Source organism: Comamonas sp. GB3 AK4-5, assembly GCF_041320665.1.
In the GTDB taxonomy this organism is placed as follows: Bacteria; Pseudomonadota; Gammaproteobacteria; order Burkholderiales; family Burkholderiaceae_C; genus Comamonas.
Window position 1 is genome coordinate 4288635 of the sequence record NZ_CP166730.1, and the last position, 230686, is coordinate 4519320.

Here is a 230686-nt window from a genome sequence, read left to right on the forward strand (position 1 = left end):
CAAACCGTTACCGTCAACGAAGGTGCCAAACTGCAGGAGGCGCCCCCCGTCACCCTGCTGCTGCACAAGCCTGCCGGCTACACCGTGCGCAACCCCCAGGGCGCGCGCGGCCACACCCGGGGCAAGGTGGGCAATGCCTACGACCTGCTGGTGCCCGCCAATCTGGCCGACATGGACACCCCCGCCCCCTTGCTGGTGCTGGACAAGCATTTCCGCAACCTGGAATGCCTGCTGCCCGTGCCCGTGCCCGCCAGCGGCCTGATGGTCTTCACCCAGGACCACCGCGTGGCCCGCAAGCTGCAGGAAGATGCGCTGCACCTGGAGCAGGAATGCATTGTCGAAGTGCGCGGCACCATCGACGAGGACGGCCTGGAGCGCCTGTGCGACGGCACGGCCATTGACGGCAAGCGCCTGCCCAGGATCAAGGTCAGCTGGCAGAACGAAACCCATCTGCGCTTTGCCCTCAAAGGCATCTTCCCCGAAGAGATTGCCGAGATGTGCGAATGCGTGGGCCTGGAAGTGACGGGCATGAAGCGCCAGCGCATAGGCCGCATCTCGCTGGCCAAGCTGCCCGAGGGGCAATGGCGGTATGCGATGCCTTGGGAGAGGTTTTAACCCCCTGAGTCGCCTGCGGCGCCTTCCCCCCTGGGGGACGACACCAGCGCGGCGGGGCGGCCCTTGCGCGGTGTCTCTGAGATGGGACCGTGCCGGTTTTATGCGCCGGAGCCTGATTGGGGTCTGGGTGAGATGCAAACCATACCCCATTGGTATCTTGTGCTGTTTTCCCCGCTCTTCGCTCGCTGCACTCGCGGGTAGGGAGACAACACCGGTGGTGCGGCCGGCGTAGGCCCTTGAAATGCGCTTGCATGGGGAATGCAAATGCACAAATGAGAATCATTTCATAGAATGCGGGTTGACTGTGCTGTTCTCCCCCTGCCCGCATGCCTTCGCCCGCCCCCTCTTCGCCCCTGCTGACCGCCTTCCACGACAGCTACCATGAGCTGGTGCGCTTTGTGGCGCGCCGCACCGGTCCGCAGTCTGCGCGTGACCTGGTACATGACGCCTGGATACGCCTGGCCGAGCGCCAGCGCAGCGAGGGCCGGCGTCCTGAGGCGCCCTCTGACGAGCGCAGCACGCCAAGCCCCCAGAACATTGCGCCGCGCGCCTATCTCTACACGGTGGCAGACCATATCGCCATCGACCATTTGCGGCGCGGCCAGCGCACGGCGCAGCGCTTTGACAGCAGTGGCAAAGAGGATGGCCCCGCCTTCGCCGCCAGCCCGGATGTGGCCGACACCCATACCTACCGCCAGGCACTGGCCGAAGTCGAAAACGCCCTGCAGCAGCTGCCCGCGCGCTGCCGCGACATTTTTCTGGCCGACCGCATCGACGGGGCCTCGCACGCCGAGCTGGCCCTGCGCCATGGCGTCTCGGTCAAGACCGTGGAGCGCGAGGTCATGCGCGCCATGGACGGGGTCGAAGCCGCGCTGCACCGCTGGCGTGGCGAAACGGCCGCACCACGCACCGGCCGCCGCCGTGCGCTGTCCAGCCTGCTGGGCCTGGCAGGCCTGGGCGTCAGCAGCTCGGCCCTCTGGCTGGGCTGGCGCCAATGGGTGCCCCAGTACCAGCTGCAGCTGGCCACGGCCAAGCGCCGCCTGCTACGCCAGCCCCTGCCCGACGGCAGCACCCTCACCCTGGATGCGGACAGCCGCGCCGAGCTGCGCTATTACGCGGCCCGGCGCCAGGTGCAGCTGCTGGCTGGCAGTGCATTCTTTGCGGTCGCCCGTGACACGGAGCGGCCCTTCACGGTCGAGGCCAGCGATGTGCAAGTCACCGTGCTGGGCACGCGTTTTGAAGTGGCGCTGGAGGGCGATGCCGTGCTGGTGGCCGTGGATACGGGCCGGGTGCGCGTGCGGGACGGCAGCGGTGGCGTGCAAACGCTCCTCGCCGGCCAGATGCTGCGCCTGCCTGCCGGGCAAAGCGCCCAGCCCCAGGCCATCACCGCCGTAGCGCCCTGGCGCGATGGCTGGCTGGACTTTCAGAACACGCCGCTGGCCGAGGTGGTGGAGCGGCTTGCGCGCTACAGCCCGCACCCGCTGCGCGTGGAGGCCGATGCCGCCACCCTGCCCGTGCTGGGCCGCGTGCACACCACCGCCGTGTCTGGCTGGCTGCAGCTGCTGGCGCGCACCCTGCCCGTCAGCGTGCAGCCGGAGGAGGCGGAGGGTGGGATCTCCACCCTGGTGATACGCCGGCGCAGCTGATCTGCATTTTTCGCGGCGTTCCGGTGAGGGAATGTCCGCCCTCGTGCGTAAAGACATGAGAACCCCGCCAACCCGGGATTGTCTCGGCCCAGGCCGAAGCCACCGCACAGGAGCCTCCATGTCTTCACCCTTTCCCCAGTCCAGCCTGCTTGCACGCCACCATGTGGCCGCAGCCGCCATTGCTCTGCTGGCCTTGCATGCCCCCTTGCCCGCGCTGGCACAAGGCGCTGCCGCCACGGACATGGCCGCCACGGCCGACTTTCACATTGCCGCCCAGCCCCTGGGCCAGGCACTGACCCAGCTGGCACGCCAGGCCGGCCTGCAGCTGCTGGTGGCCCCCGAGCTGGTACAGGAGCGCCGGGCGCCGGCCGTGGAAGGCCGCTTCACCACGGCGGTGGCCGTGGACCGACTGCTGCGTGGCAGCGGGCTGGAAGGCCATGTGAGCCAGGGCACGCTGGTGGTCGACAAGCCCGCCGGCACCAGCACCCTGCCCGAGGTCACGGTCTCCGCCGTGGGCGAAACCACGACCACCGAGGGCTCGGGCTCCTACACCACGGGGCTGATGAGCACCTCCACCAAGCTGCCGCTGTCGATACGTGAAACGCCCCAGTCGCTCACCGTGGTCACGCGCCAGAAGATGGACGACCAGGGCATGCTATCCATCGACGATGTGGCCAACAGCACCACCGGCGTCACCCTCAACCGCATCAGCGATGACCGCTCCAGCTATTACGCGCGCGGCTTTGCCATCGGCTCCTTCCTGCAGGATGGCGTGCCCATCTCCTATGAAGCCGATACCTCCACCTACGACACCATGGCCATGTACGACCATGTGGAGGTGGTGCGCGGCCCCACGGGGCTGATGACGGGCGTGGGCGATCCATCCGGCACCATCAACTTTGTGCGCAAGCGGGCACCGCGCGAGACCCAGCGCTCCCTCACCCTGCGCGGCGGCAGCTGGAACCAGGCCGTGGGCGAGCTCGACCTGGGCGGCGCCCTCAACGAAGACGGCTCGGCACGCGGGCGCGTGGTGGCCTCGCTGCAGTCGCGTGACCACTTCACCGATGGCTACAGCAGCAAGCGCCAGCTGCTCTACGGTACTGCCGAGCTGGACCTGGGCCGCGACACCACGCTGAGCGTGGGCGGCTCCTATGTCAACGAAGACAACCCCGGCTCCCAATGGATGGGCGTGCCCAGGGCCTTCGACGGCGCCCCCTTGCCCATCTCCCGGTCGCAGCGCTTTTCGCCCTCGTGGAGCAAATGGGACAAAAAAGAGGTCAGCCTCTTCGCCGACCTGGAACACCGCTTCGACAGCGGCTGGAAGGCCAGACTGGCCGCGCGGGCCCTTCAGGCCAAGTCAGCACTGGACGGCGCCTACCTAGTCTACGGGGGCATCGACCACCAGGGTCGCACACTCTACGACGTGGCAGGCGGCCCGTACGACTATGACAAAAAACAGCTCAGTCTCGACGCCTCGGCCCAGGGGCCTGTGCGCCTGTTCGGGCGCGAGCATGACCTGGCCTTTGGCATCAGCCGCCGCACCATACGCTGGAACGACCTGGGCTATAGCTACCTGTCTCCCAATGGCGACTGGCTGATCGCCGAGGGCGTGGACCCGCTGACCTGGAACCCCGATTCCCTGGACCGCTCCAGCCTGCTGGCCGAAGACCTGTGGTCACGCAAGCAGAAGACCACGCTGACCTCGGCCTACGCCACCGGCCGCTTTCTGCTGGCCGCACCCCTGAGCCTGATTGCCGGCGCCCGTCTGGACTGGTATGACTTCAGCAACTCCCAGCGCCAGGGCAGCTGGAGCAAGGACCGCGCGTTCAAGGAAAGCGCCCATGTCACGCCCTATGCGGCGCTGACCTATGACCTCAATGACACCTACTCGGTCTATGCCAGCTACACCAGCATCTTCCGCCCGCAGGATTACCTGGATGTCTCGGGCAGCATGCTGCCCCCGGTGGAAGGCCGCAACTTCGAGCTGGGCCTCAAGGGCAGCTATCTGCATGACCGCGTCAACCTGGCCATGGCCGTCTTCAACACCACGCAGGACAACCTGCCCCAGGCGATTGCCAACATTGCGTCATGCACGGTGCCGACCAATTGCTACCGCTCCGTGGGCAAGGTCAAAAGCCGGGGCGTGGATGTGGACATCAACGGCGAGATCTTGCCGCGCCTGAACGCCGGCCTGGGCTACACCTACACCCAGGCCAAGATCGCCGGCGAGAGCACGGATGGCAGCCATGGCGCGCCCTATGCCAGCCATACGCCCCGCCACCAGCTCAAGCTGTCGGCCATGTACCACCTGAGTGGAGATCTGGATGCCTGGCGTGTGGGCGGTGGCCTGCGCTACCAGAGCCGGACCACCTCGGAATCGACCACCCGTGCCGAGGGCTATGTCATGCGCCAGTCGGCCTATGCCGTGGCCGACCTGGTGGTGGGCTATCGCGTGAGCCGGCAACTGGACCTGCAGCTCAACATCAGCAACCTGTTCGACAAGCACTACTACCAGACCCTGGGCACCAACAACGGCGCCAACTACTTCGGCACGCCACGCAGGCTGCTGCTGAGCGCCAAGTACCAGTTCTGAGCGCGTGTTCAAAGTACGGTCGCAAACCGCTGTCCCCACAGGCTGGGGACAGTGGAGGCTGTCACAGCGGTAACCTGCCAAGTTGCAAAGTTCTTTTCAGTCGCGCAGCAAGCAGGCGCTTGCAAAAGCATAGCTGCCATCGCATACCCTGCATCCTCTCTCGAAGAAAAGGGCTTGCAGCTGAAGCCTGCATGCGCACAGGCAGCTATGGAAGTTGAAAAGTTCTTTTCAACCTCCACAAACACGCCCGCCAAGACCATCGTCCTCCTGGACGAAGACACGCAGCGGCTCAGGGCGCTGCGCTGGAAACAAAAACCGCGCTTTCAGTGACCGAAAGCGCGGTTTTGTGAGGCATTCAAAGTGTGAAGTCTGCCTATAAGCCGGATTCTGTGTACAGCGGTTTCCCGCTGCATGACCGCCATTACTCTGGGCCGGGTGTCGCCACCACGGCTCGATGCTACCTACCCGCACACTCCGGGGGCCCCGTCAACGTGTGCCTACTTGGTATTGCTGCGCGTAGAGATTGCCCGTTTCACCCAGGGCGCTACGTGCCCCGGGTGGCTATGTGCTTGCACAGCTTGCGCTGTGCGGCCCATAGAACACCCCAAACACACAGTTTGGTCGCCCTGACTCGTCTCTGTTGCTCTGATCCTCACCTCACGGTGGACAGCCGTTAGCTGCTACGCCGCCCTATGCAGTCCGGACGTTCCTCCAGTACGGTGTTTCCACCCGATGCAAGCATCGGCCTTTCGGCTAGTACCAGCGGCAGTCCAGCAAACTTCACGGCGCGCATTATCCCGCGTTCACAAAGCACTTGCACAGAACTCGCGCCGAAATTGTTCGGGCGACATATGGGCCTCGCGCTGGAACATGGCGATAAAGGCCGAGGGTGTGCCATAGCCCAGGTCGAAAGCGATCTGCTGCACGCTGTGCCCGGCCTGCAGGCCGTCAATGGCCTGCAGATAGCGCATGCGCTGGCGCCATTCACCCAGGCTCATGCCCAGCTCGCGCTGGCAGTGGCGGGCCAGGGTGCGCTCCGTCATGTGCACGCTGCTCGCCCATTCGGCCAGGCTGCGGTGGTCGTCGGGGGCCGCATACATGGCGTCCAGCACCTGGGCCAGGGCCGGGAGCTGGGCCGCAGGCAGATAGCCGCGTTCCACGGGCGTGGCCTGCAACTGGTCATAGAGCACGCGCGCCAGACGCAGGTCGGCCTCGCTGCGCGGAATGTGCAGATTGCGCGCGGCAAAGTCCGCCAAGATGGCCTTGACGATGGGGCTCATGCGCAACGAACAGGCCTTTGCGGGCATGGTCTGACTCAGCGCCGGCGTCAGATAGACCGCGCGGTAGACCACGGCCTGGCGCACATAGCAGCTGTGCACCATATTTGGTGGAATCCAGATGCCGTACTGCGGCGGCGACACCCAGCGCAGGTGCTCGGTGTCCATGCGCATGCTGCCGTGCAAGGCGTAGTTCAGATGCCCCCAGCTGTGGCTGTGCGGCGGCGCCTCGGTATGGGCGCCGAACTCGTCGTATCGAAAGAAATAATCGCCCTGCACATCCTCCACATCCTGGACGGGCATGAGCTGGTTGCGACGCTGCATATGAATGACTCCCCCAACAAAGGTCTGACTTGCGCTACGACTTGTCCGAAACAAGCTATGCAGTTCAAGTAAGACAGGTCCATCATAGCCAGCCTTAGAACGTGTGCAAGGTCTCTACGCAGTCGCGTTGGAGCGCAATCGGGATGAGTTCGAGTCGATGGGGCGCAGCTTGCACTCGTGTGCAGGCAAGCCACAGCGCGAAGAAATCGCCCGATTGCGCTCCAACCCTTCGGGCCAGTGGCTTTGCGGGCGGTCTACGGCGTTGCGAATCCTCGCAATAGCACAGCTATTGCTGCGGTATCGCGCCTTGTACCCCATCCCGCAAAGACACTGGCGCGCCGCGAGGAGACTTTGAACACGTTCTTACAGGAGTTGTTTCATGGGGTCTTATTTATTCCCGCTGCTGGCGGTGCTGATCTGGTCGGTCAACACCGTGGTCAGCAAGCTGGCGGCCGACAGCATTGGCGCGGCCGAGATCGGTTTTTTCCGCTGGGTCGTGGCGGCCGTGTTGTTCACGCCTTTCTTGCTGCGCTCGGTATGGCGTGAGCGCAGCTACATCCGCCCTCTGCTGCCCAAACTCATCGTGCTGGGCACCCTGGGCATGGTGATCTACCAAAGCCTGGCCTACTACGCGGCTCATATGACATCGGCCACGCACATGGGGCTGATCGGCTCACTCACGCCCATGATGGTGCTGGGTCTGTCCACCGTCATGCTGGGTCAGCGCCTGAGCTGGGGTGCCGTGGTGGGCTGCCTGCTGGCCGTTTTCGGCGTGGCCACCGTGGTGTCTTCGGGCGATCCGGCCAGCCTGCTGACCCAGGGCATCAACGGCGGTGATGTGCTGATGTTCATCGCCATGCTGGCCTATGCGGTCTACAACATTCTGCTCAAGCGCTGGCCCATGCCGCGCCTGGCCACGGTGCAGCTGCTGTATCTGCAAATCCTGGTGGCCGTGGCGGCCCAGCTGCCGCTGTATGTGCTCTCGCCCAAGATTGGACTGAATGCGGCCAATCTGCCACTGGTGGGCTTTGCCGGCATCATGGCCTCGATTGCCGCGCCCCTGCTGTGGATGATTTCGGTGGCCCGCATAGGCCCGGGGCGCTCCAGCATGTTCTTCAACCTGGTGCCCATCTTCACGGCCATGATTGCCTATGTGGCCCTCAGCGAGCCCCTGGCCGCCTACCACGCCGTGGGTGGTGTGCTGACCATTGCCGGCCTGCTGCTGGCCGAACTGTGGAAGCAGCCGCTGCGTGCGCCCCGCCCAGCCCCTCACACGGCAGAGCCCTGCGCCCCTTGCAAGTGAGGCGGCGCAGCAGCCTGGGGGCTTGCACGGCCCCGCGCGGGGAAAGAAAACGGGGAGTGCCGCATGGAATCAAAGGCGCTTGTATGCAGGCAGGAACGGGGCTACACAGCTCCGCCCAGAAAACGGCCTTCCCTGCCGCAGTGAACTCAGTCCAGCAGGCTGATGATGGTGCCACTCATCAGCGCCAGCAGCGCCACCACGGCCACCAGCATGGCCCAGGGGCCCCAGCGCCGGTCACGATAGGAAAAACCCACGAGCAGCAGCAGGCAGCTGGGCGCCAGGGCCCACAGAACGGGGTGGTAGTTCAGAAACATGGCCGCTTCTCCTTGCAGACTTTGCTGCAATGCATTGTCGGCGGCAAAGCGTAGAACTCTGCTCAGGCAAGCCCTATGTCTTGATGAAGATCAAGTACAGCCTGCGCAATCCCGCCGCCACGCAACAACATGGGCCCTGCATATCCATATAGCTGGCAGGCGGAACAAGTGCGCCACAATGGTTCACGGTCATTCCCCATCACCTTGCAGGAGCCACCATGAAATTCGACAACGTGCTGCAAACCATTGGCAACACGCCCAGCATCCACATCAACCGCCTGTTTGGTGCCGGCGCCAATGTCTGGATCAAGTCCGAGCGCAGCAACCCGGGCGGCTCCATCAAGGACCGCATTGCCCTGGCCATGGTGGAAGATGCCGAAAAATCCGGCGCCCTCCAGCCTGGTGGCGTGATCATCGAGCCCACCAGCGGCAACACCGGCGTGGGCCTGGCCCTGGTGGCTGCGGTCAAGGGCTACAAGCTGATTTTGGTGATGCCCGAGAGCATGAGCATAGAGCGCCGCCGTCTGATGCTGGCCTATGGCGCCAGCTTTGACCTGACGCCCAAGGAAAAAGGCATGAAGGGCGCCATCGCCCGCGCCCAGGAACTGGCCGAGCAGACCCCGGGCGCCTGGGTTCCCCAGCAGTTCGAGAACCCCGCCAATGTGGCCGCGCATGAAGCCACCACGGCCCAGGAAATCCTGGCCGACTTCCCCGAAGGCCTGGACGCCATCATCACCGGCGTGGGCACAGGCGGCCACCTGAGCGGCGTCGCCAAGGTGCTCAAGGCCAAGTTCCCGAATCTGAAGGTTTTTGCCGTGGAGCCCAGCGCTTCGCCTGTGATTTCTGGTGGACAACCTGCCCCCCACCCCATCCAGGGCATTGGCGCCGGCTTTGTGCCCAAGAACCTGGACACCAGCTTGCTCAATGGCGTGATCCAGGTGGAAGCCGAACCCGCCCGCGAGTACGCCCGCCGCATGGCACGCGAAGAAGGTCTGCTGGTGGGCATATCCTCCGGCGCCACCCTGGCCGCCATCGCCCAGAAACTGCCCGAGCTTCCCCCAGGCGCCAAGGTGCTGGGCTTTGCCTACGACACGGGCGAGCGCTATCTGTCGGTGGAAGGCTTTTTGCCTACGGCCTGAGTGCCCTGGGCACGGCCCCACACCGCTACACACCCTCTGCCAAGGCCTGCATCTGCAGGCCTTTTTTCATATGGATTACGCAGATGCCGGCCAGAGCGAAAGCCCGCCCTCTGCCTGAAATCCTCTTGGCCGGCCTGGATTTCCCCTTTACTTGACGACATCTGCGAATGGCTCACACAATTAAGGAACGATCATTCCAATTCACACTATTTATTTATGCGCGCCAAAGAATTCGAGCCCGACGAGATTGCCGATGCCGCCATGCAGGTGTTCTGGCAGCGCGGCTATGCCGCAACCTCGGTGCAGGATTTGGTGCAAGGCACAGGCTTGTCGCGCAGCAGCCTCTACAGCACTTTTGAGAGCAAACAAGGGCTTTACCAAAAGGCTTTGCAGCGCTATGCCGCCGTCACCACCAGCAATGTGGAGTTGCTGTCTGGCCCAGGTCTGCCGCAGGCATTGATCCGGCAATTGCTGGAGCAGGTGGCCCAAAGCGAATGCAGCGACCCACAACGGCGAGGCTGCCTGGTTGCCAATGCCTCATTGGAGCTCGGCGCCCATGACCCCGCCGTAGCCACCCTGGTGTCACAGAACTTTCAACGCCTGCAAAAAGCGCTGGAAAAGCTGATCCAGCGCGGACAGCAGGCCGGCGACATCCGCAGCACCCAGAGCCCGCGTGCACTGGCCCGTTTTTTGGTCAACACCATGCAAGGCATGCGGGTACTGGGAAAAGGCAGCCCCGCTTCACAGCGTCGTCAATGCCTGCAGGAGGTGGTGGATGTGGCACTGAGCACCTTGTAATCCTCGTACCGAAACATGGCGTATACGCAGGTTTCGGTTTTTCTTCACCCATTTCTGGAACGATCATTCCACAAAAACCAGGAGCTCCTATGCAGCAAGACCAGCAACCCACCATCGCCGTGCTCGGCACGGGTCTTATCGGCGCCCCCATGGCCCGCAATCTGCGCAAGCGCGGCTTTGCTGTACATGCCTGGAATCGCACACCTTCCAAAGCACAGGCGCTGGCCATAGACGGTGTTCAGGCATTCCACCACCCGCAAGATGCCGTGCGCAATGCAGACATCATCATGACCGTGCTCAACGATGGCGCCAGCGTCCACAGCGCCATGCAGGCTGCCGCACCCGCCGTGCGCCAAGGCGCCATCTGGCTGCAGGCCAGTACCGTTGGCATGGAGGCCATCGCCATGCTGGCCGAACAGGCCAGGCAACAAGGCCTGGTGTTTTACGACGCACCGGTACAGGGAACGCGCCAGCCTGCAGAACTGGCGCAGCTGATCATCCTGGCATCCGGCCCCCTGACACAGCGCAGCGCCGTGCAGCCAGTCTTCGATGCCATTGGCAAGCGCACCCTGTGGGTGGCGGAGCAAGCAGGAGCCAGCAGCCGCCTGAAGCTGGCGCTCAACAGCTGGGCCTTTGCCTTGACCCACGGGCTGGCGGAAAGCCTGGCCTTGGCAAAGGCCTTGGGAGTGGACCCGGCCCTGGTGGTGGATGTGGTCGCCAGCGGCCCCATGGACAGCGGTTATTTCCAGGCCAAGGCTGCTGCCATGCTGGCCGAGAACTACAGCACCAGTTTTTCCATTGCCAATGCGGCCAAGGACGCGCGCCTGGTCATGGAGGCTGCGGAACAAGCCGGGGTGCAATTGGATACGGCACAAGCAGGGCTGCGGCGCTTTGAGCGCGCCCTGACAGCAGGGCATGGCAGCAAGGACATGGCAGCAACCTACCTCGCATGACGGCCCAAGAGCGCATGCACATGTCCTCTACACTGACCAGCCGCTGATTCAGCGGCTTTTTTTGCGCCGTCCCTTAAAACGTGTTCACGATCTTATGGAATGCCGGCGCCGCGAGACAAACCCATGGCACAAAAAATCGTCTTCATCGTCCACGCCGCGCCCTATGGCAGCGAGCGTTGTCTGTCCGCCCTGCGCGTGGCCAACACCCTGTCCGGGCGCGACGACGCGCCCGAAGTCAAGCTGTTCCTGATGTCGGATGCCACCGTCGTTGGCCTGCCCCACCAACACGATGGTGCCGGCAGCGGCCTGCAGGCCCAGGTGGAACAGCTGATCGCGGCCGGCACCCACATTCGCCTGTGCCGCACCTGCGCACTGGCGCGTGGCCTGGCCGAGCTGACGCTGATTGAGGGCGTATCGATAGGCACGCTGCCCGAGCTGGGTGACTGGATCATGGCCGCCGACAAGGTCATCACGTTTTAAACGCTTCAAAAAACTGGCGCAGCCCAAGCCAGGCACCCGCACGCTGCGGCTGTTGTCCACTTGAGAGTCAGCATGCATCTCCCGCGGGGAGTTCTGTGATATTGCGAGGGCTGATGCTGGCCCTAGCCACACAAAACTGGCGCTACCCAGGCCAGCAGACAGCGAGCAAGGGCCGCCCCGCAGCGAGGCTGTCGTCCCCCTGGGGGGAAGCCGCAAAGCGGCTCAGGGGGGATTACATCCCCCCAAATAACGGTAGTCCTGCACCAGCAGCATGCGGGGGCCAGTGGCCCCCATCTGCAGCTGAGACTCTGCATGCAGGCGCTCCTTGGCGGGCCTGGTGAAGGTCATCACCGCCGGCAGAGAATCTTTCCCATCCCGATGGCAGCGCAGCTCCAGCTTCCCTTCGGTGGCCGTGTTCACAGGTAGCTGTACGCTGCAGATCTGCCCGGACTGGACCGTCTCCACCAGCTCCTGCAGATCACGGGTAATGGCCTGCGGGGTGATGCAGCCCTGCTCCGGCGCCTCATCAGACGAAGCCGGTTCGGTGCGGCTGCGCAGCTCCCACAGGCCCGATGGAATGTCCTGCAACACCTGAATCTGGGTCACAGCCCCGGCTTCAGCGGGTTGGGCCTGGGCCGAAAGCGCCAGCGCGCCACAGCCCAACCAGATGCTCCAACCCAGCCACTGTGATGGCTTGCTCTGCCCGTTTTTTCGCACGCACTACCTGCTTTCTTGTTCCAAGGTTTTTCCAGCGCCACCTGTTTGCGGCGCCGCGCGGCGCAGTATAGACAGCGGGAAACAGCGGTGTGCGTCTGGGCATGGACCGCAGCAGTGCGGAAGATGGCGGGCGGAATCCCCTGCCGCTGCCCGGGCATCTTGAGGCCGGCGCCTGCGCCGAGGCGCTCCATCTACCATAGACAGGCCAAGGAGTCCTGCATCGTGTTTGGTTTATTCGAAAAACAAATTTCCCCCTATCCGGCCACAGAGCCCCCCGTGCCACCCCAGGGCTTTTTTGCCTTTATCTGGGTTTGCACCCGGGGCATGCGCGGCTGGATTGCGCTGCTCACGCTGACCTCGGCCCTGCTGTCCGTGTACGAGGCTTTGCTGTTTGCCATCATGGGCCGCGTGGTGGATTGGCTGGGTACGGTCTCGCCCAGCAATTTCTGGGCCGAGCAACAGGGCACGGTGCTGGGCATTGCCGGTATCTTGCTGGGCAGCGGCCTGCTGCTGGCCTTGCACACCATCGTCATGCACCAGGTGCTGGCCATCAACTTTCCCATGCGGCTGCGCTGGGTGTTTCACAAGCTGATGCTGGGCCAGAGCATGTCGTTCTATGCCGACGAGTTTGCCGGCCGCATCACCACCAAGATCATGCAGACCGCGCTGTCGGTGCGTGAAGTGCTGTTCATGGTGGTGGACGTGCTGGTGGGCGTGGGCGTCTACATGATCGGCATTCTGATTCTGGCCGCCAGCTTCGAGTGGCGCATGATGATTCCGTTTGCGCTGTGGTTTGCCGCGTACACGGCGGCCTGTTGCTACTTTGTGCCGCGCCTGGGCAAGATAGGCAAGGACCAGGCCGATGCGCGCTCCATGATGACGGGCCGCGTGACCGATGCCTACACCAATATCGCCACCGTCAAGCTCTTCGCCCATACGCGCCGCGAGGCCGAATACGCCCGCAACGCCATGGAGGCCTTCAAGACCACGGGCTATGCGCAGATGCGCCTGGTCAGCCAGTTCGAGATCGCCAACCACCTGATGATTGCCCTGCTGCTGCTGGGCAGCGGCGGCACGGCGCTGTATCTGTGGACCCAGGGCCAGGCCTCTGCCGGCGTGGTGGCGGCCGTGATTGCCATGGCGCTGCGCCTGATGGGCTATTCCCACTGGGTGATGTGGCAAATGACGGGCCTGTTCGAGAACGTGGGCACCATCCAGGACGGCATCACCACGCTGACCAAGCCCCGCACCATCGTCGATGCACCCAACGCCCAGCCGCTGCAGGTCACCCAGGGCGCCATCGCCTTTGAAGACCTGCGCTTTGGCTACAAGGACGGTGGCAAGCAGGTGATCGATCAGCTGAACCTGCACATCCGCCCCGGCGAGCGCATCGGCCTGATCGGCCGCTCGGGTGCGGGCAAGTCCACCCTGGTCAATCTGCTGCTGCGCTTTCACGAGGCGCAGGGCGGGCGCATCACCATCGATGGCCAGGACATCCGCGCCGTGACACAGGACAGCCTGCGCAGCGCCATCGGCATGGTCACGCAAGACACCTCGCTCTTGCACCGCTCCATGCGCGACAACATCCTCTACGGCAGGCCCGATGCCAGCGAAGAAGAAATGCGCGCCGCCGCCCACAAGGCCGAGGCCTCGGACTTCATTGACACGCTGACCGACCTCAAGGGCCGCAGCGGCTATGACGCCCAGGTGGGCGAGCGCGGCGTCAAGCTCTCGGGCGGCCAGCGCCAGCGCGTGGCCATTGCCCGCGTGATGCTGAAAGACGCGCCCATCCTGCTGCTGGACGAAGCCACCAGCGCCCTGGACAGCGAGGTGGAAGCCGCCATCCAGCAAAGCCTGGACGGCCTCATGCACGGCAAGACGGTGATCGCCATTGCCCACCGCCTCTCCACCATTGCGGCCATGGACAGGCTCATCGTCATGGACCAGGGCCATATCGTCGAAGAAGGCACCCACCAGCAACTGCTGGCCAAGGGCGGCATCTACGCCAAGCTCTGGGCCCACCAAAGCGGTGGTTTCCTGGCCGAGGCGGATGACGCCACGGCCTGAAGCGGCTCTTTATCCACAGATATTGCCTGCCAACGCAGGCAATATCTGCATTGACAGCTTCGCTTTTCATAGCACCCGCATCTTCTTCCCGCCTGCATGGCGGGATTTTTTTGGCCTGCTGCAGGCGCTGGCCCGGCATCGATTCACGCCCGGCGGCCATGCACCAGCACCTCAGAACGTGTTCACGATCTCAATACCGCTGCCCTGGCGGTGGCCGACGGTCCCCGTCATAGTGGCCGTGATCATGCCCATGGGGCGGTGCAATGATGCAACCGGTCAACATCCAGCAGACGGCCAGGGCACCGGCCCATGCCAGCAGTCGTTGCTTACGCATAACGCTATCCTTTGATGAGCGGGGCAGCGAGCCCCGATGGCCTTCACCATGCCAGCAAGCCCTGTTCATAAACAGCCCATGGCGTAAGCGAAGTAACCGCATGTGCGCCTCTGGCTGCGGTGCAGAGCGGCCCGCACGCCCGTAGAGACCGCTACCATGGCGGTCACACCCGCCCGGGTGCAGCAGCCCTCTTTTTTCCGCTTCCCGCATGCGCATTCTTCACACCTCCGACTGGCATCTGGGCCAGCATTTCATGGGCCACAGCCGCCAGAGCGAACATGCAGCGCTGATAGCCTGGCTGCTGGAGCAGGTGCACGCCCAGGCCGTGGATGCCGTGCTGATTGCCGGCGACATCTTCGACACCGGCGCTCCTCCCAGCTATGCACGCGAGCTCTACCACCAGCTCATTGCCCGCCTGCACGGCGCCGGCGTGGCCTTGCTGCTGCTGGGGGGCAACCATGATTCCGTCAGCGTGCTGGGCGAAAGCCTGCCGCTGCTGCAGCATCTGCACACCACGGTGATCGCCAGCACCGGCGCGGCCGTGCAGCATGTGGTGGTGCTGCCGCAGCGCCGCCATGCAGACGGTGCCGACGGCGCGCCGGGCTGCATCGTCTGCGCCCTGCCCTTTATTCGCCCCCGCGATGTGCTGCTCAGCCAGGCCGGCCAGAGTGCACAAGACAAGCAGCTGGCCCTGCAAACTGCCATTCAGGAGACCTATGCCCAGGTCTATGCCGCCGCCCAGGCACGCCAGGCCGCGCTGGAGCAGTCCACGGGCCAGCGCCTGCCCATCATTGCCACCGGCCACCTGACCACGGTGGGTGCCAGCAGCAATGAGTCGGTGCGCGAAATCTATGTGGGCGCGCTGGAGGCCTTTCCCACCAAGGCCTTCCCTGCTGCCGACTACATCGCCCTGGGCCATATCCACCAGCCGCAAAAAGTGGGGGGGCTGGAACATATACGCTACTGCGGCTCGCCCATTGCCCTGGGCTTTGATGAGGCGCGCCAAACCAAGCAGGTGCTGCTGGTGGATGTGAACGCGCAGGGGCTGCAGGCCGTCACCTCACTGCCCGTGCCAGTGTTCCAGTCGCTGTTCAGCCTGCGCGGCACGCTGGAGAGCCTGCCCGCCGCCTTGCAAGAGGCCGCCAGCCAGGCCAGTGCGACCTGCCCGGCCTGGCTGGAAATCACCGTCGTCCAGGACGACTACCTGCCCGACCTGGCCGCCCGCCTGGACGCCATGACCCAGGGCCTGCCGCTGGAGGTGCTGCGCATCAAGCGCCAGCGCGGCAGCGCCGCCCCCCAGTTGGAGGCCGATGCCGGCGTCTCTTTGCAGGAGCTGGGCCCCCACGATGTGTTTGCCCGCCGCCTGGCCCAGGAGCAGCTGGATGACGCCCAGCAGCAAGCCTTGAGCGAACGCTACCGCGCCGTGCTGCACAGCCTGCAGGGCCAGGAGGATGCGGTATGAAGATACTGCGCCTGCGTCTGAAGAATCTGAACTCGCTGGCCGGGGAATGGAGCGTGGATTTCAGCTCCGGCCCGCTGGCCGACAACGGCCTGTTTGCCATCACCGGCCCCACGGGCGCCGGCAAGTCCACGCTGCTGGACGCCATCTGCCTGGCGCTGTACCACCAGACGCCACGGCTGTCCGCCATCAGCGCCAGCCAGAACGATTTGATGACCCGCCATACGGCCGACTGCCTGGCCGAGGTGGAGTTTGAATCCCAGGGCCGCAGCTACCGCGCCTTCTGGAGCCAGCGCCGTGCCCACGCCAGGCCCGACGGGGCACTGCAGCCCCCCAAGGTGGAGCTGGCCGAAATCACCGGCCCTGATGGCCAGGCCACCATTTTGGCCACCCACAGCCGGGACAAGCTGGAACGCATTGCCGCCCTCACCGGCCTGGACTTTGCGCGCTTCACCAAGTCCATGCTGCTGGCCCAGGGCGGCTTTGCCGCGTTTTTGAACGCCGGCGCCAATGACCGCGCCGAGCTGCTGGAAGAGCTCACCGGCACCGAGATTTACGGCCAGATTTCACAGGCCGTGTTCGAACGCGCCCGCGATGCCCGCCAGGCGCTGGAGCGCGCCCAGGCCCAGGCCGACGGCGTGCAACTGCTGGCCCCCGAAGACCGCGCGGCCCTGGAGGCCGGCAGCCAGCAGTTGCAGCAGGAGCTCACCACCACCCAGGACGCCTGCCGCCAAACCCAGACCCAGCTGCAATGGCTGCAGCAATGCGCACAGGCCACCCAGGCCGTGGCGCAAGCCACCCTGTCCGAGCAGCAGGCCCGCCAGGCCCAGGATGATGCCCAAGCCGCACTGCAACGCCTGGCGCTGGATGCACCCGCCCAAAGCCTGCAGCCGCTGCACAACAGCTGGCAGCAACGCCAGGCCGCGCATGCCCAGCAGCTGGATGCACTACAAAATCTGCAGCACAAGCAGCGCTCCACACAAGCGCTACAGGCTGGTTTACACCACCATGCCGCGCAGCTGACCGAGGCCGAGGCCGCTGCGGCCCAGCAGCGGCTGGCAGCCCTGCAAGCCAACATCAGCAAACACCAGACCTACCAGCAGCAGCATGCTGACCATGGCCAGCTGGGCGAGCAGCTGGGCAGCTGGCGCGCACAGCTGCAGCAGCGCCAGCAACTGCAGCAAGGCCAGGCCGAGCAGCAGACTGCAGCCCGGCAACTGGCAGCTGATGCCACAAGACTGCAAGCAGACCTTGACGCCCAACAGCAACAGCTGCAAGCCGCCACCCAGGCCCAGCAAACGGCCGACCAGACACTGCAAGACGCCCGAAGCGCACAGCAAACCCTGCTGGCACGGCACAGCGGCGAAGCATCGCTGGCCGCCTTGCGCCAGCGCTGGCAAAACGCGCAAGCCGATGTGGCGCGCCGCCAGCAGCTGTGCGAGCTGGCTGCCACCCGGCGTGAGCAGGCCCAGCAACTGAGGCAGCAGGCCTTGGCCCTGGAAGCCGGCGCAGCGGCCATCGCCCAGCAACATGACGCGCTGGGCGCGCTGCGCCAGCGCTACAGCGCACAGCGCTCCGTGGTGGCCGACAAGCGCCAGCTGCTCCAGCAGGAGCAGCGCATCCAAAGCCTGGAGGCCCACCGCCACGCCCTGCAGCCCGGCGAGGCCTGCCCGCTGTGCGGCGCACTGGAACACCCTGCCATTGCGGCCTACCAGGCCCTGGATGTCTCGGCCACGGAAACCGCACTGCAGGCCGCCGAGACCGAACTGGAGCAACTGAAGGAGCAAGGGGAAAACGGCAAGGCCGCCCTGGCTACAGCGCAAGAGCGGCACAGCACGCAGCAGGAGCAGCACCAGCAACTGCAGGCCGCCAGCGAACACAGCGCCCTGCAATGGCAAGCGCTGCAGCCAGAAGATGCAAGCGCATCGGACTGGCAGCAGCCCGCCCCCCTGGCCTCTGCGCTGCAGCAGGCCAAGGCCGAACAAGCCGCGCTGCAGACCGCGCTGCAACAGGCCGAGGATGGTGAGCGTGCCGTGCAAAACACCACGGCGGCCCACTACCAGGCCACCCAGGCGCAGCAAAGCGCGGCCCACCAGCACAGCAGCCTGCAACAAAGCCTGGGCGAGCTGCAAGCACACGCCCGGCAACAGCAACAAGCGCTGCAGCAGCACAGCGACGCGCTCGCTGCGCTGCACACGCAGTTGGAAACCAGCCTGGCCGACAGCGGCCATCTCCCGCCCGCGCCGGCCGACAGCGCAAGCTGGCTGGAGGCGCGCCAGCAGGAATGGCAGCGCTGGCAAACCAGCGTGCAAGCGCTGCAGCAACTGGCCCCCCAGCTGGCGCTGCAGCAGCAGGCCTGCGAGCAGGCCTTGCGCGAGGCCGCACAGTGGCAGCAGCGCAGCAGCGCCTTCCCGGCCAGTACGGCCTCCACGGGCGCGCTGCCTGCCACGCTGGCCGACTGCATCCAGGCGATGACCGAGCAGGCCCAGCAACTGGCCCAGCTGCAAGGCCAGATCAGCCAGGCCCAGGCCACGGCAAACACCGAGCAAGCCGCCGCCGCACAGGCCCAGGCCGCATGGCAGCAGGCCCTGGACGCCAGCCCCTTTGCTGACGCAGAGGCCTTTTTGCACGCCTGTCTGCCCGAGGCCGAGCGCACCCGCTTGCAGCAGCTGCAGCAGCAACTGGCTGCCAGCCTGCAGCGCGCCACGGCCTTGCTGGAGCAAGCCCACGCACAGCAGGCCCAGTTGCAAGCCCAGGCGCTGACCGATGCCCCCCAGGACGCCATGCAAACCCGGCTACAGGAGTTGGAAGCCCAGCGTGCCGCCCAGACCGAGCAACTGGGCGCAGCCCGCGCCCGCCTGCAGGACGATGACCGCTACCGCCAAGGCCAGCAGGCCTTGCTGGCACAGATCGCCGCACAGCAACAGGACAGCGAGCTGTGGCAACGGCTGAATGCGCTGATCGGTTCGGCCCAGGGCGACAAGTTCCGCAAGTTCGCCCAGGGGCTGACGCTGGACCATTTGCTGCACCTGGCCAACCAGCATCTGGCACGCCTGCATGGCCGCTATCTGCTGCGCCGCAAGCCCACGGGCGAGCTGGAGCTGGACATCGTGGACCGCTGGCAGGGCGATGTGGCACGCGACACGCGCACGCTCTCGGGCGGAGAGGCCTTTCTGGTCAGCCTGGCCCTGGCGCTGGCCCTGTCCGACCTGGTGAGCCACAAGACCTCGATCGACTCGTTGTTCCTGGACGAAGGCTTTGGCACCCTGGATGGCGACACCCTGGAAGTGGCCCTGGCCGCACTGGATGCGCTGAATGCCAGCGGCAAGATGATTGGCATCATCAGCCATGTGGAAGCGCTCAAGGAACGCATCCCTGCCCAGATCCGCGTGGAAAAAGGCGGCGGCATAGGCCATTCGCGGCTGGTGATCTAAGCGCCGCGGCGCTGGCTGCGCCACCATTCCAGCAGCCCCACCGTGACCCCGCTGGCGCAGATCACGCCAATGCCCAGCCAGGTCAGCGCATCGGGGAAATGCCCCCAGAACAACCAGCCCACCGTGGTGGCGCTGATGATCTGCAAATACACAAATGGCGCCAGCGTGGACGCCCCCGCGCTGCGGTAGGCCGCAATCTGCAGCAAATGGCCCAGGGCTCCGGTCAGCCCCATGGACAGCAGCAGGGCCCATTCCAGCGGCGACAGACCGCGCAGCACGGGCAGCGCTTCAGACCAGGCAAAAGGCAGGGTCAGCGTCAAGCCCAGCGTGCCCACAGCGCCACTCCAGATCAGCGAGGTGAAAGCGTCATCCGCTGCCACCCGCCGTGTGGTGATGAACTGGGCTGCAATGCAACAGGCCGTCAGCAGACCGAACACCACACCCAGCGGATGCAAGCCGCCACCGGGGCGGATGATGAGCAGCACTCCCGCAAACGCCACGGCGCAGGCCAGCCAGCGCGACAGGCGCGGCGGCTCCTTGAGCAACCAGGGGGCCAGCGCCAGCACCAGCAGCGGCGCCAGAAAATTGATGGCCGTGGCCTCGGCCTGGTGCAGATAGCTCAGCGTGGTGAAAAACATCAGCGTGGCCAGCAGCATGGACAGGCCGCGCGCCACCTGTTCGCGCGGGCGCCTGCTGCGCAGCACCGCCAGGCCGCGTTGCGGCAGCACCAGGGCCAACACCAGCACCAGGTGCACGGCGTAGCGAAACCACGACAGCACCAGCAGCGGCACGCCCACCCCCATCATCCATTTGCCACTGGCGTCCAGACAGGACAGCACCCACATCGACAGCACCAGCAGACCAATACCCAGCAGGGGGTGCTGGACCAATGCCTGTGTCGCGGTGCGCGCCGCACCGGTGGAGGAAGAAGAGCGAAATGGCACGATGGCTGCAATCTGAAAAAAAATGGGGGCCAGTTGGCCGCCGCAGATGATACGCAGGCAAGGTGTCGTAGGCTGTCTCCAACAAACGTGCACGCCGACAAATTTTCACGACACTGAGGCACAGACGCTGTGCATACCCCAAATGCTCCGCAGACATGCAGTTCCCAGCCCTCCATTCATGACTTGCGCATTGCTGAACCAAAATCAGAAACTTATGGACCTCAGCCTTCAAACTGGGCGTAAGAACACGCTCTAAGGGTTCTCCGTGGTGCACTTATGCGTACGGATTGATAAAAACGCACCCTTATCAGAGCAGCAAGCCTCGCCGTGTGGCGGGGCTTTGCGCCCCATCAAGTCCAAACACCCTTCTCTCCACAGCAGTGACCGCCAGAATGCTGTGAGCCGCCGAATCGATTTCAAAACTCCCGGAGACTTCTCCCATGTCTAGCAACCCCAGCCAAGCGCCGCAGCGCACTGGCGCCCAACGCATTGGCGTCCCCAGAGAAACCTTTGCGCTGGAAAAACGCGTGGCCACCGTCCCCGATGTGGTCGAAAAGCTCATCAAACTGGGCTTTGAGGTGTGCATCGAATCCGGCGCAGGCGCCGCCGCCAACTTCAGCGACGACACCTACCGCGCCGCCGGCGCCCAGGTGCTGCCCGATGCGGCCGCCGTCTGGGCCGCAGCCGACATCGTCTTCAAGGTGCGCTCGCCCTCCAGCGAAGAAGTCGCGTGGATGCGTGAGGGCCAGATCCTGATCGACTTCATCTGGCCCGCACAAAACCCCGAGCTGATGCAGCAACTGGCGGCCAAGAAGGTGACCGTGCTGGCCATCGACGCGCTGCCACGCACGCTCTCACGCGCCCAGAAAATGGATGCGCTGACCTCCATGGCGGGCGTCTCCGGCTACCGCGCCGTGATCGAGGCCGCCAATGCCTTTGGCCGCTATTTCAACGGCCAGATCACGGCTGCAGGCAAGGTGCCGCCGGCCAAGGTCTTCATCGCCGGTGCCGGTGTGGCCGGCCTGTCGGCCATCGGCACGGCAGCCAGCCTGGGCGCCATCGTGCGCGCCAATGACACCCGCGCCGAAGTGGCCGACCAGGTGGTCTCGCTGGGCGGCGAATTCGTCAAGGTCGACTACGAGGAAGAAGGCTCGGGCGGTGGCGGCTACGCCAAGGTCATGAGCGAAGGCTTTCAGGCCGCGCAGCGCCAGATGTATGCCCAGCAGGCCCGGGAGGTGGACATCATCATCACCACCGCCCTGATCCCCGGCAAGCCCGCGCCCAAGCTGATCACGGCCGAGATGGTGCAGAGCATGAAGCCCGGCAGCGTGATCGTGGACATGGCCGCCGAACAAGGCGGCAACTGCGAGCTGACCGTGCCCGGCGAGGCCGTGGAGCGCCATGGCGTGACGATCATCGGCTACACCGACCTGGCCTCGCGCCTGGCCAAGCAGTCGTCCACGCTGTACGCCACCAACCTGCTGCGCCTGACGGAGGAGCTGTGCAAGGCCAAGGATGGCCTGGCCTTGGTCAATATGGAAGACGATGCCATCCGCGGCCTGACGGTGGTCAAGGACGGTGCCATCACCTGGCCCGCACCGCCTATTGCGCAAGCGCCCAAGCCCGCCCCCAAGCCTGCGGCCGCGCCCATGGAGCAGAAAAAAGGCGGACATGGCCATGGCGCTACAGGACCGCTGCCCGCCAAGACCTTGACCATCATTTTTGCCGTGGCGGCCTTGGCCTTCTGGTTCATAGGCGCCTATGCACCTGCCGCCTTCCTGGGCCACTTCACGGTCTTTGTGCTGGCCTGCTTCATCGGCTACATGGTGGTGTGGAATGTGACACCGGCCCTGCACACACCGCTGATGAGCGTGACCAATGCCATCTCCAGCATCATCGCCATCGGCGCACTGGTGCAGATTGCCCCGCCGGAGACGGGCCTGGATGGCCGCCCTGACACGCTGATCCGCTGGTTGGCCTTTGCCGCACTGGTGCTCACCGCCGTCAATATGTTCGGCGGCTTTGCCGTCACACGCCGCATGCTGGCCATGTTCCGCAAATAAGAAGAACGCGTAAGAGAGAGCACCATGTCCCAAAGTCTCGCAACGGTGGCCTATCTGGGCGCCGCTATTTTGTTCATCCTCAGCCTGGGTGGACTGTCCAATCCCGAAACCTCGCGCCGCGGCAATCTGTTCGGCATGGTTGGCATGGCCCTGGCCGTGCTGGCCACGGTATTCGGCCCCCATGTCGGCCCCAGTGGCGTCGCCTGGATCGTCACGGCCCTGGTTCTCGGTGGTGGCATAGGCCTGTATGCCGCCAAGGTCGTGAAGATGACCCAGATGCCCGAACTGGTGGCCTTGATGCACAGCCTGGTCGGTCTGGCCGCCTGCCTGGTGGGTTTTGCCAGCTACGCCGACACCTCGCACCAGCTGCAAGGCGTGGAAAAAACCATCCATGAGGTGGAGATCTATATCGGCATCCTGATTGGTGCCGTGACCTTCTCCGGCTCCCTGATTGCCTTTGGCAAGCTCAACGGCAAGATCGGGGGCAAGCCCCTGCTGCTGCCTGCGCGCCACTGGCTGAATCTGCTGGCACTGCTGGTGGTGATCTGGTTCGGCCGCGCATTTTTGCAGGCCGAAACCGTGGAGCAAGGCATGCTGCCACTGGCGGTGATGACCACCATCGCCCTGCTGTTTGGCGTGCACATGGTCATGGCCATCGGCGGCGCCGATATGCCCGTCGTGGTCTCCATGCTCAACAGCTACTCCGGCTGGGCTGCTGCCGCCACGGGCTTTATGCTGAGCAACGACCTGTTGATCGTCACCGGCGCTCTGGTGGGTTCCTCGGGCGCCATCCTCTCCTACATCATGTGCCAGGCCATGAACCGCAACTTCATCAGCGTGATCGCGGGCGGCTTTGGCTCCGGCACCACGGCCAAGAAGAAGAGCGGCGACGCTGCCGCCAGCGAGCCCCAGGGCGAAGTCACGCCCATCAGCGCGGCAGAAACCGCCGAGCTGCTGCGCGACGCCAAGAGCGTCATCATCGTGCCCGGCTACGGCATGGCGGTGGCCCAGGCACAGCACACGGTCAACGACATCACCCGCACCCTGCGCGACAAGGGCGTGAACGTGCGCTTTGCCATCCACCCCGTGGCGGGCCGCATGCCGGGTCATATGAATGTGCTGCTGGCCGAGGCCAAGGTGCCCTATGACATCGTGATGGAGATGGACGAGATCAACGAAGACTTCCCCCAGGCCGACGTAGCCATGGTCATCGGCGCCAACGACATCGTCAACCCTGCGGCCCAGGATGACCCCAGCAGCCCCATCGCCGGCATGCCCGTGCTGGAAGTGTGGAAGGCCAAGCAGTCCATCGTGATGAAGCGCTCCATGGCCTCGGGCTATGCCGGCGTCGACAACCCGCTGTTCTACAAGGACAACAACCGCATGCTGTTTGGCGACGCCAAAAAAATGCTCGACGAGGTGCTGCTGGCGCTCAAGCGCTGATGCCCAGGGCCTGGACCGGGCGGAGTCCAGGCCTTTGTGGGGTGGGCCATGCACAAGGTGGCCCACCAGTCCAGAGGCCCCGCCACCCTCGCTCTCCACGGTATGGCCACCCCGGGTACCCGATGACGCCATATGGATGCCAGGGCCACGCCCGCTGCAATCGCTTCCGGCACGCTACCATGCCTGCCCTTGCTTGATAGGTACAAGCCATGATCCGGATTGCAGAACTCAAACTCCCTCTCTCGCAGGTGGGCTACCACCCCGAAAACCACAGCGAATACATCCCCACGGCCAAGCTCACGCAGCTGGCGGCCGAGCGCCTGGAAATCGCCCCCGCCGACATCGCCCAGCTGCAGGTGCACAAGCGCAGCTTTGACGCCCGCAAGAGCGCGCTGCTGGCGGTCTATATCGTCGACATCACACTGACCGACCCTGGGCAGGAAACCGCGCTGCTGGAGCGCTTTGCCGATCAGGCCCATGTGGGCCCCACGCCCGACATGGCCTGGAAGCCCGTGGGGCTGGCGCCTGCCCTGGCCGAGGGCGAACGCCCGGTGGTGGTGGGCTTTGGCCCCTGCGGCATTTTTGCGGCCCTGGTGCTGGCGCAAATGGGCTTCAAGCCCATCGTGCTGGAGCGCGGCAAACAGGTGCGCGAACGCACCAAAGACACCTGGCGCCTGTGGCGCCAGCGCGAGCTGACGCCCGAATCGAATGTGCAGTTTGGCGAAGGCGGGGCTGGCACCTTCTCGGACGGCAAGCTCTACAGCCAGATCAAGGACCCGCGCCACCTGAGCCGCAAGGTGATGACGGAGTTTGTGCAGCACGGCGCACCCGAAGAAATCCTCTACGCGGCCCACCCCCATATCGGCACCTTCAAGCTGGTGAAGGTGGTGGAGGGCATGCGCGAGGAAATCATCCGCCTGGGCGGCGAGATCCGCTTTTCCCAGCGCGTGACCGATGTGCAGATCGAAGGCACTGGCGAAGCGCGCCAGCTGGTCGGTCTGCAGGTGCAGGACCAGGCCACGGGCGCGCACTACCAGCTGCCCACCCGCCATGCCGTGATGGCCCTGGGCCACAGCGCGCGCGACAGCTTTGCCATGTTCTACGAGCGCGGCGTGGCCATGGAGGCCAAGCCCTTCTCGGTGGGTTTTCGCATCGAGCACCCGCAAAGCGTGATCGACCAGGCCCGCTGGGGCCGGCATGCCGGCCACCCCCTGCTGGGCGCCGCCGATTACAAGCTGGTCCACCACGCGGCCAATGGCCGCGCCGTCTACAGCTTTTGCATGTGCCCGGGCGGCACCGTGGTGGCTGCCACCAGCGAGCCCGAGCGCGTGGTCACCAATGGCATGAGCCAGTATTCGCGCGCCGAGCGCAATGCCAATGCCGGCATGGTCTGCGCCATTAGCCCAGAGGACTACCCCCGTGATGCCAAGAGCTTTGCCTGGGCGTTTGACGGCAAGACCTATGGGGTGGAAGACCTGCAGGATGGTGAATTCCATCCGCTGTCGGGCATCGTCTTTCAGCGCCAGCTGGAGTCCAAGGCCTTTTTGCTGGGCGGGCGCGACTACAGCGCACCGGGACAGTTGGTGGGTGACTTTGTCGCAGGCAAGGCCTCCACGGCCTTTGGCAAGGTGGAGCCCTCATACAAGCCCGGCATCCACCTGACCAATCTGCACCATGCTCTGCCGGCCTATGCCATCGAAGCCATGCGCGAAGCCCTGCCCGCCTTTGGCAAGAAGATGCATGACTACGACATGCATGACGCCGTGCTGACCGGCGTGGAAACGCGCACCTCTTCGCCGGTGAAGATCGGCCGTGGCGCCGACTTCCAGAGCGAAAACACGCGTGGCCTCTACCCTGCCGGTGAAGGCGCCAGCTATGCCGGCGGCATTTTGTCGGCCGGCGTGGATGGCATCAAGGTGGGTGAGGCCGTGGCCTGCGCCATGCTGGAGCTGCCCCTGCCCTCATCGGGGGTACGCGGCTCCGGCGGCGCGGCCTGATAGGGTCTAGTCTTCGACAGCGCCACACGATGTGGCACTGCCGAAGACCAGCGCTTAAAAGTCCACCGATGCCGACAGCGCCAATGTGCGCGGTGCGCCCAGCGCCAGGCTGGACAGCAGGGGCTGGCCCCAATAGGCCTTGTTGGTGACGTTCAGCAGCGTGGCCCGCAGCAGCACGGGCTTGCCGGCAACGCGGGTGGCATAGCGCGCGCCCAGGTCATAGGTGGTGCGTCCCGAGGCCCACAGGCCGTTGTCTGCGCTGATGTACTGCTTGGAGACTGCCGTGGCATTGGCGTTCAGCGTCAACCCCGGCACGGCCGGCATGTCCCACTCCGCGCCCAGCTTTCCCTGTAGTTTGGGCACACCCGTGGCCATCTTGCCCTGGGCCCCTGCCACCGTGGTCTTGGTGACCTTGGGCTGCACATAGGCCACGCCCCCCATCAGCCGCACGCCGCGCAGGGGCGAGCCAAAAAAGCCCCATTCCACCCCGCGGTTGCGCTGCTCGCCACCAAAAGAAAAGAGATTGCTCACCGGGTCGGTATAGCTGCTGGGGCGTGTGATCTCGTACAAGCTGAAGGTGTGGGCAAACTCCCCCAGGTCCAGCTTCATGCCCAGTTCTTTTTGCTTGGTCTTGTAGGGGGGAAAGACATCGTTGGCATTGGCTGCCGTCAACGGTGCCCTGGCACCCTGGCTCAGGCCTTCGATGTAATTGGCATACAGCGACATTTTCTCTGTGGCCTTGACCAGCAGTGCCACGGCTGGCGTGGTGGCGCTCTCGTTGTAGCGGGGAGCGCGCACGCCGTTCATGGCGTTGAGCGAATCGCTGACCACCTGCTGGTAGCGCACCCCCAGCGTCAGCTGCACCCTGTCTTGCGCAAACGACAGCGTGTCTGCCAGGCCATAGCTGGTCAGACGCACCTCGGTTTCGGAGATATGCGGACCCACGAATGCCGGTGCGGGTCCCCACTGGGGATGGTAGATGTTGGTGGTCCAGTCCGCACCGGGCACGGTGCGGCGGCCGTAGTCGTTTTGCTTGTGCGCGTAATGCGTGGCGTTCAGCGCCCACTGGTGCTTGACGCTGCCGGTGTAGAGCCTGCCCTTGAGACCCACCTCACCGGATTGTTTTTTGACGTTGAAGGCCAACTGCCCCATCTTGGTCTCGAAGTCACCTGCGGCATTGAGCACCTGCGACGACATGGCGCCGTTGTACTGGTAGTCCGACTCGCTGAAGCCGAAAGCCGCATAGGCGCTCACGCTGTCGCTGATATCGAACTCGCCGCGCAGCACGGCGGCCTTGTCCTTGGTCTCGGCATAGGACCAGTCGGGGTTGAGCAAGGTATCGGGCCTGGGTGGCTTGGGCACGCCCACACCGGGCGCCAGGCCTATGCCCCGGGTCACACCGTTGACACGGTCGTCGCTGCTGTAAAGGTCAGCCGAGATGCGCACGCGATCACCACGCCAGTCCAGGCCCAGCGCTGCCAGCTGTGCCTTTTTCTGCTGCGCACCCACGGCGCCATCACCATCGCGGTACACACCGTTGAAGCGTATGCCGAACTGCCGCGCCTCACCAAAACGCCGGCCCAGGTCCAGATGGGTGCCGAACTGGGCATCCGACATATAGGTGGCCGTGATGCGGGTCAGCGGATCCTTTCCGGCGCGCTTGGGCACCAGGTTCACCGTGCCGCCTACCGAGCCTCCGGGCGGCATGCCATTGAGCAGGGCCGACGGGCCTTTGAGCACCTCGATGCGCTCGAACATCTCGGGCGTGGTCCGGTAATACGGCGCCATGCCAAACAGGCCACCGAAAGTCATATCGCTGGCACCGGAGGCAAAGCCCCGAATCGCATAGTTCTCGCTCCAGGCACCGGAGGCGCCGTTGCTGAACACCGTGGGGTCGGTAGCGGCAATCACATCGGTGATGCTCTGGGCCTGGCGGTCTTCAATGAATTGCTCCGTATAGCCCACGGTGTTGAACGGGGTCTCCATGAAGTCCTTGTCCCCCAGCAGACCGACGCGGCCACCCGAGGTGACCTGGCCGCCTGCATAGGCCGAGGTTGGCCCTGCGGCCTGCTCTTTCACCGTGACCTGGGGCAGGGCAGCGGCGCTGCCTTCTTCGGCCCAGGCCTGCGGCTGCGTGGCCAGGCCCAGCAGCAAGGCCATGGGAATGAACGCGCTGCGCTTGCGTGCAAACGGTGGATGCAGCGGTGCGAAGCGGGCGCTGCGAGAGGATGAATAACGGTGGGCCATGCCAGGTTCCTTTGGAGTCAGGGGCGAATAACGCGGGGTCGCGGCCGCAGCACGGCATGCCTTGGGGCATGCGCGCAGCGCTCCACGAACACCCCGTCGAATAAAAGCTTTTGGCTAGGCTGTAGACCTGGCTACCAAGCGAGAAATACCGGGTGTTGTGGTTGAGGGATCAGAAAGGAGATCGGCGAAAAGTTCAGGGCCGTCAGCCCTGGTAGCCCTTGATGACGTCGTCTATCAACAGCCTGAGTGCGGTGGGACTGGCACCGGTGGTGTACCAGGCGTCCGCATCGACGAAGACCACGCGGCCGTTCTTCCAGGCATTGGTCTGGCGCAGCAACGGGTTGGCCAGGCTGTCGGCATTCATCACGGGGCGGCGCTCCATGACGGCGGTGCGGTCCACCACATACAGAATATCGGGATTGGCCTGCTGTATGAATTCGCTGGAGATGGGCTGACCATGCAAGCTGGCTTCCACTGCGGAGCTGGCCGGCTGCACGCCCAGATCGCTGAAGACAAAGCCGTAGCGGGACTGCACACCGAAGGCGCTGAAGGCGCCGTTGTTGTGCAGCACGATCAAGGCCTTTTCCGGGCGCCCCGCGGTCACGCTTTTCGCCTGCTGTATCTGGGCCTCCAGCGCTGCCACCTTCTCACGGGCCAGCGCATCCTTGTCGAAGATGCGGCCCAGGGTCAGCAAATGCGCCTTGACCACATCGATGTGGCGACGCTGGCTGTTTTTGAAGTCCACATCAAAGTGCAGCGTGGGCGCGATCTCTGTCAACTCCTGGTAGTGATTGGCCTGCAGCGGCGTGATCAGAATCAGGTCGGGGCGCAGGGCATGCACGCGCTCCAGATTGGGTTGGACGATGGCCCCCAGGTCCTGCACGGCAGCGTCGCTGCGGTACTTCGACAAGAAATGGGGCACATAGTCCTTGACCATGCCCGCCACCGGAATGCCGAGCTGGTCCAGAAAGTCCACCTCATTCATCTCCAGCGCCGCCACCCGCTGCGGGCACTGGGCGATCACCGTGGTGCCCAGCTGGTGCTGCACGGTAATGGGTGCCGCGGCCGGCGCGGCCTCGGCCTGGCTGCCACGGTCTGCCGACTGCGGGCCGCAGGCCGCCAAGGTGGCTGCTGCAGCCACGCCCACGGCGGCCCGCAGCCATGCTCTACGCTGTAGTGTCATATGCGCTTTCTGGAGGAATGAAATAGTTGCAGAAACAGCCACGGGCGTGGCGCGTGATCTCGAAGTCCACCCCGTACAGCGCACGCATGTGCGCCTCGGTCACCACCTCCCGGGCCGGGCCGCTGAAGCACAGAGCTCCACCCTTCAAGGCCACGATGTGGTCGGCGTAATTGGCGGCAAAGTTGATGTCGTGAATCACCAGAATCACGGTGCGTCCCTGCTCGTCACACAGACGGCGCAGGGCCTGCATGATTTGCGCGGCGTGTTTGATGTCGAGGTTGTTCAGGGGCTCGTCCAGCAGCAGCACATCGGTCTGCTGGGCCATGGTCATGGCCAGAAACGCCATCTGGCGCTGGCCCCCGCTGATCTCGTCGATAGAGGCTTGGCGCAGCGGCGCAAGCGATAGAAAGGCAATGGCCTCGTCCACCGCACGCTGGTCCTGCGCCGTCATGGCGCCACGGCTGTGCGGAAAGCGGCCGAAAGCCACCAGTTCTTCCACCGTCAGCCGCATATTCAAACCAGGCGACTGGCGCAAGGTGGCCACATGGCGGGCGTATTCGGCCGGCCGCATGCCTGCCACGCTGCGCCCCTCCAGCAAGACCTCGCCGGCATCGGGCGTCTGCAGCCTTGCCATCAGCATCAGCAAGGTGGACTTTCCAGCCCCATTGGGGCCTATCAGGGCACTCACCTTCCGGGCGGGAAAAGCAGTGCTGATACCGGCCAGCACGGTTTTCTTGCCGTAGTTTTTCTGAAGTTTTCTCACAGAAATCATGTCAGTTCCCCAAGGATCTGGCGCAGCCCACAGCGCATAAAACTGGCGCAGACCAGGCCGGGGCACCACGCAAGGGCCGCCCCGAAGCAACGGTGCCGTTCCCCTCTGGCGAAGCCAGAGAGGGGGAAGATGCGAAGCGGCTCAGGGGGCGCTTCATTGCAGCCCTCTACGACGCACCATCAGCGCCAGAAAGTACACGCCGCACACCAGATTGACGATGATGCTGACGCTGGTCTTGTAGTTGAAAACATGTTCCACCAGCAGCTGGGCCGCGAGGAAGATGGCAATGGCCAGACCACAGCCCAGAGGCAAGGTGGTGCGGTGCCGCGCGCTGGGGGACAGCGCATAGGCGATGTTGGCCACGAAGATGCTCATAAAGGCCGTCGGCCCGATCAGGCTGGTGGACACGGCCACCAGCAGCGCAATACCGGCCAGGCAACGCCGCAGATACCAGGCATGGTCCACGCCCAGCGAGATGGACTGCTCCCGCCCCAATGCCAGCACATCCAGCACCGGCAAGCTCTTGCGCGCCAGCAGGCCCACGCACAGCAAGGCCGCAACGGCATACAGCAGCGTCTCGGGCCGGGCGCGGTTGAACGAGGCATAGCTCATGCCCTGGAACACCGCGAACTCGCCGGGGCTGATGCGCAGCTGCACAAACTGCGTGAAGCTGCCAATCACCATGGTCAACACCAGGCCGAGCAGGAGCAGCACATACACATCCCGCCCAGCGCGTTGCAGCAGCCAGCGCTGCAACGCCCAGGAGTAGCCCAGCATCAGGCCGCAGGACACCAGAAAATTGCCCGATCCCCCCAGCATGGCCATGCCGTGCGCTCCCATGAGCAGCAGCAACAAGGCCTGCCACAGCAGATAGACCGCCTCGTAGCCCATGACGGCCGGCGTCAGAATGCGGTTGCCCACCAGGGTCTGGAATGCAATGGAAGCACAGGCCACGCAGATGCCCCCCACCACAATGGCGGCCAGGCGCAGCAGGCGCTTGGGGATGACGTAGTCGAAATCCAGCCCCGCGCCGGCGAGCACAAAAATGGCGGCCAACAAGGCCACCACCAGCCAGATGATCCATGGCGTCTTGGCGCGCATCACCGTTGCCCCTTCAGGATCAGCAGCAGGAACAGCACACCGCCCAGGCCACCCGCCATCAGGCCTATGGGTACTTCAAACGGGTAGATCAACAAGCGCCCGGCGATATCGCACACCAGCAGCAGCGAGGCGCCGCCCAGGGCCACCAGGGGCAGGGTGCGGCGCAGATGATCGCCACGGCGCATGGCCACCCATTGCGGTACCACCAGGCCCACAAAGGGAATGGCACCCACGGCGATGACCGAGACCGAGACGGTGAGCGCCACCAGCAGCAGCCCGATGGCGGCCGTGGCGGCATAGCCCAGGCCCAGGCTGGCGGCCATGTCCTCGCCCATGCCCAGCATGGTGAAGCGGTGGGCATAGACATAGGCCAGCAGCACGGCCGGCACGATGAGGTAGAGGATTTCGTAATGCCCCTGGACCACGCGGGAAAAATCCCCCATCAACCAGCCCTGCATGCTTTGCAGAATGTTGTGGCGGTAGGCATAGAACTCGGCCAGGGCGCTGAGCACGCTGCCATACATCAGGCCGATCACGGGCACCAGCACCGTGTTGCGAAACTGGATGCGCCGGATGACGGCGATATAGACCAGGCTGGCCAGCAGGCAAAACAGCAGCGCCGACAGCATGCGCCCCCAGGTACCTGCACCGGGCAGCAGCACCATGGACACCAGAATGCCCAGCTTGGCAGCATCCAGCCCGCCCGTGGTGCCGGGCTCCACAAACTTGTTGCGCACAATGTGCTGCAGGATCACGCCACACACGGCCAGGCCGGCTCCGGTCAGCACCAGGGCGACCAGGCGCGGCAGGCGGCTGGCCGTCAGCGTCAGCCAGGCATCGCTGGACAGTGAGAAAAGCCCCGCCCAATGCAACTGGCTGGCACCCACCATCAGCGAAGCCGCGCACAACAGCGCAAAAAAACCCAACAGCCGGGGCATCAATGGCTCGCTTCGCTGGCCGCCGACGCCATGCGCCAGCCCTTGGCCATCTGACGCTGGGCCAGGAAATGGGCGTAGCGGCCCTGGCTGGCCAGCAAGGCCGCAGGCGCGCCCTGCTCCACCACCTGACCGCCTTCCAGCACCACGATCTGGTCGGCCATGGCCACGGTAGAGAGCTGGTGGGCAATCACCAGCATGGTGCGCTGGCCGCGCAGCCGCGCCAGGGTCTGGGCAATGATGGCCTGGTTGCCGGCATCCAGCGCGGCCGTGGCCTCGTCCACCAGCAAGATGGGAGCATCCTTGATCAGCGCACGGGCAATGGCAATGCGCTGGCGCTCTCCACCGGACAGCCGTGCCCCGCCCTCGCCCACCTGGGTCTCCAGGCCTTGCGGCAGACGCTCAATGAGTTCGGTGACACCGGCCTGCTCTGCAGCCTGCAGCAGCTCTTGCTCACTGGCCGCGGGCTTGCCCACGCGGATGTTGTCAGCCACGCTGCCGGCAAACAAATAGCTGTCCTGGAAGATCTGGCTGATCTGCCCTGCCAGCTGCGCCTCGGACATCTGGCGCAGGTCCACCCCGCCTATGCTGATCTGCCCCTGGCTCACATCGAAGAAACGTGCGATCAGGCGGGCCAAGGTGCTCTTGCCCGATCCCGATGCGCCAATCAGTGCCGTCATGCTGCTGGGTGCCAGCTGCAGATTCACGCCGCGCAAGACATCGGGAGCCTGCGGCGCATAGCGGAAATGCACGTCGCGCAGCGTGATCGCTGCATTCTGTGGCGCCTGGGGCACAGACGCCTGCGGCAAAGGCTTTGCCTCCAGAATCTCACGCACTGCCTCCAGCTGGCCGCCGGCGCTGCGCAGCACCTCGCCGTAGCTGGCCACTTCCAGCAGCGGATCGATAAAACGCACCACCAGCAGCAAGACCACGGTGAGCACCACCGCATCGCCGGCCACCACACTACCCACTCCAGCACTTGCCAGCCCCCACAAGGCGGCCGCCAGCAAGGCCACCAACACGGCTTGCACAGCCCAGGTGTTGAGCACCACCGACAGCGCAGACAGCAGCATCAGCCGCAGCGCAGACTGGTGCTGCCGTGCCACGGCCTGCTCCAGAAAGCGGGTGCCGCCACCCTCGCCCTGGAAGGCCCGCAGCACCGATTGCGCCTGGGCAAACTCCACCATGCGCTGGCTGGTCTGGGCAAAGTGCTGCTGAAAGACGCGGTCGGCATAGGCGGCCAGGCGCGCCGTGCACCACAGCACCGCTGCCAGCAGAGGCAAGGCCGCCAGGGCCAGCCAACCCACCGGGTGGTACAACACCAGCAAGGCCAGGGCCAGCACCAGCGGCGTCACCACCCCACTGATGACCGGGGTGAACACATGGGCCGGCAGCTGGGCCACGGCCATCATGCCCTGGGTGACCACATGGCCCATGCGCGCCGTGTTCTGCGGCGTGAACCAGCCCACGGGCAGGCGCGCCACATGCTCGCCCACACAGTGGCGACCGTTGCGCAGCACCGCCACGCCCACACGCACACCGGCCTGCTCCACCTGGCTGCGCCAGGCCCAGCAGAGCAACACGCCCGCCAGCAACGCGGCCAACCAGGACCAGGCCTGCTGCGGCTCGCCGGCCAGCAGCAGCTGGCACAAGGGCACCAGCGCCACCATGGTCAGGCCACACAGCAGGCCATAGCCCACCGCCAGCCACAGATAGCGGCGCAGGGCGCGCACATCCTCGCCCAGCAGGTGAACAAATGTGCTCAGCATGGCTGCACCTCCGCGCCGTCACCGCGCGCATCACGCCCTTCATAGCCGCCCTGCGCCCACAGCTGGGCATAACGCCCTTGCAAGGCCAGCAGTTCAGCGTGGCGGCCTTGCTCGATCACACCGCCTTGCTCCAGCACCAGAATGCGGTCGGCATGCATGATGGTGTCCAGCCTATGGGCAATCACCAGCACGGTGCGCCCCCGGGCAAAGCGCGACAGCGCGTTTTGAATGGCCACCTCGTTCTCGACGTCCGCCGCCGCCGTGGCTTCGTCCAAGACCAGCACCGGTGGGTCCAGCAGCACGGCACGGGCAATGCTCACGCGCTGCAACTCGCCACCGGAGAGCTGGGCGCCCTCACCCACCACGGTGTCATAGCCTTGCGGCAGGGCCAGAATGCGCTCGTGGATGTTGGCCACACGCGCGGCCTGCTCAATCTCTTGCTGGCTGGCGTCCGGCCGGCCCAGCGCGATGTTGTCGCGCACGCTGGCGTGCAGCAGGCGCACGTCCTGCAGCACAAAACCGATATGGCGGTAGAGCACGGAAGCCTCCATATCGCGCAGGTCCACCCCCCCCAGGGTGATGCGCCCTTGCTGCGGATCGAAAAAGCGCAGCAGCAGCCGCGCCAGCGTGGACTTGCCCGAGCCCGAGGCTCCCACCACGGCCGTCACCGTGCCTTGCGGCAGCGTGCAGTGGATATCGGTCAGCACCGGCTGCTCCGCCGTATAGCCATAGCCCACATGCTCGAAAGCAATGGCGTGACCTTGGGGCTGCTGCGGCTGAGTTGGAGCTGCCAGCACCGGGGTGTCCAGCAAGTCGCCCACCCGCTGCGCGGCAGCGACAGCCCCCTGCAGGTCATGCAGCAAGGTGTGCAACAACAAAACAGGCGCGCAGATGCCGGGTGCCACCAGGGCAAAAGGCAGCAGCGCCACCGGCGTCATCCAACCCAGGGCCACAAAGCACGCGCCACCACCCAGCACCACGCCCAACACCGTGATGGGGGCAATCAGCGCATGGGCATGGGCCATGGAGGCCACCAGGGGACGGGCAAAGCCGGAAAAGGCCTGGGCAAAGGCGTCGACGGCCGCGCGGTATCCACCATGGGCCTGGCCGTTGCCGCCAAAGGCCTTGACCACGGGTATGCCGTGGACGAACTCCACGGTGGCGCTGTTGATGCGCGCAAACTGCTTGGCAAATACCGGCATGTGGACGCTGCTGGCCGCCATGGCTTTCTTCAGAAACAGAAAAAAACCGGGGAATGGCAGCAGGGCCACGATGGCCAATCGCCAATCCAGGGCGAACAGATAGACCACGGCAATGGCGATGGCGCCCACGGCACGGCCCACGGCCGTATAGAAATGGGCCGTGAGGCTGTGCAGGGTGGCAATGTCGTCCTGCATGGCACGCTGCACATCGCCCGAGGCCTGGCTGGTGAACCAGCCCAGTGGCACCTGAGCCAGGCGGCGGGCTGCAGCCACACGCAGGCCATGGGTGAGGCGGTTGTCTGCCAGGTGTGCCAGCAGCTCCCCCGCCAGCAACAGCAACATGCCCACGGCCAGGCTGGCCGCACACAGGCCCAGCACCTGCCAGACGCCATCGATGGGCGCCGTCTGCGCCCATGCGCGCTGAGCCAGGTGCGCAATCCCCGCCAGCGGGACCAGGGACAGCATGGTGCCGACAGCGGCCAGCACGGCAGCCAGGCTCAGCTGCCCACGTATGGGAGACAGGATGCGACGGATAGGCCCCGGCTGGGGCGGTGCGGCGGTGGCCGCGTCAGCAGCAGACATGAGAAAAAGATGTCCAGAAAGTCCAAGGCAGGCATTGCGCAAGCAGCTCCTTCTCCAGGAGCACATCGCATGCGCTGCGGCGCTGGGCAGCGCCCGCAACGCAAAACGAAATGCCAATGCGAATTAGTTTAATGATACTAAACTAATTAAATGCGACGCAAGAATGCAGCGCGCAAACACCTGCTGCTGCCATGACAATGGCCGCCAACAGCAGAGCACTGCGGAGAACAAGATGCCCCCCACCAAACCCTCTTCCCCACGCGGGCGCCCCCCCTCCATCACGCGCGCCCGCATTGCCGATGCAGGCATTGCCATCGGCCTGCCCCAGGTGACTTTCGTGGGCGTGGCCACGGCCCTGGGCGTCAGCCACATGGCGCTGTACAAGCATGTCTCGGGTCTGGCCGCGCTCAAGCACCTGATTGCCGAAGAGATCTTCCAGCGCTGGGAACTGCCACGCGCCCCCGAGGCCGAGCAAGGCACGCTGCAGGACTACATGCAGGTCTTCATCGCCTCGGTCCAGGCCTTCGTTAAGGCCCACCCGGGGGTGACGCCCTATGTGATACGCCGCGTGGTGGCCACACCGGCCATGCTGGACAAGATCGACGCCCACCAAAGCCATATTGCCCAGGCCTATGGCATGCAAAAGGAACAGGCGCGCTGGTTGCTGGCCACGGTGACCTTCAACTGCATTGCGGCGGCCGACACGGTGTATGCCGCCGTGGACCGCGGCCCCGAGACCGATGCCAGCCGCGAGATGGAAGAAGGCGAGCTGGAGGCCGAGTTTGCACAAGGCATGCAGGCCCTGGTGGCAGGAGCGCTGGCCATGCTGGAGCTGCCCGGCAGCCAGAAGACCCAGCGCCGCACAAGGTGACCAGCGCGATGCGGCCTCTGGATTGATGCACCCAAGAGCGGCCTACCTGGCCAACGCCTTGTGCTGCACTCTCGCAGCAGCACAAGGCGCGCAATAAAAAAAAGAGCTGCCTCAGTGCATGGCACCTGGTTTTCCTAGTGTTTCATGACGGAAAACCAAGTTGCATATGCACAGGCAGCTCTTGTTTTTTATAGCCTGCTCACTTCTTGCGCAGCGGAGACAGGCCTGGATACCGGGGTCACTGGTCCACGTGCAACTTGCCCTGGCTGATCAGCTCCTGCAGCAGCTTGGCCTGGTTGCTGGTGTCCAGCTGCAGGCCTTCCAGCACGATCTTCTGGTCTGCTCCGCTGACGCCATCGGCACCCAAATGACCGTTGCTGGAGATGTTCAGCACCGTGCTGACCCGGCCATTCACCGTCTCGATGCTGGCACCCAGATAGCTGCTCAGGTTGGAGGCGTTCTCGCCTTGCAGCAGATCACTGAGGTCCAGCACATCGTGGCCGTTGCCGAAATCCTTCACCACATCCACGGCCGGGGTGTTGACCGTGCCCTGGTCGCCGTGTTGCCAGACAAAGCGATCGTCACCGCCCCCTCCAAGCAAGGTGTCGTGGCCTGCCCCTCCAAGCAGCATGTCATGCCCGTCAGAGCCCAGCAGGGTATCGGCTGCATCCGTGCCGGCCAGCACATTGACGGTGTCATCACCCGTCGCAGTGGACGATGCATGCTGCCCATCGCTGGACTCGGCATGCACCGTCAGTGTGAAGTGGCTGTCTTGCACCTGGCTGATGGAGAGGTTGGCACTCACCGTGTGTCCATCTGCAGACAGCTCACCCGCAATGGTGATCTTGCCGTCCGCACCCACAGGAACATCGACGCCGTGGTAGCTGACCTTGGCCCCCACAGGAATGCCCTCCAGCACCAGTTGGGCGTGGAGCTTTCCATCGCTGCCAGCCACCACAGGCAGGGTGGCGGTGATGGCCACGTCATACACGGTGTCGTGGGTAACGGTGTCCGGCACATTCACTACTTTTTCCAGCGTAGTCAGGTTGCTATGGCCCGCCACCAGCAGCTCGCCGCCGGCAATCACGCCCTCCACCCGGTTGCCGCCGTTCACCACCTTGGCTCCCAAGCTGGTCATGATGCTGACGCTTTCCAACACGTTGGCGTTGCTGTTGCCATTGTTGCTGGTGGGCTTGTTGAGCACCGCACCCTGGGCTGCATCGCCAATCAGCACCACATAGTCAGGGGCCGTGCTGCCCAGCTTGCCGCTGTTGCCGGTGAAGTTGTTGAAGTCACGCCAGTTGCCCTTGTCGCCATCCGGCGTGTTTCCATTGCCAGCCCAGAAGCCGCTTTGGCTGTGCAGCAGAAACAGGTCGGTACTGCCCGCATGGTCCTTGCTGGCGTTGGCATTGGACTGGCCATTGGTTTCATAGCCATAGCGGATCAGGTTGACGCCAAACTGGGCCGCCGAGAAGCTGCCGTCCTTGTAGACCTGAATGCCGTTGGCAAAGTCGTTGATGGCCGTGTGGCCATCAGGGCCCTTGGTGGTTTGTGTTCCCCACACGTGGACATTGAAGCCAATCGCCACCACGTTGCCGGCCGCATCCAGATTGAAACCGTTGCCGCTGGGGTCCGTGGCACCGCCATTCACGGCCATGGTGCCCGCCAGCGGATCCTTGGGTGTGCTGACCGCGGTGTCCACGGTGCGGGACGAGACCTCCAGATGCACCTCGGGCACATGCGTCGTAGGGTCGGTGCCACCACCGTCTCCACCACCCGTATCCACTGCAGCCACATGGATCAACAGATCATCATGCGCAGAGTCTTGGCCGTAATGGTTGGTGGCCGAGACTTCGGCGTGCAGATTCAGATCTGGGCTCCCCAGCGGCACCTGCAGCTTGATCTGTACATCCGCCATGCTCAAGCCGGAGCCGTTGTACAGCGTCAACACACCACCGCTCACGCGGTAGTCGCTGCCCTCAACCAAGGCGTGGCCCTGGTATTGGACGGACACCACTGCGGCATTGCCCAGGCCACTGACTGTGACATCAGACATGTGATCGCTGGGATCACCAGGCATACCCAGCACGGCATCCAGTTGCAGCGTCACCAGGTCATGCCCTGTGACCGGCGTTTGGTGGTCAAAGCCCGGCATGCCGTTGTCCACGGTCTGACCATCACCGAACAAGATACCTGCAAAGCGGTCCAGTGTCAGCGACAAGGTGTCAGGCGACGCCTTGTCCTTGATCGTGCCCTTCCAGACGCCCCCCACATAAACCAGACCGGAAAGGTCATAGTCGGCCAGCGCCTTGGGCAGCACCAAAATGTCCAGAGGCTTTTGGTGCACCTGGTCCCAGGTACCGGTCACATTGGTGGTGCCCAGCACCGTGGTGTGGTTGTAACCCACCTTGTCAATGATCACGGCATGGGGCTGTGTACCTGTACCCATGTCTGAGGTCACGGCCGTCACCTCGACCTTGTCCATGCCAACCACCGCAACACCACCGTTACCCACGGAGATGGAGCTTCCATCCTTGGTGTAGATGGTTTCACCCGGAATGCGCACTTGCTCCACATCCGTCTGCTTCAACGAGATGGTGACGGAGGGTGGCGGGCCCGAAGGGTCCACCGGCGTCGTCGGTGTCGTGGGGTCGGTCGGATCCACCGGCGTTGTCGGTGTCGTGGGATCGGTTGGATCTACCGGCGTCGTCGGTGTCGTGGGATCGGTCGGATCTACCGGCGTTGTCGGCGTCGTGGGATCGGTCGGATCCACTGGAGTCGTCGGTGTCGTGGGATCAGTTGGATCTACCGGCGTTGTCGGCGTCGTAGGGTCGGTCGGGTCCACCGGCGTTGTCGGTGTCGTGGGATCGGTTGGATCTACCGGCGTCGTTGGCGTCGTGGGGTCGGTCGGATCCACCGGCGTCGTTGGTGTGGTGGGATCGGTTGGATCTACCGGGGTCGTCGGTGTCGTAGGGTCGGTCGGATCTACCGGCGTCGTTGGCGTGGTCGGATCCGTCGGATCTACCGGTGTTGTCGGCGTCGTAGGATCAGTCGGATCTACCGGTGTTGTCGGCGTCGTGGGATCGGTCGGATCTACCGGTGTTGTCGGCGTCGTGGGGTCGGTCGGGTCCACCGGCGTCGTTGGTGTCGTGGGATCTGTTGGATCCACCGGCGTCGTTGGTGTCGTGGGATCTGTCGGATCCACCGGGGTCGTCGGTGTCGTGGGATCGGTTGGATCTACCGGCGTCGTTGGCGTGGTCGGATCCGTCGGATCTACCGGTGTTGTCGGCGTCGTAGGATCAGTCGGATCTACCGGTGTTGTCGGCGTCGTGGGATCGGTCGGATCCACCGGGGTCGTCGGTGTCGTGGGATCGGTTGGATCCACCGGCGTCGTTGGCGTGGTGGGATCGGTCGGATCTACCGGGGTCGTCGGGGTCGTGGGGTCGGTCGGGTCCACCGGGGTCGTTGGTGTCGTGGGATCGGTTGGATCTACCGGGGTCGTTGGTGTCGTGGGATCGATTGGATCCACCGGTGTTGTCGGTGTCGTGGGGTCGGTCGGATCCACCGGCGTCGTCGGCGTAGAGGGATCCGTCGGATCTACCGGTGTTGTCGGCGTGGTGGGATCCGTGGGGTCCACCGGCGTCGTCGGGGTCGTGGGGTCAGTCGGATCCACTGGCGTCGTCGGTGTCGTGGGATCCGTGGGGTCCACCGGCGTCGTTGGCGTGGTCGGATCCGTCGGATCTACCGGTGTTGTCGGCGTCGTGGGATCGGTTGGATCCACCGGTGTTGTCGGTGTCGTGGGGTCGGTCGGATCCACCGGCGTCGTCGGCGTGGTGGGATCGGTCGGATCTACCGGCGTTGTCGGCGTGGTGGGATCGGTCGGATCCACCGGAGTCGTCGGTGTCGTGGGATCGGTTGGATCTACCGGCGTTGTCGGCGTCGTGGGGTCGGTCGGATCTACCGGTGTTGTCGGGGTCGTGGGGTCAGTCGGATCCACCGGCGTCGTCGGTGTGGTCGGATCCGTCGGAACTCCAGGCGCTGCGGCCATTGCAGCGCTTGCATCCCCGCTGTTGCGGTCTTCCGCCACTCCGGTAGCGCCACGCGGGTAGGCCAGATTCAGCGGTGCAGTGCTTTCCAGCACCTGGGACAAACGCACAAAAGTACTGCCACCACCACCGCCGCCAGACAAGGTGGCCGCAGCGGGCTCCAGGACATCCAACGGATCCTGACCCGCGTTGATGGCGGCGATCAGTTGATCCACCATGGGATCCACTGCAGCAGGTGCGGCGGCCTCGCTGGCGGGAATATCGTCAAACAGCTCCGGGGCCAGTGCCACATTCTGGCTTTCGCCCAGCGTCAGCGGTGGCTGGCCATCGGCCTGCAGTTGCACGGTGCTGCCGGAAGCGGTCACCACCTGGGCATCTGCAGCAATGCGCATGCCTTCGCGCAGCGCGGTCAAGTTGCCATCGGCATCCCGCACCCAGGCTTGCCCGGTTAATTGCGTGACGAGAACGGTGGTCGTGGCCATTGGGCGTATTCCTTTTGCTGATTTCAGTGAGAAAAGTTAAGGCCCTAGGGCCACCCTTTCCATTGCTGACAGCATAGTAGGAACACACCTACATCCTCGCCATTGGCGACCTCGCCATTTTCCGTTACTTACAAATTACTATTCTGTAAGCTTGCGCCAGAACAAGGGGATGCGCTTTGTGCAGGCAGGCAGCCCTTGTCCGACTGCAGCAACTTGCAGCTACCGCGCAATGGCGGGGCCTATTGCACGGCATTTTCCAGGCGCACACTCAAGCCTGTGCGCGGCCTTCGGCCTGGGGTACGTAGACGCCTTGCTGCTGCAGTGCGGCGGCCGTTTCGGCATCGACATGGCCGGCCAGGAAGACCTGCACCTGCAACGTCTTGGCTGTAGCCACCATGGCATGCAACAGGTGCTGGCTGCCGGGGCTGGAGGCGGCTTGCAAGGCAAAGTCGCTGCCCAGCTTGACATAGGACAGCGGCAGGCGGTGCAACCGCGCCAAGGCCATGGGTTCGTGCTCCAGCCGGCGCAGTCCAACCTGTACACCGGCTTCTGCAGCAACGCGGGCCAGGGCCGCCATCTCTTCGGGATAGGTTGCCAGGCCGTGGGCATCCAGCTCCACCAGCAAACGCTGTTGCCACTGGCCAGGCTGCAGCCAGATGGCACGTAGCTGGGGCAGGAAGTTGTTCTCGGCCAGGGAAGGCAGCGACACCTTGACCACCAGTTTCTGCCCAGGATGCTGCTCCAGCCAGTGCTGGGCCAGCCGCACAGCACGCACGTCGAATGCGGCCGACAGCCCCAGGCGCACCGCCACGGGCAGGAACAAGGCGCCTTGCAGCTGGGCTCCGCTCGCGTCTTGCAGGCTCAGTGAGCCCTCATGCCGCTGCACATGATCGCTGGCAGCGTCGTAAGCTTGAGCGCTGATCTGCAGTTGCAGACGTTCCTCGGCCAGGGCCTGGACCAGCACCTGCTGCCATTGCTGCTCACCCACGCTGCTGCGCGGGCCGTTGTCGGTCAGGTATTCCACCTCATCCTGGCCCACGCTTTCGCTGCGCATCAAGGCTTCATCCAGGCGCGACAGCAGACCGCTGACGGTGGCACCGCTGCCGTAGTCGGTCAGCGCGTAGGCCCAGCGACACCACTGCCCCGGGCCAATGGGCTGGCGCAGCGCCTGGAGCTCGTGCTTGACCTGCTGCACCAGGTGCAGGGCTGCCGGCCCTTCCATATCGGGTAGAAGCAGCACAAAGTCCGAACCATTCAGGCGCGCCAGCATGGTGTTGGCCGAACCACCTTCGTCCAGACTCAGGCTCAAACCCACACGCTCTGCCACCGAGGCCAGCCAGGCATCGGCCTGGGCACGGCTCATATGGGTGTTCAAGGCTTGCAGATCGCGCTGGCGGAACAGCAGCACATGGCCACCCACAGGCGCGGGCTGGCCATCGCTACCGGTTTCGCCTTGCAGCACGCGGCGCAACTCGTTCATGAAGTATTTGCGGTTGGGCAGCTGCGTGACCGGGTCGCGGTTGACCTCCACCTCCAGCGACTCGATGCGCTGTGTCTGCTCTTGCGCGGTGGCACGCACGCGTTCGCGGGTATCGCTGATGGCGTGCATCACCGCCTTCAGCTCGGCCATCACCGGGCGCGCCGACGGAGCCGGCGCCTGTGCATTCGAGCCAATGGCCATCACCTGGGCCGAGATCTCCTCACGCAGCACGCGGCGGAACCAACGAATCAGCAAAGCCACAAAGACAGCCCATACGCCACCCGCAAGCACCACCAGCAGCAAGGTGCGCACACTGCTACGCCACAAGGCGTCACGGGCAAAGGCGTTGTCCACCTTCACCGTCAACTGGCCCACCTGGGTCCAGCCGTCGCTGATGGCGCGCGCTGCTTCGGGCGTGCTCAAGGGTAGCAGGCGAGAAAACCAGCGCGGCGCCGTGGCGCTGTCATGGCTTTCGGGGTGGCTGCGCTCGAACAAGGTCTGGCCATTGGGATCTGCCAGGCGGATGGCGCGGAACTGGCCGCTGTCGAACAAGGCCATCATCAGCAGCTCGCGGGTGACCGGATCCTGGTTGCCTGGCTGGGACAGTGACAGCGCCAGGGCCGAGACGGCGTTCTCGCTTTGTGACTGCAGCTGGCCATCCAGATACTGGCGGGCCGAGCTCATGCTCAACCACAGCGTACCTCCCAGGATGACCACAATGGCCACGCTCACACTCAGCAGCAAATGTCTTAACAACGACATGTCAACCTCGTTCCTCTTTGCACCACCACCGGCACGCGCCAGTTGCACGCAGCACCGTCATGGAGTGAATCCTTCTTGTTGCATGCGCGCCAGCAACCCTTTCCAGCGGCTGATGCGCTCCACCGACGCGGGCTGGGCCCCCGTCACATAAATGCCCTGGGCATTGAAGCTGAACACAGGCGTCAAGTCCTTACGCTGGCTGGCTGGCAGCATATTGCCCATCAGATTGTCCAGCACCAGAGGCTCGGACTGCGGTGTCTCGTAATAGCCCAGCACCATGTGGGCAATGCTTTGCGTGCTGCCCATACCGCCCACCCGGGCTCGCACATAGATGAAGCGCAGTTTTTCCACCGGCACGCCCAGGCGCTGCAGCGAAAAATACTTGCCGATCACATAGTCCTCGCAATCCCCTTGGCGCTTGCCCAGGGTCTCCAGCGGCGTGGCCCAGTACTCCTGCTCACCCCAGATCAGAATGTCCTCGGAGCCCACCACGTTCTGGTTCCAGAAATCATTCACCGCCTTCAGTTGCCCCTGCACCGAGCGCCCCGCTTGCTGGTCCAGCATGGCCAGCCAGGCCTCCAGCCGCTGCACGCCGCCCTCGCCAAAGCGCGCCAGCATGCTCTGGCGCATCTGTGCCACCTTGAAGTCCAGTGCCTGTGCCGGAACCACCGGCCACAGACTGACCGGCAGCACAGCCGCAACAGCCGCTGCGCGCAAGGCCCACAGCAACTGCCGGCGAGAAAGCCGGGCAGGCGATGAAGTCAGCGGAGTCGTCACGGGCGGAGTGTGTAGATCAAAAGGACAAGCTGGGGCAAGAACGATCGGCGCCGGGCACCAATCAACAGCGGCAGTTCACCGCAAAACGCACAAAGTGTGCAAGTACTTCAGTACAGAAGCCTGAGGCGGAGAGCAAAGCGCATGGTGCGGGCACCACAGCCGCCGCCATCAAAAAAAGAGCGCATGTAGCAATGTACATGCGCTCTAGAGATGCTTTTCAGCATTTAACAGTGCTGGAGAAAACCTTCATCTTCCCCGACATCTGTTATTGGTGATTGCCGTCGACAACCAGCTTGCCTTGTTTGATCAAGTCTTTGATCAGCTCATTCTGAGCATTGGCGTCATTTCCAGGATCCTTCCACGTCACACCTTCCAAGGTGATTTTCTGGTCGAAGTTCGTACCATCGGCCGCCAAAGTGCCATCGCTGGAGACCTTGATCACCGTGCTACCACCTTCGACACCAAAGTGCAGGAACTTGCTGAGATCCGCTGCATTTTCCTCGCCTTGCAACAGGTCATGCAGATCCAGCTTGTCGTGGCCTGCGGAATTGTCGGAGCTAGAGATCCCAAAGCCTTGGACCACATCCTCGGCAGGCGCAGCCACCGTTCCCTCATCGCCCTGGTGCCAGATGAACAAGTCATCCTTACCAGTGCCAATTAGGATATCGTTTCCAGAGGTGCCATGCACCTCATGGTCCTGGTCAACACTGGCCTCATCCACTGCCATGACCGACATGGACTGCATTAGCGGGCTGACACCAAACGAGTTGCTAATCGAGACATCAAAATTCGTAGAAGCCTTGTCACCTGTGCCATCCGTCACGGTCGCACCCAAGTGGAGCTGGAGGGCATCATTCGTGACCGGGTAATCTGTAATTTTAGCATCGACACTCCAGTCCACCTTGATATTCCGATCCAGTGAGAACGTACTGTCGGTATCCCCAGCACCGATGACAATGCTTTGGATATCCTTGCCCGCTGGTGCCTCAATGACCACGGATTTTGTTCCTGTATCAGCATTGCTGCTCTGTCCCCAGGTGCGTGCATCCGCTGCAACGTCGATTACAGCACTTTTTCCATCGGTATAGAAAACGGTGATTTGGGCCTTATCTTCATTCCCTTTCGCCTCCCTCCGGGCATCGGCCTCTCTATCACCAAATTGATTGAGCGTCAGCTGAACCTTGGAAATATGCTTGCTACCCTCGATATTTGCGCTGAAATCAAGCACCAATTTTTCGCCGTAGGCACCATCTGAATTATTCCCATTCTCCGTATTATTCTGAATATAACGATCGTCCGCCCCACTGCTGCTCCAATTGGGATTATCAATACTAACCCCCCTGTTACTTCCTGTATCCACAATCAGCTTCGCAGCAGTATCGCTGGCATCCTTAACACTATCAACCCCTCCCTTATCCAGGAAAGCTGACAGCGTCAACTTCACGCCTGAGGAGGTATGCTCAATGGTACTGGTGCTACTGGCTTTAACCAGGCTGATGGAGGCCTCACCACTAGCACCCGGTGTGAAATCGCTATAGCTATTGACGGGGTCAACTATGCCCTTCATCTCCACCGAGTATGTGCCATTGATGGCGGAACCTGTCACTACAAACACCTCATTCCAGACCCCACCCGACTGGTAACCAGCGGACAACGAGCCATCGACATTGGCCTTATAGCTCAAGGCATGACCGCCTGATGTCAGCGTGATTTCATGCTCTGCGCCATTGGCAGTAACCAGAGCCGTCACAGGCTTGCCATGCAGACTCTGCTGATTTGCGCCAGTGACTGCCATTTGGGCACCCAGGATATCGCGGCCCACATTGATACCCGTAGACCCGACAATAACCACGCCAGTAGCATTACCCACTTCGACATGCTCAGCAGGGGCCTCCACCAACGGTATCGAAGGAAGATTCTTAATGCCATGCATGTCAATCGTCAATGTCCCTTGCTGAAAATCTCCATCCGCATCCTTTACGGTGTAGGCGTAGACCAATGGCTTATCGCCAGCCTTGAAGTTATCGCGTGCATCACGACTCATGACAAACGAATAATGTCCATTGGCATCAACCGTCAACGTTCCGTATTCATTGGTAATTACTGTCTTACCATTAACGGTTTTCACATCACCGCCGCCCCAGGTCACAGAACCTGCACCATCAGCACCGTAATTCCATGCTGGGGGGGTATCAGACATATTCCCCTCCACCCGAGGCAAATCATCGGTTGATTCAATGGATGCATACAATTTGTAGGAGTTTGACTTATCTTCCCACGTATTAATCTTGGAGACTAATTTTCCGCTCTCATCGAGGAAACCCAAAATATTCAACACATAAGTTCGCCCACCCACTGTAAATGTCTGAATCGCCGTTGAATTGGTTATCTCAACAATATCCCTATTTTGTTCAGCCGTTCCATTATTACTGGTTTCCGTATGTTTGAAGCTGATGGTTTTTTTAACCATAGTCTCAACACCATCAATAACGACGTAAATCGAAACTTCCAGATCTACAGACGTCAGAGCATTTCCAGAAATTGGGAAATTATTATGAGTAAATGTCCCCAGCTCAAATTTCGTGTTAAGCAAGTCAGGCTTATCTGCTCGCAAACCTTCGTTATCGACGAACTCATAGCCGGAAGGCTTACTCCCCCCGCCCCAGGTGATTTTATCGATGCCAGGATCACTATCAGTATTAGAGCCTGCCGGAGCCCCGCCTCCTTCAAGCTTTCCATTGACAAAGCCCGTACTCAGCTTACCCACCGTGATTGAACTCACCAGAACATCCAGACCATCTACCTTGATGGGATTACCAGATGGGCTGTCGTCCTCAATATTCACAGTCAACGTTGCCGATCCCTTGGCACCATGGGGGTCAGTTACTTCCACACTGACATGGAACGAACTCAAGTCTTCCTTGCCTGCATCTGGATGATCTACAGGGGCCTTGAGCTCCACCTTGTAGCCTCCACCATCATCCATTGTGATTTCCATCACGGTCTTACCACCAGCACCCGCTGTTTTTCCGGTCAGCGTGTGCCCGTCGGAAGACAGGGACCAGATCACAGGCTTGCCACCAGAAGTCAAGTTAGCCGTCGGGACAAGCAACCTGACTTTGTGTCCTGAAGCATCGTCCACGTCACTGATGGCCAATGCCCCAGTCGCAATGCGGCTATTCGTCGTGTCTGAGCTACCTTGTGTGTCGGCTATTCCTCCAGCCAGGCCTTCTTCGGACACATTGGCAGTCCCTGAAGAAATCTCAGGCGCATCGTTGACTGCATCCACCGTGATGGTGCCCGTTGCCGGTGTCGGATCTTCCAGCCCGTCGTTGTCCACCGAGGCGTAGGTGAACGTGGTTTGGCCGTTCCAGTTGGCGTTCGGCTCAAACGTGATCTGTGCGCCATCGTTCGTGGCAGGCACCTTCGAGCCCACGGCCAGCTCCTGGCCGTTGAACATCAGCTTGCCATCCGTTGGCAAGCTCTTGATCACGAACTCCTTGACCGTCCCATCCACGTCCGAGCCCTTCAGCTCCACGGTGACCGGCTTGTCCTCATCGCCCTTGCCTGCCGTGTTTTCTGTCTCAGGCGCATCGTTGACTGCATCCACCGTGATGGTGCCCGTTGCCGGTGTCGGATCTTCCAGCCCGTCGTTGTCCACCGAGGCGTAGGTGAACGTGGTTTGGCCGTTCCAGTTGGCGTTCGGCTCAAACGTGATCTGTGCGCCATCGTTCGTGGCAGGCACCTTCGAGCCCACGGCCAGCTCCTGGCCGTTGAACATCAGCTTGCCATCCGTTGGCAAGCTCTTGATCACGAACTCCTTGACCGTCCCATCCACGTCCGAGCCCTTCAGCTCCACGGTGACCGGCTTGTCCTCATCGCCCTTGCCTGCCGTGTTTTCTGTCTCAGGCGCATCGTTGACTGCATCCACCGTGATGGTGCCCGTTGCCGGTGTCGGATCTTCCAGCCCGTCGTTGTCCACCGAGGCGTAGGTGAACGTGGTTTGGCCGTTCCAGTTGGCGTTCGGCTCAAACGTGATCTGTGCGCCATCGTTCGTGGCAGGCACCTTCGAGCCCACGGCCAGCTCCTGGCCGTTGAACATCAGCTTGCCATCCGTTGGCAAGCTCTTGATCACGAACTCCTTGACCGTCCCATCCACGTCCGAGCCCTTCAGCTCCACGGTGACCGGCTTGTCCTCATCGCCCTTGCCTGCCGTGTTTTCTGTCTCAGGCGCATCGTTGACTGCATCCACCGTGATGGTGCCCGTTGCCGGTGTCGGATCTTCCAGCCCGTCGTTGTCCACCGAGGCGTAGGTGAACGTGGTTTGGCCGTTCCAGTTGGCGTTCGGCTCAAACGTGATCTGTGCGCCATCGTTCGTGGCAGGCACCTTCGAGCCCACGGCCAGCTCCTGGCCGTTGAACATCAGCTTGCCATCCGTTGGCAAGCTCTTGATCACGAACTCCTTGACCGTCCCATCCACGTCCGAGCCCTTCAGCTCCACGGTGACCGGCTTGTCCTCATCGCCCTTGCCTGCCGTGTTTTCTGTCTCAGGCGCATCGTTGACTGCATCCACCGTGATGGTGCCCGTTGCCGGTGTCGGATCTTCCAGCCCGTCGTTGTCCACCGAGGCGTAGGTGAACGTGGTTTGGCCGTTCCAGTTGGCGTTCGGCTCAAACGTGATCTGTGCGCCATCGTTCGTGGCAGGCACCTTCGAGCCCACGGCCAGCTCCTGGCCGTTGAACATCAGCTTGCCATCCGTTGGCAAGCTCTTGATCACGAACTCCTTGACCGTCCCATCCACGTCCGAGCCCTTCAGCTCCACGGTGACCGGCTTGTCCTCATCGCCCTTGCCTGCCGTGTTTTCTGTCTCAGGCGCATCGTTGACTGCATCCACCGTGATGGTGCCCGTTGCCGGTGTCGGATCTTCCAGCCCGTCGTTGTCCACCGAGGCGTAGGTGAACGTGGTTTGGCCGTTCCAGTTGGCGTTCGGCTCAAACGTGATCTGTGCGCCATCGTTCGTGGCAGGCACCTTCGAGCCCACGGCCAGCTCCTGGCCGTTGAACATCAGCTTGCCATCCGTTGGCAAGCTCTTGATCACGAACTCCTTGACCGTCCCATCCACGTCCGAGCCCTTCAGCTCCACGGTGACCGGCTTGTCCTCATCGCCCTTGCCTGCCGTGTTTTCTGTCTCAGGCGCATCGTTGACTGCATCCACCGTGATGGTGCCCGTTGCCGGTGTCGGATCTTCCAGCCCGTCGTTGTCCACCGAGGCGTAGGTGAACGTGGTTTGGCCGTTCCAGTTGGCGTTCGGCTCAAACGTGATCTGTGCGCCATCGTTCGTGGCAGGCACCTTCGAGCCCACGGCCAGCTCCTGGCCGTTGAACATCAGCTTGCCATCCGTTGGCAAGCTCTTGATCACGAACTCCTTGACCGTCCCATCCACGTCCGAGCCCTTCAGCTCCACGGTGACCGGCTTGTCCTCATCGCCCTTGCCTGCCGTGTTTTCTGTCTCAGGCGCATCGTTGACTGCATCCACCGTGATGGTGCCCGTTGCCGGTGTCGGATCTTCCAGCCCGTCGTTGTCCACCGAGGCGTAGGTGAACGTGGTTTGGCCGTTCCAGTTGGCGTTCGGCTCAAACGTGATCTGTGCGCCATCGTTCGTGGCAGGCACCTTCGAGCCCACGGCCAGCTCCTGGCCGTTGAACATCAGCTTGCCATCCGTTGGCAAGCTCTTGATCACGAACTCCTTGACCGTCCCATCCACGTCCGAGCCCTTCAGCTCCACGGTGACCGGCTTGTCCTCATCGCCCTTGCCTGCCGTGTTTTCTGTCTCAGGCGCATCGTTGACTGCATCCACCGTGATGGTGCCCGTTGCCGGTGTCGGATCTTCCAGCCCGTCGTTGTCCACCGAGGCGTAGGTGAACGTGGTTTGGCCGTTCCAGTTGGCGTTCGGCTCAAACGTGATCTGTGCGCCATCGTTCGTGGCAGGCACCTTCGAGCCCACGGCCAGCTCCTGGCCGTTGAACATCAGCTTGCCATCCGTTGGCAAGCTCTTGATCACGAACTCCTTGACCGTCCCATCCACGTCCGAGCCCTTCAGCTCCACGGTGACCGGCTTGTCCTCATCGCCCTTGCCTGCCGTGTTTTCTGTCTCAGGCGCATCGTTGACTGCATCCACCGTGATGGTGCCCGTTGCCGGTGTCGGATCTTCCAGCCCGTCGTTGTCCACCGAGGCGTAGGTGAACGTGGTTTGGCCGTTCCAGTTGGCGTTCGGCTCAAACGTGATCTGTGCGCCATCGTTCGTGGCAGGCACCTTCGAGCCCACGGCCAGCTCCTGGCCGTTGAACATCAGCTTGCCATCCGTTGGCAAGCTCTTGATCACGAACTCCTTGACCGTCCCATCCACGTCCGAGCCCTTCAGCTCCACGGTGACCGGCTTGTCCTCATCGCCCTTGCCTGCCGTGTTTTCTGTCTCAGGCGCATCGTTGACTGCATCCACCGTGATGGTGCCCGTTGCCGGTGTCGGATCTTCCAGCCCGTCGTTGTCCACCGAGGCGTAGGTGAACGTGGTTTGGCCGTTCCAGTTGGCGTTCGGCTCAAACGTGATCTGTGCGCCATCGTTCGTGGCAGGCACCTTCGAGCCCACGGCCAGCTCCTGGCCGTTGAACATCAGCTTGCCATCCGTTGGCAAGCTCTTGATCACGAACTCCTTGACCGTCCCATCCACGTCCGAGCCCTTCAGCTCCACGGTGACCGGCTTGTCCTCATCGCCCTTGCCTGCCGTGTTTTCTGTCTCAGGCGCATCGTTGACTGCATCCACCGTGATGGTGCCCGTTGCCGGTGTCGGATCTTCCAGCCCGTCGTTGTCCACCGAGGCGTAGGTGAACGTGGTTTGGCCGTTCCAGTTGGCGTTCGGCTCAAACGTGATCTGTGCGCCATCGTTCGTGGCAGGCACCTTCGAGCCCACGGCCAGCTCCTGGCCGTTGAACATCAGCTTGCCATCCGTTGGCAAGCTCTTGATCACGAACTCCTTGACCGTCCCATCCACGTCCGAGCCCTTCAGCTCCACGGTGACCGGCTTGTCCTCATCGCCCTTGCCTGCCGTGTTTTCTGTCTCAGGCGCATCGTTGACTGCATCCACCGTGATGGTGCCCGTTGCCGGTGTCGGATCTTCCAGCCCGTCGTTGTCCACCGAGGCGTAGGTGAACGTGGTTTGGCCGTTCCAGTTGGCGTTCGGCTCAAACGTGATCTGTGCGCCATCGTTCGTGGCAGGCACCTTCGAGCCCACGGCCAGCTCCTGGCCGTTGAACATCAGCTTGCCATCCGTTGGCAAGCTCTTGATCACGAACTCCTTGACCGTCCCATCCACGTCCGAGCCCTTCAGCTCCACGGTGACCGGCTTGTCCTCATCGCCCTTGCCTGCCGTGTTTTCTGTCTCAGGCGCATCGTTGACTGCATCCACCGTGATGGTGCCCGTTGCCGGTGTCGGATCTTCCAGCCCGTCGTTGTCCACCGAGGCGTAGGTGAACGTGGTTTGGCCGTTCCAGTTGGCGTTCGGCTCAAACGTGATCTGTGCGCCATCGTTCGTGGCAGGCACCTTCGAGCCCACGGCCAGCTCCTGGCCGTTGAACATCAGCTTGCCATCCGTTGGCAAGCTCTTGATCACGAACTCCTTGACCGTCCCATCCACGTCCGAGCCCTTCAGCTCCACGGTGACCGGCTTGTCCTCATCGCCCTTGCCTGCCGTGTTTTCTGTCTCAGGCGCATCGTTGACTGCATCCACCGTGATGGTGCCCGTTGCCGGTGTCGGATCTTCCAGCCCGTCGTTGTCCACCGAGGCGTAGGTGAACGTGGTTTGGCCGTTCCAGTTGGCGTTCGGCTCAAACGTGATCTGTGCGCCATCGTTCGTGGCAGGCACCTTCGAGCCCACGGCCAGCTCCTGGCCGTTGAACATCAGCTTGCCATCCGTTGGCAAGCTCTTGATCACGAACTCCTTGACCGTCCCATCCACGTCCGAGCCCTTCAGCTCCACGGTGACCGGCTTGTCCTCATCGCCCTTGCCTGCCGTGTTTTCTGTCTCAGGCGCATCGTTGACTGCATCCACCGTGATGGTGCCCGTTGCCGGTGTCGGATCTTCCAGCCCGTCGTTGTCCACCGAGGCGTAGGTGAACGTGGTTTGGCCGTTCCAGTTGGCGTTCGGCTCAAACGTGATCTGTGCGCCATCGTTCGTGGCAGGCACCTTCGAGCCCACGGCCAGCTCCTGGCCGTTGAACATCAGCTTGCCATCCGTTGGCAAGCTCTTGATCACGAACTCCTTGACCGTCCCATCCACGTCCGAGCCCTTCAGCTCCACGGTGACCGGCTTGTCCTCATCGCCCTTGCCTGCCGTGTTTTCTGTCTCAGGCGCATCGTTGACTGCATCCACCGTGATGGTGCCCGTTGCCGGTGTCGGATCTTCCAGCCCGTCGTTGTCCACCGAGGCGTAGGTGAACGTGGTTTGGCCGTTCCAGTTGGCGTTCGGCTCAAACGTGATCTGTGCGCCATCGTTCGTGGCAGGCACCTTCGAGCCCACGGCCAGCTCCTGGCCGTTGAACATCAGCTTGCCATCCGTTGGCAAGCTCTTGATCACGAACTCCTTGACCGTCCCATCCACGTCCGAGCCCTTCAGCTCCACGGTGACCGGCTTGTCCTCATCGCCCTTGCCTGCCGTGTTTTCTGTCTCAGGCGCATCGTTGACTGCATCCACCGTGATGGTGCCCGTTGCCGGTGTCGGATCTTCCAGCCCGTCGTTGTCCACCGAGGCGTAGGTGAACGTGGTTTGGCCGTTCCAGTTGGCGTTCGGCTCAAACGTGATCTGTGCGCCATCGTTCGTGGCAGGCACCTTCGAGCCCACGGCCAGCTCCTGGCCGTTGAACATCAGCTTGCCATCCGTTGGCAAGCTCTTGATCACGAACTCCTTGACCGTCCCATCCACGTCCGAGCCCTTCAGCTCCACGGTGACCGGCTTGTCCTCATCGCCCTTGCCTGCCGTGTTTTCTGTCTCAGGCGCATCGTTGACTGCATCCACCGTGATGGTGCCCGTTGCCGGTGTCGGATCTTCCAGCCCGTCGTTGTCCACCGAGGCGTAGGTGAACGTGGTTTGGCCGTTCCAGTTGGCGTTCGGCTCAAACGTGATCTGTGCGCCATCGTTCGTGGCAGGCACCTTCGAGCCCACGGCCAGCTCCTGGCCGTTGAACATCAGCTTGCCATCCGTTGGCAAGCTCTTGATCACGAACTCCTTGACCGTCCCATCCACGTCCGAGCCCTTCAGCTCCACGGTGACCGGCTTGTCCTCATCGCCCTTGCCTGCCGTGTTTTCTGTCTCAGGCGCATCGTTGACTGCATCCACCGTGATGGTGCCCGTTGCCGGTGTCGGATCTTCCAGCCCGTCGTTGTCCACCGAGGCGTAGGTGAACGTGGTTTGGCCGTTCCAGTTGGCGTTCGGCTCAAACGTGATCTGTGCGCCATCGTTCGTGGCAGGCACCTTCGAGCCCACGGCCAGCTCCTGGCCGTTGAACATCAGCTTGCCATCCGTTGGCAAGCTCTTGATCACGAACTCCTTGACCGTCCCATCCACGTCCGAGCCCTTCAGCTCCACGGTGACCGGCTTGTCCTCATCGCCCTTGCCTGCCGTGTTTTCTGTCTCAGGCGCATCGTTGACTGCATCCACCGTGATGGTGCCCGTTGCCGGTGTCGGATCTTCCAGCCCGTCGTTGTCCACCGAGGCGTAGGTGAACGTGGTTTGGCCGTTCCAGTTGGCGTTCGGCTCAAACGTGATCTGTGCGCCATCGTTCGTGGCAGGCACCTTCGAGCCCACGGCCAGCTCCTGGCCGTTGAACATCAGCTTGCCATCCGTTGGCAAGCTCTTGATCACGAACTCCTTGACCGTCCCATCCACGTCCGAGCCCTTCAGCTCCACGGTGACCGGCTTGTCCTCATCGCCCTTGCCTGCCGTGTTTTCTGTCTCAGGCGCATCGTTGACTGCATCCACCGTGATGGTGCCCGTTGCCGGTGTCGGATCTTCCAGCCCGTCGTTGTCCACCGAGGCGTAGGTGAACGTGGTTTGGCCGTTCCAGTTGGCGTTCGGCTCAAACGTGATCTGTGCGCCATCGTTCGTGGCAGGCACCTTCGAGCCCACGGCCAGCTCCTGGCCGTTGAACATCAGCTTGCCATCCGTTGGCAAGCTCTTGATCACGAACTCCTTGACCGTCCCATCCACGTCCGAGCCCTTCAGCTCCACGGTGACCGGCTTGTCCTCATCGCCCTTGCCTGCCGTGTTTTCTGTCTCAGGCGCATCGTTGACTGGCGTTACTTCAATGCCCAGCGTCGAAGTGTCCGTGCTCGCACCATCGCTAACTGTATAGGTTACTTGTGGTACCTTGCCGCTCCAGTTTGCTTCTGGCATAAAGGCATATACCCCATCGCGTCCAATGGTCAGCGAACCAATGCCTACGATGGTAGCAACTTCTCCGACCTGATAGGCCTTGCCATCAACAACGAACTGCGTCACCTGCAGCGGCTGATTTTCTGGATCGCTGTCGTTGTTCAATACATTACCGGTCACTGGACCCGAATCCTCCTCGGCGATGGCCATGTCAGGCCGAGCAAGAGGGGGAGCATTCTCTACCGGGGATTCCGCCGTATCAACTGCCGCTGCTGCCCCGCCACGACGTTCTTCCGGCACCTCCGAAGCACCACGGGGATAGGCCAACGCCAAGGGCGAAGTGCCTTCCACTACACTGGACAAGCGCACAAAGGTGCCACCACCACCGCCACCACCGGCCATGGTTGCCGCCGTGGGGTCCAGCTCAGCCAGAGGGTCTTGACCGCTGTTGATGGCCGCAATCAGGTTGTCCACCAACGGATCTGCAGCAGCCGGTACAGCAGCTTCTGCTGCGGGGATGTCTTCGAACACGCCCTGGTTCAATGCCACATTCTGGTTCTCGCCTAACGTCAGCGGAGGCTGACCATCCGCCTGCAGCTGCACAGTGCTACCAGAGGCAGTGATGACATTGGCATCGGAGGGGATGCTCATGCCTTCACGCAGCGGCATGAGGTTGCCATCCGCATCGCGAATCCATGCTTGGCCAGTCAGCTGCGTAACGAGAACGGTGGTGGTTGCCATTTTTACTCTCTCAGTAATGGTGACTTTTGTGGTGTTCGGGCGCACAAACACCTATCTAAATTTCTAACGCAATCGTAAGAATTCACCCCACCTCCAGCTATTGGCCGCTGCGCCAATTAGCCAAGCTTTATGAAAGCTGAACAGATACAAAAAAACAGGCCTGCCATACGGCAGGCCTGTTTTTGACAGGGCCAGCACTCAGGTCGAGACCCAAGGCGCAATTAATTCAACAGCAGCAACTGCCTGTATAGCAACCCCATTACCAAAGATGACTCGATTTCGCTTTGAGCTTACGCCGCTTGCCCCCGGCCAATGCCATGCACCTTGAGGGCCAACATCAAGCGGTCCTGCACCTGCAGCTTTTCAAAAATGGCCGACAAATGGGCGCGTACAGTGCGCTCACTGATGGACAAGCGCTCGGCGATATCCGCATTGCTTTGCCCCATCGCGGCCAAGCGCGCCACCTCCTGCTCTCGCCGTGACAGCTGATCCGCCCATTGCACTCCGGGCTCCGGCAGACGGGCATCAACATCCTGTAGCAGACGCTGCAGCAGCGAGCGCCCCATCCAGATATTGCCTGTCGCAATGCTGTGCAAGATGTTGGTCAACGTGGTCAGCGTGGAATAGGCATGGGCATAGCCGCAGCAACCTACTGCCAGCGCCTGGCGTGCATCCTCGTCACTGGGACGGCTGCTGAGCACCAGCAGTTTCACATCTCCCACCACCGCTGCCCAGCGAGAATCGGTCCAGCTCGGCAGCTGTGGCAAGGCAGCGTCAAGCACCACCAGACTGCGGTTTTTCTGCTTCCAGCGCTCCAGGTCCGCCAGAGTGCTACCGCGCGCTGGTAGCCATTGCGCACTGGCGATCTGCTGCCAGTGCTGCCACAGCGCTGCATCTTGTGTGAGCATCAAGACAGGCAATGCATGCATTCCACTTTCCCTCTCTTCATTCGTCGTTATAGGTGTCTGGTGCGCGGCGCGACTAACGCTCCGTGAAGGCGTTCGACTTGGCTCGCAAAATGGGCTTGAGCAGGTACTGCATCAAGGTGCGCTTTCCCGTCAGGATGTGCACCTCTGCCTGCATGCCCGGAATAATGGGCCGCGAGTCATCACCCACATTGGTGCGATCGGTACGCACCTTGCCGATGTAGAAGGAGTTACCTTTTTCATCGGTGATGGTGTTGGCACCAATCTGCTCGACCACTCCTGGCAAGCCACCGTAGATGGCAAAGTCATACGCAGTGAACTTGACTTCGGCCTTCTGGCCGTAGTGCAGAAAACCGATATCCCGCGGGTTGATCTGCACTTCCAGCAGCAAGGTGTCGTCCAGAGGCACGATATCCAGAATGTCCTTGCCTGGCTGTACCACTCCGCCGACCGTGTTGGCCATCAGCGTGTTGACCGTGCCGCGCACAGGCGCACGCACCTCGGCCAATTTGACGCGGTCTTCCAGCGCCACCTGACCTTGCTCCAGATTGCTGAGCTTGGCACGGGTCTCAGCCAGTTCCACGCGTGCTTGGTTGCGCACATTGAGCTCGGCCTCCTGAATTTTCTTTTCTGCCTCTTGAATGGCTGCACGGATGCGGTCGCTCTGCGCACTGGCCGCCTTGGCTTCGCCGCAAAAGCGGGCCACATCACGCTGCAGGCGCAACAGATCCACTTCCGACACAGCGCCGCTCTTGAGCAAAGGCCGGGTCACAGCCAGCTCTTCCGACGTCAAGCTGCAGCTGGAAGAGGCCTGGTCACGGTTGGCCAGCGTTTCTCGCAGCTCCTGTTGCCGTTGCCGCAACTGGTCGCGTGCAATATTGATGGTGGTGTTGAACTCCTGCGTGCGGCTTTCCCAGACACGGCGCTCCATCTCCGCCAGCTTGGGGGCGGCTGTTTGCACCTCTTCCGGCATTTGCAATATCTCGCCCGAAGCCAATGCCTCCAGGCGTGCGGCCTTGGCCTTCAGGGACAGCGTGTCAGCTTTGTTTTCGCCCAGCGAGGAGCTGTAGCGTGTGGGATCGATGCGCAGCAGCACCTGACCTTCTTCGACTCGCTGACCAGGGCGTACCAGAATCTCTTCCACGACACCACCGTCCAGGCTTTGCACCACCTGCACCTGGCGCGAAGGCACCACCTTGCCCTGACCGCGCACGACCTCGTCGATATGCCCCAGACTGGCCCACAGCACCAGCACCAACACGACGGCCAATGCCAGCCAGATCAGCAGACGCGAGCCCCTGGCCTGCTGCTGGGCAGTTGCCCATTGCGCATCGGCGGCAAAGTCGGCGGCGTTGTGCTGGCTGACTGCTTCGCTGCCTTCCATCAGCCAATTCAGGCCCTGGCGCAGACGGTCTTTCAGATTGAGTTTGTTCTGCTTCATGCGCGGCCTGCCACACTTCCAATGCGGCCTTGCTTGAGGGCCTGCACCACTTGTTCCTTGGGTCCGTCGGCGACGATTTTTCCGCCATCCACCACAATCAAACGCTCCACCAACTCCAGCAAGGCCGTGCGATGGGTGACCAGCAGCATGGTCTTGTCGCTTCCGGCGTCCACCAAGCGACGTCGAAGCATTGCTTCACTTTGGTTGTCCAGATTGCTGCTGGGCTCATCCAGCAGCAGAACAGCGGGGTCATGGATCATGGCCCGTGCTACGGCAATGGATTGCCGCTGACCACCTGAAAGTGACTCACCCCGCTCACCGATGGGCATGTCATAGCCATCTGGATGCTGGTCGGCGAATTCATTGACGCCTGCAAGGCGTGCGGCCTGCAGCATGTCTTCCTCACTGGCATAGGGCGCGCCAATCAGCAGGTTTTGCTTGAGGCTGCCATAGAACAGCATAGGGTCCTGAGGCACATGGCCGATAGCGCGGCGCAGATCGCTAGGATCGATTTGGCGCACATCCACGCCATCCACCAGCACGGCGCCCTCGGTCGGCTGGTACAGGCCCAACACCAATTTTTCCAGCGTACTCTTGCCCGATCCGATACGGCCAATGATGCCGACGCGCTCGCCCGCTGCCACTTTGAAAGACAGATTATTGAGCACGGGGTGCTTGCCACCCGGGTAGGTAAAGCTGACGTTGCGAAACTCGATTGCCCCTTCCAGACTGGGCCGGCTGACGTATTCCTTGTCCTGCGTACGCTCCACCGGCATCTTCATATAGTTGTCGATGGAGTTCAGCGAGGTGCGGGCGTTCTGGTACTGCATCATCAGCCCAGCCACTTGGCCCAGCGGCGCCAGGCAGCGCCCCGCGATCATGGATGCCGCAATGATGCCGCCCATGGACAGGGCCGCGTCCTGCACCAGATAGACACCGATCACCACCACGGCCACCGACACCATCTGCTGCATGGTCTGCACAAAGTTGACGGTGGCCGAAGAGATGAGCTTGATCTTGCCGCCCATGAAGGCCAGATATTCCGTGGAGCTTTCCCACAGACGCTGCACACTGCTCTGGGCGTTCAAGGTCTTCACGGCTTCCAGGTTGGTCAGCGACTCCACCAAGAGGCCGTTGCGCTGAGAGGCTGCCTGGAAGGTCTTGATGGTCATAGCCTCCATACGTGCCTGTGCGACAAACGACACGGCCAGCACCGCCACAATGGCTACCACCGGCGGAATCAGCATCCAAGGAGACACCCAGGCCAGCACCGCCAGGAACAACAGCACAAAGGGAAGGTCCACCAGCGTGGTCAGACTGGCAGAGGCGATGAAATCGCGCACCGACTCGAACGAACGAAGATTGGAAGCAAACGAGCCCACAGAGGCCGGACGGGCTTCCATGCGCAGGTCCAGCACACGCTCCATGATCTGGGCCGACAATTTGACATCGACACGCTTGCTGGCGGTATCCACCACATAAGAGCGCACCGTGGTCAACACAAAGTTGAACAGCAGCACCAGGCTGATGCCAATGGCCAGCACCCACAAGGTTTCCACCGCGTTATTGGGCACCACCCGGTCATACACATTCATGGAGAACAAGGGCATGGCCAATGCGAACACATTGATCAGCACGGCGGCCACCAGCGCGTCCCGATACAGGCGCCAGTTCTCCCAAATCACAGCCCAGAACCAGTGGCTGCTGCGCGCCTCGACGCCGGCCTGGATGGAGCGCTTCTCCAACCTGAACTGCGGACGCACAAAACAGATCACACCGCTATAGATGGCCTGCAGCTCGGCATGCTCCATGCTGACAGGGCTGTCTGATTCGGGGAACTGCACCAAGAGGCGGCCATCCGCCAACTCCTGCAACAGCAGTGCTGCACGACTGCCTTCCAGCAACACAATGGCTGGCAGCAAAGCGGCGGGCAGACGCTCCAGATCACGACGCACTACGCGTGCAGTGCAATGGGCCCGGGCCGCGGCCCGTGGTAACAAAGAAGGCGTGAGGCGCTGCGCCACCAGCGGCAGGCCATTGCTCAGCGCCTGTGCGGTCAGCGGATGCCCGTGAAGGCGGGTGAGCTCAACCAGACAGGCAAGCAAAGGGTCGTCATGCACCACATGGGGCGGCGGCATGCCTGGCACGGGAGACGAAGGCACCTTCGCACGCGCCGCTGCTGCAGCAGCAGCGGCCTCGGATGCCAGCTTGGTGATCGCAGCCGAGTCTTTTTGCTCTGCTGCCGGAATTTTTTCAGTGGCAGAAACCGCAGGTTCTGCCACCGGATCAGTAGGGCGCTCTGCCGTCGCGGCGGCGCTGTGGGGGTCTTGCACGGACATGGGTTCTCAGATCAGCTCTTCGTCGTCATTGATCAGGCTGTTTGCATCACGGATACGCAGCCGCGTCGCCTTGCGCCGCTCCAGCTTTTCCAGCGCCTGGGGCGGCAGATCGGTCAAGCGCAGCGTGCCATTGGCCAGCAGCGCATCGATCAGATCTTCCAGCACACGAATAAAGCCATCGTCGAGATCGTGCATCTCTCGCTCGCCAGGTACGCTGGGATCTTCTTGGGGCTTGTGAGGGTCGTCCATGTCTTTCAGGCCCGGAAAAACCGGGCCTGCTCGTTGCAATGTGATCGCTCAGATTACCGGGTCGTTTTCAGCACCGGAGGCTTGTCGCCTTCACCATACGCGATCACGGGAGCCAGATTGGTGGTATCTGGCAGCGGAGTCATGCAAGCTTGCAGCAGATCATCCGGGAGCGTCAACGATTGTTGCTCTTGCGGCAGGTCACCCGAGTGAGGCTGCGCCAAACCCAGAGTCTCCAACAGCTTGCTCGACAGTGCCAGCCACTGGTATTCGGCCTTTTTGAGGTCGTATTGCGCATTCAGCAATGCACGACGGGCGTCAAACAACTCGTTTTCCGTATTCAACAAGTCCAGCAACGTACGCTGACCGATCTGGAACTGCTGCTGATAGGCCAACCGGACCTTGGCCGTTGACTGCTCATGCTCCTGCAGGAAAGGCATCTGCTGACGCAGGCGCATGATGTTGTTCCACGAGATCGAGAGTTCCTGCTGCACATTGCGGCAGGTGTAGTCCGCCACATCGCGGGCAGCATAGGCCTGGGCAGCCGTCTGGCGCACGCGGGCCTCATCCGAGCCACCGCGGTAGAGGTTGTAGGTCATCAACACCTGGACATGCGCGCTCTGCATGTCGCGATAGATGCCATCGGGCTGCGAACGATCACGCCCCACGCCGGCACGCAGCTCCACCAACGGAGCGCGTGAGCCCTTGGCCGATTTCTCGCCCGCTTGTGCCGCCTGAACCAGAGCCTGCTTGGACAGCAGGCTGGGATTGGCGCGCAGCGAGTCGACAAAGTTAGCGGTCCCGGTCGACGCAGGCAGCTTTCCCCCTATATCGGCTACAGGCTCGAGCTCCGCAACGGGGTATTCGCCCACCACGCGTCGGTAGCGCTGCGACACATCGTTGAGGTTGTTGCTCTCCGTCATCAGATTGCTCTGCGCCAATGCCAGACGACCGTTGGCCTGCTCCAGGTCCACACCGCGCCCCACACCAGACTGCTGGCGCTCACGCAGCTGTTTCAGCGTGGTTTCGTGCACGCTGTAGTTGTCACGCGCCAGGATTTGCATTTCGCGATAGCGCTGCACATCCAGGTAGGCGGCTGTCGCCTCATTGGCCAGATTGTTTGAAGTGGCCATCAACTCGTAATAGCCGGACAGCTTTTCAAAGCCCCACTGGCTGATGTTGTTGCTGGTGATACCGCCATCAAAAATCAGTTGGCGCAAATCCAGATTCCATCCCGGACGGTTCCAGTCATAGTTGGACTGGCCTGGCATATGGCTGCGCCACTCCTTGCCCACCCAGCCTTGCGCCGTCACCTGGGGACGCCATCCGCCGCGTGCGACGTTCTGACCTTCCAGCGACGACATAAAGTCCTGGTAGCGCGCACGCACCTCGGGGTGCGTGGTCACGGCTTTTTCCACCACTTTGGGCAGTTGCAGCACATTGCCTGCAGTTTGCGCGGCGGCACCCAGCGAAAGCGCGGCTGCGCCCATGGCGATCACAATTTGAGCAATAGGTTTGAGTTGCATTTTTCTGCCCTCCTCAGTTGGCGGTGTCTCTCGCGCCTTCTCTTTGGCGCGAGCACGGGGATAGAGGCACGACGGCCCACTTCCTCGAAAATGTTTTACTTGGAAACAAATGGCAAGCATTGCCTTGGCACAGCATATGGCGCATGGCCACAGCACAGTGCTGCATAGAGCGAGCCTGCGAGATAACCGCAGCAGACGGAGCCAAAGCCCCTGACTGTCTTACAGAAAATCTCACAATACGGCCCGCCCTTGCATGTCTCGCATGCTTGTGCGACACGAACATGGTGGGAGTCTCCCCCTCGGCAAGGCGGAGCTACCGGCTTCCGACCGGTATTCTTGGAGCATGACCTTGCGTCCTGGCGAATCGATTCAATCTTCAGTCGACGCTCCAATGTCATTAAAAACAAATCGATTCTCCGATGATTATAGTAATCAGCTATCGAAATGAACCACCTTTAACCTTCCTGAGAACGTAAAAAATCCTCAAAAAACCGAGAGTACACACCCACTTTCTGCGTCAGTCATTCTCCGACAAGCGCCATATTCTCAAATACATATTGTTTCAGCAGGCCATTGTTTTTTGCCGTGGCTGAAAACAACAAACCATGTTCATGTTACAAAAAAGGAGCCCGAAGGCTCCTTGAAATGGATACACGGTACGCTTGCTTACAGCTTGCTCACCAGTTCCGGCACAGCCTGGAACAGGTCGGCCTCCAGACCGTAGTCAGCCACCGAGAAGATCGGCGCTTCCGGGTCCTTGTTGATCGCCACGATCACCTTGGAGTCCTTCATGCCGGCCAAATGCTGGATGGCGCCCGAGATGCCGGCAGCGATATACAGCTGCGGCGCCACGATCTTGCCGGTCTGGCCCACTTGCAGGTCGTTGGGCGCATAGCCTGCGTCCACCGCCGCGCGCGAGGCGCCAATAGCCGCGCCCAGCTTGTCGGCCAGCGGGGTCATCACTTCGTTGAACTTCTCGGCGCTGCCCAGGGCACGGCCGCCGGAGACGATGATCTTGGCGGCCGTCAGCTCGGGGCGGTCGTTCTTGGTGACTTCGCGGCCCACAAAGCTGCTCTTGCCGGCGTCGGCCACAGCCGCCACGGTTTCCACAGCGGCCGAACCACCGGTGGTGGCAGCGGCGTCAAAGCCCGTGCCGCGCACGGTGATCACCTTCACGGTATCCGTGCTCTGCACAGTGGCCACGGCGTTGCCGGCATAGATGGGGCGCTCGAAGGTGTCGGCGCTGTCCACCTTGGTGATGTCGCTGATCTGGCCCACGTCCAGCTTGGCAGCCACGCGCGGGGCCACGTTCTTGCCCGAGGCCGTGGCCGAGAACAGGATGTGGCTGTAGTTGCCGGAGGCCTGCACAGCCAGCACCTGGGCGGTCAGGTTTTCTGCCAGGCCGTCTTTGAGGCTTGCGCCGTCGGCATGGATCACCTTGCTCACACCAGCGATCTGGGCAGCGGCAGCGGCAGCAGCGCCGGCATTTTCGCCAGCCACCAGCACATGCACCTCACCGCCGCAGGCCTTGGCGGCCGTCACGGTGTTCAAAGTAGCGCCCTTGAGCGAAGCGTTGTCGTGTTCTGCGATGACGAGAGAAGTCATGTTCAACCTCTAAATTCTTTACGTTCTTGCGAAGTCTGGGATGGAAAGACAGGCCCCTGAAACTGACGCAGCCCAGGTCAGGGCAGCGCGCGAGGGCCGCCCCGAAGCGCGGCTGCCGTCCCCCTTGGGGGAAGACGCGAAGCGGCTCAGGGGGTCAAATCACCTTCGCTTCGTTTTTGAGCTTGTCGACCAGAGCGGCCACATCGGCCACCTTCACACCGGCGCCGCGCTTGGCGGGCTCGGAGACCTTCAGCGTCTTGATGCGGGCCGTCACGTCCACACCCAAGTCCTCGGGCTTCACCGTGTCCAGCTGCTTTTTCTTGGCCTTCATGATGTTGGGCAGCGTCACATAACGCGGCTCGTTCAGGCGCAGGTCGGTGGTGATGATGGCGGGCGTGCTCAGGGCCAGGGTCTCCAGGCCGCCGTCCACTTCACGCGTCACATTCACCTTGTCGCCGGCCACTTCCACCTTGGAGGCAAAGGTGGCCTGGGGCAGATCAGCCAGCGCCGCCAGCATCTGGCCGGTCTGGTTGTTGTCGCCGTCGATGGCCTGCTTGCCCAGAATCACCAAGCCGGGTTGCTCTTTGTCCACCAGGGCCTTGAGCAGCTTGGCCACGGCCAGGGGCTGCAGCTCGACATCGGTTTCCACCAGAATGCCGCGGTCGGCGCCAATGGCCATGGCCGTGCGCAGCGTCTCCTGGCATTGCGCCACGCCGCAGGACACCGCGATCACTTCCGTGACCACGCCTTTTTCCTTCAGGCGCACGGCTTCTTCCACCGCAATCTCGTCAAACGGGTTCATGCTCATCTTGACGTTGGCGATGTCCACGCCTGTGCCATCGCTCTTGACGCGGACCTTGACGTTGTAGTCCACCACCCGCTTGACTGGGACCAATACTTTCATGGTTTTCTCTTTCGGAAGTTGTTGGTTGAAATGGTTGCCAGAGCTTATACAGCAAGCACCGGCAGCTATGAATTCAGTATTTCAGAAACAGGGATTCACGAATGGCGAATACAGGCTGCGCGGACTGTGCATGCGCGCCAGCCAGGCCGCGCATGCACCGCGTGCTTATTCCGCGACCATGCCCTTTTCCTTCACCACCTTGCTCCACTTGGCAAAGTCTGCCGTCAGGCTTTGCTGCAGGGCTTGCGCTGGCAGGAAGCGGGCAATGGCACCGGCGCCCAGGATGCGCTCCTGCACTTCTTTTTGCCCCAGGATGTCCTTGATCTCCTTGTTCAGGCGCACCACCACCTCTGCGGGCATGCCCTTGGGGCCCAGCAAGGCCCCCAGAGATACGGCGGAGAAACCTTGAATACCCTGCTCGGCAATGGTCTTGACCTCGGGCACCACGCTCACACGCTCGGGCGAACCCACGGCCACCGCCACCAGCTTGCCGGATTTGATGTGGGGCAGCGCAGCCACCAGGTCGGCATACATGATGGGCACCTGGCCACCGATGGTGTCGGTGATCGCCGGCACGCCGCCCTTGTAGGCCACATGCTGCATGTCGAACTTGCCCAGATCCTTGAGCAACTCCATGCTCATATGGCCAAAGCTGCCGGCACCGCTGGTGGTGTAGTTCAGCGGGTCCTTCTGTGCACGCGCGGTTTCAATCAGCTTAGGCAAGGTGGTGACACCGGGCAGCTTGCTGGGATTGACCACCATCACAATGGGCAGGTCGTAAATCATGGAGATGGCCGTGAAATCCTTCACCACGTCATAGCCAGCGCCCTTGTAGAACAAGGGAGCAAACAGCGTGGGCGTGGCCAAGGTCATCAGGGTATAGCCGTCGGGTGCGGCACGCTTGACCTGGCTGGCCGCAATGGAGCCCGAGGCACCCGCGCGGTTTTCCACAATCACGGGTTGCTTGAGACGGTCTGACAGCTCCTTGCCCACAATGCGTGAGATCACATCGGTCGGCCCCCCCGCAGGGAAAGGCACGATCAAGGTGATGGGCTTGCTCGGCCAGGCCTGCTGGGCCAGGGCCGTGCCAGCCAGCAACGGCGCTGCCAGAAAAGCCAGCGCCGTGCGCCGGGGAAAAGAAAAACGGGATGCGCCCTGTGCGCGGTCCATGCTACTCATGCTGTCTCCATCAAGCGTCTTGTATCTACATGGCCTGCGCGCGGACGCCCACACGCGCGCCAGGATTTTTTTGAATCAGTCGATCCGGGCTTCTGCCAGTTCAACCAAGTGCTTCCACACAGGCATCTCACTGGCATAGGCCTTGGCAAATTCATCCGGTCTGCTGAAAACAGGCAAGAAGCCCGCCCCCGCAATGCGCTCCAGCACCTTGGCATCCTTGACAGACTCGCGCACCTGGGCATAGATCTGGTCCACGAGGTCCTGGGGTATGCCTGCCGGCGCCGCCATGGCCACCCAACCCACAACGGCATAGGCCTCGTCGGTCACACCCTGCTCGTAAATCGTGGGCAGATTGGGCAGCACCGTCATGCGCTGGCGGCCCGTGACGCCAATGGCCTTGAGGCGGCCGGCATCGATAAAGGCCTTTGTGTTCTGCGCACTCGCAAAACACAGCTGCAGCTGGCCACCGATCAGCTCCTGGAGCATGGGGGCTTCGCCCTTGTAGGCCACATGGGTCATATCGGCGTTCATGGTCTTGCTCATATAGGCACCGCCCAAATGGGCGTACGAGCCCACGCCCCAGGAGCCGTAGGACACCTTGCCCTTGTTGGCCTTGACCCAGGCCAACAGCTCCTTCATGTTGTTGGCCGGTACCGAAGGATGGACCACCAGCGTGACCGGCGCCGACGCGATCAGCGACAGCATCCGCAAGTCCTTCTGCGGGTTGTAGGCCATCTTGCTGTAGAGGAACTGGTTGGTCATCAGCGAGGTGCTGAGCGACACCACCAGCGTGTAGCCATCGGCCGCGGCCTTGGCCACCTGGTCGGTGCCCAGCATGCCGGCAGCGCCGCCCTTGTTTTCCACCAGAATGGGCTGACCCATGCGCTTGGACATGGATTCACCCAGCACGCGGGCCACGATGTCGGTCGCCCCTCCGGGGTTGAAGGGCACGATGAAGCGCACCGGCTTGCTGGGATAAGCCGCCTTGGCCCAGCTCGCGTGTGGCAGCAAGCTGCTCCCCGCCAGAGCGGCCATGCCCTGCAGGGCGTTGCGTCGATTGAAAGCGTTGAAACCCATATCCTTGTCTCCTGAAGTGGTCGGTCTGGGAAGGGAAATCGCACTCCTTGACCATCGTGGCGTGGTCTTTGCAGAAATGCGGTCTTGGCTCAGTTCCTCGCCATCAATGGCCTCATGTCCAAGCACCCACGCAGCAACGCAGTGGGTGCGTCATTTCAGGCCTTCGGCAGCGTCAGCACGCCCTTGGCCTGCAACTCCTGCAGCACTTCTTCGGGCAGCTGCAGCAACTGCTGCAGCACCTCGCGTGTGCCCTCTCCCAATGTGGGCGGCGCACTGCGGATGGGCAGGCGCTGGCCATCCAGGCGATAAGGCGGTGCAAACACCCAGGTCTGGCCCGCCACCGGATGGGGCATTTGCTGAAACACACCGGCCTGGCGCGTGCGCTCGCTGGTCAATGCCTCATACAACCCGGCCACCTGGCCACTGGGAATGCCGCAGGCCGCCATGCGCTCCAGCAGCACATCGCGTTCAAAGCTTTTGATGATCTCGGTCATCAAGGGCTGCAGCTCCATGCGATTTCTGGCGCGCTCCACATTGGTGGCAAAGCGCGGGTCTTCGACGATATCGGGGCGGCCAATGACCTGGCGGCAGAATTTGTCGAACTGGCTGTTGTTGCCCACGGCAATGATCAGCGGGCCATCAGTTGCCTCGAACATGCCATAGGGCACGATGGAGGGGTGGGCATTGCCATAGCGCTGCGTGTCATGGCCCAGCAGCATGGCATCCAGCGCGTAGTAGCCGTTGATGCCCAGGCCACAGTCGTAGAGCGACAGCTCGATCTGCCGGCCTCGGCCCGTTTTGCTGCGCTGAAACAGGGCCGCCAGCACGGCCTGTGCGGCATACATGCCCGTCATCAAATCCACCACGGCCACGCCAAACTTCAGCGGCGGCGTGCCGGCTTCGCCGTTGATGGCCATCAGCCCGGCCTCGGCCTGGATCACCAGGTCGTAGCCAGGTCGTTTGGCTTCGGGCGTGCTGCTGTTGTAGCCAGCCACGCTGCAGTAAATCAGCTCGGGCTTGATGGCCTTGAGCTGCTCGTAGCCTATGCCCAGCTTCTCCGCTCCGCCATGCTTGAAGTTGTGGATCACCACATCGCACTGGGGCAGCAGCTCATACACCAGTTGCACACCTTCGGGCGTTTGCAGGTCCAGCGTGATGGACCGCTTGTTGCGGTTCATGCTGTTGTAGTAGGTGGTCTCGGTCTTGCCTATGCGCATGCCCCAGTCGCGCGTATCGTCACCGCGCCCCGGGTGCTCCACCTTGATCACATCCGCGCCAAAGTCGGCCAGCACCTGGCCGCACAGCGGGCCGGCAAATACCCGCGAAAGGTCCAGCACGCGCACGCCTTCCAAGGGAAAGTCCATCTCCTGGGCCTGCGCCGTCTTCTCCGTCATTGCTCTTGTCTCCTTGCTTGTGCTTGCGTTCAGCGGGGCTGGTGGCGCAGCTTCCCAAAATCGGGGCTGCGTTTTTCCAGAAAGGCGCCAATGCCTTCGCGCGACTCTTCGGTTTCCTGGGACCGCACCATGTACCGGGCTTCCAGTTCCAGCTGCTGCTCCAGCGTGTTGCGTGGTGCCTGGCGGCACAGGTCCTTGATGCGGGCCATGGCCTGATCGGGTCCGGTGGCCACCTGCTGGGCCAAGGCCACCGCCTCGGCCAGCGCGGCACCGGCTTCGGTCAGCCGGTTCACCGGGCCCAGCTGGGCCAGGCGTTCGCCGCTGATGCGCTCACCCGTGAGGCACAGCTCGGTCAGCACCTGGCGCGAGACAAACTCCGCCAGAAAAGCCGTGGCGCCGCCATCCGGCGTGAGTCCCACCTTCACATAGGCCACCGAGAACACCGCGTTCTTCGCGGCCACCAGCATGTCGCAGGCCAGGGCCAGCGACAGGCCCGCGCCTGCAGCTGCACCTTCGACGGCGGCAATCACCGGCTTGGGGCAGTCACGCACGGCCCGGATCAGGTCATGCAAACCTTCCAGCTTGGCCCTGCGCTCTTCCATGGGCAGCTCGCGGCGCTTGGCCAATTGGCGCAAATCGCCACCGGCACAAAAATGCCCACCCTCGCCCGTCAGCACCACGGCACCCACGCTGGCGTCTGCAGCAGCATCAGTCAAAGCCGTCGTCACCGCCGCATAAAACTCCGGCGACAGCGCATTGCGCGCCGCCACATTGTTGTTGGACAACACCAGCACCGCGCCTTCACGGCGCACCAGCAATGCTTCACTCATCTTGTTCTCCTTGAATCCAAAGCACGGCCTTCCAAGAGAGGAAAGCCGCACCGAACACAGCTCAGGTGGTGAGCGTCATATACCTTGCGAGGTGATGGTCCTCATCCCCGAACTGGTGATCGATCAGCACCAGGCGCTTGGCGTAATGGGCCAGCGGCAGCTCCCAGGTCATGCCGATGCCGCCGTGCATTTGTATGCTTTCCTCGGCCACCAAGGTGCCCACATAGCCGGCCGTGTACTTGGCGGCAGACAGTGCTTTGGCGCGCACCGCTCCCTCTGCGTTGTCGATGGCATCGGCCGCATTGGTCACGGCCGAACGCATTTGCTCGACCTCCAGCAACAGGTCGGCCATGCGGTGCTGCAAGGCCTGGAAGCTGCCGATCGCCACGCCAAACTGCTTGCGGGTCTGCAGGTATTCCAGCGTGTATTGCTTGGCCACATCCATGGCGCCCAGTGCCTCGGCCGCCAGCGCCAGCAGCGCATAGCCCTGGATATGCTCCAGCACGGCGTAGCCCTGGCCTTCTGCGCCCAGCAGGGCATCGCCCGCCAGCTGCACATTGCTGAACGTCAGCTCGGCAGCACGGCCGCCATCAAAGCGGCTGTAGCCCCGCTTGGCAATGCCTGCGGCGCTGCCATCCACCAGGAACAGGCTGATGCCAGCCGTATCGAACTGGCCGCCGGAGGTGCGGGCGGAGACCAGCAACAGATCAGCCTTTTCGCCAAAGGCCACCACGGCCTTGGCGCCGTTCACGGTCCAGCCCGTGGCCGTTTTGGTGGCCGTGGCTCCCACATTGCTCGGCTCGTAATGGCTGCCCGGCTCGTCATGGGCCAGCGCGGCCATCAGCTCACCGGCCATGATGGCTTCGAGCTTGGCTTTTTGCGATTCCGTGCCTGCGGCGATCAGCGCCTGGCCCACCACAAGTGCATCCAGCAAGGGCTCGGCCACCAGGCCACGGCCCAGGGCCTCAAACACCACGCTGATGTCAAAGCCGGCACCGCCAAAACCTCCCGCACTTTCCGGGAACAGGGCGCCAATGGCACCCAGCTCGGCAAATTGCGCATACAGCGCGGGGCTGTGGCCTTCATCGCCATAGGCGATCTGGTTGCGATGCTCTATGCCGTACTGCTCGGAGACAAAGCGGTTCAAGGTATCCGCCAGCATGCGGCGGTCTTCGGTGTGTACGAAGTTCATATTCAGTCTTCCTTGGAGCTTTGCTCGATCACAACCCAAGAATCATTTTCGAAATGATGTTCTTCTGGATTTCATTAGAGCCACCGAAAATCGACAGCTTGCGGTAGTTGAAATAGTTGGCTGCTGCCGTCGCGGCTTCTGCGGGCCCCACAGGCGCATCGCTATAGCCCTCGTACTGCGCGGCGTCGATATAGGGCGTGGCATACACGCCCATGGCACGGCGGATCAGCGACAGAATCTCCTGGCGGATTTCAGTGCCACGAATCTTCAGCATCGAGCTTTCCGCGCCCGGAACGCCACCACCGGCCACAGCGGCAATCACGCGCAGATTGGTGGTCTTCATGTTTTCCAGGTCAATCTCTACACGGGCCAGACGGGCCGCAAACAGCGGGTCCTGGTTCAAAGGCTTGCCGTTTTTGTGCACCTTGGCCGCAATCACCTGCAACTTGGCCAGGGCCGAGATGCACAGGCCCACGCCGGCAATGCCGGTGCGCTCATAGGTCAGCAGGTATTTGGCGTAGGTCCAGCCCTTGTTCTCTTCGCCCACCAGGTTTTCCACCGGCACTCTCACATCGGTGAAGAAGACTTCGTTGACCTCATGGTCGCCATCCAGGGTGCGAATCGGGCGCAGCTCCACACCGGGCGTGTTCATGTCCACCAGCAAAAAGCTGATGCCGGACTGCGCCTTCACATCCTTGTTGGTGCGCACCAGGCAAAAAATCATGTTGGCGTACTGGCCCTGGGTGGTCCAGGTTTTCTGGCCGTTGACGATGTAGTGGTCTCCATCGCGCACCGCCGTGGTCTTGACCGAGGCCAGGTCCGAGCCCGCACCCGGCTCCGAATAGCCCTGGCACCACCAGTCATCACCATTCAGGATGCGGGGTAGCCAATAGTTTTTTTGCGCTTCGTTGCCGTATTTGATGAGCACCGGGCCCAGCATATTCACGCCAAAGGGCACGATGCGCGGGCCGCCGGCCAGGGCGCATTCGGTGTCGAAGATGAATTTTTCCACCGCCCCCCAGCCCGGGCCGCCATGGGCCTCGGGCCAGTGGTTGGCATACCAGCCACGCGCATTCAGGATGGCATGCCACTCGGCCTGGTCCTCTTTGCTCAGGCGTTGGCCTGCCTTGACCTTGTCGGCAATGCGCTTGGGCAGCTTGTCCTTCAGAAAACCCTGCACCTCCGCGCGGAAGGCTTGTTCTTGGGGGGTGAATTGCAAATCCATTGCGTTCTTCCTCAATCATTCAGGCGCTAAGGCCTCTAAAACTGGCGCAGCCCCAGGTCAGAGACACCGCGCAAGGGCCGCCCCGCAGCGCTGGTGTCGTCCTCCTCCGGCGAAGCCAGAGAGGGGGAAGGCGCGCAGCGACTCAGGGGGTGTTGTTCAAAATATCTCGAAGAGCCCAGCCGCCCCCATGCCACCGGCAATGCACATGGTCACCACGCCGTATTTCACGGACGGGTTCTTGGCCTTGCGGCGCTGGCCTTCCAGCAGGATGTGGCCGGCCAGACGGGCACCGGTCATGCCAAAGGGGTGGCCGATGGAAATGGCGCCGCCGTTGACGTTGAGCCGCTCCATGGGAATGTCCAACTGGCGTTGGCAGTACAGGGCTTGGGAGGCAAAGGCCTCATTCAGCTCCCACAGGTCGATGTCATCCACCGTGAGGCCATGGCGCTTGAGCAGCTTGGGCACGGCAAACACCGGGCCAATGCCCATCTCGTCGGGCTCGCAGCCGGCAATGGCCAGGCCACGGAAAGCACCCAGGGGTTGGAGGCCCAGGCGCTCGGCCACCTTGGCCTCCACCACCACGCAGGCGCTGGAGCCGTCGGACAGCTGCGAGGCATTGCCGGCGGTGACAAAGTTGCCTGCGCCCTTCACGGGCTCCAGCTTGGCCAGGCCTTCCAAGGTAGTGCCGGGGCGGTTGCAGTTGTCCTGGGTGGCCACCACGTCGCGGTAAGTGATCTCGCCGGTGTCCTTGTTTTTTTCCGCCATGCGCGCGGCACAGGGGATGATTTCGCTGTCGAAGATGCCGGCGGCCTGGGCAGCGGCCGTGCGCTGCTGGCTCAGCAGCGAGAAGGCGTCCTGGTCTTCGCGCGAGATGCCATAGCGCTTGGCCACCACATCGGCGGTGTCGATCATGGCCATGAACAGCTCGGGCTTGCGCTCTACCAGCCAAGGGTCCAGATCGGCCGGCGTGCCCAGGGCGCGCGCGCCGGAGATGCTTTCCACACCACCGGCCAGCATGGCATCCACGCCCTCGGCCACGATGCGGCCGGCGGCGATGGCAATCGATTGCAGGCCCGAGGCACAAAAGCGCGTCACCGTGGCGCCCCCCATGGCCAGCGGCAGGCCGGCGCGGATCACGGTCTGGCGGCCCAGGTTCTTGCCCTGCATGCCTTCGGGGTTGCCGCAGCCCAGGATCAGATCCTCGATCAGCGCCGGGTCCATGCCCGAGCGCTCCACCGCAGCCTTGACGGAATACGCCGCCAGCTGCGCTGCAGGGGTGACATTGAACTCACCACGATGGGACTTGGCCAAAGGGGTGCGGGCGGTGGAAACGATGACGGCTTCACGCATGATTTTTGTCTCTCTGTACTTATAGGTTTTGATAGCAGCCATCGCCTTCATCTACTTGATTTCAAATACTTTTTCATTTGAAACCTAGCGATATCAGGCGTAGCAAGCTCTCTTTTTTGATGCAAGCGCATCCACAGCTGCAACGCTGTGCAGCCTCTGCAACGGGCACGGCCCCATCCAGGAGCACCGCGCAAGGGCCGCCCCGCAGCGCTGGTGCCGTCCCCCTCCGGCGCAGCCAGAGAGGGGGAAGCGGCGCAGCCGCTCAGGGGGAGCTTTACTTATTCAAGCTGTCAAAATTCTTGCCCTCGGCCACCAGCTTTTGCAGCAGGGCGGCGGGCTTCCAGAACAGCGCGTCTTCCTTGGCGAACTCATTGATGTCGGCCAGCACCTTGGGAAGGCCCACCATGTCGGCCCACTTCATGGGGCCGCCGCGCCAGCGCGGGAAGCCATAGCCGGAGATAAAGGTCACGTCCACATCCAGGGGGCGCAGGGCAATGCCCTCTTCCACCACCTTGGCGCCTTCGTTGACCATGGCAGCCATGTAGCGGCGCATGATTTCATCCGGCGTAAAGCTGCGCGGCGTCACGCCCTTTTTGGCGCGCTCTGCATCCACAATCGCCAGCACCTCGGGGTCGGGCTGGCCCACGCGGGCGCCCTGGGGGTAGAGGTAGAAACCACGGCCGGTCTTTTGACCAAACCAGCCGTTTTCGCAAATGCGGTCGGCCACTTCAACGTAGCGGGCCTTGGGGTCTCGCGTGGCTGCGCGGCGCTTGCGCGTGGCCCAGCCGATGTCGCCGCCGGCCAGGTCGGTCACCTGGAAGGGGCCCATGGGATAGCCAAAGCCGCGCACGGCCTCGTCCACCTCGTAAGGGCTGGCACCGTCTTCCATGATGAAGTCGGCGGCCTGCTTGTACACAGCCAGAATGCGGTTGCCGATAAAGCCGTCGCACACACCGGCGCGCACGGGCACCTTCTTCATCTGCTTGGCCAGGGCAAAAGCCGTGGTCACCACATCGGGCGCGACCTTGGCCGGCACCACGATTTCCAGCAGCTTCATGATGTTGGCCGGGCTGAAGAAATGCAGGCCAATCACGTCCTGCGGACGGCTGGTGGCATCGGCAATGGCGTCGATGTCCAGGTAGGAGGTGTTGGTGGCCAGCACGGCACCGGGCTTGCACACGCGATCCAGCTCCTTGAACACGGCCTTTTTCACTTCCAGATCTTCGAATACGGCCTCAATCACCAGGTCCACATCGGCGATATCGTCATAGCTGGTCGAGGGTGTGTAGCGCGCCATGACGGCGGCCTTGGCGGCCTCGGTCATGCGGCCCTTGGCGATCAGGCCGTTGTAGACCTTTTCCACATTGGCCTGACCACGGGCAATGGATTCGGCATCGCGCTCGATCATGGTCACGGTGAGACCGGCGTCCAGGGCCGAGACGGTGATGCCCGCGCCCATGGTGCCGCCGCCGATGATGGCGATCTTGGCAAAGTGGCGCGGTGCGGCGGCCTTGGCTTCGGGGATCTTGGCGGTCTCGCGCTCGGCAAAAAAGGCGTGGACCAGGCCTTGGCGCTGCGGGCTGTTCAGGCATTCGACAAACAGCTCGCGCTCCTTGGCCAGGCCTTGGTCGAAGGGCAGGTTCACTGCGGCTTGCACGCATTCGATGATCTTCATGGGCGAGAACAGGCCGCGCGCCTTTTTGGCGGTCTCCAGGGCCAGGGCCTGCAGATCGGCCAGGGCCATGGCCTTGTCGGCGATGGCGATGTCACGGGTGGGGCGCACCGCCGCCTTGGCAGCCAGCAATTCGTTGGCATAGGCCAGGCCTGCGGCCACGGGGTCTTCGCCCTCCACCAACTGGTCCACCAGGCCGGCAGCCAGACCGGCCTTGGCCGACAAATGCTTGCCGCTGAGCATCAGCTCGGTGGCGGCCTTCACGCCCATCAGACGCGGCGCGCGCTGCGTGCCACCGGCGCCGGGCAGCAGGCCCAGGCTGACCTCGGGCAGACCTAACTTCGCCGCAGGAAGGGCCAGGCGGTAGTGGGCCGACATGGCCACTTCCAGGCCACCGCCCAGGGCGGCGCCGTGGATGGCGGCCACGACGATCTTGCTCGAGGCTTCAATGCGGTTGCAGACCTCGGGCAGCGAAGGCGCCACGGGCGGCTTGCCGAATTCACGGATATCGGCGCCCGCAATAAAAGCCTTGCCTTCGCCCACGATCAACAGCGCCTGCACGCCAGCGTCGGCCTCCGCCTGCTCCACGGCCGCCAACAGGCCGGCACGCACGGCCTGGCCCAGGGCATTCACGGGAGGGTTGTCAATGCGGACCACCAGCACAGCGCCTTCAAGGCGGGTCTGGACAGCGGGAGCGTGGACTTCAGCGTTCATTGCACGGGTCTCCAATGTTCTTTGATAAACAGATGCCCCATTCTTGACGCGATAAATCTTCTTTACAATCCCATGAATTATTGACAGACTGTTCAATGAAATTTGACACCCCCTGAGGCGCTACGCGCCTTCCCCCTCTCTAGCGCAATGCGCCGGAGGGGGACGACACCAGCGCGGCGGGGCGGCCCTTGCGCGGTGTCCTGGCGAATGGGGTCTCGGCACTCCATGCTGGGAAATTGAGCCTTCTGGCTGGCCGGAGCGAGCCTGCGAAGTCCAGTGGGCAACGAGCTCTCCTCCACAACGCCCAGACGGCGCTTCAGGCAAGGCGCGCGCCCGCAGACAGTACTTTGGTACGGCAAGGGCAAGCAACACCGCATGAAGTGCCGTATGGGCGCCTGCCAACGATTCACCCATCAAAGCCGCAAGGCTTTGGTTCTTTACAAGCCTGTCTTATGGATTTAAACGCTTTGACTTTGCTGGTGGAAATCATCGACAGCGGCAATCTGAGCCAGGCCGCCCGCAAGCTGAAGATGACGCGCGCCAACGTCAGCTACCACCTGAACCAGCTGGAAAAAAGCCTGGGCGTGCAGCTGGTGCAGCGCACCACCCGGCGCATGGAACCCACCGAAGTGGGGCTGCGCCTGTACGAGCATGGGCGCAACATCCGCAACGAGCTGGCCGCCGCCCAGGAGACCATCACCAGCCTGGGCGAGGAGCTGCAGGGCCGTGTGGGCATCAGCGTGCCCAGCGGCTATGGGCAGATCGTGGTGAGCGACTGGCTGATTGAATTCAAGCGCCTGTACCCCGGCATCGTGCTGGACGTGCTGTTTGAAAACCGCGCCGACAATCTGCGTGACGAGGTGGACATTGCCATCCGCGTGATCCAGGAGCCGCCGCTGTCCGTGGTGGCGCGCAGCCTGGGCAATGTGCGCTATGTGGCCTGCGCCTCGCTCGCCTATGCGGCGGCACATGGCCTGCCACGCACGCTGCTGGAGCTGCGCAACACGCCCCTGATCACCGCCGGCGTCATGGGCCGCCAGCTGCGCCTGTCCGCCTACCAGGGGCTGGAACGCCAGGAAGTGACGCTGGAGCCCACGCTGATCTCCGAGCATTTTCCCTTTCTGCGCCAGGGCATCATGGCCGGCCTGGGCGTGGGCCTGGTGCCCGACTATGTGGTGCAGGACGCCATCACCAACGGCGAGGTGTTGACCACGCTACAGGAATACCGGCTGAGCATTTTTGGCACGCATTTGTACCTGCTCTACCTGCCCAACCGCCACCAGACCAAGGCGGTGCGCACCTGCATAGACTTTTTGCTCGACAAGGCCCGCTCGCGCGAAGCCCTGCAATAGCCTGGCTGCTTTGGCGGGTGAATCGTCAATACCGTCCCCGCCACCGCCCACCACCACCCCAGCCATGGTGGTGTGACGGGCCCCAGTAGCCGGGGCGCCAGTTGTAGCGGGCACCGCCCCACATCCAGACCCCCGGGGTCCAGACATAGGCCGGATAAGGCGACACCGGCACCACCTCATAGCGCACAGGAGGTGGATCACCGTAGGTGGTGTAGGTATAGCCCGGGCTGACAGGCGCCACCACGCAGCCCCCGAGCAGGGCTGCCATGCCGATGGCGGTCGCGCCCAGCCAGCGGCGGGCATGGGGAAGAGATGGAACGGTCATGCGGTGTGTCCTTCTTTGTCGAGTATCCGGGCGAGGGGCTTTACCCCTGGCATGGTTAGAGCGTGTTTACGATCTCCTCGCGGCGCGCCAGCGTAGAGATCGTAAACACGCTCTTACTCACGGTTGCGGTTGTGGTCCCTATCGCGCTGTGGTCGCTCGGCCCGGTCCGGACGGCTGGGCCGCTCTCCTTGCTCTTGCGGGCGTGGCGGCCTTGGGGTCATCTGGCCTGGCAGTTGGCCCGGCTGTGGAGGCCGGGGGCGCTGCATGCCTGGCCCATTCCAGGGGCGCTGCCCCCAAGGCGGCTGCTGCGTATGCGGCGGTGGCCCTGGCGGTGATGGCTGCACCTGGGGAGGCTCACGCCATGGGCGCGGGCGAGGTGACGGGGGCGGCGGATTCCAGCCCGGGCGCGATGGCTCACGCCAGTGCGGCGGGCGTTGCGGCGGCTCCCAGCGACCGGGGCGCCAGTCATAGCGGCGCCCACCCCAGACCCAGTCGCCGCCCATCCAGACATAGTCGGGATAAGGCGCGGCCATGCGGTATTCCACCCGGGGCGGCGGCGGCGCGCCGTACTGGGTATAGACCACGGTGTTGCTTTCCACATAGCCACCGCCTGCGTAGCCCCCGCCAGCTGGCGGCACCACGCAGCCCGTGAGCAGCGCTGCGCCGGCGGCTGCAGCCAGCCAGGCCAGGGCGCGGCGCGCCGACCTGGTGGGTGGCACCCAGGGTTTCCCGTTCATCGTGAAGCGCATGCTGATGGCCCCCTACCGCGTAGCGATCATGTTCATGCCCTTATTAACGAACAACCCCGGCCAGAAGCTGACCGGGGTTGGTATCGCAGGGGTAAAGCACGGGTAAAGACCGTGCTTGCATGTTGCCCGCCACAGGCCTGTGGCGCAGAGCCTGTGTGCAACGGCTTATTGCGCGCGGTTTTGCAGCGCAGCAATGCGCTCTTCGATGGGTGGGTGGCTGGAGAACAGCTTGCCAATCCCCCCGGCAATACCCATGGCGGCCATGCTCTTGGGCAGTTCGCCGGGCACCATGCCACCCAGGCGGGCCAGAGCGTTGACCATGGGCTGCTTGCGGCCCATCAGCTGGGCGGCGCCGGCATCGGCGCGGAATTCGCGCTGGCGCGAGAACCAGGCCACGATCATGGCAGCCACAAAGCCCAGCAGAATGTCCATCACGATGGTGGTCACGTAGTAGCCAATGCCGGGGCCGGAGCTGTTTTCGTCGTTCTTGCGCAAAAAGCTGTCCACGGCATAGCCGATGACGCGCGACAGAAACACCACAAAGGTGTTCATCACACCCTGGATCAGGGTCATGGTCACCATGTCGCCATTGGCCACGTGGGCCACTTCATGGCCGATCACGGCCTCGACCTCTTCGCGGGTCATGCCTTGCAGCAGACCGGTGGACACCGCCACCAGGGCCGAGTTCTTGAAGGCGCCGGTAGCAAAGGCATTGGGCTCGCCTTCGTAGATGCCGACTTCGGGCATGCCAATGCCGGCCTTCTGGGCGAAGTTCTGCACCGTCTGCAGAATCCAGGCCTCATCGGCATTGCGCGGCTGGTCAATCACATGCACGCCCGAGGTCCACTTGGCCATGGGCTTGGAGATCAGCAGCGAGATGATGGCGCCGCCAAAGCCCATGATGAAGGCAAAGCCCAGCAGGGCGCCCAGGTTCAGGCCGTTGGCGGTGAGAAAGCGGTTCACGCCCAGCAGGCTGGCCACGATACCGAGCACCACCACCACGGCGATGTTCGTCAGTAAGAAGAGTGCAATACGTTTCATGGGGATTTTTGCTCCATACGGAGAAAGCCAAAAAGGGAAAAGCGCCGAAAAAGGGCCGCCCCGACCCGAGGGAAATGGGGCCGGGCCCAGCCATTTCAAGCAGATGTCACCTGTACGGTCCCGGTGTTGTCATGTTTATGTCGGGGCACTGGCTGCGAAATAGGAGGGATGCATCATAGAAGCAAAAGTTCTGCGCAGCCTGGCAAAAATCCGGCAGATGCACGGGGCGACCATTACAGATAGCAGCGGCCCCGGCAGATCGCCCTCAAACGAACCCCTGACCGCCAGGCGCGGGGCGCTTGTCCAAGTCAGCCTGCAGCGCCTGCTTGCGCTGGCTGCTGGCCCGCAGGCGCAGCACCAGCATGGTCCCGCCCAGCAACAGCAAGCCTGCCACCAGCAATGCCAGGCACAACTTCGCCAGGGCCTGAGGCAGGCTGGTTTGTGCCAAGCCGGGGTCCAGGGCGATACGCAAGGCTCCACCATCCCCCTGCCCCACGGCTGTCACCATGCCGGTGAGGGTGAAGCTGCGCAGGCCGCTGTCGCCGGCATTGGTTTGCAGCAGCTTCCAGCGCTCCAGCTGGTTGAGCCGCTCATCATTTTTCGACGCATAGGGCTGCAGCTCCTCAGCCGAAGGCAGGACAACCAGCACGCCACCCTGGGCCGCTTGTATGCGCCCCATGGCGGCCTTTGCACGCTCGCTCACGGCATGGTCCACGGCGGTGGTCAGTGCAGCACGCAGCTCGCTCTGCTCTCGCTCGGTCATGAGCAAGCTGGCATATTCCTCCCCCGGCTGGGCCAGACGTTTGAAGGCCTCCCAGTCGCGCACGGCTTCTGCTTCATCGGCCCCATCGTTGGCAACCACCATCAGCTTGGTCCTGAGCATCTGGCAGTCCCGTGCCGACAGGCCGCCCTCGGCCTCGCAGGCTGCATCCAGCACCGCGATCTTGCGGTCCATGCCATCCCACTGCTGGGGAATATCTATCTGCCGCCCCGCCATCAATGCGGCGGCGCTCAGGCTGCGGTCCCCGCCCATCATGCGCATCAAGGCCAGGTTTTGCAGCATGCGCACCGTGGCAGAGCCAACGCTGTCCCTGGGCTGGAAGAAATCCGCAGCCCCCACTTGGGCCACGGCCTCGGGCAGTTCCAGCGCCGGCAGCTGGGGTGCGGTTCCTCCCCAGCGCAACACGCTGCAGTCGCGCTCGGGCAGGCCCTGGCCCAAGGGCGGCATGCGTATTTCGCAGCGGCCCTGGCCGTGCAGCTGCACTTCACTGGCCCAACGCGGAGGCTGTGCCAGCAGCGCCGCCGGATCGCTATGGCTGCTGCTGTTCGTCTGCAGCACGCCATGGGCCACGCGGGCCGCACTGGCACCCAGTTGCGGGCCGCTCAAGCACAAGACCAGCAGCCCCAGCAGGCCGGCAATGCACAGCAGCACATAGCGCCCCCACTGCACCGGCGGAAAGCGCCGCCATTCATCCGCCAGCGACCAGCCACGGCCAAAGCCCACCGCAGCGTGGTCCTTGACGCGAACATCGACCTCCACCAGACGGCCCACTGGCATGCCCTGGGCGGCATGCTGCCAATGCGCGGGAAAGCTCACCTCCACCTGGTCACCGATGAAGAACTTCTGCACGCTCACCGCGGCATTGTCAGGATTGACCCACTGAATCCCGTTCAGTACACCGCGCACCTTGTTCACGGTTTGCGCAGCCTCCTGCAAGGCCGGCTTGCGGCGCAGCGTCAGCCACAGGGCCCAGAGCACGGCCAATCCTGCCAGGCCCAGGGCCACGGTCTGGGCGATTTCCGGCAGCTCCCAGTTGCCCACCCACAGAGCGATCAACGCCAGCAGCCAGACGAAGGCTGCACCCCAGCCCCCGATGCCACCTTCGCGCTCAGCCACCTCTTCGGCGCTCTCGTTACGCTGGCTCACGATTTCCACGGCATTGCTGTCCGCGGCGGCCTTGGTCGCATGGGCATCGTCCGTGGATTCGGCTGCAGGCTCGGCAGATTGCAGCAAACTGCCAGGCTTGGCCTGTTCCCAATCGGCCTGGGCTTGCTGTGCCTGCTGGCTGCGCTCGCGGCCTTCGAGTAAATCGAAGTCATTGAGCTTGACCACCACCGCGTGTTTGCCAGCGAGCACCACTTCCGCCTGGTTGTATTCGTCCAGGAAAATAAAGGCGTCATAGGGCAGCACCACATCCACACCACCCAGGGTGTCGTGTACGGTGCGACTGCCCTGGGTCTCGATGCCATGGCGCACAAATACGCCCGAGAGCGCCCGCACTTCCCCATCCACCTCCAGACCGCCCAGAAAAGGGGTCAAGGCCAGCTTTTCCTCGGCACTGAGTTGGCGCATCACAGGCGCCTTGCGCAGCTGGGCCAGATCGTTTTTGTTGCCCGAACGCCTGACCATATAGGTAATGCCGCTGTAGACCGCATAGGCCAGCAGACCTAGCTTCAGGAAGATGATGAGGCTGTCCATGTCTTTTTTTCTCTTTCGACTGTTTGATGGTTTTTCTGCAAAGACGTTGGCTCACATGAGCAGGCTGTGGCCTACCGTATCCCCCATGGGACGGCGTGCAGGCCGGAAGACGGCTGTATTGGCGTAAAAAGCTGCTGCTGCATTGCTGGCATGCCAGCCGGGAATGCCGGACAGCGGCAACGGTGTGAAAGGCTTGCGGGCCAGGTGCTCACGGGTGAACACCGCAGCCATGGCCGCATCGTCAGGGGCAATGCTGCGGTCGGCCTGAAAGCCTACCGGCGGAGCCAGCAGCACCTGGGCGGTGACATCCATGCGATCCACCAGCAACTTTTCCATCAGCGCATGGCCAAACACCAGCAGACGCGCATGCTGCCACAGGTCGCGGTGGGTGAGGAACAAAGCCTGCCAGTCGCGCGCCAGCAAGGCCTGCCACAGCGGCGCGGGGGCGTGGAGCACGGCCCCGCTCTCATCGAACAAGGTGGCAGCATCGCGCACCGGCCCGCGCTGCGCGCCCACACCCTGGGCCGCAATCACCTCGGCCTGCAAGGCATTGAGGCGGCGCTTGGTCTCGGGGTAGTGCAGCCACACCAAGCCGTTGAAAAAATCGTGAAAGTTGTCGCGCGTGGGCACGCAGCGCTGGGCCGCGATAAAGGCCTCATAGGCCATGCCCGCCGGCAGATCGGCCTGAGGCACAAAGCATTGGCCCAGGACCTGCAACGCGGGCGGCAGTGCGCTGTTCAGCACCGCATGCACCGAGCCGCCTTGCAGCAGCTGCCAGGTCAGCAGCGCGCCCTGCGTACGCAGCGGCGCCAACCAGGGCTGGGACCAATCCACGCTCTGCCAATCTGCGTCCTTGACGCCCGCCGGATCGGCAGAAAAAACCATAGCTGTCTACGCTTTATATGCTTGATGTTAGGAGTCAATTCAACCGTAAAGGCAGAGTTGAAGCGCTATGAATGCTATGTTTTTCCTAAAACATCGCACTCTAGCTACTACCAGTCCATGCCACCGGCGCGGCCCAGGCCAGGGCACCGCGCAAGGGCCGCCCCGCAGCGCCAGTGCCGTCCCCCTCCGGTGAAGCCTGAGAGAGGGAAGCGGCATAGCCGCTCAGGGGGTGCTACTTGATCACTTTCCAGGGCAGGCTATCGCCCGCGCGCAGCGGCTTGAGCTGGGCTTCGCCATAGGCAAAGCTGTCCGGCGGGGTCCAGCTTTCGCGGCGCAGCGTGATGGTGTCGCTGTTGCGCGGCAGGCCGTAAAAATCGGCGCCGTGAAAGCTGGCAAAGCCTTCGAGCTTGTCCAACGCGCCGGCATTGTCAAAGGCCTCGGCATACATCTCGATGGCAGCATGGGCGCTGTAGCAACCAGCGCAGCCCGTGGCCGCTTCCTTGAGATGGGCTGCGTGCGGTGCGCTGTCGGTGCCCAGGAAGAACTTGGTGCTGCCGCTGGTGGCGGCCTGGACCAGGGCCAGTCTATGGGTTTCGCGCTTGAGCACCGGCAGGCAGTAGAAATGCGGGCGTATGCCACCGGTGAAGATGGCGTTGCGGTTGAACAGCAAATGCTGGGGCGTGATGGTGGCGGCCACAAAGCGGTCGGCCGCGGCCACGTACTCGGCGCCCTCTTTGGTAGTGATGTGCTCCATCACAATCTTCAACTCGGGGAAGTCGCGGCGCAGCGGAATCAGCTGCTGCTCGATAAAGGCGGCCTCGCGATCGAACAGGTCCACGCTGGGGTCGGTCACCTCGCCGTGCACCAGAAAAATCAAGCCCTCGCGCTGCATGGCAGCCAGGGTGGGGTAAATCTTGCGCAGATCGGTCACGCCATGGTCGCTGTTGGTGGTGGCACCGGCCGGGTAGAGCTTGCAGGCCACGACGCCGGCTGCCTTGGCGGCGGCAATGTCCTCAGGCGAGAGCTTGTCCGTCAGGTACAGCGTCATCAAGGGCGTAAAGGCCAGACCCTGGGGCACGGCCGCCAGAATGCGGGCGCGGTAGTCCAATGCCATCTGCGCCGTGGTCACCGGCGGCTTGAGGTTGGGCATGATGACGGCGCGGCCCATCTGGGCGGCGCTGTGGGGCACCACGGCGCGCAGGGCGTCGCCGTCACGCACATGCAGGTGCCAGTCGTCGGGTCGGGTGATGGTGAGAGAGTCGAGTTGGGCGGTCATGGGACGCTATTGTCCCATCGCCGCCATGACCGGGCTGCCGAGAGCCTGTTCTCCCACCTGCAAGCGCCTGGACGCTTAGTTGCTGGAGATGTTGTTGTCGGCAATCACCTTGCCCCATTTGCTCAGGTCGGCGGCAATGCGGTTGTGCATGGACTGGCCGGGCGCATAGGCCGCCGTGGTGCCGACTTGCTGCAGCTTCTCCTGCACGCTCTTGTCTTCCAGCGCCTTCTTCAGGGCAGAACCCAGCTGGTCCACGATGGGCTGCGGCGTGCCGCGCGGGGCCATCAGGCCACCCCAGGCCACGGCATCAAAGCCGGGGAAGCCCTGCTCGGCCACTGTTTTCACATTCGGGGTGAAGACCACGCGCTGGGGAGAACCCACGGCAATCGGGCGCAGCTTGCCGGACTTGATGTGGGGCAGCGCGGCAATCATGTCCGAGAACATCATCGGCACCTGGCCACCCAGCAAATCGGTAATGGCCGGGGCGCTGCCCTTGTACGAGATGTGCAGCATCTCGAACTTGCCCTGGCTCTTGAGCAGCTCGGTGGACAAATGCCCGAAGCTGCCCGTGCCCGCGCTGTTGTAGTTCAGCAGCTGCTTTTTCGAAGCGGCGATCAGTTGGGGCAAATCCTGCACATCCAGCACCTTGGGATTGACCACCATCACGATGGGCAGGTCATAGGCCACGCCAATGTGGGCAAAGTCCTTCAGCAGATCGTATTTCTTCTGGCCATAGAGCTTGTCACCCAGCACGGTGGGCGATGCCAGCATGGTCAGCGTATAGCCATCAGCCGGGCTCTTGGCCACGACATCCGTGCCCAGCATGCCGGAAGCACCTGCGCGGTTTTCCACGATCACGGGTTTGCCCAGCGTCTCCCCCATGTGCTGGCCCAGGATGCGGGCAGCCGTATCGGTGGGACCGCCAGGAGGGAAAGGCACGACCAGTTTGATGGGTTGGTTGGGATAGGTCCCAGCATTCGATGCCAGGGCCGCAACGCTCCAGCTGCCGGCACACAAAGCGGCAGCGGCCACGCAGACCGCACGGCGACCCAGGCGAGAGGAAATCGGGAACATAGGGAGGTCTCCAAGGGAAATGGCAGCACGCGATTTCTGATGTGTCGCGCATCTGTCAGGCAGAAAGAAATTAATTTGCGAACATTTGTTCGGGAATAATGCTATCCAACTTCTTTCATCACCTGCTGTCTAGCAGGCGACAGTCATAAGCCACCAACCATGCCTTCACGCCAAGCCCCCTCTTCCGCCGAAGCGTCCGACACCCAGCATCTGCAGAGCGAACGGCTGGAATCGCTGGCCAACGGCCTCGCCCTGCTGCGCGTGTTTGCCGAAGGCACACCATCGCTCACTGTGCAGGAGGCGGCCCAGCGGCTCGGCATGACACGCGCCGCAGCCCGACGTCTGCTGATCACGCTGCAGCTGGAGGGCTATCTGCGCTGCGAGGGCAATCTCTACTACGTCACCCCCAGGGTCATGGACCTGGGCTTTGCCTACTACGCCTCCATGAGCCTTCCCCAGTTGGCGCACGCCACCTTGCAGTCGCTGGGCGATCAGGTGTCGGAGGCCTGCTCTCTGGGTGTATGGGACAGCGGCCATGTGGTGATCGTGGCCCGCCATGAGCCGGCACGGGTGCTGCGTGTCAATGTGGACATTGGCCGCAGGCTGCCGGCATTTGCCCACTCCATGGGCCGCGTGCTGCTGGCCAACCAGCCCGTGGCGGCCCAGCGTGCCCACCTCAAGGCCTGGCCGCCCGAGGCCTTCACCAAAGAAACGGTGACGGCCAAAGAAAAGCTGCTGCAGATCTTCCAGCAGGTCGGCCAACAGGGCTGGTGCATCCTGGCGGGGGAACTGGCGGAAGGTTTTTGCGGCATCTCCGTGCCCATCCAGGGCAGCACGGGCAAGGTGCTGGCGGCGCTGAGCATCACCATGGTGCAAGGGCGGCGCACGGTGCAAGACCTGGAGGCCGATTACCTCCCCAAACTGCAGGCCGCAGCACAGCAACTGGAGGCGCTGGTGCATGGCCGCGAGCGCTTTCACGGCTTCAATTTCTAGCCGTCAGGCCATGGCCGCTGGCAGACAGAAGAGATAAAAAAAAGGAGCACCCAAGGTGCTCCTTTGCTGCGGTGTCGCCCTGGGGCGACGCCCCATCAGTGCTGCAGGATCTTGCTGAGAAAGTCCTTGGTCCGCGGCTGGCGTGCATCGGGATTGCCAAAGAACTCTTCCTTGCTGCAGTCCTCAAGGATCTTGCCGCCCACGTCCATGAAGATCACGCGGCTGGCCACCTTCTTGGCAAAACCCATTTCGTGCGTCACGCACATCATGGTCATGCCTTCATGGGCCAGGCCCACCATCACGTCCAGCACTTCGCCCACCATTTCGGGGTCGAGTGCGGAAGTGGGCTCGTCAAACAGCATGACCACGGGGTCCATGGACAGGGCGCGAGCAATGGCCACGCGCTGCTGCTGCCCACCGGAAAGCTGGCCGGGGAACTTGTCCTTGTGCGCCATCAGGCCCACGCGGTCCAGCATCTTCAGACCACGCTCCCGGGCGTCATCGGCCGAACGGCCCAGCACCTTGATCTGCGCAATCGTCAGGTTCTCCGTCACCGTCAGATGGGGAAACAGCTCGAAATGCTGGAACACCATGCCCACCTTGGAGCGCAGCTTGGGCAGATCGGTCTTGGGGTCGTGAATGGCCGTGCCGTTCACATAGATCTCGCCCTTCTGGACGGGCTCCAGCGCGTTGATGGTCTTGATCAGCGTGGACTTGCCAGAACCCGACGGGCCGCACACCACCACCACTTCACCCTTTTTGATCTGGGTCGAGCAGTCGTTCAGCACCTGAAAGCTGCCATACCACTTGGAAACGTTTTTGAGTTCGATCATGAATTTTCCTCAGTCAGGGTGCCTATCAGCGAATGATGGCGATCTTCTTGTGCAGGCGCTTGACCAGCCACGACAGCAAGTAGCAAAGAATGAAGTAGGCAACGGCGGCGGCGATATAGGCCTCCATCGGGCGGCCATAGTTTTTGCCAGCCACTTCAAAGCCCTTCAACATATCGTAGGCGCCGATGGCGTAGACCAGCGATGTGTCCTGGAACAGGATGATGGTCTGCGTCAGCAGCACCGGCAGCATGTTGCGGAAGGCCTGGGGCAGCACCACCAGGCGCATGTTCTGGCCATAGGTCATGCCCAGCGCCTGGCCGGCAAACACCTGGCCACGCGGAATGGACTGGATGCCCGCACGCATGATTTCCGAGAAGTAAGCCGCCTCAAACGCCACAAAGGTGATGACGGCCGACATCTCGGCACCAATGGGCTTGCCGATCACCAGGGGCACCAGCAGGAAGAACCACAGGATCACCATCACCAGCGGAACGGAGCGCATGCCGTTGACGTAGACCGTGGCCGGCCCGGCCAACCACGGGTTGCCCGACAGGCGCATCAGTGCCAGCAGCGTGCCGAAGAAAATACCGCCCAGCGTGGCCACCACCGTCAAGGTGATGCTGAACATCAAGCCCTTGAGAATGAAGTTCTGGAACAGGTCGGCGTTGTAGAACGAAAAGTCGAGTGCCAAGTTCATGTCAGTGTCCTCCCGCACTCGATGCGCTGATCATGCCCGGCACGCGGGAGCGCTTTTCGATGAACGCCATGATGCGGTTGATGGCGAAGGCCGAGATGATGTACAGCCCCGTCACTGCCAGATAGACCTCGATGCCACGGCCGGTTTCTTCCTGGGCCTGCATGGCGAACATGGTCAGCTCGGTCACCGACACGGCGAACGCCACCGACGAGTTCTTGAAGATGTTCATCGTCTCGCTGGTCAGCGGCGGAATGATGATGCGAAACGCGTTCGGCAGCAGCACATAGCGGTAGGTCTGCCAGGTGGTGAAGCCCATGGCCATGCCCGCATAGCGCTGGCCGCGCGGCAAGGCCTGAATGCCCGAGCGCAGCTGCTCGGCAATCCGTGCCGAGGTGAAAAAGCCCAGTGCCAGCACCACCAGCACAAAGCCAGAGACCGACTTCATCGCAGGAAAGATAGCGGGTACCACGTGGTACCAGAGAAAAATTTGCACCAGCAAGGGGATGTTGCGGAAGAACTCCACCCACGCATCGCCGAACCGCACCACCCAGGGGTGGTCAGGCAAGGTGCGCAAGGTGCCAATCACGATGCCCACCAGCAGTGCCAGCGCCAATGCCAGCAGCGACACCGACACCGTCCAGCCCCAGGCAGACAGCATCCAGTCGAGGTAGGTGACGTCACCGTTCTTGCCAAAACAGCCCTGAACCGCCGTGCGCTCCAGGGTGTCTTCGCAGAACATTTGCCAATCCCATGCCATAGGATTTCCTTCAATACAAAACTTCAACCACGGGTGTGCGCCGACACACCCGCCCAACAAAAAACGCCCCAGACAGTGACATGCACCGTCGGGGCGTCACTTGGCCGATTTACTTGTTGAAATCTTCCTTGGGCTTGTTGTTGGGATGCTGCCAGGCATTCTTGGTGGCGTCAGACAGGGCCAGACCCACTTGCTGGTTGGCCGGGGGGATGGGCTGCATGAACCACTTGTTGTAGAGCTTTTCCAGCGAGCCATCCTTGACCTGGCGGGCGATGGAATCGTTCACGGCCTTCAGGAAAGCGGTGTCGCTCTTGCGCAGCATGCAGGCGATGGGTTCGGTCGACAGAGGCTCGCCCACCAGCTTGAATTCCTTGGCGTTCTTGGACTTGGAGATGTTGCCCATCAGGATGGAGCCATCCATCACGAAGGCATCAGCACGACCGGTTTCCAGCAGCAGGAAACTGTCGGCATGGTCCTTGCCCATGATGTTCTTGAAGTCGATGCCTTCGGCACGCTTGTTCTGGCGCAGCAGCTGCACCGAGGTGGTGCCGGTGGTGGTGGCCACGGTCTTGCCGTTCAGGTCCTTGATGTCGTTGATGCCGGAGTTGGTCCGCACCGCAATACGCACCTGCTCCATATAGGTGGTGTTGGCGAAGTCCACATCCTTTTGACGGTTCAGGTCATTGGTGGTGGAGCCGCACTCCAGATCCACCGTGCCATTCACCACCAGAGGGATACGGTTTTGCGACGTCACGGGCTGGTACTTCACATTGACCTTGGCCAGGCCCAGTTGCTTCTGGATGTCCTTGACGATGTTCTCGGCCATTTCGGTGTGAAAGCCCACGTACTTGCCGTCGCCCAGGGTATAGGCCAGGGCACCGGAGGACTCACGCACACCCAGGGTGACGCTCTCGGAGGACTTGATCTTGGCCAGCGTGTCGTTGGCTTGTGCCATTGCGCTGCCCGCCGCCAATGCGGCTACGGCCACCGCCAGCAAATGCTTTTTCATAACGTATCTCCTCAAAATTTAAGTTCCAACGCAAGGTGTCAAGTCTCGCAGCCAGCAAAGCTGCATTGCTCACATCCTTGAAGCACATTGTGCAACCAAGCATGCGGGAATCTGCAGTATGTGTCCGCCCTGTGACTTTGTCGTCAGGATTTAACAGTAGACCGGCATGAGGTTTCCGTAAGAAAAAACCGTGCCAGGTCGCACGTTCTGCGACAACGTGGCCGCATCATATGCAAGCCACCACTCACTGCCAATGCCGCATTGTTTTACAAGTATGCACGCTGCGCATCACCCCGGAAGGCGAGCTTGGGCATCTGTTTGCAAAAAATTCCACAAGGCATCGGCCACGCTGTTGCGGACTTCTTTGCCCACCGGCTTTTCCCGGTAGGCACGCACATCCATGGGCATTTGCAGCTGGCTGAGCTCCTCGGGCACAGCCCGCACCAGGCGGCCGTTCTCCAGATCCTTGCGCACCGCGCTATAGGGCAAAAAGGCGACACCATGCCCCTCCAGCGCCATGGCCTTCAGACCCTCAGCCATATCGGTTTCATACACCCGCTCCAGGTGCACCGGCACGCCCGCATCTTTCAAAATCAGCTCTGTCACCCGCCCCAGATAGGCACCCGGCGCATAGCCCAGAAAAGGCAGGGGCTGGCCTGCCGCACCGGGCAGTGCGTACAGCGGCTGCCCCTGTGCATCGGGCTTGGAATACGGGGCCAGCAGCTCCTGCCCCAGGCTGACCATTTCGTATTTGTTCGGGTCCAGCTGCAGCGGCTGCGAGGGGTGGTAGTAGGCAATCAACAGATTGCAGCCGCCCTCCACCAGGCGCATCACGGCGTCGTGCACATTCAGGGCAATCAAACGGCTCTTGAAGGGGCCGAACTGTTCGTGCAGCGACGACACCCAGGCGGGGAAAAAGGTGAACGCCAGCGTGTGCGGCACGGCAAAGCCCACCATGTCCTTGTCGGCACTGGAATGCGAGCGCAGCATGGTGCGCGTGCTCTGCAGCGACTGCAGCATCTCCAGCGCCTGGTCGTACATGGTCTTGCCCGCCGGCGTCAGGCGCGTAGGGTAGGAGCTGCGGTCCACCAGATCGGTGCCCGCCCAGGCCTCCAACGCCTGAATGCGCCGCGAAAACGCGGGCTGCGTCACATGGCGCAATTGCGCGGACCGGCTGAAACTGCGCGTTTCAGCCAAGCTGACAAAGTCTTCAAGCCATTTGGTTTCCATAGATTGCCATTATCTGCTGAGCGCGCCCGGCCATCGTCATGCGCGAGTCACCCCGCTGGGGCTGCGCAGCCTGACAGTGGTCTGACCACTTGCGGTCTAACGGCTGTATCAGCCTGTTTTCTAAGGGAAATGCCTGCCGCATTCGCTACAGATAGCAACAGTTGATCCGGGATAATGCCCTGGCGCTTCCACCCGATGCGCTCTTTCTTCCACACCCCTCGGTGCACAACGCCGCGTCGGTCCAGGAACTGCATTTCGCCCATGTGTGTTTTTCTGACTTTCCGCGTTCATGTCCTCCACTCCCCCAGAGACCGATGGAGCGCCCGCTGCCGGCGCGCCCACGGATGCACCGCGTTCCCTGCGCTTTGAAGACTGGCTCACCGTGATCATCATGGCCGCCCTGGCCCTGATCACCTTTGCCAATGTGCTGGTGCGCTACTTCACCGACTCCTCCTTCGCCTGGACCGAGGAGTTCTCCGTATTCCTGATGATCTTGCTGGCTCTGGTGGCCGGCTCGGGTGCCGTGGCCCGCAACCAGCATATCCGCATCGAATTCTTTGCCGATGCCGGCTCGCCGCGCCGTCGCCGGGCGCTGGCGCGTTTTGGCTCGCTGATGGTGGCCCTGCTGTTTGCGCTGATTGCCGTGCTCAGCGTGCGCGTGGTCTGGGACGACTTCCGCTTCGAGGAAACCTCGCCCGGCATTGGTGTGCCGCAGTGGTGGTATTCGGTCTGGCTACCCATTGTGTCGGCATTGATCACGCTGCGCGCCCTGGGCCTTTTTGTGCGCCAGGGCAGGCCCGGTGCCTTCGACGTTGAGCTCACCGAAGACAGCGACAAGGAGGCCCCATGATCGCCACCTTGTTGTTTGTGGCCTTTCTGGGCCTGATGTTTGTGGGCGTGCCCATTGGCGCCGCCCTGGGCCTGGCGGGCGCCGCCGCCATTGCACTGGCCAATGCCGATGCCCAGTGGTTCGGCCTGCTGGCCGTGCCGCAGAACTTCTACGCTGGCCTGGGCAAATACCCGCTGCTGGCCATTCCCATGTTTGTGCTGGTGGGCTCCATTTTTGACCGCTCGGGCGTGGCCCTGCGCTTGGTGAACTTTGCCGTCGCCATCGTCGGCCGCGGCCCCGGCATGCTGCCCCTGGTGGCCATTTGTGTGGCCATGTTCCTGGGCGGCATCTCCGGCTCCGGCCCTGCCAATGCGGCTGCCGTGGGCGGGGTGATGGTGGCTGCCATGGCCCGCGCCGGCTACCCGGCCAGCTTCTCGGCCAGTGTGGTGGGCGCAGCCGCTGCCACCGATATTTTGATTCCACCCTCGGTGGCCTTCATCATCTACTCGGTGCTGGTGCCTGGCGCCTCGGTGCCGGCCCTGTTTGCCGCCGGCATGGTGCCCGGCGTGCTGGCCGGTATTGCGCTGATTGTGCCGGCCGTGTGGCTGGCACGCCGCCACAAAATGGGCGCCCTGGAAGCCACGCTGCCGCGCCCAGCTTTTTGGAAAAGCCTGAAGGAAGCGGCCTGGGGCCTGGCCGCGCCGGTCTTGATTCTGGGCGGCATGCGCGCCGGCTGGTTCACCCCCACTGAGGCCGCCGTGGTCGCCGTGTTCTACGGCCTGTTCGTGGGCATGTGCATACACCGCACGATTGGCCTGCGCGATCTGTACCCCATCTTGCGCGAGGCCGGCGAGCTGTCGGCCGTGATCTTGCTGGTGGTGTCGCTGGCCGGGATTTTTGCCTTCTCGCTGTCCACGCTGGGCGTGATTGATCCGGTGGCCGCGGCCATCGTCAACTCCGGCCTGGGCGAATACGGCGTGATGGCGCTGTTGATCCTGCTCTTGATCACCGTGGGCATGTTTTTGGACGGCATCTCCATCTTCCTGATCTTTGTGCCGCTGCTGCTGCCCATCATGAACCATTACCACTGGGACCCCGTGTGGTTTGGCGTGATCCTGACGCTGAAGGTGGCGCTGGGCCAGTTCACCCCGCCGCTGGCCGTGAACCTGATGGTGAGCTGCCGCATCGCCGGTGTGCGCATGGAGTCCACCGTGCGCTGGGTGGGCTGGATGCTGCTGGCCATGTTCATGGTCATGGTGCTGGTGATTGCCTTCCCGCAACTGGCGCTGTGGTTACCTGCAAAGCTGGGGTATTGAAATGAAACACCCCCTGAGTCGCTTCCGCGCCTTCCCCCTCAAGGGGGACGACAGCCTCGCTGCGGGGCGGCCCTTGCTCGCTGTCCCTGGCTTTGGGCAGCGCCTGTTTCACATGCGGTGCTGCTAACGCGCTTCGCTATGGAGAACTGAGCCTGCCGTGCGAGATTCCAGACATGATCCGACAGGCACTCTTTCCCGAATCGAGAGAGCACAACAACAACTTTCAACACTGGAGACAAACCATGCAACTGCGTACCTTTTTGACCACCGCCGTGGCCGCTGCCGCCACCCTGGCCCTGGCCCCTTCCTTGGGCCTGGCACAAGCCAAGTACAAAAGCGAATACCGCATGTCCCTGGTGCTGGGTACGGCCTTCCCCTGGGGCAAGGGCGGTGAGATCTGGGCCGACAAGGTGCGCGAGCGCACCCAGGGCCGTATCAACATCAAGCTCTATCCCGGCACCTCTCTGGTCCAGGGCGACCAGACGCGCGAGTTCAGCGCCATCCGCCAGGGCGTGATCGACATGGCCGTGGGCTCCACCATCAACTGGTCGCCCCAGGTCAAGGCGCTGAATTTGTTCTCCCTGCCCTTCCTCTTCCCCGACTACGCCGCCGTGGACGCCGTGGTGCAAGGCGAAGTGGGCCAGGAAATTTTCAAGACCATAGACAAGGCCGGCGTGCTGCCGCTGGCCTGGGGTGAGAACGGCTACCGCGAAATCTCCAACTCCAAGCACGCCATCAAGGCGCCCGGCGACCTCAAGGGCATGAAGATCCGCGTGGTCGGCTCGCCGCTGTTCCTGGACACCTTCACCACCCTGGGCGCCAACCCCACGCAGATGAGCTGGGCCGACGCCCAGCCCGCCATGGCCAGCAGCGCCGTGGACGGCCAGGAAAACCCCATCGCCGTCTACATGGCCGCCAAGCTGCAGTCAGTGGGCCAAAAATACATGACGCTGTGGGGCTATATGAACGACCCGCTGATCTTTGTGGTGAATAAGGAAGTGTGGGCCAGCTGGACACCCGCCGACCAGGCCATCGTCAAGCAAGCCGCGCTGGATGCCGCCAAGGAACAGATCGCCATCGCCCGCAAGGGACTGGTGGAGCCGGGCAAGCCCCTGGTCAAGGAACTGGAAGGCCTGGGCGTCACGGTGACCGACCTGAACGCACAGCAGCGCAAGGTGTTTGCCGATGCCACCAAGAGCGTCTACACCAAGTGGAAGCCGCAAATTGGCACCAACCTGGTGGACATGGCCGAGAAGTCGATCGCGGCGAGTAGGAAGTAAAACACCCCCCTGTGCCGCTTCGCGTCTTCCCCCTCTCTGGCGCTACGCACCGGAGGGGGACGGCACCAGCGCGGCGGGGCGGCCCTTGCGCGGTGCCCTGGCATAGGGCATGCCAGTTTTATGCCATGTGGACGCAAGCAGGCCTTGGCTGTTCCACCACTGCCCCATTGGCACGGCATGCATGCTCTCTGGCGCTACGCGCCGGAGGGGACGGCGTAGGCCCTTGCGCGGCGCCCTGGCGTGGGCCGTGCCGGTTTTAAGCGCCTGGGTTATGCACAGCGCTATCGAGACAGTGCTACAGAAAACAAAGCTGTGAATGCAGACACCACCTGCATTCACAGCTTTTTGATTGGAATCTCAAAGCATCCCCCTGAGCGGCTGTGCCGCTCAGGGGGATGCTTTATTTCACAAGCCTTCAATCAGCGGCGCATCACCCATCAGCAGGTGCAGCTGGCGCGCGGCGGCGTGGCTTTCGCCCAGCAGCAGCAGCTGGCGCAGGCTGGAGAGCATGTGCTGGGCAAAGCCCAGGTCGTTCATCAGCGAGCTGGCGGCCAGGCTGGGCAGGGTTTCGTTGCGTATGCAGGCGAACAGATGCTGGCGGAACTGAGATTCAAACTGCTGGCCACGGTCATCCAGGGCCTGCAGCTGCAGCGCCCATTCCGCGTCCGGCAGCTCGGACAGGCCCAGCGTCCGCAGATCGCGCAGCGTCAGCAGCACATGGTGGCGCAGCTCGATATAGCTGCTGCGCGCGCTGCTGTCCGTCTGCTCCAGCAGATAGCGGTGCATATTGCGCTGCAGGCGGTGGGCATGTTTGACGGCATCCACCATCTGAAAGCCTGCCACCTGGCTGTCGCGCCAGAACTGTTGCTGGGCCGGGTCGGCCGGCATGTCCACCCGCCCCATGAAGGCCAGCAACTGGGCATACACCCCCTTGATGTGCAGCTGGTAGAGGCGGTCGGCATCCACGCGCTGCTGCTCCACACGGGTACGCAGCTGGGCGTCGTCGCGCGGAGGGTCTTCCAGCATGGCCAGCGGGCAATACAGGGCGTGGCAGATCACTTCCAGGCTCAGCCGGCCCATGTGCTGCAGCTCCTGCGTCACGGCGCGCGCCGCGCTCTCGGGGGTCTGCAGTGCATTGCTTTGCAGATAGCGTGCCTTGGTGGCCTCGGCCGCATGCTCGCTTTGTGTGGCAATCAGCACCTCGGGCTCCACCTTGTCGGGCAGCCAGCGCGTGAGCAAGGCTGCCAGCTGCGGCTGCCAGGGCCAGAACAGCAGCACGCCCAGGGCATTGAACAAGGTGTGGAACAGCGCCAGCTGAATCAGCTGGTTGCTCCCCTGGCCCACCCAGCCGGTGAGCACCACCACCAGGCCGGACAGCGGCGCCAGCAGTGCAAAGCTGACCACGGCCGTGCTGCAATTGAACAGCACATGGGCAATGGCCAGGCGCTGGCCGCTGCGGCTGCTGCCAATCATGCCCATCACGGCCGTGGACACGCTGGAGCCCACGTTGGAGCCTATGGCAATGCACAGTGCCTGCTGCAGCTCCAGCTGCCGGCTGGCCAGGGCCGCCAGCGTCAGCATCAAGGTGGCATGGCTGGACTGCACCACCACGGTGATCAAGGTGCCCACGCCCACGAACAGCAAGGCACCCTGCAGGCCTTCGGCGCTGTAGCGCTGCAGATCCAGATCGCCAAAGCTGGTGAAGCCTTGCTTGATCTCGTCGATGCCCAGGAAAATCATGCCAATGCCCAGCAGCAGCCGGCCCGCAGCCGCACCGCGCGGGCCGGAAAAGCCCAGCAGCACGCCAAACACCAACAGCGGCATGGCCAGCGGCGCCATGCTGAGGTTTTGCCCCGCCATGGCCAGCAGCCAGATGCCGCTGGTGGCACCCAGGTTGGCACCAAACAGCACGGCCAGGCTACCGATCAAGGTGATGAGCCCGGTGCTCAAAAACGCAATCGTCAGCAGCGACACCAAGGTGCTGGACTGCAGCAAAAACGTGGCCACGCAGCCAAACAGCAAGCCCTTGGCCGGCGTGGCCGTGCTGGCGGCCAGCAAGGCCTGCAGCCGCCCGCCCGCCAGGCTTTTGAGGCCTTGCTCCAGCTGCTGCATGCCAAACAAAAACAAGGCCAGGCCGGCACACAGCGTGAGCCAGCCCGGGCTGAACCAGAACGACCAGGCCAAGGCCCCGCCGGCCAAAGCAATCAGGGAATGCTTGGAATAGGTGGAATATGCAGCGATCTGCATGGCGGGCCTCCCTTGGTATTTTTGTTGGGCGAAAAGGGAGCGAGCTTAGCGGAAGCGGCGCCGCCAGCGCCCTCAGGCACTTGCGCTACGTCAAGAGCGGTCTGCCGCTGCTGGGGGCTTTTTTGCGAATCTTTCAGCCCTCTGATGCAATACAGGCGGGCTATAGAAGCTATGAATTCTGAAGCACCTCTCCCTCCAAGAGATGCTCAGCCCGCCTGCGCCAAGGACGGGCCCCGCAGATGTCCTTGCATAGGGAAGATGAAACAAGACAGAGCGAAAGAAGGCAGCACCGCCATCGCGGTAACCCAGCCCCCATGCCGGTGCTGGCTGCCCGTATTGCGCTCGGAGCCTGTGGTTTAAAACCGGTGGCTCAGCCCCATGCCAAAGCCGGTCTGGTTCACGCCCGGCATCGGCGTCCCTCCCGCCTGGGCGTTACTGGCGCCGAAAGCGGCGTTGCCACTGTTTTTGATATAGCCCAGCGAGCCATAGACTGCCGTGCGCTTGGACAGCTTGTAGATGCTGCGCAGCACCACCAACTGGCCCTTGTCCGCGCTGCCCTGGTAGCTCAGCAGGTTGTACTGGGCGTCGAACGTCCACTGCCCCACGGGGTAGCTCAGCCCCACAAACCACAGCTTGCTGCGGGGCTCGGTCTGATCGCCATCGTTCTTGCGGCGCATATAGCCGGCCCCGATCTTGGTGCCGCCGAGCAGCGCATAGCCGCTGAGCATGGCGCGCTTGTCGCGTTTGTCGCTGCTGTCCAGGCCCGCGAAAGCGCCGGGGCCACCACGCAGCTCGTCGTAGGCCAGCGCCACACCCCATGCGGCCGCGTCGTACTTGAGCATGGCAGACCATTCGCGGCAGGCCTTGGCATCCGTGCTGCTCTCACCAGGGCAGTTGGTGCCCCCGGGGTTGCCAGCATCGACGGTGTCACGGCCAAAGCTATAGCTTGCCCCCAGCGTCACACCCGAGAATGTGCCCTTGTAGGAGATCGCATTGTCGGCGCGCGCATTGGCCAGGTAGCTGTCCAGGCCGGACATGCTGTGCATATTCGGCCCAATGACATCGGCATCCAGCGAGGACCAAAACAGCATGGTGTATTGGCGACCCAGCCCCAGCGCGCCCCAGGCGTTTTGCACGCTGACAAAGGACTGGCGACCAAAGCCCCGCCCTCCCTGGTTGAGCCCACCCGAGTCGGGCGCAATGCCCATCTCCAGCGTGAAGCCGGCGCTGAGGCCGCCACCCAGGTCCTCGCGACCGCGAAAGCCCAGCAGTGAAGGCACGCTGCCCGTCAGGCCGGGCATGCGCGTGAGACCGGACCGGCTCTCACCCACATGGTTCATGTACTCGACGGCGGTGTCCAAGACACCATAGATTTGCACGGACGATTGCGCATGGGCAAGCGTTCCCAGGCACACCAATGCGATGGCAGCAGCTGTTCTTTTCCACATTTCCTACCTCCGTTGTACAAACGTTTGGAAATCTCCTGTCGTGTTCCTCTGGTGGTTTTCAAGTGGTGGTATCTGTGTCTGCGGCCTCCTTGCTTTCATGCATTCATGGCGTCACAAGTCCAGCACCAGCCGTGCCGATCTGGCACGCGAGCAGCAGGGCGTGAACTGGTCGTTCGCGGCCCGCTCCTCTTCGGTCAGGTACATGTCACGGTGATCGGGCTCGCCCGCCAGAACCCGCGTCAGGCAGGTGCCGCAAACACCTTGCTCACAGGAAGTCGGCACGCATACGCCTATGGATTCCAGCGCCTGCACCACGGTCTGCCCGGCAGCCACGCACACCACCTCGCCGGTGCTGGCCAGCTCCACCTCAAAGCTCTGGTCCTCGTCGTGGTGGACCACCTCACCCGCAAAGCATTCCCAGTGCAGCCGCTCCTGAGGCCAGCCTGCGGCCTCGGCCGCGCCCAGCACCGCATCCATAAAGCCCTTGGGCCCGCAGACATACAAATGCGTGTCCGGACTGGCCTGCTCCAGTAGCGCGGCTAGCTGGAGTTGCGGCCTGTTGTGCTCATCGTCCACATACAGATGTGCCTGGTGCGCCCAGGGGGCAGACTCGATGGCATCGGCAAAGGCCATGCGCTCACGCGTGCGGGCGCAGTAATGCAGCGCAAAGTCCGCACCCTCACGCGCCAGGCAGCGCGCCATGGCCAGCATCGGGGTGATCCCTATGCCCCCGGCCAGCAACAGGTGTTTGCAGGCCTGGGCGTCCAGGGCAAAGTGATTGCGCGGCGCGCTGATGCTCAGTTGCTGGCCGGTTTGCAACTGCTCATGCACGGCAGCCGAGCCGCCACGCGAGGCGCTTTCGCGCAGCACGGCGATCACATAGCGGTCAGGCTCGGCGCAGTCGTTGCACAGCGAATACGGGCGCACCAGACCACCGGGCAAATGCACATCGATATGCGCCCCGGCTGCGAAGGCCGGCAGGCTTTGCCCCTCCAGCGGCCGCAGCTCCAGGCTGCAGATGTCCAGAGCCTCGGTCTTCTTGCAGGCGATGCGCACACCAAGGCGGGTGCTCTCACGCAGGGGAAAGATTTTTTCTTCCTTGCTCATGCGGGCTCTCCCTGCTGGACCTTGGCACTGGCGGTGCGCAGGCGCTCGATGACACGCCGCGCGCGATTCGGGCCCACATCCACATGGATGTCGACCACGGGGCGCACGCCAAAGCGCTGCTGATTGCGGAACTGGGCCTCAATCACCACCTTGTCTTCTGCGAAGGTGGCCGCCGTCTGCTCGATCACCAGTTGCGTGGGGTCCTGCATCTGCGGGTGCGGGTTGGTGGCGATGGTCCAGAAGTAATGGGACGAGGTCTCGGTCTCCGGCGTCACGCCGTGAAAGCCGCGCATGTGAAAACCTTCGCGCTGCGGGTTGTCGAGCCGGTCTGCCCCCTGGTCCATGGCACCTGTCCAGATGCACACATGGGAGGGGTGAAATTCCACCTCCTGCCAGCGGTCTATGCGGCCCTTGAAAGGCCAGGCTGCGCTATAGGTCGGCGGCGGCGCGGAATCAGGCATCCAGCGCACCACCTTGACCGAATCGCCCTCCTGGCTGACCTTGAGCTCGGCATTCATGTGCGCGCTGGCATTGCCGCCTATGGTCTTGAGGTGCACATAGCCCAGATGGCTCAAATCCAGCAGGTTGTCGTGAATCAGCTGGTAGGGCGCCTCGTAGTGATAAATGCCGCCGCCAAAGCGATAGGCCGGATCGCTGTGCACGCCATAGGCTGGCGGCGCTTCTGCTGGCAGGGCGTCTGGCGTGGCCCCCATCCAGATCCAGAGGATCTGGTCGCGCTCGCGCAATTCAAAGGACTTGACGCAGGCCTTGGCCGGAATGCGCTCCTGACCTGGTATTTCCAGGCAGCGCCCGCCACGGTCGAACAGCAGACCGTGGTAGCCACAGCGCAGGCCTCGGCCTTCCACCGTACCGCAAGACAAGGGGAGCTCGCGGTGGCAGCAGCGGTCTTCCAGCGCCGCGACCTGACCGTCTGCACAACGAAACAGCACCAGGGGGTGGCCGAGCAGCGTGCGTGCCAGCGGCGCCTCTTTCAGCTCCCAGGAAAAACCTGCCACATACCATTGGTTCAAAGGAAAAGCCGGCATCGATGCGCACAGCGCATCAGCGGTTGGGGTCATCACATACTCTCCAGATCTCAGGGTTCCAAATGCGCTCAGTGCGCGGCGAGTGCGGCCATTCCGTCCTTGCCTGTGCGGGAGGCTGAAGGGCTCGCAATCCTGTGCAGGGAAACGATGACTGCGGCAAACACAAAGGCCAGGCCATAGCCGACATACAGCTGGTTGGGTGACCAGGCGGCATCCAGCAAGCTGCCGGCAGCCAGGGGGGACACGATGGCGCCTATGCGCCCCACGCCTATGCCCCAGCCCATGCCGGTGGCGCGCACGTCGCTGCCATAAACGACGGGGGCAATCGCATACAGGCCGGCCACGCAGGCGTTCACAAAGATGCCAATCAAAAAGGCCAGCGCATACAGCACCCACAGCGCACCGGAGCTGCCGACCAAAAAACACAGCAGCGCGGCCGTGACCAGCATGAAGACCGCCAGCACACGGTGAATCGCAAAACGCGCGGCCAGCAGCCCCAGCAAGGTGGCCCCCAGAATGCCGCCCAGGCTGAGCAGCACGCCGCAGGTCACGCCCTGCTCTGCGCTCAGGCCCGATGCCGCCAGTAACTTGGGCGTCCAGCTCATCACAAAGTAAAAGCCGAACATCACCGCAAAAAACGACAGCCAGACCAGCATGGTGGGCCGGCGCAGACCGGGGGAAAACAGTTGCAGCGGGCCACGCGGCTTGGCCGCACCCACTCGTGCAACGGGAGCAGGCAGGCCGGACAGCTCTGGCAGACCCAGCCGGCCGAGCAAGGCATTGAGCTTTTCCAGCGCCTTCTTGGGGCGGCGGGCCAGCAAGAAGTCCAGCGACTCCGGCAGGGCCAAGCAGGCGATCACAAAGACCGCCAGCGTACAAAGGCCTCCGAACAGAAAGACCGAGCGCCAGCCGTGGTGTGCGAGCAACCAGACCGCAATGCTGCCGCCGATGGTGGCGCCCAGTGCATAGCCTGTGGACTGCAGGGTCACGGCCAGGCTGCGCCAGCGCAGCGAGGCGTATTCGCTGGCAATCACATTGCTGCAGGCCAGGATGCCGCCTACCCCAAGCCCGGTGACCACCCGCGAGGCCGCCAGCTGCATCGCGGTCTGGCTCCATGCGGATGCCAGCATGCCCAGGCCTGCGATCAGCAGACAGGCCAGCACCAGGGGCCGGCGCCCGAGCTTGTCGGCCCAGGGCGCGAGCAGCAGCGATCCCCCGGCCATGCCAAACAGTCCGGCGCTGAGCAAAAAGCCCAGCTCGGAACCGCTGAGATGCCAGTGCGCCGAGACGGCAGAAGCGGTAAAGGCCATGACCATCACATCAAAGCCATCGATCATGTTGAGGGCCATGCAGACCCCCACGACAGCCCACTGGAATCCAGTCATGGGCTGCTGGTCCAGATGCGTGCGCAGGTCTGGATGCCTCGCGCTGTCTCCTGCGGCAGACGCTGCTGTGCCGCTTGCGGATTGGGCTCTGGGAATGGGCCATTTCATGGGTGTCTCCTGTGTTGACTTAATCATTCAGCACACTGAACCTTATTCAGCTTACTGAATGAATGTAGGCACAATCACAGGGCTTTCCCGCGCAGAGAGCGATCGCTTACATCATGAAATCAAATACAGAATGACCCAGCATGGCCAGGCCCTGCCACACGCGGCGGCCACTGAAAGCTATTCGCAGCTTTTTTCGGCCACTTCCGCCCGCAAAACGGCCGATGCCGCCGCAGCCTCACCGACATCGTGCAGCTGCACGAACTTGTGCAACAGGCGCTTGAATTCCACCTGTTCCTCGGGCTCCAGCGGCGAGAGCATGCGCTGGCGCAACGCATGCACATGGGGCACAAAAGATGCCAGCATGGCCTCCCCCTCAGGCGTGAGGCTCAGGCTACGCTGGCGCCGGGGCAATATCTCGCGATGAATCCAGCCCTTGCTCTCCAGGCGCGCGGCAATGTCGGCCGTCGTGGAAGTGTCCAGCGCCACCAGCCGCGCCAGCGTGACCTGGTCTATGCCTGGCGCCTCCTGCAGCATGCGCAAAACAGCGTACTGCACCGGCGTGACATCAGGCCCCAGCGCATCGCGAAACAGCTGCATGGCAATCTGCTGCGCGCGGCGGATCAAATGGCCGGGCTGGTGGTACAGGTCCAGGGAAAGCGGGTCGGTGGCAGAAGATGGCATGCTGCAGCGAAACAAAGGCTACCGAGAGGTGAGTCTTTGAGGGTACAGCATTCATACATTCTTCGTACATTGCCATTTCCGCCAGGCTGGCCAAGCCTGGCCCTTAGGCTTGTGCCGCAGCAGGCCTCTGCACCGGCTGCTCACGGTCAATCCACTGCGCGATGAGCTTGCGCGACTGCACACCGCCCGCATCGATGCTGAGCTTGAGCAGCTGGCGCTCGGGATGCTCCGCCAGATTGCGCTGCTGCCGCTCCAGCATTTCCAGATCCTCGCTGAAGATCTTGTGCTGACCCGCACGAATCTGCTCGGTGACCGCCGCATCGCCCGGATTGAACTTGCGCGCCATGCCCCAGAAATACCACATGGAGTCTTCGGTCTCGGGGGTGATGAAGTCCACGACCACGCTGTAGACCTTGTGTGCATCCTCCGCCGCATAGCCCCCTTTGCCCGCATGGGCCACGCCGACCTCGATCAGCACATGACTGGGCGGCGTGAAGCGGCAGATCTGCCAGCGGTCCACCTTCACATCGTCGGCCAGGCCGTTGCTGCGCAGCGCCATCTGCCAAAACGGTGGCGCGGGAATATCGTGCATGAAGCGACTGGTCACCACCTCGGTCTCGCCATGCACCTCGGTCTTGCAAGGCGTCTCGTCAATCTCGGCCTGGCCAATGCTGGCGGCATGCACATAGGTCTCGTGCGTGAGGTCCATGAGGTTGTCAACCATCAGCCGGTAGTCTGCCTGGATGTGGAACAGCCCCCCGCCGTAAGCCCACTCGGGATTGGCATGCCAGTGCAGCGGCGGAATCAACGCGGCGTCGGCCTGTTCCCGGTCACCGGGCCAGACCCAGATAAAACCATAGCGCTCCTCCACCGCATAACTCTTGATCGCAGGAAAGCCGCGCACACGCTGGCCCGGCATGGCAATCACCCGGCCATCACAACCCATCTCCAGGCCGTGGTAGCCGCAGACCAGCTTGCCCTCGCAGACCCGCCCCAGGGACAGGGGTGCACCCCGGTGCGGGCAAAAGTCCTCGACGCAGGCAATCTGGCCCTGCTGCGCCCGGTAGAACACCATGCGCGCATTGCAGATCTGGCGGCCCAGGGGCTTGTCCTGGACTTCGGCCGCCATCGCGGCCACATACCAGGCGTTGCGCGGAAAAGTGCTTGGCTCGGAGGTTCGCATAGGGGCTCCTTGTCGTCGTGGGAATGCGCTGCCAACGCGACCCGCACAAGCTCGAAATGGGCTCTCGCAAGTCACGGCCCATCATGCCCCCCACGGCCACCGGCATGCAGAAACCCACGCCGCAACCAATTGCAATTCACAGTACCTGCTGTAACGTTCCTATTTCAGTCTTTCAGGCCGCTCAGGCAATGCAGAAAAGCGATAGACGCTATTAATTCAAAAGCATCCGCACCCCATCCCTGAACACGGCCACTCAGACCGCCGACACCAGGGGCTGGCCCTGCAGATGCGCCTGCACATTGGCCACAAAGCGGTCCACCGTGGCCTGCACCGAGGCGGGCGACCAGCCCGCCACATGGGGGGTGAGCAGCACATTGGGCAAGTCCAGCAGGGCCTGCGGCGGCAGCGGCTCGCTCTCGTACACATCCAGGGCGGCGGCGCCCAGGGCACCGCTGCGCAGCACAGCGGCCAGGGCGGCAGTGTCGATCACGCTGCCGCGTGCAATGTTCACCACATGGCCTTGCGGGCCCAGGGCGCGCAGCACCGGCGCATTCACCAGATGCTGGGTGGTCGCGCCACCGGGCGTGGCCACCACCAGCACATCGGCCCAGTCGGCCAGCGCCAGCAGGCTGTCGAAATACTGCCAGGGCGCATCGGCCTTGGGACTGCGGTTGTGGTAGCCCACCTGCATCTCAAAAACCTGGGCGCGCAGCGCAATCTTGCGGCCTATGGTGCCCAGGCCCAGCACGCCCAGGCGCTTGCCGGTAATGCCTGCAGGCAGCGGCAATGCCGTGCGCCAGACTCCCGCTCGCAATTGCTGGTCGTAGTGCTTCAACTGGCGCACGCTGGCCAGCACCAGGGCCATGGCATGGTCGGCCACGCAGCTGTCGTTGGTGCCTGCGCCGTTGCCGGTGGCAATGCCGTGGGCACGGGCATGGGCCACGTCCACTTTTTCATAGCCCGCGCCCAGGGCACACACCAGCTGTAGTGCAGGCAGCAAGTCCATTTCGGCCGCACTCAAGCCAATCGAGCCAATGGTCAGCACCACCTGCACGCGTGCGGCGTGCTGGCGCATGGCAGCCTGGGCCGCCTCGGCTTCCGGGGCGTAAACCAGCTCCAGCGCGGGCAGTTGCTGGGCCATCTGCTGCAGATGGAAATCAGCCATGACGGTGTTGACCAGCAGGACGGGGCGGGGGGGAGATGAAGCGGGCAAAGCAGGTGCAGGGGTCGGGGAAGTCATCAACGTCTTTCTAGGCAGGCTCACAGTACACGGCCATGCTCTTATAACGCGTTCTTTTATGTCTTACGTGCAGTTGCTTCTTCCGTCGGTGCGCGCCGGGCTTTCCGGTCATGTTCACGGAGATAATCCGTCGCCCATGTCCACACCCCACCCACTTCGACTGCGGAGCACCGGCCTCTGGGGCCGCTGGGTGTGGCTATGGTTCATGGCGTCTTTGCTGGCCGCGGCGGCATCGCCCATGGTGCACCCCAGGGAAATGGAATGGGTGTGCGCCAGCGCCGGCACGATGAAGCTGGTGCCCAAGACCGAAGACGGTGTGCAAGAAGTCGGGGCCGCCCATGCCGATTGCCCCATGTGCATGCCGTTGGATGCACCACCCCCTGGAGCACTGCCCCGGCTGCATCCCCCGCTGCCACAGCCTTTGCGCCATGCATTGCGGCCCATTCCTGCGGCCCGCATTGCCGCCCTCACGGCCGCCCCGTTGCCGGCGCGTGGCCCACCTCTCTCGCTCTGATTGGCCATTGTCTTCACCGCGCAGCCCGCAGCAGCGGAGCTGTGCATGCCATCTGCACATTGCTGCCCCCAAGGGGCACAGAGGGGTTTTCATGCAACACCTTGCATTGCCGCGCGCGCTGGGCGCCGCCGCGGTTTCTTTTCTTTGCGGGCTTCCCGCATCGGCCCAGCAAACCACGGTTGCGGATGAGCTGCCCGAGCGCACCAAGTCCTTGGGCGTGGTCACCGTCACCGGTGGCCAGCCCAGCTCCCTGCCTACGCAGATACCGACCACGATCGAGGGCATGACGCGGGAAGAGATAGACACCCGCATCAACGCCACCGACAGCGAGGACGCGCTCAAATACCTGCCCAGCCTGCTGGTGCGCAAGCGCTATATCGGCGATTACAACCACGCCATTTTGTCCACCCGGGCCTCGGGCACGGGCAACAGCGCGCGCTCGGCCGTGTATGCCGATGGCATTCTGCTGTCCAACTACCTGGGCAATGGCATTGCCAATGGCAGCAACTACGCCCCACGCTGGGGCATGGTCAGCCCGAAAGAGATCGAGCGTGTCGACGTGATGTATGGGCCGTTTTCCGCTGCCTACCTCGGCAATTCCGCCGGTGCCGTGGTGGACTATGTGACGCGCATGCCCAGCAAGTTTGAGGCCCATGTCAGCGCGGGCTACACCGCACAACCCAACCATCTCTACAACACCCACCAGACCTTCAACAGCTGGCAGACCAGCGCCAGCCTGGGCAGCAAGTCCGGAGACTGGTCCTGGTGGCTGAGCCTGAACCATGGCAGCAACCAGGGCCAGCCGCAAACCTTCACCACGGCCACGCAGGCCTCGGGCCGGCCCGGGGCGGCAGGCGTCCCCGTCACCGGCTATGTAGCAGGCCTCAACACCAGCAACCAGCCCTGGTATATCCTGGGGACCGGCACCCAGTACCAGTCGGTCCAAGACCAGGCCAAGCTCAAGCTGGCCTATGACATTTCGCCCACCTTGCGCGCCAGCTACACGCTGGGATGGTGGCAAAACAGCAGCCAAGGCCGCTCGCAAAGCTATCTGAGCGGCCCCGATGGCCAGCCCATCTACAGCGGTGACATCAACATCCAGGGCAACAGCTATACGCTGGGCGCCACGGCCTTTCCGCTCACCGACGAGGCCCAGACCCATGTGATGCATGGCTTCTCACTCAAAAGCCATACCCAAGGGCTTTTTGACTGGGAGCTCGCGGCCAGTGTGTTCGACTACCTCAAGGACCAGCAGCGCGCACCCACCGTGGCCCTGCCCCAGGCAGCCAGCAGCGGTGCCGGCACCCTGCAGGACCAAAACGGCACCGGCTGGCGCACGGTGGCGGCCAAGGGCACATGGCGACCGAGCGGCCTCCAGGGCGCGCACATCGTGGACTTTGGCCTGGGCCATGACCGCTACCAACTCGCCATCGCCAAGCACAGCGTGGTCGGCAACTGGATGGATGGGAGCGTCAACCCTGCTGCCCTGATCAGCCAGGTGGGCGGCAACACGCAGACCAGCCACCTCTGGGCTCAGGACAGCTGGCGCTTTGCCCCCCAATGGAAAGCCGTGCTGGGCATGCGCTGGGAGTACTGGCAAGCCCGCAACGGCTACACCGCCACGGCCAGCAGCCTGCTGCCATACGACGCGCGCAGCGAATCGCATTTCTCACCCAAGGCCGCCCTGGCCTACCAATGGAATGCGGACACCGTGCTCAAGGCCTCGCTGGGCCGCTCCGTGCGCTTTCCCACCGTGGGCGAGCTGTATGGAGCCACCAGCGGCGGCGCCCTGTCCTTTGTCAACGACCCGGCCCTCAAGCCCGAGCGCTCCTGGACCGGAGAACTCAGTCTGGAACAGGCCCTGGGCGCCGGCCTGGCCCGCGCCACGCTGTTCCACGAGACCACGCGCGATGCGCTCTACAGCCAGCCCATTCCCGACAGCACCGTCTCACGGGTGCAGAACGTAGACCGCATGCGCACCACCGGCCTGGAGCTGGCCTACAACGGCAGCAATGTGCTGCAGGCCTGGGGGCTGCGGGGCGTGGACCTGGGCAGCAGCCTGACCTATGCCCACTCCAAGACGGTGGCCGATGCGGCCTACCCCCAGGCCGTGGGCAAATGGCAGCCACGTGTGCCCCGCTGGCGCGCCACGGCCTGGGCCACCTATGCGCCGGATGCGCAGTGGTCCTTCACCGTGGCCGCCCGCTACAGCGGCAAGCAATTCTCCAATCTGGACAACAGCGATGTGAATGCTGCCGCCTACTTCGGCGCCAGCAAATACTTCACCGTGGACCTGCGTGTGCGCTATCGCATCGACCGGCAGTGGTCGGCCAGCTTCGGCATAGACAATGCCAACAACGACCAGTACTGGAACTTCCATCCCTATCCACAGCGCACGTTCACCGCTTCATTGAAATGGGATACCCCCTGAGCCGCTGATGCGCCGTCCCCCGGGAAGGAGGACAACACCAGCGCGACACGGGCTGTGCCGCTTGCATGCGATGGCGCCCCGCTTGAAACCCAGGCCGTGCTCAGGCCTGCGTCACAGGCTCCTGTTCTTGGGCCTCACCGCTTTGCTGCAGCGCCCACATCTGGGCATAGCGCCCGCCCAGCGCCAGCAGCTCGGCGTGGCGACCGCGCTCCAGAATGCGGCCGGCTTCCATCACCAGAATCTCGTGGGCGTCGACCACGGTGGACAGGCGATGGGCAATCAAGAGCGTGGTCTTGTTGCGTGCCACCTGGGCCAGCTCGGCCTGGATGGCGCGCTCGTTGGCGCTGTCCAGGGCCGAGGTGGCTTCGTCAAAGATCAGCACCGGTGGGTTTTTCAGCAGGGTGCGGGCAATGGCCACACGCTGTTTTTCGCCACCGGAAAGCTTGAGCCCGCGCTCGCCCACGCGCGTGGCATAGCCCAGGGGCGTGGCGGCGATGAAGTCGTGGATGCGCGCAGCCCGGGCCACGGCCACCACCTCGTCATGGCTGGCGCCGGGCCGGCCGTAGGCAATGTTGTATTCCACCGTGTCGTTGAACAGCACCGTGTCCTGGGGGACTATGCCTATCGCCCGGCGCAGGCTGTCCTGGGTAACGGTGCGCAGGTCCTGCCCGTCCAGGCTGATGGAGCCGCTCTGGATGTCATAGAAGCGAAACAACAGCCGCGCCAGCGTGCTCTTGCCCGAGCCCGAAGGGCCGACCACGGCCACGGTCTTGCCAGCGGGGATGTCAAAGCTCACGTCCTGCAGAATTGGCCGCGCCGGGTCGTAGGCAAAGGACACGCCCTCAAAGCGCAGCGCAGGCTCGCCCACCAACGCCAGCGCCGCCGCGCCCGGGGCATCGGCCACTTCACGCTCCTTGTCCATCAGCGTGAACATGCGGTCCAGGTCCACCAGGCTTTGCTTGATCTCGCGGTAGAGCACGCCCAGAAAGTTCAGCGGGATGTAGAGCTGGATCATGAAGGCGTTGATCATCACCAGATCGCCCAGCGTCAGCTGGCCCGCCACCACGCCCTGGGTGGCACGCCACAGAATCGCCACCAGGGCGGTGGCGATGATGAGCTGCTGGCCGCTGTTGAGCAGCGTTAATGTGGTCTGGCTTTTCAGCCGCACCAGGCGCAGGCGCTCCAGGTTCTCGTCGTAGCGGCGGGCCTCGAAGGCCTCGTTGTTGAAGTATTTGACGGTTTCGTAGTTGATCAGCGAATCCACCGCCTGGGTGTGGGCGGCCGAGTCATGCTGGTTGGCGGCGCGGCGAAACTGCGTGCGCCACTCGGTCACCTTCACCGTGAAGGTGATGTAGAAGGCCAGCGCCAGCGCCGTGATGCCGGCAAACCAGGGATCGAACTGCAGGGCCAGAATGCCCAGCACCAGCGTCACCTCGATCAGCGTGGGAACAATGCTATAGAGCGAGTACGAGATCAACGACTCCACACCCTTGACGCCGCGCTCGATGTCGCGCGTCATGCCCCCGGTCTGTCGCTCCAGGTGAAAGCGCATGCTCAAGGCGTGCAAATGCTCGAAAGTGGCCAGCGCAATGCTGCGGGCCGCGCCCTGCGTGGCCTTGGCAAACACCAGCTCGCGCAGCTCCGAAAACAGCGAGGTGCACAGCCGCAGCAGGCCATAGGCCAGCAGCAGGCCCGCAGGCACGACCAGTACGGCGGCCGGATCGCCGGGCTTGAGGGTCAGCGCATCCACCAGCTGCTTCAGCAGCACCGGCACGCCCACATTGGCGACCTTGGCGCCCACCATGAACAACAGGGCCGCCAGCACCCGCCATTTGTATTCCCACAGATAGGGAAGCAGGCGGCGCAAGGTGTGCCAGCCATCGGCATTAGCCACGCCAGGTGCTGTGGGATAGGGGGGTGGGGACTCGCCGCTACGACGCATAGGAGACAATTCGGGTGTTACTCAGTTACCGGATTGTCCTCCATGCCTCCCCGCTCTCCCGACCTGCCCAGCACCCCCCTGCCCACCGACAAGGAATTGGTGCTCAAAGTCGTGCCCATGCCTGCCGACTGCAATGCCAACGGCGACATCTTTGGCGGCTGGGTCATGGCCCAGGTGGACCTGGCGGGCGCGGTGCTGCCATCGCGCCTGGCCCAGGGCCGCACAGCCACGGTGGCGGTCAAGGAGTTTGTCTTCAAGCAGCCGGTGCGCGTGGGCGATCTGCTGTCGTTTTATGCCGGCGTGCAGCATGTGGGCCGCACCTCGGTGACGGTGGCGGTCGAAGTCTTTGCCGAAAGCATGCAGCGCCAGGGCCACTACGCCAAGGTGACCGAGGCCACCCTGACCTATGTGGCCATCGACGAAACCGGACATCCCCGCCAGATTGCCAGCGCAACGCCAGGCGACCACACGCGCTAAGCGCGGCCCATGAACCGGAGGTTCGCGGTCGATACGGGGCGCGACACCGCACCATGCACCGCATGCAAAAGGCCTGCAGCCCCAAGGGGTTGCAGGCCTTTTTGCGTTGCGGCCCTATGCCCTGTGACGCCAGAGCGCGCAGCCGCGCTCTGGCCTCAGCGGCCGCTTTGCATGTGTCAGGCCGACAGAGAGGACGAAGCGTCCACCGCGGTGCTGCTGGTGCTTGCGCTGCTGGTACTGGTGCTGGTGGAGCCTCCCGCCTTGCTGCCACCGACCTGGATGTCACCGCTGAGCCGGCCGCCCTCTTCGATCACGATCTTGCCGTAGCGGATGGTGCCGCTGACCTGGCCGGTGCTGAAGATGACCAGCTTGTCGCGCACCGTCAGATTGCCATCGAAGCGGCCATGGATTTCGGCAATGTCGATTTCGGCGGAGCCCCGGAACGCCCCCTGCTCGGCAATCTGGATCACGCGTGAATCCATGGTGGCCTCGACCGTGCCTTCCACCACCAGGGTGTCGCAGTCGGTGATTTCCACGCCCTTGAGCTTGATGTTGGGGCCCACCGTCAGCTTGCTGCCGCCGCCCTCGGCTGCCGCGCTCGGCGTTGTGCTGCGCACGGTGCTGACACTGCTGGAGGAGCTGCTGCTTCCCGTCGCCGGGCTGGACGCGGTGGCGGAGCTTCCGTAGCCGTTTCCATTGCCGTTACCGTTGCCACCGCTCAGCGTGCTGCCGACCGTGGTGCGGGTATTGAAAGCTTCCGAGTCTCGCTTGCCGAAAAAGGGGTTTTGCACAGCCATTCAAGTTCTCCTTACGCGAAAAGCCCATGCTATGCACAGCAAATGACGTGTTTCCCCCATATCTCGCAATATCAGTAACCAAACCATTCATCGGTCACGTTGACTTGCATGTATTGCCTTTGCACACAGATTTACCGTCTCTGAATCGCTGTGCACTCACCACAGCATGGCCAGCAGCACCATGGCCAGCAAGCCCACATAAATCTGCGCATGCAAGCGGTCTGGAATGCGGCCAATCCACGGCGCCGCACAGCGCATGCCCAACAGCGAGCCGGCTACCAGCAATGCCAGGGCCCACAGGTCCACATAGCCCCAGTGCAGCCCGGGCAGCACGGGCGCCTGTTGCGCACCCACCAGCATGAAGGTGGCGGCACCGGCCACGCCCACCGGCAAGGTCAGCGGGCTGGCCATGGCGGTGGCCACCGTCATGCTCAGGCCCCGGCGGCGCATCAGCGGCACCGTCATCACGCTGCCGCCCACGCCCAGGCCGGCGGCAATCGTGCCAATGCCCAGGCCCAGCACGGCGGTGGTCGCCGGCGGCGGCTGGTAACCAGTGGCAGACAGGCCGGTGCTTTGCACAAAACCCGGGCGCAGCACGCAGTCGGCAATGCTCACCACCATATAGGCCACAAAGGCCCAGCGCACCCAGTTACCTGGCAGCGCCATGGCCAGCGCCGCGCCAACGATAGCGCCCAGCGCAATCCAGCCGGCCAGCGGCCACAGCTGCTCACGCACCAGATTGCCGCGCAGGGCGTGGCGGCGGGTTGCCAAGGTCGACGACACCACCATCACGCAGGCCGAGGTGGCCACCGCCACCTGCATAGCCGCATCCGCCGTGGCGCTGGCTTCACCACCCAGCACCCGCACCGCGTGGTAGAGCAGCGGCACCACCACAAAACCACCGCCAAAGCCAAACAGCACCGTGCTCACACCAGCCCCCACGCTGGCCAGCGCCAGCGCACCGTAAATACCCATCACCGTCGCATCCATGCTCTGCGTCCTTTCCTGACAAGACTGCAAGCGTATGCCGCCCTCGAATGGCTTGTTTACGTAAACTTGCCAACACCTTCTTTGAAAACGCCAGAATCTGCCGACACACCCCATGCATGACCTGCCACTGGACCTGCTGGACGCCACCGACCGCACGGTGCTGGCCCTCAGCACCCGCTATGCCCCCGACACGCTGCTGCCCTGGCACCAGCACCGGCGCGCCCAGCTGCTGTATGGCGCCACCGGGGTGATGCAGGTGCAAACCGCCCAGGGCGCATGGGCCGTGCCACCGCAGCAGGCGGTCTGGATTCCGGCCGCCGTGCCGCACCAGGTGCGCATGCTGGGCGTGACCACGCGCAGCCTGTACATAGAACCTGCCCAGGCGCCGCGCGCCGACATGGGCTGTGTGGTGCTGGCGGCCAGCGCCCTGCTGCGCCAGCTGCTGGCCGAGGCCGTGCAGATGCCGCTGCACTACGACCCGGCTGGGCGCGATGGCGCCCTGGTCGCGCTGCTGCTGCATGAGGTAGCGGCAGCACCGCCGCTGCCGCTGCACCTGCCCCAGCCCGCCGACCCCAGGCTGGCCGCGCTGTGTGCGGATTTTCTGCAGGCACCGGACATTCACCAGCCGGCCCAGGACTGGGCACAGCGCCTGCACCTGAGCCTGCGCAGCTTTGGACGGCATTTCCAGGCGCAGACCGGCATCAGCTTTCAGCAATGGCGCCAGCGGGCCTGCGTGGCCCACGCCCTGGCCCGGCTGGCCGCCGGCGCTGCCGTGGGCACGGTGGCGCTGGAGATGGGCTATGACAGCGCGGGCGCTTTTTCCACCATGTTCCGCCGCATCACGGGCCGCTCACCGTCGGCTCTGAACGCTCACGACACGATATAAGCCGCCGCGCCGGTGGACAGCAGCGTGCCGTCTTCGGCCAAAAACTCCATGCGCGTGGACGCCACGCGCGAGCCCAGACGCAGCACCTGGCCACGCACGGTGAAGGCCTCGCCAATGCCCTGGCGCAGAAAATCCACGCGCAAATCGATGGTGCCCAGGCGGCCAAAGCGCTGCATGCGCTGGGCCAGCGGCTCATCCATATGCTTGGCCGCAATGGCCGCCATCACCGCCACGCCCCCTATGGAATCCAGCGCCGCGCTGATGGCGCCGCCATGGATGCGCTGGTAGGCGAAATGCCCAATCAGCTCGGGCTTCATCACCAGGCGGGCGCAGGCCTCGTCCGGGGTGACGGACACCAGCTTCAGACCCAGCACCTTATTGAAGCTGATCAGCTCCTCGGTCAGCTGGCGCATACCGGCAATGAATTCCGGCTCAAAAACCACAGGGGCAGCTGCTGCCGCAGGCTTGGGGGTCATAGGTATTCCTTGTAAAAAGCAGAGCAACCTGAGCGCTATCCGCCTCGGTTTCAAGCGGTTTTGGCTCTGGTGTACGCGCTACGTGGAGGCGGCACCTCACCCCCACACTCTCCCCAAAGGGGCGAGGGAGTCAATCCAGGGCGCAGCGCACAAAACTGCCGCAGCCCATACCAGGGCACCGCGCAAGGGCCGCCCCGCCGCGCTGGTGTCGTCCCCCTGCCCGCGAGCGCAGCTCGCGAAGAGCGGGGGGAAGGCGCGCAGCGCCTCAGGGGGGTGTCGCCCGTTTTCAGCACTTGCTGAAATCGGGCTTTCTCTTCTCCATGAACGCGGTGAAGGCTTCCTTGGCGGCGGGGGCGGTGAGCATGCGGCCAAAGCTGGCGCCTTCTTCGGCCATTTGCGCCTTCACGGCGCCTTGCTGGCCGGACTTCATCAGGCGCTTGGTTTCCACCAATGCCGAGAGCGGCTTGGCAGCCAGCTTGCGGGCCTGGGCCTGGGCATAGGCATTGACCTCGGTGGGCGGCAGCACGCGGTTGACCAGGCCCACTTCCAGCGCGGCCTCGGCCATGAAGGGCTCGCCCAGCAGCAGGGCTTCGGCGGCGCGGTGGTAGCCCAGCATCTGCGGCAGCAGCAGGCTGGATGCGGCTTCCGGGCACAGGCCCAGGTTCACAAAAGGCATGGAGAAGGCGGCGTTGTCACCGGCATAGACCAGGTCGCAGTGCAGCAGCATGGTCGTACCAATGCCCACGGCCGGGCCGGCCACGGCGGCCAGAATGGGCTTGGGAAAGGCCGAGATCGCGTGCAGAAAGCGGAAGGTGGGCGATTCCTGCGGCAGGCCCTGGCCGTCCTGGCGACCCAGGAAATCGCCGATGTCATTGCCGGCGCTGAAGATCGTGGCATGGCCCTGGAGCACCACCACGCGCACGGCGTCATCGGTGGCGGCGCTGGTCAATGCCTCGGCCATGGAGCTGTACATGGCCTGGGTGATGGAGTTCTTTTTGTCGACGCGGTTGAAGGTGATGGTGCGCACACCAGCTTCGGTGTGGACCAGGATATCGGCCGTGGTTTCGCTCATGTCTGGGCTTCCTTAGGGGGAGAAGGAGATCAAGGGGAAAAACGCCCTCGGCGCAATCAGGCTGCGCAAAGGGTGCTTCACTCTTTGTAGTAAACGGTTTGGTGTGTAGTGGCCAGTAGCTGGCCCGCGCTGTCCCAGACCTGGGAGGTCTGGTCGAAGAATCCGTTGCGAAAAGCCTGGGCATCGGCCTGGCCCAGCAGGAACTGCTCACCCTGGGCCGCCAGCTGCGCGCTGTCGGCATGGAAGTAGATGGTCAGCGACACCGTACCCGCCGGCACCCGGCGCGCACGGCGCAGCCAGATGCGGGGAAAGAACACATCGCACAACGCGGCCAGCGCCGGAAAATCCAGCGCACGCGGGGGATTGTCGCGCACCCACAGCTGCGAGATGGGCTCGTGCGCGCTGTCGTCCCAGGTTTGCGGGATGCCCCCCGTCACCACGCGCATGTCGTAGCGCTGCAGCCATTCCATGGCTCCCACGGTGTCAAAGCGCTCGCAGCTTTCGGGCGTAGGCATATGGGGTGGGCCAATGCCGTCCACGCTGAAGGTCTCGCGCCGCACGGCCGTCACCGCCGTGGCGGTGGTGGTGACCTGGGGCTGGCCCTGCTCATCGTCTTGCAGCAGCGTCACCGTCCAATGTTGGGTGGAGCGATTGGTGCGCACCGGCGTGGCCTCGATGCGATAGGGTCCGGCCGCTACCGGGCCGGCAAAGTTCACCGTCAAGGCCACCGGCTCGCCCAGGCATTTGGGGTGCTGCAGCACGCTTTGGAGCAGCACGGCAGCGGTCGCGCCGCCATAGGGGCCCACCATGTTCCAGTAGCTGGCGTGGGTGTGGCCGTCATACAGACCAGGGGCGCGCGGCGCAAGCGCCAGCATGGCATCCAGGGGGTGGGGGTTGGCATCAGTCATAAGGTCTCCGTCTTATACCGCCCTAGCCCACACGGTGATCCATGTCCGGTGGCAGGCGTTTCTCAGCCACTGTAGCGGAGTTGGCCTCCGGCATCTGCCCCCCAGGTGCCAGTGCTGCGCCAGCGCCGCCCTGCAGCCAGGCCTGCAGCACAGCGCCCGCCCTGGGCCACAGAGCGCCAGCCATCTCACGGCGGAAAAAGCCGAAATGCCCTATGCGCGCCACGCCTGCATCGCCGGGCGCAATGCGCTCCAGTTGCTGCGGCGCCTGGCTGTACCAGCCCACCAAGGATTGGGTGCTGCGCAGCGACATCATTTCATCGTCGGTGATGGAGAGCGCATGCACCGGATAGCGCACTGCCGCAAAGCGCTGGCGTACGGCCTCGCCCTCCACGCCCAGGCTGTAGTCGGGGTGCATGCACCAGCGCCGCCATTGCCAGGCCACACCGGCTGGCAAGTCGCCCACCAGGCCCAGACGCTTGCCCGGCAGGCAGCCGCACAGCGTGGTCACCACGGGCTGAACCAGCCACCACCACAGCAGCGCCTTGCGTTTGGTGGGCGGCGCGTTGTCGCGCCAGTAGCCGCTGCCGCAGGCGATGGCCAGCAGGCCATCCACCGGCAGCATGGGCTGGCACAGCCCCGGCAGCTGCGCCCCCACGCTGTGGCCCACCCACAGCAGCTGGCGCTGCAGGCCTTCTTCCGCATCCTGGGCACGCAGCTGCTGGGCCACGGCCAGGCAGTCCTGGGCCCAGTCCATCAAATCGGCCTTGGCCTGGCGCAAGGGGCCATGCAGCGATGCGCCATGGCCCCGGTAGTCAAAGGTGGTGACGGCATAGCCGCGCGCGGCCAGCCATTCGGCAAAGGCGCTGTAGAACGTCTGCGGCACGCCTATGGCCGCAGCCAGCACCACACGCGCCTGGAGCTGGGCTTGAGCCTGGCCTTGCGGGCTGCAGTGGCGCAGCGCCAGCCGGGCGCTGCTGCCCGGCACGGCCAGTTGGGTGGAGGTCCACCCAACTGGTTGCAGTGGGGTGGTCATGGCCTCAGACCCGCTCGAAGATGCCGGCCGCGCCCTGGCCCGTGCCCACGCACATGGTGACCATGCCGTACTTCAAGTTGTGGCGGCGCAGCGCATGCACCACGGTGGCGGCGCGGATGGCGCCGGTGGCGCCCAGCGGGTGGCCCAGGGCGATGGCGCCGCCCATGGGGTTAACCTTGGAAGGGTCTAGCCCCAGGGAGTTGATGACGGCCAGCGACTGGGCCGCAAAGGCCTCGTTCAACTCATACCAGCCAATGTCCTCGCTCTTCAGGCCGGCATAGCGCAGCGCAGCGGGAATGGCCTCGATAGGGCCTATGCCCATGATCTCGGGCGGCACACCGCGTGCTGCAAAGCTGACAAAGCGGGCCAGGGGCGTGAGGCCGAACTGCTTGACGGCTTTTTCGCTGGCCAGAATCAGGGCGCCCGCACCATCGCTGGTCTGCGAGCTGTTGCCGGCCGTGACCGAGCCACGGGCATTGAACACCGGGCGCAGCTTGGCCAGGGCCTCCAGCGTGGTGTCGGGGCGGGGACCTTCATCCAAGTTGACGCTGCGGGTCTTGGTGATGACCTCACCGGTGGCCAGATTCGGGCTGCGCTCCACGATGTCGATGGGCGTGATCTCGTCCGCAAACTCACCGGCCTGCTGGGCACGCACGGCACGCAGGTGGGACTCCAGCGCGAAGGCGTCCTGCATCTCGCGCGTCACCTTCCACTGCTGGGCCACCTTCTCGGCCGTCAGCCCCATGCCGTAGGCGATGCCCACGTTCTCATCGCGCGCAAAGATTTCGGGATTGAACGAGGGCTTGTTGCCGCCCATGGGCACCATGCTCATGGACTCGGCGCCGCCGGCGATCAGCACATCGGCCTCGCCCACGCGAATGCGGTCGGCCGCCATCTGGATGGCGGTCACGCCCGAAGCGCAAAAGCGGTTCACCGTCACACCGCCAATGGGGTGGTCAAAGGCGAGGCCCACGGCAATGCGCGCCATGTTCATGCCCTGCTCGCCCTCTGGGAAGGAGCAGCCGATGATGGCGTCTTCAATCGCCTTGGGGTCCAGCGTGGGCACCTGGGCCATGGCGCTTTTCAGCGCGGCCACCAGCAGATCGTCCGGGCGCGTGTTCTTGAAATAACCACGACCCGAACGGCCAATGGGCGTGCGCGTAGCGGCAACGATGTAGGCGTCTTGTACTTGTTTCATGGAGATTGCTCCTGCAAGGTATGACTCCTTCCCCCCTCGGGGGAAGGTGGGGATGGGGGCTGTTTTTGAAGCGTGCCAAGCCGGTTGGCAATGGCTTGCAACACCCCATCCAGATGAAGAAATGGCTCGTTGGATGCAAACCGCATCACATCAAAGCCCTGGCCACGGAAAAAGACATCGCGCTGAGCGTCGTAGCCTTGTTGCAGCTGATGCTGGGAGCCATCGAGCTCCACGATCAGCTTGGGCTCCAGACAGGCAAAGTCCGCCACATAGGCCCCCAGCGGATGCTGGCGGCGAAACTTCACGCCCAGTTGCTCCCTGCGCAGCCCGGCCCAGAGCTTGCGCTCGGAGTCGGTCATCTCACGGCGAAGCACAGGCGCATTCGCTCTGGCGTTGGCTGTGGCTTGGTTGCGCATGGTGGTGAAGTGTGGAGAGCCCCCATCCCAACCTTCCCCCGGCGGGGGAAGGAGTGGAGACAGGCTTAGTTCCGTACAGGTTTTCCGGTGTTCAACATGCCCAGAATGCGCTCATGCGTCTTGGGCTGGCCGATCAGGTGGCAGAAGGCCTTGCGCTCCAGCGCCAGCAGGTATTCCTCGGTCACCAGCGAGCCGGCATCCACATCGCCGCCGCAGACCACTTCACCAATCATGGAAGCGATCTTGAAGTCGTAGGCGCTGATAAATCCACCGTCGCGCATGTTCACCAGTTGGGCCTTGATGGTGGCCAGGCCGCTGCGGCCGGCAACCGGGAACAAACGCTTGAGCGGCGCACGCCAGCCACCGGCTGCCATGGACTTGGCCTCATTGATGGCGGTGAACAGCACCTCGTCCTTGTGGGGCACGATGAGGTCGGAATCCAGCAGATAGCCCAGCTTGCGCGATTCAATGGCGCTGGTGCCCACCTTGGCCATGGCGGCGGCGGTAAAGCCTTCGGTGAGGAAGGGCAGCACATCCTTGCTGGTGCTGAGGGCCATGTTCTCGGCCGCGCGGCGGGCGATATAGGTCAGGCCGCCGGCGCCGGGCACCAGGCCCACGCCCACTTCCACCAGGCCGATATAGCTTTCCATATGGGCCACGCGGCGGGCGCTGTAAACGGCCAGCTCGCAGCCACCGCCCAGGGCCATGCCATGGATGGCAGCCACCACGGGCACCTGCGCATAGCGTATGCGCAACATCATGTTCTGCAGCTCGGCCTCTATGCTTTCGATGGCATCGGCGCCGCCGATGACAAAGGCCGGCATGGTGGCTTCCAGGTCGGCGCCCACGCTGAAGGGCGCATCGCCGGACCAGATCACCATGGCGTCGAAATCGCGCTCGGCCGTCTCCACGGCTTCCACCAGGGCCTCCATCACTTCGGGGCTGATGGCGTGCATCTTGTTCTTGATGCTTGCGATCAGCACCCGCTTACCGAAGGGGCCTTCCGCGCCATCGTCCAGCGTCCAGCTGCGCAGCGCCTTGGATTCTGCAATCGTCGTGCCTGCGGTTTTCCAGTCGGGCAGATTGGTTTCGCCCAGCAGCTTCTCAGGGAACAGCTGGCGCTCGTACACCGGCAGCACGCGGCGGGCAATGAACTTGCCCTGGGCAGCGCTCCACGAGCCTGCCGCCGTGTGCACACCACCGGCTTCGGCCACCGGGCCTTCAAACACCCACTTGGGCAGCGGCGTCTTGCACAGCGCCTTGCCGGCATCAATGTCTTGCTGCACCAGCTTGGCGACTTGCAGCCAGCCGGCTTCCTGCCACAGCTCGAACGGGCCTTGCTTCATGCCAAAGCCCCAGCGCATAGCCTGGTCCACATCGCGGGCAGACTCGGCAATATGCTCCAGGTGGATGGCGGCGTAGTGGAAGCTGTCGCGCAGAATGGCCCACAGAAACTGGCCTGCAGCGCCTTCGGCATTGCGCAGCAGTGGCAGGCGCTCGGCAGCAGGCTTTTTCAGCATGCGGGCATAGACCTCATCGGCCTTGCCACCTGCGGGCACGTAGTCCTCGCTGTCCAGCTCGAACTGCAGGATGTCGCGGCCCACTTTCTTGAAGAAGCCTTTCTTGACCTTCTGGCCCAGGTTGCCCAGGTCCAGCAGTTTTTGCAGCACGGCGGGCGTGCCAAAGTTGCCGTAGAAGGGGTCGGTGTCCAGACTGAGGTTGTCCTGCAGCGTCTTGATGACATGGGCCATGGTGTCCAGGCCCACCACATCGGCGGTGCGGAAGGTGCCGCTGGAGGCGCGGCCCAGCTTTTTGCCCGTGAGGTCGTCCACCACGTCAAAGGAGAGGCCGAAGTTCTCGGCCTGCTTCATGGTGGAGAGCATGCCGGCAATGCCGATGCGGTTGGCGATGAAGTTGGGCGTGTCGTGGGCACGCACCACACCCTTGCCCAGGCCGCTGGTGACAAAGGCTTCCAGCTGGTCCAGCACCTCGGCGTTGGTGGTGGGGGTGTTGATCAGCTCCACCAGCGGCATATAGCGCGGGGGGTTGAAGAAGTGGATGCCGCAAAAGCGCGGCTTGATGGCGTCGGGCAGGGCCTCGCTGAGCTTGGTGATGGACAGGCCCGAGGTGTTGGAGGCCACCAGCGCATGCTTGGCCACAAAGGGGGCGATCTTGTTGTAGAGGTCCAGCTTCCAATCCATGCGCTCGGCAATGGCCTCGATGATGAGGTCGCAGCCCTTGAGCAGCTTCAGATGCTCTTCGTAGTTGGCGGCCTGGATCAGGTCGGCATCTTCGGCCACGCCGATGGGCGAGGGCTTGAGCTTTTTCAGATTGGCGATGGCACGCTCGGCAATGCCACTCTTGGGGCCTTCTTTCGCGGGCAGGTCAAACAAGATGACCGGCACTTTGACGTTGACCAGATGGGCTGCGATCTGCGCGCCCATCACGCCGGCGCCGAGTACGGCGACTTTCTTGACGTTGAATCGGGACATGGGGTGTGGGGTGAAAGGACGCAGCCCAGCCTGGGCCGGGCTGCGTCGAAATGGGGAAAAATAAGCGAGGCAAAAGGCCTAGGGCGGGCGGGCTTACTGCACGCGCACCCAGGTCTGGGTACGGCCGAAGGGGCCTATGGAGCCGCGCACTTCCAGCTTTTTGCCGTCTTCGATGGGTGTCAGGCGCAGGGTGTAGCTCTTGCCGCTTTCGGGGTCGAGGATCTTGCCGCCCTCCCAGACGTCCTTGCCCTCGGCCTTTTTGGCACCGGTGATGATGGGCAGGCCCACCATGGGCTTGTCTTTGAGCGCGTCCTTGCATTCGGTGCACAGGGCCGTCGGGTCCACGCCCTTGCGCAGCAGCTTGGTGACCTGGCCATTGACCACGCCGGCGCTTTCGCTGATCTGGATTTCCGACTTGGCTTCGCCGGTCTTGTCGTCCACGCTGCGCCAGGTGCCCACAGGCGTCATCTCCGCCCAGGCGGCAGACATGCCGCCCGCTACCAAAACCGCAGCTGCCAGTGCTTGAATCTTCTTCATCTTCAGGCCCTTTCTATTGGAACTTCAGGATTTGTCTGCACCAGCCGCTGCACTTTTTGAAGCAGCGCAGCGGCATCTCTTCCCTGTCAGGCCAGCGCGGCGTCGCTGTCCATCAGCGTCTTGCTGCCGGCGCGGGCGGTGCGCATCAGCGTGGCGGTTTCGGGGAACAGCTTGGCGAAGTAAAAGCGTGCCACCTGCAGCTTGGCCAGGTAGAAGGGGTCTGCATTGCCAGCGGCAATGGCGCGCAGCGACACCTGGGCCATGCGGGCAAACAGATAGCCAAACACCAGGTGGCCGGCCACACGCAGATAGTCCACCGAAGCGGCGCCGACTTCATCAGGGTTTTGCATGCCCTTGAAGCCAATCTCGGTAGTGAACTTGGTCATCTGCTCGCCCAGCATGGCCACGGGGGTGATGAACTCACTCATCTTTTCGTTGACGCCCTCTTCCTCCACCAGCTTGGCAATCAGCTTGCCGAACTTCTTCAGCGAGGCACCCTGGTTGCCCAGCACCTTGCGACCCAGCAGGTCCAGGGCCTGCACGCCATTCGTGCCTTCATAGATCATGTTGATGCGGTTGTCGCGCACATACTGCTCCATGCCCCATTCCTTGATGAAGCCATGGCCGCCAAACACCTGCTGGCTTTGCGTGGTGGCGATCCAGCCGTTGTCGGTCAAGAAGGCTTTGACGATGGGGGTCAGCAGGGCCACCAGGTCGGCGCTGTCGGCACGCACTTTTTCGTCGGGGTGGTTGAGCTCCTGGTCGATCAGCAGCGCGCAGAAAGTCGACAGCGCGCGGCCGCCTTCGGCATAGGCCTTGGCCGTGAGCAGCATGCGGCGCACATCGGGGTGGACGATGATGGGGTCGGCCGGCTTGTCCTTGGCCTTGGTGCCGGACAGCGAGCGCATTTGCAGGCGGTCCTTGGCATAGGCCAGGGCGTTCTGGAAGGCCACTTCGGTCAGGCCCAGCGACTGGTTGCCCACGCCCAGGCGTGCGGCATTCATCATCACAAACATGGCTTGCAGGCCCTTGTGGGGCTGGCCCACCAGCTCGCCCACGGCGTCTTCCATCACGATCTGGGCCGTGGCGTTGGACTTGATGCCCATCTTGTGCTCCAGGCCGCCGCAGTAAATGCTGTTGCGCGCGCCTTGCGAGCCATCGGCATTCACCAGGTATTTGGGCACCACAAACAGGCTGATGCCCTTGGAGCCGGCCGGCGCGTCAGGCAGACGGGCCAGCACCAGGTGGACGATGTTGTCGGTGAAGTCGTGCTCGCCGGCGGAGATGAAGATCTTGTTGCCGGTGATCTTGTACGTGCCATCGGCCTGGGGTTCGGCCTTGCTGCGCAGCAGGCCCAGGTCGGTGCCGCAATGGGGCTCGGTCAGGCACATGGTGCCGGTCCACTCGCCGCTGGTGAGCTTGGGCAGGTATTTGGCCTGCAACTCGGGCGAGCCGTGGGCGTGCAGGGCTTCATAAGCGCCGTGCGACAGGCCGGGGTACATGGTCCAGGCCTGGTTGGCGCTGTTGAGCATTTCGTACAGCGCGGAATTCACCACAAAGGGCAGGCCCTGGCCGCCGTATTTGGGGTCGCAGGACAGTGCGGGCCAGCCGCCTTCGACGAACTGGGCGTAGGCCTCTTTGTAGCCTTTGGGCGTGGTCACCTCGTGGGTGGTCTTGTCCAGCTGGCAGCCCTCTTCGTCACCGCTGACATTCAGCGGAAAGGTCACGTTGGCGGCGAACTTGCCCGCTTCTTCCAGCACGGCATTGATGGTGTCGGCATCGACCTCCGCATGCGTGGGCATCTGCTGGTAGGCCTCGGTGACCTTGAACACCTCGTGCATCAGGAACTGCATATCGCGCAGAGGCGGGTTGTAGCTGGGCATGGATAGGTCTCCTCTTGGTGTGTACGTATGGGTATCGAAAAAAAGGGGCAGGCAGCAGCCTGGGCAAGGCCGGTGGGGCGCTCAGGCTTCGGGCATGCCGTAGCGCTGCAGGATGTTGTCAAAGCCACGCTGGGCGCGGGGCAGGGAGTCGGGCAGGCGCATGAAACGCGCCTCGTAGTGCAGCACCAGGATCAGGCCATGCACTTCAAACAGCATCTGGGAGGCATCGGTGTCGGCGCGCAGATCGCCGCTTTCCTTGCACTGGACGATGGCGCGGCGCAGCGCGGCATGCCAGGTGCTGACCGACTCCACCAGCGAATCGCGCACGGGGCCGATGCGCTCATCAAACTCAATGGCGCCACTGATGTAGATGCAACCGGAATCCAGCTCAATGGAGGTGCGCTTCATCCAATTGGCAAACAGGGCGCGCAGCCGTGGCAGACCGCGCTGCACGCGGATGGCGGGGAAGAACACTTCCTGCTCGAAACGGCGGTGGTATTCCAGCACCACGGAGATCTGCAGCTCCTCGCGCGAGCCGAAATGGGCGAACACGCCGGACTTGCTCATGCCCAGCGCCTGGGCCAATGCGCCTATGGACAGGCCTTCCAGGCCGATGTGCATGGCCATGTTCAAGGCCGCATCGATGATGGCGGCCTTGGTCTGCTGACCCTTTTGGGCCGAGCGCGGGCGGGCTCCGGCCACGGGCGGCAGCGGCTGCTCGCCCATCGGCAGGTCTTCGGGAGCAGAGGCGGGAGAGGTGGCGGAGTGGGCCTTGAAAGCGGTCATGACACAAATAAAACGAACGATCGTTCTATTTTGTACAAACTCTCGGCTTTCGGAAAGCTGACCAAGGGTAAATACTCAAGCCCTTGGTCAGAAAAATGTCGCGTTTAACCGACAAAAAGTAACCGACTGGCAACCCTGGGAACAGGGTTTACTTCCCTGGCGGCCTGTGCCAGTGGTGCAAAAACATGCCAGCGCCCTCGCGGGTGACGCCGGCATACCGCATGCAGGCTCAGAGCATCATGGCCAGGCTGGCGTCCAGATGCTCGGTGGGCAGGCGGCGGAAACCGGTGCGGGCAAAGCGTTGCATGCGACCCAGCATGAACGAGGTCAGCACGCTGGCGGCCACGTTGGCGTCCACCGTCGGAGTGGTCGAGCCCAGGGCATCGGCAGCGGGGCGCAGACATTGGCGCAACGTGGACTCGATGCGCTCAAAGAACTGGTTCATGCGCAGCTGCAGGCGCTCATGTTCGAAAAGAATGGCGTCGCCCACCATGACGCGCACCATGCCGGGGTTGCGCTCTGCAAATTGGAGCACCACAGCCACAGCGCGCGCGGCGCGGCGGGCTCCGTCCTCGGGAGTGACGCTACCCTCCTCAACCTCGCGGGTGACGATTTGCTGCACCAGCGTGAACACCGATTGCTCGATGAATTCGATCAGGCCTTCATACATCTGGGCCTTGCTGGCGAAATGGCGGTAAAGCGCCGCTTCACTCACCGACAGGCTGGCAGCCAGCGCAGCCGTGGTGATGCGCTCGGAACCGGGCTTTTCCAGCATGGCTGCCAATGCCTGCAGGATTTGCTCGCGCCGCTCACCAGGTTTGGGGCGTTTGCGCGTGCGTGTTGTCTCGGCAGCGGCGGCCACAGGCGCTTCGGTTTCGGCGGATGGGCAAATCTCTTCGGACACAGACGCAGACATAAGACTCTCAAATGTAACAACCGTTCCATTCTCTCACAGCACTTTTCAAAAGTAACCGCTTGTCGGATGTTACGTAACCAGATGCGTCAATAGGATTTTGCTGAAAACAGCTTGCTGCGTTGCAACAAATATCCCGCGTCCTTATTCCGGGAAGCACAAAGCCACCAGCAGCCCCTTCTGCCCCACAGCAGACGACAGCCGCAGCGTGGCCTGGTGCCCTTGCGCAATCTCGTTGGCGATCGCCAAGCCCAGGCCTGAACCAGCGCCCGCACTGCCGGGAAGGCGGTAAAAACGCTCCAGAATGCGCGCCTGCTCGGCTTCGGGTACACCGGGGCCATCGTCCTCCACCTCCAGAAATGCAGGCCCCTGGCGCCCGCCTATGCGCTGGCGTCCGCAGCGCACGGTCACCTGGCCGCCTGCCGGCGTGTATTTGATGGCGTTGTCCACCAGGTTGGACAGCAGCTCGCGCAGCAACCAGGCCTGGCCGGACACATGGGCTGGTGCGACTTCCAGCCCCAGGTCGATCTGCTTGGCCGAGGCGCTTTCCCAGAAGGCCTCCAGCATGTTCTCGCACAGCGCCTTCAGGTCCACGCGCTCGGGCGTCTGGGATTGCATCTGGCGCGCATCCGCGCGCGACAGGGCCAGAAGTTGGTGGGCCAGCTGCGAGGTGCGGCGCGTGGCATTGCGCAGCTTTTCAATCTGCTCGCTGGGCAAGAAGAGGCCATCTGGCTGCGGCGCTGCCGCCTTGCGGGCCGCCGCAGCGCCCTGGCGCTCGGCCTGCGCGGCCATCAGCGCCCAGGCTTCCACCTGGGCCTGCAGTGCGGCCAGTGGCGTGCGCAGCTGGTGGGCGGCATCGGCCACAAAGCGGCGCTGGGTTTCGGCCTGGTCCTGCACCAGCCCGAACAAGCGGTTGAGCGATTGCACCAGGGGCCGCACTTCGGCCGGCGAGGTGGATTCATCGATGGCGCTGAGGTCACGCGGGGAGCGGCTTTCCACCGTCTGGGCCAGGGCCACCAGGGGCTGAAACGCCTTGCGCACCGACCAATAAATCAGCCAGGCCGCCACAATCACCAGCAGCATATTGGGCATGAGCACATGGGTAAGCAGCTGGTGGCGCCACTGCTGGCGCACGTCCGAGCCATCGGCCAGGGCCACCACCATTTCGCCCGCTCCAGCCGTCATGCCGCGCTGGACGGCCACACGGTAGGTGATGCCGCCAAACTCCTGGCTGTGGAATTCCGCCGCCGGCGTGGTGGGCACGACCACGCTGATCCAGGGATCGCCCGCCAGCACATGGCCGTCCAGATCGGCCACGGCATAGCCAGTGATGCCGCTGCGGTTGCGTAGGAATTCGTCGATGGCGGGGGAGAAGGCCATCAGCGGTTCCATATTGGCCGCCATGGCGGGCGCCATGACCGAGTCCAGCATCTGCGGCAGCAGACGCAGCAGACGCTGGTCATGCTGGCCGGCTGCGGTCTCGGCCGAGCGATAGCCCCACCAACTGCCCACCGCGCCCAGCATGCAGACCGGCAGCACCAGCAGCAGCAGCAGGCGGTTGCGCAGCGTGGTGGTCATGGTGCCGCGCTGTGTCATGCCTGCGCCCTGGTCTGGCCCATGGGTAAAGCGGAGGTCATAGAAGGACTATGCTTTGAGGAGCACGCATTGCTTATATATAGACAATCTCCAGGCCAAATACATGGAAGATTGGCTTTACCCAAGCCTTAGATGCTCATGTTTTTTCAGACTGCCAGCGGCTGCGACTCAGGCTGCAGCAGCTCCAGCCGATAGCCAAAGCCGCGAATGGAGCGCAGCGCCACGCCATGCGGCTCCAGCTTGCCGCGCAGACGCGAGACATAGACCTCCACTGCGTTGGGCGTGATCTCCTTGTCCCAGCCCGTCAGCGCTTGCAGCAGCTTGTCCTTGCTGGCCGGCTTGGGCGCGTGGATCAGCAGGTATTCCAGCACCGTCCACTCGCGCGGGCCCAGGTCGATGGCCTGCAGCTGCTCACCCAACAGCGGGTCTTTGCTGCGCACGCCGGCACTGCGCCCGGCCGTGTCCAGCTCCAAGGGGCCAAAGCTCAGCACCGCCGAGGTCGCCGCCTGGGAACGGCGCAGCAGCGCCCGCAGGCGCGCCAGCAGCTCGGGCAGCTCAAAGGGTTTGACCATGTAATCGTCGGCCCCCAGGTCCAGGCCTTGCACACGGTCTTGCAGCGCGTCGCGCGCCGTCAGAATCAGCACCGGCATGGCGTTGCTGGCCATATCGCGGTGGCGCAGGCGGCGCGTCAGCTCCAGGCCATCGATGCCCGGCAGGCCTATGTCGATCACCGCCACATCGAAGGACTCGGTCGCCAGCACCTCCAGCGCCCGCTCACCGCTGCCCACCCAGTCCACGGCATAGCCCGCATCGGCCAGACCCAGCTTGATGCCGCTGGCCACCATCACATCGTCTTCCACCAACAGCAAACGCATGCGGCGCTCTCCTGATTCGTTGAATCCATGTTGTCCGCCCACGCAGGGCCCTTCCTGTGCGCATGCGGCCCTGGCGCTGCAGCCGCACCGGCCCGCGCTGTGGCGGGGCGGCTCACGCCGAGGGACAAGCGGGCGAGTGTACGCGGCTGCGCGCTGCTCCAGCTATGCAGCAGCCCAGGGCGCAGCACTGAACCTCTGGCCTGCACACGCAAAAACGCCTGCCGGGGCAGCGAGGCTGCTCGGGCAGGCGTGGGCCCAGCGGGAACTTGCGGCAGGCCGCAAGTTCATGCTCAGTGGCTGCGAATCATGGTGCCGTAGGCCTGGTCAGTCAGGATTTCCAGCAGCATGGAATGCGGCACGCGGCCGTCGATGATGTGCACGGCATTCACGCCGGCCTTGGCCGCGTCCAGCGCACCACTGATCTTGGGCAGCATGCCGCCGGAGATGGTGCCGTCGGCAAACAGGCCGTCGATTTCACGCGCCGTCAGATCGGTCAGCAGCTTGCCCGCCTTGTCCAGCACGCCGGGGGTGTTGGTCAGCAGCACCAGCTTTTCGGCCTGCAACACCGTAGCCAGCTTGCTGGCCACCACGTCGGCGTTGATGTTGTAGCTCTCGTTTTCTTCACCAAAACCAATGGGGCTGATGACGGGAATGAAGGCATCATCCTGCAGCGCCTTGACCACGCTGGGGTCGATTGCCACGATGTCACCCACCTGGCCCACGTCGTACTCGATGCTGGGATCCTTGTTGTCCAGCAGCTTCAGCTTCTTGGCACGAATCAAACCACCATCACGCCCCGTCAGGCCCACAGCCTTGCCGCCGGCCTGGTGGATCAAGCCCACGATGTCCTGCTGCACCTCGCCGGCCAGCACCCACTCCACCACTTCCATGGTTTCTTCGTCGGTCACCCGCATGCCCTGGATGAACTCGCCCTTCTTGCCCAATCGGTTCAGCGCGGTTTCAATCTGCGGTCCCCCACCATGCACCACCACCGGATTGATCCCCACCAACTTGAGCAACACCACGTCTTCCGCAAAATCCGCCTGCAAGGCGGGATCGGTCATGGCGTTGCCGCCATACTTGATGACCATGGTCTTGCCATGGAACTTGCGAATGTAGGGCAGTGCCTGGGCGAGGATTTCGGCTTTGTCGCGGGGGGCGATGTGGGTGATGGTGTCGGTCATGGGGAAGAAAGCGCCTGCGATCACAGGACAATGAGAAGTTCAAAAAGAATCAAAGGCCGCTGACCCAGCGGCCTTTGCCCGTGGCTGTGGATTCTGCCCCAACTGTCACAGGTTTCTGCGATGCAGCCCTATTGGATTCAATTGGTATCACTCGCCAGACGCTGCGTGGCCTGACTACCCAGGCATTCCTGCTCAGAGCTGCCCGCGGGCACATAGCCGCTCACCAGCTGTGACAGCAGCTGGTGAATCGCAGGCGCGTCGCCGATTTTGGCCGCGGTGCGCAGGCTGAGCAGGTGCGGCAGCAGCTCTTCCCAAGGCAGAAAGCCCTCATGGGCCTTCATGATGCGCGGGTGCTCCGTGGTCTCCGGGTTGTCGCCGATCAACAGCTCCTCGTACAGCTTCTCACCGGGACGCAGGCCCACGACCTGGATCGCTATATCGCCTGAGGCATGGGCGCCGTCCTTGACAGTCAAGCCTGACAAACGAATCATGCGCCGCGCCAGATCAACAATCTTTACCGGTTGGCCCATGTCCAGTACAAACACATCGCCACCGCGCCCCATGGCCCCGGCCTGCAGCACCAGCTGCGCAGCCTCGGGAATGGTCATGAAGTAGCGCGTAACCTGGGCATGGGTCACCGTCAGCGGCCCGCCGGCACGCAGCTGCTGGCGAAACAGCGGCACCACGCTGCCGCTGCTGCCCAGCACATTGCCAAAGCGCACCATGCAAAAACAGGTCCGGTTGCGAGTCGGCGTCTCGGTCTTGAAGGGTTGCTCGTCGATGGGGCAGTAATCCACCTGCTGCGCGCTGGCCAGGGCCTGCAAGGCCAACTCGGCCATGCGCTTGCTGGCGCCCATGACGTTGGTGGGGCGCACAGCCTTGTCGGTGGAGATCAGAACGAACTGCTCCACCCCCACCTCCATGGCGGCCCGCGCCACATTGAGGGTGCCGAACACATTGTTCAAAATGCCTTCGGAAGGGTTGTCCTGCACCAGGGGCACATGCTTGTAGGCTGCGGCATGGTAGACGGTATGCGGCCTGTGCTGCTCGAAAACCGCGCGCACGCGGCGCAGATTCCGAATACTGCCCATCTGGGCATGAATCTCCACCGGCAGCTGATGCTCCTTGCACAGCAGCTGCAGCTCCTGGTGAATCGCATACAGCCCGTACTCGTTGTGCTCCAGCAGCACCAGTTTTTGTGGCCGCTCGCGCACGATCTGGCGGCACAGCTCGCTGCCTATGCTGCCGCCAGCCCCCGTCACCAACACCACCTTGTGGCCCAGATTCTGGGCCAGCAGCTGGCGGTCTGGCCTGACGGGCTCGCGCCCGAGCAGGTCCTCAATGTCCAGCTCCTGAAAATCAGACACCGAAACCTTGCCCGAAGCCAGGTCCAACATGCCCGGCAGCGAGCGCACATGTACGGGCAACAGTTGGAGCTGGTCGATGATCTCGCGGCGGCGCTGGCGGTCCAGGGAAGGGATGGCCAGCAGGATGTCGGAAATCTTCAAATGTTCTACCTGCGCAGACAAATGATCGGGGCCGTAAATTTTGACGCCATTGATGGTTCTTCCCACTTTGGAAGCGTCCTCGTCAACGAACCCCATCAACACAAAGTCCCGCACCCCACTCATGGCAGCGGCCGTTTGCACCCCTGCCTCTCCCGCCCCATAGATCAATAAGCGGCCCTTTTCATTGAGATGGGCTGTGACCCCCTCTCCCATCAGCCAAAAGCGCGCCATGGCCCGGCTAACACCAACAAGCACCAGAAAAATCAGCGGCTGTATTAGACCGATGCTGCGTGGAACCCCCTGCCGATTCAGCAGCAACAAACTGCAGAAAAAAAGCCCCCCATAGACCATCACAGCAATCGCCGTAGTGGCCATTGCACTCATACCGGTGTAGCGGAAAATAGCCCGATACAAACCCATGCGGATGAAAACCGGCAGGAACAGCAGCGCGGCCAGCACATAGACAAAATTCTGCTCATGCAAGGGGAGTCCGACCTGGTCAATACGCAGATAAAACGCCAGCCATACAGCGATGAGCGACATCACCATATCCAGCCCGATGACCAAGGCCTGCTTCGCACGCCGGGGAAGCTCTAGCAAGGGCTCTGCAAATCTGTCAAGCATCATTTTTCGCGCCATCGCCTTATAGAGCACCATAATTTTTATCGCACCAGCGCCATCAACGTGGCAAAAATAATATGAATATCACCCCAGAAAGTGCGGCCCTGCACATATTCGGTGTAATAGCGCAGTTTGACTGGTAAGACCTCATTCACATATGCCTGCTGCGGATCGCTAGAGCGTGAAAGAACCTCGTTTTCATCCTTGTATTGAATAGAGGCCCAGTCTGTAATACCAGGTTTGACCGAGAGCACCAGTTGGCGTACTTCCTCCGGATAGCAAGCTACATAGCGCGGCACTTCCGGCCTTGGGCCCACCAAGCTCATCTTTCCTCTAAAAACGTCTATCAGCTGGGCCAGTTCGTCCAGCTTATATTTGCGCAAGAAGCCCCCCACTTTCGTGACACGCGCATCAGAGCCTACGGTAATCTGCAGCCCCCGCAACTCTGCGTTGGACACCATGGTTCGGAATTTATGAATCCGAAATAATTTTCCGTATTGTCCCACCCGCTCCTGTCGAAAAAAAACTGCACCAGACGAGTCCAGCTTCACCGCCACGGCAATCAGCAGCAGCACCGGTGAAAGCAGCAACAACCCCAAACCGCTGGCTAAGCAATCAAATAAACGTTTCAGCATCAGTTGAGTACGGCCTTGATTGCATTGCTCACTCGGTTTACATCTGCCTGCGTCATGCGCGAGTACATGGGCAGAGACAGCGTACGTTCATAAATACGCTGACTCACAGGGAACATCTCTGGTATCAGATGATAAGTGTCGCGCCAATAAGGTTGTAGATGCAGCGGAATGTAATGCACGCTACAGCCTATGCCTTGGGAAAAAAGGCGCTCAATAAGCTGATCACGCGACACCATCACGCCCTGGGCTAACTGCACCACGTACAAGTGCCAGGAATGCACATCGCCCTGGGCCGCATGTGGCGGCAAAACAATGGGCAACTCGGCCAAGGCTTCGTCGTACCACGCAGCCACTTGGGCACGTTTTTCGGCAAAGACTCTCACCTTTTTGAGTTGCTCAACACCCATGGCAGCAGCGATATCTGTCATGTTGTACTTGAAGCCTGGCGCCACGATCTCGTAGTACCAGCTTGGCACCTTGGCCGTAAAGCGGTCAAACGCATCACGGTTGATACCGTGTAGACGCATCACCCGTGCACGCTTGGCAATCTCCGGGTCCCGAGTGACCAGCATGCCTCCCTCACCCGTGGTCATGGTCTTGTTGGCGTAAAAACTGAACACCGTCACATCGCTACCAAGCGTGCCCACCAATTGACCACCACAGGTAGTAGGCAGTGCATGTGCCGCATCTTCCATTACGCGCAAACCGTGCTTTTTGGCCATTGCGAGCAAGGGCTGCATCTGCGCGGCACGCCCGGCGAAGTGCACAGGAATGATGGCCTTGGTTCGCGGAGTGATGGCGGCTTCTACCGCAGCCACATCCATACACAGCGTGCTCGCGTCCACATCCACAAATACGGGGTCAGCACCAAGATAGCGAATGACTTCTGCCGTGGCGGTAAATGTGTGGGTGGTCGTGATCACCTCATCGCCAGGACCAACGCCCAACGCCTCAAGCCCCAGGTGCAAGCCGGCTGTGGCGGAATTGACCGCAATGACCTCCACCGCACCTCCCAAAAAGGCGGCGAAATCCGCTTCAAACTGCCTCGCCTTAGGCCCTGTCGTAATCCAACCGGAACGCAGAGCCTGCACTACAGCAGCGATCTCCTCTTCACCAATTTCTGGCAATGCAAAAGGCAAAAAATCAGACGTCATTTTTTTGAATCCAGCAAAGCACATGCGTGCGTAAAAACGGCAAGGCGTTAAAAACCCCGTAGAGCGTAGGGCGCACCTTCACCACCCCGCGAGTAATCGGAGGAGCTAATGTGACGCGTCGCGTGGACATTACGCCTTGAGGGAAAAGCTCACGAATCCGTGACACCGTTACACCACGCACATCCGGGTTGCGCGGGTTGTTGAACGTGAAGTCATACCACAGCACTCCCCCGCCAGGGCGCACCAAGCTCCACATTTTCTGTGCCAGCGCCTGCTGTAGATCGTCGTCCAAGATAGAGCTGAACACGGTAGACTGATAAACCATGTCAAACGATGCATCTGGCAGCGGCAACTTCGACGCATCACCCGCATACAACGCCACGTCTTGGGGAAGCCTTGCACGCGCCGCATCCAAGCGACCAGGCAATAACTCATTGCCCACCAGGTTTGCCGGTGTCGCGCCCAATTGCACGAGCTCCAGCAGGTTCGCGCCACTGCCGCAGCCCACCTCCAACACCTTGTGTGCAGACAAATCGCGAATGCCTTGCTGCGCAAACAGCTTGATCAGCGCCGTCTGCCTCTCCTGCACCACGGCATTGACCGCAGGGTTCAAGCGGGCATAGCGGTCACCAGCAATGTGTTTACGTCGTTCGTAGCGTTCGGAAATTGCATCAAGTTCATTGCTCATATCGTCTCTTACATCAAGCTGCTACCGCGCCCACAAACTTTTGAGCCAATTGCGTATAAGTCTGATTGCGCAAAATAAAGGCGCGCCCTGCCTGCCCCATGGCCTCGCGCTCGGCAGTTGGCAACGCCGTCAAACGCAGCACAGCCTGGGTAATCGCCTCCACATCTCCTGCGGGCACCGTAATGCCGCAACCTGCCTCACCGACGGGGTCATTTCCAGCACATACAGCGTGCACCACAGGCTTGGCCGCCATCATGTAGTCCATCAGTTTGTTAGGCGAGATACCAAAACGATATAACGGGTTTAAATGCCAGCCGATATAGGCGATATCGAATTCCTTCAACAAGTTTGGTACAGCCCTTTTAGGCACTGAAGGCAGCATATGCACATTGCCTAGCCCTTCTTGCTCTACACGCGCCAGCAACCGCTCACGTTCTGGCCCATTGCCCACCAGCACAACCTCTGCCTGCCCTTGCAAGCATTGAGCAGCGCTCAGCAAATCATCAAGTGCATTCGCAAGGCCGTGTGTTCCGGCATAGCCCACAACAGGCCGTCCAGCCTGACGAATTGCCTGTAACCGCTGCGCCACCTCAACAGGCAGAGACTGCGGGTCACTCCACTCCTCTTCATCCACGCCGTTGGGGACGTAGACAAACTTATCCGCGGCCATTCCACGCGACTGCATATAAGACAACGCCTTGGGCAGCATCGACACCACCTTGTCCGCGTGGCGGTAGGCTGCATCCTCAGCCATCTGCACCCACAGAATGAACGGGTGCCACTTCGACATCCCACCGAGCTCCATAGGCGATAGCGGCCACAAGTCATGCACCTCATACACTAGCTTGGCCCCTGCAGCTTTCGCAATACGCCGTGCGGGCCAAATATCCATCGGATAGGTGCTGGATGCAATCACCACATCAGGCTTGAAATCGCACGCCAACGCTTTGTTATCGCGCCATAGGTGCCATAAGAAGGAGAGCATACTCTTAACGCGCCCCACCCCATTGCCACGGTAGCTCGGCGTAGCATACCAACAATAGTGAATACCATCCCTGATTTCCTCTTGCTGATGTGCGCCAGAAGATATCTGAGGCTGTCGTGCTCGAATATGCGAATAGGCCCCGGCAACGATTTTCACCTGATGGCCCATACGTACCCATTCACGCGCCAAGTAGTAGGGGCGGAACTCCATGCCATGTAAGGGAGAACCTGCGTAATGGTTGATGAGTAATACCCTCATTTTTTCAATAACCCTTTTCTTCTCACACCATACACTTTATTCTTAACAATATTTAAAGAACCTGCTTCTAAAGCATCTAAAAATATAAAGTTTACAAGATTCAGATAAATTTTCAGAATGATGCCAATTCTTCCAAGAAATACATTTTTATTCAATTACGGAAGATGCTCTAGAGAAAATTTACGCAGATATAGCCAAGTGATTATAAAACTTCAATAGTTTTTCTTCTTCAATGGTCCAGTTGTATTTTTCGTGTATTGCTCGCTGCCCACAGCGCGCCATAGATTCTGCCTCAAGCGGATGGGAAACCAAGTAATTAATGGCACGAGCAATAGCTGCCGGGTCCAAAGGGTCGACGCATACTCCACAATTATTCCCTTCAATAATTTCACGCCACAAAGGAAAGGAGGAAGCAATAACTGGCACGCCAGCCGCCATATATTCAAACATTTTCACTGGTAGTGCATCGATATAGTTGATGATGGGATGCAAAGTAACCAACCCCGCCACTGAGCGATATAAAACCACCTTGACTCCGTCCCTATCCAACCACCCCAACGCGTCCACTTGTGACCAGCCTGCTTCTGAGTGCACTTGCTTTTCAAAATCAGGCTCTGAGAAATTCCCCCCTAATTGCAAGCGAGTTCCGCTACCCACCAGATTTATCGCTTGTACTATTTCTAAAACCCCGCGAACACGACCTATACCTCCAACATAACATACTTTATTTTCTTTGCACGCCCAGTCCACCTCACCGCTAGAAAGCTCCCCAAGCAGCGGAAAGTTGTTTATATCCACTGCTTGCACACCCATGGCTAAAAATTTATCACGGATAAAAGGTGTAGCAGCTATCACAGCATCCAGCTTTCGGCATGCCCAACGCTCATAGAAAGCAAATACCCGAGATAACACCCAACGAGCAAGTCGGTTCAGATAGGGCTTGCTCAGCAACTGCTTAGGCACATCCTCATGCGCATCAAAAACCACTTTCTTGCCAAATTTTTTCAATCGGAGGCCAATGGGTATCAGCTCCGGATCGTGCAGATGGTACAAGTCGGCATCCAACTCCAGAGCCTTTACCAGCACCCTTCCAGGTGCTTGGCATATGCGATTAATCCGCCCTTTAGATGCACCTACATCATAAATGGCCACATTATTCTTTATCTCGTCACCTTTGCCATCAGCGACAATCAAATTGACCTCGTAGCCATGCTTAGCAAGCGATATACACTCCTTAAGGAAAATTCGTGTATCAGCGCGAGAGTGAGCCGAAGTGAGATGGACAATTCTGGTTTTATTCATTTCAATTCTATTGAATTTAAGTTTGGCTTCATTGATATCAGAAGAATCAATGCCAAAAAAAGACCATGAGTAATAAAGAGAGTAAGAAAGTCCGTGGCTGTAAGTGCAGCAATAACCTGCTGAGCAAACAGGGCAATCACAATCCGTCCACCAATTTTTTTCGAATACGCATTCAAAAAAGAAAATACCACTCCAAGGAGAATCGAATAGATAAAAATCCCTAAATATCCAGCCTGTGCGAATCCACTACCGATCCACCCCGTATTTGCAGACGCTTCATTAGTGCCGAAATAAGCTTCGCCATAATTTTGACCAATCAGTCTCGGAGCACTCAAATCATAAGGAGGGTCCAACAAACCCAGCGTAACCTTAGAGTCTGCCCAATAATATTTATCGGTGTGAGAAAAAAATTCAATATAAAGACTATTTATCTCAGCAGGAAGTAAAAGTGTACGCCTCAAAAACAAGGAACCAAACCAACCAAAGACCCCCCTATCATTGCCTTCCGACAACCAAAAATCAATACCCGATACTACAACAATTGCAATCAAAAAGAATGCTAGATTTCTTTTAATATTCCCATTGGCCATGATATAAATCGCGACAACCAGAATCGGAACAAATATTGGCGCCTTATGCTGCGTTAAAGCAAAAATCAAAAACGAGCAAATAGAAACCATTAATAAATATATCCATCTTTTCTGCAAGAGTGACATAACAACAGCGAAAGGGATAATAGTTTTAGAGACAGCAGAATTGATATATGCATAAAAACCCGGCAACACCTCAGCAGCACCTTCTCGAAGGTCATAGACCTTAGAAAGATCAATATTAAAATAAGATCCACCACCAAATGAAAAAACACTAACAATATGTAAACATGCAAAAAAAACAAGTGAATTTAAAATTTTTTTATCGTCCAATCCATTAAATGAAATTGGCTTTAATTTGATTAATCTCGAAGAAAATGAAACAATAAGAAATGACAAGGTGGTTACAAAAATAAATTCCCATGCAGCTCCACCCCCAGCATAAAGAACAGCAGAAGGAACGAATAAAATCAAAATTCCAACATGAATAAAAATATTGGATGGCCTATTGTCTTTTCCGATTGAAAAAATCAATAAAAACAAGAAAAACAAACTAAATAAAAATTTCTCTATTTGAAAGAGATCCAAAAAACCAGCATATTCATAAATATCCGTTACCCATTTCTGATAAACAAATTGAAAAACAACAAAATATAAAAAATAATATAAAAATACTGACACCCTAGATGAGGCCTCATTTATTCTCATTGAGCGGCCTTCTTTACGAGATAATTATCAAAAATATTTATCATATCACTCCAGTAGGAATAAATCTAATATCGAAAAACAACTTAACAATCTAAAATTATAACGCACCTAGCAAAATAAAAATTCTCACCTAAAAGATGAGAGTAAAATTTCCTCATACAGAGCCTGCTTTGATTGCATCTCAAACTGGGAGTTGTGCCACAACAGCGTGAAGCAACCTCCGAGCGCACAACAAGCATTCTTGATTTGTTGAAATTTATTCAATGCAATATCGCCTGTTCCCAAACCCATATATAGAGGAGACATCACAGTGCACTCCATTGCCACCAGCGGACGCACTCTCAGTGGTAATTCTTTATTCTCAATAGGGTCAAATGCAGGGTACTCAAAGCAAGTACCGCAACGGAATCCGGGACGATCAGCGTAACCCAAAGTACTGTCATAACTCATCCCGGCATCAGCCCAGGCGCGCAGCGTCGTGGGCTGCTCCCAGCGCAGGTAGTGCATACGCCCCCCCCATTCAGATTGAACAAGGCCTTCCTCTTCTGCAATACGACGCAGTCGTAGGGCTTCCGTACGAATCACGTCAGGTTTTTGATAGCTTCCATAACTAGGGTGCAAACCGATTTCATGTCCACGCTGGTGAATACGACGCATCAGCGTGCGAATGGCAGGGTGTTCAGGTTGGTAATCAGCGTCCAGGGAAGAAGTGCGCCCACAGATGAAATAAAACGCACTAACTAAACCATGACGCTCGGATAAATCCATGATCCATTCAAAGGTGTTGGAAGGATCGAGCGGATGTAGCTCAGTCTTCGTGCGCCAGCGAATCCATGGTGCTCGCAGCGCACCTACGAGATCACCACGCCTAAAAACGTCCCCCCCCATGCCACGCACAATACCCCTCCAACTTCTAAAGCCATAGCGGCTAGGCCCATCTACATCATGCGACACCTTGATACTGAATGTGTGTTGGCGCAGTATCAGAGTGGGCCAAGTTTTAGCGACCACCTGCCCCAGCACATGCAGCCACTCATCAACGACTGGCCTTTCCAGATAATTATGCCGATAAGCATGGGATGCAACAGCAGGAAAGCGCCCATGCTCATCTAAGTCCGTTCGGCCCACTTCCTCTTGGCGTGTCAGCATCCAATACGCAAGACCCAAGATGTCATAGTCAATATGCAAGCCGTTGGCAGTTGACGTGATCAATACTTTATCCAACGCTGCTTTCCCAGGAGCAGGGAGATTGCCAAGCAAGGCAGTATGCCAACCTTCAGCAGCAGCGCTCCACTGAGCACAAGGCAAATTGGAGTCAGTGCGGGAAAAAGTGGAGGAATCTAGGGCTAGTGATATGCAACGCAAATCACCGGGCAAGCTCATTATCAGCGTGTTGTCAGGCCTAGTATGCAGAGAAAATGCATGACCAAAACGCTCCTCCAGAATGACTTGCAACCAAGCCAAGGCGGCGGAGGACACCCATGTATTCATAAATCCACCTTTTCAGCAGCGCTGTCCATTGGCTGCAAGCTCCTCGGGCCGCCGACAAAAAGCTGGTACCAAGTTGCGAGATTCAGCCAACGGACTTTCTCTCTCATGGAAGGGCCCGAGCGCTCCAGTGGGAGATCAGCAGGACCGACACCCAACCACTGCATGAACGCAGGCTCGTTCACTCGCTCCAGCATCCACTCTTTGAGCGGCCCCTCAAACCAGTGTTTCTCTGGAATTGACCACCCCATTTTGTCTTTACGCCACACGATTTCATCAGGCAACCTTCCTTCAAACGCACGCCGCGCCAGATACTTTGTCCAACCGCCATGTAATTTGTATGCAGCTGGCACAGATGCCAGAAACTCAACCACCCGGTAATCCATAAACGGCATGCGAGATTCAATAGAATGTGCCATAGAAACGCGATCTGAATAATGAATTAATACACGAAGTGAAACTTTTAAATCCTGTACTAGTTTCTGATTCAAATGAATGAACGGGTCGATTCGATAGCCTAATTTTCGAATTAAATCCATAGTAAAAGGCTTGCCGAGAACACGCCGTGCTATCCCTGCAACAACCCCACGCAGCGCATACCCGGCCCCCCCAGGAATAGCGAACAGCTTAGGAAACTCGACAAGTACTTGTGATAGCGGCATTTGCGCGAACCAGTACGACAAATAAGGTAAATAACCTGCCAGCTGCTCATCAGCCCCTTGACCATCCAAGGTGACGGTCACATCCGTCTGCGCCACCCGTTTAAAAGTATGCCAGCCGGACATACAGGTGCTTTCCGGGGGACAATCCATGGCATAGATCATTTTTTCATGCTCATCAGGCACCTCGTCCACCTGCGGCTCAATCTGGTTAGAGCGTACATCTAACACCTGGGCCAGATGATCTATAAAACGCGACTCATCGCAATCCTGCGTTCCTGGAGACTTATAAACGCTAGAAAATGTTTCTTGCCGATCAGCAACACCTTGCTCTGATAATATTTTGTTAATCAGATACACAATAGATGAGCTATCTAAGCCACCAGAAAGGGCCGAGCCCACCTTAACATCGGCGCGCAAACGAAGTCGCACCGCATCTTCCAATAATTGGTAATAGGTATTCGCTAGTTGCTTTGCCTTGGCTTCATCAAATCCCTCCGTGCTCAGATTGGGCTCAACATCCCAATACAGAGTCGGCACAAAATTTTCTTTATATATTTGCTCCAGATTGCATTCTAAAAAACACGCAGCAGGAAATCGAGAAATACCCTGCCATGCTGTTTGACGTCCCTCCTCTGTCGGACCACTTTTCAAATAATTACGACAAAACTCTTTATCTGGGCTCGCTTGTACCGCAGGGTGCACCAACAAAGCTTTAATCTCTGAGGCAAAAACGAAAGTGCTATCACCTTGATAATAATACAGTGGCTTGATACCAAAGCGGTCACGCGCCATAAAAACGCGATTCTGAACGACATCAACAATAACAAACGCCCACATGCCATTGAATTTATTCAAACAGTCCGAGCCCCAGGCATCATAGGCAGCCAGAATGACCTCGGTATCCGAATGCGATGCAAATCGATAACCAATCACCTCCAGCTCTGCGCGCAGTTCGATATGGTTGTAAATTTCACCATTGAAGGTGATGACATAGCGTTGCTGCCGAACCATAGGCTGATGGCCTAGCGGACTCAAGTCTACAATCGCCAAACGCTGATGAGCTAAGGCTATATGACAAGGTGTTTCAGGATGAAAGTCCGCCAATCCTGGTATTTTCTGCGCTATCTGCACCTCTCGCGAGAACATAAAGCCTTGACCATCTGGTCCGCGGTGCACTTGGGCATCGCTCATACGCTGTATGTCTACTACATTAATTGGATGGCCTGAAAAAACACCTAAGATTCCACACATAAGTCTGCCCTTTTATTTCTCATGGAGCCTAAAAGCTCTACCAGCCAACCTTCAATTCATGCACCCCCTGTAATACCCTTAACATCCGCGAAGGAGTTTTTTTAATCGAGAAATATGGAATTTGCACAGCACCAAATTGACGAAAAGAGCGCTCAACAGGCTCTATCATTGAGCCTTCAAAGTCAAACTTATTAACAAATCTTGAAACATAGATAATAACATCTCTTATCAATAAAGATGCAGCGCCATAAACTCTAAAATCAGGATCGATTGTACTAATCAAATTATACGCACTATTTTTATCCCAAACCACAAAGAGCGCCGCATGTAAATTACCAAGTTCATCATATGCTGCAATAGTTTTTGCAGAATTATTCGCATAACCATTTTTATATAATTTATAAAAAACTTCAAAAGAATACGAAATAGTTTGCCCTTGTTTTTTCAATGTCATTTTATGATTCTCATAAAACTCCTCAGGACTGATATCAAAAACAATTTTTACGATTTTTTCACTCTTTTTTATATTTTTTCTTTTTGAATGTTCAAAATCACTCACCACTTTATCAATATTTGATATATCTGGTATTATGTATGTATATTTTGTCGTCTGCTGATAATCAAGCCAATAGAGAGGCAACCAATTCGTACGATCATAATGCCAGTTTTGATTGTAAAAATCATGTTTTGGCAGTTTAGCGTATAACTCTTGTATTAAATCCTTCTCCAGAGCTAGCTTTTTGGAGTTCTTCACAGCATTTGGCCTCAACCATGGCCCAAGATTTTGAGTTAATACTGGTTGAGTTAACAATTTAAAACCGTAACGCTTCTTAGTGACATAAGGTAGAGAAGCCAGTATCTCCCCCCCCTTCTCCAACAAGACCACATCCCAGCAATCCCCTGCCGTAGAGTCTAGCCACCAAGCTTGACTAAAAATAGGGATAGACAATTCTTGAGAACAGAGATCGCGATATTTTTCTTTATTAGTAATCATATATACATTCATTTATTGAGAAATTTCAAAACAACCCTTTTCGGATCAAATTTGACACTCAAAAAAATCACCCCCCCTCGTACAAACAAGCAACGCCGACCTTTGTAACGCCCAATATCCCCAGGTCTTCCAATACCATCTTGAATCTTTTCATATGCATCTATCGACCAACGTTGTCCGGCCATAAATCCGACTGGCTGTGCAATAGCATTTAGCCACGACTCCGTTCCACGCAATATATGCCATATTTTCTCTATATCCCAGTGCTCCCAGTCAATAATATTTGCATGCTCTTCAGGTATCAAGTTACGTGCACGAGGCGTTGGACTTATTTCCGACTGCTTCAACCTTGACACCTTACCTTCAGCAATCGCATCTATAGATTTCAGAAGCAATGAGACCCCTAAACCGCCCACCAGTTTATCTAGGCGCTCAGGCGATTTAGTTCCCAAAGGAATAGGCAAACGATCTTGAAAAAGGATATCACCAGTATCCTCCCCAAGATCAATATAATGCACCGTCGCTCCGGGATTAAGCTCCATACTACAATACTGCCAAAAGTCAGGATTTGGCCCTCTGTAACTAGGCAAGTATGAAGGATGCAGATTAATCGCCCCCATAGGAGGAATACTTAAAATATCCCTCCTCAACAATTGCGACATACTAAAAACCACAATTAAATCTGGTGCTATTTCTCGAATCCATTGAGCTGCATCACTTGAATTTTTTTTCCAAATAAAATAATAAGGAATATTTTTTTTCGCACAAAATCTCCTTAACGATATTTCACGCCTGGAGAGTATAGAATATGTTTTTTTAATAAATTCAAAAACAATCCCTTTACTATTAATTCCAGAAAAATTTCTAGGCATCGACTCCAAAACACCAACCACTTCATGCTTAGATGTAATTATTGGATCTACGATGCGAGAAATACCTTGCGTGATCAATAGAATTTTCAACTCATTCCCCATATAGTTATTTGTTTTTAGAAAATCCGTAACTCATCCACAAATTTATCGATTGCATAAAACAATGTCCTATCGAATAAAATATCAAAGAAATTTTAACGTCAGACATAATATATCCGAGAACAATAGAAATAACTGCTATTGAAATCAAGGATATCTGCCATACCAAATCAAGCCTTTGCTTCTCTGCAATCATAAACATAGCACTTAGCGGCCCAGCAAAGAAATCGAAAAGAAATTTAGGCGTCAAAATTTGAGCATACTCACCAGCTATACGCCACTGCTCACCAAAAACCCATGCAAAAAATCCAGGAGCAATGAAGAAAAAAATACAAAACGGCAATAATGAAATAAAAACCAGGCGCTTTAATGTTTTTTTATAGATATTTTCACAATTACCTTGATGAATATAGGCTTTGCTTGCTTCTTGCCGAAAAACGTCGCCCAACGCGGAAGCAATCAAAGACATTGGAGCCCCTAGTACGCGCTGAGTCAGGGTAAATAATCCAGCCGTAGCAGTACCAAATAAAGTACTTAACAACAACACAGGCATCTGGCCCGAGGCTGTATTAAAGCCATGAGCGACAACTAGATATTTGGGGAAATTAATATATTTTCCAGCCAGTACTACAACGCGTCGGATATTTAAGGAGCGGATCACGGCTTGGTCTTCTCGCCAAATCATCCGCGCCAGTATGCTAGTCGCCAAGACTTGCCCCGTGACCTGTCCCATCACCAGCCCCGAGGCCCCAAAGCGAGCGTAAGCCAGCTGCGCCAATGCACCACTGCCGCTTTGCACCGTACGACTGATTGCCAAGCGTTTGTATTGAGCTTTACGATTGCTCCAATAATTCAGCCCTTGGTACATACCCATGAGCCAAGTCGATAGCGGCACCCAATACAGCCAAGGTGCCAGGTCTGGGTTCCCCAGAAAAATCGCAATATGCTGATTGAACAGAGCGATCAGCAGTGCCAGAGTAGCACTGATTACACTGCTGAGCAGCAGAACCAGCATCGTGATGTGAAGTGCATCTCTATCCCTCCTCGGCAACAGAATAGCTTGCTCATAGCGCCCCGTTACCAGCACAACAGCGATTGATACCACTGCCATATAAAATGCAAATAGACCAAATTCCCCAGGACTGTACATTCTTGTCAGAATGGGGCTGATGGCAATTGGTATGGCCTGTGCTAGACCAGTGCCAGTCATCAGCGTAAGCACGTTACGTGCATAAGTGCTTCGAGGAATTAATTTTCGCATCCGTTCAATCAATTATTTTGTGTACTATTTCCAAATAACACTTAGCTCCACCTAACTAATTGAGGTTAATTCAGATAAATACGATTATTTTTCAAGATGGAAAATTTTTCAAAAACTATCCTCTACCGCTTCAATCAGGTTTTCGCAATATAATATTAAGAAACTGATGCCAAGATCCACAGTCAAAATATATTATTGCACATGAAATAATATATTTATATATAACCCCTTCATAAAGTATTCTAAATATCAAACAGAATGATGTGCTAATTGCTCACAGGCATTAGAAACGGCCTGAACCACACGTTGGACAGACTTTTCATCCAAATACGGATGCATAGGCAGACTCATCACTCTTTGCGCCACGGCATCTCCCACAGACAGCTGCACGTTGAAATCGGCCACGGCTGGCTGCTTGTTGATGGGAATGGGGTAGTGCACGGCCGTGGGTATGCCTGCCGCCTTGAGCTGCTCTTGCACCTGCTCCCGACGGTCCACCTGGATGGTGTATTGCGCCCAGGCACTGGTGTTATGAGCTTCCACATAGGGGGGGGTGCTGATGCCTTTCTGCCCCAGCAATTGGGTGTACTGCAGAGCAACTTGCTGACGCAGCGCTATTTCCTCATCCAACACCGCTAACTTGGGCAACAGAATGGCGGCTTGTAAGGTATCCAGGCGGCTGTTCACGCCCACACGCACATGGTGATAGCGGCGATCCTGCCCATGGCGTGCAATCTGGCGCATGACTTTGGCCAGCTCATCGTCATTGGTGAAGATGGCGCCGCCATCGCCATAACAGCCCAAAGGCTTGCTCGGGAAAAAACTGGTGCATGCAATGGTTGTCAGATTGCAGCTTTTGCGCCCTTTGTAGGTGGCACCAAAGCTTTGCGCAGAGTCCTCAATCACAGGGATACCGTGCTTTCGTGCAATGGCGTCGATGGCGTCATAGTCAGCGCACTGGCCATACAAGCTGACCGGGATGATGGCCTTGGTTCTAGAAGTGATGGCGGCCTCAAGCTTTGCCGGGTCCAGGTTATAGGTGCGAGGGTCCACATCCACATAAACCGGCTTGGCTCCTAACAGCGCCACTGTTTCAGCGGTGGCAATGTAGGTGAACCCCGGCGTGATGACTTCATCACCAGGCCCAATGCCCAGGGCCATCTGTGCAATCTGCAGCGCATCGGTCCCATTGGCCACGCTGATGCAATATTTGGCGCCGGTGTAGGCAACCAGTTTTTCCTCCAGTTCCGCCACTTCAGGGCCCAGGATGTATTGACCATGCTCCAGCACACGCTGGATGCCAGCATCAATATCGGATTTCAGACGTTGGTATTGGTTTTTGAGATCGATGAAGTCCATGGGTCGAAGTGTTGTACTGCTTTCAATATCACCCAAGCGGGCGATGCGGAGAGCGAAAGATCAAGGGAGTTGAGTCACCGTCTTATCGTGGAGCACATAGCGCCTGCCGCTGTGCATACAGGTTGTTTCAGCCCTGCCTTCCTGAGGGAGATCCAGCTGTTCGCCGTACTCGCTCATCCAGCCAATTTGCCGCGCAGGGACACCAACCATCAGGGCATAGGCAGGAACGTCCTTGTTGACCACAGCTCCCGCGCCAATAAAAGCGTATTCGCCTATGGTTGTGCCGCAGACGATGGTGCAGTTGGCCCCTAGCGTTGCCCCTTTTTTCACCAAGGTGTTGCGGTATTCGCTTTTACGCTCAATGAGTGACCTGGGGTTGTACACATTGGTAAATACCATACTGGGGCCGCAGAACACACCGTCTTCCAGCGTGACGTTGTCATACACGCTGACGTTGTTCTGCACCTTGCAGTGGTTGCCAATCTGTACCTTGTTGCCCACGAAGACGTTTTGCCCCAGCGAGACGCCCTTGCCAATACGGGCACCACCGCATACGTGCACAAAGTGCCAGATACGGCTGCCCTCACCAATTTGCGCCCCTTCATCCACGATAGCGCTGGGGTGGACGGTGTATTCCATCACTTCACCAACTTGGCTACGTAGGGGTGCACTTCTCCGGCCTCTCCGCGCACAGTGTTGGCAGTGCGGATGACATTCACCGTTTCGATGCAATGTCGCGCATCAGCCAGGCCGTAACCGCGCCCAGCCAAAATCTCGCGGTAGCTGGTGGTGTGCAAATCTGTGAAGCCTTCCGAGAACTCCAGTTGCTCACCGCTGATGTCGATATTGCGATAGGTAGGCTTCTTATCCTTAACCTCTTCAGGGAGGTCATTCGCATCAATCGACAAGAACCAGCGAACACGGGCACGCTCGTACTCCAGATAGCCCGCCGCCTTGGCTACGCCGCTGTAATGCACCACGTTGCGCTGCAGCTTGCCGAAAATGAAGTGCAGCATGTCATAGAAGTGCACGCCAATATTGGTGGCGACACCAAACGACTTGCGGTTGTCGCCCTTCCAGCTCTCCATGTACCACTTGCCGCGCGAAGTGATGTAGGTCAGCTCCACATCGAACTTGGTATCCGCCGGTGCAGCGGCCACTTTTTCGCGCAGCTTAAGAATGGCTTCGTGGTGGCGCAGCTGCAAAATGTTGTAGACACGCTTGCCCGTTTCGCGCTCGATCAGCGCCAGCTCATCCATCAACTCCGGTGTGGGAACCAGAGGCTTCTCACAAATTACATCAGCGCCCAAACGCAGCCCTGCCGCAATATGGGGGTGATGCAGATAGTTGGGGGAGCAGATGGCCACATAGTCCAAAGCTGTTGCCGCACTGCGCTGGAGCTGATGGGCATGCTCGTAGAAACGCTCAAACTCGGTGAAGAACTCGCTTTGCGGCGAAATGCTGTCGATGATGCCTACCGAATCGTTGATGTCATAAGCCACCGCCAAGTGATGGCCAGTGTCCTTGATCGCACGCATATGGCGCGGTGCGATATAGCCTGCGGCACCGATCAGGGCAAAGTTTTTGGACATGGGTAAGAAAACTCCTGCTATCTTTTTTAGCTTCAAGGCCGCCCTGACCTGAGACATGGGCGACTGTTTTATTTCGCTTGCGGCTGCATCAGAGGCGGAACACCGTGAAGCCGGCCTTGGCCGCTGCGTCACGATCAAAAAGGCTTTTTACATCGGCTAGTACCGGAGCATCACCACGCGTCCAGCCGCGCAGCTCCTGCAGCTGTGCTTGGCGAAACTCCTGGTGTCCGACAGCCACGACCAAAGCATCAACTTGGTGATTGCCATCAATTTTTCCGAGCTGAATGCCATATTCGTGGGCCACTTCCGCAGAATCTGCCCATGGATCGGCCACGACCACCTCCGCGCCCCATGCCTGCAGTTCACGCACCAAATCGGCAACCTTGCTATTGCGAATGTCAGGGCAGTTTTCCTTGAAGGTCACCCCCAACACGCCCACACGGGAGCGCGGTACATCAACACCGTTTTGCAACATACGCTTGATGGTGTTGCGCGCCACATAACGCGCCATGTTGTCGTTGATACGACGACCCGCTAGGATGACCTGGGGGTGGTAACCCACCTGCTCGGCCTTGTGCGTCAGGTAGTAGGGATCCACACCGATGCAATGTCCCCCTACCAGACCAGGACGGAAGGGCAGGAAATTCCATTTGGTTCCCGCCGCCTCCAGCACGTCCAGAGTGTCGATTCCCAAGCGATCAAAGATTACCGACAGCTCATTCACCAAGGCGATATTCAGATCGCGCTGCGTATTCTCAATCACCTTGGCAGCTTCCGCCACCTTAATGCTCGTCGCCATATGGGTTCCGGCCGTGATGATGCTGGAATACAGCTCACTCACTACCGTAGCAATCTCCGGGGTGCTGCCACTGATGATCTTCTTAATCTTGGTCAGCGTGTTGACCTTGTCACCTGGATTGATACGCTCAGGGCTATAGCCGGCAAAAAAGTCCTTGTTAAACTTCAGACCCGACACCCGCTCCAGCACAGGGACACACGCCTCTTCCGTGGCTCCTGGATAGACCGTGGACTCATAGATGACAATGGATCCCGGAGTCATGACCCGGCCCACCGTTTCGCTGGCCTTGATCAGGGGCGTCAGATCCGGTCGATTGACCTCATCAACTGGCGTGGGCACTGTGACGATAAAAATCTTCGCTTGACGCAAGTCGTCCAGCGTGTAGCTATAACGCAGCAAGCTCGCGGACTTGAGTTGCTCTGGCTCAACTTCCAGCGTGCTGTCCTTACCAGCCTTCAGCTCCGCAATACGCGGCTGGCTGATGTCGAAACCAATCACATTTCTTTTTTTACCAAACTCGACCGCCAGCGGCAGGCCTACGTAGCCCAGCCCAATTACGGCGATGTCTTGTTCTTTGTAATTCACCACCATCATCTCTCTTTCCGATAAATATGCAGTACCGATTGGAACACCGATGCAGACCTAGAAATGTGCTTTATGCGTCTGGGCGCCAATAAAGTATTCATTCACAGTTGCATCGAATAGCTCTTGCACCACAACGCCGAAAAAATCTTCAGCTCACTACCTGACCTGAGGATTTATGTGTTTGCCCACTGTTGGCTTTTAAGCGGCCAATCGTGACAAATCCGCCACCCGATTCATGGCCTGATGCAGCGTAGCCAACAGCCCCAAGCGATTCGCCTTGAGTGCAGCGTCTTCCGCATTCACCATCACGTGCTCGAAGAAGGCGTCGACGGGTACACGCAAGGCTGCCAGGGTTTGCAAGCTGGCAGTGTAATCACCTGCTGCAAATTGCTGCTCAGCCTTGGGCGCCACTTGCTGCAAGGCTGCGTACAGGTCTTTCTCAGCCTGCTCTGCCAACAGCGCAGCGTTGACCTGGGGCTGCACGGCCGTCTCGGCCTTCTTCAGGATATTGCCCACGCGCTTGTTGGCGGCGGCAAGGGCCGGGGCCTCGGGCAACGCGGCAAAGGCGCGCACGGCCTCCAGGCGTTTTTGCACGTCGGACAGGCGCTGGGGTTGCAGGGCCAGCACGGCTTCGACTTCCTGGGCGCTAAAGCCTTGCTCGCGCAGCAGATTGGCCAGGCGGTCGTAGATGAATTCGACCAGCTGAGGCGTGGCATCCTGAATCTTGTCGCCAAAGGCAGGCAAGGTGCTGACCAGCAGCGTTTCCAGATCCAGCTCCAGGTCTTTTTCCACCAGCATGCGGATCACGCCAAGGGCGTGGCGGCGCAGGGCGAAGGGGTCGCGGTCACCGGTGGGCAGATTGCCGATGCCGAACATGCCGACCAGGGTTTCCAGCTTGTCGGCCAGGGCCACGACCACGCCCACATCACCACGGGGCAGTTCGTCGCCGGCAAAGCGGGGCTTGTAGTGGTCTTCAATGGCGTCGGCCACGGCCACATCCAGCTGATCGTTCAGGGCGTAGTAGCGGCCCATGGTGCCTTGCAGCTCGGGGAACTCGCCCACCATGTCGGTAACCAGATCGGTCTTGGCCAGCATGGCAGCCTGGTCGGCCTGGCGGCCGAGTTCGGGCTTGCCCAGTTGCTGGGCAATGGCCTTGGCAATGGCGCGCACGCGGGCAATGCGCTCGCCCTGGGTGCCCAGCTTGTTGTGGTAGACCACCTTGTCCAGCAGCTCCACGCGGCTGGAGAGGGTCTTTTTGCGGTCCTGGTCAAAGAAGAACTTGGCGTCGGCCAGGCGGGGGCGCACCACGCGCTCGTTGCCGCCAGTGACGGCCGATGCGTCTTGCGGGCTGATGTTGCTGACCACCAGGAACTGGTGGGTCAACCGGCCTGCAGCATCCAGCAGCGGGAAGTACTTCTGGTTGGCCTTCATGGTCAGAATCAGGCATTCCTGGGGCACGTCCAGGAATTCCTTCTCGAACTCGCAAACCAGCACATGGGGGCGCTCGACCAGGGCCGTCACCTCATCCAGCAGCGCTTCGTCTTCGATAGCACGCACACCGCTACCCACACGCTCTGCAGCCGCTTTCAGCTGGCGGGCGATCTCAGCACGGCGCTCGGTGAAGCTGGCGATCACAGCGCCCTCTTCGCGCAGTTGTTCGGCATAGCTGTCGGCGCTCTGGAGCACCACTGGGTCCACAGCCGCTTCAAAGCGGTGGCCATGGGTGGCCACACCTGCGGTCAGGCCCAGGGCCTTCACGCCGATCAGCACTTCCGTGCCATGCATCACCACCAAGCCATGGGCCGGGCGCACAAAGTGCACGCTGGTCCAGCCATCCTGCAGCTGGTAGCGCATCACCTTGGGGATGGGCAGTTTGGCCAGGCTTTCATCCAGCGCTTTTTGCACGCCATCCGTGAGCATCACGCCCTTGGCCGTGGATGCATAGAACAAGGCTTCCGCCTTGCCTTCGCCCTGGCGCTGCAGGCTGTCCGCAGCGGATGCGTCAGCACCCAGCGCAGCCAGCTTCTTGAGCAGGGCGGGCGTGGGCTTGCCTTCGGCATCCAGCCCCACGGAGACGGGCATCAGCTTTTGCGAGACGGCCTTGTCGTCGGCCTGGGGCAGCACTTCGGTGATGTGCACGGCCAGGCGGCGAGGCGAGGCATAGGCCGTCAGGCGCGATTCAGTCGAGGCCAGCAGGCCCTGGGCCTTGAGTTGCTCAAACAGCACGGCGGCGAAAGCATCACCCAGCTTTTGCAGCGCCTTGGGAGGCAGCTCTTCGACAAACAGTTCAACGAGTAGATTCTGGGAGGAACTCATGGGGATTTCCGGATATGGCGCAGCGCAAAACACGACAGGCCCAGGGCCATCAAGGGCAGCCATATGGTGAGCAGTTCATTGCTCACCACCTGCCAGCCGCGCTGCGAGAAAAACTGGCTTGCAACAATGGGCGACACCTTGATGGGTCGCCAGGGACTGAAAAACCGCTGTTCACTCAAGGGCCACAGCGCCGCGATCCCGCTGCCGCCACTGGTCAACATGTCCAGCAGCGGATGGGAAAAGCAGCACAGCGCCATCCAGGCAAAGCCCGCCAGGCGCGATACCGTCCAGTGCTTTGCCAATCCCAGGCCGATCAGGCCCATGAGTAGCGCAAAACCCAGGGTATGGGTATAGCCCCGGTGGTCCCACATGCCGTGCAGGTGGGTGCCGAACTGGCGCGTGATGCCATCAAAGTCCGGCGCAATGCTGGCCAGCATGCCCGCCAGCAGCATGCTGGGCGGCACGCGGCGTGTGCCCAGGGCCAGCGTGGCGGCTATGGGCACGGCAATGTGCGAGAAGATGGTGGGCATGGAGGGCGTTGAAGGCTTGGGAGTGAAAGCGGCGACCGCAGAACTCAGGCCGCGGCCTTCTTGGGAGCCTGCTCTGCGGCCTTGGCCAACTCGGCCAGTACCTCGTCGGCATGGGCCTTGGGCGCCATGGGAAAGCCCAGACGCGCACGGCTTTCGTAGTAGCTCTTACCCACGGCCCGGGCCAGGTTACGGATGCGGCCAATATAGGCTGCGCGCTCGGTCACGCTGATGGCGCCACGGGCATCCAGCAGGTTGAAGGTGTGGGCCGCTTTGAGCACCTGCTCGTAGGCGGGCAGCGCCAGCTGGGCGTCGATCAGCTTGACCGCCGTTTCTTCATGGGCCGTGAAGGCCGTGAACAAAAAGTCCGCGTTTGAATGCTCGAAGTTGTAGGTGGACTGCTCCACCTCGTTCTGGTGGAACACATCACCATAGCTCAGGCCGTCGGTATAGACCAGGTCATACACCGACTCCTTGCCTTGCAGATACATAGCCAGACGCTCCAGGCCATAGGTGATCTCGCCAGTGGCGGGCTTGCAGTCAATGCCGGCCACTTGCTGGAAATAGGTGAACTGCGTCACCTCCATGCCATTGAGCCAGACTTCCCAGCCCAGGCCCCAGGCGCCCAGCGTGGGGTTCTCCCAGTCGTCTTCGACAAAGCGGATGTCGTTCTTCTTCAGATCAAAGCCCAGGGCCTCGAGCGAGCCCAGGTACAGCTCCAGGATGTTGTCCGGCGCGGGCTTGAGCACCACCTGGAACTGGTAGTAATGCTGCAGGCGGTTGGGGTTCTCGCCATAGCGGCCATCCTTGGGACGGCGGCTGGGCTGCACGTAGGCGGCCTTCCAGGGCTCGGGCCCAATGGCGCGCAAAAAGGTGGCGGTGTGCGAGGTACCGGCGCCGACTTCCATGTCGTAGGGCTGGAGCAAGGCACAGCCATGGTCGGCCCAGTAGGACTGCAGTTTCAGAATGATTTGTTGGAAGGTCAGCATGGATGGTCGTTCAGTCGGTGCGGCAATGGGGCATGCCCGTTGGATAAAGGCAGTCTTTCGCTGCACAAGATTGTGATTTTACGACCCTGGCTGAAGGGCCTGGCTTTGCGATAAAACGCGTTCGCCTCCCGGTCAGGTTATTTCATAGCACCTCGAACCTGATCTGCCGTGTTTTCAAGCACGCGCACTCTTGGCAACTTGGCAGATCAGGCTCAGAGAACTTAGTTTTGGCTGTCTCTTACGGGCTTGCTGCCCGCCCCATCGACGGATGCAAGCACACGCTGACCCTGCGTCACACCGGCATCCCCCTCGGTGCTTCGCTCCGTCTTGCTCTGCGCAGATTTCGGCTTTTCTCCGTGGTGCGCCTGAATGTCACGGGTATTTTTCTGCACCGCTATGGCGCCAAAAAGGGCAAGCAAAAAGGCCATCGCATAAAAGCCTTTTTCGCTCAACGCCAACGTGGCATTGAACAGGCCCACCGCCAACAACCCCACACCGATGAGCAAAGCCACCCAGCTGATGCCGTAGTAGATGCCTGTAACGGGAATGTCTTCGATACGGTCACGCACCACTTTTTGCAGCGAAATCGCCGCATACAGGCCAAGCACCAGCACGGCGAAGTAGTAGCCCTTTTCGTTGAGCGCCATGCCCGCATTCCACAACCCCACCATATAGGCAGCGCCCCCCAGTAAAAGAGCGGCCCAAGATGCCCCCACAAACGCTGCTGACGGCTGCTGAACCTGCGGTTTCTCCATATATATCTCCTGTGATAGTGATTGAAAGCGCCAGATGTTAGCTGGTGCTCGCTCCGAACTCCAGCTCTGGAGCGCAGTCAAAGCCACATCCGACGAAACTGCTTGATATACAAGCAACTACAGCTACGTTTTTTGATAATTTGGCAACCACCCCGCTTCTGGCAGGGCCCTACAATGGATTGCCCATTTTTCCGCCCCCGGACCAAGAGGTTGTGCATGGACTTTCTGAAAATCATCAAAAACCAGCTGATCGAAGTCATCGAATGGACCGATGACTCACGCGACACCCTGTCCTACCGCTGGCCGGACGAGGACAAGGAAATCAAGAACGGCGCACAGCTGATCGTGCGCGAATCGCAGCAGGTGCAATTTGTCTCGGCCGGCGAATATGCCGACCTGTTCGGCCCCGGCAAGCACACCCTGTCGACCGAGAACATCCCCGTGCTGTCCACCATCCGGGGCTGGAAATACGGCTTTCAGTCGCCGTTCAAGTGCGATGTCTACTACATCAACACGCGCTTGTTCACCGGCAACAAATGGGGGACTTCCAACCCCGTGATGGTGCGCGACAAGGACTTTGGCGTGGTGCGCCTGCGTGCCTTCGGCACCTACGACTTTCGCATCGTGGAGCCGGCCAAGTTCCTCAAGGAAGTGGCGGGCACGGACCAGAACTTCCGCCTGGATGAGTTTGCCGACACCATGCGCTCGCGCATCGTCAGCATCTTCACCGAAGCCCTGGCCAAGGCCCAGGTGCCGGTGTTGGATGTAGCCACCCGCTACAGCGACCTGGGCGAGGCGCTGCTGCAGCTCATCAACCCCGCCGTCACAGACAAGTACGGCCTGGAGATCACCAGCTTCATTCTGGAAAACGTCTCCGTGCCACCCGAGGTGGAGCAGGCCATCGACAAGCGCTCCAGCATGACGGCCATTGGCAACCTCAACGACTATGTGAAGTACCAAATGGGCCAGGCCATGGCCAACGGCGGTGAAGGCGCGGCTGCGGCCACCATGCCCGCCACCATGGCCATGGGCTTTGGCATGGCCCAGGAGATGATGAAGAGCATGCAAGGTGGTGGCGCAGGTGGTGCGGCCGGTGCTCCTGCAACAGGAGCTGCCGCTGCAGACCCCTTCTCGCCTGCAGCAGCCCAGGCCGCACAAACCCAGGCAGCGCCTGCACAAGCTGCTATGCAAGTTTTGACTCCGGCCCAGGCCGCCCAGGTGCTGGGCGTGGCCGAAGCCGATGTGCTGGCCGAGATCCAGGCCGGCAATCTCAAAGCCCGCCAAATCGGCAGCCAGTGGCGCATCGCGCAGTCGGCGCTGGATGAGTTTTTAAAGGGCTAGTCACCCCCTGAGTCGCTGCGCGCCTTCCCCCTCTCTGGCTTCGCCGGAGGGGGACGACACCAGCGCCTACCCGGGATACAAGGCGGCCCTTGCGCGGTGTCCTGACCTTGGGCCGCGCCGGTTTTAAGCGCCGCGCCCTGCCGCTTGATACGAGTTTCTGTCCTTTTCCATCGTGTCTGATAACGCTTCCTCCTCGCCCTATTCCGCAGCACCTAACGCGGCGCCGCCTTCCATGGTGGGCAAGCATGCCTGCCCGGAGTGCGGCGCCAATCTGGAGTGGAATGCCAAGGCCCAGTCGCTCAAATGCCCGTACTGCGGCACCGAGATGGCGTGGAGCGAGGAAACACGTGAACAGCTGGGCCAACAGGTGGCCGAGCAGGATCTGGAAGCCGCGCTGCGCAACCCGGCTGCGGCCCGGGGCTGGGGTGATGGGCGCTACGAGGTGCAATGCCAGAACTGCCGGGCCATCTCGGTGCTGACCAGCAAGACCGCGGCCCAGCGCTGTGATTTTTGTGGCTCCCCCGCCATCGTCGCGCATGAAGCGGCGCAAGACGCCATCACCCCGCAAAGCATTCTGCCTTTCAAGATCAGTGACGGACAAATACGTGACCGCATCCGCCAGTGGTATGGCAGCCGCTGGTTTGCCCCCAACAAGCTCAAAACGGCCGCGCTGACCGACACCTTGCACGGCGTCTACCTGCCCTATTGGACGTTTGACGCCCACGCCGATGCCCAGTGGCGGGCAGAGGCTGGCTTTTACTACTACACCACCGAAACCTACCGCGACAGCAACGGCAACACCCAGACCCGCGAGGTGCGCCATGTGCGCTGGGAGCCCGCCGCCGGCCGCTTGCAGCATTTTTTTGACGACGAACTGGTGCCCGGCACTGTGGGCGTGCAACCCCAGTTGCTGCGCCAGGTGGAGCCCTTCCCCACCACCACCGACCTGCAGCCCTATACACCCGAGTTTGTGCGCGGCTGGACCGTGGAGCGCTACCAGGTGGACCTGGCTAAAGCCGCCCAGATCAACGAGGGCGATATGGACGATCAGCTGCGCAGCTTGTGTGCAAGCCAGGTGCCCGGCGACACGCAGCGCAATCTGCAGGTGCGGTGTGACTACAGCGGCCGCAGCTTCAAACACATACTGGTGCCGGTCTGGCTGGTGGGCTATACCTATGGCCGCACCACCTACCAGATCGTGGCCAATGGCTACACCGGCCAGATTGCAGGTGAACGCCCCTATAGCTGGGTGAAGATCACGTTGGCCGTGCTGTGCGGCTTGCTGCTGCTGGCCCTGGTCTTGGGCCTGCTGCAGGGCAGCTAAACCGCACGCCCCAGGCTATACGGAAAAAACTTCCGCATCCTGTAGCAAGGGCTGTTGGCAGTCCTTATCCGACAGCAGCCACTCCATGCCCAGATCCGGCCAAGGAATGGCGATCTGCGGATCATTCCAACGCAGCCCGCGATCGGATTGCGGCGCGTAGTAGTCCGTGGTTTTGTACAGGAAGTCGGCCGACTCGCTCAGCACCACAAATCCATGGGCAAAGCCTGGCGGAATCCAGAACTGCTTGTGGCTGTACTCCGTCAACTCCTCAGCCACCCAGCGGCCAAAGGTGGAAGAGCCCTGGCGAATATCCACAGCCACATCCCACACCGCGCCGCGCACCACACGCACCAGCTTGCCCTGGGCATGAGGCGGCAGCTGGTAGTGCAGTCCGCGCAGCACACCTTTGCTGCTGCGGCTGTGGTTGTCTTGAACAAACTGGTAGTCCGTTCCCGTGGCCGTATTGAAAGCCTGCTGGTTGAAGCTTTCATAGAAGAAGCCGCGGGCGTCGCCAAACACCTTGGGCTCCACCACCATGACATCGGGAATGGCTGTGGGCGTGGCTTTCATCGCACACCACCTTTGAGGCATTGCATCAAATATTTGCCATAGCCGTTTTTCAGCAGGGGCTGGGCCAGCTTTTCCACCTGTGCCGCGTCAATCCAGCCGCTGCGAAACGCGATTTCTTCCGGACAGGCTACTTTCAGGCCCTGGCGCTGCTCCAGCGTGGCGATGAACTGCCCTGCTTCCAGCAGGCTGTCATGGGTTCCGGTGTCCAGCCAGGCATAGCCACGCCCCATCAGCTGCACATTGAGCTGGCCTTGCTCCAGGTACAGGCGATTGAGGTCGGTGATTTCCAACTCGCCACGCGGCGAAGGCTTGAGCGACTTGGCCATATCCACCACCTGGCTGTCGTAGAAGTACAAACCCGTCACCGCATAGTTGGACTTGGGCTGGGCGGGCTTTTCTTCCAGCGACAGCACCTGGCCTGTGGCGTCAAACTCCGCCACGCCATAGCGCTCGGGATCCTGCACATGGTAGGCAAACACGGTAGCGCCCTGCTGGGAATCGGCCTTTTTCAGCAGGCCCTGGAAGTCATGCCCATAGAAAATATTGTCGCCCAGCACCAGGGCGCTGGGCGCCCCATCCAAAAAGGTTTCGCCAATCAAAAACGCCTGCGCCAGCCCATCGGGCGATGGCTGCACCGCATATTGCAATCGCAAACCCCATTGGCTGCCATCCCCCAGCAGCTGCTCAAAACGCGGCGTGTCCTGCGGTGTGCTGATGATGAGGATGTCGCGTATGCCCGCCAGCATCAGCGTGCTGAGCGGGTAGTAAATCATGGGCTTGTCGTAGACCGGTAGCAGCTGCTTGCTGATGGCCAGCGTGGCCGGGTGCAACCGGGTGCCGGAGCCGCCGGCCAAGATGATGCCTTTGCGTGCTTGCGTCATGGTGTGGGGTATTCAGTTTGACAAAATTTCATGCAGCATGCGCGTCACGCCCTGCTGCCAGGCGGGAAGCTGCAGCGAGAACGTGGTCTGCAGCTTGTGCGTATCCAGCCGCGAGCTCTGCGGTCGCCTGGCGGGTGTGGGAAAAGCGCTACTGGGCACAGGGCGAATCTCCCGGGCCTTGATGGCAAGCGTTGGCTGAATCTGCAGCGCCTGCTCCACCACATACCGGGCATAGGCATGCCAGTTGGTCGCGCCCTGGGCCACCAAGTGGTACAGGCCCACATCCTGCTTACGCTGGACCACATGCCGGATGGCATGGGCCGTCACATCGGCGATCAGATCCGCCCCTGTCGGCGCACCCCATTGATCATCGACCACGGTCAGCGTTTCGCGCTCCTGGGCCAGGCGCAGCATGGTCTTGGCAAAGTTGCCACCGCGCGCGGCGTAGACCCAACTGGTGCGGAAGATCAGATGTGAACAGCCCACGGCCTGTATGCGCTGCTCGCCCTCCAGCTTGCTGCTGCCGTAGACCGACAGCGGCGCCACGGCATCGGTCTCAGCACGCGGCGCTGTGCCGCTGCCATCGAACACATAGTCGGTGCTGTAGTGCACCAGCAGCGCCCCCAGTGCCAGGGCCTCTCGCGCCAGGACCTCGGGCGCCAAGGCATTGAGGGTTCGGGCCAGCGCAGGCGCGGGCTCTGCGCGGTCCACGGCCGTATGGGCTGCGGCGTTGACGATGACATCGGGTCGCAGCTGGCGCACCGTCTGCGCCAGGCCCTCCAGATTGCCCAGGTCACCACACAACCCTTGCGCCCCAGAGCGGCCCAGCGCTACCAACTCACCCAGCGGCGCCAGGCTGCGCTGCAACTCCCAGCCGACCTGGCCGTCTTTGCCCAACAGCAAGATCTTCATATTCACTTCGCCGTGGCGGTGTACTGCTTTTGCACCCAGTCACGGTAGGCACCGGACTGCACATTGACCACCCACTGCGGGTGGTCCAGATACCACTGCACCGTCTTGCGGATGCCGGTCTCAAAGGTTTCCGCTGGCTTCCAGCCCAATTCGCGCTCCAGCTTGCGTGCATCGATGGCATAGCGGCGGTCATGCCCAGGGCGGTCCGTGACGTAGCTGATCTGCTCGGCATAGGACTTGCCATCGCTGCGCGGGCGCAGGCGGTCCAGCAAGCCACACACTGTTTTGACGATGTCGATATTGGCTTTCTCGTTCCAGCCACCCACGTTGTAGGTCTCGCCCAGCTTGCCGGCTTCCAGCACGCGGCGGATGGCGCTGCAGTGATCACGGACATACAGCCAGTCACGCACCTGCATGCCGTCGCCGTAGACCGGCAGCGGCTTGCCCGCCAAGGCATTGACGATCACCAGCGGAATCAGTTTTTCGGGGAAGTGCAGCGGGCCGTAGTTGTTGCTGCAATTGGTGGTCAGCACCGGTAGGCCATAGGTATGGTGCCAGGCTCGCACCAGGTGGTCGCTGGCCGCCTTGCTGGCCGAATACGGGCTGTTGGGCTCGTAGTTGTTGGCTTCCGTGAAGGCGGGATCGGAGGGCGACAGGCTTCCATACACCTCGTCCGTGGACACATGCAGAAAACGGAAATCCGCCTTGGCCTGCTCTTCCAAGCCATTCCAGTAGCCGCGCACGGCCTCCAGCAGGCGAAAGGTGCCCACCACATTGGTCTGGATAAAGTCTTCCGGTCCATGGATGGAGCGGTCCACATGGCTCTCCGCCGCAAAGTGGATGACAGCGCGGGGCTGGTGTTCAGCCAACAGACGCTCCATGGTGGCGCTGTCTGCAATATCGGCCTGCACCAGCACATGGCGGGCATCGCCCTCCAGCGCAGCCAGGTTCTCCAGATTGCCGGCATAGGTCAGCTTGTCCACATTGAGCACAGGCTCGGCGTGGTGCGCCAACCAGTCCAACACAAAGTTGGCGCCAATAAAGCCTGCGCCGCCGGTCACCAGAATCATTTGCCTTCTCCCCGTCTGGACATGGCTTGCCTGAGCCGCACCACTGGGTCTGTGAGCCGGCGTTCCCAGCCCTCACCCCCAGCGCTTGTGCGCCATCACCAGCAGGCCATCAAAAATCAGGTTGTCCAGCAGCTGGAAGGGCCGCGTCATGCTGGGCGCCATCTTCCAGCCCGCACCACCGGCCATGATGCACAGGGGATCGGCCTGGTGTTTGGCTTGGCAATGGGTGGACAGATGCTGGTACATGCGCTCCACCGCACCGGCGATGGCATAGGTGCCGCCGCTGGTGAGGGCGTCGCTGGTATTCTTGGGGAACAGCTTGACCTCGCCCGTGGGCACATGCAGGCCGGCCGTGCCCCCTTCCAGGGCGCGCAGCATGATGCCATGGCCCGGAATGATCAGCCCGCCCAGAAAATTACCATCTGCATCCAGGGCATCCACGGTCACGGCCGTACCCACCATCACCACAATCAAAGGCCGTGCCGGCCCCTGCTGCAGCATCTGGTGGCGTGCGCCAATCATGGCCACCCAGCGGTCCGCACCCAGGCGCGAGGGATGGTCATAGCCATTGGCCACGCCCGCCTCTTCCTGCGCCGGCACCACCCACTGCGGCTCGACATGCCAGCCCAGCATCAGCTCGATCTGGTCATGCACACGGCGCTTGGCCGTGTCTCCGGCCACCACACAGCCCAGCATGCGCGTGGGCGCCGGCAAGCCGGCCCAGCAGCCTTCGGCCAGCCGCTCAATATGCTCCAGGAACTCGGCACCATGGGCCAGCAAGGCAGCCCCAGGTCGGTAATCGTCGTACATCGCCCACTTCAAGCGGGTGTTGCCAATGTCGATGGCCAGAAAAGTCATGCGGCGGATTATCAGGATTTTTTATGGAGGCGATCGAACAGATTGTCACAGGCAGCACCCGGTATCTGGTCTCTCCCCCTGAAATAGTCAAGAAATGCCACCGCAGCACACGCAGCGCTAGAGCGACCATTTTCCCGCTACAGTGGGCGCTCTTGCCCCAACCACCTCAAGGAGTACACCCATGGGACTGATCAGTTTTATCAAAGAAGCCGGCGAAAAGCTGTTCGGTGGCAAAGAAGCCCAGGCGGCCACCGCGCCAGAGGATTTGAACCTCAAGGCAGCGCAGGCCATTGCCACCTACATCCAGACCCTGAACCTGGGCGTCAGCGATCTGCAGGTCACGTATGACGGCAGCCAGGCCAAGGTCACGGTCGCCGGTGTGGCACCCACCCAGGCCGCCAAGGAAAAAATCACGCTGTGCTGTGGCAATGTCTCCAGCGTGACCAGCGTGGACAACCAAATGACCGTGAGCCACCCCGAGCCCGAAGCCCAATACCACGATGTGGTGCGCGGCGACACGCTGTCGGCCATCGCCAAAAAATACTATGGCGACGCCAACAAATACCCAGCGATCTTCGAGGCCAACAAGCCCATGCTGAGCCACCCGGACAAGATCTACCCCGGCCAGAAGCTGCGCATCCCTGCGCTGTAAACGCGCCCCGCAAAATGCCAAAGGCTCCCGATGGGAGCCTTTTTGCACCTGGGCTCAGGCGACCGGAGCGGGCCTGAAAAAGCCAGTGGGCGCTGCCTCGGCCACCACAACGGTCAGACAGCGCTTCAGGCGCGGCGTCTCGCCCGCAGACAGTACGCCGGTACGGCCAGGGCGAGCAACAAAGCATGAAGCGCTGTCTGAGCGCCTCCAAACGACTCACCCACCCAAATTCAAGCTTTTACTGACTCCATGGGAGGCCTTGGAGGCGCCAGCCGCCGAGCTTACCGCGCTGGTTGCTCCCATCCACATCGCCTTCAAAACCTTCGAGGATGCTGTAGGCCTCTATCCCCAGCGCCGCTGCACGCTGGGCGGCCACCACCGAGCGCACGCCGCTGCGGCACAGCAGCAGCACTTTCTGGCCCGCAGGCACCGCCGCGCGCAGATGGGCGTCAAAGTCGGGATCGGTCTGCATGCCCGGCCACTGCTTGAGCGCCACGGCCACAGCGCCCGGCACCCGGCCTACCCAGGCCCGCTCGGCATCGGTGCGCACATCCACCAGCACGGCCTGGCCGGCCTGGGCCCATTGCCAGGCCAAAGCGGCTGGAATATCGCCCGCGTAGCCCGCAGCGGGCTGAACATGCAAGGAAGTGGTGTCAGCGTTCATGGTGCGAAATCCGGTGGTGAAGGGCGGCGGGCCGGCGGCCCATGGCAAGCACATATTGTGCCCCCATGGCCGTGGAGCAGGTGGTGCGCGACCGGGCTATGCCCACAACGGCGATGCGTGCTCGCGCAGCTCGGCCCGCAGCGCGGCGTAGCCGGGCGAGGCCTCGGCCACCACGGCCCAAAAGCGGGGGCTGTGGTCCATCACACGCAGGTGGGACAGCTCATGCACCACCACATAGTCCAGCACGGCCAGCCTGCAGTGCAGCAGCCGCCAGTTCAGCATGATGCTGCCGTCACTCTTGGCACTGCCCCAGCGCGTGCGGGCATTGGACAGGCGCAGGCTGCGCCACTGCACACCCAGCTGCGGGGCATAGTGCTGCAGCCGCTCGGTGAACAGGCCGCGCGCATGGCGCAGCCACCAGGCTGCTACGCCGGCGCGCACCTGGGCCGCGCCGGCATTGGCGGCCACCGGCAGATGCAGCGACCAAGCCCCCTCGCCCACGGCCAGCAGGCTGCCGCCGCGCGGGGCTGCGAGGTTCAGGTGCAGCGTCAGCAGGCCGCCCAAAAAAGGCAGAGCAGCTCCATCCACCCAGGCAATGCGCTGCGCTTGCACCTGGCCTGCACGCTCGCGCTGCTCCTGCAGCTTTTGCGCAATCCAGCGGGATTTTTCATGGATGGAGGCTTCCAGCTGTGCCATGGACAGCCCACGTGGCGCGCGGATGGACAGGCCATGCTCGCTCACCTGAAAGCCAATGGAGCGCCGCGCCGCACGCTCCAGCTTGTAGGCCACGCGGATGCCGTCTTGCAGCAGGATCTGGTGCGTGGCGGCAGGGTGCTGAAAATCCTGGCTGCCCCACAGCAGCGCCTGACCCGGGGCCTGCAACAAGTGGCTCGCTATCGAAGCAAGAGCACTTCGTGCGCTTTGGTATTGCGCTGCAGGGCTTTTTGGCATGTCAGCCGCCATGAAGATCGCGAACGCAGCGGCTCAGTCCTGGGCAGGTGCCGAGGGTGCAGGCAGCGGCGCCGCTGCCGCCGGATAGGCCTCGGGGTCCAGGCGGCGCATTTCGGCCTCGATCCAGGCCTGCACCTCGGCCATCAGCTCTTCATGCTTGCGGCCTTCGGTGGGAATGGGCTTGCCTATGGACACCTCCACCATGCCGGGCGTCTTCACAAAGGCCTTGCGCGGCCAGCATTTGGCCGAGGTCACGGCCACCGGCACCACCGGCTTGCCCGCCATGATGGCCAGGCGCGTGGCGCCGGTCTTGTACTCACCCGCTTCACCGCGCGCAATGCGCGTGCCTTCGGGGAACATGATGACCCACACGCCTTTTTCCAGCAGGCGCTTGCCCTGCTCCACCACCTTGTGGAAAGCGCGCGAGCCATGCTTGCGGTCGATGTGGATCATGTCCAGGCTGCCTATGGACCAGCCAAAGAATGGAATCTGCAGCAGCTCCTTCTTGAACACATAGGCCAGCGGGCGCGGCATGATGGCCGGCAGCAAAAAAGTCTCATAGGTGGACTGGTGCTTGGACAGCAGCACCACCCCATCGGTGGGGTTGGTGGGCAGATGCTCCATGCCCTGCACCCGATAGCGCACACCGCAGAACCAGCCGGCCGCATCCACGCTCAGCGCCAGCCAGGCACGGGCCACCTTCCAGCGCGTATCCGGCGAGGCGCCGCACACCCGGAGCAACAAGATGAGCAAGGTGTAGGGAATGACGGTGACGCACATGAACAGCATGTGCAGCAAAGAGCGAAGAAAGGCCATGGATAGTCAAACGTTCAAATGGGGCCGGCACCGTTGCCATGCTGCCATATAGCCAGGGCAGCGGGCCGGTGGGTTCACGATTGTGGCAGGTTCAATGCACCGCAGGCCGCGGCGCGGAAATGGACCGCGCCTGTACCGGCTCTGCATCCTCGGCTGGTGCGGGCGCCAGCGCCTGGGCCAGGGCCAGCCAATCGGCGTAGTGCTGCACCTCCCCGGACGGGGGCTGGCCCGGCATAGGGCCGCCGCAGCCCTGCTCCACCCACAGCAGATGGGCGCCCACAGCGGCGCCGGCATTCAGATGCTGGTGGTCCTGGCCCACCACCCAGATCTCGTGTGGCTCGGCACCGTAGCGGGCGGCAATCTGCTGCATCAGCCCCGGAGCCGGCTTGCGGCAGTGACAGCCTTCATCCGGCGCATGGGGGCAGTAGAACACCGCCTCTATCCGCGCACCGGCCAGGGCCAGCTCACGGTGCATGCGCTGGTGCAAGGCATTGAGCTCGTTCACGTCCACGCTGCCCCGGCCCAGGCCGGGCTGGTTGGTGGCCACCACCACATGCCAGCCGGCGCGGTTGAGCTGGGCAATGGCATCCACCACGCCAGGCTGGGGCTGCCAATCCTGGGCGGGGACAATGGCATCCTCACCCTCCGGGAGAAAGGTGCCAATACGGTCCAGGATGGCGAGCTTCATGGTGGGCATAGCGGGCCTCGGCGCCCTGCATGCCACACCGGCGGTGCAGCAGGGGCTGTGGCTGACATTTTAGATGCGCCCCGGTGCTCACCGTTTGATGCGCTTCAATCCATAGCAACTTCAGCGCACACCGTCTGCTTGCAAGCCTGTTTTGATGGCCAGGCGCCCTGTGCACTCACCAGCTGTTCCACACCGATTCGGCCAGGCCAAAGGCCGTGCTGGCGCCCGAGCCGCTGGTGACGGCCACCACGCGCGTGGCTGCATCCGGCGCCTTGACCAGGCAGGGCGCATCGGGCGAGACGGGGTAGGTGCCCACCCAATGCTCCACCACCTGCTCGCCCTCCAGGCGCAGAGCCTCGCGCAAATGGCGCAGCATCAACTGGTCCACGGCCTGGCTGGCAAATGGCGGGGGCGCGCTACCGTAGTGGTGGGAGTCGCCCACCACCAGCGAGCCATCGGCACTTTGCACGGCAATCAGGTGGATGCCGTGGGCCAGGCTGTCGGCCTCGTCCCGCTGCAGCTCGGCGCGCAGGGCTGCGGCTTCGGGCAAGGCGCTATAGCCTTCATAGCGCACCATGCTCAGATCCCCCATGACGGAGCCCGCCAGATGAAAGCCTGCCTGCGGCCGCACGCGCAGCATCTGCAGCTGGCACAGCTGCACCTGGTGCGGCGCCCACTCCCCGGCAAACAGGCCACCAAGGTCGGCGTTGTTGCAGACCACCACACGCTCGGCGTGATAGAGCCCACGCGAGGTGCTCACACGCGGCGTGGCTACTTGCTGCACGGCTTCGCCAAAACGGAAGTCCACGCCCAACGCCTGCTGCAGCCACTGCGCCAGCAGCGGGATGGCGGTGCGCGACTCCACCCGCAGCTCGTGCGGGCTGTAGAGCACGGACTGCAGGCCCTCGGTGCGCAGCGCAGGGTGACGGGCTCCAGCCTGGGCCGGCGTCAGCAGTTCACAGCCCTCGGCCATGTCGGTGCGCATAAAGGCCTCGGCCACGGCGGCGGCGGCCGGGCGGCGGGCCGTCAGCCACAGGCCTTGGTGCATCACGTCAATGCCGGCCTGGGGCGCAATCTCGGCCCAGATCTGGCGCGAGCGCATGGCCCGCTGCCAATGGTCTCCGGCGCGCTGGCCGGTGATGGTGACAAAGCCGAAGTTGCGAATGGAGGCGCCCAGGCAGGCGGCATCGCGCTCGAGCACCAGCACGGACTTGCCGCGCGAGGCAGCGGTATAGGCATGGGCCAGGCCGACGATGCCGGCGCCCACCACGATGAGGTCGTAATGTTTCATAGCAAATCAGAAAAAAGGTAAAGCTCGCCCCTTCCGCGCAGCAGGACGGCGCGGAGAAGGCATAAAAGCGAAAGGGGAAGGAAGTGGTGCGCGAAGTGCTTAGAGCGTGTTCACGCTCTTAACGCTGGCGCCAGAGTTGGGTGCGCTTTTGCATCCAGGCGTCCAGGCCCGCGATCAGCAAGCGCCCCGCCGCAGCGGTGGCAAAGATCAGCGTGGCCATGGCCGCGGCCGGGGCGATGTCGCCTGCATCGTCCATGGCCAGCACGGCCACCGAGGCCAGTGTGGTTTCGGGCGAATACAAAAAGACCACCGCCGACACCGTGGTCATCGCGTTCACAAAAAAGTAGCCCGCCACCTGCATCACGGCCGGCAGGCACACCGGCAGGTGCACGCGCCACAGCAGTGTCCAGAAAGGCACGCCCATGGAGTCGGCCACGCGCTCGTATTCCGCATCCAGCTGCTGCAGGGCCGTGAGCTGGGTGATATGGGCCACCGAGAAGAAATGCGCCACCGTGCACAGCACCAGAATGCCGAGAGAGCCGTAGAGAAAGTGCAGCGGGTTGCCGGCAGCATTGAAGAACAGGATGTAGCCCAGACCCAGCGCCAGCCCCGGCACCGCCATGGGCAGCGTGGCCATGGCATGCAGCCATTGGCGCGCCCGCGCCCAGCCCGTGGGCTTGGCCACCAGGTAAGCGCTCAAAAAGCTCAGCAAGGCCCCCAGCACGGCCGTGGCCGCCGCCAGCATCAGCGAGTTGCCGTAGCTGGCCCAGCCACCGCCATCCACCATGTCGAACTGGTAGTTCTTCAGACTCAGACTCAGGTTGTAAGGCCAGAACGTGACCAGCGAGGCCAGCACCGCCGTGCCCATCACCACCAGCAGCACCAGGGCCACCAGGCTGCAATACAGCAGCAGCGCGCGGTCCAGCGGCGCATGGGGTTGGGGCTGCAAGGGCACGGCACGCACCGCCATGGCAGCGGCCTGCTTGGCACGCAGATGGCGCTCGGCAGCAAAGGCCAGACCGGCCGGCACCAGCAGCAGCATGGCCACCACAGCGCCCATGGACAGGTTTTGCTGGCCAATCACCTGTTTGTAGATATCGGTGGCCAGCATTTGCGTGTTGCCGCCAATGACCTTGGGCACGCCAAAATCCGTCATCACCAGCACAAAGACCACCACCCAGGCAATCATCAACCCATAGCGGCTGCCCGGCAGCGTGACCTGGCAAAAGCTGCGCCAGCGGCCCGCGCCCAGCGTGGCAGCGGCCTCATACAAACGGGCATCGCCCGAACCCAGTGTGGTGCACAACATCATCAGCGCATGCGGGAAGGTCCACAGCACCGAGCCGACCACGATGCCAAAGGGCCCATAGGCCGAGCCCCCCAGCAGCAGCGACTTGAGCAGGCCTTGCGTGCCGAACAGATAGATCAGGCTGATGGCCATCAACAGCGACGGCGCCAGCAGCGGCACCAGGGCCATGGCACGAAACCATTTGGCCAGCGGCATGCAAGAGCGCATCACCCCGTAGGCATAGCCGTAGGCCAGGGCCACGCACAGCGTGCTGCTGATGGCGGACAGCAGCACGCTGTTGAGCAACGACTGCCCCACGCCGGGCGTGCGGGCGTAAACCCAGTACTGGGCCAGGCCCGAGAACTTGTCATCGGCCGACCAGAAGCTGCGCCCCAGCAGCGTCCCCACCGGCAAGGCAATCGCCACCAGCAGCACCGCTAGCAGGCCCAGCACCAGCAAGCCCAGCCACAGCTTTTCCCAGTTGAACACCCGCGATTGCGGGGGCGTGGCCGGGCCGGAGGCCTGGCGACGGTCCACCTCCACCGCAGCAGAAGGCATGGGCACGCCAACGCCCAATGGGGACACCGGCAGCACAGCAGACAGCACGCTCATGCGGCCCTCCGCAAGGTGTCGGGTGCGGCCAGCGGCTGCAGCGCGGCGGCGGGCAGCTCCACCAGCACCTCGCCCTGCAACCAATCCGGCAGCTGGGCGTCATGGCGCAGCGGCCATTGCACATCGATCTGGCACTGCAAGGTGGGGCTGTAGACCCGCACCAGCACCATGGAGCCCAGGAAGGATGTTTCCATCACCCGCGCACGGAACAGATTCATCAGCGCAATCGGTTGCGCCGGATGCAGCACCACGCTCTCGGGCCGCACGCCCACCAGCAGGGCATCGCCGGCGTCAAAGCCGCGGGTGGTGCAATCCAGCCGGCCCTCGCCCACACGCACCACATCACCGGCCTCGGCCACGGCGGGCAGCAGATTCATGCGCCCCACAAAGCCGGCAGCAAAATGGCTCACCGGCTGGGCATAGAGCTGCTCGGGCGAGCCCTGCTGCTCAATGCGGCCCTGGTGCATCAGCACCACGCGATCGGCCATGGACAGGGCCTCCTCCTGGTCGTGCGTGACCATGATGGCGGCAATGCCCAGTTGGCGCTGCAGCTGGCGGATTTCGCTGCGCAACTCGGTGCGCACCTGGGCATCCAGGGCCGACAGCGGCTCATCCAGCAGCAGCAGGCGCGGCCGTGGCGCCAAAGCCCGTGCCAACGCAATGCGCTGCTGCTGGCCGCCCGAGAGCTGGGCCGGATAACGCTGGGCCTGGGCGCCCAGGCCCACCAGGGCCAGCATCTCCTGCACGCGGGCCTGGGCCTGTTTGGCGGCCTGACCCTTGAGGCCAAACGCCACGTTCTGCGCCGCCGTCAGATTGGGAAACAGCGCATAGCTCTGAAACACCACACCAAAGCCACGCCGCGCAGCCGGCCAGCGCGTGATGTCCTCACCCTGAAAGCGTATGCAGCCCTCATCCGGCTGCTCGATACCGCACAGAATGCGCAGCAGCGTGGTCTTGCCGCAGCCCGAAGGGCCCAGCAGGCTGACGAACTCGCCGCTGTCCACCGCCAGTTCAATGCCCCGCAGCACCGGCTGGTCCTTGTATTGCTTGGCGATATGTTCTATGCGCAGCATGTATCTCTTTCAACGTTCAAGCCTGGAGAGGGGAAAAAAGCCCCCTCACCCCCACCCTCTCCCGCAAGCGGGCGAGGGAGACATACCAGGGCCAGACCGGCCCCCATCCCCGCCTTCCCCCGGTGGGGGAAGGAGCAACACCCAAGCAGCCGAGCCAACGTGCCCCAGTCCTCTGTCGCATGCCGAGCACTCGTTCGCCAGAGACACCGCGCAAGGGCCGCCCCGCCGCGCTGGTGTCGTCCCCCTCCGGCGAAGCCAGAGAGGGGAAGCGGCGCAGCCGCTCAGGGGGTGCTTATTTCTTCTCTGCCTTGGCCTCATAACGACGCGCCCACTCGGCCAGAATGCGGTCGCGGTTGGTGGCCGACCAGTTGAAGTCGTTCTTGGCCAGGCGCTTTTCCAGATCGGCAGGGATGAACTCGTGCTTTTCCTGGGCTTCGGGCAGGGCCAGCACGGCAAAGTTGGCAGCGTAGAGCTGGTTGGCCTCGGGCGTCACGGCCCAGTCAGCCAGGGCCTTGGCGGCTTCCTGCTTTTTGCTGGTCTTCAAAATGGCCGTGGCCTCCACATCCCAGCCCAGGCCTTCCTTGGGGAAGATGATGTCGATCGGCGCCCCGTCCTTCTTGGTCTTGTTGGCGCGGTATTCAAAGCTCAGGCCCACGGGAAATTCGCCCGCGCCGGCCTGGCGGCAGGGCTTGGAGCCGCTGTGGGTGTAGACGCCGATGTTCTGGTGCAGCGCGTCCATATAGGCCCAGCCTTTTTCCTCGCCCATCATCTGCAGCCAGGCCGCCACCATCAAATAGCCTGTGCCGCTGGATGCGGGGTGGGGCATGGTGATGCTGCCCTTGAATGCAGGCTGGGTCAGGTCAGCCCAGCTGGTGGGCGTGGGCAGCTTGCGCTTTTGGCCTTCCACGGTGTTGAAGCACACGGCGGACGACCACAGGTCCATGCCCACCCAGGTGGGGGTCGCGGCCGGGTCACGCATGGTGGAACGCACCTTGGCCAGGTTCTTGGGCGCATAGGGCAGGAGCATGCCCTGCTTGTCCAGCAGCATCAGCGAAGTGGCGGCCACACCCCAGACCGCATCGGCCTGGGGATTGGATTTTTCGGCCAGCAGGCGGGCGGTGATGATCCCCGTGCTGTCGCGCACAAACTTCAACTCGATCTCGGGATGGGCTTTTTCAAAACCAACCTTGTAGGCCTTGATCTGGTCGGCCTCCAGGGCCGAATACACCAACAATTCGGTCTTGGCCGCCAGGGCCGAGCCGGCAGCACCCAGCAGCGAGCAGGCAGCGGCAGTCAGCAAGGCAAGGCGGCGGGAGCGGGAAGCAAGGGCGAGGCGCATGGCAGATTCCTGAAAAGTGAGGGCATGAAAGCCGTGGTGGAGCCAGCCCCAGAGGCGCTGACTCCCTGCCTTGCACTGTAGGAAACAGATGTGAAACCTGCGTGTCACAGAACCGAAATTTGCCGAAGCGTTTATTGGAAAATTTGCGCCCCTTCGCTATGGGAGATCTGCCCACCGCCGCTGCCGCCGTGGTGAAATGCTGCCAGCCGGCTGGAGCCGCTTCCTGGCCACCCCACACACCATGTTCGTCACGCAACTGCAGTCCTTTTTCTGGGTGGCCCGGCTGGGCAGCATCACCCTGGCGGCACGCCATCTGGGGCTGAGCCAGCCCACCGTCACCACCCAGATCCGCGCGCTGGAAGCGCATTACGGCGTGGAACTTTTCCAGCGCCAGGGCGGACGCCTGAACCTGTCGGGTGAGGGCCTGCAGTTGCTACCCCAGGTGGAGCAGCTGCTGCTGCAGACGGTGGAGTTGGAGTCGGCCCTGCGCCATGCGGGCGACGGCAGCCAGGGCGGGCTGCTGCGCATAGGCGCCACCGCCCCCTATTACGTGTTGGACATCGTGCAGCGCTTTACCCTGCAGTTCCCGCGCGTGCAGCTGTCCATTTGCAGCGGCAACTCGCAGCAGATGGTGCAGGCCCTGTCGGCCTACCAGGTGGACCTGGCCACCTCGTCCACGCCCGAAAGCGACCCACGCCTGCTGCGTCTGGAGCTGGGCCAGGACCCTCTGGCCCTGGTGGTACACCGCAGCCACAGACTGGCTGGCCACACCCAGGTGGAAGTGGCCGAGCTGGCGGCAGAGACCTTGATCCTGCGCGAGCCCGGCTCGGTGACCCGGCGGCTGACCGAACAGCTGCTGGCCGATGCCGGCGTCGCCCCGACGCGGGTGCTGGAAATTGCCAGCCGCGAAGGCATACGCGAGGCGGTGATACGCGCCATGGGCGTCAGCGCCTTTGCCCGCCACGAGGCCACGGCCCACCCCGAGCTGGTGGTGCTGCCCTTTGCCGGACCCGTACCCCATTTACCCGAATACCTGTACTGCCTGCAAAGCCGCAGCCAGGCACCGCTGATTGCGGCTTTTCTGGCGGCCAGCCAGGTGAAAACATACCAAAAAACATAGCTGACTACGCATACACAGAGCACGCTAGATGCTTTTTTTCTGCAAAACAGCATTGCACGAGCAGCGGTAGGCTGGAGTGGGCCTGAGAAGACCAACCTGGCGCCAGAACCTTCTCCACAACGACCAGACGGCACTGCAGGCTAGGCGCACGCCCGCAGACAGTATCGAGATACGGCAAGGGCGAGCAACAACGCATGAAGTGCCGTATGGGCGCCTCCCAACGAATCACCTACCAAGCGAAGACAGGCTTCTAAGCAAAAAGCCCTGGGCTCATGCACAGGGCTTTTTCTTGGGGCAAGTTGCGTCCGCGCTTACTGGCCGTCCCAGCGCTGGAGCACCAGCGAGGCATTGGTGCCGCCAAAACCAAAGCTGTTGGACAGCACGGTCTTCAGTGCGGCGTCACGCGTCTGGGTCACCAGGGGCATATCGCCCAGCAGCGGGTCAGGCGTTTCCACATTCGCCGAGCCGGCGATAAAGCCCTTGTTCAGCATGATCAGGCAGTAGATGGCTTCCTGCACGCCGGTGGCGCCCAGCGAGTGGCCAGTCAAGGACTTGGTCGACGAGAACGGGGGCACGGCGTCGCCAAACAATGTACGCATGGCGCGCACTTCCTGCATATCGCCCACGGGGGTCGAGGTGCCATGGGTGTTGATGTAGTCGATGGGGCCATCCACGGTGTCCATTGCCTGCTGCATGCAGGCAATGGCGCCGTCTCCGGAAGGGGCCACCATGTCTTCGCCGTCGCTGGTGGCACCAAAGCCCACCACTTCAGCCAAGATGGTGGCGCCACGGGCCAGGGCGTGGTCCAGGCTTTCCAGCACCACGGCGCCGCCGCCGCCGGCGATGACAAAGCCATCGCGGTTGGCGTCATAGGCACGCGATGCCAGCTCGGGCGTGGCGTTGTACTTGCTGGACATGGCACCCATGCCGTCAAACAGCAGCGACATGCCCCAGGACAGCTCTTCGCCGCCGCCGGCAAACATCACGTCCTGCATGCCCCAGGCGATCTGCTGCGCAGCCGCGCCAATGCAGTGGGCCGAGGTACTGCAGGCCGAGGTGATGGAGTAGTTGATGCCCTTGACCTTGAAATTGGTCGCCAGGCAAGCGGAGACGGTGGAGCTCATGCAACGCGTGACCTGGTAGGGCCCCACGCGGCGTATGCCTTTTTCGCGCAGCGTGTCGGCCGCCTCGATCTGGTTGGCGGGCGAGCCGCCGCCCGACCCCATGATCAGGCCGGTGCGCGGATGGCTCACCTGCTCGGGCGTCAGCCCGGCTTGCTTGATGGCATCTTCCAGCGCAATTTGCGAGTAGGCCGCGGCATCACCCATGAAGCGCAGCTGCTTGCGGTCAATGCGCGCTTCCACGTCGATCTCGGGAATGCCAGCCACTTGACTGCGCATACCCAGCTCGGTGAACTGGGGCATGGCCTTGATGCCGGAGCGGCTCGCGCGCAGCGAGGCCTCCACCGTCTCGAGGTCGTTGCCGATGCAGGACACAATGCCTGCACCCGTGATCACTACCCGCTTCTTGCTCATGCTGCCTTACCTTGGGCTTGGCCTTCGCGCAGAAACAGACCCACGCGCAGGTCATTGGCTACATAGATTTCTTTGCCGTCGGCCAACAGGCGGGCATCGCCGATGGCCATGATCAGCTTGCGCTTGATCACACGCTTGATATCAATTTCATATGTCACGAGTTTGACGTCGGGACCCACTTCGCCGGTGAATTTCACCTCGCCAGCGCCCAGGGCGCGGCCACGACCGGGCAAGCGCAGCCAGGTCAGGTAAAAACCGATCAGCTGCCACATGGCGTCCAGGCCCAGGCAACCGGGCATGACGGGGTCGCCCTGGAAGTGGCACTTGAAGAACCACAGCTCGGGATTGACGTCCAGCTCGGCCACGATCTTGCCCAGGCCGTGCGCGCCGCCGTCTTCGGAGATATGCGTGATGCGATCAAACATCAGCATGGGAGGCAGGGGCAGACGCCCACTGTCCGGGGTGAACAGCTTGCCTTCACCCGAGGCAATCAGTTGTTCGAAGGAAAACGATTCGGCCATTTTTTACGTTAACTCCAGCGCGGCAAATGCCATCGCATATTGATGTTGTGCTTCGCCGCAGAGTGTACGGGCGCCGCAGGCGGGCATTATCGAAGCTATTTGTTGTTAGGGCACCACTAACCCTGTAGGTATAGTCCGACTTTGCACGGTCTCAGCGACGGCGCAGCCGCCATGCAGCCAGGCCCAGCACCACCGCACACAGCAGCGACAGCGGCCACAGCCCCAGCGCCGCTACCCAGCGGGCATAGGGCGTCAGCTGCTCCCGGCCCTGGGTAGTGGCCAGCAACACACCGCGTTTCAAAGCAGGCAAATGGTGGGTGACCACCCCGCGGTGATCGATCGCAACTGTAGCCCCAGTGTTGGTTGCACGCAGCATGGGGCGCTCAAATTCCAAGGAGCGCATGCGGCTAATGTGCAAATGCTGGTCGATGGCGCTGCTGTCGCCGAACCAGGCAATATTGCTCATATTGATGAGCACCGTAGGCGCCTGGGCCGCATCGGCAAAGCGTGCGCCCAGCTCTTCGCCGAACAAGTCCTCATAGCAGATATTGGCGCCCAGGCGCTCGCCCTGCCACAGCATGGGCGGCTGGGCCACGGCGCCGCGCGCAAAGTCGCCCAGGGGAATGTTCATCATGCGCACAAACCACTGGAACATGGGCGGAATGAATTCGCCAAAAGGCACCAGATGGTGCTTGTCGTAGCGGTACACACCTTGGCCGCCGGGCTGCCAGCCCAGGGCCGCATTGGCATAGCCGCGCTCATCCAGCAGCGGGATGCCCACCAGGGCCGCATGGGCGCCGCGCCCGCTTTCCTGGTAGCGGTAGGGGGCACTGATGGCATCCAGATAGCCTTCGGGCAGCTGATTGGGCAACAGCGGCAACGCGGTTTCCGGGGCCACCACCAAGGGGGCTGCCGGCTGCAGCAGCTGGCGGGCATACCAGTCCAGGGACTGGGCAATGCCTTCACCGGGCTCGAACTTCACGTCCTGCGCAATATTTCCCTGCAGCAGCGCCACCTCCAGCACCGGGCGGTCTGCGGCCAGGGCATCGCCCTCGGCCAGCGCCTTCAGGCGCCAGCTGCCCAGGGCCGCCAGGGCCGCCGCCGTCAGCACCAGAGGCAAGCCCCAGCGCAGCACACGGCGGCGCGGGCTGTCCACGGCCTGGGCCAGCAGCATGGCCAGCCAGGCCGCCACAGCGCCCGTGCCATACACGCCCACCCAGCGCGGCAACGCGGCCAGCGGGCCGTCCACATGGGCGTAACCCGCTGCGCCCCAGGGGAAGCCGGTCCACAGCCAGCCCCGGGCCAGCTCCGCCAAGCTCCAGGCAGCGGCAAACACCAGGGCCGCCCAGGCCGGGTGCAGCGGCCGCAGCCGCACAAAACCCCAACAGGCGATGGCGTAGTAGCTGCCTAAAAAAGCCGCCAGCGCCAGCACCGCCAGGGCCGCCAGCGGCGCGGGCAGCCCACCATAGGTGTGCATGGAGATGAACAGCCACCAGAAGGTGCCGCAGAGCCAGGCCGTGGCAAACACCCCGCCGCGCCAGGCCGCGCTGCGCGCCGTGGGGGCATGCAACAGGCCGACGGCCAGCACGGCCAGGCTCAGTAGTTGCAACCACCACAGCGCCTGGCCTGTACCCGGCCAGGCCAGGGCAGCGGCCTGCAGCTCGCCCGCCAGCAGCATGGCAACCAACCAGCCAAGGCCCACAAAGCGGTGGCCGGCGCTAGATAAAACAGGAGCAGCGTGAGCAGGTGGCATGGGCATGAGGCCAAAAAGACGCAGAACAACACAGTCAAGCAGCAGGCAGACAACGCAGGCCTATGACCCAGGCGCTGCCTGCCCGTGGACACAGAGCGGCGATCAGCTCTGCAGGCGCGTGACCTTGAACCAGTGCACGGCACCGCCCTTGGCGTGCAGCACTTCGAAACGCAGACCGGCCAGGTCCATGAATTCTCCCCGGAACGGCACCCGCCCCAGTTCATGGGCCACCAGGCCGCCTATGGTGTCGAAGTCTTCGTCCGGGTCGGTGGCCTCCAGGGTCACCTCAAAGAAGTCTGCCACGCGCTCCACCGGGGTGGAGCCCGCCACGCGGTAGGTGGCATCGGCCAGGGCGAAGATATCGCCCTCTTCCTCGGGCAGGTCGAACTCGTCCTCGATCTCGCCTACGATCTCTTCCAGCACATCCTCAATGGTCACCAGGCCGGCGATGACACCGAACTCATCCACCACGATGGCCAGATGGTTGCGGTTGCTGCGGAAGACGCGCAGCAAATCATTCAGGGGCTTGCTTTCCGGCACAAAGATGGCGGGGCGCAGCAAAGCACGCAGGCTCAGGCTGGGTGCGCGCTGGAGCTTGAGCAAATCCTTGGCCAGCAGCACGCCGATGATGTTGTCGCGCTCGCCCTCGAACACGGGGAAGCGCGAATGCGCGGTGTTGATGATCTGGCGCAGCTGCTCTTCGTAGGACTCGTCGATGTCCAGCAGATCCATGCGTGGCGCAGCCACCATGACGTCGCCGGCCGTGCGATCGGCCATGCGGATGACGCCTTCCAACATGACGCGGGCGTCGGTGCCTATGACGGCGTTGTCTTCGGCATCGGCCAGGGTCTCGATCAGCTCATCGGGGCTGTCGGGGCCTGGGTGTATGAATTCGGCGACTTTCTGCAGAAAGCTGCGCTTGTCTTCGCGTTCGGAAGGGCGCTGCGGAAGCGGGTCGGACACTGTCTGTGGTGCAGGACGTGCGGTAGTAAAACAAGCCTCAAGGATAGCGGATTCGAAAATCTTGTGACTTGGGTGGCACCCTGAATGAGGGTGGTCACTCCCCAGCACCCCCTCGAAAAACCAGAGCTCAAGATGCTTATGCAGCCTGCATCTCAGGCCTTTTTTGTGGATGCAGAGCCCTCACCCCGCCCCTCTCCCGCAAGCGGGCGAGGGAGAAATACCGAGGAGCACCAAAGCCCCCATCCCCAACTTCCCCCCGACGGGGGAAGGAGTAACACCCAAGGCGCAGGACAAGAGCACCCCTACCGCATGCAAAGTCCCTTTCGCCAGGGCAGCGCGCAAGGGCCGCCCCGCCGCGCTGCTGCCGTCCCCCTCCCGCGCGTAGCGCGAAGAGAGGGGGAAGCCGCAAAGCGGCTCAGGGGGTGTTATTCACCAGCCTGATGCCGCCCGTCCTGCACACCTTTGCGGATTTCCTGCACATCGGCCAGCAGCTCCCAGAACTGCTTGGCCTGCTTTTTGAACTGGTAGTCGACGGCGGCCACATGGGTTTCCACCATCTCGGCCATGCGCGAGTCAAAGTCGCCCGGGGGCAGCTGCAGATAGGCCTCGGATTCCGTGCCGTCACGCTGCACCTTGGCGCCAGCGCTGCGGGCAATCTTCAGCATGGCGGTGTTTTCCGACAGGGCGTGGATGAACATCATGTCCACGCCATGGTTGCGGGCATGCAGGGCGGCACGGGCAAACAGCCGGCCGCCCAGACCCTTGCCACGGGCGGTCTTGAGCACGGACACGCCGAACTCCGCACAGTTGCTGTGCTGGGCCAGGTCCACATAGGCCAGGTGGGCCATGGCCACCAGCTCCAGGCGGCGGTTGAAGATGCCGAAGATGTCGTCACGCTCGAAATCCAGCTGGTCCACATAGCGGCGCACCTGCTCGTCGTTGGCCGCATAGCCAAAACGCAGATAGCGGTCGCCCGTATCCAGCTTCAGCAAATGGGCCTGGATGCGCTCGCGGTGGCGCGGCGCCAGCTCGCGTATGGGCACCAGGCTGGGCAAGCGGTTCGATGCGAACCGGGGCAAAAACAGCGTGGAACCTGCCTTCAATGAAGCGGAAAGCCATTCACTGCTCATCACCTACCTCCTTCAAGCCCCGTGGGGCACGGTTAACCGACCTCTGGCCGGAAGTGCCGGCCTGCACAATTTGCTGCATTGCAACATAAAACACGTTGGAATGCCCCAAGTTGTCCACATTGCCACAGGGTTTACCCGGAAACCAGACGGCCGAAACCTGCTTTTGCGCTGGCACAAGGCCTGCGCCCGCGCGGACACCGAACTACAGCGGAATTGCCGTGGTGGCCTTGACACGGTCCAGCACAAAGCTGGTTTTGCAGTCCTGCACGCTGGGGTGCTTGAGCAAGGTATCCATGATGAAGCGGCTGTAGTGCTGCATATCGGACACCACCACACGCAGCAAATAATCCATCTCCCCCGTCAGCGAGGCACATTCCACCACCTCGGGCCAGGTTTGCACACTGGCCTTGAACAGGTCCATGGGGTTGCGCTTGTGGGTTTCGGTGTTCTTCTCCAGCCGCACGTTCAGATAGGCCGTCAGGCCCAGGCCCACGCTTTCCGGAGGCACCAGCGCCACATAGCGGTCGATGACACCGCATTCCTCCAGCCGTTTGACGCGGCGCAGCACGGCGCTGGGAGACAGGCCGACCTGCTCGCCAATGACGTCATAGGTCTCTCTGCCATTTTCCATCAAGCGGCGCAAAATTGCCCGATCAAGCTTATCTATTGCGTGGAGTGAACTCATGACGCAGGATTCTACACCTTAAGGATAAGTATTAACCCTATACCTCTTTGAATTATGCGCAAACACCACATTTCGCGCACTTTTCCTGCCAAGCAAGCGCCATACCAACGCAGGACGCAGCATTCTTGACCCAGGGCAAACCTACAGTGGAGCACCCCACCCACTGGAGACCTGCATGAACGCTCCCCTGCCCGCCACAGACCTCGACACCACCTCGGCCTGGGACAATCCCATGGGCACCGACGGCTTCGAGTTCATCGAATTCGCCGCCCCCGACCCGCAGGCCATGGGCAAGGTGTTCGAGCGCATGGGCTTTCGCGCCGTGGCCCGCCACCGCCACAAAAACGTGCTGCTCTACCGCCAGGGCGAGATCAACTTCATCGTCAACGCCGAGCCCGACAGCTTTGCCCAGCGCTTTGCCCGCCTGCACGGCCCCAGCGTCTGCGCCATCGCCTTTCGCGTGCACGACGCCAAGGCCGCCTACGAGCGCGCCGTCAACCTGGGCGCCTGGGGCTATGCCGGCACGGCCGCTCCGGGTGAACTCCAGATCCCTGCCATCAAGGGCGTGGGCGACAGCCTGATCTATCTGGTGGACCGCTGGCGCGGCAAGCACAACGCCCAGCCGGGCGACATCGGCAACATCGGATTTTTTGACGTGGACTTTGTGCCCCTGCCCGGCGTCAGCACCGCCGACATGCTGCAAGTGCCAGGCCATGGGCTGACCTATATCGACCACCTGACCCACAACGTGCACCGTGGCCGCATGGTGGAGTGGGCCAATTTCTACGAGCGCTTGTTCAACTTCCGCGAGGTCAAGTACTTCGACATCGAGGGCCAGGTCACCGGAGTCAAGAGCAAGGCCATGACCAGCCCCTGCGGCAAGATCCGCATTCCCATCAACGAGGAAGGCAAGGAAAAGGCCGGGCAGATCCAGGAGTACCTGGACATGTACCAGGGCGAGGGCATACAGCACATTGCCATGGGCTCGGACGATTTGTACGCCACCGTGGACGGCCTGCGCGCCGGCGGCATGCGTTTGCTGGACACCATAGACACCTACTACGAACTGATCAACAAGCGCCTGCCCGAGCACGGTGAGCCCGTGGCAGAGTTGAAGAAACGCAAGATCTTGATCGATGGCAGCGGCCAGAAGCTGCTGCTGCAGATCTTCAGCGAAAACCAGCTCGGCCCCATCTTCTTCGAGTTCATTCAGCGCAAGGGCGACGACGGCTTTGGCAATGGCAACTTCAAGGCGCTGTTCGAGAGCATTGAGCTAGACCAAATGCGCCGCGGCGTTCTTTGAGCGGCGTCCACACGCCCCTGCATGTGTCGTTGGCCCGCCTGGTCGTAGCGCTGCTACTGCCTGCGGCGGGCCGCCTCGCCTGCATCGCGCATCTGGCGATGCGCAGGGCCGTGTGAACCCCCGAACTTCCGGCGAAGTCCAAATCGCCGACCAGCAAGGAGAAGACCATGGGAGCCACTCCCGCCGTTTACGGCCAATCCAGCCGCCCACCACGGGGCGACTACAGCCGCGCAGCCAACGACTACACCTGCTCGCAGGACTACGCGGCCTATACCGAGGCGGAACATGCCACCTGGCGCCAGCTGTACACACGCCAAAGTGCGTTGCTGCCGGGGCGGGCCAGCAGCGACTTCATCGCCTGCCTGCCGCAGCTGGGCGCCAGCGAGCGCATTCCCCACTTCGATGACATCAACCTGCGCCTGAGCGCCGCCACGGGCTGGCAGATTGTGGGCGTGCCGGGGTTAATCCCCGAGCTGGATTTCTTTCGCCTGCTCAGCCAGCGCCGCTTTCCGGTGACGGACTGGATACGCACGCCCCAGGAGCTGGACTACATCGTCGAGCCCGACATCTTTCACGACCTGTTCGGCCATGTACCGCTGCTGTTCCATCCGGTACTGGCCGACTACATGCAGGCCTATGGCGCGGGCGGGCTGAAAGCTGCCGAGCTGGGCGCCACCGAGCTGCTGGCGCGCCTGTACTGGTACAGCATAGAGTTCGGCCTGATCCGCGAATCCGGTGGCCTGCGCGCCTATGGCGCCGGCATCTTGAGTTCCGCCGGCGAGCTGGCCTACAGCGTCAGCAGCCCCCAGCCCCAGCGCCTGCCGCTGCAGCTGACGCGCACCATGCGCACGCGCTACCGCATCGACGCCTACCAGCAGACCTATTTCGTCATCGACGATATGCAGCAGCTGCTGGACTTTGCCAACACCGACTTTGCGCCGCTGTACGCCGATTTGCGCGGCCAGCCCGCCATCGAGGCCGGCGCCCTCCAGCCCGGCGAACAAGCCCTGGCCTTGCCCGCCACCGCGTAAGTCTTCATAGCCACCAGCACTGATGGCCCGCGGGCTTTCATGCCTGGGGGCTGCAGACGGCGGCGGATCGGCCCGTCTGCCCCCAGGCTTGCACAGCCCTAGCCAGAACTCGGAAACCACGGCTGTGCCTATAGTGGCGGTTTGATGGGCATGCGGCCCCGCAGCCCCATTCACCCGAGCGACCACCATGCAGTCCTTTTGCACCCATTTGCTGCGCTGGCTTGTGGCCTTGCACCTGTGCATGGGCCTGGCCCATGCGGCCGACCCACTGATCCTGCCCGACTCCGGCATGGATCCACAGGCCCAGCTCCAAAGCGTTGCCTCCACCCTGGAGAAAGTGCATGCATCCCTGGATGATGCCGAAGCCACCGACACGCTGCAGACGCTGGTGGAGCAGTCGATCAAGGCCAAGCGCGACGCCGACGCCGCCGTGACCCAGCTGGAGCCGCTGCTCAAACAGCTGGATGCCCGCATGGCCCAGTTGGGCCCTGCAGCCGACGGCGCCGCCGAAGGCAGCGACATCCGCGAGCAGCGCAAGCTGCTGGGCCAGCAGCAAACCGATCTGGGCTCCTCCATCAAGCGCGGCAAGCTGCTGTCCGTGGAAGCGCAGCAGACCGCCAGCTCCATCGAGCAGATGCGCGCCCAGCAATTCAACGCCCAGATCGCCAGCAAGGCCATCTCACCGCTGTCGCCCGCGCTGTGGCGGCAATTTGCCGAGCAGCTGCCGGCCGATATGCAGCGCCAGGCCGCGCTGATGCGTCAGGGCCAGGCCAGCCTGATCAGCGCCATCGAACAACATGGCTGGAGCAAGCCGCTGCGAGGCCTGCTGATAGCCCTGGTGTTGATGTTCCCGCTGCGCATGTGGCTGCGCCACCTGGGCCGCCAGTTCGCCATGTCCAAGCGCGCACCCGATGGCCGCTTGCGCCGCACCGGCCTGGCCGTGTGGCAGCTGGTGGTGGGCACCGTGCTGCCCGGTCTGGCCAGCCTGGTGTTCATCGAACATCTGCGCGACATCGAGGCCATTGCACCGCGCCTGCAAAGCGTGGCGGACACCTGGATCAAGTCCTCGTTCGTGGCAGCCTTCTTCCTGTCCATCAGCGCCAGCCTGCTGGTGCCCAAGCGGCCGTCCTGGCGATTGCTGGCCATCGACGACATCGCCGCGCCGGCCCTGACCCGCTACGCCTGGGGCGCTGCGCTGCTGACCTGGTTTTCCATGATGCTCAACGCCGTGGACATTGCCGCACGCACCAGCACCGTCAGCACCGTGGCACTGGATGGACTGGTGGCGCTGACCTATGTGGGCCTGATCCTGGGCGTGCAGCTCACCATCAACCAACAGCGCAAGCGCCAGGCTGCCCCCCATTCCACCGAAAGCGGCCACCACGAGCCCCAGACACGCAGCGGCTGGCTGCTGCTGGCCTGGCTGGGCGGCCATATCACCGTGCTGGCCGCACTGGTGGCGGCACTGCTGGGCTATCTGAATTTTTCCGTGTTCGTGGCCACGCAAATGGTGTGGATCACCGTGGTGGTGCTGGCCACTTCGCTGCTGATGAAGTTTGCCGACGACTGCTGTACCTGGATGTTCGAGAGCGCAAGCCGCATGAACCAGGCCATCAGCCAGGGCACCGGCCTGAGGCCGGCCCGGCTGGAGCAGTTGGGCGTGCTGCTGTCGGCCCTGCTGCGCGTATGCCTGCTGCTGCTGGGCGTGGCCGCGCTGACGGCCCCGTTTGGCAATGCCAACTACCTGATGGGTTGGGGCTCTGCCCTGGCCCAGGGGGTGTCTGTGGGCGGCAGCACGCTGACCCCCATGACCTTGCTGCGTGCCGCCCTGGTGCTGGTGCTGGGCCTGACCTTTTTCCGCGCCCTGCAGCACTGGCTGGTGGACACCTATCTGCCCAAGACCGAGCTGGACATTGGCGCACGCAACTCCATCAGCACGGTGACGCGCTATGTGGGCATCATCCTGTCCGGCCTGTGGACGCTGGCCGCCCTGGGCATAGGCTTTGAGCGGGTGGCCCTGCTGGCCAGTGCGCTGTCGGTGGGCATCGGTTTTGGTCTGCAGGCCATCACGCAGAACTTTGTCTCCGGCTTGATTTTGCTGGCTGAGCGCCCCGTCAAACTGGGTGACCGCGTGCGCATCGGCGACCAGGTGGGCGACATCCGCCGCATCAGCGTGCGCGCCACCGAGATCCAGATGGACGACCGCTCCACGCTGATCGTGCCCAACTCCGAGCTCATCACCAAGTCGGTGCAGAACCTGACCATGGACAACCCCGTGGGCCGTGTCACCATCGCCTTTTCTGTGCCGTTGAATACCGACATCGTGCGCCTCAAGGAGCTGCTGCTGGGCATTTACACCGCCCATGTGGCCGTGCTCGAGACGCCGGCCCCCAATATGTATGTGGACTCCATCAACGGCAGCGTGGTGAACATCGTCTGCCATGGCTATGTGGGCAGCCCGCGCAATGCCTATTCCACGCGCAGCGACCTGCTTTTTGCCCTGCTGCGGGACGCTGCCCAGGCTGGCATCCCCCTGGTCTCGGCCACGGACATCCACCTGGTGCAGTCCCCGCCGTCCCAGGCTGCGGCCGCCCCGGCAGCGCCCCCTGCGGCGAATCCGGCCACGCCCAGCACCTAAGAGCGTGTTCAAAGTCTCCATGCCAGAAGCGACCCACAGGGTCGCTTCTTTTTTTGCAGCAGCTTGCGCTGATGCAGATTGCGCTGCAGACCTTTTCTACACCAAGATCACATGATGGAGCTGGCCGCATCCGGGCCGGTGCCCGGGCTTGTGCCAGGCTCTGCGCTGCCTTGTTCGACCAGCTGCCGCACCAGGGCCCACAGGGCCGGCGCCTGCAGCATCTGCACATGGGCCATGCCATGCAGCCACAGCGGCGTGGCCCCCGGCAGCAAGGCCGTGGTGCCGGGGAACACGATGTTGTCGACCTCGGACAGGGCGCAGTGCCAGCGTATCTGGCTGGCCGCGCTGCCAGCGCGCGCCTCCTCGGTTTGCAGCTGACGCAACCAGGGGTTGCCCGGGCGCATCTGCGCCACATTCGGCCCCCAGGCCATAAAGGCGATGGCCGTACCCTGGTGCGGGGTGGCCACGGTAAGCACGGCCTGCGGGCGCTGCGGTGCGCAGTCCTGCGGCAGGCTGCGCAACCAGTCGCGCACCATCAGGCCCCCCATGCTGTGGGCCACCACCACCGGACGCAGGCCCGTGGCGGCCCGTATGCGCTGCGCCGCCGCATCCAGCCGCGCCCGCCCCGTGCCGATACGGTGCAGCAGCAGCGGCATGCTGACGGCCACACAGGGCACGCCCGCCGCGCGCAGCTGGTGCAGGGCATCGGCCCATATGCCGCGGTTGCACAGCCAGCCATGGACCAGCACCACCCCGGCACTGCCCACGGGCCGGTCGGGCACATAGTCGGCCTGGGCATCTTCGGCCCAGGCCATGTCCCAGCCAAAGGCGCGCAGCGCGGCCCGGCATTCCGCATTCCAGACCCGCCACAGCACGGCCACCGGCGGCAAGGGCTCTTTGCGGCGGCGCTTGGCCAGCACCATGCAGGCAAACTGCCCGCCCACCCACAGCCGCCCGCCCAACAGGCACAGCAGCGCCCCGGCCAATGCCAAGGGAATGGAGCGCGGCCAGGCCCAGGCCAGCCACGCAAGCAGCACCAGCAGATTCATCACCATCACGCACCGCAACCACCAGGCCACCATGAGCTGTTCCTCCTGCGTGCATTGTGGCGGGGTTGGCGGATGCCGAACAGCATGGGTTTCAGGGCCTTCCCTAGTGCCTGCCCAGCCCTAGTACAAGCCCGATGGCGCCGCTCACCGTTGACTCCAGAATGGCCGCACAACGCGTGGACGGCAGGAGGTGGCCGATCCCGGCACCTCCCGTACCGGTCCCGTGCCGCGCAAGCTTTTCCCTTTTCCTGGAGACGGTATGGAACGTATCTGGCTGCAGCACTATCCCGAAGGCGTCCCCCATGAGGTGGACACCACGCAATACCGCTCGGTCGCGGCCTTGCTGGAAGACGCCTTCGCCCGCCATGCCCGCAACCCGTTTTCGGTGTGCATGGATGTGTGGATGGACTACGCCGAGCTGGACCGCCGCTCTGCCCATCTGGGCGCCTGGCTGCAAAGCCTGGGCCTGGAACCCGGTGCGCGCGTGGCCATCATGCTGCCCAATGTGCCGCAGTTCGCCGTGGCCATGGCCGCCGTGCTGCGCGCCGGCTACACCTGCGTCAACGTCAACCCGCTCTACACCCCGCGCGAGCTGGAGCACCAGCTCAAGGACTCCGGCGCCACGGCCATCATCGTGCTGGAGAACTTTGCCCACACCCTGGCCAGCGTGGTCGAGCGCACCGCCGTGCGCCATATCTGCCTGAGCGCCATGGGCGATCTGCTGGGCCCGGCCTACGGCCGCTGGATCACCTTTGCCGTGCGCCATCTGGCCAAGATGGTGCCGGCCTTCACGCTGCCCCTGTCGGGTGAATCCGGTGGCCGCGTGGTCACACCGCTTCTGCAGGCGCTGCAGCAGGGCGCCCAGCGCAAGCTGGTCCCCAGCCAGGCCACACACGACTCCATCGCCTTTTTGCAATACACCGGCGGCACCACCGGCCTGTCCAAGGGTGCGGTGCTGACCCACGGCAACATCATCGCCGCCACGCTGCAGGCCGAGGCCTGGTTCAGCCCGGCGATGAAAGACCTGCCCGACCTGTCCAAGGTCCACAGCATCGCGGCCCTGCCGCTCTATCACATCTTTGCGCTCACCCTGTGTTTTCTGGCCATGCGCCAGGGCTCCAGCCTGAGCCTGATTCCCAACCCGCGCGACATCCCCAAGTTCGTCGCCGTGCTGGCCAAGCGCCCGTTTCAGCTGCTGCCCGGCGTGAACACCTTGTTCAATGCCCTGCTGCAAAACCCCAAGTTCCGCACCCTGGATTTTTCGCAGCTGCGCGTGTCCCAGGCCGGCGGCATGGCCGCCAGCGAAGGCACGGCCAAGCAATGGCAGCAGGTGACGGGCTGCCCCATGATCGAAGGCTGGGGCATGAGCGAGACCTGCGCCATAGGCAGCAACAACCCGGTCACGGCCCGGCAATTCAGCGGCAGCATAGGCCTGCCGCTGCCGGGCATAGACATTGCCATCAAGGACGATGAGGGCCGCGATGTCCCCCTGGGCGAAACCGGCGAGCTGTGCATACGCGGCCCCAATGTGACGGTGGGCTATTACAAGCAACCCGAGGAGACACGCGCCGCCTTCACCGCCGATGGATTCATGCGCACCGGCGACATCGGCGTCATGGACGCGCAAGGCTTTTCGCGCATCATTGACCGCAAGAAAGACATGATGGTGGTCAGCGGCTTCAACGTCTATCCCAATGAGATCGAGAACGTGATCTCCCTGTGCCCCGGCGTGGTGGAGTGTGCGGCCATCGGCGTGGAGAGCGCCCATTCGGGCGAAGCCGTCAAGGTGTTCGTGGTGCGCAACGACCCGGCCTTGACCGAAGAGGCCGTGATCCGCTTTTGCCAGCAGCACCTGACGGGCTATAAATGCCCACGTTCGGTGGAGTTCCGCGACGAGCTGCCCAAAACCAATGTGGGCAAGATCTTGCGGCGCGCACTGCGCACCGAGGCCAGCCCGGCCGCCGCTGCCCACTGAGCCCGGTCTTTCGACACCGGTATTTCAGCCCGCCCGCGCCCAGCCAACACATCTGCGCGGGCCTCTCTTTTGTAGCTTTGCATGACTGCTTCCGCTTCCCTGCTCTGGCCCGAAATCACTGTGCTGGAGCGCGGTTGGCTCTCCGCCAACAACTATCTCTTTCAAGGCCCGGAAGGCGCTGCGCTGGTGGACAGCGGCTACTGCATCCACGCCGAGCAGACCGTGGCCCTGGTGCAGGATGCGCTGGGCCAGCAGCCGCTGACGCACCTGCTCAACACCCATTTGCACAGTGACCACTGCGGCGGCAATGCCGCGCTGCAAGCGGTCTGGCCCCAGGTGCAGACCTGGATTCCTCCGGGCGAAGCCGAGGCCGTGCGCGCCTGGGATGAAGCACGCTTGAGCTACCGCCCCACGGGCCAGAACTGCCCGCGCTTTCGCATCGACGGACTGCTGCAGCCCGGCAGCGAATGGCAATTGGGCGGCCGCCCCTGGCAGGTACATGCTGCCCCCGGCCATGACCCGCATTCCGTCATCCTCTTCGAGCCGGAAAAGCGCTTGCTGATCTCGGCCGATGCGCTGTGGGAGCATGGCTTTGGCGTGGTGTTTCCCGAGATCGAAGGCGAGCATGCCTTTGCCGAGGTGGGTGCCACGCTGGACCTGATTGAAGCACTGCAACCCGCCGTGGTGCTGCCCGGCCACGGCCCGCTGTTCACCGGCGTGGACGCTGCCCTGCAAGAGGCCAGACGCAAGCTGGCCGGCTTTGTGGCCGACCCGCTCAAACACGCGCGCTACGCCGCCAAGGTGCTGCTGAAATACAAGCTGCTGGAATGGCAGCGCATTGCCGTGCCGGACGCCAGCACCTGGGCCCTGGCCACGCCCTACTACCGCACGCTGCACCAGCGCTACTTTGCTGACAGCACGCCCGAGGCATGGGTGCAGTCGCTACTGGATGACCTGGAGCGCTCGGGCGCCGCCAAGGTCCAGGACGGTCTGCTCTACAACCGCTGACCTAGAGCGCGCTGTAGCGCTCCGGACAACTGCACCCAGCGCGCTACGCCAACCCCGCTCAATCCCGCACAAACGAGACGGGGAAGCTGTACTCGTACAGCGGCACATTCGCCAGCGCCTGGCGGGCATGGGCCTCGGGGTTGCGGGCCACCGTCCAGCTTTTACCAATGCGGGCCGTGGCACGCTGGCCGCGCTCGTAGCGACTCCAGTCCTTGACGCCGCTGACCGAGGAGTTGGGGTTGCCGGTGCGGGCAAACTGCCCCCAGATGGCGCCGATGCGGTCACGCACCTGCAACTGGTCGGGGCTGTCCTGCACCAGGGCGCGTGCTGCATCCAGCGTGCCGAAAATGAAGGGCACCTCCGCAGTGTGGGCCGCGCCCAATACACCGCCGCGCGCAGGCGATGCCCATTCGAACGCATAGGCATGCACGGGTGCAGCGCCCAGGTCGGCTTGCCGGTCGGCAAACGCCAGTGTCGGCAGCTTGTAGTTGTAGTCGCTGGCCAGCGCAATCAGGCGCTGCGATGGCGTACTGCCCGGGTACTGCGCCGCGTAGCTTTGCAGCAGCTCACGGGTGGCGGGAGCGGAAAGGCGCAGAAACTTCTGCACCCGCGCCTGCAACTGCGCGTCGCTGATGGTGAAGTTGGCCGGGTTGCCCGCCAGGAAGAAGGTGGCTTCCTGCTGGGCATAGCCCACCAGCACCGGCACGTCGGAGGCCAGGCGCGTGGCGCGCGGATCATAGGGCTCTTCGTGGAACACCACGTGGTCCAGGGTGGGACGGAACTCGCTCACGCCACCGGTTTGGCCCAGCAGCTTGCTGTAGGCCACCACGATCTGCGCAACTGGCAGTTGGTGGATGCGCCCCGCAGTGCTGCGGTCCAGCCCCAGCTCGCGCAACAGGGCGTGGGTAGCCTGCCGGGCTTTTTCCTGACTGCCCAGACGCCACAGTCCCGAGCCGCTTTGCACAATGGCCTTGTGGAACAGCCCCTTGGCTGCCGGCGCGCCCAGCAACGCCGTGACCTTGGCCGCACCACCGGACTGGCCAAAGATCGTGACATTGCCCGCATCGCCGCCAAACTGGGCAATGTGGTCGCGCACCCAGCGCAGAGCTTCCACCTGGTCCAGTACACCCAGGTTGGCCGACTCCGCTGCAAAACCGGGCGCATGCTCACCCACGTACAGGGAGCCAAACACATTCAGACGGTGGTTGATGGAGACCACCACCACGTCCTGGCTCTGCGCCAGGTGGCTGCCGTCAAAGCCCGGCGAAGTGCCGGCGCCCGTGGCAAAGCCGCCGCCGTGCAGCCACAGCAGCACCGGGCGCTTCTTGCCATCCAGCGCAGGGGTGTAGACCGCCAGCGACAGGCAATCTTCGCTGGCCTCGATGTCCGACCAGTACCAGGCAAATTCCGGCACGGATGCGCCCTTGGGCTGCGGGGCGCTGGCACCGTGCTGGGTGGCATCCAGCACGCCGGCCCAGGCCTTTTTGGTCACGGGTGGCTGAAAGCGGTTGGCGCCACCAGTGCTCTCGCCATAGGGGATGCCCTTGAAGGCAAAGCCCTTGCCGGTACGCAGACCACGCAGCTTGCCCACGGCGGTTTCCACCACCGGGGTTTGGCCGGCCGTTGTGCTGGCGCAGGCCACCAGACCACCTGGCAGGCTGATCACGGCACCGGCCTTCAGGCCCGACACCAAAAATTCACGCTTATTCATCTTGCTCACTGGCTCTTCCTCGTCGCTGCCGGGTGCGGGGGTTGCATCCGGCCAGGCGAGGGACTCTAGGCGCGGAGGGCCGCAGCACCAACGAAGATTTGCGCATGAGCTCAGATACAAAATGCACAAGAGCGGCAAGTCGCAAGGGCGCAAGGCACCAGCCCGCCCGGTCTAGGCGGGCAGGCCTATCGCGCTGTGTCGCCCGGTGCGCGCTGCTCTGCCAGCAGGTGCATCACCAGCCGCACCGTGTCGGCCAATTGCTGCGCGGGCCGCACGAATGGCAGGCGCAGGTGCTCGCCATAGCTTTCACTCACCGAGTAGCCGGGCCCCACCGTCAGCAGCACACCCTGCCGGGCAGCAGCTTCGCTCAGCGCCACCATGTCCGCGCCGGGAATGTGAATCCACAGTGCCGTTCCCCCGTCGGGTGTGGTCCAGCGCCAGTCCACCCCGCCCTCGCTGCGCAGCAATTGTTCGGCGTGCTGCAGATGGTGCTGAATCTGCGCCAGGCGCTGCGCACGCGCCTCGTGCAGGGACTCGAACAGCTCCACGGCAATGCTCTGGTCAAAGCGTGACGATCCCAGGTCGTTCACCGCTTTCATGCTGGCCAGGCGCTGCAGCAGTGCCGGATCGGCCCGCACCCAGCCCACCCGCAGGCCACCCCAAAACAGCTTGGACATGGTGCCGATAGTGGCCACGCGGTGGGGCTCGCACAGGGCCGCCAGCGGGCGTGGCTGCCGGCTCGGGTCCACATGCAGCTCGCTTTGCGAGCCATCCTCCACCAGCAGCACATCGTGCTGGCGCAGCAGCGCCACCAGGCGCTGGCGGGCAGCCTCGTCCATGGTGCGGCCCGTGGGGTTCTGGCATTCGGCAAACAGGTACACCAGCCGGGGGCGCTGCTGCAGTTGCTGCTCCAGCGCCGGCCAGTCCAGGCCCTGTGCCGTGACGGCCACGCCCAACAGCCTGGCATTGCGCCGGCGAAAGGCTTCCAGCGAACCTCGGTAGCAGGGGTCTTCCACCACCACGGCGTCCGCCGCATCGAGCAGCGCATTGGCCAGCAGCCACACGGCCTGCTGGGCACCGCTGGTGATCAGGATCTGCTCGGCCCGCGTCGGCAGCCCAAGGTCGTTGTAGTAGCGCGCCACCACCGCACGCAGCTCTGGCAGGCCGTAGGCGTCATAGCCCAGGCCGCTCACGATGCGCGCCAGATCGGCACCCTGCAAGCCTGAGAGCAGGCGCGCCAGCGTAGGCGATGCGGGCAGCGCACCGCTGCTCATGTCCAGCTGCTGCGGCAGGGCCGAGACCTCGCCCACCAGCCGCGTGTGCACGGCGCCCGGTGAGTTCGACGAGGCTACGATGCGATAGCCACTACCTTGCTGGCTGGCGACCAATTGCGCATCGCGCAGCAGGCCATAGGCCGCCACCACGGTGCCACGACTCAGCCCCAGCGCACCGGCCAATGCGCGCTCGGACGGCAGCAGCGCCCCCACCGGCAGCTCGCGCGCGGCCACCAGACGCCCCAGAGCACTGCCCAGTTGCTGTGGCAAGGTGCCGGGTAGGCTCTGCCAGCCCGCAATCAGGCGGCTGATGCGCGCCACGGCAATGCGTTTCACAGGGGTTTTGGTCCAGTTTCCATCAACTGGACTTTGCCACGACCCGTGGCTTGCGGCAACTTCGGCAGGGTGCGGCCTGGACTGCACCACCACTGAGGAGACACCAACCCATGAGCACGGAAAAAACGGTTTACGTCGTCGGCTGCTGCGACACCAAGGAAACAGAGCTGGCCTATGTGGCCACGCGCATTCGCCAGCAGGGCCTGCGGGTGCAGGTGGTCGATGTGTCCACGCACCAGCCTTCGACCATGGCCGATATCGACGCCCGCCAGGTTGCGGCCTGCCACCCCGGTGGGGCCGATGCCGTCTTCACCGGCGACCGCGGCACGGCCGTGGCCGCCATGGGCGACGCCTTCGAACACTTCATGCGCGCCCGCAGCGATGTGGCCGGCGTGATCGGCCTGGGCGGCTCGGGCGGCACCTCCATCGTCACCCAGGGCATGCGCACGCTGCCGGTGGGTACCCCACGCCTGATGGTCTCCACCGTCGCTGCCGGCAATGTGAGCAGCTATGTCGGCCCGAACGACATTGCGATGGTCAACTCCATCACCGACATCGCGGGCCTCAACAGCATCTCGCGCGTGGTGCTCTCCAACGCGGCCAATGCCATGGCCGGCATGGCGCGCGGCGAGCGTGACCAAACGCAAGACGACAAGCCCGCCATCGGCCTGACCATGTTCGGCGTGACCACGCCCTGCATCACCGAGATCTCCGCGCAGCTGCAGGACCGCTATGAATGCATGGTGTTCCACGCCACCGGCATCGGCGGGCAATCGATGGAAAAGCTGGCCGCCAGCGGATTTTTTCAGGGTGTACTGGACATCACCACCACCGAGGTCTGCGACCTGCTGTTCGGCGGTGTGCTGCCCGCCACGCAGGACCGCTTCGGCTTTCTGGCCGAGCGCGCCCTGCCCTATGTGGGCTCCTGCGGCGCGCTGGACATGGTGAACTTCGGCGCCAAGGACAGCGTGCCCGCGCACTACCGCGAGCGCAATCTCTATGTGCACAACCCGCAGATCACGCTGATGCGCACCACGCGCGAGGAAAACATCGCCATGGGCCGCTGGATTGGCGAGCGCCTGAACCGCGCCATAGGGCCGGTGCGCTTTCTGCTGCCCGAGGGCGGCGTGTCCGTGCTGGACGCCCCGGGCATGCCGTTTCACGATCCCGAGGCCGATGCGGCCCTGTTCCAGGCCATTGAAGACACGGTGCAGCAGACCGCTCTGCGCCAAATCATCCGCGTGCCCCACGCCATCAATTCGCCCGAGTTTGCGGCGCTGGCGGTGCAGCACTTTCACGACATCACCCAAGGCTAAATTTCCATGAGCATCGAACGCAGCGCCATCCTGGCGAAATTCCGTGAACAGATCCGCGCCGGCCGCCCCATCATTGGCGGCGGCGCCGGCACCGGCCTGTCGGCCAAGTGCGAAGAGGCCGGCGACATCGACCTCATCGTCATCTACAACTCGGGCCGCTACCGCATGGCCGGCCGGGGCTCGCTGGCCGGCCTGCTGGCCTATGGCAACGCCAACGACATCGTGGTGGAGATGGCGCGCGAGGTCCTGCCCGTGGTCAAGCACACGCCGGTGCTGGCCGGCGTGAATGGCACCGACCCTTTCTGCAGCTTTGGCCCCTTCCTCGACCAACTGAAGGCCCTGGGTTTTTCCGGCATCCAGAACTTCCCCACCGTGGGTTTGATCGATGGCAAGTTCCGCGCCAACCTGGAAGAGACCGGCATGGGCTATGCGCTTGAAGTGGACCTGGTGCGCCTGGCCCGCGCCAAGGACATGCTGACCACGCCCTATGTCTTCAACGTGCAGGATGCCCGCGCCATGGCAGCCGCCGGCGCCGACATCATCGTGGCCCATATGGGGCTGACCACGGGCGGCAGCATTGGTGCCGACACCGCGCTGACGCTGGCCGATTGCGTGGGCGAGATCAACGCCATCGCCGCTGCGGCCCGCGAGGTCAACCCCGAGGTGCTGGTGCTCTGCCACGGCGGCCCCATTGCCCAGCCGGAGGATGCGCGCTTCATCCTGGCGCATTGCCCCGGCTGCAACGGTTTTTACGGCGCCTCCAGCATGGAACGCCTGCCGGTGGAGACCGCTCTGGTCGAGCAAACCCGTGCCTTCAAACAGCTTTCCCTCACTGCCTGACGGCATCCCCCAAAGCAACGACAAGGAGACAAAAACCATGGCCAAAGCCTATGCCAGCGCGATCATTCCAGCCCCCATCGAAAAGGTCTGGCGCACGGTGCGCGACTTCAACGGCCTGCCGGGCTGGCACCCCGGCATTGCGCGCAGCGAGATCGAGGATGGCCGCGCCGCCGATGCGGTGGGCTGCGTGCGCTCCTTTTACCTCCAGGACGGCACCCATGTGCGCGAGCAGCTGGTGGCGCTGGACGATGTGCAGCACCAGCTCAGCTATGTGTTCGCCACGCCCGCCTTCCCAGTGCGGAACTACCTGGCCTGGATGCGGCTGAGCCCGGTCACCGCCACGGGCGCCACCTTTGCCGAATGGTGTGCCACCTTTGACGAAGCGCCCGAAGACGCAGGCAAGTACGAGGCCATCGTGGCCCAGCATGTGTTTGCCCCGGGCTGGCAGGCACTGGCTGCCCAACTGGGCTGAGCGCGGCGGGGCGGCGCCCACATCCACCGGCCCTGCAGCACGCCTTGCACTCCCTCAGCGCAGCCAGGCGGGAGAGAGCAAGCGCAGGCCGATGGACACCCAGTGCCCGCCACCGCCCACGCGGTTGCCATAGGTGGTGTCAACCTGCACGCGGTCAGGCACCACCCAGTGGCGCACGCCTACCTGGTAGAGCGGCTGGTCGCTACCGCGCCCAAAGGTCTCGGCCACCAGCCAGGAACGGGCGCCCAACTGGGTCTCGCAGCCCAGACCCCAGGTGAAGCGATGGGCACGCGACTCCTGCTCCCGGGCCCAGCCCAGATTGGCATGCACCACCACCCGGTCCTCCAGCAGCGAGCGGCTGATGGGGGCATAGGCATACCATTCGCGCCCTCTGCCGGCCTGCGGGTCCTGCACCGTCCCCACCACGACACCCCACCCCCAGTCATTGGGCTGCAGCGTGCGCATCAACGTCTTGGCCTGCAGCACGCGGGCCGCAAGATGGGTCGATCCTTCTGCGTTGCGCACCGCGCCCCCGGCCGTCAACTCCAGATTGCCGGTGACATTGCAGCCCGGCAAGGCCCAGGCCTCGGTACGGCCCTGCTCCCGGCGCACCCAGCTCTCGACCTGGCAGGCATAGGGGTCCACCAAGCGGGCATCGTCGGTCACCATGGGCCGCGCCGCATGGGCATTCTGCGTACACACCAGTGCAGCGCCCACGCAGGCTGCGGCCCGGGCCGCGTAGCCTGCAAAGCGGGGCACATTCAAAACAAGCATCCGTCCAATTCTCCTGTGCAGGTGGGGGAAGTCGCCTCCCCAGCTCGCCCCGATGGCATGGCCTGCACTGACTGCAAACCCCGAAATGTAGCGGCGAAACATGACAAATCACCCAGGGAGACATCTCTACAAAAAACATAGCTGCTTGTGAAGTAAAAAAGCCAACTTCAGTACCCAAACAGTCTGAAGTTGGCTTTCCGACGGCATAAGCCGCTCACTTTTCATGCAGCGCCAGCGATACGCCGGTACCGCCGAGGCTTCACGGCAGATCGGCGTTTTCCACCGCGGCCTCCACCGGCTTGGGGCCCACGGTGCCCAGGCGGCTGCGCAGGCTTTGCGGCTGGCCGGTGATCAGGGCGGCGTAGTTGGTGGTGTTGGCCAGTACCTTCTTGACGTAGTCGCGGGTTTCGGTGAAGGGCACGTTCTCGGCCCAGATGGCGCCATCCAGCTCCGGGCCGTTGCGCCAGCTGCGCGGGCGGCCGGGACCGGCGTTATAGCCGGCCGCAGCCAGGGCCATGGAGCCCTGGAAGTCGTCCAGCGCCAGCTTGAGATAGGCCGTGCCGATGGTGATGTTCACCTCACGGTCGTTGATCATGCCGGGCGTGAAATCGGTCATGCCGATCTTGCGCGCCGTCCACTTGGCCGTGGCCGGCATCACTTGCATCAGACCCGAAGCACCGACATGGGAGCGCGCATCCATGATGAAACGGCTCTCCTGGCGGATCAGGCCGTAGACATAGGCCGGCTCCAGGCCTATGCCGCCGGCACGGGCGATCACCGCGTCGTGGAAGGGCATGGGGTAGCGCTGCTGCCAGTCCACAAAGCCACGGGTGCGCTCGCTGGTGTTGATGCAGCGGTCCCACACCTGGGCGCGGCAGGCGCGGTCGGCCGCAGCGTACAGGGCGCGGTCGCCCATGCCGCCGGGTTCATGCAGATTGGTGGCGTAGTTCCACTCCCGCACACCCTCGCTGCGCAGGCCCATGCGAATCGCATACAGCGCCCGTGTCAGGCTGGGGTTCTTCTCGGCTGCGTCTTTTTCGGCCGCCGTCACCGGCTGGGGTGCGGGCGGCACGGTCACGCGCTGGCCCAGCTCGTCCAGGGCCAGCTGTTCGTAGAAACCGTCCACGCCGGCAATGCGCTCGAACAGGGCGCGGGCCTCGTTCTTTTCGCGCTCGGTCACCACGCGGCCGGAGATCAGGGTCTTGCCCTTCCAGTACACCCAGCTGGGGTCGGCCTGGCCCGCAGCGCTCATGCCATCAATGGCCTTGCGTGCCAGGCTCCAGTTGCCGGCGCGCAGCGCGGCGCGGGTCTTCCAGGCCAGGGCGTCATCGTCCAGATCGCTGCTGCGCGTGACCTTGTCGAAATAGCCCACGGCGGCAGGGTCGAGCTTGCGCGCGGCCAGCTTGCCGATCACACCCCAGGCCCAGTTGCGTTCTTCGGTGCGCAGCTGGTTGGCCCAGCGCGCTTCCATCTGCGTAGCGGCCTGGGCCGGGTCGCCTGCGGCCATGCGGATGATGGCCAGCAGCGCCAGCTCGCGCCGCACATTGCCGCGCGCGTTCTTGCTGGTGCCGGTCAGGTATTTGATGGGCGAGGCAAACACATCGCCCACCTGGGCCAGGGCATCGGGGGCGACAATGCCCACCGCTGCGCGCACCTGGGCCTGGCGGTTGAGCTCGGCACCCAAACGGGCACGGCGCCAGATGTCGTCTTCCTTCAGCAGCTTGGCCTCATACAGCGTGGCAGCCAAGTTGGTGCAGCCGTCGTCATTGGCGCCCTGTGCGTACCACAGGCGCTTGGACTCCTGGGCCGCATCGGCCGGCACCTTGCCCTGCAGCACATCGGCGGTGATGGCGTAGCAGCGCACCTCGCGGTCGTCCTGCATGCGGAAGTCGGGGTGCAACTGGGCAAAGCCGGCCCAGTCGCGCTTTTTGCCCAGCTGCAGCAGCCAGTCGTTGCGCAACCGGTCTTCCTGGTAGGTGCCGCGCCAGCGCTGCAAAAAGGCCTGCACCTCCTCGGGGCTGGCCGTGTCCAGGCGGGCCTTCAGTTCCCAGTAAGCTGCCCAGGGTTCCAGCAAATGCCCTTGGGCTGCCGGAAGCAATCGGGTGAGCGCTTGCTTGTCGTTTTTTCGGAATGCCTGCTGCATTTGCAGCAGTGCCTCATCCCCGGCGACCTGGGCAGAACCCAAGGACGGTGCGATGGAAAGCAGGGAGGCCGCGCAAAGCGGTGTCAGAATCTTCAGCCAATGCATGGGGGAATTATGTGATGGACAAAGCAGCCCTACGCCACCAATTGGTGGAGCAACGCCGCAATATGCCTGATCGCCTACAACGCTGCGACTTGTTGCAGCAGGTGATGCGCATCTGGCTGGTGGATAGACCCGACGCCGTGATCGGTGCCTACTGGCCCATCAAGGGCGAGTTCGATCCGCTACCTATTTTGCACCGCTGGAAGGAAGACGGTGAATTGCTGGACAAGCCCCAGCGCCGCCGCATCGGCCTGCCGGTGATAGACAAGCAGCACAAGACGCTGAGCTTTCACATCTGGTATCCGGGCTGCCCCATGGAGGAAGACGCCTACGGCATTCCCAAGCCCAAGGACACCGAGGTCATCACCCCCACGCTGCTGTTCGTGCCCTGCGTGGGCTACAGCGCCGGGGGCTATCGCCTGGGCTATGGCGGCGGCTTCTACGACCGCACGCTGGCCTCGCTGCAGCCCAAGCCCTTCACCGTGGGCCTGGGTTTTACCGAGGGCTATGTGGATGACTTCGAGCCCGAGGCCCATGACCAGCCGCTGGATGCCATCCTCAACGACAACGGTGTGGTCTGGCCCGTGGCCGGCCTGCCCAGCCGGTGACGCCATGAGCAGCCACACCCACCCGCCTGCGGCCAACGACGCACAGGCCGCCCAGGCGCTGCACACCACCAGCCACCCCGGTGGCGAGCGTGATTTGTTTTCCGAGCTGGAAGAGGCGCCCGCCCTGCCGCCGCAGATGGCACCCGCACCACAGCGGCCAGCGCCGCCTTCGGAGCAGTCCACGGCACACACCGTGGCGCAGCCCGAGCCCCCCTCCCTCTCGTACACCGAAGCCTTGCAGCTGATGGCCCTGGGCCGCGCGCAAGGCCCACAAGCGCTGACGCCCGAGCAACACCATGCCATCTGGGATTGCCTGCTGGCACAGCCCGAAAGCCAGGCCTGGCTGGCCACACAGCTGCAGGCACTGCAGGGCGAGTTACAGGAGCGGGGGTTGGTGCCCTGCCGGGATGGCGAGCCCTGCTGAGCCCGCACCGACCGCAAGCGGTCAAACCATGAAAAGCCGCCAAGCCCAGCGCCAAGCTGGGGGCAGCTTTCAGCGCATGGCCCGCCAGCGCTGCCAGCCCTTGGCCCGCAGCTCACAGGCCGGGCAGCTGCCGCAGCCATAGCCCCAGTCGTGCAGCTGCTCACGCGTGCCTGCATAGCAGGTGTGGGTGTCGCGCACCACCAGGTCCACCAGGGCCTGGCCACCCAGGTCTTGCGCCATCTGCCAAGTCTGGGCCTTGTCTATCCACATCAGCGGAGTCTCGATGCACAAGCGCCGGTCCAGCCCCAGGTTCAGCGCCAGTTGCATGGCCTTCATGGTGTCGTCACGGCAATCGGGGTAGCCGGAGAAATCCGTCTCGCACACGCCGGTGATGATGACCTGCAGCCCACGCCGATAGGCCAGGGCCCCCGCCACGGTCAGAAACAGGAGATTGCGCCCGGGCACAAAGGTGTTGGGCAGGCCATCGGCCTGCATGGCAAATGCCACATCTTCCGTCAGGGAGGAGCCCCCGATCTGCTGCAACACGTCCAGCTGCAGCACATGGTCTTCGCCCAGCTTGGGCGCCCATTGCGGGAACTGGGCTGCCAGTTGCTGGCGCACGGTGTGGCGCACTTCCAGCTCCACGCTGTGGCGCTGGCCGTAGTCGAAGCCCAGGGTTTCGACGCGGTCGTATTTGGAAAGGGCGAGGGCCAGGCAGGTGGTGGAATCCTGCCCACCCGAGAACATCACAAGGGCCGAGGTATGCATGGCCGTCATTAGAACGGGTTTGCGATGCCCTCATGCCACACGGATTTCATGCTTTTCATCCGTACCGGGCCCAACCGATGCAGGGGAGGCTTGATTGCGCAAAATTCTTAATGAGCGGAAACAGGGAGAAAGGAAGCGATGCAAGGATTTTTTCCGTTGAAAGCCGCAAAAAATCAGCACCCCAATATGTGATAACTTCTTCGGATTACCCCATGTTTTTTGCAGCAGAAATTTCTGCAAAGTCATCTCTGCGGTAAAAAACGGCTGCCTTGTGTCTGCCTTGTTTTTTGTGCTTGCACATTCTGGTTTGTGCAATCGTTCGAACCTCCCATTTGCTCCTGAACACAATATTTTTCGAGAGGTGTTGCGCATGTCGACAGTGGCGCAGGAATCCGGTCCCAAGCACAGCATGGCAGGTAGAACTGCCCTGATTCTGGAGACCAATAATCTGCGCGGTGGCGCAGATATGGCGCAGGCCGCAGACAGTCTGCAACGGCTGATCATCCGGCTGGCCCAGCAGACCCTGCCTCCTGCAGCAATGGCGCAGTGGATCATCACACATGACGGCTTTCCGGCTGAAGTCTGCGCAAAAATCCAAGCCCTTGCGGGTTGCCACATCGACTTTGTCGAAATCAACGCGAGCACAGGTTATTACGACGCCAAAAATGCAGGCTTTGACCATATCGATGCCCAGCGCTGCGACTATGTCGTATTTGGCGACGCCGATTGCCTGCCCGCAAACGACTGGCTTGAGCAGCTGCTCGCACCATTCTCACGCGATGAAGCAGCGCCCTCTGCCGTGGCGGGCCGTACAAGCTACGCCCCCAATGTGCTTGGCGCCGCGCTGACTTCGATCGATTTCATGTATTTCCCCAGCCCCTTGCGCCAGGGAGCCACCCGCAATTTCTACGCCAACAATGTTGCGTTCAAGCGCGAGGTGTTTGAGCAGTACCGCTACCAAGCTCTGGATGGCGTGTACCGCGCGCACTGCCAAGTCATGGGGCTGCGCATGCAGGCAGCAGGCGTGGTCATCGCGTATGCGCCCACTGCCCATACGGAGCACCGTCTGCCCGACACCCGTGGCGAGACGCTCAAGCTGCGCTGGATGCGCGGCAAGGACAGCGTGGGATTGACCCCCTATCTGGTCAAGGCTTATTTGCCGGGCAGTTGGCAATGGCTGGGCCGTAGCGGCCCCATCGGGCCGCTGTGCGTCATGTTCATGCGGCTGGGTTACAGCTTGCGCGCACTCAACCGGCAGGACCTGCCCCGACTCGGCGCCCTGCCTTACCTGGCCGCAGCGATGGTCACGGTGGGCATCTCCATGGTGGACATGGCGGGGGCACTGATGCGCGGTTTGGGTCTTGCAGGACGCAACGCGGCGCTGGGCGACACCGAAGCGCTGTCCTATCACCGCCATTAAGCCCATTTTCTGCGGTGTTCCCCGCCGCGTCTGCTTTGCTTTCTGAAGGATGAGCATGCACTTGACCACCACTGCCCGTCTCGCTGGCCTCGCCTTGTTGGCCACTACCTTGATGCCTGCAGCGCATGCAGAGCCCGTGACCTATGCGGATCGGGGGGTGTATCACTTTGAGTCGCAAAGCGGCTGCCCATTTGCCACCGCTGTGGGCGGCAAGGACTGCAATCGCATCGTGCTGGATGCCTCTGACGTGCAAGCCAGGGTCGACGCCAAGGCCCATGCCATTGTCTTTTCCAGCAGCACCCAGCACCGGGAACAGGAGGTTCTGGGCGATGTGCTGCTGCAAGGCTCGGGGTTGGACGCAAGCGGTATGCGAGTGCCGCTCAGAGTGCGCCTGCTGCTGCGCCGTGACGGCCGGAAATGGGAGCCCGACATCTATGTCCATGCCCCAGTCCGAGGCAAGTTTCGCGACGTGCAAATTGACGCTTACAGCGTGCGCGTCAAACAGGGCGATGGCGATGCCGGCCCCGAGCAGGAAGTGCTCCCCGCGCCCAAAACGCTGGCGTTACTGGAGCAGCCATCGGTTGCAGCGCGGCTTGCTCGCCATTTTGTAAAGGTTCTGCCCAGCAATGCACAGCGGCCATCCGGCGATGACATCACGGTGGCACTGGGCCTGGGCAAACTCACCAAGTCGGTGGCGCGGGCGCGCTTTGTGTCCAACGCGTCGCAAGAGGCCAGCCTGGATGAGGCGCTGGCGTCGGGCACCTGGTCGATACAGCTCGACGCATTGAGCGGCCAGATCCCGCAATGGGTGGTGCGGCGTGAACTCTTCACCTTGGGCCTGGAGGACAGCCCCCTGGTCAAGGACTTGCGCGCGCACGGGCTCAAAAAGCATGACCGGATCGAGATCGGCGCCCACGAGGGCAAGGGCTATCTGCGCGTGAACGAGAAGCAAACGGAATTCCCCGGCGCTCTTGCATCTGCCCAGGCCTTTATGCGGGAAAGCTTTATGGGCCTGATTCTGGGCTGGAGCCGCCATCCTGCGGCGACAGGCACGGCCCCCAAGAATGCATCTGCGCCAGGCAACGCTACATGAGTGCACCCAGTGATTTGCCACTGCTGAACAGAGCGCAGCGGGATGGCTTTTTTGACTGCCTGGATACGCCAGAGCCGCGTGGTGCAGCGCGCGTTCAGGCTCGCCTTGTCGACCGCATCAAGCGGGCGGCCCTGCGCAGACTGCACAGCAACATCCATGGCGAACGCTGGCTGCTGCGCATGTATTTGATTGGCGAAGAGGCCACGGAACGTGCCCTGCACGAAGACTGGGCCGGCGAACCACCGCCCTGGCTGGTCCCGCGCATGCGCCAGCATCTGGCCGATGAACAGCGCCATGCCCAGGCCTTCACCCAGGCCTTGCAGGACCGGGGGGTCAAAGTCGATGCACCCCATGAACCCGATTGGCTGAGCCAACGCAAGATCATGCGCTGGCGCAAGCTGGCCCAACACCATGCTCCGTTTTTTGCACAGGGCGTGCTGGTGCCGGCCTATGCCATCGGCCTTTGCGCCGAGCAAATGGCCATGCGCGTGCTGGCCCGCCACTGCGCAACCCTAGACAAGCACCACGCCATGCATGCCTTGCTCGCCAGTGTGCTGGCCGATGAAGCACGCCATGTCAGGCTCTGCGAAGACAGCTTGCAGCGGCTTGTGGCCCCCTCCGAGGCCAAGCCGCTGGCCGCATTGCTGGCCGAAGTCCGCGCCGTGGACGCCAGCTTTGGCGTGTCCGGCGCGCTGGCCATGTATGCCATCGCCTGGTTTCAATCGCTGCGCCCGGTGCCAGAGCAGGTCTGAACATTTCGGTCTCTACGTCCATGCCACGCATTGTTTATCTCGCCACCGCCGACGCGCGTGGCCATTTGATGCGCGCACAGCTGCTGGTCCATGGCCTGCGGGCCGCGGGTGCGCAAGTCCAGGTGCTGACCACGTCGGATGCAGGCCAGGCCTTTTTGCAGGAGTTTGGGATAGAGGCGCAGATACTCTCGCACCACTACGGCGTGCAGTTCGATGCGCAGCAGAACATGCTGCGTGGCGCAACCGACAGCAACGTGGCCCACTATGTGTTCAGGCCCACACGCATGCTGCGCGACATCGCCAGGCTGCATGCGGTTTTTCGTGCGGCGGATCTGGTCATCAACGACTCTTTTCACCCCGCACTGCTGTTCATGGGGGCCATGCCGCACTGGCGGCGAAAAGTCGTGCATGTGTATGGCGCCAGCCTCAGAAAAGCACTGAGCGCCAACTTTGAAGGCCGGATTCCGCGCCTGCTGGCCCGCGCATTCGCAGGCATTGTGGGCTGGCAAATCGATGCGGCGCTGTGCCGCATAGAGCATGACTTTGCCTATGACCTGGTTGACGCCACAGCCCAGCCTTCACACATCCGGCTTCCCACCCCGGTGGTTGTGGCTGATGGCCAGGCAAATGCTGCAGAGGCGGTGGCCGTTTACCTGAACCCGCACTTCCGGGATGTGGCCCTGGCCGACGCACTGGCTGCGGGCCTGGACCATGCAGGCAGGCATGCGCACCTGGTGGGTGAAGGCTATGCCGGACATGGAGCCTGGGTGGGCATAGACGCCAATTGGGTGTCCTGCGCTGCACAAGCGCCTTTCATTGTCTCCGCGCCAGGGATGGCCGCACTCTCCATCGCCTTGGTATATCGCCGTCCCATTTTGCTGGTCCTCACCGATCAACCCGAGCAGGCCAGCAATGCTGCGCGGGCGGCCCAGCTGGGGCTGCGGCATGAAGTCGTGGTCTGGCGCGGTGATGCGGCCGCGTTTAGCCGTGATGTTGCAAGCGCCGCAGGCCGGCTGATGCGCGCGCCCGGTACTTTGGCCGAGAGCGATGCAGGCCGTGCCCAGGCGCATGCGCGCATCCAGGCCTGGGTGGACTGCCTGCTCGCTCTGGGTGCAGGAAAGACCGGGCATAAAGCCGCAGCGCAGCCATGACCCGGCCAACGCCCAGCCACCTGCTTGCGCGCCTTGGTGATACACCGCAGACAGACCTGAAGCGCCCCGTATGAAGCACCCCAACCCCTATGCCGGCCCCAATGCAGCGCTCGCACAGTTCCTGCCCGATGCCCATTTATTGGAGCCAAGGCCTTGGCGCATTGCCGCCGCACTTCTGGGTGACTGGGCACTGATCACTGCGGCGTTTGCTGCTGCGATATGGATGCCGCACCCCTTGGTTTATCTGCTCGCGGCGATTGTGATTGCGCGCAGCCAATTGGCGCTCGCCGTCATGATGCATGAAGCTGCACACGGACTGATGGCAGGCAACAAGCGCCTGAACGACGGACTGGGGCAGCTGCTGACGGCTGGCCCCTTGTGGCTGTCCCTGCGCAGCTACCGCGCAGGCCATATCCAGCACCACCATGCCCCCATGGCAGACGACGATCCCGTCGCGCTGATGTTTGCTGTGCATGACTATCCCGTGACGCGGGCCCAACTCATGCGCCGACTGCTGGCCTACGCCTGTGGAATTGGCTATGTGACAAGCATCGCCAGACTTGCACGTGGCGAGCTGGCCCATGCCTTGCCTCCGGTAAAAAAGTCGCGTGCTTATATCGCTTGGGAGCTGGCCTCCATCTTCATCACCAACGGCTTGCTGTGCGGCCTGCTCGCATGGTCAGGCCATGCCTGGCTCTACCTTGGTCTGTGGCTTGTGCCCTCCATGACGCTGCTGCCACTGGCAGGGCAGATACGCGCCATATTTGAGCATGGGGGTCTGCCAGCGAGCGCCGACCAAAGCAGCAACGCACGCACGATCACGCACCGTTCCTGGCAAACCTTTCTTTTTGGCCCCCACGCTATCCACTACCACGTGGAGCACCATTTATTCCCGCGCATGCCGTTTCACAGCCTGAGGGCCGTGCATAGACAGCTGGCCGCACAGCAGCTCTTGCCCCAAGCCAATTTGTATACGGGTTATGGCGCCGTGCTGCGCGATGTGAGTACCCAGCGTGAATCTGCCTGAGCACTTTTGAATATCCAGAAAATCTCCACGGATTTCATGAAATTTGTGCGGCACCCACTCTCTATTCACTGATATCAAAATGAAAATCACCGTTGTCGGAGCAGGTTATGTGGGTCTGGCAAATGCCATTCTTCTCGCACAATATAACGAGGTGCTTGTTTTTGACATTTCACGGCCCAAAGTCGACCTGATCAACCAAAGAAAATCTCCTATCTCCGATGCGGAAATTGAAGACTACCTTGCCAACAAGCCGCTCCGTATCAAGGCCACGTCCGACTCCGCAGAAGCCTACAGAGGTGCAGATTTCATCATTGTCTGCACCCCGACCAACTACGACGAAAAAACCGGCCAACTCAATACCCAAATTATTGAGTCTGTCATCTCCGATGCACTGTCCACGGCCCCAGGCGCAACGATAGTGATTAAATCCACCGTTCCCATCGGGTATACCCAGAAACTACGCGAGACTTTGGCGGAGTTTTATCAGCGCACCATCCATTTAATATTCTGCCCCGAATTCCTTCGTGAAGGCAAAGCGCTGCATGACAACCTCTACCCATCACGCATCATCATCGGTGATCAAGGCGAGCGCGGGGAAATGTTGGCCGCCCTTCTGACACAGGCAGCGCTGAAGCAGGAAATACCCACCCTCTTCACCAGCGGCACCGAGGCCGAAGCCATCAAGCTGTTCTCCAATACTTATCTTGCGTTGCGGGTCGCCTATTTCAACGAGCTTGACACCTATGCGGCCTCACATGCGTTGGACACCCAGCGCATCATCTACGGTGTCTGTCTCGACCCTCGCATTGGTGATTATTACAACAACCCCAGTTTTGGCTATGGTGGTTATTGCCTCCCCAAAGATACCCAACAGCTGCTGGCAAACTATCAAGAAATTCCGCAAAAACTGATTCACACCATCATCGACGCCAACAAAATACGCCAAGATTTCATCACGCGCGAGGTCCTCAAAAAGAATCCCAAGGTTGTAGGAATACATCGCCTGACGATGAAAGCACAATCAGACAATATTCGCACATCCAGTGTTCAAGAAATCATCAAAAATCTACAAAACCATGGAATAGAGACCATCATTTATGAGCCTACGCTAGAAGCGCATTCATTCTCCCAAGCTCCTGTAATTAAAGACCTCGCCGTTTTCAAGAATATGTCCGACATCATTCTGTCCAACCGAATGAGCGCAGAACTACATGATGTCAAGCCCAAAGTCTATACAAGAGATATATTTGGCACTGATTAATTTGAGAATTTCTGATGCCAGGCTGGGCAACACCTCGTCTTTGCCCGCTCGTTTTCCCCTTGTCTGAAACGACGAAGCGCAAGATCATTCGCATCACGGTCTCCAACCCTTCTGCCGCTACAGCAAGGCACGACATCAGCGTCACCACGATCCCATACAGGGGTATGTACCCCTGCCACAGTTCACACGGAAAGGAATCTCCATGCTCCAGCTGTATATAGGCAACAAGAACTACTCCTCCTGGTCGCTGCGTCCCTGGCTGGCCCTGCGCCAGCTGGGCATTGCGTTTGAAGAGATGCAGGTGCGCTTTGACAGCTTTGCCCCCGACTCGCACTTCAAGCAAACCTTGCTGGCCCTGGGGCCCACCGGCAAGGTGCCGTTGTTGGTGGACGATGGGCTGGCCGTCTGGGATTCGTTGGCGATTGCCGAGTACCTGCATGAGCGCTTTCCCCAGGCCGGCATCTGGCCCACACCGATGGCCGACCGTGCCCGTGCCCGCAGCCTGTGCGCCGAGATGCACAGCGGCTTTGGCGCACTGCGCAGCCACTGCCCCATGAATGTGGAAGCCCATCTGCACGAGGTGGGCGCCAAGATCTGGGCCGAGGAAGCCGGCGTGCGCGATGACGTCTACCGCCTGATCGATATGTGGGGCCAGCAGCTGTCCACCCATGGCGGCCCCATGCTGTTTGGCGCCTTCAGCATGGCCGATGCCTTCTTCGCCCCGGTGTGCCTGCGCCTGGACCGCTATGGCCTGCCTATTCCGGCCAATATCCAGGCCTATGTCGAGCGCGTGCTGGCCCTACCCGCCCTGCGCGAATGGATTGTGGCGGCCCTGGAAGAAAAAGACTTTCGCGATTTTGAAGAGCCTTACCGCAAGGCCAGCGGCATGCTGTCGCGGGACTCGGGGACATCCTCCTGAGCAGCTTTGCTGCGCAAATCGGGAAAGGGGACGGCGCCAAGGCCGCGGCAGGCCCTTGCTGGGCGCCCCTGAATGGGCAGCGTCCATTGCCAGAAAGCCGAGTGCGGGAAATGGCCGCCATTCCGCGTGCCGCCACCTACACTTTGGCCTATGAAGATTTACATGGTGGGCGGCGCGGTGCGCGACCGTCTTTTAGGGCGTGCGGTGCATGACACCGACTGGGTGGTGGTAGGTGCCACGCCCGAGCAAATGACGGCCCAGGGCTATATGCCCGTGGGCAAGGATTTCCCAGTGTTCCTCCACCCCCAAACGCATGAGGAATACGCGCTGGCCCGCACCGAGCGCAAGAGTGGCATGGGATATCGCGGCTTTGTGGTGCATACCTCGCCCGATGTGACGCTGGAAGAAGACCTGGCGCGGCGCGACCTCACTATCAACGCCATAGCTGCACCCGCAGACTGGGCAAGCGCTGCAGCCGTTTTTGACCCCTATAACGGCCAGGCCGATCTGCAGGCCAAGGTGCTGCGCCATGTGACCGACGCCTTTCGCGAAGACCCGGTGCGCATTCTGCGCGTGGCCCGCTTTGCAGCGCGCTTCACCGACTTCACCTTGGCCCCCGAAACCCTGGAGCTGATGCGGGAGATAGTGGCAGCCGGCGAGGTCGACCACCTGGTGCCCGAGCGCGTGTGGCAGGAAATCAGCCGCGGGCTGATGGAGGAAAAGCCCTCGCGCATGTTCGAGCTGCTGCGCGCCTGCGGCGCCTTGCAGGTGCTGCTGCCCGAGCTGGACCGCCTCTGGGGCGTGCCCCAGCGCGCCGAATACCACCCTGAGGTGGACACCGGCGTGCACGCCATGCTGGTGCTGGACATGGCGGCCCAGCTGCAAGCCCCGCTGACCGTGCGCTTTGCCTGCCTGTGCCATGACTTTGGCAAGGGCACGACGCCGGCCGATATGCTGCCGCGCCATATCGGCCACGAGCAGCGCAGCGCCCGCTTGCTGCAGACCGTGTGCGAACGCTGGCGCGTACCCACTGACAGCAAGGAGCTGGCCGATGTGGTGGCGCGCGAGCACGGCAACATCCACCGCAGTGGCGAGCTGAATGCCGCCGCCGTGCTGCGCCTGCTGGAGCGCTGCGACGCCATCCGCAAACCCGCGCGCTTTGCCCAGGCCCTGCTCGCCTGCGAATGCGATGCGCGCGGCCGCACCGGTTTTGAAAACACGCCCTACCCCCAGCGCCCACGCCTGCTGGCCGCGCTACAAGCCGCCCTGGCCGTGGAAACCGCCCCCGTCGCCCAGGCCGCCGCAGCCCAAGGGCTTAAGGGCAAGGCCATTGGCGACGCCGTGAGCAAAGCGCGTGAACAAGCGATTGCGAACTGGATGGCAGGCTGAGCAACGCCGACCTGCCAACCAATCAGCCAGGCCCCTCACTCCCCTTCCTGCACGCGGATAAAGCCCGGCGCCAGCGTCAGATTCGGCACGCCGCCCGCCACGGACAGGCTGCCGCCAGCCTGCGGCAAGACCGGGGACATGACGCTCAACCAGGATTGGCTATCAGACGCAACGCTTTCATGCCGGCTCTGTGCCAGCCAGATGGCGCCGCCTGACGGAACGTCGATGACAGGGCTGCCCGGTGGTGGCACAGGGCTTGCCGCCACCGTCAGCTGGCCTTTTTCGTAGGTAATGGCGTAGTTGCCGGCATCAAAGCCACCGCTGCCGCTGGCACCGCTGGCGTGGATGTCGTAACGACCCACCGCCGCGCCAGCCGGTGTGCCGGGGCTACTCAGTTGCACGCTGCCCACGGTCTCGCCAGAGACCAAGCCTGTGCCCACGGTAAAGCCGGTGCTGCTGCCCAGCGCCAGCACCTCGCCCTGGGTTTTGCGGGCATCGCCAGCGCTAATCGTCAGCGCCGCCTTATCAATGGTGCTGCCGGTATTGGCCACATAGCTCACGTCGTAGTTGCCGCCGTTGTTGCCATCATTCACCGCCATGCCGCTGACGTTCACGGTCTTGTTCGCGCCTGCGTTCTTGTCGGTATAGGCAAAGCTGCCGCCAGACAGCGCATCGCTACCGAACAACTGCCCAACGATCACCTTGGCTGCACCGCCCGCCACGCTGGTCGTGCCGTCGTACGTTTTGCTCACCGCATCGGTGCTGATGGTGATGGCTGCCCTGTCGATGTCTGCCTGCAGGCCCGTGGGCTGGCTGACGGTGTAGTTGCCCGCATCGTCGCCGCCCAAGGTGATGCCGCTGACGGTGACGGTTTTGCCGGTGCCCGCGTTCTTGTTGGCAAACGCACCGTTCTGGCCGCTGAAGGTTACGGTGTCAGTCCCCAGCACACCGCTCAGGCTGCCGCCGCTCAAGGTGGCTGTGGTGCCGCCGTCGTAGGCTTTGTTGTCCGCCGTCATGCCGGTGACGGTCAAGGCCTTGGCGGTGATGTTGGCCGTCAAACCCGTGGGCTGAGTGACGGTGTAGTTGCCCGCATCGTCGCCGCCCAAGGTGATGCCGCTGACGGTGACGGTTTTGCCGGTGCCCGCGTTCTTGTTGGCAAACGCACCGTTCTGGCCGCTGAAGGTTACGGCGTCAGTCCCCAGTACACCGCTCAGGCTGCCGCCGCTCAAGGTGGCTGTGGTGCCGCCGTCGTAGGTTTTGTTGGCGGCCGTCATGCCGGTGACGGTCAAGGCCTTGGCGGTGATGTTGGCCGTCAAACCCGTGGGCTGAGTGACGGTGTAGTTGCCCGCATCGTCGCCGCCCAAGGTGATGCTGCTGACGGTGACAGTTTTTCCGATGCCCGCGTTCTTGTTGGCAAACGCACCGTTCTGGCCGCTTAAGGTTACGGTGTCAGTCCCCAGCACACCGCTCAGGCTGCCGCCGCTCAAGGTGGCTGTGGTGCCGCCGTCGTAGGCTTTGTTGTCCGCCGTCATGCCGGTGACGGTCAAGGCCTTGGCGGTGATGTTGGCCGTCAAATCCGTGGGCTGAGTGACGGTGTAGTTGCCCGCATCGTCGCCGCCCAAGGTGATGCTGCTGACGGTGACAGTTTTGCCGATGCCCGCGTTCTTGTTGGCAAACGCACCGTTCTGGCCGCTTAAGGTTACGGCGTCAGTCCCCAGTACACCGCTCAGGCTGCCGCCGCTCAAGGTGGCTGTGGTGCCGCCGTCGTAGGCTTTGTTGTCCGCCGTCATGCCGGTGACGGTCAAGGCCTTGGCGGTGATGTTGGCCGTCAAACCCGTGGGCTGAGTGACGGTGTAGTTGCCCGCATCGTCGCCGCCCAAGGTGATGCTGCTGACGGTGACAGTTTTGCCGATGCCCGCGTTCTTGTTGGCAAACGCACCGTTCTGGCCGCTTAAGGTTACGGTGTCAGTCCCCAGCACACCGCTCAGGCTGCCGCCGCTCAAGGTGGCTGTGGTGGTGCCGTCGTAGGCTTTGTTGTCCGCCGTCATGCCGGTGACTGTGATGGCTTTTTGGACAATGGTCAGCGCCGCATTGGTCGTGGCGTAGCTGATGTCATAGCCTTGCTGGCCGGAATACAGGTTTTTGCTCAGCGTCAAGCCGCCGCCTGCCGTGCTGTAGTCGCCCGCGTTTTTGCTGTTGGTGGCGTAGTCCAGGCTGCCGTTCAGCGTTGCACCAGTCACGTTGGTGGTGTAAGTGGCCGTGCCGCTGGCGGCTGTACCGTCGTAGGTTTTTCCAGTTTGCGAGGCATCTGCCGTCACCGTGATCTGCTTCAAAAAGCCGCGCAGCAGTGGGCCACTTTGGCCTTCGTAAATGCGCCAGATAGTGGCCTCGCCGCCGTTGGCGGAAAGGTCCCAGCCTGCAAAAGTGCTGGCCTGCTTGAGTTCTTCGGCGGTTTTGCCAGTGCCGCCTTTGCTCTCGCTGATCAAACTGCTGTTCCAAAAGCTGTTGGTCGCGGTGCTGCTGAACTGCCCAGTGGTGGAAAACGCCCCCGTCAGCCCCCCTGCATAGATGTAACCACTTGTGCTCTCTGCGCTGACAGTGGTGCTGACGTAACTTTGGTCAATATCGCCTCCGCCCATCGCCCCCACCAAGCCACCAGCTTCGCTGAACTGGCTGCCACCTTGTGCTTGGACCGTGCCGCCGCTGACATAGTTGTGCGTAATGTTTGGCCTGCCTGTGGCAGCAATGCCAGAAGAGCGGCCCAGCAAGCCGCCTGCATAGCTGCTAGTGCCGCCCGATGCCGTCACGTTGGCGTTGCTGACATAGCTTTGGATAATGGTTGTGTTACCCCAAACAGACCCCACCAGCGCTCCTGCCCGGTTGATATCCGCCCCGCTGGCCGATACCGTGGCATTTATTAAGCCGACTTGCTCAATCCATGCATCCCTGGTAGTGCCAAACAACCCCGCATCGCTATAAGTCTCCCCGTTGCCCGCGGTGAAGTTGGGACTGGTGACCTTCACTACCAGATCGCCAATGGTGTGCCCCTGGCCTTTGAAGACGCCCATAAAGCGATCGGTATTTCCATCGCCAATCGGCCGCCACCCCAGGCCGCCATTGGCTGTGGCGCTGGCAAAATCAGAGTAGCCCACGCTGTTCTTATTCAAGTCGGCATTTAGCTGGTAATACCCGGCCAGCGTGTCCGCGCCGTGGTTGATGTTCTGCAACTGCTGCCAGTCGGTAATGCTGTAGGCATCGCCCACTGTGCCCATGCCGCCCGCGAACAGAGTGATGCCCTGCACATCCTGCGTGCGGGTCATGCCTGCCAGCGAGGGCAGGCGGGCCATTTCATAGCCTGCCACCGTGCTGCCACGGCCTGTCAAATTCAGATTCCAGACGCTGCTGTCCCAGTTGCTGTAGAGGTTGGCGTCGGCCAGCTCTGCCGCCATTTTGCCCAGGCCGCCTGCGCTGTTGGATCGACCGGTGGTGGTAATACTCCAAAAACTCTCGGTAATGCTGCCGCCGCCCCTTTTGTCACCTACCAGCCCGCCCACAGAAGACCGAGTGCCCGTGACAGCCCCCGTGGCATAGGCATGGCTGATGCTGGCGCTGGCGCTGTCCCAAAAGCCGCTGTTTTCGCCTACCAGCCCGCCCACATAGTCAGCGCCTGTGACAGCCCCCGTGGCATAGGCATGGCTGATGCTGGCGCTGGCGCTGTCCCAGGCGCTGCTGTTGGAGCCCACCAGCCCGCCCACATAGTTAGCGCCTGTGACAGCCCCCGTGGCATAGGCATGGCTGATGCTGGCGCTGGCGTTGTTCCGGGAGCTGCTGTTTTCGCCCACCAGCCCACCCACATAGTTAGCGCCTGTGACAGCCCCCGTGGCATAGGCATGGCTGATGCTGGCGCTGGCGTTGTTCCAGGAGCTGCTGTTTTTTCCCACCAGCCCGCCCACATATTTAGCACCTGTGACAGCCCCCGTGGCATAGGCATGGCTGATGCTGGCGTTGGCGCTGTAGCCCACCAGTCCGCCCACATAGTCTTTCCCCGTCACGCTGCCGCCCTCCAACCCCACATTGCGCAGCGTGGCAGCGTCGGTTGCACGAAACAGGCCTACCCTATCCTGGTCGGGCCGGTTGATAGTCAGGTCGCTGACGGTGTGGCCCAGACCGTCAAAGACGCCGGTGAATGCAGAGGCGGGGCTGCTGCCAATAGGCACAAAGTCCGTCACGCCGCTGGCGTCAATGTCGCCGCCCAGCACGTGTTTGCCAGACAGGTTGCCGTTCATGGCCTGCAAAGCCGCCGCATCCTTGATGACGGTGTAGCCGCTGCCGTTGATGTCCAGCAGGCCCGTGCCCGATTGTGCAAAGTTCACCTTGCCCGCAAAGCCGCCGTTTGCGCCAAAGCTGGCGTTGATGTTGCCCTGCGTGCCGTAGTTCAGCGCCAGCGTGCCCATGCCGTTGACGCTGATGGCAGCATTCAGGTTGATGTTGCGGTCGGCGTTGAGCGTGAGCTTGTTTTGCGTGTATGTGATGGCGGCATTGACGTGGATGTCGCCAGGGTCGCTGCCGTTGTTGGCGTCACTTTCACCAGGGTTGGTGTGGCCGTTGCTGGTGGAGACGGTCACATTACCGGTGCCCAGCGCAGCTTCAATGGCCTGCGCCTTGCTGGCGTCGATGGTGATGTCCACCGGGTCAATCAGCCATTGGCCGCCATGGGTGTTGACCTTCAGGTCTTTGTCGATGCTGACCGTGGCCGCGCTGGTGTCGACGAACTTGGCTTCAAGCTGGCCCGCTGCTTTGGTCTCGCCGTGGCGCATGTCGGCAATCAGCAGGATTTTTCCGTCCTTGGCCTGCAAGCTGTTCGCTTGAATCGTGCCGGTGTTGGCCACCACGCTGGCCGACAGCGCATCGGCGGCCTTGCCGGTCATGATGACCTGGCCGCCGTCAGCGACGATGAGCTGTTTGTTCTCGATCAAGGTGCGCACGGTGGCGGGATCGACCTGCACATTGAGCAGGCCGTTGGCCCCGGCTTGCAAGGTGATCTGGTCGCCTGCGGCCATGGCTACGGTGCCGAGCTGGGCGCGGATGATGCGGTCGTTGCGGACGGTGGGGGCTAGCAGGGCGACATACCCGCCGTCCTTGGCCGTGAGTTCGCCCTGATTGACGATGCTGCCGGTGGCGCCGTTGCGGGTGAAGCGGTAGTTGCCGTTGTTGAAGTCGGCGTTGGTGATGTTCAGCGTGGATGCGACCAAGCCGCCCACATCGACCTTGCTGCCCTGGCCGAAGACCACGCCGTTGGGGTTGATGAGCCAGACCTGGCCGTTGGCGTTGAGCTGCCCATGAATCTGGCTGGCATCGCCCGCCGTGACACGGTTGAGCGCTACGGCATTGGCATTGGGCTGGACGAAGGTGACGCCTGCGTTTTTGCCGATGTCAAAGCTGGTCCAGTCGATGATGGCTTTTGGGCTGCTCTGGTTCACCGTCATCTGGCTGCCGGACTGGCCGATGCTGGCGTTGCCGGAGACGACCTGGCCGCCCGTGGGCAAGGCGTTGGCCGCTGGCGGCGCTGCCCAGGTGGGCAGGGCAAAGGCGGCTGCCAGCAGGACGGCAGCGGGGGCCAGGGCTTTGCCAGCTTTGGATTTGCCTCGGCCCTTGGCGCATTCAGGGGCGGGGACGTAACGTTGGGCTTCTTGGTTCCAGACCAGGCGGTAGCTGTGGTTCATGGCGGGCTTTCTTAAATTGCTTTGTTTTTAATAGCTGTAGCCGCTTGCATACCAAACGGTTACAGCAGTTTTATTAATTTTTTGGCGAAGGCCACTGCCTCACTGCACCTCGGGCACGCGGATGTAGCCAGGCTCCAGCTCCAGGAAGGGCACGCCGCCGGCCGGCTGGCCTGCGGGCAGGGTGGCGAAGGCCGGTGCACCAGCCAGCAGCTGCGGGTGCTGGGCGTGCCAGATGTTGCCGCCCTCGGGGACGCCAGGGGTGACGGTGAGCGTGCCGGCCTCGTAAGTGAGGTCGTAGTTGCTTGCGTCAAAACCCCAGCCGCCCTGGGCGTTGCTGGCCAGGATGCCGTGCTTGCCCACCTTGGCGTCGGCCCGGGTGCCGTCGCTGGCCAGGGTGACGCTGGCGATGCGCTCACCGCCCTGCAGGCCGGTGGCGGTAAAGCCGGTGCTGCCGTTGAGCGAGCCCGTCATGCCCTGGAGCTTGCTGGCGTCATTGACGGTGATGGTCAGCCCGGCCCGGTCGATGGTGGCCGTGTGGGTGCTGCTATCGACCCGGTAGTTGCTGGCCAGGCCGGCGTTGGGCCCGCTGCCATCGGCCAGGGTGTACTGGGCGGTGACAGTCTTTCCGACGCCGGCGTTCTTGGAATCAAAGTAGCCGCTGGCGCTGACGCCCAGGGTTTCGCCTGCCACCAGGCCGACGAGGCTGCCCGCCGTGACGCTGGCGTCGCGGCTGGCGTCGTAGGTTTTGTTGGCCACGGTGGTGCCGCTGACGGTCAGCGTGGCCCGGTCGATGGTGTAGCTGCCGGCATAGCTGATGTCGTAGCCCTGCTGGCTGTCGGACCACAGGCCGCTGACGCCTAGCGTGCCGCCTTGCACACGGTAGGTGCCGGCGTTCGCGCTGGTCGTGGTGAAGCGGGCCTGGCCCTGCAGGGCCGCGCCGGGAACATTGGGGGTGTAGCTGCCGACGCTCCCGCTGCGGATGGTGCCGTCGTAGGCCGTAACGCTGGTGAAGTCGCCGATATCGGCCGTCACCTGCGTCAGGAAGCCGCGCAGCAGCGGGCCGCTGTGACCGTCGTAGATACGCCAGACCTTGCCGGAGCCGCCGGCGTCGTCAATGTCCCAGCCGGCGTCGGCAAAGGTTTTCAGCTGCTGCAGCTCGGCGGTGGTCTTGCCAGTGACGGAAACGGTGGGGTCACCATGTCCCCCCCCTACCCCCGACATTCCGGGTTGCGTCTCGGTATTCCAGAAGCTGGCAGTGATGTCGTCGGAAGTAAAGCCCGCCAGAGCCCCTACGCTCGAACTCGTAGCAGAGGTCACCGTCCCGCTGGCATAGGTGTTGGCGATGCGGCCGTTGTTGAGGCCTATCAGCCCGCCGACGTAGCCGTCGCTCGCATGCACTGCACCAGTGGCGTAGGCATTGGTGATGCGGCTCGATTCAAAGCCTCGGCCCACCAGCCCGCCCACATCCTGGTAGCCCGACACAGAGGTCGTGGCATAGACATTGGTAATGACGCCGTTGTTCAGACCCGCCAGCGCACCGGTGAAGAGCCTACCGACGATGCTGCCGCCCACCAGCCCGACGTTGCGCAGCGTGCCGGCGGACCAGCCAAACAGGCCCACATAGTTCTGCCCGCCGCGGTTGATGGTCAGGCCGCCGATGGTGTGGCCCTGGCCGTCGAAGGCGCCGGTGAACGGGCGCTTATCCACCCCAGATTCGCCGGTACCCACCGGGCTGAAACCCTGGCTGCTCCACATGCCACTGGCGTTGCTGCCGGCAGTGGCGCTGGCATCGATGTGACTCGTCAGGCGGTAGCTGGCGCCCAGGTCGTAGGCCATCAGCTGCAGCTGGTGGGCGTTGCGGATGGTGGTGCTGTATTCGCTGGCCAGGAAGGGACGGGTCTGGCCCTCGATCATGATCCACTGCACGCCGGCGGCGTCGGCGGCCTGCCAGACACCGGAGCCGGTGGTGGTTTCCGACCAGGTGCCGAGCTGGGCGTAGCTGGCGTGCTGGTAGCGGTTGGTGTCGTCGATGGCCGCGTTGTTGTTGATGTCCAGCGTGCCTCCATTCTCTGAAGCTCCCTCGCCCACACCTGCCTTTCCGGTGCTTGCGCGATCCCAATAGGTGTTGCGGATACGCACCGTGCCGCCATTGGCGTAGTTCAAGCCCACCAGGCCGCCGGTGATGGTCGTCCCCGAAACAGCCCCTGTAGCGTAGGCCTGTTCGATGTGGGTCACGCCATTAGAGCCAACCGTGTTGTAGCCCAGCAGCCCGCCTGCGTAGGCGCCACCCTGCACTCGGCCGGTGGCGTAGGCGTGGGTGATGCTGCTGGTCGCGCCTGCGCCGCCTGCGCTCAGGGTGCCAACCAGGCCGCCAGTGTGGCTGGGGCCTGTCACATTGCCCGTTGCATAGGCATGGCTGATGATGGCCGTGCCCCCATTGGCGGCGCTGGAGCCCACCAACCCGCCGATGCTCGTGCCGTTGCCCGTGACGTTGCCCGTGGCGTAGGCGTTAGTGATGCGGGCCGTGCCACCGCTATGCGCTACGTTCCAGCCTACCAAGGCGCCGACATCGTTACGGCCTGCCACACTTCCACCCACCAATCCCACGTTGCGCAGCGTGGAATTTTCGGCTCTGCCAAACAGGCCCACGTTGTCTAGGTCTGGGCGGTTGATGGTCAGCCCGCTGATGGTGTGACCCAAGCCGTCGAAAACGCCGCCGGACAAGCCCAAGGGGTTAAAGCCCGCACCACCGTTCCAACCCGCCGTGGCGCTGGCGTCAATGTGACCACCTAAAGCGAAATGGCTGGTGCCGGACATGCCTTGCAAGGCCGTCACGTCCTTGATGACGGTGTAGTTCGCGCCGTTGATGGCCAGCAGGTCGGTGCCGGTTTTCTCAAAATTCACCTGGCCCTTGACGTTCACGTTGGCGCTGCTGCCGTGGTTAAGTGCCAGCGTGCCTGCTCCATTCACGTTGATGTGCGCATTGACGTTGATGTCGCGGTCGGCACGGAGGGTCAGCTGGTTGGCGGTGTAGGTGATGTCGGCATTGACGTGGATGTCGCCCGGATCGGAGCCCGTGCCGTTGGTTCCACCTCCCCAGCCGGTGTTGTTGGCGACATCAGCAGTGGAAACCGTTACGTTGCCCTTGCCCAGCGCAGCTTCAATGGCCTGCGCCTTGTTGGCGTCGATGGTGATGTTCACCGGGTCAATCAGCCACTCGCCGCCAGCGGTGTTGACCTTCAGGTCTTTGTCGATGCTGACCGTGGCGGCGCTGGTGTCGACGAACTTGGCTTCGAACTGGCCCGCCGCTTTGGTCTCGCCGTGGCGCATGTCGGCAATCAGCAGGATTTTTCCGTCTTTGGCTTGCAAGCTGTTCGCTTGAATCGTGCCGGTGTTGGCCACCACGCTGGCCGACAGCGCATCGGCGGCCTTGCCGGTCATGATGACCTGGCCGCCGTCAGCGACGATGAGCTGTTTGTTCTCGATCAAGGTGCGCACGGTGGCGGGATCGACCTGCACATTGAGCAGGCCGTTGGCCCCGGCTTGCAAGGTGATCTGGTCGCCTGCGGCCATGGCTACGGTGCCGAGCTGGGCGCGGATGATGCGGTCGTTGCGGACGGTGGGGGCCAGCAGGGCAATAGTGCCGCCATCCTTGGCCGTGATTTCGCCCTGGTTGCTGATGCTGCCGGTGGCGCCGTTGCGGGTGAAGCGGTAGTTGCCGTTGTTGAAGTCGGCGTTGGTGATGTTCAGCGTGGATGCGACCAGGCCGCCCACATCGACCTTGCTGCCCTGGCCAAACACCACGCCGTTGGGGTTGATGAGCCAGACCTGCCCGTTGGCGTTGAGCTGCCCATGAATCTGGCTGGCATCGCCCGCCGTGACGCGGTTGAGCGCTACGGCATTGGCATTGGGCTGGACGAAGGTGACGCCGGCGTTTTTGCCGATGTCAAAGCTGGTCCAGTCGATGATGGCTTTTGGGCTGCTCTGGTTCACCGTCATCTGGCTGCCGGACTGGCCGATGCTGGCGTTGCCGGAGACGACCTGGCCGCCCGTGGGCAAGGCGTTGGCCGCTGGCGGCGCTGCCCAGGTGGGCAGGGCAAAGGCGGCTGCCAGCAGGACGGCAGCGGGGGCCAGGGCTTTGCCAGCTTTGGATTTGCCTCGGCCCTTGGCGCATTCAGGGGCGGGGACGTAACGTTGGGCTTCTTGGTTCCAGACCAGGCGGTAGCTGTGGTTCATGGTGTGGGCTCCTGGAATATTCGGTGAGGACTTCTGAACCTGATTGGCGTAAGTCGTTTCGGTTTTGAGAGCTGCCAGCGCTTGTTCTGTCTTTGTTTCAGATGGTTTTTGCTTTGAAACTCTTTAGAAGAAAGCGCAAGCAGCTTTGTTTTTGATAGTGCTCAGAACAGCCGCGTCAGACTGAGCCAGCCGCGCACGCTACTGGCTTTGCTGCCGTCGTTATTGCGTCCCTGGGCGTCTTCCCCCCGGTTGCTGCCTATGGGTGCGGCGATGCTGGCGGCCAGTTGCCAGTTTTGCGTTCTCCAGTTCACGCCCAGGCCTGCGCCTTGCAGGCTGTAGCGGTTGGGCTGGCCGTTGGGGCTCCAGCCCGCCCAGGTGTTTTTGTGCTGGCGGATGTGGCCCGCGTCGTAGAAGGCCACGGCCTGCCAGCCCTGGCCCAGCTCTTTTTGCAGCTCAAGCTTGAGCAACAGGCCCTGGTCGCCGCTGGCTTCGTTGACGGGGTAGGCGCGCACCTGGCTGGGGCCGCCCAGGGTCATGCGCTCGCTGCTGGCGAGGTTGCCGCTGGCAAATTGGCCGCTGGCGCTGGCCTGGACTTGCCAGCCGGGGCCCAGGGCGCCCAGGCTTTGCACGCGGGCCAGGTTCCAGGCCAGTTTGGTGTAGCTGCCCTGGGTTTTGGCGGTGACGGCGTCCTGGGCGGCGTCGCTGGCAATGCCATTCAGGTTCAGGCGGCCGCTGGCCAGGCTGACCCCGCCCCAGCTGATGCCGCCGCCGCCCAGGCTGTCGCGCAGGTCGCCGCTGATTCCCAGGGTCAAGGCGTTGATGCGATGGCGGCGCAGGGCCAGGCTTTGCATGTCGTCGTCGTAGCGGCGGTGCTCGTAGCCCGCGCTGAGGCTCAGGTTGCGCTCGGCCTGGCGGATCAGGGGGTAGCTGAGGCTCAGGCCACCGGTATGGGCCTTGCCTTCGGCATCCAGCGCCTTGTAGCTGCCACCCAACTGGTAGTCCAGGGTGGAGGCATGGGCGGCCAGGCGCAGGCCGCTGCGGCCCAGGGGCAGGCTGTAGCGGACCAGGGCGCTGCGGATGTCCTGGGCCGCCAGCAGGCGCAAGGCCAGTTGGTCACCACTGCCATTCATATTGTTCAAGGCCAGGCCACCCGAGGCCTGCACCCGGCCCGTGGATTTGATGCCGTGGTTGCTCAGGCCCGCGTCGCCGGTGATGAAGGCCGTGTCCTGCACGCTGACGACCAGGGCGGTGTCGCCCTGCGCCTGGCCCGCCTGCAGGGTGCCGCTGGCGGCGATGCCGGGCAGGTCGTTGGCGATCAGCAGGCCGCGCTCCAGGTCGGCGGAGGACAGGGGCTGGCCGGGCTGCAGGCGCTGGGTGACGGTGGCTTGCACGGCAGCGGCGTCGGCGCGTTCACCGCTGTGCTGCACGCTGGAGCCGCTGTAGCGGCCTTCGAGCACCTGGATGCGCACCGTGCCGCCCGTCACATCCTGCTGGGGCAGGTAGACGCGGGCATACCAGCCGCGCTGGCGGTAGTGCTCGGCCAGGGTCTGGGCGGCGTGTTCGAGTTCGGCCAGGGTCAGCGACTGACCCAGCTGGCTGGCGACCAGGGCCTCCAGTTCGGCCGTGGGGATCAGGGTCGCGCCTTCGATGGCGATGCGCTGCACGGTGACGCGCACGGCCTTGGCATCGGCTGCCATGGGCCTGGTGGCGGGGGCCGCCTGGGGCGCGGGGGCAAGGTGCGGGGCCTGCAGGCTGCGCTCGGTCTCACGCTGCAGGCTGCCGGCGTCGGGTACAGACTGAGCGTGGGCAACCGCGCCGGTCAGCAGCAAGGCAGCCAGCGGCAAAACCGCCGACTGCGCCGCAGTGCGCTTGGCCTCAGGATGGAAAAGAGAGTGTGGGTGCATGGCCTTGAGTCCTTGACGGCCCGCCGTCTGCGGCGGGTTTTCAGGCCATGATTAAACTGAATCAAATAGTTACAGACCATCCCCAAACTTAGGTATTTTGGGGCGGCGTTGTCCCCAGTACCGCCTCGATCAGGGTCTCGCCGGGCCGGGAGCTGACTTGCAGGCTGCCGCCCATGCGCTCCATGCGGGCGCGCATGCTGGAAAAGCCTATGCCCAAGCCCAGCGCGGCCGGAGCGTCGAAGCCTATGCCGTCGTCCGCGATGCGCAGCACCAGGGTGGCAGTGCCGGCCTGGGGAGCTGCATGGCCCAGGCCCAGACCCAACCGCACCAGGCGGACGGCGGTGCTTGACGATATTGGTCAGGGCCTCCTGAGAGCGTGTTCACAATCTCCTCGCGGTGCGCCAGTGTCTTTGCGGGATGGGATACAAGGCGCGATACCGCAGCAATAGCCGCGCTATTGCGAGGATTCGCAACACCGTAGACCGCCCGCAAAGGCACTGGCCCGAAGGGTTGGAGCGAAATCGGGCGATTTCTTCGCGCTGGCTCTTGCTTGCACCCCGGTGCAAGCTGCGCCCCATCACTTCGAACTCATCCCGATTGCGCTTCAACGCGCCTGCGTAGAGATCGTGAACACGCTCTGAGCCACCCGCTGCAGCAGCATGCCTTGCAAGGCCCTGGGCTGCACCTGCCAGTGCGGCGGGCTATGGCGAGCGAGCCACGCACGCAAGTCCAACTTCCTCAAGGGTCTGGATGCCTTGCCACGGCGCTGGGCTTGCGCCCGCCTGCACGCTTTCGTAACCTCTGGTTTCGTAACCAGAGGTTTGTATCACCACGTCTGCAGCACGTAGCAAATAGCTGCTTTTTCCGTCTGCCGTCCTCTGCTGACGGCGCGGGCAAGCGCCGTCTGTCCTGCCTCGCTGCAGGATGACCCGAAGAGGGAAAACCGTAACGTATGCCCAGCGCCTCCAGGGGGAATATGCAAGGGTCGGAGCCTGCCGCTGCACAACGGTGGTGCGCCACAACCCATTTGCTATTCACTTGTTTTCTGGAGGCTTGTCATGACTTATGTTCTCCCTGGCCAGACTGGCGCGCTGCACCGCTACCAAGACCAATACGACAACTACATCGGCGGCCAATGGGTGCCGCCCAGCAATGGCGAGTATTTCGACGTGGTCACCCCCATCAACGGCAGCGTCTACACCCGTGTGGCACGCGGCACGGCGGCCGACATTGAAAAGGCGCTGGACGCCGCCCATGCCGCAGCCGACGCCTGGGGCAAGACCTCGACCACCGAGCGCAGCAATTTGCTGCTGCAGATTGCCGACCGCATCGATGCCCACCGCGAGCTACTGGCCTATGTGGAGACCGTAGACAACGGCAAGGCCATACGCGAAACACTGGCCGCCGACATTCCGCTGTCAGCCGACCATTTCCGCTACTTTGCCGGCGCCATACGCGCCCAGGAAGGCGGCATCAGCCAGATCGACAACGACACCGTGGCCTACCACTTCCACGAGCCGCTGGGCGTGGTGGGGCAGATCATTCCCTGGAATTTTCCCATTCTGATGGCGGCCTGGAAGCTGGCGCCCGCGCTAGCCGCAGGCAACTGCGTGGTGCTCAAGCCCGCCGAGCAAACGCCGGTTTCCATCCTGATCCTGGCCGGGCTGATTGGTGACCTGCTGCCCCCGGGCGTGCTCAACATCGTTAACGGTTTTGGCCGCGAGGCCGGTATGCCCCTGGCCACCAGCAAGCGCATTGGCAAAATCGCCTTCACCGGCTCCACCAGCACCGGCCGGGTGATTGCCCAGGCGGCGGCCAACAGCCTGATTCCGGCCACGCTGGAGCTGGGCGGCAAATCGCCCAATATCTTCTTCGCCGACGTGATGGACAAGGACGACGGCTTTCTGGACAAGGCCATCGAAGGCCTGGTGCTGTTTGCCTTCAACCAGGGCGAGGTCTGTACCTGCCCCAGCCGGGCACTGATCCATGAATCCATCTACGACAAGTTCATGGAGCGGGTGCTCCAACGCGTGGCCGCCATCCAGCATGGCAACCCGCTGGACCCCAGCACCATGATGGGCGCCCAGGCCAGCAAGGAGCAGCTCACCAAAATCCTCTCCTACCTGGACCTGGGCAAGCAAGAAGGGGCCGAGGTGCTGATTGGTGGCGCACAGGCCAAGCTGGGCAAGGAGCTGGACAGCGGCTACTACGTGCAGCCCACCATCTTCAAGGGCCACAACAAGATGCGCATCTTCCAGGAGGAAATCTTCGGCCCCGTGCTGGCCGTGACCACCTTCAAGACCGAGGAAGAGGCCCTGGCCCTTGCCAATGACACCCTCTACGGCCTGGGCGCCGGCGTCTGGAGCCGCAACGGCAATGTGGCCTACCGCATGGGCCGCGCCATCAAGGCCGGCCGCGTATGGACCAATTGCTACCACCACTATCCGGCCCACGCCGCGTTTGGCGGCTACAAGGAGTCCGGCATTGGTCGGGAGAACCACAAGATGATGTTGGACCATTACCAGCAGACCAAGAATTTGCTGGTGAGTTACACCGAATCCAAACTCGGCTTCTTCTGATCTGGGCGGTGGAGGGAGAACGCCGGATGCTTCGTTGCAGACCCTCGCCGTAGCGCTGCTACTGTCTTCGGGTCTGCGCCTCGCCTGCGGCGACCTCCGTCAACCGAACTTCCGGCAAGCTGTATTGAAAAGAAATTTTCAACAAATCGGCCGCTAGCGCAGATACGGCGCGCACAAGGCCATCAAGTTGCATAGCAAGGAGAGCACCATGGTCGAGCGTGTGATCGCCACTCCTGCGACCCTGGAGTTGATTGAACTCCTCCAGGTCAAATACGGGCCGAAACTGTTTTTTCACCAATCCGGTGGCTGCTGCGACAACAGCGCGGCCAACTGCTACATCGAGGGCGAGCTGACCATAGGCCCGGGCGATGTGCTGCTGGGCCATATCGGCGGCCTGCCGTTCTACATGAGCCGCTCGCAGTTCGAGTATTGGCAGCACACCCAGCTCATCATCGACGTCATCAACGGCCATGGCGGCGGCACGCTGTCGCTGGAAGGGCCGGAGGGCAAGGCCTTTCTCACCCGCTCGCGCGTGTTCACCGACGATGAGCTGGCGCAGCTGCGCACCCAGGCTGCGCTGTAAATCTGCAGGCAGTAGCGGGCTTGGTTACAGACGGCGTGGGCAGCATGCCCTAGGATTTGCTGCTGCCTTCTACCATCTTCCATCCTCTCCCCCATGCACTATTTCAACCAAGCCGCCGGCGGTCTGATGCCGGGCAATGTGCTCCAGACCGTCGCCGATTACATGCAGCGCGAGCAGACCATGGGCTCTTTTGTTGCTGCCCAGCAGGTACAGCCCCAGCTGCAGCAGCTGTACGCCCGGCTGGCCGAGCTGCTGCACTGCGCCCCGTCCGATATCGCCCTGACCACGGGCAACAGCCATGGCTGGAATGCCGTGGTCGGCGCCTTGCCGCTGGCCGCAGGCGACCGGGTGCTGGTGGCGCCCGGCGAATGGGGTGGCAACTACGCCATGCTGCTGCAGCTTTCGGCCCGCACCGGTTGCGTGGTGGAGACCATGCCCTGCACGCCCGAGGGCGCGCTGGACCTGGTGGCCTTGGAGACGCAGCTGGAGCGCGTCAAGCTCATCACCCTGACCTGGGTGCCGGCCAATGGCTGCACCGTGTACGACGCCCACGCCCTGGGCCGGCTCTGCGCCCGCCATGGCATTGCCTATGTGATCGATGCAGCCCAGGCCCTGGGCCATATCCCCGTGGATGTGCAGGCCCTGCAATGCGATGCGCTCACGGCCCCCGGCCGCAAATGGCTGTGCGCCCCGCGCGGCACCGGTGTGGTCTACCTCAAACCCGGCTTTGTCGAGAAGCTGCGCCCCCAGGTGGTGGATCACCTGTCTTGCCCCATCACCGCCAACGGCCCCGTACTGCGGCGCGACGCGCGCGTGCTGGAGCAGTCCGAAGCCTCCATGGCGCTCAAACTCGGCCTGCTGGCCGCGCTGGACACTGCCCAGGCCCAAGGCTGGGCCCAGCGCTTTGCCGCCATCGCCCAGCGTGCCAACCAGCTGCGCACCGCCCTGGCCGGCGTGCCGGGGCTGACGCTGCAGCACCTGGGCGACGTGCCCGCCGACTGCGGCATCCTGCCCTTCACGCTGGAGGGCTACACCCCTGCCCAAGTGCAGCAGGCGTTGTTGGAACAAGAGATTCAGGTGGCCGCCAGCGGCATGGGCTATACGCCACTGGACATGCAGGCCAGAGGCCTGCCCGCCGTGGTGCGGGCCTCGGTGGCCTGGCATACCAGCGAGGCCGATATCGCCGCGCTGACCCGTGCATTGAAACAGCTTGCAGCGCAAGCCGTAGCTGCATAAAGAGCTACGTTTTTTGCAGCTTCAGCCTTGACCACAGCGCCAAGGCCTGCAAATCCCTCTACAGCACCGACTGCACCCAGCGCACGATTTCCCCGGGTGGCATGGCGCCGGAAACGCGGGCTTTCTCCACACCGTTTTCAAACAAAATCATGGTGGGAATGCTGCGCACATTGAAGGGTGCAGCCACATGGGGATAGGCCTCGGTGTCCAGCTTGGCAAAGCGCACGGCAGGTTCCATCTGCTGCGCAGCCTGGGCAAAGCCCGGGGCCATCATGCGGCAGGGGCCGCACCAGGGCGCCCAGAAATCCACCACCACAGGAATCTGGTTGCGCCCCACCTGCTTGGCAAAGCTGTCCGCATCCAGCTGCACGGGCTCACCGGTAAACAAGGGCTGATGGCAGCTGCCGCAATCCGGCCCACTTCCCAGCTGCGCGCTCTGCACGCGGTTGGTTTTATGGCAATGGGGGCAGACGATGTGCTGGGTGTCGGGCGTGGTCATGCAAATCCTTCAAAAAGCTCCAGCCTTGTACGTGAAGCCGGAGATCGCTTTTACAAGCTAGCGCAAGCGTCCATGCAAAAACAAGAGCATCCATAGCGCTTGCTGCATGGGTTTGAGTGAGTTCAATCTGTTCGCATCCTGCAGAAACCGATATGCGATGGCCATGGAGTTCTCTGTGCTACGGCAAAGCGGGCTTGGCCCCAACCGCATAAACCTGACACGCCCATACCAGGGCTGCCGCGCAAGGGCCGCCCCGCCGCGCTGGCAGCGTCCCCCAGCCCGCGAGCGCAGCGAAGCGAGAGCGGGGGGAAGGCGCCGAAGGCGACTCAGGGGGGGTCTTACATCATCCAAGCCAGCAGCTTGATGGCACTGAACATCAGCATCGTCATCAGCACCGCGCTGGCGCAGGGCAAAAACACCTCGCGGCCCAGAATGCGCAAGCTGAAGTCACCAGGCAGCCGGCCCAGGCCAATCTTGCGCACCCAGCCCGTGGCGCTGTTGACCAGCACCAGCAAGATGAACATCAGCAGCATCCAGCGAATCATGGCCTGCAGTGTAGACCGGCTGCCGCTGGGTGCGGCGCTTCGTCACGGTCACGACATATGGCCTGCCTACATTGCCCACAGCCAGCACCTGCCCGCAGAGGGCAGGCTGCCGGCAAACGCCTTCTCTTTCGCCTCTACCGCAGTCCCTGTCATGTCTTACCTCTCCCGCTTCCACCTTCTCGCCCTCATTCCCAGCGCTGTGTTGCTGAGCGCCTGCGGCAGCACCGCCCCTGGCGCAGCCTCCCAAGGAGTGGACAACAAGGCATTGGCCAGCAGCGAGTTCCGCGCCCACCAGACCACCTATGGACTGGTGTATCGCCTGCCCGCGGACGCCACCTTTGTGCTGGACAGCCAGGTCACCCCCGTGGTGCTGCAGGCCCTGCAGCGCCAGCAACTCAACGCCGAGGCCCTCACCTTCAACCTGCCCCATATCACCGTGGTGCATATCCACAGTGCCGATCCGGCCACGCCGCGCAAGATGCTGGCTGCCCTGCCCACGCTGCCGCCCGTGCTCAAGGATGTGCACCTGAAGAACTTCTACCCCACCGAGGCCGCCAAAGGTGCAGGCAAGCCCTGGTGGCTGGACCTGGGCGTGGTCAAGTCGGGAGCGGCCTATACGGCCATGATGGACTTCAACACCCGTGCCACTGCAGCCCTGGCCCCGCTGCGTGACGGCCCGCTGCCGCGCGTGACCGGGCCGGTTTACACCCGCATGAACGACTCGGCCAAGTCCATGGTGCAAACCGTGGGCGTCAGCGGCGTGAACGTGGAGCAAGGCGGCAAGCTGGTCAGCAGCCACAACCCGCACAACACCCTGGTCTATAGCGAGACCCGCTACACGCCCGAGATCGAACAAGCCATGGCCGAGACTGCCAAGCGCCTGAACCAGGTTCTGCCCTCGGGCTTTACCACCACGCTGGACACGGTGTCCATCGTCGAGCTGGGCTTTGCCGGCAATGTCACGCGCGAGATCTACCGCATAGACCTCAAGGACCAGCAGGCCTACGACGTGCGCAACGGCAGCCGCGTGGCGCGCTGAACCCGCTCCCGCTGTCCCCACCCCACCAGCGCGTCATGCGGAGCCCGTGCGCGCTGGTGGTCGTGCATGCCAGCACAACAGGCCATGCACCAGCAACGCGGCCCCTGTGTAGCCTGCGGCCAGCCAGGGCTGCTGCGTCAGCAGCAGCGTGAGCGCGATCAGCACATCGCCCAGCGCGCTGAGCAGGCGATAGCTCCGTGCCAAGGGCACAGGCCGCAGGTGGTCTATGGATGCGCCAAACACCTGGTGCACCCGCCAGGTCAGCCAGAGGCGACGCAGCCCATGCCACCATGCCTGGATGGTGCACAGCATCGTCAGCAAGCTGCCCAAGGCAAAAGGCATGGCTGCAGGACGCAGGTGCTCATGCCAGAGCAGGGCCAGCAGCAAGCCATCCAGACCCAGCATCCAGCACCAGCGCGCAGCAGTGACATGGGCGGGGGCAGAGTGGTTCGCTGCACCCATGCTGGATTACAGCCTGTGCGTGCGGTCGCCGTTGGCAAAGCCGCGTGTATCCCAAGGCTCCAGCCCCTTGACCAGGCCTATCACCTTGAACAGCTCGCCCATTTCGTGTTCCAGCATCAATTTGAGTGCTGGAGCGCGCTGGACCAGCGTGAGCTGCTCCAGTTTTTGCTGCAGCCCGCAGTTGATGAGAAAGTGCGCCTGGGTGGTGTAGCCCAGCAGCTCAAAGCCGGCGTCCTGGGCTGCCACGGCCGTGCCGGTGAAGTTGACGTGGGCGGTGATGTCTTTCAGGCCCACCTTGTCCAGCGGGTCGCTGTCCACCTGGTGCTGGTAGTGGCAGACCAGCGTGCCCATATGGCGCTGCGGGTGGTAGTACTCCGACTCGCCAAAGCCATAGTCGATGAAAAAGGCCGCACCACGCGCCAGGCGTTCGCCCAGGGTGCGGATAAAGGCCTCGCCCTGGGCGTGGATCTCGGTCAGGTAGTCGTGCTCGCCCTCAATGTCCAGCGGCGGGCGCAGATCGCTCAGCCGGTCCTGCCAGGCAAATCCCGCCCCCTCGGCCACCACACCGCGCTCGTGCCAGCGGCCCTGGCTGCGCTGCAGCAGTTGCACCGGCATGGCGTCCAGCACCTCGTTGCCCACCACCACGCCGCCGAATTGTTCCGGCAGTTGGTCCACCCAGTGCACCAGGCCGGCAAACGCGGAAAGCGTCTCTTGCTGGCGTGCGCGCAGCGTGCCCGACAGGTCGACAATGGTGTAGCGGCGAATCTGCACGCCCAGCGCTTGCAGCGCCTGCAACAGTTGCAGCGCCAGTGCCCCGGTGCCGGCGCCGAACTCCCAGACCTCGTCGGTGCCGGTGCGCGCCAAGGCCTCGGCCAGTTGCACGGCCAGCAGTTGGCCAAACACCGGTGACAGCTCGGGCGCGGTCACAAAATCGCTGCCGGACTGGGGCATCTGGCCGAACTTGGCCCTGTCATTGGCGTAATAGCCCAGGCCGGGCTGGTACAGCGCCAGCGCCATGAAGCGGTCGAACGGCAGCCAGCCTCCCTGTGCGGCAATGGCCTGCTGGATGTGGGACGTCAGTGCGCCCGGTAAACTTTCAGAGCTTTCCATCTTGTCGCTTTCTCTCGGCCGCCCGCCGCTGCCGGCGCCCTGTGCAATCCGGGGATTGTCGCCGCTGGCGGCCCGCCGAACCGCTGCGCAAGCTGGAGGCCCCACCCGGCCCTGGGCTGCCCGCTCCAGCGCCGCCTTTTTCCACTGCTGCGCGATGTACATGACACCCTGGGTTTTGATCACCGGCGGCGGCCTGCGCCTGGGCCGCGAATTCTGTCTGGCCTTTGCCCGCGCCGGCTGGAACGTGGCCTGCCACTACCGCCACAGCGCCGATGCGGCCGCCGCCACCTGCGCCGAAGCGCAGGCCCTGGGCGTGCAGGCCGTGGCGCTGCAGGCCGACCTGGCCGACCGCCAGGCCCTGCCCGACCTGCTGGACGCCTTCACGGCCGCCACCGCCACCTTGCCCACGGCCCTGGTCCACAGCGCCTCCACCTTCGAGCCCGACAGCGCCCAGGACTTTCACCAGGACTGGGCCAAGGTCGACCACCAGCTGCACACCAACACCCTGGCGCCGCTGGCACTGACGGCGGAATGGGCCAATCGCCTGGCGCGCTCGCCCTTGGAAGGCAGCCACAGCCCTGTAGCCATCCATGTGCTGGACCAGAAGGTGCACAACCTCAACCCCGATTATTTTTCCTACACCCTGTCCAAACTGGCGCTGGAGCGGGCCGTGGCCCTGCAGGCCCAGGCCCTGGCACCGGCCGTGCGGGTGGTGGGCATCTCGCCGGGGCTGATGTACCCCAGCGGCCCGCAAAGCGATGCCAATTACCAGCGCACCGCCCGCATCAACCTGCTGCGCCGCCCGCTGGCCGCAGCCGATGTGGCGCGCACCGGCGTGTTTCTGGCCGAAAACCCGGCCATTACCGGCTGCACGCTGAGTGTGGACAATGGCCAGCACCTGGTTCCGCTGGCGCGCGATGTGATGTTTCTGGCCGGGGACGTCCCCGCCGCCTAAAGCCGCCACGCCGCTTTCCCCCTTTGTTTGGCCTTTTTTGCCCTGGATACCCATGCACCCGATTGACCCGCTCCCGCACGCAACTGCCGCCTTGCTGGCACAATGCCGCCGGCTGTTTCTGCGCGGCCTGCAGGTGCAGGCGTCCATAGGCATCCATGGTTTCGAGCGCGCCGCCCCCCAGCGGCTGCGACTGGACATCGACCTGTATGTGCCGCTGGCTGCCAGCACGCCGCAGCGCGATGCCCTTGATGAGGTGGTGGATTACGACTTTGTGCGCCAGGTGGTGCACCAGGCCGTGGCCGCCGGCCATATCGGGCTGCAGGAAACCCTGGGCGACGCTGTTTTGGACGCGCTGCTGGCCCACCCTGGCGTGGTGGCCGCCCGCGTGGCCACCAGCAAGCCCGACGTATACCCCGACTGCGAGGCCGTGGGCGTGGAGACTTTCCGTCTGCGCCCCGACGCCGCAGCGCTTTTACCCAACGCACAACCATGAACCACGCTGCGACAGGCAGCCAGACGCTCACCCTGACGGGCCTGCGTTTCGACGCCAACCTGGGCATTCTGGCCCACGAAAAAACCGCGCCCCAGCCCATTCAGGTGGATGCGGAGCTGAACCTGGGCCCGCAGGCGTTGCGCCCGCAGGATGACGACATCACCCATGTGCTGGACTACCGCAAGGTGCGCCAGATCATCATCGATGAATGCACGTCCGAGCACATGAACCTGCTGGAAAGCCTGATCGGCAAGCTGGCCCAGCGCCTGATGCAGCTGCCCGGCGTGCTGGGTGTACGCGTGAAAATCGCAAAACTGGAAATCTTTGAGGACTGCGAAGTGGCCATTCGCATCGAAACCGGACAATGGTGAACCCCATGAACGCTGTGACTGACAACCCCTGGATCGCCGAAGACGCTGCCGACGCCGCAGCCCCGGCCGCTACCGACAACGGCGCCGAAGCCAAGCCCGGCAAGATCAAGATCGAACGCGAGCAGATCAAGCTGGAAAAGCGCCTGTGCCGCGAAGTGGGCAAGGCCATCGTCGACTTCAACATGATTGAAGAAGGCGACAAAATCATGGTCTGCATGTCCGGCGGCAAGGACAGCTACACCCTGCTGGACATTCTGCGCAAGCTGCAAAAGCGCGCGCCGGTGAAGTTTGACCTGGTGGCCGTGAACCTGGACCAGAAGCAACCCGGCTTTCCCGACCACATCCTGCCCGAGTACTTCAAGTCCATCGGCGTGGACTACCACATCGAAACCCAGGACACCTACAGCGTGGTCAAGCGCGTGGTGCCCGAGGGCAAGACCACCTGTGGCCTGTGCTCGCGCCTGCGCCGCGCCATCTTGTACAAGGTGGCCGACGAGCTGGGCTGCACCAAGGTGGCGCTGGGCCACCACCGCGACGACATCGTGCAGACGCTGATGCTCAATATGTTCTACGGCGGCCGCATGAAGGGCATGCCGCCCAAGCTGGTGAGCGACGACGGCAAGCATGTGGTGATCCGCCCCATGGCCTATGTGACCGAGAAGGACACCATCCGCTGGGCCCAGTACCAGAACTTCCCCATCATCCCCTGCAACCTCTGCGGCAGCCAGGATGGCCTGCAGCGCGTGGCCGTGGGCGAGATGCTGCGCGAGTGGGACAAGAAATTCCCCGGCCGCATCGAGAGCATGTTCCGCGCCATGGGCCATATCGTGACCACGCACATGATGGACCCCAATCTGCAGGACTTCAAAAACGCCAAGGCCACCGGCATTGCCGACCCCAACGGCGACACGGCCTTCGACCATGAAGAGCTGCCCACCATGGCCCAGCTCCCCGGCGGTGTGCAGGTGGTGCAACTGGGCTGATCGCCTGACCCAGCCCCTTTCCCAAGCCCCGCAATGCGGGGCTTTTTGCTGCCCGTAGCCCAGAAACTGCCACGACGCAGGAACTTGCAGCCCCCGAATTTGGTCACAATGCCATGCAAGGCTGCGCACACAGCGCAGCCACCCGATGGGAGACCTGTATGTCACACACACTGTGGATCCGCCGCCTGGGCCTGGCCGCTGCCAGCGCCACCGCGCTGGTGCTGGCCGGTTGCGCCAGCGGCCCGCGTGAAATCACCAGCCATGTCACCAGCTACTCCACGCTGGCCCAGCTGCCCGCGCCCCCCACTTACCGCCTGGAGCTGCTGCCCTCCATGACCCAGCAGCAAAGCTGGGCCATGGTCGAGCGCCAGGCCGAGCAATCGCTGCAACGCGTGGGCCTGACCCGCGACGAAACCCCGGGCAAGGCCAAGTTGGTGGTGCAGATCATGGCCGCCGCCAGCTACGGCCGCGCCAGCAACTGGCCCTACTACGGCCCGCCCGGCCCTGCATGGGGCTGGGGCCTGGGCTACGGCGGCCGCTGGGGCGGCGGTTTTGGCATGAGCTGGATGGATGCCCCCCCCATGGTGTATTACCGCTCCGTCAAGCTGGTGATGCGGGACCAGCAGACGCAGAAAATCGTCTACGAAACCTCGGCCGCCTATGACGAGGTCTGGACCGATGACCGCGTGATCTACAGCGTGCTCTTTGATGCCGCCCTCAGCGGCTTCCCCCAGCCGCCACAGGGCAGCCGCGCCGTGCGCGCCACCGTCCAGCAGTTGCCGGCCGATCAGGCCCCCAGCGCCGGCAATGCGACGGCTACGGAGCCCAAGCCCGGTGCGGCCATGCCGACACCGGCATCCACGCCCGCGCCCGCCAAGTAAGAAGGCCCGGCGCTGCTCATCGCAGCGCCCGCCAAGCCCCTCCATCCTGGGCCTGCAGCGCAGGCCTTTTTCACGCCTTTTCGCATCTGCCCCTATCTGCCCATGAGTGAGCCAAGCTTTTCCCTGTCCCCCGATTTGCTGGCCCTGCTGCACGCGCCCGTCTCAGGAGAGCGGCCTACGCCGGCCGAGTTCTTTGCCCAACCCGAAGTCTCCGCGCTCTACACCCTGGCCCGTGACCCGGCGCACAGCGCCGCCGCGCTGCAGGCCCTGGCCGGGTTGCTGCCCGAACTCCCGCCCTATCCGGCCTCGCTGCTGGCCTTGATGAGTGGCTCGCTGGTGGAAAGCGGCGCCGATCCCACTTTGCTCTTTCCCTGCTGCCTGACGCTGATGCAGCGCTGGCAGGAGCGCCTGGCGCCGTACTGCGCACGCGAGGTGGAGGAAGAAGAGGCCCAGGACGACCCCCAAGCGGCCCAGGCCTGGGCCGATACGCAGGCGCGCGTAGAGGCTTTGGACGGTGCCGAAGCCGATGCCATTGATGAGCTGTTCGAGGCCGTGGAGCTGCTGGTCCTGCCCATGATGACCATGGTGCTGCGCGACGAGGGCAACCACCAGCGCTTTCTTGCCAACCCTGCGCTGCAGGAGCACATCGCCAGCCTGCATGACAACGACAGCCTGCCCTTTGAGCAGCTGTACTTTCTGTGGCTGGCGGCCTGCGTGAGCTACGAGAACGAACTGGTGGTGGTACTGCCCGCCACAGGCACCGGCCTGGTGGTGCGCGCCCATGGGGTGAACAACAACTTTCACACCTTCACCCTGCTGCAGCAGCTGATGGCCGAACACCAGCAACCGCTGGGCATCACGCTGACCGCCACCCACGATGGCAATGGTGCAGACCGCGCCGCCTTTGCCTGGCTGCAGGCCACGGCCTATGCCCAGGGCAAGCTGGTCAACGAGATGGCCTGGTCCTGGGGCGAGGCACCGCTGCGCCACAACGCCCGCCGCCTGGGCCGCTGCGTGCTGATCGCCCTCGACAAAAAAGACGCCTGCCGGCGCAATTGGTCAGGTTTTGACAGCGCCTGCCACGAAGCCCAGAACCCGCACCTGGTGTTCCAGCGCTATCTGACGCCCGAAGAGGTTGCCGCTTTCCTGGATTGATGCGGCCCGCAGACAGCGGCTGGCCCATTGCACAAAGCAATCGGGGCGTTCCCGTTGTGTGCTACCTTGTGTAACTTCGCCCACGCTGGGCTTACAGGAAAGGACGCACCCATGAAAATCACAGTGGCCACCGCTTTGCTGAGCACCACCCTCGCCCTCATCGCGCTACCGGCCCAGGCCGGCCTGGGCGACACGCTGCGCGACAGCGCTTCCAAGTTGGGCGGCGGCTCCAGCGCCGCCAGCGAAAGCAGCGGCTCCGGCCTGGGCAGCCTGGTGGGCGGTGCAGGCGGCAGTGCCGGTGGCCTGGGCGCTCTGGGCGGCATGGCCGGCTCGGGCACGGCCAGCAATGCGGCTGGCGTCATCACCTACTGCATGAAGAACAACTACCTGAACGCCAACAAGGCCGCCCAGGTCAAGGACCAGCTGCTGGGCAAGATCGGCCTGGGCAAAAAGGAAGAGCCCAAGGACCAGGGCTACAAGGACGGCCTGATGGGCGTGATCAAGGGCGATGGCGGCAAAAGCTTCAATATGGACAAGATCAAGGGCGATCTGAAGGAGAAAGCCTGCGACATGGTGTTGGACAACGCCAAGTCCTTCTTGTGAAGAGCAGGCTTTACTCCATCGCTCCTGAAAAAAAGCTATCTAAGCGCAGCACCATTGCGCTAGAAGCGAAAAAGGCTTGCATGTTTGCAAGCCTTTTTTCGTTCATGGCGGTTCCCGGCACCCTCTTTGCTCACACGACGCGTAGATGGTCCAACGCCAAGCCGCCATCATTCATACAACATCTAAAAAAATCGATTACACAAAAACAATGAATAAATAGATGCCAAACATGGCGAGTCAGGCAATATTTAATTCATTGTTTTTCATAAATATCAATTTCATCTAATATTTATGAATGCCACGCCAAAACACTGCCCCCGCTGACTTCCCCCTGGCCGTGCTCCAGCAGATTGCGCAGTTGGGCCAGCACATCGCCATTGCACGCAAGCGGCGTGGCGAGTCGCAGGCGCAATGGGCAAAAAAACTGGGGGTTTCGCAGCCCACCATGGCCCGTATCGAGCGCGGCGATCCCGCCGTCTCCATGGCGTTCTATGTGATGTGCATATGGCTGATCAACCCCGCCCAAGGACAGGGGCTGGCCGAGTTGATTGCCCCGCAGCACGACCATGCGGCACTGGAGCTAGAGGTGGCCAAGGTCCGGACCAAGCGGCGGCCCGTCGGCCCCAAGGCCGTGCCGGCAACGCCGCTGCACACCGGTGCGCCCTCCGCACCGGCCCATCTCTCCAGCGCCGCCCCCCAAGTGGCAGAGCCCACCCTCAACTATGGCGCCTTGAGAAAAGCGGTGGCACAGGCGAGCCAGGCCGACACGGCACAAACGATGCTGCAGACAGCCCCCCATAGCGTGGGCCAGCAAGTGCAGCCGGCACGACCCGGCTCCATCCTGGCCGCTGCACAGGCCGCAGCGCTGCTCGTCAGGGCCAAGCCTGGCTCAGAGAAAGACCCCTTATGACGCTCCCGCACAGCATCACACCGGGCCTATACGAGCCCCAGGACCAGTTGTTCCTCTGGGCCTTGCTCGTCCCTGATACACCCACGCTGCTAGGCGAGATCCGCCTTTCACCCTTTGTTGCGGACTGCGCCACGTTTTCCTATGCCTCGAGCTGGCAGGACTTTGCACTCAGCGAAGACCTGCCCTTGATGGCAGGGCAGAGCTTCTCTGCCGGCGAACGCGGCTCCGCGCCCGGCGCCCTGGATGATGCCCGGCCAGACCGCTGGGGCGAGCGCATCATCCGCCACGTCGACCGCCCCAAGCGGCTGTCCATTCTGGAGATGCTGCTGTTTGCAGGGGATGACCGCTTTGGCGCACTCGGCGTGTCCGTCTCTGCCGAGCACTACATTCCACGCAACCTGGGGCCTTACCCACAGCTACGCGATGTGGGCGAGCTGGCCCGCGCCGTCGAAGACGTGCAGGCACAAGCGCCCATCACGCCAGCAATGCAGCGCCTGCTCCAGCCCGGTGTCACCTTGGGCGGTGCCCGCCCCAAGGCCTTGCTGCAGACCGACAGCGGACCCTGCATCATCAAGTTCAGCGAACTCGATGACGAGGTGGATACGCCGCTGATAGAGCATGCCACCATGACACTGGCCCGACTGGCCGGCATACGCACCGCAGACACGGATGTGCTGGCACTGCCTGTGCGCCATGGCAAAAAGCGGCATGCACTGACCATCCAACGCTTT

181 protein-coding genes and 1 other RNA gene (2 of these 182 only partly in view) are annotated in these 230686 nt (G+C 62.5%); 60 read left to right on the forward strand and 122 right to left on the reverse strand.

Features of this window, described 5'->3' with window-relative positions:
• The 4 genes from ACA027_RS19175 to ACA027_RS19190 all read left to right on the forward strand — a co-directional run.
• Window positions 1–615, forward strand: partial view of an RNA pseudouridine synthase gene (locus tag ACA027_RS19175; RefSeq protein ID WP_370679782.1) — the 3' portion only. The gene continues 180 nt to the left of window position 1, outside the view; 615 of the gene's 795 nt are visible here — the last part of the coding sequence; its start codon lies off the left edge, out of view; it ends in the stop codon at window positions 613–615.
• A gap of 326 nt (window positions 616–941) precedes the next feature.
• On the forward strand, window positions 942–2261 hold the full coding sequence (locus ACA027_RS19180; RefSeq protein WP_370679783.1) for a sigma-70 family RNA polymerase sigma factor: 1320 nt from the start codon (window positions 942–944) through the stop codon (window positions 2259–2261).
• Window positions 2262–2379: 118 nt separating this feature from the next.
• Entirely contained in the window at window positions 2380–4854 is a 2475-nt protein-coding gene (locus ACA027_RS19185) for a TonB-dependent siderophore receptor (RefSeq protein ID WP_370679784.1), read from the forward strand.
• 207 nt (window positions 4855–5061) lie between these two features.
• On the forward strand, window positions 5062–5184 hold the full coding sequence (locus tag ACA027_RS19190) for a hypothetical protein (RefSeq protein WP_370679785.1): 123 nt from the start codon (window positions 5062–5064) through the stop codon (window positions 5182–5184).
• Between the two features lie 30 nt (window positions 5185–5214).
• Here ACA027_RS19190 and rnpB read toward each other — a convergent pair.
• Both rnpB and ACA027_RS19200 read right to left on the reverse strand, forming a co-directional pair.
• Window positions 5215–5636: RNase P RNA component class A (rnpB, locus tag ACA027_RS19195), an RNA gene on the reverse strand.
• Window positions 5637–5657: 21 nt separating this feature from the next.
• On the reverse strand, window positions 5658–6455 hold the full coding sequence (locus ACA027_RS19200; RefSeq protein ID WP_370679786.1) for a helix-turn-helix transcriptional regulator: 798 nt from the start codon (window positions 6453–6455) through the stop codon (window positions 5658–5660).
• Between the two features lie 379 nt (window positions 6456–6834).
• Between ACA027_RS19200 and ACA027_RS19205 the strand changes: the two genes are divergently transcribed.
• Window positions 6835–7758, forward strand: coding sequence for a DMT family transporter (locus ACA027_RS19205; protein ID WP_370679787.1), 924 nt, complete (start codon window positions 6835–6837; stop codon window positions 7756–7758).
• 146 nt (window positions 7759–7904) lie between these two features.
• Here the strand turns inward: ACA027_RS19205 and ACA027_RS19210 are convergent, their stop codons facing one another.
• The gene (locus ACA027_RS19210) at window positions 7905–8072 is read right to left on the reverse strand and encodes a hypothetical protein (protein WP_370679788.1); all 168 of its coding nucleotides are present in this window, start codon (window positions 8070–8072) and stop codon (window positions 7905–7907) included.
• A gap of 218 nt (window positions 8073–8290) precedes the next feature.
• Between ACA027_RS19210 and cysK the strand changes: the two genes are divergently transcribed.
• The 4 genes from cysK (at window position 8291) to ACA027_RS19230 (ending at window position 11442) form a co-directional block, all read left to right on the forward strand.
• Complete coding sequence (gene cysK, locus ACA027_RS19215) at window positions 8291–9211, forward strand: cysteine synthase A (protein ID WP_370679789.1); 921 nt, start codon at window positions 8291–8293, stop codon at window positions 9209–9211.
• A gap of 216 nt (window positions 9212–9427) precedes the next feature.
• Window positions 9428–10009 (forward strand): TetR/AcrR family transcriptional regulator, encoded by a 582-nt coding sequence (locus tag ACA027_RS19220; protein ID WP_370679790.1) that lies wholly within the window; start codon window positions 9428–9430, stop codon window positions 10007–10009.
• An 89-nt stretch (window positions 10010–10098) separates the two neighbouring features.
• A complete protein-coding gene (locus ACA027_RS19225) occupies window positions 10099–10962 on the forward strand; it encodes an NAD(P)-dependent oxidoreductase (RefSeq protein ID WP_370679791.1) in 864 nt (287 codons plus the stop codon).
• Window positions 10963–11085: 123 nt separating this feature from the next.
• Window positions 11086–11442: a DsrE/DsrF/TusD sulfur relay family protein gene (locus ACA027_RS19230; RefSeq protein ID WP_370679792.1), complete on the forward strand. Its 357-nt coding sequence runs from the start codon at window positions 11086–11088 to the stop codon at window positions 11440–11442.
• Window positions 11443–11664: 222 nt separating this feature from the next.
• Here ACA027_RS19230 and ACA027_RS19235 read toward each other — a convergent pair whose 3' ends face one another.
• Window positions 11665–12159, reverse strand: coding sequence for a DUF3617 family protein (locus ACA027_RS19235; RefSeq protein WP_370679793.1), 495 nt, complete (start codon window positions 12157–12159; stop codon window positions 11665–11667).
• A gap of 222 nt (window positions 12160–12381) precedes the next feature.
• On the opposite strand from ACA027_RS19235, the gene ACA027_RS19240 reads away from it, so the two are divergent.
• The 3 genes from ACA027_RS19240 (at window position 12382) to ACA027_RS19250 (ending at window position 19453) form a co-directional block, all read left to right on the forward strand.
• Complete coding sequence (locus ACA027_RS19240) at window positions 12382–14226, forward strand: ABC transporter ATP-binding protein (RefSeq protein ID WP_370679794.1); 1845 nt, start codon at window positions 12382–12384, stop codon at window positions 14224–14226.
• Between the two features lie 542 nt (window positions 14227–14768).
• Window positions 14769–16022 carry an exonuclease subunit SbcD gene (gene sbcD, locus ACA027_RS19245; protein WP_370679795.1) on the forward strand — a complete coding sequence of 418 codons (1254 nt, stop codon included), beginning with the start codon at window positions 14769–14771 and terminating at the stop codon, window positions 16020–16022.
• Complete coding sequence (locus ACA027_RS19250) at window positions 16019–19453, forward strand: AAA family ATPase (RefSeq protein ID WP_370679796.1); 3435 nt, start codon at window positions 16019–16021, stop codon at window positions 19451–19453. Before sbcD ends, ACA027_RS19250 begins: the two co-directional genes overlap by 4 nt.
• On the opposite strand, the gene ACA027_RS19255 is transcribed toward ACA027_RS19250, so the two are convergent.
• Entirely contained in the window at window positions 19450–20343 is an 894-nt protein-coding gene (locus ACA027_RS19255; protein WP_370682631.1) for a DMT family transporter, read from the reverse strand. The genes ACA027_RS19250 and ACA027_RS19255 overlap by 4 nt on opposite strands.
• Window positions 20344–20837: 494 nt before the next feature.
• On the opposite strand from ACA027_RS19255, the gene ACA027_RS19260 reads away from it, so the two are divergent.
• The 3 genes from ACA027_RS19260 to ACA027_RS19270 all read left to right on the forward strand — a co-directional run bounded on the left by ACA027_RS19260 (window position 20838) and on the right by ACA027_RS19270 (window position 25900).
• The gene (locus ACA027_RS19260) at window positions 20838–22460 is read left to right on the forward strand and encodes a Re/Si-specific NAD(P)(+) transhydrogenase subunit alpha (protein ID WP_370679797.1); all 1623 of its coding nucleotides are present in this window, start codon (window positions 20838–20840) and stop codon (window positions 22458–22460) included.
• Window positions 22461–22484: 24 nt separating this feature from the next.
• Window positions 22485–23903, forward strand: a complete 1419-nt coding sequence (gene pntB, locus ACA027_RS19265; protein ID WP_370679798.1) for a Re/Si-specific NAD(P)(+) transhydrogenase subunit beta — start codon at window positions 22485–22487, stop codon at window positions 23901–23903.
• A gap of 209 nt (window positions 23904–24112) precedes the next feature.
• Entirely contained in the window at window positions 24113–25900 is a 1788-nt protein-coding gene (locus tag ACA027_RS19270) for an NAD(P)/FAD-dependent oxidoreductase (protein WP_370679799.1), read from the forward strand.
• A gap of 54 nt (window positions 25901–25954) precedes the next feature.
• Here ACA027_RS19270 and ACA027_RS19275 read toward each other — a convergent pair whose 3' ends face one another.
• The 7 genes from ACA027_RS19275 to ACA027_RS19305 all read right to left on the reverse strand — a co-directional run bounded on the left by ACA027_RS19275 (window position 25955) and on the right by ACA027_RS19305 (window position 35691).
• Window positions 25955–28147 carry a TonB-dependent receptor gene (locus tag ACA027_RS19275; protein WP_370679800.1) on the reverse strand — a complete coding sequence of 731 codons (2193 nt, stop codon included), beginning with the start codon at window positions 28145–28147 and terminating at the stop codon, window positions 25955–25957.
• 202 nt (window positions 28148–28349) lie between these two features.
• Window positions 28350–29330 carry a siderophore ABC transporter substrate-binding protein gene (locus ACA027_RS19280; RefSeq protein ID WP_370679801.1) on the reverse strand — a complete coding sequence of 327 codons (981 nt, stop codon included), beginning with the start codon at window positions 29328–29330 and terminating at the stop codon, window positions 28350–28352.
• Complete coding sequence (locus ACA027_RS19285; RefSeq protein ID WP_370679802.1) at window positions 29314–30102, reverse strand: ABC transporter ATP-binding protein; 789 nt, start codon at window positions 30100–30102, stop codon at window positions 29314–29316. Before ACA027_RS19285 ends, ACA027_RS19280 begins: the two co-directional genes overlap by 17 nt.
• Before the next feature lie 153 nt (window positions 30103–30255).
• Complete coding sequence (locus tag ACA027_RS19290; RefSeq protein ID WP_370679803.1) at window positions 30256–31203, reverse strand: iron chelate uptake ABC transporter family permease subunit; 948 nt, start codon at window positions 31201–31203, stop codon at window positions 30256–30258.
• Window positions 31203–32141, reverse strand: coding sequence for an ABC transporter permease (locus ACA027_RS19295; protein WP_370679804.1), 939 nt, complete (start codon window positions 32139–32141; stop codon window positions 31203–31205). Before ACA027_RS19295 ends, ACA027_RS19290 begins: the two co-directional genes overlap by 1 nt.
• Entirely contained in the window at window positions 32141–33907 is a 1767-nt protein-coding gene (locus ACA027_RS19300; RefSeq protein WP_370679805.1) for an ABC transporter ATP-binding protein, read from the reverse strand. The genes ACA027_RS19295 and ACA027_RS19300 overlap by 1 nt, the downstream gene beginning before the upstream one ends.
• Window positions 33901–35691 carry an ABC transporter ATP-binding protein gene (locus tag ACA027_RS19305; protein WP_370679806.1) on the reverse strand — a complete coding sequence of 597 codons (1791 nt, stop codon included), beginning with the start codon at window positions 35689–35691 and terminating at the stop codon, window positions 33901–33903. Before ACA027_RS19305 ends, ACA027_RS19300 begins: the two co-directional genes overlap by 7 nt.
• A 232-nt stretch (window positions 35692–35923) precedes the next feature.
• Here ACA027_RS19305 and ACA027_RS19310 point away from each other — a divergent pair, with 232 nt between their 5' ends.
• A complete protein-coding gene (locus ACA027_RS19310; RefSeq protein WP_370679807.1) occupies window positions 35924–36562 on the forward strand; it encodes a TetR/AcrR family transcriptional regulator in 639 nt (212 codons plus the stop codon).
• A 238-nt stretch (window positions 36563–36800) separates the two neighbouring features.
• Here ACA027_RS19310 and ACA027_RS19315 read toward each other — a convergent pair whose 3' ends face one another.
• From ACA027_RS19315 to ACA027_RS19405, 19 genes are all read right to left on the reverse strand, one after another.
• Window positions 36801–41090 carry a retention module-containing protein gene (locus tag ACA027_RS19315; RefSeq protein WP_370679808.1) on the reverse strand — a complete coding sequence of 1430 codons (4290 nt, stop codon included), beginning with the start codon at window positions 41088–41090 and terminating at the stop codon, window positions 36801–36803.
• 268 nt (window positions 41091–41358) lie between these two features.
• The gene (locus ACA027_RS19320) at window positions 41359–43332 is read right to left on the reverse strand and encodes a LapD/MoxY N-terminal periplasmic domain-containing protein (RefSeq protein ID WP_370679809.1); all 1974 of its coding nucleotides are present in this window, start codon (window positions 43330–43332) and stop codon (window positions 41359–41361) included.
• A gap of 57 nt (window positions 43333–43389) precedes the next feature.
• A complete protein-coding gene (locus ACA027_RS19325) occupies window positions 43390–44109 on the reverse strand; it encodes a transglutaminase-like cysteine peptidase (protein ID WP_370679810.1) in 720 nt (239 codons plus the stop codon).
• Between the two features lie 265 nt (window positions 44110–44374).
• Window positions 44375–55273, reverse strand: a complete 10899-nt coding sequence (locus ACA027_RS19330) for a retention module-containing protein (protein ID WP_370679811.1) — start codon at window positions 55271–55273, stop codon at window positions 44375–44377.
• Window positions 55274–55563: 290 nt separating this feature from the next.
• Window positions 55564–56202 carry a LuxR C-terminal-related transcriptional regulator gene (locus ACA027_RS19335; RefSeq protein WP_370679812.1) on the reverse strand — a complete coding sequence of 213 codons (639 nt, stop codon included), beginning with the start codon at window positions 56200–56202 and terminating at the stop codon, window positions 55564–55566.
• Between the two features lie 52 nt (window positions 56203–56254).
• Complete coding sequence (locus ACA027_RS19340; protein ID WP_370679813.1) at window positions 56255–57640, reverse strand: HlyD family type I secretion periplasmic adaptor subunit; 1386 nt, start codon at window positions 57638–57640, stop codon at window positions 56255–56257.
• Complete coding sequence (locus ACA027_RS19345; protein ID WP_370682632.1) at window positions 57637–59778, reverse strand: type I secretion system permease/ATPase; 2142 nt, start codon at window positions 59776–59778, stop codon at window positions 57637–57639. Before ACA027_RS19345 ends, ACA027_RS19340 begins: the two co-directional genes overlap by 4 nt.
• A 207-nt stretch (window positions 59779–59985) precedes the next feature.
• A complete protein-coding gene (locus ACA027_RS19350) occupies window positions 59986–60228 on the reverse strand; it encodes a hypothetical protein (protein ID WP_370679814.1) in 243 nt (80 codons plus the stop codon).
• Window positions 60229–60281: 53 nt separating this feature from the next.
• Window positions 60282–61751 (reverse strand): TolC family outer membrane protein, encoded by a 1470-nt coding sequence (locus ACA027_RS19355; protein ID WP_370679815.1) that lies wholly within the window; start codon window positions 61749–61751, stop codon window positions 60282–60284.
• 666 nt (window positions 61752–62417) lie between these two features.
• Window positions 62418–63356: an electron transfer flavoprotein subunit alpha/FixB family protein gene (locus ACA027_RS19360; protein WP_370679816.1), complete on the reverse strand. Its 939-nt coding sequence runs from the start codon at window positions 63354–63356 to the stop codon at window positions 62418–62420.
• Between the two features lie 154 nt (window positions 63357–63510).
• The gene (locus ACA027_RS19365) at window positions 63511–64260 is read right to left on the reverse strand and encodes an electron transfer flavoprotein subunit beta/FixA family protein (RefSeq protein ID WP_370679817.1); all 750 of its coding nucleotides are present in this window, start codon (window positions 64258–64260) and stop codon (window positions 63511–63513) included.
• A 165-nt stretch (window positions 64261–64425) separates the two neighbouring features.
• Window positions 64426–65430: a Bug family tripartite tricarboxylate transporter substrate binding protein gene (locus tag ACA027_RS19370; protein WP_370682633.1), complete on the reverse strand. Its 1005-nt coding sequence runs from the start codon at window positions 65428–65430 to the stop codon at window positions 64426–64428.
• An 84-nt stretch (window positions 65431–65514) separates the two neighbouring features.
• Window positions 65515–66516 carry a Bug family tripartite tricarboxylate transporter substrate binding protein gene (locus tag ACA027_RS19375; RefSeq protein ID WP_370679818.1) on the reverse strand — a complete coding sequence of 334 codons (1002 nt, stop codon included), beginning with the start codon at window positions 66514–66516 and terminating at the stop codon, window positions 65515–65517.
• Window positions 66517–66671: 155 nt separating this feature from the next.
• Entirely contained in the window at window positions 66672–67910 is a 1239-nt protein-coding gene (locus ACA027_RS19380) for a CaiB/BaiF CoA transferase family protein (protein WP_370679819.1), read from the reverse strand.
• Between the two features lie 29 nt (window positions 67911–67939).
• The gene (locus ACA027_RS19385; protein WP_370679820.1) at window positions 67940–68740 is read right to left on the reverse strand and encodes an oxepin-CoA hydrolase, alternative type; all 801 of its coding nucleotides are present in this window, start codon (window positions 68738–68740) and stop codon (window positions 67940–67942) included.
• Between the two features lie 61 nt (window positions 68741–68801).
• The gene (locus ACA027_RS19390; RefSeq protein WP_370679821.1) at window positions 68802–69932 is read right to left on the reverse strand and encodes an acyl-CoA dehydrogenase family protein; all 1131 of its coding nucleotides are present in this window, start codon (window positions 69930–69932) and stop codon (window positions 68802–68804) included.
• Window positions 69933–69960: 28 nt separating this feature from the next.
• Window positions 69961–71157: an acyl-CoA dehydrogenase family protein gene (locus ACA027_RS19395; protein ID WP_370679822.1), complete on the reverse strand. Its 1197-nt coding sequence runs from the start codon at window positions 71155–71157 to the stop codon at window positions 69961–69963.
• Window positions 71158–71313: 156 nt separating this feature from the next.
• A complete protein-coding gene (locus tag ACA027_RS19400; RefSeq protein WP_370679823.1) occupies window positions 71314–72507 on the reverse strand; it encodes an acetyl-CoA C-acyltransferase in 1194 nt (397 codons plus the stop codon).
• 274 nt (window positions 72508–72781) lie between these two features.
• Window positions 72782–74893, reverse strand: coding sequence for a 3-hydroxyacyl-CoA dehydrogenase NAD-binding domain-containing protein (locus ACA027_RS19405; protein WP_370679824.1), 2112 nt, complete (start codon window positions 74891–74893; stop codon window positions 72782–72784).
• Between the two features lie 452 nt (window positions 74894–75345).
• Between ACA027_RS19405 and ACA027_RS19410 the strand changes: the two genes are divergently transcribed.
• Entirely contained in the window at window positions 75346–76245 is a 900-nt protein-coding gene (locus tag ACA027_RS19410) for a LysR family transcriptional regulator (protein WP_370679825.1), read from the forward strand.
• A gap of 25 nt (window positions 76246–76270) precedes the next feature.
• Here ACA027_RS19410 and ACA027_RS19415 read toward each other — a convergent pair whose 3' ends face one another.
• The 7 genes from ACA027_RS19415 to ACA027_RS19445 all read right to left on the reverse strand — a co-directional run bounded on the left by ACA027_RS19415 (window position 76271) and on the right by ACA027_RS19445 (window position 84074).
• A complete protein-coding gene (locus ACA027_RS19415) occupies window positions 76271–76570 on the reverse strand; it encodes a hypothetical protein (RefSeq protein WP_370679826.1) in 300 nt (99 codons plus the stop codon).
• A 113-nt stretch (window positions 76571–76683) separates the two neighbouring features.
• Window positions 76684–77307, reverse strand: coding sequence for a hypothetical protein (locus ACA027_RS19420; protein WP_370679827.1), 624 nt, complete (start codon window positions 77305–77307; stop codon window positions 76684–76686).
• 177 nt (window positions 77308–77484) lie between these two features.
• Window positions 77485–78360 carry a protease HtpX gene (gene htpX, locus ACA027_RS19425; RefSeq protein WP_370679828.1) on the reverse strand — a complete coding sequence of 292 codons (876 nt, stop codon included), beginning with the start codon at window positions 78358–78360 and terminating at the stop codon, window positions 77485–77487.
• Window positions 78361–78625: 265 nt separating this feature from the next.
• The gene (locus ACA027_RS19430; RefSeq protein WP_370679829.1) at window positions 78626–80839 is read right to left on the reverse strand and encodes an IgaA/UmoB family intracellular growth attenuator; all 2214 of its coding nucleotides are present in this window, start codon (window positions 80837–80839) and stop codon (window positions 78626–78628) included.
• Between the two features lie 51 nt (window positions 80840–80890).
• Window positions 80891–81724: a DUF3025 domain-containing protein gene (locus ACA027_RS19435; protein ID WP_370679830.1), complete on the reverse strand. Its 834-nt coding sequence runs from the start codon at window positions 81722–81724 to the stop codon at window positions 80891–80893.
• A gap of 232 nt (window positions 81725–81956) precedes the next feature.
• Window positions 81957–83000, reverse strand: a complete 1044-nt coding sequence (pyrC, locus tag ACA027_RS19440) for a dihydroorotase (protein WP_370679831.1) — start codon at window positions 82998–83000, stop codon at window positions 81957–81959.
• A gap of 75 nt (window positions 83001–83075) precedes the next feature.
• Window positions 83076–84074, reverse strand: a complete 999-nt coding sequence (locus tag ACA027_RS19445) for a Bug family tripartite tricarboxylate transporter substrate binding protein (RefSeq protein WP_370679832.1) — start codon at window positions 84072–84074, stop codon at window positions 83076–83078.
• Between the two features lie 159 nt (window positions 84075–84233).
• Between ACA027_RS19445 and ACA027_RS19450 the strand changes: the two genes are divergently transcribed.
• Entirely contained in the window at window positions 84234–85067 is an 834-nt protein-coding gene (locus ACA027_RS19450) for an IclR family transcriptional regulator C-terminal domain-containing protein (protein WP_370679833.1), read from the forward strand.
• 95 nt (window positions 85068–85162) lie between these two features.
• On the opposite strand, the gene ACA027_RS19455 is transcribed toward ACA027_RS19450, so the two are convergent.
• From ACA027_RS19455 to ACA027_RS19475, 5 genes are all read right to left on the reverse strand, one after another.
• The gene (locus ACA027_RS19455) at window positions 85163–85900 is read right to left on the reverse strand and encodes an amino acid ABC transporter ATP-binding protein (RefSeq protein ID WP_370679834.1); all 738 of its coding nucleotides are present in this window, start codon (window positions 85898–85900) and stop codon (window positions 85163–85165) included.
• A gap of 25 nt (window positions 85901–85925) precedes the next feature.
• Window positions 85926–86597 carry an amino acid ABC transporter permease gene (locus ACA027_RS19460; RefSeq protein ID WP_370679835.1) on the reverse strand — a complete coding sequence of 224 codons (672 nt, stop codon included), beginning with the start codon at window positions 86595–86597 and terminating at the stop codon, window positions 85926–85928.
• 1 nt (window position 86598) lies between these two features.
• Window positions 86599–87354, reverse strand: coding sequence for an amino acid ABC transporter permease (locus ACA027_RS19465; protein ID WP_370679836.1), 756 nt, complete (start codon window positions 87352–87354; stop codon window positions 86599–86601).
• Window positions 87355–87463: 109 nt separating this feature from the next.
• Complete coding sequence (locus ACA027_RS19470) at window positions 87464–88363, reverse strand: amino acid ABC transporter substrate-binding protein (protein ID WP_370679837.1); 900 nt, start codon at window positions 88361–88363, stop codon at window positions 87464–87466.
• A gap of 288 nt (window positions 88364–88651) precedes the next feature.
• Window positions 88652–89593, reverse strand: a complete 942-nt coding sequence (locus ACA027_RS19475) for a LysR substrate-binding domain-containing protein (protein WP_370679838.1) — start codon at window positions 89591–89593, stop codon at window positions 88652–88654.
• A 289-nt stretch (window positions 89594–89882) separates the two neighbouring features.
• Between ACA027_RS19475 and ACA027_RS19480 the strand changes: the two genes are divergently transcribed.
• The 3 genes from ACA027_RS19480 (at window position 89883) to ACA027_RS19490 (ending at window position 93018) form a co-directional block, all read left to right on the forward strand.
• Window positions 89883–90443, forward strand: a complete 561-nt coding sequence (locus ACA027_RS19480; RefSeq protein ID WP_370679839.1) for a TRAP transporter small permease — start codon at window positions 89883–89885, stop codon at window positions 90441–90443.
• Window positions 90440–91738 (forward strand): TRAP transporter large permease, encoded by a 1299-nt coding sequence (locus tag ACA027_RS19485; protein WP_370679840.1) that lies wholly within the window; start codon window positions 90440–90442, stop codon window positions 91736–91738. Before ACA027_RS19480 ends, ACA027_RS19485 begins: the two co-directional genes overlap by 4 nt.
• 242 nt (window positions 91739–91980) lie before the next feature.
• Window positions 91981–93018, forward strand: a complete 1038-nt coding sequence (locus ACA027_RS19490; protein ID WP_370679841.1) for a DctP family TRAP transporter solute-binding subunit — start codon at window positions 91981–91983, stop codon at window positions 93016–93018.
• A 405-nt stretch (window positions 93019–93423) separates the two neighbouring features.
• On the opposite strand, the gene ACA027_RS19495 is transcribed toward ACA027_RS19490, so the two are convergent.
• From ACA027_RS19495 to ACA027_RS19530, 8 genes are all read right to left on the reverse strand, one after another.
• Entirely contained in the window at window positions 93424–95265 is a 1842-nt protein-coding gene (locus ACA027_RS19495) for a Na/Pi cotransporter family protein (protein WP_370679842.1), read from the reverse strand.
• A 356-nt stretch (window positions 95266–95621) separates the two neighbouring features.
• The gene (locus ACA027_RS19500; RefSeq protein ID WP_370679843.1) at window positions 95622–96713 is read right to left on the reverse strand and encodes a porin; all 1092 of its coding nucleotides are present in this window, start codon (window positions 96711–96713) and stop codon (window positions 95622–95624) included.
• 111 nt (window positions 96714–96824) lie between these two features.
• Entirely contained in the window at window positions 96825–97820 is a 996-nt protein-coding gene (locus tag ACA027_RS19505; protein ID WP_370679844.1) for a 2Fe-2S iron-sulfur cluster-binding protein, read from the reverse strand.
• Window positions 97817–98899, reverse strand: coding sequence for a Rieske 2Fe-2S domain-containing protein (locus tag ACA027_RS19510; protein ID WP_370679845.1), 1083 nt, complete (start codon window positions 98897–98899; stop codon window positions 97817–97819). Before ACA027_RS19510 ends, ACA027_RS19505 begins: the two co-directional genes overlap by 4 nt.
• Before the next feature lie 35 nt (window positions 98900–98934).
• Window positions 98935–100251 (reverse strand): MFS transporter, encoded by a 1317-nt coding sequence (locus tag ACA027_RS19515; RefSeq protein WP_370682634.1) that lies wholly within the window; start codon window positions 100249–100251, stop codon window positions 98935–98937.
• A 285-nt stretch (window positions 100252–100536) separates the two neighbouring features.
• Complete coding sequence (locus ACA027_RS19520; protein WP_370679846.1) at window positions 100537–101040, reverse strand: MarR family winged helix-turn-helix transcriptional regulator; 504 nt, start codon at window positions 101038–101040, stop codon at window positions 100537–100539.
• A gap of 103 nt (window positions 101041–101143) precedes the next feature.
• Entirely contained in the window at window positions 101144–102223 is a 1080-nt protein-coding gene (locus ACA027_RS19525; RefSeq protein WP_370679847.1) for a Rieske 2Fe-2S domain-containing protein, read from the reverse strand.
• 253 nt (window positions 102224–102476) lie between these two features.
• Complete coding sequence (locus ACA027_RS19530) at window positions 102477–103463, reverse strand: 2-hydroxyacid dehydrogenase (RefSeq protein ID WP_370679848.1); 987 nt, start codon at window positions 103461–103463, stop codon at window positions 102477–102479.
• Window positions 103464–103668: 205 nt separating this feature from the next.
• Between ACA027_RS19530 and ACA027_RS19535 the strand changes: the two genes are divergently transcribed.
• Together ACA027_RS19535 and ACA027_RS19540 are read left to right on the forward strand one after the other, a co-directional pair.
• Window positions 103669–103977, forward strand: coding sequence for a hypothetical protein (locus ACA027_RS19535; protein ID WP_370679849.1), 309 nt, complete (start codon window positions 103669–103671; stop codon window positions 103975–103977).
• Window positions 103978–104068: 91 nt separating this feature from the next.
• A complete protein-coding gene (locus ACA027_RS19540; protein WP_370679850.1) occupies window positions 104069–106408 on the forward strand; it encodes a TonB-dependent receptor in 2340 nt (779 codons plus the stop codon).
• A 100-nt stretch (window positions 106409–106508) separates the two neighbouring features.
• Here ACA027_RS19540 and ACA027_RS19545 read toward each other — a convergent pair whose 3' ends face one another.
• Entirely contained in the window at window positions 106509–108350 is a 1842-nt protein-coding gene (locus tag ACA027_RS19545; RefSeq protein WP_370679851.1) for an ABC transporter ATP-binding protein/permease, read from the reverse strand.
• 42 nt (window positions 108351–108392) lie between these two features.
• On the opposite strand from ACA027_RS19545, the gene ACA027_RS19550 reads away from it, so the two are divergent.
• Window positions 108393–108827: an acyl-CoA thioesterase gene (locus ACA027_RS19550; RefSeq protein ID WP_370679852.1), complete on the forward strand. Its 435-nt coding sequence runs from the start codon at window positions 108393–108395 to the stop codon at window positions 108825–108827.
• Between the two features lie 176 nt (window positions 108828–109003).
• Here ACA027_RS19550 and ACA027_RS19555 read toward each other — a convergent pair whose 3' ends face one another.
• Both ACA027_RS19555 and ACA027_RS19560 read right to left on the reverse strand, forming a co-directional pair.
• Complete coding sequence (locus ACA027_RS19555; RefSeq protein ID WP_370679853.1) at window positions 109004–109624, reverse strand: polymer-forming cytoskeletal protein; 621 nt, start codon at window positions 109622–109624, stop codon at window positions 109004–109006.
• 156 nt (window positions 109625–109780) lie between these two features.
• Entirely contained in the window at window positions 109781–110614 is an 834-nt protein-coding gene (locus ACA027_RS19560; RefSeq protein WP_370679854.1) for a sulfite exporter TauE/SafE family protein, read from the reverse strand.
• Between the two features lie 112 nt (window positions 110615–110726).
• Here ACA027_RS19560 and ACA027_RS19565 point away from each other — a divergent pair, with 112 nt between their 5' ends.
• A complete protein-coding gene (locus ACA027_RS19565; RefSeq protein WP_370679855.1) occupies window positions 110727–111500 on the forward strand; it encodes a helix-turn-helix transcriptional regulator in 774 nt (257 codons plus the stop codon).
• Here ACA027_RS19565 and ACA027_RS19570 read toward each other — a convergent pair.
• The 34 genes from ACA027_RS19570 to yiaA form a co-directional block, all read right to left on the reverse strand.
• The gene (locus ACA027_RS19570; RefSeq protein ID WP_370679856.1) at window positions 111485–111976 is read right to left on the reverse strand and encodes a thioesterase family protein; all 492 of its coding nucleotides are present in this window, start codon (window positions 111974–111976) and stop codon (window positions 111485–111487) included. The two genes, ACA027_RS19565 and ACA027_RS19570, sit on opposite strands and share 16 nt — an antisense overlap.
• Before the next feature lie 286 nt (window positions 111977–112262).
• Window positions 112263–113048: an enoyl-CoA hydratase gene (locus ACA027_RS19575; RefSeq protein ID WP_370679857.1), complete on the reverse strand. Its 786-nt coding sequence runs from the start codon at window positions 113046–113048 to the stop codon at window positions 112263–112265.
• 77 nt (window positions 113049–113125) lie between these two features.
• Window positions 113126–113956 carry an acyl-CoA thioesterase gene (locus ACA027_RS19580; RefSeq protein WP_370679858.1) on the reverse strand — a complete coding sequence of 277 codons (831 nt, stop codon included), beginning with the start codon at window positions 113954–113956 and terminating at the stop codon, window positions 113126–113128.
• A 22-nt stretch (window positions 113957–113978) separates the two neighbouring features.
• A complete protein-coding gene (locus ACA027_RS19585) occupies window positions 113979–114989 on the reverse strand; it encodes an alpha/beta fold hydrolase (RefSeq protein ID WP_370679859.1) in 1011 nt (336 codons plus the stop codon).
• Between the two features lie 4 nt (window positions 114990–114993).
• Window positions 114994–116187 (reverse strand): acetyl-CoA C-acyltransferase, encoded by a 1194-nt coding sequence (locus ACA027_RS19590; RefSeq protein WP_370679860.1) that lies wholly within the window; start codon window positions 116185–116187, stop codon window positions 114994–114996.
• A complete protein-coding gene (locus tag ACA027_RS19595; RefSeq protein ID WP_370679861.1) occupies window positions 116184–116603 on the reverse strand; it encodes an endonuclease domain-containing protein in 420 nt (139 codons plus the stop codon). Before ACA027_RS19595 ends, ACA027_RS19590 begins: the two co-directional genes overlap by 4 nt.
• 65 nt (window positions 116604–116668) lie before the next feature.
• On the reverse strand, window positions 116669–119095 hold the full coding sequence (locus tag ACA027_RS19600; protein WP_370679862.1) for a 3-hydroxyacyl-CoA dehydrogenase NAD-binding domain-containing protein: 2427 nt from the start codon (window positions 119093–119095) through the stop codon (window positions 116669–116671).
• A gap of 93 nt (window positions 119096–119188) precedes the next feature.
• Window positions 119189–119632, reverse strand: coding sequence for a DUF2147 domain-containing protein (locus ACA027_RS19605; protein WP_370679863.1), 444 nt, complete (start codon window positions 119630–119632; stop codon window positions 119189–119191).
• Between the two features lie 86 nt (window positions 119633–119718).
• Window positions 119719–121515, reverse strand: coding sequence for an acyl-CoA dehydrogenase C-terminal domain-containing protein (locus ACA027_RS19610; RefSeq protein WP_370679864.1), 1797 nt, complete (start codon window positions 121513–121515; stop codon window positions 119719–119721).
• Between the two features lie 81 nt (window positions 121516–121596).
• Complete coding sequence (locus tag ACA027_RS19615) at window positions 121597–122241, reverse strand: TetR/AcrR family transcriptional regulator (protein ID WP_370682635.1); 645 nt, start codon at window positions 122239–122241, stop codon at window positions 121597–121599.
• Window positions 122242–122530: 289 nt separating this feature from the next.
• Window positions 122531–123217 (reverse strand): nucleoid occlusion factor SlmA, encoded by a 687-nt coding sequence (slmA, locus tag ACA027_RS19620; RefSeq protein WP_370679865.1) that lies wholly within the window; start codon window positions 123215–123217, stop codon window positions 122531–122533.
• 141 nt (window positions 123218–123358) lie between these two features.
• On the reverse strand, window positions 123359–124792 hold the full coding sequence (locus tag ACA027_RS19625) for a sensor histidine kinase (RefSeq protein WP_370682636.1): 1434 nt from the start codon (window positions 124790–124792) through the stop codon (window positions 123359–123361).
• Window positions 124793–124956: 164 nt separating this feature from the next.
• The gene (locus tag ACA027_RS19630) at window positions 124957–125685 is read right to left on the reverse strand and encodes a response regulator transcription factor (RefSeq protein WP_370679866.1); all 729 of its coding nucleotides are present in this window, start codon (window positions 125683–125685) and stop codon (window positions 124957–124959) included.
• A gap of 290 nt (window positions 125686–125975) precedes the next feature.
• Window positions 125976–126869 carry an acetylglutamate kinase gene (gene argB, locus ACA027_RS19635; RefSeq protein ID WP_370679867.1) on the reverse strand — a complete coding sequence of 298 codons (894 nt, stop codon included), beginning with the start codon at window positions 126867–126869 and terminating at the stop codon, window positions 125976–125978.
• 137 nt (window positions 126870–127006) lie between these two features.
• Entirely contained in the window at window positions 127007–128926 is a 1920-nt protein-coding gene (locus ACA027_RS19640; RefSeq protein WP_370682637.1) for a polysaccharide biosynthesis protein, read from the reverse strand.
• Window positions 128927–129039: 113 nt separating this feature from the next.
• Window positions 129040–129633: a sugar transferase gene (locus tag ACA027_RS19645; RefSeq protein WP_370679868.1), complete on the reverse strand. Its 594-nt coding sequence runs from the start codon at window positions 129631–129633 to the stop codon at window positions 129040–129042.
• The gene (locus tag ACA027_RS19650; protein WP_370679869.1) at window positions 129633–130787 is read right to left on the reverse strand and encodes a DegT/DnrJ/EryC1/StrS family aminotransferase; all 1155 of its coding nucleotides are present in this window, start codon (window positions 130785–130787) and stop codon (window positions 129633–129635) included. The genes ACA027_RS19645 and ACA027_RS19650 overlap by 1 nt, the downstream gene beginning before the upstream one ends.
• Window positions 130777–131475 carry a class I SAM-dependent methyltransferase gene (locus ACA027_RS19655; protein ID WP_370679870.1) on the reverse strand — a complete coding sequence of 233 codons (699 nt, stop codon included), beginning with the start codon at window positions 131473–131475 and terminating at the stop codon, window positions 130777–130779. Before ACA027_RS19655 ends, ACA027_RS19650 begins: the two co-directional genes overlap by 11 nt.
• A gap of 13 nt (window positions 131476–131488) precedes the next feature.
• A complete protein-coding gene (locus tag ACA027_RS19660; RefSeq protein ID WP_370679871.1) occupies window positions 131489–132670 on the reverse strand; it encodes a glycosyltransferase family 4 protein in 1182 nt (393 codons plus the stop codon).
• A gap of 228 nt (window positions 132671–132898) precedes the next feature.
• The gene (locus tag ACA027_RS19665) at window positions 132899–134020 is read right to left on the reverse strand and encodes a glycosyltransferase family 4 protein (RefSeq protein ID WP_370679872.1); all 1122 of its coding nucleotides are present in this window, start codon (window positions 134018–134020) and stop codon (window positions 132899–132901) included.
• Window positions 134017–135318 (reverse strand): hypothetical protein, encoded by a 1302-nt coding sequence (locus ACA027_RS19670; protein WP_370679873.1) that lies wholly within the window; start codon window positions 135316–135318, stop codon window positions 134017–134019. The genes ACA027_RS19665 and ACA027_RS19670 overlap by 4 nt, the downstream gene beginning before the upstream one ends.
• Before the next feature lie 126 nt (window positions 135319–135444).
• Window positions 135445–136809 (reverse strand): polysaccharide deacetylase family protein, encoded by a 1365-nt coding sequence (locus ACA027_RS19675; protein ID WP_370679874.1) that lies wholly within the window; start codon window positions 136807–136809, stop codon window positions 135445–135447.
• Window positions 136806–138659, reverse strand: coding sequence for an asparagine synthase (glutamine-hydrolyzing) (asnB, locus tag ACA027_RS19680; RefSeq protein ID WP_370679875.1), 1854 nt, complete (start codon window positions 138657–138659; stop codon window positions 136806–136808). Before asnB ends, ACA027_RS19675 begins: the two co-directional genes overlap by 4 nt.
• A 97-nt stretch (window positions 138660–138756) precedes the next feature.
• On the reverse strand, window positions 138757–139713 hold the full coding sequence (locus ACA027_RS19685; protein WP_370679876.1) for a methicillin resistance protein: 957 nt from the start codon (window positions 139711–139713) through the stop codon (window positions 138757–138759).
• A gap of 8 nt (window positions 139714–139721) precedes the next feature.
• Window positions 139722–140687 carry a methionyl-tRNA formyltransferase gene (locus ACA027_RS19690; RefSeq protein ID WP_370679877.1) on the reverse strand — a complete coding sequence of 322 codons (966 nt, stop codon included), beginning with the start codon at window positions 140685–140687 and terminating at the stop codon, window positions 139722–139724.
• Window positions 140688–140691: 4 nt separating this feature from the next.
• On the reverse strand, window positions 140692–141945 hold the full coding sequence (locus ACA027_RS19695; RefSeq protein WP_370679878.1) for a lipopolysaccharide biosynthesis protein: 1254 nt from the start codon (window positions 141943–141945) through the stop codon (window positions 140692–140694).
• A gap of 249 nt (window positions 141946–142194) precedes the next feature.
• Window positions 142195–143304 (reverse strand): DegT/DnrJ/EryC1/StrS family aminotransferase, encoded by a 1110-nt coding sequence (locus tag ACA027_RS19700; RefSeq protein WP_370682638.1) that lies wholly within the window; start codon window positions 143302–143304, stop codon window positions 142195–142197.
• Between the two features lie 60 nt (window positions 143305–143364).
• Entirely contained in the window at window positions 143365–143943 is a 579-nt protein-coding gene (locus tag ACA027_RS19705) for an acyltransferase (protein WP_370679879.1), read from the reverse strand.
• Window positions 143943–144896 (reverse strand): Gfo/Idh/MocA family oxidoreductase, encoded by a 954-nt coding sequence (locus ACA027_RS19710; protein WP_370679880.1) that lies wholly within the window; start codon window positions 144894–144896, stop codon window positions 143943–143945. Before ACA027_RS19710 ends, ACA027_RS19705 begins: the two co-directional genes overlap by 1 nt.
• An 88-nt stretch (window positions 144897–144984) precedes the next feature.
• Window positions 144985–146289, reverse strand: a complete 1305-nt coding sequence (locus ACA027_RS19715; RefSeq protein ID WP_370679881.1) for a nucleotide sugar dehydrogenase — start codon at window positions 146287–146289, stop codon at window positions 144985–144987.
• Between the two features lie 189 nt (window positions 146290–146478).
• The gene (gene glyS, locus ACA027_RS19720) at window positions 146479–148596 is read right to left on the reverse strand and encodes a glycine--tRNA ligase subunit beta (protein ID WP_370679882.1); all 2118 of its coding nucleotides are present in this window, start codon (window positions 148594–148596) and stop codon (window positions 146479–146481) included.
• On the reverse strand, window positions 148593–149126 hold the full coding sequence (locus ACA027_RS19725) for a metal-dependent hydrolase (protein ID WP_370679883.1): 534 nt from the start codon (window positions 149124–149126) through the stop codon (window positions 148593–148595). Before ACA027_RS19725 ends, glyS begins: the two co-directional genes overlap by 4 nt.
• A 44-nt stretch (window positions 149127–149170) precedes the next feature.
• On the reverse strand, window positions 149171–150112 hold the full coding sequence (gene glyQ / locus ACA027_RS19730; RefSeq protein WP_370679884.1) for a glycine--tRNA ligase subunit alpha: 942 nt from the start codon (window positions 150110–150112) through the stop codon (window positions 149171–149173).
• Window positions 150113–150333: 221 nt separating this feature from the next.
• Window positions 150334–150867: an inner membrane protein YiaA gene (gene yiaA, locus ACA027_RS19735; RefSeq protein WP_370679885.1), complete on the reverse strand. Its 534-nt coding sequence runs from the start codon at window positions 150865–150867 to the stop codon at window positions 150334–150336.
• Between the two features lie 216 nt (window positions 150868–151083).
• Between yiaA and ACA027_RS19740 the strand changes: the two genes are divergently transcribed.
• Both ACA027_RS19740 and ACA027_RS19745 read left to right on the forward strand, forming a co-directional pair.
• Complete coding sequence (locus ACA027_RS19740) at window positions 151084–152208, forward strand: SPFH domain-containing protein (RefSeq protein ID WP_370679886.1); 1125 nt, start codon at window positions 151084–151086, stop codon at window positions 152206–152208.
• A 232-nt stretch (window positions 152209–152440) separates the two neighbouring features.
• Window positions 152441–153532 (forward strand): zinc ribbon domain-containing protein, encoded by a 1092-nt coding sequence (locus ACA027_RS19745; RefSeq protein ID WP_370682639.1) that lies wholly within the window; start codon window positions 152441–152443, stop codon window positions 153530–153532.
• A 15-nt stretch (window positions 153533–153547) separates the two neighbouring features.
• Here ACA027_RS19745 and rfbC read toward each other — a convergent pair whose 3' ends face one another.
• The 5 genes from rfbC to ACA027_RS19770 form a co-directional block, all read right to left on the reverse strand.
• On the reverse strand, window positions 153548–154102 hold the full coding sequence (gene rfbC, locus ACA027_RS19750) for a dTDP-4-dehydrorhamnose 3,5-epimerase (RefSeq protein WP_370679887.1): 555 nt from the start codon (window positions 154100–154102) through the stop codon (window positions 153548–153550).
• Entirely contained in the window at window positions 154099–154983 is an 885-nt protein-coding gene (rfbA, locus tag ACA027_RS19755; RefSeq protein WP_370679888.1) for a glucose-1-phosphate thymidylyltransferase RfbA, read from the reverse strand. Before rfbA ends, rfbC begins: the two co-directional genes overlap by 4 nt.
• A 12-nt stretch (window positions 154984–154995) precedes the next feature.
• Entirely contained in the window at window positions 154996–155895 is a 900-nt protein-coding gene (gene rfbD, locus ACA027_RS19760; protein WP_370679889.1) for a dTDP-4-dehydrorhamnose reductase, read from the reverse strand.
• Window positions 155896–155897: 2 nt separating this feature from the next.
• On the reverse strand, window positions 155898–156965 hold the full coding sequence (gene rfbB / locus ACA027_RS19765) for a dTDP-glucose 4,6-dehydratase (RefSeq protein WP_370679890.1): 1068 nt from the start codon (window positions 156963–156965) through the stop codon (window positions 155898–155900).
• Between the two features lie 72 nt (window positions 156966–157037).
• Window positions 157038–157823 carry a type III pantothenate kinase gene (locus tag ACA027_RS19770; protein ID WP_370679891.1) on the reverse strand — a complete coding sequence of 262 codons (786 nt, stop codon included), beginning with the start codon at window positions 157821–157823 and terminating at the stop codon, window positions 157038–157040.
• Window positions 157824–158004: 181 nt separating this feature from the next.
• On the opposite strand from ACA027_RS19770, the gene lysM reads away from it, so the two are divergent.
• Window positions 158005–158475, forward strand: a complete 471-nt coding sequence (lysM, locus tag ACA027_RS19775; protein WP_370679892.1) for a peptidoglycan-binding protein LysM — start codon at window positions 158005–158007, stop codon at window positions 158473–158475.
• Between the two features lie 238 nt (window positions 158476–158713).
• On the opposite strand, the gene ACA027_RS19780 is transcribed toward lysM, so the two are convergent.
• The 8 genes from ACA027_RS19780 to ACA027_RS19815 form a co-directional block, all read right to left on the reverse strand.
• A complete protein-coding gene (locus tag ACA027_RS19780) occupies window positions 158714–159139 on the reverse strand; it encodes a rhodanese-like domain-containing protein (RefSeq protein ID WP_370679893.1) in 426 nt (141 codons plus the stop codon).
• A 96-nt stretch (window positions 159140–159235) separates the two neighbouring features.
• Window positions 159236–160024 (reverse strand): M48 family metallopeptidase, encoded by a 789-nt coding sequence (locus ACA027_RS19785; RefSeq protein WP_370679894.1) that lies wholly within the window; start codon window positions 160022–160024, stop codon window positions 159236–159238.
• Between the two features lie 99 nt (window positions 160025–160123).
• Window positions 160124–160906, reverse strand: coding sequence for a lysophospholipid acyltransferase family protein (locus ACA027_RS19790; RefSeq protein WP_370679895.1), 783 nt, complete (start codon window positions 160904–160906; stop codon window positions 160124–160126).
• A gap of 91 nt (window positions 160907–160997) precedes the next feature.
• The gene (locus ACA027_RS19795) at window positions 160998–161594 is read right to left on the reverse strand and encodes a D-glycero-alpha-D-manno-heptose-1,7-bisphosphate 7-phosphatase (RefSeq protein WP_370679896.1); all 597 of its coding nucleotides are present in this window, start codon (window positions 161592–161594) and stop codon (window positions 160998–161000) included.
• Window positions 161595–161769: 175 nt separating this feature from the next.
• A complete protein-coding gene (locus tag ACA027_RS19800) occupies window positions 161770–162885 on the reverse strand; it encodes a TIGR03364 family FAD-dependent oxidoreductase (RefSeq protein WP_370679897.1) in 1116 nt (371 codons plus the stop codon).
• Window positions 162886–163003: 118 nt separating this feature from the next.
• Window positions 163004–164785, reverse strand: a complete 1782-nt coding sequence (locus ACA027_RS19805; RefSeq protein ID WP_370679898.1) for a putative 2-aminoethylphosphonate ABC transporter permease subunit — start codon at window positions 164783–164785, stop codon at window positions 163004–163006.
• Window positions 164782–165858 (reverse strand): ABC transporter ATP-binding protein, encoded by a 1077-nt coding sequence (locus ACA027_RS19810; protein WP_370679899.1) that lies wholly within the window; start codon window positions 165856–165858, stop codon window positions 164782–164784. Before ACA027_RS19810 ends, ACA027_RS19805 begins: the two co-directional genes overlap by 4 nt.
• A gap of 292 nt (window positions 165859–166150) precedes the next feature.
• Window positions 166151–167197: a putative 2-aminoethylphosphonate ABC transporter substrate-binding protein gene (locus tag ACA027_RS19815; RefSeq protein ID WP_370679900.1), complete on the reverse strand. Its 1047-nt coding sequence runs from the start codon at window positions 167195–167197 to the stop codon at window positions 166151–166153.
• A 241-nt stretch (window positions 167198–167438) separates the two neighbouring features.
• Here ACA027_RS19815 and ACA027_RS19820 point away from each other — a divergent pair, with 241 nt between their 5' ends.
• Entirely contained in the window at window positions 167439–168317 is an 879-nt protein-coding gene (locus ACA027_RS19820) for a LysR substrate-binding domain-containing protein (RefSeq protein ID WP_370679901.1), read from the forward strand.
• 311 nt (window positions 168318–168628) lie between these two features.
• On the opposite strand, the gene fabB is transcribed toward ACA027_RS19820, so the two are convergent.
• From fabB to ACA027_RS19850, 6 genes are all read right to left on the reverse strand, one after another.
• Window positions 168629–169852, reverse strand: coding sequence for a beta-ketoacyl-ACP synthase I (fabB, locus tag ACA027_RS19825; protein ID WP_370679902.1), 1224 nt, complete (start codon window positions 169850–169852; stop codon window positions 168629–168631).
• Window positions 169849–170373, reverse strand: coding sequence for a 3-hydroxyacyl-[acyl-carrier-protein] dehydratase FabA (gene fabA / locus ACA027_RS19830; protein WP_370679903.1), 525 nt, complete (start codon window positions 170371–170373; stop codon window positions 169849–169851). Before fabA ends, fabB begins: the two co-directional genes overlap by 4 nt.
• 151 nt (window positions 170374–170524) lie before the next feature.
• Window positions 170525–172126, reverse strand: a complete 1602-nt coding sequence (lnt, locus tag ACA027_RS19835; protein ID WP_370679904.1) for an apolipoprotein N-acyltransferase — start codon at window positions 172124–172126, stop codon at window positions 170525–170527.
• 102 nt (window positions 172127–172228) lie between these two features.
• Window positions 172229–173089, reverse strand: coding sequence for an HlyC/CorC family transporter (locus ACA027_RS19840; RefSeq protein WP_370679905.1), 861 nt, complete (start codon window positions 173087–173089; stop codon window positions 172229–172231).
• Window positions 173090–173514: 425 nt separating this feature from the next.
• Window positions 173515–174219: a GNAT family N-acetyltransferase gene (locus ACA027_RS19845; RefSeq protein WP_370679906.1), complete on the reverse strand. Its 705-nt coding sequence runs from the start codon at window positions 174217–174219 to the stop codon at window positions 173515–173517.
• Between the two features lie 202 nt (window positions 174220–174421).
• A complete protein-coding gene (locus ACA027_RS19850; protein WP_370679907.1) occupies window positions 174422–174904 on the reverse strand; it encodes an Lrp/AsnC family transcriptional regulator in 483 nt (160 codons plus the stop codon).
• A 175-nt stretch (window positions 174905–175079) separates the two neighbouring features.
• Between ACA027_RS19850 and hppD the strand changes: the two genes are divergently transcribed.
• The 3 genes from hppD (at window position 175080) to ACA027_RS19865 (ending at window position 179876) form a co-directional block, all read left to right on the forward strand.
• Window positions 175080–176207, forward strand: coding sequence for a 4-hydroxyphenylpyruvate dioxygenase (gene hppD / locus ACA027_RS19855; protein WP_370679908.1), 1128 nt, complete (start codon window positions 175080–175082; stop codon window positions 176205–176207).
• A gap of 167 nt (window positions 176208–176374) precedes the next feature.
• Complete coding sequence (gene phhA / locus ACA027_RS19860; protein ID WP_370679909.1) at window positions 176375–177238, forward strand: phenylalanine 4-monooxygenase; 864 nt, start codon at window positions 176375–176377, stop codon at window positions 177236–177238.
• Between the two features lie 187 nt (window positions 177239–177425).
• On the forward strand, window positions 177426–179876 hold the full coding sequence (locus tag ACA027_RS19865; RefSeq protein WP_370679910.1) for a DUF3772 domain-containing protein: 2451 nt from the start codon (window positions 177426–177428) through the stop codon (window positions 179874–179876).
• A gap of 107 nt (window positions 179877–179983) precedes the next feature.
• Here ACA027_RS19865 and ACA027_RS19870 read toward each other — a convergent pair whose 3' ends face one another.
• Entirely contained in the window at window positions 179984–180958 is a 975-nt protein-coding gene (locus ACA027_RS19870) for an esterase/lipase family protein (protein WP_370679911.1), read from the reverse strand.
• A 226-nt stretch (window positions 180959–181184) separates the two neighbouring features.
• Here ACA027_RS19870 and ACA027_RS19875 point away from each other — a divergent pair, with 226 nt between their 5' ends.
• Complete coding sequence (locus ACA027_RS19875) at window positions 181185–182900, forward strand: AMP-binding protein (protein ID WP_370679912.1); 1716 nt, start codon at window positions 181185–181187, stop codon at window positions 182898–182900.
• A gap of 81 nt (window positions 182901–182981) precedes the next feature.
• Complete coding sequence (locus tag ACA027_RS19880; protein ID WP_370679913.1) at window positions 182982–183908, forward strand: MBL fold metallo-hydrolase; 927 nt, start codon at window positions 182982–182984, stop codon at window positions 183906–183908.
• 58 nt (window positions 183909–183966) lie between these two features.
• On the opposite strand, the gene ACA027_RS19885 is transcribed toward ACA027_RS19880, so the two are convergent.
• Complete coding sequence (locus ACA027_RS19885) at window positions 183967–185619, reverse strand: carboxylesterase/lipase family protein (protein ID WP_370682640.1); 1653 nt, start codon at window positions 185617–185619, stop codon at window positions 183967–183969.
• A gap of 185 nt (window positions 185620–185804) precedes the next feature.
• Window positions 185805–187229: a PLP-dependent aminotransferase family protein gene (locus ACA027_RS19890; RefSeq protein ID WP_370679914.1), complete on the reverse strand. Its 1425-nt coding sequence runs from the start codon at window positions 187227–187229 to the stop codon at window positions 185805–185807.
• Between the two features lie 110 nt (window positions 187230–187339).
• On the opposite strand from ACA027_RS19890, the gene ACA027_RS19895 reads away from it, so the two are divergent.
• From ACA027_RS19895 to ACA027_RS19905, 3 genes are read left to right on the forward strand one after another with little or no spacing between them, the layout of a single operon-like run.
• Window positions 187340–188545, forward strand: a complete 1206-nt coding sequence (locus tag ACA027_RS19895) for a Tm-1-like ATP-binding domain-containing protein (RefSeq protein WP_370679915.1) — start codon at window positions 187340–187342, stop codon at window positions 188543–188545.
• 6 nt (window positions 188546–188551) lie between these two features.
• Window positions 188552–189385: a phosphoenolpyruvate hydrolase family protein gene (locus ACA027_RS19900; RefSeq protein WP_370679916.1), complete on the forward strand. Its 834-nt coding sequence runs from the start codon at window positions 188552–188554 to the stop codon at window positions 189383–189385.
• A gap of 37 nt (window positions 189386–189422) precedes the next feature.
• On the forward strand, window positions 189423–189857 hold the full coding sequence (locus ACA027_RS19905) for an SRPBCC family protein (RefSeq protein WP_370679917.1): 435 nt from the start codon (window positions 189423–189425) through the stop codon (window positions 189855–189857).
• Between the two features lie 54 nt (window positions 189858–189911).
• On the opposite strand, the gene ACA027_RS19910 is transcribed toward ACA027_RS19905, so the two are convergent.
• Window positions 189912–190631 (reverse strand): hypothetical protein, encoded by a 720-nt coding sequence (locus ACA027_RS19910; RefSeq protein WP_370679918.1) that lies wholly within the window; start codon window positions 190629–190631, stop codon window positions 189912–189914.
• 259 nt (window positions 190632–190890) lie between these two features.
• Entirely contained in the window at window positions 190891–192879 is a 1989-nt protein-coding gene (locus ACA027_RS19915; protein ID WP_370679919.1) for a transglycosylase SLT domain-containing protein, read from the reverse strand.
• Window positions 192880–192893: 14 nt separating this feature from the next.
• Between ACA027_RS19915 and ACA027_RS19920 the strand changes: the two genes are divergently transcribed.
• On the forward strand, window positions 192894–193484 hold the full coding sequence (locus ACA027_RS19920) for a 5-formyltetrahydrofolate cyclo-ligase (protein WP_370679920.1): 591 nt from the start codon (window positions 192894–192896) through the stop codon (window positions 193482–193484).
• A 4-nt stretch (window positions 193485–193488) separates the two neighbouring features.
• Window positions 193489–193908 (forward strand): hypothetical protein, encoded by a 420-nt coding sequence (locus tag ACA027_RS19925; protein ID WP_370679921.1) that lies wholly within the window; start codon window positions 193489–193491, stop codon window positions 193906–193908.
• 69 nt (window positions 193909–193977) lie between these two features.
• Here the strand turns inward: ACA027_RS19925 and queC are convergent, their stop codons facing one another.
• On the reverse strand, window positions 193978–194676 hold the full coding sequence (gene queC / locus ACA027_RS19930; RefSeq protein WP_370682641.1) for a 7-cyano-7-deazaguanine synthase QueC: 699 nt from the start codon (window positions 194674–194676) through the stop codon (window positions 193978–193980).
• A gap of 30 nt (window positions 194677–194706) precedes the next feature.
• Entirely contained in the window at window positions 194707–195048 is a 342-nt protein-coding gene (locus ACA027_RS19935) for a hypothetical protein (protein ID WP_370679922.1), read from the reverse strand.
• Here ACA027_RS19935 and ACA027_RS19940 point away from each other — a divergent pair.
• The 8 genes from ACA027_RS19940 to ACA027_RS19975 all read left to right on the forward strand — a co-directional run bounded on the left by ACA027_RS19940 (window position 195047) and on the right by ACA027_RS19975 (window position 203688).
• Complete coding sequence (locus ACA027_RS19940; protein ID WP_370679923.1) at window positions 195047–196096, forward strand: glycosyltransferase family 2 protein; 1050 nt, start codon at window positions 195047–195049, stop codon at window positions 196094–196096. The genes ACA027_RS19935 and ACA027_RS19940 overlap by 2 nt on opposite strands.
• Before the next feature lie 55 nt (window positions 196097–196151).
• Complete coding sequence (locus ACA027_RS19945) at window positions 196152–197189, forward strand: hypothetical protein (RefSeq protein ID WP_370679924.1); 1038 nt, start codon at window positions 196152–196154, stop codon at window positions 197187–197189.
• A complete protein-coding gene (locus ACA027_RS19950) occupies window positions 197186–197941 on the forward strand; it encodes a ferritin-like domain-containing protein (RefSeq protein WP_370679925.1) in 756 nt (251 codons plus the stop codon). Before ACA027_RS19945 ends, ACA027_RS19950 begins: the two co-directional genes overlap by 4 nt.
• A gap of 20 nt (window positions 197942–197961) precedes the next feature.
• Window positions 197962–199092: a hypothetical protein gene (locus tag ACA027_RS19955; RefSeq protein WP_370679926.1), complete on the forward strand. Its 1131-nt coding sequence runs from the start codon at window positions 197962–197964 to the stop codon at window positions 199090–199092.
• 70 nt (window positions 199093–199162) lie between these two features.
• Window positions 199163–200119, forward strand: coding sequence for a fatty acid desaturase family protein (locus ACA027_RS19960; RefSeq protein WP_370679927.1), 957 nt, complete (start codon window positions 199163–199165; stop codon window positions 200117–200119).
• Window positions 200120–200198: 79 nt separating this feature from the next.
• Window positions 200199–201380, forward strand: a complete 1182-nt coding sequence (locus ACA027_RS19965; RefSeq protein ID WP_370679928.1) for a nucleotide sugar dehydrogenase — start codon at window positions 200199–200201, stop codon at window positions 201378–201380.
• Between the two features lie 202 nt (window positions 201381–201582).
• Window positions 201583–202299 (forward strand): glutathione S-transferase family protein, encoded by a 717-nt coding sequence (locus ACA027_RS19970; protein WP_370679929.1) that lies wholly within the window; start codon window positions 201583–201585, stop codon window positions 202297–202299.
• A gap of 150 nt (window positions 202300–202449) precedes the next feature.
• A complete protein-coding gene (locus ACA027_RS19975; RefSeq protein WP_370679930.1) occupies window positions 202450–203688 on the forward strand; it encodes a multifunctional CCA addition/repair protein in 1239 nt (412 codons plus the stop codon).
• Window positions 203689–203723: 35 nt separating this feature from the next.
• On the opposite strand, the gene ACA027_RS19980 is transcribed toward ACA027_RS19975, so the two are convergent.
• The 4 genes from ACA027_RS19980 to ACA027_RS19995 all read right to left on the reverse strand — a co-directional run bounded on the left by ACA027_RS19980 (window position 203724) and on the right by ACA027_RS19995 (window position 215879).
• Window positions 203724–209411 carry a YDG domain-containing protein gene (locus tag ACA027_RS19980; protein ID WP_370679931.1) on the reverse strand — a complete coding sequence of 1896 codons (5688 nt, stop codon included), beginning with the start codon at window positions 209409–209411 and terminating at the stop codon, window positions 203724–203726.
• 99 nt (window positions 209412–209510) lie between these two features.
• On the reverse strand, window positions 209511–213647 hold the full coding sequence (locus ACA027_RS19985; RefSeq protein ID WP_370679932.1) for a filamentous hemagglutinin N-terminal domain-containing protein: 4137 nt from the start codon (window positions 213645–213647) through the stop codon (window positions 209511–209513).
• 161 nt (window positions 213648–213808) lie between these two features.
• Window positions 213809–215551: a ShlB/FhaC/HecB family hemolysin secretion/activation protein gene (locus tag ACA027_RS19990; protein ID WP_370679933.1), complete on the reverse strand. Its 1743-nt coding sequence runs from the start codon at window positions 215549–215551 to the stop codon at window positions 213809–213811.
• Window positions 215552–215639: 88 nt separating this feature from the next.
• Entirely contained in the window at window positions 215640–215879 is a 240-nt protein-coding gene (locus tag ACA027_RS19995) for a hypothetical protein (protein WP_370679934.1), read from the reverse strand.
• 730 nt (window positions 215880–216609) lie between these two features.
• On the opposite strand from ACA027_RS19995, the gene ACA027_RS20000 reads away from it, so the two are divergent.
• The 3 genes from ACA027_RS20000 (at window position 216610) to ACA027_RS20010 (ending at window position 219949) form a co-directional block, all read left to right on the forward strand.
• Complete coding sequence (locus tag ACA027_RS20000) at window positions 216610–218130, forward strand: aldehyde dehydrogenase family protein (RefSeq protein ID WP_370679935.1); 1521 nt, start codon at window positions 216610–216612, stop codon at window positions 218128–218130.
• A gap of 208 nt (window positions 218131–218338) precedes the next feature.
• Window positions 218339–218713 carry a DUF779 domain-containing protein gene (locus tag ACA027_RS20005; protein ID WP_370679936.1) on the forward strand — a complete coding sequence of 125 codons (375 nt, stop codon included), beginning with the start codon at window positions 218339–218341 and terminating at the stop codon, window positions 218711–218713.
• A 93-nt stretch (window positions 218714–218806) separates the two neighbouring features.
• Window positions 218807–219949, forward strand: coding sequence for an aminotransferase class V-fold PLP-dependent enzyme (locus ACA027_RS20010; protein WP_370679937.1), 1143 nt, complete (start codon window positions 218807–218809; stop codon window positions 219947–219949).
• 58 nt (window positions 219950–220007) lie between these two features.
• Here the strand turns inward: ACA027_RS20010 and trxC are convergent, their stop codons facing one another.
• A complete protein-coding gene (trxC, locus tag ACA027_RS20015; RefSeq protein WP_370679938.1) occupies window positions 220008–220448 on the reverse strand; it encodes a thioredoxin TrxC in 441 nt (146 codons plus the stop codon).
• Window positions 220449–220786: 338 nt separating this feature from the next.
• Window positions 220787–220993 carry a DUF2905 family protein gene (locus tag ACA027_RS20020; RefSeq protein ID WP_370679939.1) on the reverse strand — a complete coding sequence of 69 codons (207 nt, stop codon included), beginning with the start codon at window positions 220991–220993 and terminating at the stop codon, window positions 220787–220789.
• 151 nt (window positions 220994–221144) lie between these two features.
• Here ACA027_RS20020 and ACA027_RS20025 point away from each other — a divergent pair, with 151 nt between their 5' ends.
• A complete protein-coding gene (locus ACA027_RS20025; RefSeq protein WP_370679940.1) occupies window positions 221145–222032 on the forward strand; it encodes a hypothetical protein in 888 nt (295 codons plus the stop codon).
• Window positions 222033–222065: 33 nt separating this feature from the next.
• Here the strand turns inward: ACA027_RS20025 and ACA027_RS20030 are convergent, their stop codons facing one another.
• Entirely contained in the window at window positions 222066–222494 is a 429-nt protein-coding gene (locus ACA027_RS20030; RefSeq protein ID WP_370679941.1) for a hypothetical protein, read from the reverse strand.
• A gap of 6 nt (window positions 222495–222500) precedes the next feature.
• The gene (locus ACA027_RS20035) at window positions 222501–223604 is read right to left on the reverse strand and encodes a class I SAM-dependent methyltransferase (protein ID WP_370679942.1); all 1104 of its coding nucleotides are present in this window, start codon (window positions 223602–223604) and stop codon (window positions 222501–222503) included.
• A gap of 160 nt (window positions 223605–223764) precedes the next feature.
• Here ACA027_RS20035 and ACA027_RS20040 point away from each other — a divergent pair, with 160 nt between their 5' ends.
• From ACA027_RS20040 to ACA027_RS20080, 9 genes are all read left to right on the forward strand, one after another.
• The gene (locus ACA027_RS20040; RefSeq protein WP_370679943.1) at window positions 223765–224559 is read left to right on the forward strand and encodes an SDR family oxidoreductase; all 795 of its coding nucleotides are present in this window, start codon (window positions 223765–223767) and stop codon (window positions 224557–224559) included.
• Window positions 224560–224611: 52 nt separating this feature from the next.
• Complete coding sequence (locus ACA027_RS20045; protein WP_370679944.1) at window positions 224612–225052, forward strand: dihydroneopterin aldolase; 441 nt, start codon at window positions 224612–224614, stop codon at window positions 225050–225052.
• Complete coding sequence (locus ACA027_RS20050; protein WP_370679945.1) at window positions 225049–225423, forward strand: dihydroneopterin aldolase; 375 nt, start codon at window positions 225049–225051, stop codon at window positions 225421–225423. The genes ACA027_RS20045 and ACA027_RS20050 overlap by 4 nt, the downstream gene beginning before the upstream one ends.
• A complete protein-coding gene (ttcA, locus tag ACA027_RS20055) occupies window positions 225417–226406 on the forward strand; it encodes a tRNA 2-thiocytidine(32) synthetase TtcA (protein ID WP_370679946.1) in 990 nt (329 codons plus the stop codon). Before ACA027_RS20050 ends, ttcA begins: the two co-directional genes overlap by 7 nt.
• A gap of 158 nt (window positions 226407–226564) precedes the next feature.
• Complete coding sequence (locus ACA027_RS20060) at window positions 226565–227287, forward strand: hypothetical protein (RefSeq protein ID WP_370679947.1); 723 nt, start codon at window positions 226565–226567, stop codon at window positions 227285–227287.
• 102 nt (window positions 227288–227389) lie between these two features.
• On the forward strand, window positions 227390–228442 hold the full coding sequence (locus ACA027_RS20065; RefSeq protein WP_370679948.1) for a hypothetical protein: 1053 nt from the start codon (window positions 227390–227392) through the stop codon (window positions 228440–228442).
• 111 nt (window positions 228443–228553) lie between these two features.
• A complete protein-coding gene (locus ACA027_RS20070) occupies window positions 228554–229045 on the forward strand; it encodes a DUF2501 domain-containing protein (RefSeq protein WP_370679949.1) in 492 nt (163 codons plus the stop codon).
• Between the two features lie 295 nt (window positions 229046–229340).
• Window positions 229341–229955, forward strand: coding sequence for a helix-turn-helix transcriptional regulator (locus ACA027_RS20075; RefSeq protein WP_370679950.1), 615 nt, complete (start codon window positions 229341–229343; stop codon window positions 229953–229955).
• Window positions 229952–230686: the 5' portion of a type II toxin-antitoxin system HipA family toxin gene (locus tag ACA027_RS20080; protein WP_370679951.1), read on the forward strand. 534 nt of this gene lie beyond the right edge of the window; only the first 735 of its 1269 coding nucleotides appear in the window; it begins with the start codon at window positions 229952–229954; its stop codon lies off the right edge, out of view. Before ACA027_RS20075 ends, ACA027_RS20080 begins: the two co-directional genes overlap by 4 nt.

Bases quoted from the DNA above. Each gene is read 5' to 3' on its own strand.
- ACA027_RS19335 (WP_370679812.1), bottom strand. From the start codon at position 56,202: ATGCATGCATTGCCTGTCTTGATGCTCACACAAGATGCAGCGCTGTGG.
- ACA027_RS19420 (WP_370679827.1), bottom strand. From the start codon at position 77,307: ATGAACGGGAAACCCTGGGTGCCACCCACCAGGTCGGCGCGCCGCGCC.
- ACA027_RS19465 (WP_370679836.1), bottom strand. From the start codon at position 87,354: ATGGCATGGGATTGGCAAATGTTCTGCGAAGACACCCTGGAGCGCACG.
- ACA027_RS19985 (WP_370679932.1), bottom strand. From the start codon at position 213,647: ATGAACCACAGCTACCGCCTGGTCTGGAACCAAGAAGCCCAACGTTAC.
- ACA027_RS19280 (WP_370679801.1), bottom strand. From the start codon at position 29,330: ATGACACTACAGCGTAGAGCATGGCTGCGGGCCGCCGTGGGCGTGGCT.
- ACA027_RS20020 (WP_370679939.1), bottom strand. From the start codon at position 220,993: ATGATTCGCTGGATGCTGCTGATGTTCATCTTGCTGGTGCTGGTCAAC.
- ACA027_RS19300 (WP_370679805.1), bottom strand. From the start codon at position 33,907: ATGCTGAGCACATTTGTTCACCTGCTGGGCGAGGATGTGCGCGCCCTG.
- ACA027_RS19225 (WP_370679791.1), top strand. From the start codon at position 10,099: ATGCAGCAAGACCAGCAACCCACCATCGCCGTGCTCGGCACGGGTCTT.
- ACA027_RS19915 (WP_370679919.1), bottom strand. From the start codon at position 192,879: ATGCATTGGCTGAAGATTCTGACACCGCTTTGCGCGGCCTCCCTGCTT.
- ACA027_RS19910 (WP_370679918.1), bottom strand. From the start codon at position 190,631: ATGCTTGTTTTGAATGTGCCCCGCTTTGCAGGCTACGCGGCCCGGGCC.
- ACA027_RS19180 (WP_370679783.1), top strand. From the start codon at position 942: ATGCCTTCGCCCGCCCCCTCTTCGCCCCTGCTGACCGCCTTCCACGAC.
- ACA027_RS19455 (WP_370679834.1), bottom strand. From the start codon at position 85,900: ATGATCGAACTCAAAAACGTTTCCAAGTGGTATGGCAGCTTTCAGGTG.
- asnB (WP_370679875.1), bottom strand. From the start codon at position 138,659: ATGAGCGATGCCCAAGTGCACCGCGGACCAGATGGTCAAGGCTTTATG.
- sbcD (WP_370679795.1), top strand. From the start codon at position 14,769: ATGCGCATTCTTCACACCTCCGACTGGCATCTGGGCCAGCATTTCATG.
- ACA027_RS19960 (WP_370679927.1), top strand. From the start codon at position 199,163: ATGAAGCACCCCAACCCCTATGCCGGCCCCAATGCAGCGCTCGCACAG.
- ACA027_RS19800 (WP_370679897.1), bottom strand. From the start codon at position 162,885: ATGAAACATTACGACCTCATCGTGGTGGGCGCCGGCATCGTCGGCCTG.
- ACA027_RS19795 (WP_370679896.1), bottom strand. From the start codon at position 161,594: ATGAAGCTCGCCATCCTGGACCGTATTGGCACCTTTCTCCCGGAGGGT.
- ACA027_RS19895 (WP_370679915.1), top strand. From the start codon at position 187,340: ATGAGCACGGAAAAAACGGTTTACGTCGTCGGCTGCTGCGACACCAAG.
- ACA027_RS19945 (WP_370679924.1), top strand. From the start codon at position 196,152: ATGCACTTGACCACCACTGCCCGTCTCGCTGGCCTCGCCTTGTTGGCC.
- ACA027_RS19950 (WP_370679925.1), top strand. From the start codon at position 197,186: ATGAGTGCACCCAGTGATTTGCCACTGCTGAACAGAGCGCAGCGGGAT.
- ACA027_RS19865 (WP_370679910.1), top strand. From the start codon at position 177,426: ATGCAGTCCTTTTGCACCCATTTGCTGCGCTGGCTTGTGGCCTTGCAC.
- ACA027_RS19820 (WP_370679901.1), top strand. From the start codon at position 167,439: ATGTTCGTCACGCAACTGCAGTCCTTTTTCTGGGTGGCCCGGCTGGGC.
- ACA027_RS19210 (WP_370679788.1), bottom strand. From the start codon at position 8,072: ATGTTTCTGAACTACCACCCCGTTCTGTGGGCCCTGGCGCCCAGCTGC.
- ACA027_RS19745 (WP_370682639.1), top strand. From the start codon at position 152,441: ATGGTGGGCAAGCATGCCTGCCCGGAGTGCGGCGCCAATCTGGAGTGG.
- ACA027_RS19275 (WP_370679800.1), bottom strand. From the start codon at position 28,147: ATGGCCCACCGTTATTCATCCTCTCGCAGCGCCCGCTTCGCACCGCTG.
- ACA027_RS19385 (WP_370679820.1), bottom strand. From the start codon at position 68,740: ATGAGTGAAGCATTGCTGGTGCGCCGTGAAGGCGCGGTGCTGGTGTTG.
- ACA027_RS19315 (WP_370679808.1), bottom strand. From the start codon at position 41,090: ATGGCCACGACCACCGTTCTCGTCACGCAATTAACCGGGCAAGCCTGG.
- ACA027_RS20005 (WP_370679936.1), top strand. From the start codon at position 218,339: ATGGTCGAGCGTGTGATCGCCACTCCTGCGACCCTGGAGTTGATTGAA.
- ACA027_RS19525 (WP_370679847.1), bottom strand. From the start codon at position 102,223: ATGCGAACCTCCGAGCCAAGCACTTTTCCGCGCAACGCCTGGTATGTG.
- ACA027_RS19330 (WP_370679811.1), bottom strand. From the start codon at position 55,273: ATGGCAACCACCACCGTTCTCGTTACGCAGCTGACTGGCCAAGCATGG.
- ACA027_RS19615 (WP_370682635.1), bottom strand. From the start codon at position 122,241: ATGGGCGAGCAGCCGCTGCCGCCCGTGGCCGGAGCCCGCCCGCGCTCG.
- ACA027_RS20025 (WP_370679940.1), top strand. From the start codon at position 221,145: ATGTCTTACCTCTCCCGCTTCCACCTTCTCGCCCTCATTCCCAGCGCT.
- ACA027_RS19530 (WP_370679848.1), bottom strand. From the start codon at position 103,463: ATGACTTCCCCGACCCCTGCACCTGCTTTGCCCGCTTCATCTCCCCCC.
- ACA027_RS19535 (WP_370679849.1), top strand. From the start codon at position 103,669: ATGGCGTCTTTGCTGGCCGCGGCGGCATCGCCCATGGTGCACCCCAGG.
- ACA027_RS19705 (WP_370679879.1), bottom strand. From the start codon at position 143,943: ATGGAATACACCGTCCACCCCAGCGCTATCGTGGATGAAGGGGCGCAA.
- ACA027_RS20035 (WP_370679942.1), bottom strand. From the start codon at position 223,604: ATGGAAAGCTCTGAAAGTTTACCGGGCGCACTGACGTCCCACATCCAG.
- pntB (WP_370679798.1), top strand. From the start codon at position 22,485: ATGTCCCAAAGTCTCGCAACGGTGGCCTATCTGGGCGCCGCTATTTTG.
- ACA027_RS19570 (WP_370679856.1), bottom strand. From the start codon at position 111,976: ATGACCCCCAAGCCTGCGGCAGCAGCTGCCCCTGTGGTTTTTGAGCCG.
- ACA027_RS19640 (WP_370682637.1), bottom strand. From the start codon at position 128,926: ATGGTGATGTCGCTCATCGCTGTATGGCTGGCGTTTTATCTGCGTATT.
- ACA027_RS19350 (WP_370679814.1), bottom strand. From the start codon at position 60,228: ATGGACGACCCTCACAAGCCCCAAGAAGATCCCAGCGTACCTGGCGAG.
- ACA027_RS19555 (WP_370679853.1), bottom strand. From the start codon at position 109,624: ATGGCTGTGCAAAACCCCTTTTTCGGCAAGCGAGACTCGGAAGCTTTC.
- htpX (WP_370679828.1), bottom strand. From the start codon at position 78,360: ATGAAACGTATTGCACTCTTCTTACTGACGAACATCGCCGTGGTGGTG.
- ACA027_RS19320 (WP_370679809.1), bottom strand. From the start codon at position 43,332: ATGTCGTTGTTAAGACATTTGCTGCTGAGTGTGAGCGTGGCCATTGTG.
- ACA027_RS19270 (WP_370679799.1), top strand. From the start codon at position 24,113: ATGATCCGGATTGCAGAACTCAAACTCCCTCTCTCGCAGGTGGGCTAC.
- ACA027_RS20040 (WP_370679943.1), top strand. From the start codon at position 223,765: ATGACACCCTGGGTTTTGATCACCGGCGGCGGCCTGCGCCTGGGCCGC.
- ACA027_RS19990 (WP_370679933.1), bottom strand. From the start codon at position 215,551: ATGCACCCACACTCTCTTTTCCATCCTGAGGCCAAGCGCACTGCGGCG.
- ACA027_RS19430 (WP_370679829.1), bottom strand. From the start codon at position 80,839: ATGGACAGCCTCATCATCTTCCTGAAGCTAGGTCTGCTGGCCTATGCG.
- ACA027_RS19885 (WP_370682640.1), bottom strand. From the start codon at position 185,619: ATGAATAAGCGTGAATTTTTGGTGTCGGGCCTGAAGGCCGGTGCCGTG.
- ACA027_RS19695 (WP_370679878.1), bottom strand. From the start codon at position 141,945: ATGCGAAAATTAATTCCTCGAAGCACTTATGCACGTAACGTGCTTACG.
- ACA027_RS19545 (WP_370679851.1), bottom strand. From the start codon at position 108,350: ATGCGTCGTAGCGGCGAGTCCCCACCCCCCTATCCCACAGCACCTGGC.
- ACA027_RS19980 (WP_370679931.1), bottom strand. From the start codon at position 209,411: ATGAACCACAGCTACCGCCTGGTCTGGAACCAAGAAGCCCAACGTTAC.
- ACA027_RS19810 (WP_370679899.1), bottom strand. From the start codon at position 165,858: ATGCTGCGCATAGAACATATCGCCAAGCAATACAAGGACCAGCCGGTG.
- ACA027_RS19435 (WP_370679830.1), bottom strand. From the start codon at position 81,724: ATGGTTTTTTCTGCCGATCCGGCGGGCGTCAAGGACGCAGATTGGCAG.
- ACA027_RS19715 (WP_370679881.1), bottom strand. From the start codon at position 146,289: ATGATGGTGGTGAATTACAAAGAACAAGACATCGCCGTAATTGGGCTG.
- ACA027_RS20030 (WP_370679941.1), bottom strand. From the start codon at position 222,494: ATGGGTGCAGCGAACCACTCTGCCCCCGCCCATGTCACTGCTGCGCGC.
- ACA027_RS19205 (WP_370679787.1), top strand. From the start codon at position 6,835: ATGGGGTCTTATTTATTCCCGCTGCTGGCGGTGCTGATCTGGTCGGTC.
- ACA027_RS19475 (WP_370679838.1), bottom strand. From the start codon at position 89,593: ATGGAAACCAAATGGCTTGAAGACTTTGTCAGCTTGGCTGAAACGCGC.
- ACA027_RS19665 (WP_370679872.1), bottom strand. From the start codon at position 134,020: ATGAATAAAACCAGAATTGTCCATCTCACTTCGGCTCACTCTCGCGCT.
- ACA027_RS19370 (WP_370682633.1), bottom strand. From the start codon at position 65,430: ATGGACCGCGCACAGGGCGCATCCCGTTTTTCTTTTCCCCGGCGCACG.
- ACA027_RS19355 (WP_370679815.1), bottom strand. From the start codon at position 61,751: ATGCAACTCAAACCTATTGCTCAAATTGTGATCGCCATGGGCGCAGCC.
- ACA027_RS19540 (WP_370679850.1), top strand. From the start codon at position 104,069: ATGCAACACCTTGCATTGCCGCGCGCGCTGGGCGCCGCCGCGGTTTCT.
- ACA027_RS19770 (WP_370679891.1), bottom strand. From the start codon at position 157,823: ATGACTTTTCTGGCCATCGACATTGGCAACACCCGCTTGAAGTGGGCG.
- rfbB (WP_370679890.1), bottom strand. From the start codon at position 156,965: ATGATTCTGGTGACCGGCGGCGCAGGCTTTATTGGCGCCAACTTTGTG.
- ACA027_RS19880 (WP_370679913.1), top strand. From the start codon at position 182,982: ATGACTGCTTCCGCTTCCCTGCTCTGGCCCGAAATCACTGTGCTGGAG.
- lnt (WP_370679904.1), bottom strand. From the start codon at position 172,126: ATGCCACCTGCTCACGCTGCTCCTGTTTTATCTAGCGCCGGCCACCGC.
- ACA027_RS19940 (WP_370679923.1), top strand. From the start codon at position 195,047: ATGTCGACAGTGGCGCAGGAATCCGGTCCCAAGCACAGCATGGCAGGT.
- ACA027_RS19550 (WP_370679852.1), top strand. From the start codon at position 108,393: ATGCCTCCCCGCTCTCCCGACCTGCCCAGCACCCCCCTGCCCACCGAC.
- ACA027_RS19850 (WP_370679907.1), bottom strand. From the start codon at position 174,904: ATGAGTTCACTCCACGCAATAGATAAGCTTGATCGGGCAATTTTGCGC.
- ACA027_RS19230 (WP_370679792.1), top strand. From the start codon at position 11,086: ATGGCACAAAAAATCGTCTTCATCGTCCACGCCGCGCCCTATGGCAGC.
- ACA027_RS19975 (WP_370679930.1), top strand. From the start codon at position 202,450: ATGAAGATTTACATGGTGGGCGGCGCGGTGCGCGACCGTCTTTTAGGG.
- ACA027_RS19595 (WP_370679861.1), bottom strand. From the start codon at position 116,603: ATGCGCAACCAAGCCACAGCCAACGCCAGAGCGAATGCGCCTGTGCTT.
- ttcA (WP_370679946.1), top strand. From the start codon at position 225,417: ATGGTGAACCCCATGAACGCTGTGACTGACAACCCCTGGATCGCCGAA.
- rfbC (WP_370679887.1), bottom strand. From the start codon at position 154,102: ATGAAAGCCACGCCCACAGCCATTCCCGATGTCATGGTGGTGGAGCCC.
- ACA027_RS19580 (WP_370679858.1), bottom strand. From the start codon at position 113,956: ATGACTGATGCCAACCCCCACCCCCTGGATGCCATGCTGGCGCTTGCG.
- ACA027_RS19610 (WP_370679864.1), bottom strand. From the start codon at position 121,515: ATGCCCAGCTACAACCCGCCTCTGCGCGATATGCAGTTCCTGATGCAC.
- ACA027_RS19290 (WP_370679803.1), bottom strand. From the start codon at position 31,203: ATGCGCGCCAAGACGCCATGGATCATCTGGCTGGTGGTGGCCTTGTTG.
- ACA027_RS19590 (WP_370679860.1), bottom strand. From the start codon at position 116,187: ATGAAACAAGTACAAGACGCCTACATCGTTGCCGCTACGCGCACGCCC.
- ACA027_RS19685 (WP_370679876.1), bottom strand. From the start codon at position 139,713: ATGATTACTAATAAAGAAAAATATCGCGATCTCTGTTCTCAAGAATTG.
- ACA027_RS19600 (WP_370679862.1), bottom strand. From the start codon at position 119,095: ATGTCCCGATTCAACGTCAAGAAAGTCGCCGTACTCGGCGCCGGCGTG.
- ACA027_RS20070 (WP_370679949.1), top strand. From the start codon at position 228,554: ATGAAAATCACAGTGGCCACCGCTTTGCTGAGCACCACCCTCGCCCTC.
- fabB (WP_370679902.1), bottom strand. From the start codon at position 169,852: ATGAGCAAGAAGCGGGTAGTGATCACGGGTGCAGGCATTGTGTCCTGC.
- ACA027_RS19405 (WP_370679824.1), bottom strand. From the start codon at position 74,893: ATGAACGCTGAAGTCCACGCTCCCGCTGTCCAGACCCGCCTTGAAGGC.
- fabA (WP_370679903.1), bottom strand. From the start codon at position 170,373: ATGGCCGAATCGTTTTCCTTCGAACAACTGATTGCCTCGGGTGAAGGC.
- lysM (WP_370679892.1), top strand. From the start codon at position 158,005: ATGGGACTGATCAGTTTTATCAAAGAAGCCGGCGAAAAGCTGTTCGGT.
- ACA027_RS19845 (WP_370679906.1), bottom strand. From the start codon at position 174,219: ATGAGCAGTGAATGGCTTTCCGCTTCATTGAAGGCAGGTTCCACGCTG.
- ACA027_RS19815 (WP_370679900.1), bottom strand. From the start codon at position 167,197: ATGCGCCTCGCCCTTGCTTCCCGCTCCCGCCGCCTTGCCTTGCTGACT.
- ACA027_RS19510 (WP_370679845.1), bottom strand. From the start codon at position 98,899: ATGACCCCAACCGCTGATGCGCTGTGCGCATCGATGCCGGCTTTTCCT.
- ACA027_RS20010 (WP_370679937.1), top strand. From the start codon at position 218,807: ATGCACTATTTCAACCAAGCCGCCGGCGGTCTGATGCCGGGCAATGTG.
- ACA027_RS19645 (WP_370679868.1), bottom strand. From the start codon at position 129,633: ATGCTGAAACGTTTATTTGATTGCTTAGCCAGCGGTTTGGGGTTGTTG.
- ACA027_RS19380 (WP_370679819.1), bottom strand. From the start codon at position 67,910: ATGACGGAGAAGACGGCGCAGGCCCAGGAGATGGACTTTCCCTTGGAA.
- ACA027_RS19965 (WP_370679928.1), top strand. From the start codon at position 200,199: ATGAAAATCACCGTTGTCGGAGCAGGTTATGTGGGTCTGGCAAATGCC.
- queC (WP_370682641.1), bottom strand. From the start codon at position 194,676: ATGCATACCTCGGCCCTTGTGATGTTCTCGGGTGGGCAGGATTCCACC.
- ACA027_RS19410 (WP_370679825.1), top strand. From the start codon at position 75,346: ATGGATTTAAACGCTTTGACTTTGCTGGTGGAAATCATCGACAGCGGC.
- glyQ (WP_370679884.1), bottom strand. From the start codon at position 150,112: ATGCTGACCTTCCAACAAATCATTCTGAAACTGCAGTCCTACTGGGCC.
- ACA027_RS19875 (WP_370679912.1), top strand. From the start codon at position 181,185: ATGGAACGTATCTGGCTGCAGCACTATCCCGAAGGCGTCCCCCATGAG.
- rfbD (WP_370679889.1), bottom strand. From the start codon at position 155,895: ATGAAGATCTTGCTGTTGGGCAAAGACGGCCAGGTCGGCTGGGAGTTG.
- ACA027_RS20045 (WP_370679944.1), top strand. From the start codon at position 224,612: ATGCACCCGATTGACCCGCTCCCGCACGCAACTGCCGCCTTGCTGGCA.
- ACA027_RS19285 (WP_370679802.1), bottom strand. From the start codon at position 30,102: ATGATTTCTGTGAGAAAACTTCAGAAAAACTACGGCAAGAAAACCGTG.
- ACA027_RS19495 (WP_370679842.1), bottom strand. From the start codon at position 95,265: ATGCAGATCGCTGCATATTCCACCTATTCCAAGCATTCCCTGATTGCT.
- ACA027_RS19920 (WP_370679920.1), top strand. From the start codon at position 192,894: ATGGACAAAGCAGCCCTACGCCACCAATTGGTGGAGCAACGCCGCAAT.
- ACA027_RS19310 (WP_370679807.1), top strand. From the start codon at position 35,924: ATGCCCCCCACCAAACCCTCTTCCCCACGCGGGCGCCCCCCCTCCATC.
- ACA027_RS19585 (WP_370679859.1), bottom strand. From the start codon at position 114,989: ATGACCACCCCACTGCAACCAGTTGGGTGGACCTCCACCCAACTGGCC.
- ACA027_RS19470 (WP_370679837.1), bottom strand. From the start codon at position 88,363: ATGAAAAAGCATTTGCTGGCGGTGGCCGTAGCCGCATTGGCGGCGGGC.
- ACA027_RS19360 (WP_370679816.1), bottom strand. From the start codon at position 63,356: ATGACTTCTCTCGTCATCGCAGAACACGACAACGCTTCGCTCAAGGGC.
- rfbA (WP_370679888.1), bottom strand. From the start codon at position 154,983: ATGACGCAAGCACGCAAAGGCATCATCTTGGCCGGCGGCTCCGGCACC.
- ACA027_RS19675 (WP_370679874.1), bottom strand. From the start codon at position 136,809: ATGAATACATGGGTGTCCTCCGCCGCCTTGGCTTGGTTGCAAGTCATT.
- ACA027_RS19655 (WP_370679870.1), bottom strand. From the start codon at position 131,475: ATGAGCAATGAACTTGATGCAATTTCCGAACGCTACGAACGACGTAAA.
- ACA027_RS19560 (WP_370679854.1), bottom strand. From the start codon at position 110,614: ATGGATGCGACGGTGATGGGTATTTACGGTGCGCTGGCGCTGGCCAGC.
- ACA027_RS19500 (WP_370679843.1), bottom strand. From the start codon at position 96,713: ATGTGGAAAAGAACAGCTGCTGCCATCGCATTGGTGTGCCTGGGAACG.
- ACA027_RS19365 (WP_370679817.1), bottom strand. From the start codon at position 64,260: ATGAAAGTATTGGTCCCAGTCAAGCGGGTGGTGGACTACAACGTCAAG.
- trxC (WP_370679938.1), bottom strand. From the start codon at position 220,448: ATGACCACGCCCGACACCCAGCACATCGTCTGCCCCCATTGCCATAAA.
- ACA027_RS19670 (WP_370679873.1), bottom strand. From the start codon at position 135,318: ATGAGAATAAATGAGGCCTCATCTAGGGTGTCAGTATTTTTATATTAT.
- ACA027_RS20000 (WP_370679935.1), top strand. From the start codon at position 216,610: ATGACTTATGTTCTCCCTGGCCAGACTGGCGCGCTGCACCGCTACCAA.
- ACA027_RS19190 (WP_370679785.1), top strand. From the start codon at position 5,062: ATGGAAGTTGAAAAGTTCTTTTCAACCTCCACAAACACGCCCGCCAAG.
- ACA027_RS19625 (WP_370682636.1), bottom strand. From the start codon at position 124,792: ATGACCACCACGCTGCGCAACCGCCTGCTGCTGCTGCTGGTGCTGCCG.
- ACA027_RS19520 (WP_370679846.1), bottom strand. From the start codon at position 101,040: ATGCCATCTTCTGCCACCGACCCGCTTTCCCTGGACCTGTACCACCAG.
- ACA027_RS20075 (WP_370679950.1), top strand. From the start codon at position 229,341: ATGCCACGCCAAAACACTGCCCCCGCTGACTTCCCCCTGGCCGTGCTC.
- ACA027_RS19250 (WP_370679796.1), top strand. From the start codon at position 16,019: ATGAAGATACTGCGCCTGCGTCTGAAGAATCTGAACTCGCTGGCCGGG.
- ACA027_RS19260 (WP_370679797.1), top strand. From the start codon at position 20,838: ATGTCTAGCAACCCCAGCCAAGCGCCGCAGCGCACTGGCGCCCAACGC.
- ACA027_RS20060 (WP_370679947.1), top strand. From the start codon at position 226,565: ATGTCACACACACTGTGGATCCGCCGCCTGGGCCTGGCCGCTGCCAGC.
- ACA027_RS19780 (WP_370679893.1), bottom strand. From the start codon at position 159,139: ATGAACGCTGACACCACTTCCTTGCATGTTCAGCCCGCTGCGGGCTAC.
- ACA027_RS19340 (WP_370679813.1), bottom strand. From the start codon at position 57,640: ATGAAGCAGAACAAACTCAATCTGAAAGACCGTCTGCGCCAGGGCCTG.
- ACA027_RS19905 (WP_370679917.1), top strand. From the start codon at position 189,423: ATGGCCAAAGCCTATGCCAGCGCGATCATTCCAGCCCCCATCGAAAAG.
- ACA027_RS19345 (WP_370682632.1), bottom strand. From the start codon at position 59,778: ATGCCGCCGCCCCATGTGGTGCATGACGACCCTTTGCTTGCCTGTCTG.
- ACA027_RS19900 (WP_370679916.1), top strand. From the start codon at position 188,552: ATGAGCATCGAACGCAGCGCCATCCTGGCGAAATTCCGTGAACAGATC.
- glyS (WP_370679882.1), bottom strand. From the start codon at position 148,596: ATGAGTTCCTCCCAGAATCTACTCGTTGAACTGTTTGTCGAAGAGCTG.
- ACA027_RS20065 (WP_370679948.1), top strand. From the start codon at position 227,390: ATGAGTGAGCCAAGCTTTTCCCTGTCCCCCGATTTGCTGGCCCTGCTG.
- ACA027_RS19490 (WP_370679841.1), top strand. From the start codon at position 91,981: ATGCAACTGCGTACCTTTTTGACCACCGCCGTGGCCGCTGCCGCCACC.
- pyrC (WP_370679831.1), bottom strand. From the start codon at position 83,000: ATGACCGCCCAACTCGACTCTCTCACCATCACCCGACCCGACGACTGG.
- ACA027_RS20050 (WP_370679945.1), top strand. From the start codon at position 225,049: ATGAACCACGCTGCGACAGGCAGCCAGACGCTCACCCTGACGGGCCTG.
- ACA027_RS19690 (WP_370679877.1), bottom strand. From the start codon at position 140,687: ATGGGGAATGAGTTGAAAATTCTATTGATCACGCAAGGTATTTCTCGC.
- ACA027_RS19805 (WP_370679898.1), bottom strand. From the start codon at position 164,785: ATGAGCGTGCTGTCTGCTGTGCTGCCGGTGTCCCCATTGGGCGTTGGC.
- ACA027_RS19415 (WP_370679826.1), bottom strand. From the start codon at position 76,570: ATGACCGTTCCATCTCTTCCCCATGCCCGCCGCTGGCTGGGCGCGACC.
- ACA027_RS19630 (WP_370679866.1), bottom strand. From the start codon at position 125,685: ATGCGTTTGCTGTTGGTGGAAGACGATGTGATGGTGGCCAGCGGCATC.
- ACA027_RS19400 (WP_370679823.1), bottom strand. From the start codon at position 72,507: ATGCGTGAAGCCGTCATCGTTTCCACCGCCCGCACCCCTTTGGCCAAG.
- ACA027_RS19220 (WP_370679790.1), top strand. From the start codon at position 9,428: ATGCGCGCCAAAGAATTCGAGCCCGACGAGATTGCCGATGCCGCCATG.
- ACA027_RS19660 (WP_370679871.1), bottom strand. From the start codon at position 132,670: ATGGAGTTCCGCCCCTACTACTTGGCGCGTGAATGGGTACGTATGGGC.
- ACA027_RS19505 (WP_370679844.1), bottom strand. From the start codon at position 97,820: ATGAGCAAGGAAGAAAAAATCTTTCCCCTGCGTGAGAGCACCCGCCTT.
- ACA027_RS19185 (WP_370679784.1), top strand. From the start codon at position 2,380: ATGTCTTCACCCTTTCCCCAGTCCAGCCTGCTTGCACGCCACCATGTG.
- ACA027_RS19445 (WP_370679832.1), bottom strand. From the start codon at position 84,074: ATGTTCCCGATTTCCTCTCGCCTGGGTCGCCGTGCGGTCTGCGTGGCC.
- ACA027_RS19725 (WP_370679883.1), bottom strand. From the start codon at position 149,126: ATGCCCACCATCTTCTCGCACATTGCCGTGCCCATAGCCGCCACGCTG.
- ACA027_RS19305 (WP_370679806.1), bottom strand. From the start codon at position 35,691: ATGTCTGCTGCTGACGCGGCCACCGCCGCACCGCCCCAGCCGGGGCCT.
- ACA027_RS19650 (WP_370679869.1), bottom strand. From the start codon at position 130,787: ATGACGTCTGATTTTTTGCCTTTTGCATTGCCAGAAATTGGTGAAGAG.
- phhA (WP_370679909.1), top strand. From the start codon at position 176,375: ATGGGAGCCACTCCCGCCGTTTACGGCCAATCCAGCCGCCCACCACGG.
- ACA027_RS19515 (WP_370682634.1), bottom strand. From the start codon at position 100,251: ATGACTGGATTCCAGTGGGCTGTCGTGGGGGTCTGCATGGCCCTCAAC.
- ACA027_RS19790 (WP_370679895.1), bottom strand. From the start codon at position 160,906: ATGGCCTTTCTTCGCTCTTTGCTGCACATGCTGTTCATGTGCGTCACC.
- ACA027_RS19200 (WP_370679786.1), bottom strand. From the start codon at position 6,455: ATGCAGCGTCGCAACCAGCTCATGCCCGTCCAGGATGTGGAGGATGTG.
- ACA027_RS19375 (WP_370679818.1), bottom strand. From the start codon at position 66,516: ATGGGTTTCAACGCTTTCAATCGACGCAACGCCCTGCAGGGCATGGCC.
- yiaA (WP_370679885.1), bottom strand. From the start codon at position 150,867: ATGGAGAAACCGCAGGTTCAGCAGCCGTCAGCAGCGTTTGTGGGGGCA.
- ACA027_RS19390 (WP_370679821.1), bottom strand. From the start codon at position 69,932: ATGAACTTCGTACACACCGAAGACCGCCGCATGCTGGCGGATACCTTG.
- ACA027_RS19460 (WP_370679835.1), bottom strand. From the start codon at position 86,597: ATGAACTTGGCACTCGACTTTTCGTTCTACAACGCCGACCTGTTCCAG.
- slmA (WP_370679865.1), bottom strand. From the start codon at position 123,217: ATGTCTGCGTCTGTGTCCGAAGAGATTTGCCCATCCGCCGAAACCGAA.
- ACA027_RS19395 (WP_370679822.1), bottom strand. From the start codon at position 71,157: ATGGATTTGCAATTCACCCCCCAAGAACAAGCCTTCCGCGCGGAGGTG.
- ACA027_RS19485 (WP_370679840.1), top strand. From the start codon at position 90,440: ATGATCGCCACCTTGTTGTTTGTGGCCTTTCTGGGCCTGATGTTTGTG.
- ACA027_RS19700 (WP_370682638.1), bottom strand. From the start codon at position 143,304: ATGGACTTCATCGATCTCAAAAACCAATACCAACGTCTGAAATCCGAT.
- ACA027_RS19710 (WP_370679880.1), bottom strand. From the start codon at position 144,896: ATGTCCAAAAACTTTGCCCTGATCGGTGCCGCAGGCTATATCGCACCG.
- hppD (WP_370679908.1), top strand. From the start codon at position 175,080: ATGAACGCTCCCCTGCCCGCCACAGACCTCGACACCACCTCGGCCTGG.
- ACA027_RS19955 (WP_370679926.1), top strand. From the start codon at position 197,962: ATGCCACGCATTGTTTATCTCGCCACCGCCGACGCGCGTGGCCATTTG.
- ACA027_RS19565 (WP_370679855.1), top strand. From the start codon at position 110,727: ATGCATGACCTGCCACTGGACCTGCTGGACGCCACCGACCGCACGGTG.
- argB (WP_370679867.1), bottom strand. From the start codon at position 126,869: ATGACCGACACCATCACCCACATCGCCCCCCGCGACAAAGCCGAAATC.
- ACA027_RS19970 (WP_370679929.1), top strand. From the start codon at position 201,583: ATGCTCCAGCTGTATATAGGCAACAAGAACTACTCCTCCTGGTCGCTG.
- ACA027_RS19935 (WP_370679922.1), bottom strand. From the start codon at position 195,048: ATGCGCAACACCTCTCGAAAAATATTGTGTTCAGGAGCAAATGGGAGG.
- ACA027_RS19450 (WP_370679833.1), top strand. From the start codon at position 84,234: ATGCCTTCACGCCAAGCCCCCTCTTCCGCCGAAGCGTCCGACACCCAG.
- ACA027_RS19480 (WP_370679839.1), top strand. From the start codon at position 89,883: ATGTCCTCCACTCCCCCAGAGACCGATGGAGCGCCCGCTGCCGGCGCG.
- ACA027_RS19925 (WP_370679921.1), top strand. From the start codon at position 193,489: ATGAGCAGCCACACCCACCCGCCTGCGGCCAACGACGCACAGGCCGCC.
- cysK (WP_370679789.1), top strand. From the start codon at position 8,291: ATGAAATTCGACAACGTGCTGCAAACCATTGGCAACACGCCCAGCATC.
- ACA027_RS19605 (WP_370679863.1), bottom strand. From the start codon at position 119,632: ATGAAGAAGATTCAAGCACTGGCAGCTGCGGTTTTGGTAGCGGGCGGC.
- ACA027_RS19575 (WP_370679857.1), bottom strand. From the start codon at position 113,048: ATGAGCGAAACCACGGCCGATATCCTGGTCCACACCGAAGCTGGTGTG.
- ACA027_RS19740 (WP_370679886.1), top strand. From the start codon at position 151,084: ATGGACTTTCTGAAAATCATCAAAAACCAGCTGATCGAAGTCATCGAA.
- ACA027_RS19295 (WP_370679804.1), bottom strand. From the start codon at position 32,141: ATGCCCCGGCTGTTGGGTTTTTTTGCGCTGTTGTGCGCGGCTTCGCTG.
- ACA027_RS19870 (WP_370679911.1), bottom strand. From the start codon at position 180,958: ATGGTGGCCTGGTGGTTGCGGTGCGTGATGGTGATGAATCTGCTGGTG.